221 protein-coding genes, 1 rRNA gene and 4 riboswitches (1 of these 226 cut by a window edge) are annotated in these 230,686 nt (G+C 46.0%); of the genes, 162 read left to right on the top strand and 60 right to left on the bottom strand.

From position 1 onward, the window contains the following. The 17 genes from ACQCN2_RS15890 to ACQCN2_RS15810 form a co-directional block, all read left to right on the top strand. Nucleotides 1-516, top strand: the end of a protein-coding gene (locus tag ACQCN2_RS15890; protein ID WP_426929919.1) for a class I adenylate-forming enzyme family protein. The gene continues 1,044 nt to the left of window position 1, outside the view; 516 of the gene's 1,560 nt are visible here — the last part of the coding sequence; its start codon lies beyond the left edge, outside the window; its stop codon occupies nucleotides 514-516. 68 nt (nucleotides 517-584) lie between these two features. Continuing rightward, a complete protein-coding gene (locus ACQCN2_RS15885) occupies nucleotides 585-1,529 on the top strand; it encodes a fumarylacetoacetate hydrolase family protein (protein WP_426929918.1) in 945 nt (314 codons plus the stop codon). A 1-nt stretch (nucleotide 1,530) separates the two neighbouring features. Beyond that, nucleotides 1,531-2,040 carry a DinB family protein gene (locus tag ACQCN2_RS15880; protein WP_426929917.1) on the top strand — a complete coding sequence of 170 codons (510 nt, stop codon included), beginning with the start codon at nucleotides 1,531-1,533 and terminating at the stop codon, nucleotides 2,038-2,040. 9 nt (nucleotides 2,041-2,049) lie between these two features. Then, complete coding sequence (locus tag ACQCN2_RS15875) at nucleotides 2,050-3,168, top strand: cupin domain-containing protein (RefSeq protein WP_426929916.1); 1,119 nt, start codon at nucleotides 2,050-2,052, stop codon at nucleotides 3,166-3,168. A gap of 14 nt (nucleotides 3,169-3,182) precedes the next feature. Continuing rightward, nucleotides 3,183-3,605 (top strand): acyl-CoA thioesterase, encoded by a 423-nt coding sequence (locus tag ACQCN2_RS15870; RefSeq protein ID WP_426929915.1) that lies wholly within the window; start codon nucleotides 3,183-3,185, stop codon nucleotides 3,603-3,605. Nucleotides 3,606-3,617: 12 nt separating this feature from the next. Continuing rightward, nucleotides 3,618-4,991, top strand: coding sequence for an MFS transporter (locus tag ACQCN2_RS15865; RefSeq protein WP_426929914.1), 1,374 nt, complete (start codon nucleotides 3,618-3,620; stop codon nucleotides 4,989-4,991). 139 nt (nucleotides 4,992-5,130) lie between these two features. Further along, entirely contained in the window at nucleotides 5,131-5,712 is a 582-nt protein-coding gene (locus tag ACQCN2_RS15860; protein ID WP_426929913.1) for a class I SAM-dependent methyltransferase, read from the top strand. Continuing rightward, nucleotides 5,702-6,316, top strand: coding sequence for a DedA family protein (locus tag ACQCN2_RS15855; RefSeq protein ID WP_426929912.1), 615 nt, complete (start codon nucleotides 5,702-5,704; stop codon nucleotides 6,314-6,316). The genes ACQCN2_RS15860 and ACQCN2_RS15855 overlap by 11 nt, the downstream gene beginning before the upstream one ends. Continuing rightward, the gene (locus ACQCN2_RS15850) at nucleotides 6,313-7,011 is read left to right on the top strand and encodes a response regulator transcription factor (protein ID WP_426929911.1); all 699 of its coding nucleotides are present in this window, start codon (nucleotides 6,313-6,315) and stop codon (nucleotides 7,009-7,011) included. Before ACQCN2_RS15855 ends, ACQCN2_RS15850 begins: the two co-directional genes overlap by 4 nt. Further along, on the top strand, nucleotides 7,004-8,080 hold the full coding sequence (locus ACQCN2_RS15845; protein WP_426929910.1) for a sensor histidine kinase: 1,077 nt from the start codon (nucleotides 7,004-7,006) through the stop codon (nucleotides 8,078-8,080). The genes ACQCN2_RS15850 and ACQCN2_RS15845 overlap by 8 nt, the downstream gene beginning before the upstream one ends. A gap of 958 nt (nucleotides 8,081-9,038) precedes the next feature. Continuing rightward, nucleotides 9,039-9,728, top strand: a complete 690-nt coding sequence (locus ACQCN2_RS15840) for an NPCBM/NEW2 domain-containing protein (RefSeq protein ID WP_426929909.1) — start codon at nucleotides 9,039-9,041, stop codon at nucleotides 9,726-9,728. A 244-nt stretch (nucleotides 9,729-9,972) separates the two neighbouring features. Next, nucleotides 9,973-10,587, top strand: a complete 615-nt coding sequence (locus ACQCN2_RS15835; protein WP_426929908.1) for a DUF4309 domain-containing protein — start codon at nucleotides 9,973-9,975, stop codon at nucleotides 10,585-10,587. A 481-nt stretch (nucleotides 10,588-11,068) separates the two neighbouring features. Then, nucleotides 11,069-12,118, top strand: coding sequence for an alpha/beta hydrolase (locus tag ACQCN2_RS15830; RefSeq protein ID WP_426929907.1), 1,050 nt, complete (start codon nucleotides 11,069-11,071; stop codon nucleotides 12,116-12,118). 474 nt (nucleotides 12,119-12,592) lie between these two features. Then, nucleotides 12,593-15,646 carry an efflux RND transporter permease subunit gene (locus ACQCN2_RS15825; protein ID WP_426929906.1) on the top strand — a complete coding sequence of 1,018 codons (3,054 nt, stop codon included), beginning with the start codon at nucleotides 12,593-12,595 and terminating at the stop codon, nucleotides 15,644-15,646. A gap of 11 nt (nucleotides 15,647-15,657) precedes the next feature. After that, the gene (locus ACQCN2_RS15820; protein WP_426929905.1) at nucleotides 15,658-16,884 is read left to right on the top strand and encodes an efflux RND transporter periplasmic adaptor subunit; all 1,227 of its coding nucleotides are present in this window, start codon (nucleotides 15,658-15,660) and stop codon (nucleotides 16,882-16,884) included. Between the two features lie 170 nt (nucleotides 16,885-17,054). Next, nucleotides 17,055-17,735 (top strand): response regulator transcription factor, encoded by a 681-nt coding sequence (locus ACQCN2_RS15815; protein ID WP_426929972.1) that lies wholly within the window; start codon nucleotides 17,055-17,057, stop codon nucleotides 17,733-17,735. Next, nucleotides 17,732-19,111, top strand: coding sequence for a sensor histidine kinase (locus tag ACQCN2_RS15810; protein WP_426929904.1), 1,380 nt, complete (start codon nucleotides 17,732-17,734; stop codon nucleotides 19,109-19,111). Before ACQCN2_RS15815 ends, ACQCN2_RS15810 begins: the two co-directional genes overlap by 4 nt. Nucleotides 19,112-19,379: 268 nt before the next feature. Here the strand turns inward: ACQCN2_RS15810 and ACQCN2_RS15805 are convergent, their stop codons facing one another. After that, a complete protein-coding gene (locus tag ACQCN2_RS15805) occupies nucleotides 19,380-20,141 on the bottom strand; it encodes a carboxymuconolactone decarboxylase family protein (RefSeq protein ID WP_426929903.1) in 762 nt (253 codons plus the stop codon). After that, nucleotides 20,122-20,535: a MerR family transcriptional regulator gene (locus ACQCN2_RS15800; protein ID WP_426929902.1), complete on the bottom strand. Its 414-nt coding sequence runs from the start codon at nucleotides 20,533-20,535 to the stop codon at nucleotides 20,122-20,124. Before ACQCN2_RS15800 ends, ACQCN2_RS15805 begins: the two co-directional genes overlap by 20 nt. Before the next feature lie 160 nt (nucleotides 20,536-20,695). Between ACQCN2_RS15800 and ACQCN2_RS15795 the strand changes: the two genes are divergently transcribed. From ACQCN2_RS15795 to ACQCN2_RS15740, 12 genes are all read left to right on the top strand, one after another. Next, a complete protein-coding gene (locus ACQCN2_RS15795; RefSeq protein WP_426929901.1) occupies nucleotides 20,696-20,941 on the top strand; it encodes a spore gernimation protein GerQ in 246 nt (81 codons plus the stop codon). Nucleotides 20,942-20,954: 13 nt separating this feature from the next. After that, the gene (locus tag ACQCN2_RS15790; RefSeq protein ID WP_426929900.1) at nucleotides 20,955-21,341 is read left to right on the top strand and encodes a spore coat protein; all 387 of its coding nucleotides are present in this window, start codon (nucleotides 20,955-20,957) and stop codon (nucleotides 21,339-21,341) included. Continuing rightward, on the top strand, nucleotides 21,338-22,474 hold the full coding sequence (locus tag ACQCN2_RS15785; RefSeq protein ID WP_426929899.1) for a zinc-dependent alcohol dehydrogenase: 1,137 nt from the start codon (nucleotides 21,338-21,340) through the stop codon (nucleotides 22,472-22,474). The genes ACQCN2_RS15790 and ACQCN2_RS15785 overlap by 4 nt, the downstream gene beginning before the upstream one ends. A 31-nt stretch (nucleotides 22,475-22,505) precedes the next feature. Next, nucleotides 22,506-22,721, top strand: a complete 216-nt coding sequence (locus tag ACQCN2_RS15780) for a hypothetical protein (RefSeq protein WP_426929898.1) — start codon at nucleotides 22,506-22,508, stop codon at nucleotides 22,719-22,721. Next, complete coding sequence (locus ACQCN2_RS15775) at nucleotides 22,718-23,014, top strand: spore coat protein (RefSeq protein ID WP_426929897.1); 297 nt, start codon at nucleotides 22,718-22,720, stop codon at nucleotides 23,012-23,014. The genes ACQCN2_RS15780 and ACQCN2_RS15775 overlap by 4 nt, the downstream gene beginning before the upstream one ends. A gap of 141 nt (nucleotides 23,015-23,155) precedes the next feature. Next, on the top strand, nucleotides 23,156-23,803 hold the full coding sequence (locus ACQCN2_RS15770) for a hypothetical protein (protein ID WP_426929896.1): 648 nt from the start codon (nucleotides 23,156-23,158) through the stop codon (nucleotides 23,801-23,803). A 29-nt stretch (nucleotides 23,804-23,832) separates the two neighbouring features. Then, complete coding sequence (locus tag ACQCN2_RS15765; RefSeq protein WP_426929895.1) at nucleotides 23,833-24,837, top strand: FAD:protein FMN transferase; 1,005 nt, start codon at nucleotides 23,833-23,835, stop codon at nucleotides 24,835-24,837. Between the two features lie 3 nt (nucleotides 24,838-24,840). Then, entirely contained in the window at nucleotides 24,841-25,410 is a 570-nt protein-coding gene (locus ACQCN2_RS15760; RefSeq protein ID WP_426929894.1) for a ferric reductase-like transmembrane domain-containing protein, read from the top strand. Then, a complete protein-coding gene (locus ACQCN2_RS15755) occupies nucleotides 25,385-26,080 on the top strand; it encodes a response regulator transcription factor (RefSeq protein ID WP_426929893.1) in 696 nt (231 codons plus the stop codon). Before ACQCN2_RS15760 ends, ACQCN2_RS15755 begins: the two co-directional genes overlap by 26 nt. Further along, nucleotides 26,073-27,395, top strand: a complete 1,323-nt coding sequence (locus tag ACQCN2_RS15750) for a sensor histidine kinase (RefSeq protein ID WP_426929892.1) — start codon at nucleotides 26,073-26,075, stop codon at nucleotides 27,393-27,395. Before ACQCN2_RS15755 ends, ACQCN2_RS15750 begins: the two co-directional genes overlap by 8 nt. Nucleotides 27,396-27,397: 2 nt before the next feature. Next, nucleotides 27,398-27,940 carry a hypothetical protein gene (locus tag ACQCN2_RS15745; protein WP_426929891.1) on the top strand — a complete coding sequence of 181 codons (543 nt, stop codon included), beginning with the start codon at nucleotides 27,398-27,400 and terminating at the stop codon, nucleotides 27,938-27,940. A 320-nt stretch (nucleotides 27,941-28,260) separates the two neighbouring features. Continuing rightward, on the top strand, nucleotides 28,261-29,241 hold the full coding sequence (locus tag ACQCN2_RS15740; protein WP_426929890.1) for a GNAT family N-acetyltransferase: 981 nt from the start codon (nucleotides 28,261-28,263) through the stop codon (nucleotides 29,239-29,241). A 62-nt stretch (nucleotides 29,242-29,303) separates the two neighbouring features. On the opposite strand, the gene ACQCN2_RS15735 is transcribed toward ACQCN2_RS15740, so the two are convergent. Beyond that, entirely contained in the window at nucleotides 29,304-29,555 is a 252-nt protein-coding gene (locus tag ACQCN2_RS15735; protein ID WP_426929889.1) for a hypothetical protein, read from the bottom strand. 185 nt (nucleotides 29,556-29,740) lie between these two features. On the opposite strand from ACQCN2_RS15735, the gene ACQCN2_RS15730 reads away from it, so the two are divergent. From ACQCN2_RS15730 to arsC, 3 genes are all read left to right on the top strand, one after another. Next, complete coding sequence (locus ACQCN2_RS15730) at nucleotides 29,741-30,070, top strand: ArsR/SmtB family transcription factor (protein ID WP_426929888.1); 330 nt, start codon at nucleotides 29,741-29,743, stop codon at nucleotides 30,068-30,070. 26 nt (nucleotides 30,071-30,096) lie between these two features. Next, nucleotides 30,097-31,392 carry an arsenic transporter gene (locus ACQCN2_RS15725; RefSeq protein WP_426929887.1) on the top strand — a complete coding sequence of 432 codons (1,296 nt, stop codon included), beginning with the start codon at nucleotides 30,097-30,099 and terminating at the stop codon, nucleotides 31,390-31,392. Between the two features lie 62 nt (nucleotides 31,393-31,454). Beyond that, nucleotides 31,455-31,883 (top strand): arsenate reductase (thioredoxin), encoded by a 429-nt coding sequence (gene arsC, locus ACQCN2_RS15720; protein WP_426929886.1) that lies wholly within the window; start codon nucleotides 31,455-31,457, stop codon nucleotides 31,881-31,883. Between the two features lie 8 nt (nucleotides 31,884-31,891). Here arsC and ACQCN2_RS15715 read toward each other — a convergent pair whose 3' ends face one another. From ACQCN2_RS15715 to ACQCN2_RS15705, 3 genes are all read right to left on the bottom strand, one after another. Next, complete coding sequence (locus ACQCN2_RS15715) at nucleotides 31,892-32,452, bottom strand: hypothetical protein (RefSeq protein WP_426929885.1); 561 nt, start codon at nucleotides 32,450-32,452, stop codon at nucleotides 31,892-31,894. A 68-nt stretch (nucleotides 32,453-32,520) separates the two neighbouring features. Then, on the bottom strand, nucleotides 32,521-33,192 hold the full coding sequence (locus ACQCN2_RS15710) for an HAD family hydrolase (RefSeq protein WP_426929884.1): 672 nt from the start codon (nucleotides 33,190-33,192) through the stop codon (nucleotides 32,521-32,523). 191 nt (nucleotides 33,193-33,383) lie between these two features. Beyond that, nucleotides 33,384-34,007, bottom strand: a complete 624-nt coding sequence (locus ACQCN2_RS15705; protein ID WP_426929883.1) for a LysE/ArgO family amino acid transporter — start codon at nucleotides 34,005-34,007, stop codon at nucleotides 33,384-33,386. A gap of 136 nt (nucleotides 34,008-34,143) precedes the next feature. Between ACQCN2_RS15705 and pdxR (ACQCN2_RS15700) the strand changes: the two genes are divergently transcribed. The 8 genes from pdxR (ACQCN2_RS15700) (at nucleotide 34,144) to fdhD (ending at nucleotide 44,538) form a co-directional block, all read left to right on the top strand. Beyond that, entirely contained in the window at nucleotides 34,144-35,592 is a 1,449-nt protein-coding gene (gene pdxR, locus ACQCN2_RS15700) for a MocR-like pyridoxine biosynthesis transcription factor PdxR (protein ID WP_426929882.1), read from the top strand. 63 nt (nucleotides 35,593-35,655) lie between these two features. Continuing rightward, on the top strand, nucleotides 35,656-36,105 hold the full coding sequence (locus ACQCN2_RS15695) for a MarR family winged helix-turn-helix transcriptional regulator (protein ID WP_426929881.1): 450 nt from the start codon (nucleotides 35,656-35,658) through the stop codon (nucleotides 36,103-36,105). 57 nt (nucleotides 36,106-36,162) lie between these two features. Further along, entirely contained in the window at nucleotides 36,163-37,029 is an 867-nt protein-coding gene (locus tag ACQCN2_RS15690) for a permease (RefSeq protein WP_426929880.1), read from the top strand. A gap of 11 nt (nucleotides 37,030-37,040) precedes the next feature. After that, nucleotides 37,041-37,223, top strand: a complete 183-nt coding sequence (locus ACQCN2_RS15685; RefSeq protein ID WP_426929879.1) for a hypothetical protein — start codon at nucleotides 37,041-37,043, stop codon at nucleotides 37,221-37,223. A 126-nt stretch (nucleotides 37,224-37,349) separates the two neighbouring features. Further along, nucleotides 37,350-40,133 (top strand): WG repeat-containing protein, encoded by a 2,784-nt coding sequence (locus ACQCN2_RS15680; protein ID WP_426929878.1) that lies wholly within the window; start codon nucleotides 37,350-37,352, stop codon nucleotides 40,131-40,133. A 148-nt stretch (nucleotides 40,134-40,281) separates the two neighbouring features. Next, nucleotides 40,282-43,245 (top strand): formate dehydrogenase subunit alpha, encoded by a 2,964-nt coding sequence (fdhF, locus tag ACQCN2_RS15675; RefSeq protein ID WP_426929877.1) that lies wholly within the window; start codon nucleotides 40,282-40,284, stop codon nucleotides 43,243-43,245. Further along, the gene (locus tag ACQCN2_RS15670; RefSeq protein WP_426929876.1) at nucleotides 43,229-43,738 is read left to right on the top strand and encodes a helical membrane plugin domain-containing protein; all 510 of its coding nucleotides are present in this window, start codon (nucleotides 43,229-43,231) and stop codon (nucleotides 43,736-43,738) included. The genes fdhF and ACQCN2_RS15670 overlap by 17 nt, the downstream gene beginning before the upstream one ends. Continuing rightward, nucleotides 43,738-44,538, top strand: coding sequence for a formate dehydrogenase accessory sulfurtransferase FdhD (gene fdhD / locus ACQCN2_RS15665; protein ID WP_426929971.1), 801 nt, complete (start codon nucleotides 43,738-43,740; stop codon nucleotides 44,536-44,538). Before ACQCN2_RS15670 ends, fdhD begins: the two co-directional genes overlap by 1 nt. A 93-nt stretch (nucleotides 44,539-44,631) precedes the next feature. On the opposite strand, the gene ACQCN2_RS15660 is transcribed toward fdhD, so the two are convergent. Then, the gene (locus tag ACQCN2_RS15660; protein WP_426929875.1) at nucleotides 44,632-45,444 is read right to left on the bottom strand and encodes an alpha/beta fold hydrolase; all 813 of its coding nucleotides are present in this window, start codon (nucleotides 45,442-45,444) and stop codon (nucleotides 44,632-44,634) included. A 61-nt stretch (nucleotides 45,445-45,505) separates the two neighbouring features. Between ACQCN2_RS15660 and ACQCN2_RS15655 the strand changes: the two genes are divergently transcribed. After that, nucleotides 45,506-45,763, top strand: coding sequence for a cytochrome d ubiquinol oxidase subunit II (locus tag ACQCN2_RS15655; protein WP_426929874.1), 258 nt, complete (start codon nucleotides 45,506-45,508; stop codon nucleotides 45,761-45,763). Nucleotides 45,764-46,009: 246 nt separating this feature from the next. On the opposite strand, the gene pdxR (ACQCN2_RS15650) is transcribed toward ACQCN2_RS15655, so the two are convergent. Further along, nucleotides 46,010-47,449: a MocR-like pyridoxine biosynthesis transcription factor PdxR gene (gene pdxR, locus ACQCN2_RS15650; protein ID WP_426929873.1), complete on the bottom strand. Its 1,440-nt coding sequence runs from the start codon at nucleotides 47,447-47,449 to the stop codon at nucleotides 46,010-46,012. A 151-nt stretch (nucleotides 47,450-47,600) separates the two neighbouring features. On the opposite strand from pdxR (ACQCN2_RS15650), the gene ACQCN2_RS15645 reads away from it, so the two are divergent. After that, the gene (locus ACQCN2_RS15645) at nucleotides 47,601-48,638 is read left to right on the top strand and encodes an aldo/keto reductase (protein ID WP_426929872.1); all 1,038 of its coding nucleotides are present in this window, start codon (nucleotides 47,601-47,603) and stop codon (nucleotides 48,636-48,638) included. Between the two features lie 164 nt (nucleotides 48,639-48,802). Here the strand turns inward: ACQCN2_RS15645 and ACQCN2_RS15640 are convergent, their stop codons facing one another. Further along, a complete protein-coding gene (locus tag ACQCN2_RS15640; RefSeq protein ID WP_426929871.1) occupies nucleotides 48,803-49,759 on the bottom strand; it encodes an MBL fold metallo-hydrolase in 957 nt (318 codons plus the stop codon). 198 nt (nucleotides 49,760-49,957) lie between these two features. Between ACQCN2_RS15640 and ACQCN2_RS15635 the strand changes: the two genes are divergently transcribed. Further along, nucleotides 49,958-50,575: a sterol desaturase family protein gene (locus ACQCN2_RS15635; RefSeq protein WP_426929870.1), complete on the top strand. Its 618-nt coding sequence runs from the start codon at nucleotides 49,958-49,960 to the stop codon at nucleotides 50,573-50,575. A gap of 5 nt (nucleotides 50,576-50,580) precedes the next feature. Further along, nucleotides 50,581-51,270: a metal-dependent hydrolase gene (locus tag ACQCN2_RS15630; RefSeq protein WP_426929869.1), complete on the top strand. Its 690-nt coding sequence runs from the start codon at nucleotides 50,581-50,583 to the stop codon at nucleotides 51,268-51,270. Nucleotides 51,271-51,434: 164 nt separating this feature from the next. Here ACQCN2_RS15630 and ACQCN2_RS15625 read toward each other — a convergent pair whose 3' ends face one another. Then, a complete protein-coding gene (locus ACQCN2_RS15625) occupies nucleotides 51,435-51,935 on the bottom strand; it encodes a phenolic acid decarboxylase (RefSeq protein WP_426929868.1) in 501 nt (166 codons plus the stop codon). A 126-nt stretch (nucleotides 51,936-52,061) separates the two neighbouring features. Here ACQCN2_RS15625 and ACQCN2_RS15620 point away from each other — a divergent pair, with 126 nt between their 5' ends. Beyond that, nucleotides 52,062-52,628, top strand: a complete 567-nt coding sequence (locus tag ACQCN2_RS15620) for a PadR family transcriptional regulator (RefSeq protein ID WP_426929867.1) — start codon at nucleotides 52,062-52,064, stop codon at nucleotides 52,626-52,628. A gap of 59 nt (nucleotides 52,629-52,687) precedes the next feature. On the opposite strand, the gene ACQCN2_RS15615 is transcribed toward ACQCN2_RS15620, so the two are convergent. Then, entirely contained in the window at nucleotides 52,688-53,650 is a 963-nt protein-coding gene (locus ACQCN2_RS15615) for a LacI family DNA-binding transcriptional regulator (RefSeq protein WP_426929866.1), read from the bottom strand. Nucleotides 53,651-54,032: 382 nt separating this feature from the next. Here ACQCN2_RS15615 and ACQCN2_RS15610 point away from each other — a divergent pair, with 382 nt between their 5' ends. The 3 genes from ACQCN2_RS15610 to ACQCN2_RS15600 are packed head-to-tail and all read left to right on the top strand — an operon-like array spanning nucleotide 54,033 to nucleotide 57,224. Continuing rightward, nucleotides 54,033-55,745: a nickel-dependent hydrogenase large subunit gene (locus tag ACQCN2_RS15610; RefSeq protein ID WP_426929865.1), complete on the top strand. Its 1,713-nt coding sequence runs from the start codon at nucleotides 54,033-54,035 to the stop codon at nucleotides 55,743-55,745. A 6-nt stretch (nucleotides 55,746-55,751) separates the two neighbouring features. Further along, complete coding sequence (locus ACQCN2_RS15605; RefSeq protein ID WP_426929864.1) at nucleotides 55,752-56,288, top strand: HyaD/HybD family hydrogenase maturation endopeptidase; 537 nt, start codon at nucleotides 55,752-55,754, stop codon at nucleotides 56,286-56,288. Then, a complete protein-coding gene (locus ACQCN2_RS15600; protein WP_426929863.1) occupies nucleotides 56,289-57,224 on the top strand; it encodes a hydrogenase small subunit in 936 nt (311 codons plus the stop codon). A gap of 123 nt (nucleotides 57,225-57,347) precedes the next feature. Here the strand turns inward: ACQCN2_RS15600 and ACQCN2_RS15595 are convergent, their stop codons facing one another. Next, nucleotides 57,348-59,066 carry a methyl-accepting chemotaxis protein gene (locus ACQCN2_RS15595; protein WP_426929862.1) on the bottom strand — a complete coding sequence of 573 codons (1,719 nt, stop codon included), beginning with the start codon at nucleotides 59,064-59,066 and terminating at the stop codon, nucleotides 57,348-57,350. A 239-nt stretch (nucleotides 59,067-59,305) separates the two neighbouring features. Between ACQCN2_RS15595 and ACQCN2_RS15590 the strand changes: the two genes are divergently transcribed. The 3 genes from ACQCN2_RS15590 to ACQCN2_RS15580 are packed head-to-tail and all read left to right on the top strand — an operon-like array spanning nucleotide 59,306 to nucleotide 61,719. Continuing rightward, on the top strand, nucleotides 59,306-60,550 hold the full coding sequence (locus tag ACQCN2_RS15590; protein WP_426929861.1) for a DUF445 domain-containing protein: 1,245 nt from the start codon (nucleotides 59,306-59,308) through the stop codon (nucleotides 60,548-60,550). 43 nt (nucleotides 60,551-60,593) lie between these two features. Further along, nucleotides 60,594-61,289: a DsbA family protein gene (locus tag ACQCN2_RS15585; protein ID WP_426929860.1), complete on the top strand. Its 696-nt coding sequence runs from the start codon at nucleotides 60,594-60,596 to the stop codon at nucleotides 61,287-61,289. Further along, a complete protein-coding gene (locus ACQCN2_RS15580) occupies nucleotides 61,279-61,719 on the top strand; it encodes a disulfide oxidoreductase (protein ID WP_426929859.1) in 441 nt (146 codons plus the stop codon). Before ACQCN2_RS15585 ends, ACQCN2_RS15580 begins: the two co-directional genes overlap by 11 nt. Nucleotides 61,720-62,013: 294 nt before the next feature. Here ACQCN2_RS15580 and ACQCN2_RS15575 read toward each other — a convergent pair whose 3' ends face one another. From ACQCN2_RS15575 to ACQCN2_RS15565, 3 genes are all read right to left on the bottom strand, one after another. Beyond that, a complete protein-coding gene (locus ACQCN2_RS15575; RefSeq protein WP_426929858.1) occupies nucleotides 62,014-62,190 on the bottom strand; it encodes a hypothetical protein in 177 nt (58 codons plus the stop codon). Nucleotides 62,191-62,289: 99 nt separating this feature from the next. Continuing rightward, entirely contained in the window at nucleotides 62,290-63,678 is a 1,389-nt protein-coding gene (locus tag ACQCN2_RS15570) for a sensor histidine kinase (protein WP_426929857.1), read from the bottom strand. Further along, entirely contained in the window at nucleotides 63,668-64,342 is a 675-nt protein-coding gene (locus ACQCN2_RS15565) for a response regulator transcription factor (protein ID WP_426929856.1), read from the bottom strand. Before ACQCN2_RS15565 ends, ACQCN2_RS15570 begins: the two co-directional genes overlap by 11 nt. Nucleotides 64,343-64,629: 287 nt before the next feature. Between ACQCN2_RS15565 and ACQCN2_RS15560 the strand changes: the two genes are divergently transcribed. From ACQCN2_RS15560 to ACQCN2_RS15525, 8 genes are all read left to right on the top strand, one after another. Further along, complete coding sequence (locus tag ACQCN2_RS15560; RefSeq protein WP_426929855.1) at nucleotides 64,630-65,760, top strand: hypothetical protein; 1,131 nt, start codon at nucleotides 64,630-64,632, stop codon at nucleotides 65,758-65,760. 96 nt (nucleotides 65,761-65,856) lie between these two features. Continuing rightward, nucleotides 65,857-66,411, top strand: a complete 555-nt coding sequence (locus tag ACQCN2_RS15555) for a C40 family peptidase (RefSeq protein WP_426929854.1) — start codon at nucleotides 65,857-65,859, stop codon at nucleotides 66,409-66,411. 114 nt (nucleotides 66,412-66,525) lie between these two features. After that, entirely contained in the window at nucleotides 66,526-68,109 is a 1,584-nt protein-coding gene (locus ACQCN2_RS15550; protein WP_426929853.1) for an efflux RND transporter periplasmic adaptor subunit, read from the top strand. 1 nt (nucleotide 68,110) lies between these two features. Further along, nucleotides 68,111-68,833 (top strand): ABC transporter ATP-binding protein, encoded by a 723-nt coding sequence (locus tag ACQCN2_RS15545; protein WP_426929970.1) that lies wholly within the window; start codon nucleotides 68,111-68,113, stop codon nucleotides 68,831-68,833. Further along, nucleotides 68,830-70,047 carry an ABC transporter permease gene (locus ACQCN2_RS15540; RefSeq protein WP_426929852.1) on the top strand — a complete coding sequence of 406 codons (1,218 nt, stop codon included), beginning with the start codon at nucleotides 68,830-68,832 and terminating at the stop codon, nucleotides 70,045-70,047. Before ACQCN2_RS15545 ends, ACQCN2_RS15540 begins: the two co-directional genes overlap by 4 nt. Nucleotides 70,048-70,227: 180 nt before the next feature. Next, nucleotides 70,228-71,184: an ABC transporter ATP-binding protein gene (locus ACQCN2_RS15535; RefSeq protein ID WP_426929851.1), complete on the top strand. Its 957-nt coding sequence runs from the start codon at nucleotides 70,228-70,230 to the stop codon at nucleotides 71,182-71,184. Then, complete coding sequence (locus ACQCN2_RS15530) at nucleotides 71,181-72,281, top strand: ABC transporter permease (RefSeq protein WP_426929850.1); 1,101 nt, start codon at nucleotides 71,181-71,183, stop codon at nucleotides 72,279-72,281. Before ACQCN2_RS15535 ends, ACQCN2_RS15530 begins: the two co-directional genes overlap by 4 nt. Nucleotides 72,282-72,306: 25 nt before the next feature. After that, nucleotides 72,307-72,729, top strand: a complete 423-nt coding sequence (locus ACQCN2_RS15525; RefSeq protein WP_426929849.1) for a DUF6526 family protein — start codon at nucleotides 72,307-72,309, stop codon at nucleotides 72,727-72,729. Between the two features lie 405 nt (nucleotides 72,730-73,134). On the opposite strand, the gene ACQCN2_RS15520 is transcribed toward ACQCN2_RS15525, so the two are convergent. Together ACQCN2_RS15520 and ACQCN2_RS15515 are read right to left on the bottom strand one after the other, a co-directional pair. Beyond that, nucleotides 73,135-75,201: a bifunctional 2',3'-cyclic-nucleotide 2'-phosphodiesterase/3'-nucleotidase gene (locus tag ACQCN2_RS15520; protein WP_426929848.1), complete on the bottom strand. Its 2,067-nt coding sequence runs from the start codon at nucleotides 75,199-75,201 to the stop codon at nucleotides 73,135-73,137. A 238-nt stretch (nucleotides 75,202-75,439) separates the two neighbouring features. Beyond that, nucleotides 75,440-76,000, bottom strand: coding sequence for a cupin domain-containing protein (locus ACQCN2_RS15515; protein ID WP_426929847.1), 561 nt, complete (start codon nucleotides 75,998-76,000; stop codon nucleotides 75,440-75,442). Nucleotides 76,001-76,145: 145 nt separating this feature from the next. On the opposite strand from ACQCN2_RS15515, the gene ACQCN2_RS15510 reads away from it, so the two are divergent. Beyond that, the gene (locus tag ACQCN2_RS15510) at nucleotides 76,146-82,136 is read left to right on the top strand and encodes an AAA family ATPase (protein ID WP_426929846.1); all 5,991 of its coding nucleotides are present in this window, start codon (nucleotides 76,146-76,148) and stop codon (nucleotides 82,134-82,136) included. A gap of 358 nt (nucleotides 82,137-82,494) precedes the next feature. Here the strand turns inward: ACQCN2_RS15510 and ACQCN2_RS15505 are convergent, their stop codons facing one another. Beyond that, complete coding sequence (locus tag ACQCN2_RS15505) at nucleotides 82,495-82,866, bottom strand: response regulator (RefSeq protein ID WP_426929845.1); 372 nt, start codon at nucleotides 82,864-82,866, stop codon at nucleotides 82,495-82,497. Nucleotides 82,867-83,019: 153 nt separating this feature from the next. Next, complete coding sequence (locus ACQCN2_RS15500) at nucleotides 83,020-83,940, bottom strand: aldo/keto reductase (RefSeq protein WP_426929844.1); 921 nt, start codon at nucleotides 83,938-83,940, stop codon at nucleotides 83,020-83,022. A gap of 199 nt (nucleotides 83,941-84,139) precedes the next feature. Between ACQCN2_RS15500 and ACQCN2_RS15495 the strand changes: the two genes are divergently transcribed. From ACQCN2_RS15495 to ACQCN2_RS15475, 5 genes are all read left to right on the top strand, one after another. Further along, the gene (locus tag ACQCN2_RS15495; RefSeq protein ID WP_426929843.1) at nucleotides 84,140-84,598 is read left to right on the top strand and encodes a PaaI family thioesterase; all 459 of its coding nucleotides are present in this window, start codon (nucleotides 84,140-84,142) and stop codon (nucleotides 84,596-84,598) included. A gap of 331 nt (nucleotides 84,599-84,929) precedes the next feature. After that, nucleotides 84,930-85,202: a CD3324 family protein gene (locus ACQCN2_RS15490; protein WP_426929842.1), complete on the top strand. Its 273-nt coding sequence runs from the start codon at nucleotides 84,930-84,932 to the stop codon at nucleotides 85,200-85,202. A gap of 148 nt (nucleotides 85,203-85,350) precedes the next feature. Further along, nucleotides 85,351-86,001 carry a FusB/FusC family EF-G-binding protein gene (locus ACQCN2_RS15485; protein ID WP_426929841.1) on the top strand — a complete coding sequence of 217 codons (651 nt, stop codon included), beginning with the start codon at nucleotides 85,351-85,353 and terminating at the stop codon, nucleotides 85,999-86,001. 152 nt (nucleotides 86,002-86,153) lie between these two features. Then, nucleotides 86,154-86,591 (top strand): hypothetical protein, encoded by a 438-nt coding sequence (locus ACQCN2_RS15480; RefSeq protein ID WP_426929840.1) that lies wholly within the window; start codon nucleotides 86,154-86,156, stop codon nucleotides 86,589-86,591. Between the two features lie 219 nt (nucleotides 86,592-86,810). Continuing rightward, nucleotides 86,811-87,788 carry a S66 family peptidase gene (locus ACQCN2_RS15475; protein ID WP_426929839.1) on the top strand — a complete coding sequence of 326 codons (978 nt, stop codon included), beginning with the start codon at nucleotides 86,811-86,813 and terminating at the stop codon, nucleotides 87,786-87,788. Nucleotides 87,789-88,099: 311 nt separating this feature from the next. Here ACQCN2_RS15475 and ACQCN2_RS15470 read toward each other — a convergent pair whose 3' ends face one another. From ACQCN2_RS15470 to ACQCN2_RS15410, 13 genes are all read right to left on the bottom strand, one after another. Next, complete coding sequence (locus ACQCN2_RS15470) at nucleotides 88,100-89,284, bottom strand: glycosyl hydrolase family 18 protein (RefSeq protein WP_426929969.1); 1,185 nt, start codon at nucleotides 89,282-89,284, stop codon at nucleotides 88,100-88,102. Between the two features lie 378 nt (nucleotides 89,285-89,662). Further along, nucleotides 89,663-90,112: a cupin domain-containing protein gene (locus tag ACQCN2_RS15465; protein ID WP_426929838.1), complete on the bottom strand. Its 450-nt coding sequence runs from the start codon at nucleotides 90,110-90,112 to the stop codon at nucleotides 89,663-89,665. A gap of 134 nt (nucleotides 90,113-90,246) precedes the next feature. Continuing rightward, nucleotides 90,247-90,837 carry a TetR/AcrR family transcriptional regulator gene (locus tag ACQCN2_RS15460; RefSeq protein ID WP_426929837.1) on the bottom strand — a complete coding sequence of 197 codons (591 nt, stop codon included), beginning with the start codon at nucleotides 90,835-90,837 and terminating at the stop codon, nucleotides 90,247-90,249. Nucleotides 90,838-90,926: 89 nt separating this feature from the next. Continuing rightward, nucleotides 90,927-91,514 carry a hypothetical protein gene (locus ACQCN2_RS15455; protein WP_426929836.1) on the bottom strand — a complete coding sequence of 196 codons (588 nt, stop codon included), beginning with the start codon at nucleotides 91,512-91,514 and terminating at the stop codon, nucleotides 90,927-90,929. A 222-nt stretch (nucleotides 91,515-91,736) separates the two neighbouring features. Beyond that, nucleotides 91,737-92,144, bottom strand: a complete 408-nt coding sequence (locus tag ACQCN2_RS15450; protein ID WP_426929835.1) for a hypothetical protein — start codon at nucleotides 92,142-92,144, stop codon at nucleotides 91,737-91,739. Between the two features lie 200 nt (nucleotides 92,145-92,344). After that, nucleotides 92,345-93,625 carry an MFS transporter gene (locus ACQCN2_RS15445; protein WP_426929834.1) on the bottom strand — a complete coding sequence of 427 codons (1,281 nt, stop codon included), beginning with the start codon at nucleotides 93,623-93,625 and terminating at the stop codon, nucleotides 92,345-92,347. A 153-nt stretch (nucleotides 93,626-93,778) separates the two neighbouring features. Beyond that, nucleotides 93,779-94,108 carry an EthD family reductase gene (locus ACQCN2_RS15440; RefSeq protein WP_426929833.1) on the bottom strand — a complete coding sequence of 110 codons (330 nt, stop codon included), beginning with the start codon at nucleotides 94,106-94,108 and terminating at the stop codon, nucleotides 93,779-93,781. A 367-nt stretch (nucleotides 94,109-94,475) separates the two neighbouring features. Continuing rightward, on the bottom strand, nucleotides 94,476-95,765 hold the full coding sequence (locus ACQCN2_RS15435; RefSeq protein ID WP_426929832.1) for an acyl-CoA thioesterase/bile acid-CoA:amino acid N-acyltransferase family protein: 1,290 nt from the start codon (nucleotides 95,763-95,765) through the stop codon (nucleotides 94,476-94,478). 49 nt (nucleotides 95,766-95,814) lie between these two features. Continuing rightward, on the bottom strand, nucleotides 95,815-96,693 hold the full coding sequence (locus ACQCN2_RS15430) for a pentapeptide repeat-containing protein (RefSeq protein WP_426929831.1): 879 nt from the start codon (nucleotides 96,691-96,693) through the stop codon (nucleotides 95,815-95,817). A 29-nt stretch (nucleotides 96,694-96,722) separates the two neighbouring features. Next, nucleotides 96,723-97,274: an MOSC domain-containing protein gene (locus ACQCN2_RS15425; protein ID WP_426929830.1), complete on the bottom strand. Its 552-nt coding sequence runs from the start codon at nucleotides 97,272-97,274 to the stop codon at nucleotides 96,723-96,725. Nucleotides 97,275-97,333: 59 nt separating this feature from the next. Continuing rightward, nucleotides 97,334-97,666, bottom strand: coding sequence for a hypothetical protein (locus tag ACQCN2_RS15420; RefSeq protein WP_426929829.1), 333 nt, complete (start codon nucleotides 97,664-97,666; stop codon nucleotides 97,334-97,336). A 134-nt stretch (nucleotides 97,667-97,800) separates the two neighbouring features. Next, nucleotides 97,801-98,751, bottom strand: coding sequence for an alpha/beta hydrolase (locus ACQCN2_RS15415; RefSeq protein ID WP_426929828.1), 951 nt, complete (start codon nucleotides 98,749-98,751; stop codon nucleotides 97,801-97,803). Further along, nucleotides 98,751-99,296: a helix-turn-helix domain-containing protein gene (locus ACQCN2_RS15410; protein ID WP_426929827.1), complete on the bottom strand. Its 546-nt coding sequence runs from the start codon at nucleotides 99,294-99,296 to the stop codon at nucleotides 98,751-98,753. The genes ACQCN2_RS15415 and ACQCN2_RS15410 overlap by 1 nt, the downstream gene beginning before the upstream one ends. A gap of 392 nt (nucleotides 99,297-99,688) precedes the next feature. Between ACQCN2_RS15410 and ACQCN2_RS15405 the strand changes: the two genes are divergently transcribed. The 13 genes from ACQCN2_RS15405 to ACQCN2_RS15350 all read left to right on the top strand — a co-directional run bounded on the left by ACQCN2_RS15405 (nucleotide 99,689) and on the right by ACQCN2_RS15350 (nucleotide 113,974). Beyond that, a complete protein-coding gene (locus tag ACQCN2_RS15405; RefSeq protein ID WP_426929826.1) occupies nucleotides 99,689-101,398 on the top strand; it encodes an ABC transporter substrate-binding protein in 1,710 nt (569 codons plus the stop codon). Nucleotides 101,399-101,468: 70 nt separating this feature from the next. Beyond that, nucleotides 101,469-102,425 (top strand): ABC transporter permease, encoded by a 957-nt coding sequence (locus tag ACQCN2_RS15400; protein ID WP_426929825.1) that lies wholly within the window; start codon nucleotides 101,469-101,471, stop codon nucleotides 102,423-102,425. Between the two features lie 13 nt (nucleotides 102,426-102,438). Continuing rightward, entirely contained in the window at nucleotides 102,439-103,365 is a 927-nt protein-coding gene (gene opp4C, locus ACQCN2_RS15395; protein WP_426929824.1) for an oligopeptide ABC transporter permease, read from the top strand. A 15-nt stretch (nucleotides 103,366-103,380) separates the two neighbouring features. Then, nucleotides 103,381-104,367: an ABC transporter ATP-binding protein gene (locus ACQCN2_RS15390; protein ID WP_426929823.1), complete on the top strand. Its 987-nt coding sequence runs from the start codon at nucleotides 103,381-103,383 to the stop codon at nucleotides 104,365-104,367. After that, complete coding sequence (locus tag ACQCN2_RS15385) at nucleotides 104,360-105,325, top strand: ABC transporter ATP-binding protein (protein ID WP_426929822.1); 966 nt, start codon at nucleotides 104,360-104,362, stop codon at nucleotides 105,323-105,325. The genes ACQCN2_RS15390 and ACQCN2_RS15385 overlap by 8 nt, the downstream gene beginning before the upstream one ends. 60 nt (nucleotides 105,326-105,385) lie before the next feature. Further along, complete coding sequence (locus ACQCN2_RS15380) at nucleotides 105,386-106,177, top strand: LLM class flavin-dependent oxidoreductase (RefSeq protein WP_426929821.1); 792 nt, start codon at nucleotides 105,386-105,388, stop codon at nucleotides 106,175-106,177. Nucleotides 106,178-106,443: 266 nt separating this feature from the next. Next, complete coding sequence (locus tag ACQCN2_RS15375; RefSeq protein WP_426929820.1) at nucleotides 106,444-108,201, top strand: SulP family inorganic anion transporter; 1,758 nt, start codon at nucleotides 106,444-106,446, stop codon at nucleotides 108,199-108,201. Nucleotides 108,202-108,229: 28 nt separating this feature from the next. Then, nucleotides 108,230-108,574, top strand: coding sequence for an ArsR/SmtB family transcription factor (locus tag ACQCN2_RS15370; RefSeq protein WP_426929819.1), 345 nt, complete (start codon nucleotides 108,230-108,232; stop codon nucleotides 108,572-108,574). A 117-nt stretch (nucleotides 108,575-108,691) separates the two neighbouring features. After that, the gene (locus tag ACQCN2_RS15365) at nucleotides 108,692-110,275 is read left to right on the top strand and encodes a spore germination protein (protein WP_426929818.1); all 1,584 of its coding nucleotides are present in this window, start codon (nucleotides 108,692-108,694) and stop codon (nucleotides 110,273-110,275) included. Beyond that, nucleotides 110,272-111,495 (top strand): Ger(x)C family spore germination protein, encoded by a 1,224-nt coding sequence (locus tag ACQCN2_RS15360; RefSeq protein WP_426929817.1) that lies wholly within the window; start codon nucleotides 110,272-110,274, stop codon nucleotides 111,493-111,495. Before ACQCN2_RS15365 ends, ACQCN2_RS15360 begins: the two co-directional genes overlap by 4 nt. Before the next feature lie 20 nt (nucleotides 111,496-111,515). Beyond that, on the top strand, nucleotides 111,516-112,625 hold the full coding sequence (locus ACQCN2_RS15355; protein ID WP_426929816.1) for a GerAB/ArcD/ProY family transporter: 1,110 nt from the start codon (nucleotides 111,516-111,518) through the stop codon (nucleotides 112,623-112,625). After that, entirely contained in the window at nucleotides 112,622-112,837 is a 216-nt protein-coding gene (locus tag ACQCN2_RS23375) for a YczF family membrane protein (protein WP_484479033.1), read from the top strand. The genes ACQCN2_RS15355 and ACQCN2_RS23375 overlap by 4 nt, the downstream gene beginning before the upstream one ends. Nucleotides 112,838-112,849: 12 nt before the next feature. After that, a complete protein-coding gene (locus ACQCN2_RS15350) occupies nucleotides 112,850-113,974 on the top strand; it encodes a GerAB/ArcD/ProY family transporter (RefSeq protein WP_426929815.1) in 1,125 nt (374 codons plus the stop codon). A gap of 9 nt (nucleotides 113,975-113,983) precedes the next feature. Here the strand turns inward: ACQCN2_RS15350 and ACQCN2_RS15345 are convergent, their stop codons facing one another. Then, nucleotides 113,984-114,592 carry a flavin reductase family protein gene (locus ACQCN2_RS15345; RefSeq protein ID WP_426929814.1) on the bottom strand — a complete coding sequence of 203 codons (609 nt, stop codon included), beginning with the start codon at nucleotides 114,590-114,592 and terminating at the stop codon, nucleotides 113,984-113,986. Nucleotides 114,593-114,731: 139 nt separating this feature from the next. Between ACQCN2_RS15345 and ACQCN2_RS15340 the strand changes: the two genes are divergently transcribed. Beyond that, entirely contained in the window at nucleotides 114,732-115,439 is a 708-nt protein-coding gene (locus ACQCN2_RS15340) for an ArsR/SmtB family transcription factor (RefSeq protein ID WP_426929813.1), read from the top strand. Nucleotides 115,440-115,506: 67 nt separating this feature from the next. After that, entirely contained in the window at nucleotides 115,507-115,944 is a 438-nt protein-coding gene (locus ACQCN2_RS15335; protein WP_426929968.1) for a DMT family transporter, read from the top strand. A gap of 31 nt (nucleotides 115,945-115,975) precedes the next feature. Here ACQCN2_RS15335 and ACQCN2_RS15330 read toward each other — a convergent pair whose 3' ends face one another. After that, the gene (locus ACQCN2_RS15330) at nucleotides 115,976-117,226 is read right to left on the bottom strand and encodes an MDR family MFS transporter (protein ID WP_426929812.1); all 1,251 of its coding nucleotides are present in this window, start codon (nucleotides 117,224-117,226) and stop codon (nucleotides 115,976-115,978) included. 108 nt (nucleotides 117,227-117,334) lie between these two features. On the opposite strand from ACQCN2_RS15330, the gene ACQCN2_RS15325 reads away from it, so the two are divergent. Beyond that, on the top strand, nucleotides 117,335-119,191 hold the full coding sequence (locus ACQCN2_RS15325) for an SgrR family transcriptional regulator (RefSeq protein WP_426929811.1): 1,857 nt from the start codon (nucleotides 117,335-117,337) through the stop codon (nucleotides 119,189-119,191). Between the two features lie 52 nt (nucleotides 119,192-119,243). Here the strand turns inward: ACQCN2_RS15325 and pdaA are convergent, their stop codons facing one another. Continuing rightward, nucleotides 119,244-120,023, bottom strand: coding sequence for a delta-lactam-biosynthetic de-N-acetylase (pdaA, locus tag ACQCN2_RS15320; protein ID WP_426929810.1), 780 nt, complete (start codon nucleotides 120,021-120,023; stop codon nucleotides 119,244-119,246). A gap of 192 nt (nucleotides 120,024-120,215) precedes the next feature. Here pdaA and ACQCN2_RS15315 point away from each other — a divergent pair, with 192 nt between their 5' ends. After that, nucleotides 120,216-120,437, top strand: a complete 222-nt coding sequence (locus ACQCN2_RS15315) for a hypothetical protein (protein ID WP_426929809.1) — start codon at nucleotides 120,216-120,218, stop codon at nucleotides 120,435-120,437. 83 nt (nucleotides 120,438-120,520) lie between these two features. Here ACQCN2_RS15315 and trxA read toward each other — a convergent pair whose 3' ends face one another. Together trxA and ACQCN2_RS15305 are read right to left on the bottom strand one after the other, a co-directional pair. Further along, nucleotides 120,521-120,835, bottom strand: coding sequence for a thioredoxin (gene trxA, locus ACQCN2_RS15310; protein ID WP_426929808.1), 315 nt, complete (start codon nucleotides 120,833-120,835; stop codon nucleotides 120,521-120,523). Between the two features lie 21 nt (nucleotides 120,836-120,856). Then, nucleotides 120,857-121,249 (bottom strand): MerR family transcriptional regulator, encoded by a 393-nt coding sequence (locus ACQCN2_RS15305; protein ID WP_426929967.1) that lies wholly within the window; start codon nucleotides 121,247-121,249, stop codon nucleotides 120,857-120,859. A gap of 162 nt (nucleotides 121,250-121,411) precedes the next feature. On the opposite strand from ACQCN2_RS15305, the gene ACQCN2_RS15300 reads away from it, so the two are divergent. Together ACQCN2_RS15300 and ACQCN2_RS15295 are read left to right on the top strand one after the other, a co-directional pair. After that, on the top strand, nucleotides 121,412-121,954 hold the full coding sequence (locus ACQCN2_RS15300; RefSeq protein WP_426929807.1) for an RNA polymerase sigma factor: 543 nt from the start codon (nucleotides 121,412-121,414) through the stop codon (nucleotides 121,952-121,954). After that, nucleotides 121,938-123,311: a DUF4179 domain-containing protein gene (locus ACQCN2_RS15295; RefSeq protein ID WP_426929806.1), complete on the top strand. Its 1,374-nt coding sequence runs from the start codon at nucleotides 121,938-121,940 to the stop codon at nucleotides 123,309-123,311. Before ACQCN2_RS15300 ends, ACQCN2_RS15295 begins: the two co-directional genes overlap by 17 nt. 79 nt (nucleotides 123,312-123,390) lie before the next feature. Here ACQCN2_RS15295 and ACQCN2_RS15290 read toward each other — a convergent pair whose 3' ends face one another. The 3 genes from ACQCN2_RS15290 to ACQCN2_RS15280 all read right to left on the bottom strand — a co-directional run bounded on the left by ACQCN2_RS15290 (nucleotide 123,391) and on the right by ACQCN2_RS15280 (nucleotide 128,399). Next, the gene (locus tag ACQCN2_RS15290; protein ID WP_426929805.1) at nucleotides 123,391-125,904 is read right to left on the bottom strand and encodes a CoA-disulfide reductase; all 2,514 of its coding nucleotides are present in this window, start codon (nucleotides 125,902-125,904) and stop codon (nucleotides 123,391-123,393) included. Nucleotides 125,905-126,055: 151 nt separating this feature from the next. Next, nucleotides 126,056-127,696 (bottom strand): peptide ABC transporter substrate-binding protein, encoded by a 1,641-nt coding sequence (locus tag ACQCN2_RS15285; RefSeq protein ID WP_426929804.1) that lies wholly within the window; start codon nucleotides 127,694-127,696, stop codon nucleotides 126,056-126,058. A 208-nt stretch (nucleotides 127,697-127,904) separates the two neighbouring features. Further along, nucleotides 127,905-128,399, bottom strand: coding sequence for a DinB family protein (locus tag ACQCN2_RS15280; protein ID WP_426929803.1), 495 nt, complete (start codon nucleotides 128,397-128,399; stop codon nucleotides 127,905-127,907). Between the two features lie 167 nt (nucleotides 128,400-128,566). On the opposite strand from ACQCN2_RS15280, the gene ACQCN2_RS15275 reads away from it, so the two are divergent. From ACQCN2_RS15275 to ACQCN2_RS15245, 7 genes are all read left to right on the top strand, one after another. Continuing rightward, the gene (locus ACQCN2_RS15275; protein ID WP_426929802.1) at nucleotides 128,567-129,133 is read left to right on the top strand and encodes a CGNR zinc finger domain-containing protein; all 567 of its coding nucleotides are present in this window, start codon (nucleotides 128,567-128,569) and stop codon (nucleotides 129,131-129,133) included. Between the two features lie 45 nt (nucleotides 129,134-129,178). Further along, nucleotides 129,179-129,326: riboswitch (FMN riboswitch) on the top strand. Nucleotides 129,327-129,420: 94 nt separating this feature from the next. Next, nucleotides 129,421-129,568, top strand: a riboswitch (FMN riboswitch). A 194-nt stretch (nucleotides 129,569-129,762) separates the two neighbouring features. Then, entirely contained in the window at nucleotides 129,763-130,863 is a 1,101-nt protein-coding gene (gene ribD / locus ACQCN2_RS15270; protein ID WP_426929801.1) for a bifunctional diaminohydroxyphosphoribosylaminopyrimidine deaminase/5-amino-6-(5-phosphoribosylamino)uracil reductase RibD, read from the top strand. 23 nt (nucleotides 130,864-130,886) lie between these two features. Continuing rightward, nucleotides 130,887-131,549 carry a riboflavin synthase gene (gene ribE, locus ACQCN2_RS15265; RefSeq protein ID WP_426929800.1) on the top strand — a complete coding sequence of 221 codons (663 nt, stop codon included), beginning with the start codon at nucleotides 130,887-130,889 and terminating at the stop codon, nucleotides 131,547-131,549. 46 nt (nucleotides 131,550-131,595) lie between these two features. Continuing rightward, nucleotides 131,596-132,789, top strand: a complete 1,194-nt coding sequence (locus tag ACQCN2_RS15260) for a bifunctional 3,4-dihydroxy-2-butanone-4-phosphate synthase/GTP cyclohydrolase II (protein WP_426929799.1) — start codon at nucleotides 131,596-131,598, stop codon at nucleotides 132,787-132,789. Nucleotides 132,790-132,802: 13 nt separating this feature from the next. Continuing rightward, the gene (gene ribH / locus ACQCN2_RS15255; RefSeq protein WP_426929798.1) at nucleotides 132,803-133,264 is read left to right on the top strand and encodes a 6,7-dimethyl-8-ribityllumazine synthase; all 462 of its coding nucleotides are present in this window, start codon (nucleotides 132,803-132,805) and stop codon (nucleotides 133,262-133,264) included. Nucleotides 133,265-133,361: 97 nt separating this feature from the next. Continuing rightward, on the top strand, nucleotides 133,362-134,255 hold the full coding sequence (locus ACQCN2_RS15250) for an RNA polymerase sigma-70 factor (RefSeq protein ID WP_426929797.1): 894 nt from the start codon (nucleotides 133,362-133,364) through the stop codon (nucleotides 134,253-134,255). Nucleotides 134,256-134,294: 39 nt separating this feature from the next. Next, a complete protein-coding gene (locus ACQCN2_RS15245) occupies nucleotides 134,295-134,738 on the top strand; it encodes a carboxymuconolactone decarboxylase family protein (protein WP_426929796.1) in 444 nt (147 codons plus the stop codon). Nucleotides 134,739-134,831: 93 nt separating this feature from the next. On the opposite strand, the gene ACQCN2_RS15240 is transcribed toward ACQCN2_RS15245, so the two are convergent. The 3 genes from ACQCN2_RS15240 to ACQCN2_RS15230 form a co-directional block, all read right to left on the bottom strand. Then, nucleotides 134,832-135,209: a VOC family protein gene (locus ACQCN2_RS15240; RefSeq protein WP_426929795.1), complete on the bottom strand. Its 378-nt coding sequence runs from the start codon at nucleotides 135,207-135,209 to the stop codon at nucleotides 134,832-134,834. Between the two features lie 113 nt (nucleotides 135,210-135,322). Beyond that, nucleotides 135,323-135,910 (bottom strand): YdeI/OmpD-associated family protein, encoded by a 588-nt coding sequence (locus tag ACQCN2_RS15235; RefSeq protein WP_426929794.1) that lies wholly within the window; start codon nucleotides 135,908-135,910, stop codon nucleotides 135,323-135,325. A 30-nt stretch (nucleotides 135,911-135,940) separates the two neighbouring features. Beyond that, on the bottom strand, nucleotides 135,941-137,335 hold the full coding sequence (locus ACQCN2_RS15230; protein WP_426929793.1) for a PAS domain-containing sensor histidine kinase: 1,395 nt from the start codon (nucleotides 137,333-137,335) through the stop codon (nucleotides 135,941-135,943). A gap of 459 nt (nucleotides 137,336-137,794) precedes the next feature. Here ACQCN2_RS15230 and ACQCN2_RS15225 point away from each other — a divergent pair, with 459 nt between their 5' ends. The 25 genes from ACQCN2_RS15225 (at nucleotide 137,795) to ACQCN2_RS15105 (ending at nucleotide 163,051) form a co-directional block, all read left to right on the top strand. After that, nucleotides 137,795-138,040: a YozQ family protein gene (locus ACQCN2_RS15225; RefSeq protein WP_426929792.1), complete on the top strand. Its 246-nt coding sequence runs from the start codon at nucleotides 137,795-137,797 to the stop codon at nucleotides 138,038-138,040. Nucleotides 138,041-138,792: 752 nt separating this feature from the next. After that, nucleotides 138,793-139,887: a hydrogenase small subunit gene (locus ACQCN2_RS15220; protein ID WP_426929791.1), complete on the top strand. Its 1,095-nt coding sequence runs from the start codon at nucleotides 138,793-138,795 to the stop codon at nucleotides 139,885-139,887. An 18-nt stretch (nucleotides 139,888-139,905) separates the two neighbouring features. Continuing rightward, nucleotides 139,906-141,612, top strand: a complete 1,707-nt coding sequence (locus tag ACQCN2_RS15215; RefSeq protein WP_426929790.1) for a nickel-dependent hydrogenase large subunit — start codon at nucleotides 139,906-139,908, stop codon at nucleotides 141,610-141,612. 12 nt (nucleotides 141,613-141,624) lie between these two features. Beyond that, nucleotides 141,625-142,338: a Ni/Fe-hydrogenase, b-type cytochrome subunit gene (cybH, locus tag ACQCN2_RS15210; protein WP_426929789.1), complete on the top strand. Its 714-nt coding sequence runs from the start codon at nucleotides 141,625-141,627 to the stop codon at nucleotides 142,336-142,338. Then, nucleotides 142,335-142,799 (top strand): HyaD/HybD family hydrogenase maturation endopeptidase, encoded by a 465-nt coding sequence (locus tag ACQCN2_RS15205; RefSeq protein WP_426929788.1) that lies wholly within the window; start codon nucleotides 142,335-142,337, stop codon nucleotides 142,797-142,799. The genes cybH and ACQCN2_RS15205 overlap by 4 nt, the downstream gene beginning before the upstream one ends. Further along, complete coding sequence (locus ACQCN2_RS15200; protein WP_426929787.1) at nucleotides 142,796-143,263, top strand: hypothetical protein; 468 nt, start codon at nucleotides 142,796-142,798, stop codon at nucleotides 143,261-143,263. The genes ACQCN2_RS15205 and ACQCN2_RS15200 overlap by 4 nt, the downstream gene beginning before the upstream one ends. Beyond that, nucleotides 143,256-143,606, top strand: coding sequence for a hydrogenase maturation nickel metallochaperone HypA/HybF (locus ACQCN2_RS15195; RefSeq protein WP_426929786.1), 351 nt, complete (start codon nucleotides 143,256-143,258; stop codon nucleotides 143,604-143,606). Before ACQCN2_RS15200 ends, ACQCN2_RS15195 begins: the two co-directional genes overlap by 8 nt. Before the next feature lie 5 nt (nucleotides 143,607-143,611). After that, nucleotides 143,612-144,268, top strand: a complete 657-nt coding sequence (hypB, locus tag ACQCN2_RS15190) for a hydrogenase nickel incorporation protein HypB (protein ID WP_426929785.1) — start codon at nucleotides 143,612-143,614, stop codon at nucleotides 144,266-144,268. Then, on the top strand, nucleotides 144,223-146,622 hold the full coding sequence (hypF, locus tag ACQCN2_RS15185) for a carbamoyltransferase HypF (RefSeq protein ID WP_426929784.1): 2,400 nt from the start codon (nucleotides 144,223-144,225) through the stop codon (nucleotides 146,620-146,622). Before hypB ends, hypF begins: the two co-directional genes overlap by 46 nt. A gap of 25 nt (nucleotides 146,623-146,647) precedes the next feature. Further along, the gene (locus ACQCN2_RS15180; RefSeq protein ID WP_426929783.1) at nucleotides 146,648-146,863 is read left to right on the top strand and encodes a HypC/HybG/HupF family hydrogenase formation chaperone; all 216 of its coding nucleotides are present in this window, start codon (nucleotides 146,648-146,650) and stop codon (nucleotides 146,861-146,863) included. Beyond that, nucleotides 146,856-147,977, top strand: a complete 1,122-nt coding sequence (gene hypD, locus ACQCN2_RS15175) for a hydrogenase formation protein HypD (protein ID WP_426929782.1) — start codon at nucleotides 146,856-146,858, stop codon at nucleotides 147,975-147,977. The genes ACQCN2_RS15180 and hypD overlap by 8 nt, the downstream gene beginning before the upstream one ends. Next, nucleotides 147,974-148,993, top strand: coding sequence for a hydrogenase expression/formation protein HypE (gene hypE, locus ACQCN2_RS15170; protein WP_426929781.1), 1,020 nt, complete (start codon nucleotides 147,974-147,976; stop codon nucleotides 148,991-148,993). Before hypD ends, hypE begins: the two co-directional genes overlap by 4 nt. Before the next feature lie 530 nt (nucleotides 148,994-149,523). Next, nucleotides 149,524-150,165, top strand: a complete 642-nt coding sequence (locus tag ACQCN2_RS15165; protein WP_426929780.1) for a TetR/AcrR family transcriptional regulator — start codon at nucleotides 149,524-149,526, stop codon at nucleotides 150,163-150,165. Then, the gene (gene menE / locus ACQCN2_RS15160) at nucleotides 150,162-151,697 is read left to right on the top strand and encodes an o-succinylbenzoate--CoA ligase (protein WP_426929779.1); all 1,536 of its coding nucleotides are present in this window, start codon (nucleotides 150,162-150,164) and stop codon (nucleotides 151,695-151,697) included. The genes ACQCN2_RS15165 and menE overlap by 4 nt, the downstream gene beginning before the upstream one ends. Then, a complete protein-coding gene (locus tag ACQCN2_RS15155) occupies nucleotides 151,690-152,106 on the top strand; it encodes a MaoC family dehydratase (RefSeq protein ID WP_426929778.1) in 417 nt (138 codons plus the stop codon). The genes menE and ACQCN2_RS15155 overlap by 8 nt, the downstream gene beginning before the upstream one ends. Next, nucleotides 152,103-153,107 carry a 3-oxoacyl-ACP synthase gene (locus tag ACQCN2_RS15150; protein WP_426929777.1) on the top strand — a complete coding sequence of 335 codons (1,005 nt, stop codon included), beginning with the start codon at nucleotides 152,103-152,105 and terminating at the stop codon, nucleotides 153,105-153,107. Before ACQCN2_RS15155 ends, ACQCN2_RS15150 begins: the two co-directional genes overlap by 4 nt. 26 nt (nucleotides 153,108-153,133) lie before the next feature. Further along, nucleotides 153,134-154,390 (top strand): substrate-binding domain-containing protein, encoded by a 1,257-nt coding sequence (locus tag ACQCN2_RS15145; protein WP_426929776.1) that lies wholly within the window; start codon nucleotides 153,134-153,136, stop codon nucleotides 154,388-154,390. Between the two features lie 43 nt (nucleotides 154,391-154,433). After that, nucleotides 154,434-155,198 carry an ABC transporter ATP-binding protein gene (locus tag ACQCN2_RS15140; RefSeq protein WP_426929775.1) on the top strand — a complete coding sequence of 255 codons (765 nt, stop codon included), beginning with the start codon at nucleotides 154,434-154,436 and terminating at the stop codon, nucleotides 155,196-155,198. Then, nucleotides 155,182-155,889 carry an ABC transporter ATP-binding protein gene (locus tag ACQCN2_RS15135; RefSeq protein WP_426929774.1) on the top strand — a complete coding sequence of 236 codons (708 nt, stop codon included), beginning with the start codon at nucleotides 155,182-155,184 and terminating at the stop codon, nucleotides 155,887-155,889. The genes ACQCN2_RS15140 and ACQCN2_RS15135 overlap by 17 nt, the downstream gene beginning before the upstream one ends. 13 nt (nucleotides 155,890-155,902) lie before the next feature. After that, nucleotides 155,903-156,757 carry a branched-chain amino acid ABC transporter permease gene (locus tag ACQCN2_RS15130; protein ID WP_426929773.1) on the top strand — a complete coding sequence of 285 codons (855 nt, stop codon included), beginning with the start codon at nucleotides 155,903-155,905 and terminating at the stop codon, nucleotides 156,755-156,757. Next, nucleotides 156,757-157,728: a branched-chain amino acid ABC transporter permease gene (locus ACQCN2_RS15125; RefSeq protein ID WP_426929966.1), complete on the top strand. Its 972-nt coding sequence runs from the start codon at nucleotides 156,757-156,759 to the stop codon at nucleotides 157,726-157,728. Before ACQCN2_RS15130 ends, ACQCN2_RS15125 begins: the two co-directional genes overlap by 1 nt. 390 nt (nucleotides 157,729-158,118) lie before the next feature. Continuing rightward, nucleotides 158,119-158,685, top strand: a complete 567-nt coding sequence (locus ACQCN2_RS15120) for a GNAT family N-acetyltransferase (protein ID WP_426929772.1) — start codon at nucleotides 158,119-158,121, stop codon at nucleotides 158,683-158,685. After that, nucleotides 158,664-160,136: a methyl-accepting chemotaxis protein gene (locus ACQCN2_RS15115; protein WP_426929771.1), complete on the top strand. Its 1,473-nt coding sequence runs from the start codon at nucleotides 158,664-158,666 to the stop codon at nucleotides 160,134-160,136. Before ACQCN2_RS15120 ends, ACQCN2_RS15115 begins: the two co-directional genes overlap by 22 nt. 312 nt (nucleotides 160,137-160,448) lie before the next feature. Beyond that, the gene (locus ACQCN2_RS15110; RefSeq protein ID WP_426929770.1) at nucleotides 160,449-162,218 is read left to right on the top strand and encodes a 2-oxoacid:acceptor oxidoreductase subunit alpha; all 1,770 of its coding nucleotides are present in this window, start codon (nucleotides 160,449-160,451) and stop codon (nucleotides 162,216-162,218) included. After that, nucleotides 162,185-163,051, top strand: coding sequence for a 2-oxoacid:ferredoxin oxidoreductase subunit beta (locus ACQCN2_RS15105; protein WP_426929769.1), 867 nt, complete (start codon nucleotides 162,185-162,187; stop codon nucleotides 163,049-163,051). Before ACQCN2_RS15110 ends, ACQCN2_RS15105 begins: the two co-directional genes overlap by 34 nt. A gap of 90 nt (nucleotides 163,052-163,141) precedes the next feature. Here the strand turns inward: ACQCN2_RS15105 and ACQCN2_RS15100 are convergent, their stop codons facing one another. Then, nucleotides 163,142-163,852, bottom strand: coding sequence for a response regulator (locus ACQCN2_RS15100; RefSeq protein ID WP_426929768.1), 711 nt, complete (start codon nucleotides 163,850-163,852; stop codon nucleotides 163,142-163,144). A gap of 21 nt (nucleotides 163,853-163,873) precedes the next feature. After that, the gene (locus tag ACQCN2_RS15095) at nucleotides 163,874-165,457 is read right to left on the bottom strand and encodes an ATP-binding protein (protein ID WP_426929767.1); all 1,584 of its coding nucleotides are present in this window, start codon (nucleotides 165,455-165,457) and stop codon (nucleotides 163,874-163,876) included. Between the two features lie 289 nt (nucleotides 165,458-165,746). On the opposite strand from ACQCN2_RS15095, the gene ACQCN2_RS15090 reads away from it, so the two are divergent. After that, complete coding sequence (locus ACQCN2_RS15090) at nucleotides 165,747-167,246, top strand: DASS family sodium-coupled anion symporter (protein WP_426929766.1); 1,500 nt, start codon at nucleotides 165,747-165,749, stop codon at nucleotides 167,244-167,246. A 219-nt stretch (nucleotides 167,247-167,465) separates the two neighbouring features. Here the strand turns inward: ACQCN2_RS15090 and ACQCN2_RS15085 are convergent, their stop codons facing one another. Further along, nucleotides 167,466-168,023, bottom strand: coding sequence for a cupin domain-containing protein (locus tag ACQCN2_RS15085; RefSeq protein ID WP_426929765.1), 558 nt, complete (start codon nucleotides 168,021-168,023; stop codon nucleotides 167,466-167,468). Nucleotides 168,024-168,608: 585 nt separating this feature from the next. Between ACQCN2_RS15085 and ACQCN2_RS15080 the strand changes: the two genes are divergently transcribed. The 6 genes from ACQCN2_RS15080 to ACQCN2_RS15055 all read left to right on the top strand — a co-directional run bounded on the left by ACQCN2_RS15080 (nucleotide 168,609) and on the right by ACQCN2_RS15055 (nucleotide 175,887). Continuing rightward, nucleotides 168,609-169,964, top strand: coding sequence for an FG-GAP repeat domain-containing protein (locus tag ACQCN2_RS15080; protein WP_426929764.1), 1,356 nt, complete (start codon nucleotides 168,609-168,611; stop codon nucleotides 169,962-169,964). Nucleotides 169,965-169,982: 18 nt separating this feature from the next. Continuing rightward, entirely contained in the window at nucleotides 169,983-170,681 is a 699-nt protein-coding gene (locus tag ACQCN2_RS15075) for a response regulator transcription factor (RefSeq protein WP_426929763.1), read from the top strand. Nucleotides 170,682-170,685: 4 nt separating this feature from the next. Continuing rightward, nucleotides 170,686-172,074: a sensor histidine kinase gene (locus tag ACQCN2_RS15070; RefSeq protein ID WP_426929762.1), complete on the top strand. Its 1,389-nt coding sequence runs from the start codon at nucleotides 170,686-170,688 to the stop codon at nucleotides 172,072-172,074. A gap of 79 nt (nucleotides 172,075-172,153) precedes the next feature. Next, entirely contained in the window at nucleotides 172,154-173,047 is an 894-nt protein-coding gene (locus ACQCN2_RS15065; protein ID WP_426929761.1) for a hypothetical protein, read from the top strand. A 158-nt stretch (nucleotides 173,048-173,205) separates the two neighbouring features. After that, nucleotides 173,206-175,254, top strand: coding sequence for a methyl-accepting chemotaxis protein (locus ACQCN2_RS15060; protein ID WP_426929760.1), 2,049 nt, complete (start codon nucleotides 173,206-173,208; stop codon nucleotides 175,252-175,254). 171 nt (nucleotides 175,255-175,425) lie between these two features. Continuing rightward, nucleotides 175,426-175,887 (top strand): hypothetical protein, encoded by a 462-nt coding sequence (locus ACQCN2_RS15055; RefSeq protein WP_426929759.1) that lies wholly within the window; start codon nucleotides 175,426-175,428, stop codon nucleotides 175,885-175,887. Here ACQCN2_RS15055 and ACQCN2_RS15050 read toward each other — a convergent pair. The 3 genes from ACQCN2_RS15050 to ACQCN2_RS15040 all read right to left on the bottom strand — a co-directional run bounded on the left by ACQCN2_RS15050 (nucleotide 175,874) and on the right by ACQCN2_RS15040 (nucleotide 177,713). Then, complete coding sequence (locus ACQCN2_RS15050; protein WP_426929758.1) at nucleotides 175,874-176,029, bottom strand: hypothetical protein; 156 nt, start codon at nucleotides 176,027-176,029, stop codon at nucleotides 175,874-175,876. The two genes, ACQCN2_RS15055 and ACQCN2_RS15050, sit on opposite strands and share 14 nt — an antisense overlap. A 3-nt stretch (nucleotides 176,030-176,032) precedes the next feature. Continuing rightward, nucleotides 176,033-176,173: a hypothetical protein gene (locus ACQCN2_RS15045; protein WP_426929757.1), complete on the bottom strand. Its 141-nt coding sequence runs from the start codon at nucleotides 176,171-176,173 to the stop codon at nucleotides 176,033-176,035. A 151-nt stretch (nucleotides 176,174-176,324) separates the two neighbouring features. After that, entirely contained in the window at nucleotides 176,325-177,713 is a 1,389-nt protein-coding gene (locus tag ACQCN2_RS15040; RefSeq protein WP_426929756.1) for a glycine--tRNA ligase, read from the bottom strand. A 480-nt stretch (nucleotides 177,714-178,193) separates the two neighbouring features. Here ACQCN2_RS15040 and ACQCN2_RS15035 point away from each other — a divergent pair, with 480 nt between their 5' ends. Continuing rightward, on the top strand, nucleotides 178,194-178,388 hold the full coding sequence (locus tag ACQCN2_RS15035) for a hypothetical protein (protein WP_426929755.1): 195 nt from the start codon (nucleotides 178,194-178,196) through the stop codon (nucleotides 178,386-178,388). Nucleotides 178,389-178,433: 45 nt separating this feature from the next. Next, nucleotides 178,434-178,952, top strand: coding sequence for a GNAT family N-acetyltransferase (locus ACQCN2_RS15030; RefSeq protein WP_426929754.1), 519 nt, complete (start codon nucleotides 178,434-178,436; stop codon nucleotides 178,950-178,952). 276 nt (nucleotides 178,953-179,228) lie between these two features. Here the strand turns inward: ACQCN2_RS15030 and ACQCN2_RS15025 are convergent, their stop codons facing one another. Next, nucleotides 179,229-179,453 (bottom strand): hypothetical protein, encoded by a 225-nt coding sequence (locus ACQCN2_RS15025; protein WP_426929753.1) that lies wholly within the window; start codon nucleotides 179,451-179,453, stop codon nucleotides 179,229-179,231. Nucleotides 179,454-179,601: 148 nt separating this feature from the next. Between ACQCN2_RS15025 and ACQCN2_RS15020 the strand changes: the two genes are divergently transcribed. The 10 genes from ACQCN2_RS15020 to ACQCN2_RS14975 all read left to right on the top strand — a co-directional run bounded on the left by ACQCN2_RS15020 (nucleotide 179,602) and on the right by ACQCN2_RS14975 (nucleotide 191,151). Then, nucleotides 179,602-179,979: a DUF2512 family protein gene (locus tag ACQCN2_RS15020; protein ID WP_426929752.1), complete on the top strand. Its 378-nt coding sequence runs from the start codon at nucleotides 179,602-179,604 to the stop codon at nucleotides 179,977-179,979. Nucleotides 179,980-180,078: 99 nt separating this feature from the next. Next, nucleotides 180,079-180,879, top strand: a complete 801-nt coding sequence (locus ACQCN2_RS15015) for a spore coat protein (protein ID WP_426929751.1) — start codon at nucleotides 180,079-180,081, stop codon at nucleotides 180,877-180,879. A gap of 185 nt (nucleotides 180,880-181,064) precedes the next feature. Beyond that, the gene (locus ACQCN2_RS15010; RefSeq protein ID WP_426929750.1) at nucleotides 181,065-181,328 is read left to right on the top strand and encodes a hypothetical protein; all 264 of its coding nucleotides are present in this window, start codon (nucleotides 181,065-181,067) and stop codon (nucleotides 181,326-181,328) included. Between the two features lie 72 nt (nucleotides 181,329-181,400). Then, nucleotides 181,401-183,272, top strand: coding sequence for a two-component system sensor histidine kinase AtoS (gene atoS / locus ACQCN2_RS15005; RefSeq protein ID WP_426929749.1), 1,872 nt, complete (start codon nucleotides 181,401-181,403; stop codon nucleotides 183,270-183,272). Further along, the gene (locus ACQCN2_RS15000) at nucleotides 183,238-184,617 is read left to right on the top strand and encodes a sigma 54-interacting transcriptional regulator (RefSeq protein WP_426929748.1); all 1,380 of its coding nucleotides are present in this window, start codon (nucleotides 183,238-183,240) and stop codon (nucleotides 184,615-184,617) included. Before atoS ends, ACQCN2_RS15000 begins: the two co-directional genes overlap by 35 nt. Nucleotides 184,618-184,813: 196 nt before the next feature. Then, on the top strand, nucleotides 184,814-185,473 hold the full coding sequence (atoD, locus tag ACQCN2_RS14995) for an acetate CoA-transferase subunit alpha (protein WP_426929747.1): 660 nt from the start codon (nucleotides 184,814-184,816) through the stop codon (nucleotides 185,471-185,473). Nucleotide 185,474: 1 nt separating this feature from the next. Continuing rightward, nucleotides 185,475-186,131, top strand: a complete 657-nt coding sequence (locus ACQCN2_RS14990) for a 3-oxoacid CoA-transferase subunit B (RefSeq protein WP_426929746.1) — start codon at nucleotides 185,475-185,477, stop codon at nucleotides 186,129-186,131. Between the two features lie 61 nt (nucleotides 186,132-186,192). Then, entirely contained in the window at nucleotides 186,193-187,377 is a 1,185-nt protein-coding gene (locus tag ACQCN2_RS14985) for an acetyl-CoA C-acetyltransferase (RefSeq protein ID WP_426929745.1), read from the top strand. 124 nt (nucleotides 187,378-187,501) lie between these two features. Further along, a complete protein-coding gene (locus tag ACQCN2_RS14980) occupies nucleotides 187,502-188,824 on the top strand; it encodes a TIGR00366 family protein (protein ID WP_426929744.1) in 1,323 nt (440 codons plus the stop codon). 371 nt (nucleotides 188,825-189,195) lie between these two features. Then, the gene (locus ACQCN2_RS14975; protein WP_426929743.1) at nucleotides 189,196-191,151 is read left to right on the top strand and encodes a sensor domain-containing protein; all 1,956 of its coding nucleotides are present in this window, start codon (nucleotides 189,196-189,198) and stop codon (nucleotides 191,149-191,151) included. Nucleotides 191,152-191,522: 371 nt separating this feature from the next. Here the strand turns inward: ACQCN2_RS14975 and ACQCN2_RS14970 are convergent, their stop codons facing one another. After that, nucleotides 191,523-192,308 (bottom strand): enoyl-CoA hydratase/isomerase family protein, encoded by a 786-nt coding sequence (locus ACQCN2_RS14970; protein ID WP_426929742.1) that lies wholly within the window; start codon nucleotides 192,306-192,308, stop codon nucleotides 191,523-191,525. A gap of 291 nt (nucleotides 192,309-192,599) precedes the next feature. Here ACQCN2_RS14970 and hcp point away from each other — a divergent pair, with 291 nt between their 5' ends. Next, nucleotides 192,600-193,898 carry a hydroxylamine reductase gene (gene hcp / locus ACQCN2_RS14965; RefSeq protein ID WP_426929741.1) on the top strand — a complete coding sequence of 433 codons (1,299 nt, stop codon included), beginning with the start codon at nucleotides 192,600-192,602 and terminating at the stop codon, nucleotides 193,896-193,898. A 138-nt stretch (nucleotides 193,899-194,036) separates the two neighbouring features. Here the strand turns inward: hcp and ACQCN2_RS14960 are convergent, their stop codons facing one another. Further along, nucleotides 194,037-194,981 carry an MBL fold metallo-hydrolase gene (locus tag ACQCN2_RS14960; RefSeq protein WP_426929740.1) on the bottom strand — a complete coding sequence of 315 codons (945 nt, stop codon included), beginning with the start codon at nucleotides 194,979-194,981 and terminating at the stop codon, nucleotides 194,037-194,039. Nucleotides 194,982-195,233: 252 nt separating this feature from the next. On the opposite strand from ACQCN2_RS14960, the gene ACQCN2_RS14955 reads away from it, so the two are divergent. Beyond that, complete coding sequence (locus ACQCN2_RS14955; protein ID WP_426929739.1) at nucleotides 195,234-196,586, top strand: aspartate kinase; 1,353 nt, start codon at nucleotides 195,234-195,236, stop codon at nucleotides 196,584-196,586. Nucleotides 196,587-196,687: 101 nt separating this feature from the next. Next, nucleotides 196,688-198,064: a serine hydrolase domain-containing protein gene (locus ACQCN2_RS14950; RefSeq protein ID WP_426929738.1), complete on the top strand. Its 1,377-nt coding sequence runs from the start codon at nucleotides 196,688-196,690 to the stop codon at nucleotides 198,062-198,064. Nucleotides 198,065-198,131: 67 nt separating this feature from the next. On the opposite strand, the gene ACQCN2_RS14945 is transcribed toward ACQCN2_RS14950, so the two are convergent. Together ACQCN2_RS14945 and ACQCN2_RS14940 are read right to left on the bottom strand one after the other, a co-directional pair. Then, on the bottom strand, nucleotides 198,132-198,464 hold the full coding sequence (locus tag ACQCN2_RS14945) for an HIT family protein (protein WP_426929737.1): 333 nt from the start codon (nucleotides 198,462-198,464) through the stop codon (nucleotides 198,132-198,134). Nucleotides 198,465-198,569: 105 nt separating this feature from the next. Next, nucleotides 198,570-198,734 carry a hypothetical protein gene (locus ACQCN2_RS14940; protein ID WP_426929736.1) on the bottom strand — a complete coding sequence of 55 codons (165 nt, stop codon included), beginning with the start codon at nucleotides 198,732-198,734 and terminating at the stop codon, nucleotides 198,570-198,572. Between the two features lie 1,088 nt (nucleotides 198,735-199,822). Between ACQCN2_RS14940 and ACQCN2_RS14935 the strand changes: the two genes are divergently transcribed. The 3 genes from ACQCN2_RS14935 to ACQCN2_RS14925 all read left to right on the top strand — a co-directional run bounded on the left by ACQCN2_RS14935 (nucleotide 199,823) and on the right by ACQCN2_RS14925 (nucleotide 201,461). After that, nucleotides 199,823-200,032, top strand: a complete 210-nt coding sequence (locus ACQCN2_RS14935) for a hypothetical protein (protein WP_426929735.1) — start codon at nucleotides 199,823-199,825, stop codon at nucleotides 200,030-200,032. A 156-nt stretch (nucleotides 200,033-200,188) separates the two neighbouring features. Beyond that, nucleotides 200,189-200,647 (top strand): MarR family winged helix-turn-helix transcriptional regulator, encoded by a 459-nt coding sequence (locus tag ACQCN2_RS14930; RefSeq protein ID WP_426929734.1) that lies wholly within the window; start codon nucleotides 200,189-200,191, stop codon nucleotides 200,645-200,647. A 76-nt stretch (nucleotides 200,648-200,723) separates the two neighbouring features. Next, nucleotides 200,724-201,461: an MBL fold metallo-hydrolase gene (locus ACQCN2_RS14925; RefSeq protein ID WP_426929733.1), complete on the top strand. Its 738-nt coding sequence runs from the start codon at nucleotides 200,724-200,726 to the stop codon at nucleotides 201,459-201,461. An 84-nt stretch (nucleotides 201,462-201,545) separates the two neighbouring features. Here the strand turns inward: ACQCN2_RS14925 and ACQCN2_RS14920 are convergent, their stop codons facing one another. Continuing rightward, a complete protein-coding gene (locus tag ACQCN2_RS14920) occupies nucleotides 201,546-203,363 on the bottom strand; it encodes an APC family permease (RefSeq protein ID WP_426929732.1) in 1,818 nt (605 codons plus the stop codon). A gap of 94 nt (nucleotides 203,364-203,457) precedes the next feature. After that, nucleotides 203,458-203,590, bottom strand: a riboswitch (cyclic di-AMP (ydaO/yuaA leader). Nucleotides 203,591-203,836: 246 nt separating this feature from the next. Between ACQCN2_RS14920 and ACQCN2_RS14915 the strand changes: the two genes are divergently transcribed. The 10 genes from ACQCN2_RS14915 (at nucleotide 203,837) to galT (ending at nucleotide 215,185) form a co-directional block, all read left to right on the top strand. Then, complete coding sequence (locus ACQCN2_RS14915) at nucleotides 203,837-204,778, top strand: lysylphosphatidylglycerol synthase transmembrane domain-containing protein (protein ID WP_426929731.1); 942 nt, start codon at nucleotides 203,837-203,839, stop codon at nucleotides 204,776-204,778. A gap of 9 nt (nucleotides 204,779-204,787) precedes the next feature. Further along, a complete protein-coding gene (locus ACQCN2_RS14910) occupies nucleotides 204,788-206,092 on the top strand; it encodes a UDP-glucose dehydrogenase family protein (protein WP_426929730.1) in 1,305 nt (434 codons plus the stop codon). Between the two features lie 128 nt (nucleotides 206,093-206,220). Further along, nucleotides 206,221-207,411, top strand: a complete 1,191-nt coding sequence (locus tag ACQCN2_RS14905; RefSeq protein ID WP_426929729.1) for a hypothetical protein — start codon at nucleotides 206,221-206,223, stop codon at nucleotides 207,409-207,411. An 87-nt stretch (nucleotides 207,412-207,498) separates the two neighbouring features. Beyond that, on the top strand, nucleotides 207,499-208,260 hold the full coding sequence (locus ACQCN2_RS14900; protein ID WP_426929728.1) for a hypothetical protein: 762 nt from the start codon (nucleotides 207,499-207,501) through the stop codon (nucleotides 208,258-208,260). Between the two features lie 3 nt (nucleotides 208,261-208,263). After that, a complete protein-coding gene (locus tag ACQCN2_RS14895; RefSeq protein WP_426929727.1) occupies nucleotides 208,264-209,811 on the top strand; it encodes a glycosyltransferase family 39 protein in 1,548 nt (515 codons plus the stop codon). Nucleotides 209,812-209,876: 65 nt separating this feature from the next. Then, nucleotides 209,877-210,788 carry an FTR1 family iron permease gene (locus ACQCN2_RS14890; protein WP_426929726.1) on the top strand — a complete coding sequence of 304 codons (912 nt, stop codon included), beginning with the start codon at nucleotides 209,877-209,879 and terminating at the stop codon, nucleotides 210,786-210,788. 252 nt (nucleotides 210,789-211,040) lie between these two features. After that, a complete protein-coding gene (locus ACQCN2_RS14885) occupies nucleotides 211,041-211,991 on the top strand; it encodes an NAD-dependent epimerase/dehydratase family protein (protein WP_426929725.1) in 951 nt (316 codons plus the stop codon). After that, on the top strand, nucleotides 211,988-213,466 hold the full coding sequence (locus tag ACQCN2_RS14880; protein ID WP_426929724.1) for an alkaline phosphatase family protein: 1,479 nt from the start codon (nucleotides 211,988-211,990) through the stop codon (nucleotides 213,464-213,466). Before ACQCN2_RS14885 ends, ACQCN2_RS14880 begins: the two co-directional genes overlap by 4 nt. Next, entirely contained in the window at nucleotides 213,429-214,178 is a 750-nt protein-coding gene (locus tag ACQCN2_RS14875; protein ID WP_426929723.1) for a glycosyltransferase family 2 protein, read from the top strand. Before ACQCN2_RS14880 ends, ACQCN2_RS14875 begins: the two co-directional genes overlap by 38 nt. 17 nt (nucleotides 214,179-214,195) lie before the next feature. Further along, nucleotides 214,196-215,185, top strand: a complete 990-nt coding sequence (gene galT / locus ACQCN2_RS14870) for a galactose-1-phosphate uridylyltransferase (protein ID WP_426929722.1) — start codon at nucleotides 214,196-214,198, stop codon at nucleotides 215,183-215,185. A 42-nt stretch (nucleotides 215,186-215,227) separates the two neighbouring features. Here the strand turns inward: galT and ACQCN2_RS14865 are convergent, their stop codons facing one another. From ACQCN2_RS14865 to ACQCN2_RS14850, 4 genes are all read right to left on the bottom strand, one after another. After that, nucleotides 215,228-215,680, bottom strand: a complete 453-nt coding sequence (locus tag ACQCN2_RS14865) for a GNAT family N-acetyltransferase (protein WP_426929721.1) — start codon at nucleotides 215,678-215,680, stop codon at nucleotides 215,228-215,230. Between the two features lie 113 nt (nucleotides 215,681-215,793). Continuing rightward, nucleotides 215,794-216,303, bottom strand: a complete 510-nt coding sequence (locus ACQCN2_RS14860; RefSeq protein WP_426929720.1) for an SRPBCC domain-containing protein — start codon at nucleotides 216,301-216,303, stop codon at nucleotides 215,794-215,796. 19 nt (nucleotides 216,304-216,322) lie between these two features. Beyond that, entirely contained in the window at nucleotides 216,323-216,700 is a 378-nt protein-coding gene (locus tag ACQCN2_RS14855; protein WP_426929719.1) for an ArsR/SmtB family transcription factor, read from the bottom strand. A 71-nt stretch (nucleotides 216,701-216,771) separates the two neighbouring features. After that, nucleotides 216,772-217,230, bottom strand: a complete 459-nt coding sequence (locus ACQCN2_RS14850) for an NUDIX hydrolase (RefSeq protein WP_426929718.1) — start codon at nucleotides 217,228-217,230, stop codon at nucleotides 216,772-216,774. 216 nt (nucleotides 217,231-217,446) lie between these two features. On the opposite strand from ACQCN2_RS14850, the gene ACQCN2_RS14845 reads away from it, so the two are divergent. From ACQCN2_RS14845 to ric, 4 genes are all read left to right on the top strand, one after another. Next, complete coding sequence (locus tag ACQCN2_RS14845; RefSeq protein WP_426929717.1) at nucleotides 217,447-218,334, top strand: TIGR01777 family oxidoreductase; 888 nt, start codon at nucleotides 217,447-217,449, stop codon at nucleotides 218,332-218,334. A 40-nt stretch (nucleotides 218,335-218,374) separates the two neighbouring features. After that, a complete protein-coding gene (locus tag ACQCN2_RS14840; RefSeq protein WP_426929716.1) occupies nucleotides 218,375-219,532 on the top strand; it encodes a glycerate kinase in 1,158 nt (385 codons plus the stop codon). Beyond that, nucleotides 219,513-220,514, top strand: coding sequence for a 2-hydroxyacid dehydrogenase (locus ACQCN2_RS14835; protein ID WP_426929715.1), 1,002 nt, complete (start codon nucleotides 219,513-219,515; stop codon nucleotides 220,512-220,514). Before ACQCN2_RS14840 ends, ACQCN2_RS14835 begins: the two co-directional genes overlap by 20 nt. Before the next feature lie 107 nt (nucleotides 220,515-220,621). After that, a complete protein-coding gene (gene ric / locus ACQCN2_RS14830) occupies nucleotides 220,622-221,323 on the top strand; it encodes an iron-sulfur cluster repair di-iron protein (RefSeq protein ID WP_426929965.1) in 702 nt (233 codons plus the stop codon). 127 nt (nucleotides 221,324-221,450) lie between these two features. Here ric and fosB read toward each other — a convergent pair whose 3' ends face one another. Beyond that, complete coding sequence (gene fosB / locus ACQCN2_RS14825; RefSeq protein ID WP_426929714.1) at nucleotides 221,451-221,876, bottom strand: metallothiol transferase FosB; 426 nt, start codon at nucleotides 221,874-221,876, stop codon at nucleotides 221,451-221,453. Between the two features lie 212 nt (nucleotides 221,877-222,088). Next, nucleotides 222,089-222,276: riboswitch (Lysine riboswitch) on the top strand. A 114-nt stretch (nucleotides 222,277-222,390) separates the two neighbouring features. Between fosB and ACQCN2_RS14820 the strand changes: the two genes are divergently transcribed. The 7 genes from ACQCN2_RS14820 to ACQCN2_RS14790 form a co-directional block, all read left to right on the top strand. Next, nucleotides 222,391-223,866, top strand: a complete 1,476-nt coding sequence (locus ACQCN2_RS14820; protein ID WP_426929713.1) for an amino acid permease — start codon at nucleotides 222,391-222,393, stop codon at nucleotides 223,864-223,866. Between the two features lie 138 nt (nucleotides 223,867-224,004). Beyond that, the gene (locus tag ACQCN2_RS14815; RefSeq protein ID WP_426929712.1) at nucleotides 224,005-225,732 is read left to right on the top strand and encodes a methyl-accepting chemotaxis protein; all 1,728 of its coding nucleotides are present in this window, start codon (nucleotides 224,005-224,007) and stop codon (nucleotides 225,730-225,732) included. Nucleotides 225,733-225,913: 181 nt separating this feature from the next. Continuing rightward, on the top strand, nucleotides 225,914-226,501 hold the full coding sequence (locus ACQCN2_RS14810; protein ID WP_426929711.1) for a TetR/AcrR family transcriptional regulator: 588 nt from the start codon (nucleotides 225,914-225,916) through the stop codon (nucleotides 226,499-226,501). Then, on the top strand, nucleotides 226,498-226,905 hold the full coding sequence (locus ACQCN2_RS14805) for a DUF5367 family protein (RefSeq protein WP_426929710.1): 408 nt from the start codon (nucleotides 226,498-226,500) through the stop codon (nucleotides 226,903-226,905). Before ACQCN2_RS14810 ends, ACQCN2_RS14805 begins: the two co-directional genes overlap by 4 nt. Nucleotides 226,906-227,190: 285 nt before the next feature. Then, entirely contained in the window at nucleotides 227,191-228,429 is a 1,239-nt protein-coding gene (gene sstT, locus ACQCN2_RS14800) for a serine/threonine transporter SstT (RefSeq protein WP_426929709.1), read from the top strand. Nucleotides 228,430-228,580: 151 nt separating this feature from the next. Next, complete coding sequence (locus ACQCN2_RS14795) at nucleotides 228,581-230,005, top strand: SpoVR family protein (RefSeq protein ID WP_426929708.1); 1,425 nt, start codon at nucleotides 228,581-228,583, stop codon at nucleotides 230,003-230,005. 610 nt (nucleotides 230,006-230,615) lie between these two features. After that, nucleotides 230,616-230,686 (top strand): 16S ribosomal RNA (locus tag ACQCN2_RS14790); the annotation flags it as partial.

Genomic DNA, 230,686 nt, shown 5'->3' with positions numbered 1-230,686 from the left:
GATCTTAGAGAGCCTGTAGGTATAGGCGAGGTAGGGGAAATTGCCTGCCGAAGCTTAGGGGTCATGAGAGGATATTTTGAAGCGCCGGAACAAACCTCGCAGGCGCTCGACGCTGACAGATGGTACTATACCGGCGATTTGGGAACGATGGATGAGAACGGCTATGTTCGGATCGTAGGGCGCAAGAAGGATTTGATTATCCGCGGGGGCTATAACATTTATCCCAAAGAAATTGAAGAAATTCTTTACCAGCATCCGAAGATTATGGAAGCCGCAGTCGTGGGTTTACCGGATTCGGTTATGGGAGAAATCATCTGTGCCGCGATTCGGTTAAAGCCGGGATGTGAAGCGACCGCAGAGGCAATCGAAGCCTACATGAAATCGCTTTTAGCGGATTACAAGATTCCCAACCGAATCGAATTCGTCGAGGGATTCCCTGTAACAGCCAGCGGAAAGATTCAAAAAGTAAAGCTAAAAGATGAGCTCATGGATAAACTGGCACGGGAGTTAAGATAAGTCTCTTAATAATTTTCTGAATAGATAGAATAATTTATTGGATAAACGGTTAGAAGGAGAGTTCGGATATGAAATTAGTGTCTTTTCAAGCGGACGGCTTCATACGAATCGGTTGTCATCTCGACGGTCAAGTCATTGATTTAAACTACGCGTACCAGTCTTTGCTGGAGGCTCAGGGAGTCATTCGCGCCAAACAGATTGCTGACGCGTATATTCCGCCGGATATGGTTGGGTTTTTGCAAGGTGGAGAGGTCAGTTTGGCCTTAGCCAAGGAGGCGGTCGAATTTGTTCGGAGTCATTCGGGGGCGTTGAAATACAAAGTGGTTCATTCGGCTGCTGATGTACGGATGGAAGCTCCGGTGTTGCAGCCAGGAAAAATGATTTGTGTGGGTCATAACTATCGCGAACACATCATGGAAATGGGAAGAGAGATTCCGCCTTACCCTGTCGTCTTTGCCAAGTTTGCCAATACGATTGTGGGGCCAGAGGACGATATTCCTTTCTTTCCAATCTCCGAGCAATTGGATTACGAGGCAGAATTCGCGTTTGTCGTGGGTAAGCGTGCGCGCAACGTTTCGGCAGACCAGGCACTCGCCTATGTAGCGGGGTATACGATCGTCAATGATGTTACGTACCGAGACATTCAAAGAAGAACCATCGAGTGGCTGCAAGGCAAAACGGTGGAGGGAAGCGCTCCTATGGGACCGTGGCTTGTGACGTCGGATGAATTAGGAGACCCTTCCGGATTGGAACTGTTCTTGACAGTGAATGGAGAAGAACGTCAGCGCTCCAACACCCGCAATTTAGTTTTCACCGTTCCTTATTTGGTTGAGTTTCTTTCAGGCTTAATGACGCTGGAGCCAGGAGATGTGATTTTGACAGGCACACCAGGCGGGGTCGGAGTCGCGCGGGATCCTCAAGCGTTTCTGAAGGATGGAGATGTCGTGCGAATTGAAATCGAGCGGATCGGCGTATTGGAGAATCGGGTGAAAAAAGTGGAGCAGGGGGTATAAAATGAGCAATCTCAAAGCAAGTATCCAGGAACTCAACCTATTGACGGATGAGATATTGAAGACGGTGGAGCCCTTGTCGAAAGAGATGATTCGCCAAAAGCCCTCATCTGAAGCGTGGTCCGTCATGGAAATCGTGTGCCATGTGGAAGAGGCTGTACCCTATTGGTTAGCCGAACTGAAGGGTGTCATCCAGGCTCCAGGAACAGAGTGGGGACGCGGACTCCAGGACGAAGGAAGGCTATCAGCAGTGGCGAGTGCCGATGACAGATCGATTGAGGATGTACTGGAAGGAATTCGTCGGAACAAGCAGGAGGCACATCAAGTACTAGGCTCCTTGTCCGAGAGTGATCTCAGTATCGAAGCGCCTAGCCGCAATCCTCGTTTCGGAACTAAGCCGATGTCATTTGTTGTGGATCACTTGTTAGTCGAGCACTTGGATAAGCATCTGGGACAAATCAAACGAACGATTGCGCAGATTTCAGCTTTGAACAATGAAGAAAAAGAAGGGTGATGAGCGGAAATGGCGGAGAAATCGGACTTTTTACAGAGTACGATGGTTCAGGATTTTACAAAAGAGATTGAACGATACCATCTGGGTCCTTTATGGAGTGCCATCCCTGATCTGATGCATAAGCAACCGCAGCCTCAAGCGGTTCCGTACCTATGGAAATGGGAGACGCTGTACGCCAAATTAATGGAAGCGACCCACATTTTTACGCCAGAACGAGGAGGGGAAAGAAGAGCCATTTATCTGCAAAACCCCGGATTGGTGAATCGCCAGCCGTGGGGATGGGCTTCAACCACACAAACGCTGTATGCGGCTGTACAACTGATCCTTCCCGGAGAAACAGCACCTTCTCATCGGCATACGCAAAGCGCTCTTCGCTTTATTACCACCGGGGAAGGGGCTTACTCCATTGTTCAAGGCGAGCGTCTATTTATGGAGGAAGGCGATTTTCTGACCACTCCTCAAGGAATGTGGCATGGACATTCGCATCTGGGGGATAAGCCTATGATCTGGATGGATTGCTTGGACATTCCGTTAATCTATGGCATTGGTGGCACGTTCTTTGATTCTTACCCTGAAAAAATCGAGCCGCCTTCCTTGCCGGACAACTATTCCACCAAACGATATGCTGGGGGGATGGTAAGACCGATCTCGGATCGAACACCGAAAGTAGCGGCTCTTGGAGCGTATAAGTGGAATTTGACGGAGCAAGCGTTACGAAGCTTAAGTGAATTCGAGCCGGATCCTTATGACGGATTCGCAGTGGAGTATATCAATCCTTCCAATGGAGCCACCGCCCATCCGAATGTTGCTTCCTGGATGCAGAAGCTTCCGCCAGGGTTTAAATCCAAGGCGCATCGGCACACACACTCTACTATTTACCATGTGTTCAAAGGATCCGGTTATACCGTGATTAATGGAGTTCAATTCGAGTGGGAACAGGGCGATTTTTTGGTGGTTCCCAACTGGGCGTGGCATGAGCATGTGAATACAACTTCAGAAGACGTCTATCTGTTCTCCGTAAGTGATTTGCCTGTGATGGAGAAGTTCGGTCTGCAAAGAGAAGAGGCCTATTCTGAAAATAATGGACATCAGGATATTCACGATCAATTTGTCCCGCTAGTTCCATAGGGTGGTGAGAGTTTATGGTTCAAACAATCTATGAATATAAGGTGAAATGGGGAGATACCGACGCTGCAGGAATCGTTTTCTACCCAAACTTTTATAAGTGGATGGATCAAGCGACGAGTGAGTTGTTTTACCAATTAGGGTTTCCGTTATCGAAATATTTTGTCGAGCAGAAGATCGGGCTGCCTTTATTGGAAACCCATTGTGTTTTTAAGTCTCCTGCGTTGTTCGAGGACTCCCTGCAGATTGTCTCCAAAGTGGAGGAGCTAAGAGAGAAGGTCTTCAGGGTAAATCATGAATTTTATAGAGGCGAAACGCTTCTCGCGAGTGGATATGAAGTGAGGGCGTGGACATCCTTTCATCAGAGCAAGCCCAAGGCGGTACCGATCCCGGAGGAAGTGAGGAAGGCTTTGTCCGCTGAAAGCGTAATTTCATCATAAGGAAGTGATTCGATGGGATTTATCAATGTGAGTCAAACGATTGACGATTCAAAGCTTAATCGGTTTCACAAGGCCTTAATCTTCTGGTGCTTCCTGATTATTGTGTTTGATGGATATGATTCGGTTATCTACGGCTCGTCGGTTCCTTTACTGATGAAGGAATGGTCTCTGACACCGATTACAGCCGGAGCGATTGGAAGCTATACCGCCATTGGTACAGCGATTGGCGCCATTCTATGTGGCGTGGCGGCAGATAAAATCGGACGCAAAAAAGTCATTTTGTATTGCGTGCTCGTGTTTAGCTTGTTCACGGCATTGGCCGGGTTGGCGAATGATCCGACCTTCTTCACCGTGTTCCGCGTCATCGCTGGCTTGGGACTAGGCGGGGTAATGCCGAATGTAATCGCCTTGACAGCGGATTATGCACCCAGAATGATTCGTAACGCGTTGGTTTCCTTTGTGTTCTGCGGTTATTCGATTGGAGCGGTGCTAGCGGCGCTTGTAAGCAAGAGTCTCCTTCCAACAGTGGGGTGGAAGCCTGTATTTTGGATAGCGGCGATTCCGCTTGTGTTTCTCCCGATTCTAGCGAAAACACTTCCAGAATCGATTAGCATCCTTTTAGCAAAAATGAAACGAGAAGAATTACAAGCGGTACTGAGCAAGGCGAATCCTACTTATAGGGCTGGAAAAAATGACGAATTCGAAAAGCTTAAAGAGAAGGATGCTGGCTCACCTGTCGCGAAGCTTTTTGAAAATAAGCGAACGGTTAGCACCTTGATGTTTTGGATCTGCTTTTTCAGCGCTTTTGTTTTGATTTATGCGATGAACACATGGCTTCCTAAATTAATGATCAACGCCGGTTATGATTTGGGTTCCAGCTTGATGTTCGTGGTTGCCTTAAATTTAGGAGCGATTATCGGGACAATTACACTGGGTAAGCTGACGGACAAAATGGGCTTTAAAAAGGTATTGGTTCCGCTTTATGCCGCGGGTGGAATTGCGATGTTCCTGCTCGGATACAAAACGAATATTGCGATTATTTATATACTCATTGCCATTATTGGGGCGGCATCCGTTGGCGCTCAAAATATAGCAAATGCCTATGTATCCGAATTCTACCCGATGCAAATGAGATCGACAGGACTAGGTGCGGCTTTTGGATTTGGACGAATCGGAGGTATCGTGGCGCCAACTCTGGTAGGAGTCCTGTTAGCCTTGAATTATTCCCTCCAACTGAATTTTGTGATCATCGGAATGGCCGGCGTCATCGCGGCGATCGCTACTCTGTTTGTTCAGGAGAAGCATGGCGGTACGAGTGAGAATGAAAGTAGATATAAAGAATCAGCTGAGTTGAAAGCAGGATTGGAACAACCAGCGGGTAGGTAAAAGGAAAGTCGCTTTGTCGTACTGACAGGGCGGCTTTTTTGTATCTTAAGAAAAACTTAAGCTTTCCCTCGACTTGTTCTGAAGAAGTTTTCGATACGATAACAGCATCTGATAAAAGAACAAGTGAGGCGATTTCAGGATGAGAGCCATGCACGAAAAGCTGTATTTCCTATACAAGTTTATGCGTTCGCCAAAACAAATCGGCAGTGTAACGCCGAGCTCCGTATTTCTGGCGAGAAAAATGCTGGAGCCACTTAAGGGGAGCCAGGTTGCGAGCGTTGCCGAGTTAGGGGCCGGTACGGGTGCGATCACAAGGCATATAGCTACGGTACTACAAAGACCAACGAAGGTGTTGCTGTTCGAGAAGGACCCATATTTGCGAAGCCGCTTGAAAGACGAGTTCCCGAATTATTCCTGCCAGGAAGATGCTTGCAATCTCCAGGAAGCTTTGAAGGAAGTGGATATCGATAGCCTTGACTGCATTTTGAGCGGTCTTCCGTTTTTCAATTTTCCCTCGGAGCTGCGCGAGCAACTTATGCGGGAGATCACTGCTGCGCTAAAGCCGGGTGGACTGTTTATCGCTTTCCAATATTCGCAGCAAATGCGAAAGCGGATCAGCCAAGATTTTGAGATCGAATGCGTTCATTTTGTTCCACTCAACTTTCCCCCTGCGTTCGTATACGTCTGTCGGAAAAGGGGGTCTTCCCTCCATGAGCTATGAATCACTGCTCTCGCTCATCCAGCAGTTCGGCTATGCGGCGTTGTTTCTTTCCTTATGGCTCGGCATTGTCGGCATGCCAATTCCAGATGAAGTCGTCGTCATGACGGGCGGTGCAGTAACGGTGAACGCTCTGCTGCATCCCGTTCCCGCGTTCCTCCTGACGTATCTCGGTGTCGTTTCGGGGCTGTCACTGGGCTATGTGCTCGGCCGATACGCAGGATTGCCAGTGCTGAACAAATTCCGCCGCAAGCGTGGCATGAACAAGTATTTGGAATTTGCTGAGACACTCGTTCAAAAATATGGTAGCTTTGCATTAAGCATCAGTTATTTTTTTCCTGTTGTCCGTCATGTCATGCCATACGTGGTCGGTGCTCACCGAATGACGTTCAGACGCTACGCCCTGTTTTCGTATTCTACCGGATTCGTTTGGACGCTCCTGTTCTTCCTGATCGGTCGTTTCGCAGGCAGTTATGCGGTTGGGCTCGGCACGCTCTTCCATGAATATGGCATGCGTTTCCTATGGCTGTCGTTTGTGCTCGTTTCGGTATGGGCGATTTTTCGCTATGCCTATAAGCCTAAAAAAACAAGGAGGGATCTGGCTTGACTGTCAGCATTCTAGTAACAGATGATGATCCAGAAATTCGCGACATCATCCGAATTTACTTGCAAAATGAAGGCTACCGAGTACACGAGGCACAGGACGGTGTCCAGGCGCTCAATTGTCTGCGCAAGGAAAAGGTCGATTTAATCATATTGGATATCATGATGCCGAACCTAGACGGAATCAAGGCATGCTTCCAAATACGGGCCCTGTCAAAAATTCCGATCATCATGCTTTCCGCAAAAGGCGAAGATATTGACAAAATAACGGGGCTCACAACAGGCGCGGACGATTATGTGGCAAAGCCCTTCAATCCGCTTGAGCTGGTCGCGAGGGTGAAGGCGCAGCTGCGCAGGCAGTCGTTCACAGGTGGTTCCGAGACAGGCAAATCCTCCGTCGACGGCATCATCGAGATCGACGATTTAACCATCGATAAAAATCGGCATCTGGTAACGGTATCGGGCAAAGAAGTGTCGCTTACCCCGATCGAATTCGCCATTCTGGAACTGCTGGCAGGACGACGCGGACATGTGTTCAACGTTGAGCAAATTTACCGGAATGTTTGGAAAGAGGACAAATTTCTATCCGACAATACCGTGATGGTTCATGTGCGGAATATCCGTGAGAAGATCGAGGACAATCCCCGGGAGCCGCATTATATCAAAACCGTTTGGGGAGTGGGATACAAAATTGAATAGAAGCCTCTTTACTCTTCTCAATCGCAAGAAGAGCATCCGCATCCGGATTTTTGGTTCGTTTGTCCTTAGCTTCCTAATAGCATTCATCGTCTCAACTATCATGAACTGGAGCAGCATCTTCGACTTGATAGGGCAGGTTCCCACAATTATCGTTTCTTTCCTGTTATTCATGGGCATCTTTCTGTTAGTATTTTTCATGCTAACGAGGCGAATCGTGCGCTACATGCAAACGCTGGCAAATGGCCTCATGACTATCGCCAAGGGAGATCTCGATTACCGGGTGCCGCTGTCCAATCAAGACGAGCTCGGAGCGGTGGCGCACAATATCAATTACATGGCCGAGCAGCTGCAAAACATGATGAAGAAGGAACGCCAGCTCGAAATGTCCAAAATGGAGCTGATCACGCACGTATCCCATGATTTGCGCACCCCGTTGACCAGTATTATCGGCTATTTGAATTTGCTCAAAAACGACGATTATCACGATCTGGAAGAGCATAAACGATACATTCACAATGCGTTCAACAAGACACAGCAGCTGAAAAAGCTGATCGACGACCTGTTCGATTATACTCGCCTGACCAGTGGCGATGTGAACTTATCATTGCAAACAATCGATATCAACGCGTTGCTTGAGCAAATCGTCACCGAATTCGAGCCGATTGCCCAAGAGCATTCCCTTACCGTCACCAAGATCGGGGATCAGAAGCCTTTGTTCGCGCCCATCGATGTCGAGAAATTCGTGCGGGCCATCGACAATCTCTTGATGAATGCGCTCAAATTCTCCTTAAAGCCTGGCGATATTACGATTCGGCTTACCGAATGTGGCAATAATGCCGTTCTTTCCGTCGAGAACCAAGGCAAACCGATTACTTCAGAGCAGGAAAAGCTGCTGTTCGAACGATTTTACAAGGCGGAACCATCACGACATGACCACGATATGCCGCCCGGGGCTGGACTCGGATTGTCAATCGCAAGCCACATCGTCAAGCTTCATGGTGGAAGGCTGGAATTGGAACATGAGAACGGTTCTTTTACGTTTACGATTGAGCTGCCGGGAGTGGAGTGAACAGTTTAATAGTGAAAATGAAAGAAGATAATAGGAATGGTCGCTTTGTCATATTTGACAGGGCGGCTTTTTTTTGCTCAATAATTTACCATATTGAAAAGTGAAATGTTATTTCTGTCTGCAAACTGTCAAGTTTTATACCGTAGATTTAACTGATAACTACTCGAATTCAGATGAAAAAAGTGTCAGCTTCGTCCTTTGCGATATAGTGCTGGGATAAATGTTTGGTAGAGGTTTTAATAATAACGATAATATTATGGTTGTTTCTCAAGTAAGAAAAATTAAGGTATCTCAGTTAAACTAATGAGTTAATGGGGGTACTTGAAAAATAAATAAAATAAAAAATAGCTATCCGGGAGCCTAAGATTTTTTGTTAGGAAAATTATACCATTTAAACAAATCTAAGGGGAATGAAAGATGAGCGCTCTAGAGCAATTATCCTTTCTGCAACCAGCAATGTTCTCTAATCACTAAAAATGTAACAGTGAAAAGAACTTCACAACTTGTTCAGCGGCCTTTGATAATAACAGTCCACCAAGATTAAAACGGATCAGCACCAAAAATAAGATAACCGTTAATGTGTTTAAGACGAATGCAATTGGCTCCCATACGTTGAATATTTTTTTCATGGTTTCACCCACTTCCTTCCTATCTACTAGATAAGGAAGGAGGGAGAAAGATTTACGAAAGTGAAGTGAAAGAAATGGGATACAACAAACAGGACTCAATACAGGCTAGGATACAGAGACTGGCGAAAAGCTCATTAAACAAGAGATATAGCTTAAGAATAAACAGGTTGCCAAAGTAATCGACATCCGGTGAATTGCGGTAGCAAGAGGGCGGCAATGAGCCCTGGTGGAAAAAATCAGATCCAGAAGAGTGAATTTTCTCACACTCAAACTAAAAGGAATGTTATAGAATTTATGGATATTAATGTTGTTATGGGAGAGAGAGAATTATGAAGAAATTTTTCGCCGGATTCATTGCTGGTGCTATAGTATTTGGAACAGTTGGTGTATTTGCTGCACAAACAAGTATTAACGCTTCAATCTTGCCTTTAAAATTTATCGTAAATGGGCTTGATAAGACACCTGCACAAAACATCTATGTAAGTGGAATATCAAGAGTACCAGCTAGTGTAGTTTATCAAGGTATACCGTATGTTCCAGCTGGACTTGCTGCTTCTTTGATCGGACAACAATATACATACGATGCAAATAATAAGTCAATAAAATTTGGCGTAAATGATCTGAAGGTAAAGAATTTAACTGATGAAAAGCCGTATTACGCAAGTGGATATTATGCATTCAACGAAACACGTAAAATTGCTGGTGTGGAATATAAGAAAAATATATCTATGATGTTTAATTTCACATCTAAACCAGAGTTTGCATACGCATTAAATGGTAACTACAAAGATTTAGAATTTACTCTTGGGTTGGTAGATGGTTATAATACACAAGATACAAAAGTTACAATATCTGCAGATGATAAAGAAATATGGTCAGGAACGCTAAAGAAGGGTTCACTACCAGAGAAAATTAAATTGGATGTTACAGGGGTGCTAAAAATTCAATTTAAGTATGAAGTTGATGAAATGTCACCAATAGAAGTGGTTCTTGCTGATGCAATTTTGAAATTTAAATAGTTCGAAAAGGCGCCAATTTTAGGTGCCTTTTTTATTTCACAACCAGACAGAACACGAACGAGAGGGAGTGTGCCATTATCCAAACGGGGAGCCGATCTAGAATACATGAGAGGTCACTGCCAAGACTCCGATGCTGTGCGTAGTGATGAAATGCCTAATACAAAAATAATCACAACAAAGAGGATATTTACACATTTTAGGGGAATTTAGGAGGTAAGATTCTTCAAGAATGGAGAGGGACTATTTGAAAAGAATAATTGCAGGAACTGTGTTATCCGTATTAGTAATGTCTGGGTGCATTCCTTCTTCAACAACATCTACCGAACCCACCCAACACGTTATTACTGCTAATTCTTCAACTGGAAATGAGTCAGTAAAAACAGAAAATAAATCAGATACGACTCAAAAAGAGCAAAATAAACCAGAAGAAAAAATAAAAGAGTCAAAAATTATACTTGATCATAACTTTTTACCACTATTAGCTAGCGGAGAAATCCAGGGGTTTGATATTTCTATAGGGGCAAATAAAGAGGATGTCCTAAAAAAATATGGAGCAGTCACAGAAGAAGATTATTACGAGGGTGGCAAGTATAGTAAATTGGAAAAGCTTAATAATGGCATTGTATTCTTTGATGATAAAAATCGAGTGTATGCAATTGATCTCGCTGCTTCCAGTTTAGATAAAACTAATCTCGAAGAAATTAAGAAAGCACTAGGTTCACCAGTTAGTGAAGGAGTAAGTGACATTGATGACAGCTATTGTCTTACGTATGAGACTGGAAATGTAACAGTCAATCTTTCTTCTAAAGATAACAAATCACCTGTTGAAACAATAAGTATTATAAATAAGAATTTGTAATCAGAAGCACCACAAAAAATAAAATAGTAGTCATTACCAACGCCGAGAAACCGGCGTTTTACTTTTTTCAAAACAAACTCAATAGGTGGTAGTGATAAAGTAAAAAGAGAAGCAGCGTTTAAGTTATAGCTGAAGTATGGAAAACGACCGGGAAACAAACGCGGGATCGCAAGGCGTACTGCACCTAAATAAGGTGCTTTTCTTTTTGAAACAACACAACACAAAACCTAGTCCGGAGGTGGGGTGAGATGTAATGCCGAAAGCGGAGTAAAACAACAGTAATTCTGTGAAAAATTTATGAAAGTTCACAATAGTGAATCGCAAAATAGCCCGTGTGGGTCAGGGATATCAGAAAGGTCCAATTTATACTGTTTGTGAGCGATATTACTAAGTAAAGGGAGTGAATGAGATGTTGCTCACATCCAAAAAAATACTGGTCCTACCACTTACCTTGTGCTTTCTGTTACAGGGAGGGGCTGTTTTGGCTCATGATACGCATGAGACAGTTCAAGCGGCATGTCAAAATATTGTTCAATCACATGCTGAAGAAGCTCATTTGAAACTGGAAGAATTAAAGATTCCCAGTCTTGATAAGGGAATTGAACTGAATCTGCGTCACAAGTACAATCAAACCAAAGAAAGTTACACCAATAAGGAAATAGTTCTATTCTTGGAGCCGTATAGTGTTCCTTCTGCTGAAGCATTTGATGTACCAGGCTATTCTTGGATGGATAAATTAGCTGGAAAAGGCTATGATACCTGGGCGCTTGATTTCCGAGGGTTTGGAAAATCGACACGTCCAGAGGCGATGAGCAAACCCGCACAAATGAATCCGCCAATTATTCGAGCAACAGATGCAGTCAAAGATTTGCAGGCAGCGGTTGAATATATTAAGAAAACACGTGGAGTCGACAAGATTAATATAGTGGGTTGGTCATGGGGGGCTGTCGTGGCAGGAGAATATGCTTCCGTAAACTCCCAAAATATTCAAAAGCTTGTTCTCTACGGGGCCATGCATGGTTTTTCTCTGCCCGAGATGGCCAAAACATATGAAGCTCCTGATAAGCCTGGTCAACTGAATCCCAAGATGCCTGCGTATCAGACGATCCCTTTTGAACCAGCCATGCACCATTGGCACATGATGTTGAATGGCAGAGACTTGGTTTCTGAAGATGCCATGAAAGCAGTGCAAAAGGTATTTTTAGCCTCGGACCCGGCAAGTGAAACTGCACCTAATCATGCTATTCGAAGACCAATGGGGCCATTGGTAGACTTATATAATATTTGGAGCAATAAACCGATTTTTGACGCCTCCAAGATTACAGCCCCTGTTTTGGTGATTCGCGGTGATTCAGACTTCTTCGCTGATCCGACCTTAATCAACAAACTGACTAATACCAAAGAGAAAAAAGAAGTTGTTGTTTCGGAAGCTACACATTGGTTAATGTACGAGAATCATCGAGATCAATTGTTTGACGAAACGGAACGCTTTTTGCTAGAGACGAGAACTACTAATCCAGTCATCAAATAAGTACCAACAAGTAGAGTCATTAAAAAGGACAGTCAGGGTGTTTTTCCCTGACTGTCCTTTTTTTGTAATATCGAAATGTTTAATTGCTTTTACAGAGTTAAAGCAATTAAACATTTCTTCCATTTGCGCAAGCTCACCGAAGAAAAGACTTCGTCACTGAAGACTCATTTTAAGCGAAACCCAGCGGCGTTTCAGGCCCCCGATGAGAGGGGCAGTGAGCGAAGGAAGGAAAAGAGTCGGCATTCTTTACATCAGACTGAGAAGCGAAGTGATTTTCTTGTCGACTCCCTTCCGCAGTGAACGGAGCGGACAGTTCCAGCATCAGAGCAAGCTTAAACAGAGCGAATAGGGACGAAGTCTTTTCTCATCTTCGCCATCCTTTGTTCATCCGTTGTTCATATTCCTCCTCTATATTGGTTTACATAGCTATGACCATATTGTGGTGAATTTGGTAACAAAGGAGGCATCGGACTGGTGAAGTGGCTAACCAATCTTTCGATAAAAAATCCGGCAGCGGTAATCATCATCTCTTTATTTGTGGCGTTGGGTGGTATTTTTTCGTTTTTTACCATCAACATCGAGAGCGAACCGCAGGCTAAATTGGGCATGCTCACCATCTCTACTACATATCCCAACGCTTCGTCCAAAGACGTGCTCGAAGATGTGACGAAGCCTTTGGAAAAAGAAATGGACTCAATCAGCGGCATCAAGTCCTATACGTCCAGTTCGCAGGAGAACTTTTCGATGTTGACTGTTTCCATTGAAGCGAATGCGGATATGGACAAAGTGAAGGACGAGGTGGATAAGCGGGTATCCGGTGTCAAGCTGCCAAGTGGTGCTGGCCACCCAAAAGTGAAACTGCGGATTGTCGGCAGCGAGCCGATGTATTTTTTATCGATTAGCAATGAAGGGCAGTCAAGATCAACCGTAGCGTTTAATCATTTGGTAGACGACAAGTTCATTGAGGATTTGCAGAGTATTGATGGGGTCGAATCGGTTGAGGCAATCGGTACGGAGAAAAAAGTGATCCGAATAAGACCGAAAATGGAGTCTCTGCGTTTTTATAAAATGTCCGTTACTGATCTGAAAAAGGCGATTGAAGCTCAGCATTTCTCTTCGTCTGTGGGAAGTGTTACCGTGGACGGCATGGACTACATTACGCGAATCGACAATCAATACACCAACCTTCAGGACATTATAGACACGAGATTGCCCCTTCCCGCTAATGGAAGCGCTCAACAAGGATTTGTCCAATTGGGCGATTTGGCGGATGTCCAATGGGAGTTTGACCACACGTCGGTCAGCCGTTTGAACGGAAAACCTGCTGTTGCTATCCAAATCTCCAAGACATTTGAAGGAAATATCGTCAATGTCAGCGATCAAATCCAGCAAAAAATGGAGCAGTATCAAAAAGAGTATCCTGATCTGAAATTTGAAATCGTTTCCGATCGATCCGATTTTGTCAAATCATCGATTGGGGGGATGGCCAAAGAGGGAGCCATGGGGATCGTTATGGCGATCCTGGTGATCTTTTTGTTCCTGCGCCATTTAAAATTGACGCTCATCGTGCTGGTCTCGATTCCGCTTAGTATTCTGGTTAGCGTCATGTTCTTGAAATTGAATGACATCAGCATTAATCTGATGAGTCTGTTCGGGATGACGGTCGCTATTGGACGGGTCGTGGACGATAGCATCGTGGTTATCGAAAACATTTACCGCCGAAATCAAACCGGGATTCGGGACAATCAAACCATTATTCAAGCAGTAGGCGAAGTCGCGGGCGCTATCACCTCTTCTACGCTTGCTACGGTCGCTGTCTTTTTGCCGATCGCTTTCGTGAGTGGTATTACGGGCGATTTCTTCAAGCCTTTTGCGGTAGCTGTAGCCTGGTCACTGCTGGCCTCCTTGATTGTGGCGGTCACGTTGGTTCCTCTTCTCGCAAGTGTGACCATGCGCAAGGAAAAGGTAAAAAAAGAACTTCCCGAAGGCCGTCTTGCCTCGCTGTACCCCAAAATATTGCTCAGGGCGCTTGAAAACAAAGGGAAAGTGGCGCTGATTACGGTCATCATCCTGAGTGCCAGCGTCGGGTTAGCGACAAGATTGCCGTTAGGATTTCTGCCGGATATCAACTCCAATCTGCTCTTTATCAAAATGAACATGCCGATCGGAACCTCTTTGGACACGACAAGCAAGCATGTCCAACAAATAGAGAATGTCATCATGAAGCAACCTGAAGTGCTGTATGTCCAAAGTAAAATGGGTGCGCCAAAGGATGAAGCCAAGCAAACCAATCTGGCGGATATGACGATTAAGCTGAAATCAGGAGTGGACGAAGACGAAGTCCAGAAGCAGATTCGATCTAATGTAGAACCTCTGATTCCCGCAGATGCACAAGTCACGTTCAGCAAGCCATCCGCAGGTGGTCAAGGAGGGTACCAGGCCGTATTGTACGGGGCTGATTTCGATACGTTGAAAGAAGCGGCTTCACTGGTCGAAGCCAAAATCAAAACTAATCCATTATTGACCAACGTAAAAGACAATGTCTCCGACAGACGAGGGCAACTCTCCATCCATGTTGATCGAGATCGCGCAATGCAGTGGGGGCTCACCCCTGATCAAGTATCAAGGGAGCTGGCTGTCGCTGTTGGCACGAGCAACCTGAGGAGCGTCGAGCTGAACGGAGAAGAATACGATCTCGTATTCGGTACGGATGATGCCATTTCGATGGAGAAGCTTGCGGATCTGTCGGTGACATCCCCGATGGGACAACAGGTTCCTTTAAAAGAGATCGTGTCACTGCGAAAAGAGGAGGTACCTACCTCACTGCTTCGTAAAGAAGGAAAACCGTATATCCAGATTACCGCTGATATCCTTGGTGAGGATAAAGGTGGCATCTCGCAAAAGCAAACGGATGCATTGAAACAGCTGAAGCTTCCTGAAGGAGTGACCATCAGCTCTGAGGGCGTCCAACAGGATATGCAAAAAGGCTTTATTGAGATGTTTGCGGCAATGGGAGCGGCTGTCCTGCTGATCTTGCTCGTTATGGTCGCTTCTTTCGGGAATTTTACGTCGCCTTTGGCTGTACTTCTTTCCTTGCCGCTCGCCTCTATTGGCGGCTTGCTGGGATTGTGGCTATCTGGCGGTGTGTTGGATATGACCGTGTTGATCGGCTTTTTGATGCTGATCGGTATTGTGGTGACCAACGCCATTGTACTGATCGACCGAGTCCAACAACGGATGAATGCAGGTATGAACGTTCGAGAGGCTCTTCTGGAAGCTGGCAAGACTCGTCTGCGACCGATCATGATGACGGCGGTTGCCACCATCGCAGCCTTGCTCCCGCTTGCACTCGGGTTCTCAGAAGACAGTTTACTGTCAAAAGGTCTCTCCACAGTCGTCATAGGCGGTCTGATCTCGTCCACTTTGATGACGCTGGTGGTCATCCCTGTGGGGTATGAAAGTCTGTACCGTCTGGTTAATCGCAAGCGAATCAAGGAACAAAGCGGTAATGCCAGCCAGGCCATGTGAGGAGGAAATTCATGATGATACCAAAATGGGTAATCGGTGTGAGCGCGAGCATTTTCGTATTGTTAGGCCTCACGCTTAGCGGTTGCAGTTCTCAGCAGAAGGGGCAAAGTGAAGAACAGGTCGTTCCTTCTCCTGTGTCCGTTACGGTGCAATCGATGAAAGAAGAGATGTTCTCCAACAAACAGACGTTAAGTGGAAGCGTTGCGGCCAAGGATTCAGGCACCGTGATTCCACAAACAACGGGAGTTCTCACCAATCTATACGTGAAAAAGGGAGACACCGTAAAAAAGGGCCAAGTGATTGGAGAAATCGACAGTTCCCAGAAGCAGTTGGATGTGAGGGAAGCACAGACGAAGCTTGCGGAGGCGAATGCTCGACTAACGCAGGCAAAAACCGTACAAACCGCTGGGGGTATCAACTCCTCGTCGGCGCTGGCAGAACAATCGTTGCAGAACGCCAGAGAAAGCTACGAGCGGGTGAAAAAATTGGTGGAAGCCGGTGCCTTGCCTGCTTCTCAGCTGGATGCCGCGGAAGCTGATTGGATTCGCTCCCAAAATAACTACCGAACCACCAACGTCTCAGACGCCAAGGATCAGGCGGGGATCGCCATCTCTTCCGTCGGCGTTGAAGAAGCGAAGGTGTCATTGGAGAAAGCGAAAAAAGCGCTGAATGATACCAAAATTAGAGCCTCCGTAGACGGAACGATTAACAGCCTTCCCGTATCGGTCGGGAACGTTGTCTCTCCACAAGCCTCCGTTGCCGAAATCGTTTCCCTGGATCACCTGCTTGTTACGATCCAGGTGACCGAAGATGTTTTATCCAACCTGACGCAAGGGAAGCGAGATCAGGTGTCCATTCCCTCAATCGGGCTGGAAACAACGGGCCAGGTATCCTTCATTGGAGTTTCTTCTTCTCAAACGAAGCTGTATCCGGTAGAAATCAGCTTGGATAATCATTCCGCTTCCATTCGTCCCGGGATGAGAGCCGAGGTTTCAATCGCCAGCCAGAAGGAGCAGAAGGGATTCATTTTGCCAACAGAGGCCATTGTGCAATTGGATGGAAAAAACTTCGTCTTCCTTGTAAAAGAGGGGCGAGCGGTCAAGCAGGAAGTAAAAATCATAGATAGCAACGTATCCTCCGTGTTAATAGGAGAAGGACTTCATCCTGGCGATTTGGTCGTAGTCTCGGGGCAAACAGATTTACAGGACAACAACCTGGTAACCGTGGTAAAAAAATAAGAAAAAGGCAAACCACTTTGGCTGGATCGAATGGATGAGGCAAGTGGTTTGCTTGCTTTGCGTTTTGTGAATCGAGTAACATGGTGTACACAGAGCGCACATTTATTCTTGGGGTGTCATTCGTCATTCAAATCTTGGGCTTGAGTTCGACGAAGTTGGAGGGAATCATGATGAAGTTATCGATTCTAATTGCGGACGATGATCCGTCTATTCGGGAATTATTACAATTTTATCTGCAAAGAGAAGGGTATCAGGTAGTGGTTGCATCCGATGGAGCGATGGCATCCGACATATTGGACCGTGAACAGATTCATCTCGCGGTAGTCGATGTGATGATGCCGGGGAAAAACGGTTGGGAGCTATGCCGAGAAATCCGAGAGAATTATGATATCCCCGTCATCCTTCTTACGGCGAAGGGAGAAGTAAAGGATAAAGAGAAAGGGTTCTTGGCTGGTACCGATGATTACCTAACCAAGCCGTTTGAACCAAGAGAACTGTTGTTTCGGATCAAAGCGTTGCTGCGCCGCTATAAAATGGTCAGCAAGGATGTGATTGTCTTCAATCAAACGGTGATTGACCGGATCAGCCACGTGGTGAAGGTTGGAGATGAAGTCATCCATTTGCCGCTAAAAGAATTCGAACTGCTCGCTCAGTTGGCCAGCTTTCCTGATCGGATATTCACACGGGATCAATTGCTGGAGCTGGTTTGGGGTGAGGATTTCGAAGGGGAAAGTAGAACCATTGATGTACATATCAAGCGGTTGCGCGAAAAGTTTGCCGATCGAACCGACGATTTTGTCATTACCACCATTCGCGGATTGGGCTACAAACTGGAGGTGCGTAAATCGTGAAGTCCCTTTACGTCCGGCTGGTTCTCGCCCTTATCGCCATTGTTTTCTGCAGCACAATACTGGGCTTCCTGCTGGCCAACTGGTACTATCAGCAAAATCTGAAATCCTATAATGAACAAAAGATTAGCGGGATCACCGAGGAAATGATCACCATTTATGAACAAAAAGGTTCTTTAAACTTGCACGATTATCTCCAGCATATCGCGAACCTGAATTTTCAACTCTATCTGGTTGACGAAGATGGCAAAGCTACCTTGTTTGGAGATCCGTTCAGGGATCAAGAAATTGACCCGAGTATTGTCAAAAAGGTGCTTTCGGGTGAAATCTACCGGGGGATCACTGAAGAGAAGCACAGCTTGTTTGTCACCGGGTTCTTCTGGAATTCACTGAAAAATAGTGTTGGCCTTCCCTTTACCGCAAATGGAAAGCACTATGCTTTGTTTGTGCGCCCCAACATCGAACGACAGTTTGGGGAGGTTCATATCCTGATGATTGTCCTCTTGGTGGCAACCGTCTTGATCAGTATACTTTTAATCCTTGTATTTACCCGATATCTTGTCAGGCCGATCAAAAAGCTGACGTATGCGACGAACCAATTAGCTGGAGGCAACTACGATATTGAACTCGACATTGCTCGCAAGGATGAGATCGGCAATCTGGCCACCCACTTTGCCAAGATGACACAATCTATCAAACAGCTGGAGGAGATGAGGCAGGAATTCGTGTCCAACGTCTCACACGAAATTCAGTCTCCACTTTCCTCCATTCAAGGCTTTACCCAAGTCATTCGCACAGGTGAATTATCGAGGGAACAGCAAGAGGAGTATCTGGCCATTATTGAAAGAGAAAGTCGGCGCCTATCGTCTCTCAGCAAGCAACTTCTGACCCTTGCCTCATTGGAGAAAGAGACAAGCCTTTATGAGCCGTCTTCCTATCGACTGGATGAACAGTTACGTCAGGTCTTGTTAATGCTGGAGTACCAATGGAAAGAGAAAGATTTGGAAATTGATCTTACGTTGCACAAAACAACGATCAATGCAGACCAGCAATTGCTTAATCTCGTATGGATCAACCTGATTACGAACAGCATCAAGTTCACCGAACCCGGAGGTACGATTTTTATCGAGATATGCCATGATCATGATATTACAGTCATGGTCAAGGATACGGGAGCAGGGATTTCCGAAGAGGAGCTGTCGCATATTTTTGAACGGTTCTATAAAGGAGATAAGTCTCGCAACCGAAATACCTCTGGCACTGGACTTGGACTTGCGATTGTCAAGAAAATTGTGGAAATCGCCAACGGAAGCATCGATGTGAAGAGCAAGCTCGGGGAAGGTACGACGTTTACCGTGAGGCTGCCTAAAGAACCGTAGCGATTAGGGCAATTACAACAATAATAACGAAGTAAATAATGAATAACTTGAGATCGAAAAATTTCCTGTACGGTCTATCAATCAGACAATCATAAAAGTAAGAACCTAGATGTACCAAAGCCACGGTTCCTAATAAATCTAGAAAATGTTTAATAAGTGTGTGGATCATCTCTTTGTCTCCTAAAGGGTTGATATCTTAGGGGCTATTTCAAACAATAGCCCTTTTTTGCAGAGCCGCTTTGTCGCAACTGACAAGGCGGCTTTTTATTCATAAAACCTCTCTAGCAACACGAATAGCATTCAACACTTTGGGAAAACCGGTATAAAGTGAACAGTGTAGAAGCGCCTCGACGATTTCTTCTTTGGATAAACCGACTCGCATAGCGGCGTTCACATGCACCTGCAATTGCGGCTCGCATCCTCCCTGTGCCGTTAAGGAGCCCAATGTGACCAGCTGCCTTTGTTTCGAATCCAAAGCGGAACGGCTATAAATTTCGCCAAATGTAAAATCGACAATCTGGTTTCCAAGATCAGGGGAGATATTCGCTAGAGACTGAATAACTTCCGTTCCGTGTTCGCCATCAATCTCGATCAGTTTGGCTAGCCCTCTTTCCCGTCTTCCTTTGACGTTAAGAAGTTCATCCTCCACCTTCACTTGCAGCTGAAGGTCTGTAAAAACCTGTTTGGCTACGCCAACCGCATTTAATGAGCGAGGAAACCCGCTAAAAGGAATGCAATGAGTAAAAATCTCCATAATTTCTTCTGGGGTAAGCCCTACCTTTAACCCGAAATGAATATGCCAATTTAATTGGTTTGGACAATCACCCAATGATGTCAAAACGGATAGCGTAATCAATTCTCTTTGTTGATAGCTCAGGGTAGGATTGCTGAATACATGTCCGAAACCTTCGATAATATACCGGCCAACATGAGGAGCAACTTCACTTAACCCATTTAATACTCCGCGAATTCCTTCTTCATAATATTCGTACAAAAAATCCTTCCCTAGTTCAAAAGTTGTTGGATTCATTACTTTTCCTCCCATTCTTTTCTTCTAATTCTTTTTCCCATTCTCGGTACTCAGCTATTTTGGTGACGAGCGCTTCCATATGTTCCTGAAGCTGTTCAATATGTTCCGTAACCTTCTGCTGATGCGCCTCCAGAAGTACTCTCCTCTCTTTGGAGGTTGCGGGTCCTTGTCTTCTTAACTCGGCAATCTCCTGCATTTGACGGATCGACATCCCCGTTGTTCGCAGCCTGACCAAAAAACGAATCCAGCCCAAATCTTGCTCCGAATACAGGCGATGACCTTTGGTGTCTCGGGAGATGGAATGAATCAAGCCATTTTTCTCATAGTAGCGGAGGGTATGTTCGCTGATGCCGCTAAGGATTGCGATTTCTTTGATTCCATAGTGTTTATCCATAGAGTAAGTGTACTAATTAGAGTGCGCTCTAAGTCAAATGATTTTTGCCGCTAAAAGATTCTGAGTAGGAAGTGTTCCCCGGTTCTTCTACATTTTGCATAAGCCAATAGTAATAGGAAAAACTATCCTTGTTGATTAAATAGGGGAGGTTGAAATTCTGGTGAATAAACAACCATTGGCGCCGCATGAATCGTTGGAGCTTCATGAAGCGCTAAACTTTAAAACACTTTGTTTAGCCAAGTCTAAACTCATGCAAGGCCTTGTTTTTGATCAGGAATTGAAGGCGTTAATGCAAAAAGATGTCGTCCAATCTACCCAAGCTATTGCCCAGCTCCAAGAAATTTACTCGAGAAGCCCATTTCAGGCGCCTGTTCCGCAAAGCCGCCCTACTCCCATCCTGAATTGAAGGTGAAAACGATATGAATCAAGATTATTTGGACCCGATCAATGCTTTAAACATGCCGGAAATAGCGGACATGACCTTTGCCATGGATTTCCTCATGCGCGCCAAAGAGGGAGTCAGAAATACAGCAATCGCTTTGACGGAAACGACTTCGCCCGATGCGAGGGCATTTCTACGAAATCAACTTAGACAAGGGATTGCGATGCATCAGGAGACTACAGAACTGATGCTCCGCAAGAAATGGTTTCATCCTTACGAGCTGAATGAACAATACAAGCTGGATCAGCTCTCGGCCAAAAATACGCTGATGATCGGGCAAATGAATTTGTTCCCTGAGGATACCTCGCGTAAAGGGATGTTTGATCGGACGCCAGATGAGCACATTGGAGGAAGTCAAGGATGAAAGCTGTCACCTATCAAGGCCTCAAGAACGTTGTCGTCAAGGACGTACCTGATCCCAAGATCGAGAAGCCTGACGATATGATCGTCAAAATAACGAGTACGGCCATCTGCGGTTCCGACCTGCACCTGGTCCATGGAATGATTCCGAACTTGCAGGAGAATTACATCATCGGGCATGAGCCGATGGGGATCGTGGAAGAGGTAGGCCATGGTGTGACGAAGCTCAAGAAGGGCGATCGCGTCATTATTCCGTTCACCATCGCTTGCGGGGAGTGCTTCTATTGCAAGAATCATCTGGAAAGCCAATGCGACAATTCCAATGACAACGGGGACATGGGTGCCTACTTCGGGTATACCGGAACAACTGGAGGGTACCCTGGGGGCCAGGCTGAATATTTACGGGTTCCTTTTGCCAACTTCACTCATTTTAAGGTTCCCGAAAGCTGCGAGGAGCCTGATGAAAGCCTGGCATTGATCGCCGATGCGATGACGACCGCCTTCTGGTCAGTGGATAACGCGGGAGTGAAGGAAGGGGATACGGTAATTGTGCTTGGCTGCGGCCCCATTGGGCTCTTGGCGCAGAAGTTTTGCTGGCTGAAAGGCGCTAGGCGGGTCATCGCTGTCGACTATGTGGAATACCGCCTGCAGCATGCGAAGCGGACGAACAACGTGGAAATAGTTAATTTTGAGCAGGAGAGCAACGTCGGAAACTATCTCAAGGAAATCACACAAGGCGGCGCTGATGTCGTCATTGACGCCGTCGGGATGGATGGCAAGATGAGTGACCTGGAATTCCTCGCAAGCGGACTTAAACTGCAGGGGGGGACGATGAGCGCGCTCGTCATTGCCACACAAGCTGTCCGTAAAGGAGGAACTATCCAGATTACGGGAGTGTATGGGGGACGCTACAACGGTTTCCCGCTAGGCGATATCATGCAGCGCAACATCAATATTCGGTCTGGACAAGCCCCCGTTATTCACTATATGCCCTACATGTATGAATTGATTACGACGGGCAAGGTGAATCCGGGAGACATTGTGACACATGTCATTCCGCTAAGTGAAGCCAAGCGCGGATATGAAGTGTTTGACACTAAGACAGAAAATTGCATCAAAGTCATTCTGAAGCCTTGAATCTGCCAGAGTTATGGGAGGAAACAACGAGATGACGTCCAATTACGCTTTACATGAGATGTTGGAGGTTCATGAAATAGCCGCTTTCAAAACGATTTCCCTGACGAAATCCAAGACAATGCAAGCGCTGGTGTCCGATCCGGAGCTAGTCGAAATCTTGAAGCAAGATGTTCTGCTGTCTACCCAGCAACTACAGGAACTCGGTGAATTGTTGTCTAATGCGACTGTACAGGAGGTAGGCACATGATCCCAATCCTAGAGAAACTGATGGGGATGGATACGCTGACCGATGAAGTCATTGCGATGGACTTCCTGATCAGTGCCAAGAGTGGAGTAAGAAACTACGCCATGGCTGTCACAGAATGTGCTACACCGGAAGTCAAGGCCGTCCTAGTGAAACATCTTGAGGAAGCTATCGATACTCATGAGAGGATTACGAACTATCTGATCAATCGAGGCTTGTACCATCCCAACAATCTGCTTGAGCAAACAAGGCTCGATCTGCAAAACATCCAAACGGCCGTGAATATTCCTTCATAAATGCAGCAAATGAAGAGCTTTCCAAGTGAAGGCTCTTTTTATTTTTCCAAAAGAAGGAGCCCCGAATTTTCATCGTTTTTTCAGAAATTTTCATTATGATGGGGATAGGTTACATACTTGAGAACGAGGTGGTGTGCCTTCATGGCTAAACAATCGAAGTGGTTGAAATGGAAAATTGGTGGCGGTGTAATCTTCTCAATGGCCGTCATGTTCAATATAGCGAAAGCAGATCCAGAGTTCATCAAAGCCGTTCAAGCCGCTCAGGACACAAACAATTCGTCTGATATGGACAACGAGGTAAGTACAAGCGCTCAAGAGGAAAACCATGCGGACCAAAACAACGAGAAGAACGAGGAGAATTTCAAACCACAAACGGTTATCGCATCCGCAACCGATTCTATTCCGAAAACTCAGCACAACACAACAGTCGTGAATAGTGAGAATCATCAATCAAAAGGAACCGTTCAATCAAAGAAAGTAGAAAGCACAACGAAACGAGTCAACCAAACAGTTTCGAAGCCAGCCACGGTGCATTCACAAACAACCATAGTTGCAAGCAAGCAGCAGGTCGTAAACCATTCAGCACCTGCACCAGTGGTCAGTCACAATCAGACTTCATCATCTAAACCGCCAGCGGATATACCTTCCGCACCGCCAACGGAGGATACGACTGTCGCACCTCCAGAGAGCAGTACCGTCGATAATTCGACTGTTGATAATACAGATCAAAGTCAAATCGATACGACTCCGGTTAGGAAAAAATCACACTCCAGAAGCAGTCATTCATAAAAACAGCGGAGTAAAGTGGAGAGGATACCATGCACCATCAAGTAAAGCTCTATCATCATACTAGCTTTGCAATGAATACGACGATTGAAACGATTTTGGAAAGCACTTCTGATGAGAAAAGCACACATCTAAACAACATGGTTCAAAAATGGTTTCGCTCCACTGAGTCCCGGTTTAGTCGATTTCAGCCAGATAGTGAACTTAGCCTTCTCAATTCACATAGTGGCAAGCTTGTATTGATTTCGGATGACATGGCAGAGGTGCTGTCACTCGCCCAGAACTTTTCGGGTGAGACACAGGGGATTTTTACACCGTTTGTCTATGATGCGCTCGTCGCCGCAGGGTATGACCGCTCTTTTGAAAAGGTAAAAGAGGGGAGCAGGGCAAGCTCGCCCGCACCGCAGCCAAGAGATTTCTCCATGTTCCTCGATGTCGGGATGAAAGCCGTTCAATTGCAAGCAGGCACAAGGATTGATCTGGGAGGAATTGTGAAGGGTTGGTCGGCTGAGCGACTGTCTAAAAGACTGGTTAAAAAGCAGGGTGTAAAACGAGGGCTAATGAATGCGGGAGGCGATATCCAGGTATGGGGAGGCAGTAGCGCCGATGAGCCGTGGAATATTGGAATCGCAAATCCCTGGGATAAAGAGAAGGAGATCGCCCTGGTTTCTCTGGAGAATGGAGCAGTGGCTACCTCCAACGTAATCGGGAGATCGTGGAAGCGGGAGCAAGGCCGTGAGGGAAACCACATCATAGATCCTCGTACCATGCAATCATGTACATCGGATGTTGCGCAGTGCAGCATCGTTGGAGAGAGCCTGACCCAATGCGAAATCTGGGCGAAGGTCGCCTGCATAGTAGGGGTCGAGCAGGCCATCTCTTTACTTACAAAGCATGTCCCTCGATTAGAGGCGTTGATTGTTACCAAGACGGGTGACGTTCATTTTATAGGAGACGAACACAGCTTGCAGAACAGGTGGGAGGTCGAATCCCTTCAGAATGTTCACAAGCCAGCAAGGAATGAAGGAGAGGATTGAAGAATGTTGACTCAATTGATATTACACTTGCCCACGTGGGAGATGATTCGAGTTTTGGGAATATCGGCCTATGTGATGCTCTTTGTGGGTGTGAGCCTGGGAATATGTTATAGTATGCCTGGAAGGTCCGGCAAAGCGAAAGCCAACTTGTATAAAATACATTCGGCAGCAACTGTTTCGGGAATGTTTCTGGGAATGTTTCACGCCATGCTGCTGGTGATTGATACGTACGAGCCGTTTGGATGGACGCAGATTCTGGTGCCTTTTTCCGCAGCGGACAAACCACTCTTTACTGGTCTGGGAACGATTGCCGCTTACGGGATGGTCCTGATCATTTTGACAACGGATCTGCGGAATAAGTTGAATAAAAAAGTATGGCGTCTCATTCATATTAGCGCTTATCCAACGTTCATCGCGGCGCTTATTCACGGAATCGGTGTCGGAACGGATACCAAAAACGGCTGGGTGTTTCTCATGTACGTGGCCACTACCATGATTGTCACGGTTCTCTTTATCATTCGAGCGTTTATTGGGGGGAAACGTAGCCTTGCACATACTGCTAGTAGAGGATGACCCTAAACTTGGGCCTTTGCTTCAATATAAACTAAGTCAGGAAATGCATACGGTGGACTGGGTAACGGATCCGGAACTCGTCGATGATTATTTGCGACAAGCCAAATACGATCTGTACATTCTCGACTGGATGATGCCCAGAAAAAGTGGAATCGCCCTCTGTGAGGAGATCCGAGCGAAGAATGACCACACGCCGATCTTGATGCTTACGGCTCGGGATGCTGTAGATGACAGGATTACCGGACTGAACAGCGGGGCGGATGATTATCTGATTAAACCGTTTGCCTTCGGTGAATTATTCGCTAGAGTTAATGCGCTAGCCCGCCGTAGTCCGATTACAGTGTTTCAGGAACCGAAATATGAGTACGCGGGAATTGCGTTGAATCCTCATACGCATGAGGTAAGCCGGGATGGAGAAATACTTCTCTTGACCAAGAAGGAGTTTCAGTTGTTGGAATTTTTTCTCCGTCATGCCGAAAAAGTACTTACTCGGGAGCAAATCTTAAACAGTGTCTGGGGATTGGATGCAAGTATTACACCCAATGCCGTAGATGCGGCGATCAAGCTGCTGCGCAAAAAAGTGGACGATGGGTTTCAACAGAAACTGATTCATAATGTTAGGGGCATCGGCTATCGTCTCTTAAACCAAGAGGAGAATGAACGTGTTTGAGAAAACGAGAAAAAAATTAACCCTCATGTACAGTGGTATGTTGGCATTCATTTTGTTGACAATTTTTCTCGGGTTCTACTTTACCCTTTCTACCATCGTTACACGTAATGAACAGTCGCAATTAGATAATGTTGCAGCGAAAACAATCCATGAATGGGATGAATACCAGAAAAGAATAAGGATGCATGTGCAGCTTCCGGGGATCGATAAGCAGGACAAAATAGACTTTGATTATCTGCAACAAAATCAAATTGCGATGATCGTCACGGAACAGAACCAATTAATTGCTGGCAATCCTCATAATGATTCCAGTCTCTTGGAACAGATTCAAACCAGCATCCTGCAAGACGCCCCCGAAGAAGGACAGATCAATTATTTGCCAATGACATTGGACGCGGGAGCGAAAATATACGCCGTTTATCGACCCCAGGCCAATAAGGGGGATGACACGAGGTTTTATCTCGCGGAAGATGTAACCTGGATGGAGCAGCTATTGCATCAGATGAAATGGATCTTATCGATAGCAGGAGTCATTTTGCTTGCTCTGACATCACTGGTTGGGTATTGGTTTGCTGGGCGCGCCATGGTGCCGATCAACCTGTCCTATAAACGGCAGAAGGAATTTACGACGGATGCCTCTCATGAATTGCGGACACCATTAAGTGTGATCCTCTCTTCCACCGAGATTTTGCAGGAGAAAAAAGAGAGTTTGCCCCCTTTTCATCAAACAGTGCTGCAGAATATGGTGGACGAGATTCACCGAATGATTCGCCTGATCGAACATCTGCTTACCTTATCCAGAAGTGACTTCGAGAAGGATTCGAATCGAATGTTTGACAGCTTTGACTTTCGTTGTGTCGTGCGGGAAGTGACAGAGAGAATGCAAATTGCGGGTTCTCTGAAAGGTGTGTCTGTTGTCAACCAAGACGAACAGGTGACACAACCTGTTAACTGCCATGGAGACATCGACAGCATCCGTCAATTGCTCTATATTTTGCTTGATAACGCGGTAAAATACAGTGAGGCAGGCGGGACAGTAGAGGTTCATGTGACGACTGAGAGCAATCATCGACTCATCTGTACGGTGCGTGACCATGGTTGCGGCATTCCCGAGGAAGATTTGCCTTATGTCTTTGAACGGTTTTATCGGGCGGATAAATCACGGTCTCGGGAAGTGGAAGGGACAGGCCTCGGATTATCCATAGCCGACCAAATTGTCAAAACGCACAAGGGACAGATCAGCGTAACAAGTTCAAAAGAGAAAGGAACCGTATTTACCGTGATTTTACCAATCAATAAGACTAGAGGTAGGTAGAAATGAACGTTACCAAGACCGAAAAACGATGGATACCGAACAAGTTGGAACGAAAATGGGTGTATCTCTCACTGGCACTCGCCATTGTGATCGTGGGATGGGGAATTTGGCAATATTCTCAGCTTCCCTCGGACAGTTTCCATACCAGAGGATTTAAAGGAATCTTTAAAAACTATGGTTCGCTCGCTCGTATTACGCTCTTCGCTGTGCTAGCTCATTATGTCTTCCTGTTTATTTTTCAAAAGAAATGGCTGGATCCATGGGCAGCCGTAAAAAAGCTAATCATTCCTTTAGCGAAACTCGCGCGGAAATGGCATACTCCAGTAGCGATCTTATCCATAGCACTCATCGTTCTTCATGTAATTGGCGCTTTTTTATATGGGATTAAATTGAATTTCTCCAATGTGAGCGGACTGCTTGCCTTAGCGGTTTTATTGCCAGTTCCCATTTCGGGACTTTTCAGATACCGCCGACTGGATAAACAGTGGCATTTGCGTTTTGGACTCGGCTTTGCTGTTTTGTTCTTGATTCACGCGTTCTTGTAAGAAAAGCTCGCCGATAACGAATCGGTGAGCTTTTTTCGGTAATATTGGAATGATTAATCGTTTTACAGTAGTAAAGTGATTAATCATTCCTTCCATTCGCGTAAGCCCGCTCAAGAAAAGACTTCGTCCGCTCGACGCTCATTTTAAGCGAAACCAAGCGTAGAGAACGGAGCGGACAAAAAATGCTACACGCGAGCTTAAACAGAGCATAGAGGGACGAAGTCTTTTCTCAGTTAGGACAACTATGATATAAATACAGAATCTACTATGACCTTGCTCTCAAATGAAATGTAACCTATGTAAAGGAGAAAGAATAAACCATGTCTTTCACACTTCGACACATTCATTTGCCGGAAGATTACAACCAGCTAGCCATGCTCCTCAATTCGATCCAACCTGATTCTGTTTCAGTAGAGCAACTTCAAGAGCAGGATCTCCCTGTACCCACCGATTCTAGCTTGTATATGGACGAGGCCGGTCAACTCAATGGTTATGGTCGAGAAAGGGTGGTCGTACAGAATGCGGAGGGGACTATCATTGGATATGGGAAAGCCTGGCGTACTCCTTGGACTTCACCAGGAAGCGTATGCAGTCTATTCTGTGTTCACCCTGATTTTCGCAATCAAGGAATTGGTGAAACAATCCTCGCACATTTGGAAAATTGGGCCAAATCTGTTGGTTCGACGCTTCTTTTGTCAGAATTAAAAGACTGGATTCCTGCTTCTCTTCCTTTTGTTCAAAACCGCGGATATTTACTTGACGCCCATGTAGTTGATTTAGCACTGGACGTCACTCGGTTTGATCAAACGAAATGGAAGCATATTGTTATTCAATTGCAAGAGAGCGGAATCAAGTTTCTTACCTTGGCTGACGAACCTACTGAAGAATCAGAACGAAAACTATATCAATTGTACAAGGATACTCTCGTGGATAACCCGGGGTTTGTAGGTGACTTGCCTGATATTGACGAATGGAGAAAACAGGCACTTCCGTCTGAACGGACACGTCCCGACCTTACTTTCATTGCCGCCGACGGTGATCAATTCGTTGGAGTGACCACCTTGTTTACCACGGATGCGTCAGACGTACTGTATACCAATTACACAGGTGTAAGGAAGGATTATCGGGGCAGGAGACTTGCTTTGGCATTGAAAATACGATCAATAGAGGCAGCAAAAGAATCAGGTGCAACTCGGATGCTCACGGAAACAGAAGCCGAGAATTTTTCTATGCAAGCAGTGAACAACAAGCTGGGGTATGAAGTAGGCAAAGGGACCTATCGTATAATGAAGCAATTATAAGGAAAATAGAAAAGATAGAAGAGAAGAAGAGGTAACGAAATCGTTACCTCTTCTCGAATCCATTACCTCTTCTTCAGATTAATTGCCGCATCAATATGACGGAGTGCCCTCAGATAACTCATTTCGGTAATCCTTGCTTTTTCATATTGCCACTGGATATAGTTGCGCAGTGACAACAGGTCGACCCATGCTTCTTTTGACTGCGGATTCTGATCGGGAACTTCTCCCGTGACTTCCCCTTCATGTACGGCTTTTGCCAGATCTTTAGGGTGCATCCCGATTGGATAAGCTATTTGAAAGAGCGCAATTTTCATTTTTTCCACCTCTCTTCTTCCATCCGAACCAACTGCTCTCCTTGGTATTACCTAGTTTTCTAATGTTTTATCATGTTCTTACTTGATGTTCAAGAAGATTCACTTTCCACATCTACTTTTTACATTATTAATATTGAAATAACCATATTGTTATATTAGTATTGCGTGGTGAGAGGTGATTCTTAATGGAGCTAAAAAAATTAGCCAATGCATTAAAAGCACTGGGAGATCCGACTCGATTAAAAATGATTGCGTTACTGAATGCAAGGGATTGTTGTGTGTGTGAGCTGGTACCGATATTTAATATCTCCCAACCAGCCATTTCTAGGCATATGAGCCGCCTGAAAGCGGAGGGGCTTGTGAATGAACAACGCAAAGGGCAGTGGGTTTTTTACTCATTGAACCGCGAGCAGTTGGAGGCAATTGGATTTGCACTGGCCAACTTACCCGATGTGACGGAGGAATTCAAGGCACTGGAGGAAAAAGGGCTGCTGGTTTGCTGTACCGAGTCATGAAGAGACAATGAGGATGGAGAGAAATCATGTTTCACTTGTGGAGTGCTTGTTTGATTTTTGTGATTACGCTTGTGTTTGTGATTTGGCAGCCCAAGGGTCTTAACATTGGGTGGTCAGCTACCGGTGGGGCGTTACTCGCTTTGCTTGCCGGGGTTGTCAGCTTATCTGATGTAGTGACCGTAACGGGGATTGTATGGAATGCGACGTTGACGTTTGTTGCCATTATTCTCATATCGTTGATTCTGGATGAGGTAGGATTTTTTGAGTGGTCCGCGTTGCATATGGCGAGATTGGCAAAAGGCAATGGTCTTCTCATGTTTGTCTACGTCATTTTACTGGGGGCTGTTGTTTCCGCCTTTTTTGCTAATGATGGGGCTGCGCTCATTTTGACGCCGATTGTTCTCGCACAGGTTAGGGCGCTTCGCTTTGATGAGAGAAGGGTGCTGCCGTTTATTATGGCGAGTGGTTTCATCGCAGACACGACATCCCTTCCCTTGATCGTAAGTAACCTGGTGAATATTGTTTCGGCAGATTTTTTCCATATCGGGTTCGTACAGTATGCGGGTCGAATGATAGTGCCGAACCTGTTTTCATTGGTCGCAAGCTTGGGCGTCCTGTTGTGGTTTTACCGCAAGGATATTCCAAAGAAGTACGATCTCGGCCATCTCAAACAGCCCAAGGAGGCTATTAAAGATTTGCAGTTGTTTCACTTTTCCTGGCTCATTCTGGGAGTACTCTTAGTCGCTTACCTTTTGGGTGGCTTGGCGCATATTCCCGTATCGGTACTGGCTGGGGTTGCGGCTATCGCATTTATTCTGGCGGCGAGAAGAAGCCACGTGATTCAAACCGCTCAATTAGTCAAGGAAGCGCCTTGGCCTGTGGTCGTTTTTTCGATAGGTATGTACGTGGTTGTGTACGGGTTAAGAAATGTAGGGCTAACCGACATGCTGGGACAAGCCATCCAATTGTTTGTGGATAAAGGATTATTGGCGGCTACGATCGGAATGGGATTCATCGCGGCGATTCTATCCTCCATCATGAACAACTTGCCAACCGTGATGATTGACGCATTGGCTATTCAAGGAACGCATGCAGGTGGAGCAGTTAAGGAGGCGCTTGTCTACGCCAACGTCATTGGCAGCGACCTGGGACCCAAAATTACGCCGATTGGCTCGTTGGCGACACTTCTGTGGCTGCACGTCTTGTCCAGAAAGAACGTCAGGATTACGTGGGGGCAGTATTTTAAAACAGGGATTCTGCTGACGATTCCTACCCTGCTCATCACGCTAATTGGTCTGTATTTGACCCTTCTGCTCACCTGACCAGATTAGGGAATATGGGAAGACTTCCAAATCATTTTATAAAATGAAAGGGGTAGATCCACATGGCAAACACCAAGCCGCTCGTGTACTTTCTTTGCACTGGAAATTCATGCAGAAGCCAAATAGCAGATGGATTTTTAAAAGCGTTAGGCGGGGATCGATACGAAGTCAAGAGTGCCGGACTTGAAGCGCATGGGCTTAATCCTCGGGCAGTTCGGGTGATGCAGGAAGCCGGAGTGGATATCACAAGCCATACCTCCGACGTCATTAACCCTGAAACCTTGAATCGTGCTGATTATGTCATTACGTTATGCGGACATGCGGACGAGCATTGCCCTGTGATTTCTAATCCTCATGTGGTGAAGTGGCATTGGGGATTCGATGATCCTGCCAAAGCCACGGGGACTGAGGAAGAGATTATGGCTAGTTTTCGTGCGGTTCGCGATGCGATTCACGCTAGAATTAATCAGTTCCTCGCGGAAGGGAAATAAGAATCTTCTCAAGCTTCGTATGTACGCAACGTTTGATCTGCTTGACGAATCAATATGAGAATCAGAATCGTGGCTATGAATCCGCAAATTACTATTGGAATGAACAAGAACCAAAGAAATAGGGAGATACCAACAACCAGCAATGAGAGTACGGTAAACGCGATCGTAAACCATAGATAGTATCTCCATCTAGTATTGGCCATGTCTGCAAGCTCCATTTTTCCTGATTGAAGAGCCAATTCTTCAATGCCTTTACAAAGATTGAATATGACATATAGATTTAATACCGTCCCACATAGCGATAGGAGTACAGCGACACCCGATAATGGTTCAGTAGTAGACAAGGGGATATCCGTCTGAACGTGAAACAGTTCCAGAATCGAGAAGAAGAGCAGAGGGATGGTAGCGATTTTGGCATTATTGAACCTGATGTTTAGTGTCGATAATTGTGAAAAACCAATCAACATTAGGATGAAACCGATAAGATCGGGCAAGACATCAAACCCGTTAAACCTGAAATCGAGAAAGACCAGTAATATTCCCCAAAACACTTTGGATAGACCCGTCATGTATCTCCCTCCTTTTGTTATTTCTATATTTTAGAATAATTGAACCTTTCCCTTTTAGCTTAGTAAAGTTAATCGGCAACGGTGGGTAGTACAATATCAATTAATTCTCGCAGATCGTCGATTATAGCATCTGCTTCTATAACAGTTTCAAATTGATGATTTCGTTTCCAAACTGCCTTTATTCCAACATTACGGCTGGCTCGGATGTCGTTGGCGGGATGGTCACCCACAAAAATAGCCTTTTCTGCTGGAACATTCAGTTTATTTAAAGCACGAATAAAAATCGCTGGGTCAGGTTTTCGGAGTCCTTCCCACTCTGATATCAGCACCTCATCGAATAAATGATTAATATGTAAAGCTTTGAAATTATCGTTCTGGAAATTTCCAAAGCCGTTTGAGACCAACGCTAGTTTAATGTTATGTTTCTTTAGCTGGGTAAGCATATCCAACAGATTAGGAAAAGCAATACAATGTTTATGAAAATTATTTATATAGTCATTCAGTAGCGAAGCCCAATGAATATTTTGTATAGGGAACTCATTTAAAAGTTGCTGATACACTTTGTCTTTCCATACATAACCGTGATTATCCAGTTCCATGAAACGCTGAATAAATCTCTCTTTCTCAATAACGTGAAATTCCTTCAAACGATCATACTGGTCCCTAATAAACGATATCAGTGATGAGTCACGGTCTAATAATGTACCATCCAAATCAAAAAGAACAGCATCGAATGACAATACGCACACTCCTTTCAACCTGGAAAATGCAACCTGGTGATTTCCCTTATTAAACTAAAAGAATTTAGCTACACTTCCATACGTACCATTTTCTGTATTATCCTAAAATAATACCACAGTAATCAGTATTAAGTTTATTGTATTAAGCTATAAAAGACTGCACAAAAGTCCTGGATTGACACTGCCTTTTCTTAACTCTGGAACCCCGAAACCCCAATATAAATGGCCGCTCCCCACATCACGCAAGCGGATATCCGATTGATGACCCTCATGACTCGCCCAGAATTATCCAACCGGCCTGTCATTCGACCAACTATGGCTAATCCGGTGAACCAAATCCAAGAAACCAGGATGGCAGCAAGAGCGAAGGCGAGTTTTTCTGCCCCCGTGTAGCTTAATGAACTGGTTCCGATAACCCCAACCGTATCCATTATCGCGTGGGGATTCAGAAGGGAGACAGATGCGGCAAAAGCGATTTGTTTGCCGGGGGTGGACGTCTCCGCACTGTTATTTTCACTGTTGCTAGCTGCTGGGCTGCTTCTCCAGGTGTTCCAGCCCATATAAAGTAAAAAGAGTATCCCCACACTGAGGAGTATGGTTTTGAACCAAAAAGAACCGAGTATTGCCAAGGACACTCCTAGAACGGCAAGAGTAATCAACAGTGTGTCGCATAGTGAGGCAGTCAGGACAACTGGCAGCGCATGGATGAATCTTTTTTGAAGAGCCCCTTGATTAAAAACAAATACATTTTGAACACCGAGTGGAAGTATAAGTCCAAATGCAAGAATGAATCCGTGAATGAAGGCTATGAACACTTCTTTTTCCCTCCGATAACATGACGTATGAATACAATGATACTCATCGATCGACTTCTGTCTCCAACCAATTGGATGGATTCTAAACCAACCAAATAGTACAATATGTGCAAACCACACGGCGAGGATGGGTTTCATGTTCCAATCAAATTGGAAGCCAAACAAATTCGCAGAAGTTCCTCTCTATATTCAAATCAAGGCGTACATAAAAGGAAAAATTGAAACCGGAGAGTGGCCCGTAGGCAGCAAAATCCCACCACAGCGCACAATGGCTGAATTATGGGAAGTAAACCGGAGTACAGTTGTTGTGGCAGTAGACGAGTTAATTGCGGAAGGGCTGCTTGAAGGCAAACCCGGAAGCGGAACGAGGATCACGAATAATTCGTGGTCCTTAATGACTTCTACCCCACCGCCGAACTGGAGCTCGTATGTTCACGCGGGAATTCATCAGGCCAATTTGCCAACGATTCAAGAGATCAATCGAGCGGAGTTTTATCCCAATATCATTCGGTTAGGGACGGGAGAGCCATCACCCGATTTATTTCCTCGTGAACAGATGACGAACGTATTCAACCGATTGGCAGACCACATCGATTCACTTGGCTATGAAGAACCAAAAGGGTTGCTTTATTTAAGAGAACAACTCAGCAAGCACCTGAAAACACACGGCATCGAAGCTTCACCGTCTTCTATATTGATTGTCTCAGGGGCCTTGCAAGCCTTGCATTTGATTTCCGTCGGTCTGTTGCAAAGAGGATCAACAATCTTTCTTGAAAAGCCCTCCTATCTGTATTCCCTGAATGTGTTTCAGTCCGCGGGGATGCGATTAATTGGACTTCCTCTGGATGCTAACGGAATTCAAATCAAAGCCATCACGGAACAAAAACAAAGGCAAAATGCTGCTTTGCTCTATACTATTCCTTCCTTTCACAATCCAACGGGAATCGTCATGTCGGAAACAAGACGACGAGAGCTGCTAAACGCATGCGAACAGGAACGACTTCCAATCATTGAAGATGACGTGTATCGAGAGCTGTGGCTGGAATCGCCTCCGCCACCACCTTTGAAAGCCAACGACAAAAATGGCCTTGTTCTGTACCTTGGCAGCATGTCCAAGACCTTAAGCCCGGGATTACGAATCGGTTGGATAGTAGGGCCTGAGCCGGTGATTGAAAGGTTGGCCGATATCAAAATGCAAACCGATTACGGGGCGAGTTCCCTTTCTCAGTGGACTGTTGCCCAGTGGTTATCAAGCGGGTTCTATCATCAACATCTGGATCAGGTTCGGCAAGAATTAAAGGTTCGAAGAGATGTCATGATCGATGCGCTGCAAAAGCATTTTTCGGATCTTGCCACTTGGACGGTTCCTAAAGGCGGCTTTTATGTCTGGTTGAAGCTGCAAGACTCCCTTTCCATACGCAATCTGTTTGAAAAGGCTCTACAAGAGGGAATTCTCTTAAACCCGGGGAATGTGTATGATCAACATCCCAGTCAGCATCTGCGGTTGTCCTATTCCTACGCTTCCATAAGCGAAATAGAACAAGGCCTTCAACGACTGTCCTCCATTATCAGGCAACTGAGATAGGATGGAAGAAAAAGATTGCAATTTGCAAATAATAGACGTATAAATATGGGGAGAGGTGACGGGATGGAAAATATTCGTGATATCATGCATACCATGACCAGACGTAACGGGTTGTTAAACAAAAATTGTTGCAGTGTGGATGGAATCGATGTGTCGGTTGCGCAAAGCCATATCTTGTATGAGATTAGTCGCCAGCATCAACCGTCCATTCAACAAGTAGCAGAGGCCTTGGGGATGGACGTTACGACCTTTAGCCGACAAGTGCAATCGCTTGTGGAGAATGAACTCGTGAAGAAAACGCCATTCCCGGACGACCGACGAATACAGATTCTGGCTTTAACGGAAAAAGGCGTGAAAATCAACGCGTACATTGAGAACCTGATGAATTCCTACTATGCGGACGTTTTTTCGCAAATGACTGATTTTGAGAAGGAAACGGTGATCCGCTCTCTTCGGCTGCTGAATGAGGCAATGGGCAAAACCAAGCAGTGCTGTAATCCGATGGGTGTATAAACCCATTTCTTTTTTAGTTAATACTTGCATTTTGCAAATATCGTAGGGGTGATTGGTATGTGGTCAGCGGTTTTTCAAGATTTTTTATCCATTGCACTAGAATTAACGCTCTTGTTTATTGGAATCTCTTTTGCCATCAGTTTGTTGCAAGGTTTCATTCCTTATCAGAAGCTAGAGAAATACTTGTCTGGTAAAAACACGGCATTGGGAGCTGTGATGGCACTCGTCTTTGCTTTTGTTACACCGTTTTGCTCTTGCTCCACTATTCCAGTCGTTGTGAACCTGCTCAATAAAAAGGTTCGCTTTGGGATTGTCATGATTTTTCTGTTCGCTTCGCCGGTTCTCGATCCCACGATTATTACCTTGATGGGGGCAATGCTGGGAGTCAAAGTTGCGGTTGCCTATACCGTCATCACATCTGTTTTGTCAGTTCTCATCGGGTTTGTCTTAGAGCGGCTTGGTTTTGAAAAGCAGGTCAAACATGTTGTGATGACAGGCTATAAAGAACCGGGCAATGGTTTCAGTATCAAGGGAGCGCTGGCTGAAACGTTCTCTTTGATGAAGTCTGTATACCCTTATCTGATTATTGGGGCGGCGATCGGTTCTGTGATTCACGGCGCAGTTCCTACCGAATGGATCACAACCTATATGGGAGGAAATCAATGGTGGATGGTTCCTGTAGCCGCAATCATCGGGATTCCTCTGTACATTCGGCTTTCGACCATGATCCCCATCTCTCAAATCATGATTGCCAAAGGGATGGCGATAGCTCCCGTGATGGCTTTGATGATCAGTTCGGCAGGAGCAAGCCTGCCTGAGCTTACCCTGTTAAACTCTATTTTCAAAAAGCGCTTGGTTGGCGCATTCGTGGCATCCGTGTTCACCATGTCGACCATCTCAGGCTTGCTATTTTACCTAATTTAAGGAGGAGAAGAATGATGAGTCTATTCAAAAGTTTGTTTGGGAAAAAGCAAAATTGCTGTTGCAATGTGGTGATTCAGGAGGTTAATGAAGCGGAAACCAAGGAGACGGATATTAATGAAAACTGCTGCGGAGGTAAGAAAGAGTCAAGCCAAGAGAATGAGCAGGAAAACAAGGGAGGTTCCTGTTGCAAGTAGTTTTTTACTATAAAAGGGCGAGCTTCTCAGATAGTAGGTGCCTGAAGGAACTTATCAATTGGAAACGAATTACATGATGAACCGTCTCTATGAAGGAGAATAACATCACATGTAAAGGAGAGACCTATGAAAAAGAGCCTTTTCTTCACATTCATGGCCGCCTGCCTTTTCCATACTTGTCTAACAGGAGCTTCAGCTGAAGAAAAAAAGCAGCCTGCTCCAGTATTTCCAATCGAGCAGAATTTCAAGTGGGGCCTGATGGATCAAAATGGCAAGGTCCTCATCAAGCCGCGATTTGATGTGATTGAGGATTTTTATTACGGACAGATATCCAGGGTACGGACTCAAGATAAATGGGGGTTGATCGACAGAAGCGGACGCATTTTGTTAGAGCCCAAGTACGACGAGATTATAGAAGAAACAGACTTTGTGGCGGTGCGTATAGCGAACAACTGGGGGTTCATGGATCAATCGGGGAAGTGGATTTTCTCGCCACAATTTGAAAAGTATGATCGTAACTCCAATATCACCTTGCACAAACAGCTATTTACCGTGAAGCGCAACGGGAAGTGGGGAAGCTTTGATCCAACTGGAAAAATTGCTGTCCCTACAACCTACGATGAGTTGATTTATCAGGATCAGAGTGATACATTTCTGGCGAGAATCGGCAATAAATGGGGAGTCGTCTCAGCGAATGGAACCGTGATTGCCAAGCCTGCGTATTCATCCGTTAGTTCCTTCGAGCATGATATGGCTCTCGTTACAAACAATCGCAAGTATGGGTATATCAACCGCCAAGGGAAATTGACAATCTCGCCCCAGTATCAGTATGGCTATGGGTTCTATAATGACTATGCCATAGTTGAAAAAAACAATCGATTTGGAACCATTGATAAACAAGGCAGGGTAGCCATCCCTTTTTCTTATCCGAATCTTGTCCTGTACTCCAACGGGGTCGCTTCCACGAAAGTCAAAGACAAATGGAAGCTCATTGACCCGACTGGTAAAGTCATCTCCCAAACACTCTATGATAACGTGCAGGAATACAACAATCTGATCATGGTTACGCAAGGAAAACAATTCGCCTACGTCTTGAAGCAAAACAACCAATATCGTGTAGGTCCGATGGTTGATGAGAGAAAGGATTCCGGTCAAACACCGATTCGCGCTTTTCGCGAGGGTACAGCGTGGGGGTGGATGGACAATAAGGGGAACGTGATTGTACCGCCTACCTATCAGTCCGTCAGCTCGCCTGATGATGACTTTGTTGTTGTGAAACTGGATGGGTTATACGGAGTTTGCGACCTTCAGGGGAAAGTCATTATTCCGATTCGCTATAACCAGATTGGCGATCTGTCGAATGGGCTGTTTAGCGTGAAAGACAACGGCAAATGGGGAGTTATTCAGAGAAATGGGGATGTCCTCATTCCAATCGAATACGAGGAGCTTTCTAGCAATAGTGAATCCGGCTTGTACAAGGTAAAAAAAGACGGCAAATGGGGAGTGGTCAATCAACAAGGTGAGATTCTAGCGTCCCCAAAATATGATGATGTCAGGCTCTATTCAGACCTGATTGAGCTCTCCATTGCGAATAAACGAGGTTTTTACGATATCAACAGTAAAACAACCGTTGAGCCGCAGTTCGAAGCTTTGCAATATTCGGGCTTTCCACAGGTGTTGGAATATCAGCAGGGCGGCAAATGGGGAGCGATAAAACCTACAGGAAAATTCATATCTCCGCCTGTGTACGATGAAATCACTTGGTTCATAAATGACGATAATCAACAAAGAGTGGCTAAGGTAAGCGTGAATGGAAAATATGGTTATATGAACTTAACAGGGAAGGAAATCGTCCCACCCCAGTTCGATATGGTAGGTGACTTCCATGAGGGCTTTGGGCTGGTGGAACAAAACAACAAATGGTGGTATGTTAACGCGTCGGGGCAAATCGTTGGCAATTTGCAGTTTGATCAGGCGGAACCCTTTAGAGACGGCCTTGGCAAGGTAAAAGTAAACCAGCACGTCACGTATGTGAACAAGCAAGGACAAATCATGTACCAACCAGTCGAGCCAGCAACTACCTATCAATTCACCTATCAACCGTTTGATTGGAAGTCTCAGGATGTGTGGAGCATTCTTCCGGCGCTGACTACTAACACAGATCCTGCTTATCTGGCGAAACAGCCAAGTGTGAAGAAGATCGCGCAAGCGTACTATGAGGCTAATGGTCCCTTTGATCGGGGAGTGCAAATCGATTCTTATAATTTGAATCCAGCAACCCTACTCTTGTCTATCTATTCCATGATGGGTACTCTTGAGCCGGTTAAGTCCGGTGATATCAAAAGTGGAGAAACCTTCGTCCAGGCCCTGATTAAAGCCAAATACGTCAAAGCGGAGGAACTGAATCAAGAGATCACCCCTACACTTGTTGCCCATATCCTGTACAACATCTTCCACGAGGCGAATCCGTCACAAGGAAAGTTGAAGCTGGCAGATACCAAAGACCCTGCACTTCTGTGGGCAGTGGAGAAGGGAATACCGGGATATACCAAGGACAGCCACAATAAATTCGTCTCCACCTTAGGTCCATATTCTTCCTCATACGAGTATGTTATTCGTTTTTGCGCCTACAGTTTCAAGTTTCCACAGGTAAACGGGAAAGGAGACTATTACCCGTATCATATCCAGGATATTAAGGAGTTTCAGCAGCCAGGGAATCATTCTGTTAACAACGCCCTGCTGGTAAATGGTATCCACTATGAAGACATCGTGCTAACTCGTCCGGAATTGGAAGCAGATCCTGTATTTATAGCTGCCCGCGAAAAAGCGAAAGAACCGCTTTTGAAGGAGGCGGAAACAGCCTTCCAACAGTGGTTGGTTGCACAACGAAAGCAGGTTGCCGCCAAATAGTCTAATCATCTAGGAATAAACCCGCATAAAACACAGGTTGCCTATGTACTGCACAGGTTGTTTTATGTGGGTTTTATTTTTATAGTAGAGAGAATACAAATTTACAAGCTCGCCGATAGCCAAGTCGTCCAATTAAGGGGGTCAGCCGGTGGAAACAGTGAAATTTGAACTAAATGGAGAGAAGCGTCAAGTAGCCAAAGGGACTCGAATTCTCGACTATCTTCTATTGAACGAGATAGAGCATCCCCATATTTGTTACTCCCCCATCTTTGGGCCTGTTCAAACCTGCGATACCTGTATGTGCGAGATTGACGGGCAGATCCTTAGGGCCTGTTCTACCCACATCGAAGAGGGGATGAGCATATTCACGTCTTCGGAACGGGCAAAAGCCTCCCAGCTGGAAGCGATGGACCGAATCCTTGAGAACCACAAGCTGTATTGTACCGTCTGTGACAACAACAACGGAAATTGTCGGGTGCACAACACCGCTAATCTGATGGAAGTGAAGCATCAGACACGGCCGTTTCGTGAAAAAGGCTACGAAGTGGATCGATCACATCCGTTTTATCGCTATGATCCTGATCAATGCATCCTTTGCGGACGATGTGTTGAGATTTGTCAGAATGTTCAGGTTAATGAAACGCTGACGATTGACTGGGAACGTGATATTCCAAGGGTCATCTGGGACGACAACAAGCTCATCAATGAATCCTCCTGTGTGTCATGCGGACAGTGTGTAACGGTTTGCCCGTGTAATGCGTTGATCGAGAAGTCGATGCTGGGTGAAGCGGGTTTCATGACTGGTATGAATAAGGAACTGCTTGATCCTATGATTGATTGGATGAAAGAAGTGGAGCCGGATTACCGTAGTGTTTTCGCTGTCTCGGAAGTGGAAGCGGCTATGCGTGGGAAGCGGATCAAAAAAACCAAGACCGTGTGTACATTCTGCGGGGTAGGCTGTTCGTTCGAGGTGTGGACCAAGGACCGCCATATTCTCAAAGTAGAGCCTTCGGAAAATGCGCCCGTCAACAGCGTCTCTACCTGTGTAAAAGGAAAGTTTGGCTGGGATTTCGTTAACAGTAATCAACGCTTGACGAAACCACTGATCCGTCGAGGTGATCAGTTTGTAGAAGCGACTTGGGAAGAAGCGTTGAACCTGATGGCCAGCAAGCTGGGAGCTATCAAGGAGTCTCACGGCACAAACGCGCTTGGGTTCATTTCATCATCCAAGTTCACCAACGAAGAAAACTATCTGATGCAAAAATTGGCTCGACAGGTGTTCCAAACCAACAACGTGGACAACTGCTCCCGTTACTGTCAGTCTCCGGCATCATGGGGCTTGCAGCAAACCGTAGGAATCGGTGGCGACTCTGGAACGATTCAAGATATTGCCCAAGCGGGTCTTGTCATTCTGGTTGGCTGTGCTCCTGGAGAGGGACACCCCGTTCTGGCTACCCGAATCAAGCGGTCCCAAAAACTCAACGGACAAAAGCTGATCACTGTAGACCTTCGCCGGCATGAGATGGCCGATCGCGCTGATTTGTTCATTCGTCCCAACCAAGGAACCGATTACGTCTGGTTAACGGCTGTCGCCAAGCACATCATTGATCAGAACTGGCATAACGCGTCATTTATCGAAGAGCACATAAACTTCTATCCCGAATATGTACAATCGATTGAGCGGTTTACTTTGGAATTTGCTGAGCAAGAAACAGGCATTCGTAAGGAAAAGTTGATTCGAATCGCCACCATGATTCATGAGGCGGATGGAACCGCTATCTGTTGGGGTATGGGCGTGACCCAGAACGTGGCAGGCTCCCATACTTCTACGGCGATTTCCAATCTGCTGTTGATTACAGGGAACTTCATGCGTCCGGGAGCGGGGGCGTTTCCGTTGCGTGGCCACAACAACGTCCAAGGGGCGGCTGACATGGGAACGATGCCGGATATTTTTCCAGGGTATCAGCCTGTTGCGAATGACGCGATTCGAGCCAAATTCGAAGAGGCTTACGGGGTGAGAATTCCGGGAGAACGCGGTCTGGATACAATCCAAATGCTGGAGGCAATCGGCAGGGGCGAGATCAAGGGCATGTATGTAGCCGGGGAAGAAATGGCCTGGGTAGATTCGGATTCCAATCATACCCAAGAGATGCTGGAGAAGGTGGAGTTCCTGGTCGTGCAGGATGTTTTCTTAAGCAAAACTGCTGAATTTGCCGACATTGTTCTACCGGCAGTGCCATCGCTTGAAAAGGATGGAACCTTTACCAACACGGAGCGGCGCGTGCAACGACTCTACCAAGCGCTTGAACCGATCGGCGACAGCAAACCGGATTGGTGGATTTTCACGCAAGTGGCGAAGAAGCTGGGATATGACTGGAAGTATACGCATCCAGGTGAAATCTTTGCCGAGATGGCATCACTTACTCCATTCTTCTCCCAATGCAATTACGATGGTTTGGAAGGGTGGAACAGCTTCCACTGGGGATCACAAGACGGAAGCAACACGCCACTTTTGTATACGAACGGATTTAACTTCCCGGATAAAAAAGCGCGGCTGGCACGCTTCGAATACATCCCGCCAGTGGAGTTCCCAACAGAATTTGATCTGACACTCAACAATGGCCGTTTGTTGGAGCAGTTTCACGAGGGCAACCTGACGGACAAGTCGGATGGCATCCAATACAAACTGCCCGCTGTTTTTATGGAAATATCACCGGAATTGGCCAAAGAGCGGGGAGTCGAGAGCGGATCAATGGTGCGTCTGATTTCACCGTATGGAAGAATCAAGCTTCGCGCGTTGGTCACGGAGCGTGTGCGGGGGAGAGACATCTATGTACCGATGCACTCGGCCCATCCCGAAAGCGCTGTGAACGTATTGACAGGCGGGGTATTCGATGTGAAAACGAGAACGCCCGGCTATAAACAAGCCAAGGTGCGGATGGAGGTTCTCGAAGAAAAGGGATTGATTCCACTCCCGATGTACAATCATCGCTACGCTAAGCGCAATCCACAAATAGGAGTACAGGTGGATCGAAAGTGGGCCCGAACAGATTATAGGCCAATCGCTAATGTCAATATCCCGGGGGGAACCAATCATGGCGAAACCGATTAAGACCATTGCCAAACCAACGCTTACCGATGGCGAAAGGCAGAATCAGGCCGTTGAGAATGTCATCCGAGTCCTAGCGCAGAATCCGGAAGGTATCCAGGAATTCATCAAACTGCTTCAGGAGCTCCACAATAGTGGGCTTCTTGGAGTACTTGGCGCGGCGGTGGAAGCGAAGGAAGAAATCGCCCAAATCGCCGTAGGGCAGATGAATCGCCCGCCTGTCACCAACCTGATCAACAATGCGATGGCTGCTGCCGGTGGATTAACGGAGCTTGAGCCTGAGATGACCCGTAAACTGATCCATGGTGTCACCAAAGGTCTTCAACAGGCGGAAGAAGGACTACGCTCTGGAACCAAGCTTGGGATACTCGATTTGATGAAGGCTCTCTATGATCCAGACGTCAATCGGGCCATTCATTATGGCATTAACCTGTTAAAAGGCATAGGAGAAGGCTTAAAGGATCAAACCGAAGCGAAAGAGGGGAACCATTCTTGATACAGCCCGTCTGCGTTTCAACATCCATCCGGCATTACGCAAATGGCAGTTTGGAGGAAGTGGAAGATTCGATCGTAACAGAATTCCCGATGACGATCCTGTTGAATCAAGAGGAGTTCGCGACTTTGTTGTGCAGTCCAGAGCACATGGAGGAGCTTGCGATCGGATTTTTGGCTTCTGAAGGAGTAATTGGTTCCTGTGCCGATCTTTCGGATATCTTCGTGGATGAATCAACGGGATACGCTTATGTCACGGCGAAGCAAGTAAACCGTTATAACCAATTATTTCATTCCAAACGGTATGTGACGTCTTGTTGCGGTAAGAGCAGACAAAGCTTTTACTTTTATAACGATGCCCGAACCGTGAAAAATCTGGAGGAAAACGGACTTACGATTACGATCGCTGATTGTTTTCGCTTGATGGAGCTGATGCAGCAATCAGCCAGCCTGTTTCAGAGCACGGGTGGTGTTCACAATGCGGCATTATGCGATAAACAGGGAGTGGTGATTTACAGAACGGATATCGGACGACACAATGCGCTGGATAAGCTCTATGGACATTGCCTGAAGCATTCGATTAAGACAGATGACAAAATCATGGTGTTTAGTGGCCGCATCTCTTCTGAAGTGTTACTGAAGGTAGCCAAAATCGGCTGCAGCATCGTGCTATCCAAATCGGCCCCAACTGAATTGGCGCTTCGTCTCGCGGATGAACTTGGAATGACCACGGTAGGCTTCATCCGCAATCAGTTACTCAATATATACACGTGGCCAAATCGCATTGAAATGGACGTGAAGTGAACGGGAAATATGCCTAGAAAATTAACAAGCTGACACGGATGGTAACGGGTGTCAGCTTGTTTTGTTTCAGGCCAGATAGTTGCCACGAACCGATTACGTTTCAATAAACTGAGTCAATTCCCTGTTAAACCGATCCCGCTCTTCCCAAAACAAGCCGTGACCGCTGTTTTCAAACGGCACAAGTTTGGAGTTGCTGATTCCTTTATTGAGGGCAGTGGCAAGCGGGAATAAACACACCTTGTCGTGAACGCCGTGCAGAATTAAGGTAGGGACACGGATTTTGCCCAGGTCCTCAAACACGTTTTCATCCCGAAACGCTGTCGCAACCCCTGCGGTGGCCCAGCCTGCTGCCTGTAGCCCCATTTGGAAGAACCATTCTCTGAACGGTTCCGTTATATATTGAAAGAAAAACATATCGCCAAAGTTCTCCAGCATTTTGGGACGGTCATTATAGGTTTGCCCAATTAGTTGGGTGATCTCTTCCTTTGGTAATCCATAAGGAAAATCAGGACGCCTCGTGACGCTTGGAGCTGCGGCGCCGAACAAAGCCAGCTTGGAGACCCCATGCCCGTTATGTCGACCCATATATCGTATCGAAATGGCTCCGCCAACAGAGTGACCCCCGAGGGTGAAGTTCTGTAATTGAAGCGCGTCTACTACTCCTCTGACGTCATCCGCCAAACGATCGTAGTGATAGCCCTCCCACGGTTTATCTGATTTCCCAAAGCCTCTGATATCCATCCCGATGCAGCGATACCCCCTCTTGGGAAGCTGGTTAAACTGATATTCAAACAGGTTATGATCAGCAGGCCAACCGTGTACAAACAAGATGGTTTTGTTGCCACCTGGATTAATGTCTTCCACATAGATTCTTACATTGGGTTCTACTCTTACATAATATCCCACGTGAATTCCTCCATCTGTTATTCCTTCTACAGATATAAGTTACTCATCTGGGCTCAACTAGGTGAATGACTATCTTTCTCGGATCAACGAGTCGTTTAACCTGACGTTGTATAATGCCAGAGGGAGCGAGCTGAACTTAACGATTATGTTTTATCTCGCACTGTTCATTGTACCGATTGTGATCCTCTATCAAACCTGGCTCTATCGGGTTTTCCGAGAAAAGATTACGACGGACAATGCAAGGGGTATCACTAATCGAGTTAAGCCTACGAAAAAAGCCTCTGAGTCGTGGCTTTTTTTATCATATAAGAGAGCTTAATTGCTTTACTTTGGTAAAGTAATTAAGCTTATCCATTCGCGAAAGCCCATCAAGAAAAGAGCTTCGTCCACTTCTAGTCTCATTGGAAGTGATACTCAGCGTAGCGAAAGGAGAAAGGGTGAAAAGGCGCCACCCAACCCCGCAGGGGCGCGAAGCGTTTGGCGCCGGCCCTTTCGTATTGAGTGAAGCGGGCTATTTAACCTCATTGCGAACTTCCACAGAGCGTAAAGGGACGAAGGTCTTTTCTTATTCTTGCTCACGTATAAAGCGATACGCCTCTGCAAAACGAACAAGACCTTCATGGATCGTGTCCATATCCGCGTGACCAAAAGTAAAGCGGACAAAGCCTTCCTTGGAGCCGAGGATACTTCCCGGAACAAAGACAAATCCGCGTTGAATCGATTCTCTGAGCAGCTTGGCCTCGGATACAGGCTGTTTCAAACGACACCAGATATGGATGCCTCCATAGGGAACGACAAACTCCACAACATCTTTCAAGACGTCATTCAATTCGAATACTATTCGATCCAGCTTGATCTGGAGCTGTTCACGAAGTCGATTCAGATGATGAAGAAACTCGTCTGAACCGAGGAACTGACTGGCGATCCATTCCGGGAAGATGCTATGACCAAAATCAAACTGTTGTTTCGCATCCGACAGTCTCTCAATCACTGATTGTGGCCCAATGACCCACCCGATCCTTAAACCGGAGGCGACAATCTTCGATAAAGAACTGACATAGAGCACGTTGCCTGTCGTATCCAAGGATTTAAGAGTGGGGATGTGTTCACCCGAAAAAGACGTCAAACTGTACGGATCATCCTCCACAATGGGGATACCGTACTCAGAAGAGATTTCTAGCAACCTTTTTTTACGTGAGGTGGAGAGTAAGGTTCCGGTTGGATTCTGATAGTTGGGACTTACGAACACCATCTTGATCCGATGTTTCTGATGCAACGCGACCAAATCCTCAGGGTTCATTCCTTTTTCATCAACAGGCAGAAGGAATGTACGCAGTCCTGCCGATTGGAACAAAGGGAGCGAGTAACAGTAAGAAGGATCTTCAATCGCTACAGCGTCACCTGGCTGAAGCAAACATTGCACGATGAGGTGCAGCGCCTGTTGAGCTCCCGATGTGATCAGGATCGACGAAGACGTTGTTTTAATGTGATGAAGCGAGTTCATCTGGGCAGCGATTGTATTGCGAAGATTCAGATTCCCTTGTGAATGCTCATAGCCCAAATGGCAGTTAAATTCCTGTTGAGACAGGATCTGCTGCAAGGATTGATAGGGAAACAGATCGGATGACAACTCACCACTCGCCCAATCAATCAAGCCGCTTTCCTGTGTTTCTTTGCGTATGGTGCGAATCAAGGGGAGGTTCGGTAAAAAAGAACCGGTTTCCACGAGATGACGCCAATTCGGTACTCGTTTGCGGGCTTGGCTCCAAATATCGTCGCTCACCATGGTTCCGCTTCCCTGCTTGCTCTCTATGATTCCGTTCGCTCTTAACTCTTCGTAAGCGGAGACAATGGTGCTTCGGTTTACCTGAAGTTCTCGAGCCAAAACTCGCTCAGAGGGCAGCATGCTCCCAGGAGGGAACTCCCCATTGGTAATTCGACTCTCGATTTGCTCGGCAATTGTTTTGTAGAGTGGTTTGGATCGAGGGGTTCCATTCTTCATCATTTCTTCACAACCTTTGACAGCGGGTAATGATCTTTTGCACTGGATGATCAAAATACCGGACGACTGGATGGTCCTGATTTTTGCGCATTTTTTATAATGAACTGTGTCTATCATTGCATTATTGAAGATTTGTGTAAAGGAGAATGCCGACATGAAATATAGAACGTTATCAGGTACGCAATTGAAGGTTTCTGAAGTGGGATTTGGGGTCTGGACGGTTGCGACCAAGTGGTGGGGCGTGACGGATCAGCAGCTGGGACAAAAGCTTCTTCGTTCTGCTTATGAGGATTACGGGATCACTTTTTTTGACACGGCTGACGTGTATGGGAACGGACTTGGAGAAACCATCTTGGCCGATACGCTGGGAGATGTTCGAGACAAGCTGGTGATTGCCACCAAGTTCGGTTATGATATCTACAATTTGCCGGAAGAACGCAAAGGTCACTCTGAATTGCCGCAAATTTGGACAAAGGAACACATCGCCTATGCTTGCGAGCAGAGTTTGAGACGGTTGAAAACGGATTACATTGACTTCTACCAATTGCATAATCCGCGAATGGATACCATCTACAATGATGAAGTCTATGAGGCGCTGGAAAGATTGAAGGAACAAGGGAAGATAAGAGAATTCGGAGCGGCGATGGGACCGGATCTAGGCTGGAAAAATGAAGCGATAGCGGCCCTAACGCAGGGGTATGCCGGCGTTCAAATCATCAACAACATTCTGGAGCAGGATCCGGCGAGAAGCATTTTGCAAGTGGCCGGTGAAGAAAGTCGCGGGGTTGTGGTTCGGATTCCACATGCGTCCGGATTGTTAGATGGTACATATGATCCAGACAAGCACTTTAGCCGAAACGATCACAGAGCGCATCGAAGCGTGGAATGGATGCAAGCTGGTGTGGAAGTCGTGCAAGAGATGAAGGAAAAAGGCTTGTTCGACGCGAATGGCCGAACCATCGGTCAGTTAGCGATTCAGTTCTCTTTGTACTGGTCCCATGTGGCATCTGTGTTGCCGAACATTACGACAGAAGATAACTTGAAAGAATTCGCCATGGCATCAGAAGTTGCCCCGCTTACGGAGGAGGATTTTATTCAGTTGGTATGGCTTTGGCTCAGCGGATATCAAGAGCGACTCAAACAGCCACTCTCTGATTCGGATAGCAAGCCAGCACCTGAATATTCTGTTTAAGTGATCCATTATAAAAAGCAGCTTATAAGAGAAAAGGCGGTCCATTCGGACCGCCTTTTTCGCATGGTAAATCGGAAAGTATATAATTTTTCCGATTTACATAAGTGCAACTACGGCTCTGCTGTCGCCAAAGGCTCGGCAATCGCCGAGTTTTCTAAGGAGTTTTACGCTTTTCCCTGTTCTTTTTTGACAAGGTAATCTACCAATCCCATCGCGCATATTTCCAAATCCAGCTTCACAACATCGAATGCTGGGTGGCTCTCGGGAATCCCATGGGATACGAGATACTCTTGCACCTGTTGATAAAGGGAAGCGGTAATGGCGGAAGCTCCTTTGCCCTCTTGAAGTAAAGCGGCCGCCGTGTCAACGAAAACGGGAAGCCACTCCTTCACCTGTCGATACACCTCCGAAACGTTCTCAGACATTCCGAAGTGGCCAAAATAGATTCGATCTAGCTTCTTCGACTCAAATAAATGGATCGACTCGAGCATTCGATCAGGATGAAACTGATTGGGGGACGTAGATGGCAGATAAAACGGAAAATCCAGCTCATCCAGCTGCGCATACTTTACACCTACTGTATCTCCGGTAAACATACCGTTGCTGACAGGGTCATAGATACTAAAGTGGTGATTGGCATGACCAGGCGTGTCATAGAAGGTTAGCGTGCGATTCGGCCCGATGCAGAGCGTGTCTTCGTGATTTTTGATGAGCAATTTGTCTTCTGGAACAGGTAAGAGTGGAGCAAAAAACGGATCAAATTGATCTTTATACACCTCTCGTGCACCAGCAATGAGCCGTTCGGGGTTCGCTAAATGCCTTGCTCCTTTCGGATGAACGACAACGGTGGCGTTCGGGTATTCTTTTAGAAACAAACCGGCGCCACCAGCATGATCGAGATGAATATGCGTGACAATGATATACCGGACATCGTGCGGGTCAAGCCCAAGAGTTTGTAAGCCTTTGAGCAAATAGGGCAGTGAGGGACTTGCCGAGGTTTCGATAAGAGTAAGCTGCTCATCTTCTATCACGTAGCTGCCGGTTCGTTCTTCCCAGCCCATGTCATGCAAATCAATCAAGTGAATGCGATGCCCTAAATCAATCGGTTTCTTCTCTGTCATAAAAAATCTTCACCCCTTTAATCAATAGTTATGTGTGTAAACGTAATGGTAAGATGAAATTCGCTAGATTGGATCAAATTTCCTTTTCGCAAAGAGTTGCGACTGTTTAAGGGATTTCATCTAAGCTTATTTCGTGTCATAATTATATGAATAGTATAAATAATGTTTAGGCTTCTATCACAGGAAAGGGGACCAATTATGGGCAAGTATCTGAAGGAGTACTTCGGTTTTGCCGATATTCTCGTCATGAACGTGTTGTTTGTGGTGGGGCTGATTTTGACGATTCCTCATTTTAACCATGGAACAACCTGGCTCGCCTTCTTCTTTGGCATGCTGATGTATTCGTGCAGTGAGTACATCATTCATCGCTTTTTGTTTCATTTGAAACCGCCGAAGAGCCCATTCTTTTTGCAACTATTAAAGCGTCTGCATTATGACCATCACGTTCGTCCAGATGAACTACATCTGTTGTTTTTGCCAGTCTGGTACAGTCTTCCCCTGATCGGTGCGGCAGCGTTCATTTTCTACTTGTGTACAGGGAATACTGTTTGGACGACTGCGTTTACAACAGGGGTGATCGGATTTTTGCTCTATTATGAATGGACGCACTACGCGGCACACCGCCCGATTCAACCGATGACGAGCTGGGGGCGGTGGATGAAGCGACTTCATCTTCTGCACCATTTCAAGAACGAAAACTATTGGTTCGGGGTAACGAATCCATCCATGGATATGCTGATGGGAACTTTTAAACAGGAGAAGGCCGTGGAGAAGAGCCAAAGCGTCAGAAATCTGGAATTAACAATGAAGGAGTGATAGTCATGAATATTATCTTTCACGGTCAAAGTTGCGTTGAGATTCGGTTGAAGGAGCACACGCTGATCATCGATCCCTTCTTAAAGAACAATCCGGTTGCCGTTACGAAGCCGGAAGAGATTTCTGTCGATTACATACTCGTCACGCATGGGCACGCCGATCATATTGGTGATGCCGTTGAGCTTTCCAAGCGTAACGACGCGACAATTATCGCGACGAATGACTTGGGAAGGTACTTGTCGTTTCAAGGAGCCAAGGTGCACACAATGGGGATCGGAGGGGAGTATGAATTCCCTTTTGGCAAAGTGAAGTTGACGCACGCGCTGCACGATTCCTCCTATAATCCGCCAGGAACCCAGGAAAATATCTACACTGGCCTGGCGACGGGAATTCTCATCACCGCGGAAGGCAAAACCATCTACCACGCGGGAGACACGGGACTCTTCGGCGATATGCAATTGATCGGAAGACTGAATTCGATTGACCTCGCGTTTCTGCCGATTGGCGGCAACTACACGATGGGCCCTGGTGACGCGGTGATTGCCGCACAGTTTTTAAAAGCCAAAACGGTTGTCCCTATGCACTACAACACATTCCCGATTATCAAGCAAGATCCGTACGCTTTTGTTGATAGTTTGGAAGCTGAAGGAATTGAAGGGATTGTGCTTGCGCCCGGTCAGCAGATAGAGTTGTAAGTAAAGTTAAGCCAGAACTTACTTAAGCCTCCACTTACGTACGAAGAACAACTGGTGTTCGTTAAATATAAAGTCTTCGACTGATCCTCGTTATAAACCAAAAGGCTATCCTTGCAAGAATAGCCTTTTGGTTTATTTTATTAACTTTCAAGATACGTATCCAATTAATAAGTTAATTTTCCTAAACGGATATCATTGGTCATACCCTCATAAGGAGCTTGGATTATAACCTTTTCATTATTGACACCCTCATTTTTGAAAAACGTGATATCAGCAAACTCAGGAACAACATACTTTGGATAGGTTTCATATTTTATACGCGACTCTTCCATTAGTGGCAGGAAATCATTTTGATAGCACACTGTAATTTCTGGATGTTCGTGAACCCATTTAGGGAAGAAGATAACTCCATGAATCCTTTTGTCATTTGGCATAAAATTCAGGGAAACATCGGTACCAGTTGGTTCAGTCCAAGAAACTTTATAGACTCCATCAGCAATTTTAACAATATCAGCTTTTTGGTCACGAACCCAGCGTCCTCCTACCATCCCACTATGAATCCGATAATCAACCGTGTTCTCATTTTTTATATAAAATTCATACTCCCAACCATTTTCATAAGTATAAATGAAATGGCTTCCCAAAAATTCGTTAAGTTCTTTCATAAATAGGTCACTCCTTTGAAAATATTCAATATTTAACATGTAAATAGTTACATGTATTAACTCACATGTCTTACTATATGCTTGTGATATAATCATGTCAAGATAGTAGATAATGGAGGTTATATGGTGAGTCGCAGAATTTTGAAATATGCAATTTTAGGCTTATTAAGTAAAGAGGACATGAGTGGATATGATATTACGTCCGAATTCAAAAAAGCGATTGGACAGTTCTGGAGTGCAAAGCATAGCCAAATCTATGTTGAGTTGAAAAAATTATTAGACGAGGATTCGATTTCTCAATATATAGAAATGGCAGGGGCCAAACTTGAGAAAAAGATGTACAGCCTTACAGCAATAGGAAGAGAAGAACTTCAGAATTGGTTACTTGAACTGGATGAAAATATGGAAACTGAAAAAGATATCTTCGCTTTACGTATATATTTTTTAAAAGATTTACCCAAAGAAGAAATACCGACCGTATTTAATAACCAATTAAAACTAAGAACAAAAAAATTAGCACATCTAAAAGAACAGTTCTCGATACTTTTTGGAATGGAACAGGATCCAATTGATTTAGATGCGGAAGAATTAGGTCACTACCTTGTTCTGACAAAAGCTATTTCACGCGAAGAAAATTACATTGGTTGGTTAGATAAAAGTTTAGATATTATAAAAAAACAAACAAGCCGATAATCCTTTTCCATAGGATTTATCGGCTTATACAATTTCATTGTCATTTTCTTATCACTTCTCTATACCGTCTCCCGTTCAATCAACTGAACCGGCAGTTCCTCATGAGAAACGTCGGTACTGCCAATCGCTTGAAGAAACAAATTTCTGCCCATTTCAACTAAAGGGAGTTCAAGCGTGGTAATCTTCATCATTCTCGCAATCGGCTGATTATCGAATCCCATTAGCGCAAGCTCATCAGGAATGGCAATATTTTGTTCCTTACAGCAGGTGAGAATTCCAGCAGCCACCTGGTCGTTTGAAACCAACAAGGCTGACGGTGGATCGATCATTTTGGCTAGCTGTTTGACTACTCGTTCACCATCTTCGAAATGAAAGCATTCATAAAAGATATAGTTTGTCCGCAACGGCTCCTTGATTTTCTTGAGGAAATCGTTGTAGGCAAGTTCTCTTTGTTGGCTATTCATTCCTGATTTTCTTCCAAGGCAATAACCAATCCGATGATGCCCCTTCTGATACAAATACTCCAAAGCGATCGAAAAACTCTTGTAATGGTCGATAAACGTCGAAGAGACCTTCCTTCCCCTCGCGTCCTCGCATAGAATGATTGGGCCGTACGCCATATACTCCTCCATTACTTCCCAACCACAAATTCTGGAGCAAATAATTAACGCATCGATTTGCTTAAGCTGCAGCATCTGTAAGGCTTCGATCTCTCTGTTTTCTTCATAATTGGTTTGAAACAGGATTAACTTGTAGTTGTTTTTGACGGCTTCATTCGCGATGCCTTCTAGCAACAACCCGAAATAGGGATGATTAGTGAATGGGACGACTACCCCGATCAGGAAGGTTTCGCCTTTGCTCAGATGGACCGCATTGATATTTCGCTGATAATTGCACAGATCCATTGCTTTTCTTACCGCTTCCCTTTTTTCCGTACTGACATAAGGGTGATGATTTAACACGCGCGAAACGGTCGTTACGGAGACGCCTGCTATCTTTGCAATTTCTTTGATATTTGCCATACGCTCACCTTTCCAATAAAACTTCTCCTTGCTATGAAATGCGTTTCATCCTTTACGCTTCATTTGAATGAAAAAGGAGGAATGTTTTATGGTCATACTTGTGGGAATCTTGTGCCTCATTTTCTTATGCGGCTCTATTCTTATTTTCTCATCCATTTCTATTTCACTGTATCAAAAAAACCGGCGAATAAAAAAGAGTTCTAGTAAACGCCCAAGAGACGACTATCGCTATTTATTTGAAGTATATGACGAAGTTAGGAAATCTTAAGCACATGTTAAAAAAGGTTCACAGATATGAAACAGAGCAAGCGTTTTCAAGTGATATTCTTCATATAGAATAAGATGGATTTGTTCTATAGAACTGATACAGAGGAGAATAACTATGGCAGAACGCATTGTCGTTGATCCAATTACCAGAATCGAAGGACATCTACGGATTGAAGCAGATATCAAGGATGGAGTTATCCAAAAAGCATATAGTGTCGGCACGGCGTTCCGTGGCCTTGAAGTAATAGTAAAAGATCGTGATCCCCGCGATGTATGGGCGTATGTTCAGCGCATTTGCGGAGTCTGTACAACCGTTCACGCATTGGCTTCCGTGCGATCTGTAGAGGATGCGCTCGATATTCGAATCCCCAAAAACGCTCATCTGATTCGGGATATTATGAATGCGGCAACTTATATCCACGACCACGTGGTTCATTTCTATCATTTGCACGCCTTTGACTGGGTGGATGTCGTCAACGCGTTAGAGGCTGATCCACAGGAAGCTAGCAAGCTGGCCCAAACCATGTCCAAGTGGGAGAACAACTCACCGGAATACTTCCAGGACGTCCAGCGAAAAGTGAAAACGATCGTCGAGAGTGGACAGCTTGGGATATTTGCCAACGGTTTCTGGGGACATCCAGCGTATAAGCTCCCCGCGGAACTAAATCTGATCGCCACGGCTCACTATTTGGAGGCGCTGGATTGGCAGAAGGAAATCGCGAAGATTACGGCGATTTTTGGCGGGAAGAACCCACATCCTCATTATGCTGTCGGAGGTATGACGACGCCGCTTGATATCGAGAGAGATTCCAACCTTCTTGAGCGATTGAAACAGGTTTCTTCTCTTATCGATAAAGCTAAGGAGTTTGTGAAGGAAGTCTATCTGCCGGATCTTTTGGCAATTGGCTCTTACTATAAAGAGTGGATCCATGGGGACGGGCTTCGAAACTACATGACGTATGGCGATTTTTCAACGGGTGACATCCGCGATGTTCACCTCTATCGGATGCCAAGAGGAATCATCCTGAATGGCAATATGCAGGAAGTGATTCCGCTGGATCTCAAAGACCTCGATCAAATCAAGGAATTCGTCGATCACGCCTGGTACTCGTACGATAATCAGGATACAGGTGGAAGACATCCGCTTAAGGGAGAAACCTCTCATCACTACACGGGACCTGGGAAAGCATATCAATTCCTGAATACTGAAGAGAAATACAGCTGGATCAAGTCACCTCGCTGGAACGAGCTGCCGATGGAAGTTGGCCCGCTCGCGCGCATCATGGTCGGATACGCCTGTGGCAAAGAGGAAATTGTTGCTCTCGTTGATGACACGTTACAAAAGCTGGAGATTCCAATGGACGCTCTGCATTCGGCGCTGGGACGCACGATCGCTCGCGGTCTGGAGAGTGTGCTTGTGGCAGATTGGATGCGACAAGACATGGATACGCTGATGAGCAATATTCAATCGGGAGACTATCGGACGTTCGAAGGTTCGAAGTGGGAGCCTTCTACATGGCCTTCCATCGCAGAGGGTGTAGGCTGGCTGGAAGCTCCACGCGGTGCGCTCGGCCATTGGATTGTCATCGGAGACGCCAAAGTCACGAATTATCAAGCGGTCGTACCAACAACCTGGAACGCTTCACCGAAGGATCATCAAGGACAAGAGGGCGCGTACGAGGCTGCCCTGGCTGGAACCCCGCTGATGGATCCAGAGAAACCACTGGAAATCCTCCGAATCGTTCATTCCTTTGATCCGTGCATGGCCTGTGCCGTTCATCTGACGGACTTGACGACCAACCAAATCGTAACGGTTCGTACGGAGTAATGGGCGATGACAAACAATAACCATCAGATCATTCATGAGAAGAAAACCATCAAAATCTTAGGAATCGGAAATCTGCTATACCAAGACGAGGGTTTGGGCATTCACATTTTGCCACTGTTAAGAGAGTGCTTCGACGGTCAAGACGATGTGGAAGTGATCGAGGGAGCGACTGATGGCATTCTGCTGCTGGATCCAGTGGAAGCCACCGATCATTTGATCATTGTCGATGCGATTCACGCCGGTGTGCAGCCAGGTGACCTGATTACGGTTCGTGACGAGGAGATCCCTCTTTATATGGGCGTAAAAATGTCCATTCATCAGGTCGGCTTCCAGGAGGTTCTGGCAGCGGCAAAACTCCGTGAACGATTGCCTCGCCACATGTTGATGTGTGGGATTCAGCCGCATTCACTGGAGCTTGGTCTGGAGTTGACGGACGTCGCTCAGGCGAAGTTGCCGGAGCTGGTCTCGCTTATCCAACAACAGGTGGATGAGTGGAGATCTATCTTAGCTCATGGGGAAAGAGAACGAGGAGGGAACGCATAGATGGACAAGAGTATTGAAACATTCGCGATAGATCGCGGGGTCCAACTGGAATCAACGGTTAAGGCTTGGGCAGAGAAGTTCGGTTTTGATATTGACCAAGTGCGGAGTGCGATGAAAAAGCCGCGGACGCCAATGCTTTGGTTAAACGCCCTAGATTGCACGGGCTGTATTGAATCGTTTCTCCGCGCGGCTGGTCCAGGTGCGGCCGATTTGTTCATGAACTGGGTCTCCTTGGAATACAGCGAGCTGCTCTCGGCTGCGTCAGGGGAACACGCGGAACACAACAAGGCCTCTGTCCTGGAAAAGTATAAAGGCGAATACGTCTTGGTAGTTGAAGGGGCAATACCCACGCGAGATGAATTCTTGATGGTGGCTGGTCGATCCGTCAGGGAAGAAATTATGGAAGCGGCCAAAGGGGCAAAAGCGGTTTTTGCCTACGGAAGCTGTTCAGCCTGGGGGGGCATCCCGGCAGCCAAGCCTAATCCGACGGAATCTGTTTCTCTCACGGAATTGATTCCCGATATACCAGTCGTACTGGTGCCTGGCTGTCCACCGATTGCCGATGTAATGGTAGGGACATTGCTCCATCTGCTCATTCATGACACAGTTCCGGAGCTGGATAAAAAAGGCCGACCTAAAATGTTTTACGAATGCACGGTTCATCAGGTCTGTCATCGCCGGCACTTTTTTGACGAGGGCTTGTTTGCTGAAACCTATGATGATGAAGGGGCCAAAAAAGGCTACTGTCTGTTTAAACTGGGCTGCAAAGGCCCGTCAACCTTCAACGCCTGTGAAAGTATGGGCTGGAATGACGTGCAGTGTTCGCCAATTGGCGCTGGCTCCTCCTGTATTGGATGTTCCGAAAAGAATTTCTGGGACAAAGGACCGCTCTGCTCGCGTAAGGTGAAGGCGAAAGCGGAGCCGGCGAAGGTGTAATCTATAATGAGAGAGTCGCTTGGTGAAAAGCTGAGCGGCTTTTTCACTATAGTAGAAATGGGGAAATGCGAGACCTGCACAAAAAAAAGCCCTGCACATGCAGAGCTTAGCCAGCGTAAAGCCTCAATTCACCTGAAAAAAGTGAACCTCCTGATTCATCTCGTCCGCCAGCTGGGAAAGAGCGCTGATATTGGCTGATATTTCTTCGATTGCAGCCGATTGCTGTTCGGTTGAAGCGGCTATTTCTTGAGTGGAGGCGGCCGCTCTTTGTGTAATCTCGGTGATTTCTTGTACAGCCCTAAGGATTGACTCTGCCCCTGTTTGAATATCCTTGAAGAGGAGATTGACCTGACTGGTTGATTGCTCCGTTTCCCTTACATGTTCCACAATATCCCGAAATGCTGTCGAACTCTTGTCCAATAGTCCTTCCTGTTCCTGAATCGCCATTAAATTGTTTTCCATCGTAGAGATGGTGAGCTGGGTTTCGCTTAGGACACTGTTAATTAACTCGCTGATTTGTGTTCCTGCCACTTTGGATTCCTCTGCCAGCTTCCTTACCTCATCCGCCACTACAGCAAAACCTTTTCCATGCTCACCGGCACGCGCCGCCTCGATTGCGGCGTTGAGTGCTAATAGATTGGTTTGATTTGCGATGTCGGTGATGACAGAGGTGATGCTGCCGATTTCGGCCGAGCGCTGGCCTAACTTGCGAATGGCATCTGTAGATGAGCGGACATTACCAGCTACCTGATGCAAGTGCTCCGTTGCTTCCAAGATTGACTCATTGCCCGTATGGGTTACGTGTACGGTCCGCTTCACTTTGGAAAAGGTAGTCTTTGCCAGTTCAAAACCGCCGGAAATATCCCTTAACATATTCTCAACCTGATGGAAAACAGTATTCGTATGATCTGCTTGTTTGGTGGCTCCCTCTGCGATCTCATTAATGGTGACAGTAATTAGATTGGAAGTAGCTCCCGATTGTTGAGCGCTAGAGGCCAGCTCAATCGTAGAGGATGCTGTCTGTTGGGACATGTTCACAATTTGTGCGATAAGTGTTCTAAGCTTCACGATCATTTCATTAATGGCCCGTCCAAGCTGTCCTATCTCATTGGTGGAACGAATTCCAGAGAGGTGAGTCAAATCTCCTTCAGCTACTTGTTGAGAGGTTCGAATCAGTTCATTAATAGGTTTTGTAATGGATCGGATGGCGAAATAAGCGAGTAATATGGCGAGCAGCGCGGCCAGGATAATACTGGTCGTGAGGAAGGCAATAGCGGACGATTCTTCTGCTCGTGATTGATTGTAATGGTCCTCTGCCTGTGTTTCCTGAAAGATGACGAGATCGTTGATAATCTGATTAATTTGCGTGAGTATCGGGCGAATTTTATTGTACGCTTGAAGGGATTCTGCAGTATCATTTTTTAGCGAATATTTCACAACCTCATTTCTTTCCGCTCGATAACCCGCGAGTAGTTGATTGAGTATGCTCATTTTTCCTTGCTCAAACGGTTCGAGTGAGCTGCTTTGATAGGTATGTAATAATTGGTCATTCTCTTGGATGCATGGATCCATTTCTTCTTTGAGAATTTGCTGCATTCGTTTTGGATCATCCTCAATTATTAAGCGATACAAACCACCTTCATAGGCCAGTAAATTCACCTGAGTTTTGCCAAGCAGTTGAATCCGGAACAGGTTATTTGCATACATCGCTTTCATTTTCCCATTCGCTTCATCCAGGTAGTGGTATCCGATATACCCGATCGCTCCCATAATCGCTAGCAGAAGACCAACTAATATCCACAATCTTGTCTTTATTCTCATATTGTTCATCCATGCAAACATTGTTTTTTCCTCCAGTTTGGCATTGTTAAATTTAGTTCTAATGTAGCGAAAAACCAGAGACGCATATATTACTTTTGTCACTGACAAATATGAAAATTCGTTCAAAAAAGATCAAAACACGATCTTGTCAATTCTCAACGTTTTGGAGACAGCCGGAGATAGGGTATAATATAGTATTATGGTCTGAGTATCATTTGATCTGAATTTTTCACGTTGGACAGAAAGTAGGTAGACAAGTTTTGACCAAACAGAAGCAAATGGCCAATATTTCTTTACTCATCATGGGGACAGGCTTCGTTTCGTCCGTTCCTTTTGTACATAACATGCTGGGATATTTTCTGCAGAGTGGCTTTGAAGCGGGAGTAGTCGGGGGGCTGGCGGACTGGTTTGCGGTAACCGCGCTTTTCAGACATCCTATGGGAGTTCCCATTCCACATACGGCGCTATTGCCCAAAAATCGCGAAAAAATCACGTCCTCTTTTGTCTCTGTCGTTGAGAACGAGTGGCTGACGAAAGAAAGCATTGTGGAGCGCGTGAAGCAAATTGGATTGGCTGAGAAAATCATCACGGAGCTGGAAAAAGGGCTTCGTTCAGAGACTAGCAAGAAAATCATTACCGAAGCGAGTCAATCACTGATTAAAAATCTGCCTGTTGATCAGCTCAGCTCATTGATCTACGCCGAATTAAAAGAGCTCCTCTCAGCAAAGAATGTGGAGGTCTTGGTTCGGCGAGTTCTGGAGCAGGTGATCGAGCAGGATTATGATCAGAAGGGCTTTGATTTTATTCTGGATAAAGTGGAAAATTGGCTTGTCCGCTCCGAGGCGCGCGCTAAACTGGGAAGCTTCGCCCATCAAGCGATCTCCAATATCAAAGTAGACGGGTTTATGCAATTCGCGATTAGCTCGTTCACCAGTATGATCAGCGAAGAGAAGCTGGGAGACCTTCTGCAACGCTTCCTCTTGCAAAATCTGGTGGATATGCGCGACCCTCACAATACCAACAGACAAACCATCGTAGCGGCAATCCGCAACGAGCTGATGAAACTGCGGGAAAATAGACAAGTGATCGAGCAGTTAACCGCTTGGATCGAGCGTTTCTTGTCCGATTGGAAGCTGGAAGATTTGCTGAAGTCCAAAATCGAGCAACTGCAAGAGCGGGCTCTGCAATTTGTTGGAGACAGCAATTTTATGGATGCGTACGCAGTACCGGTCTTGAGTAAAGTCATCAACCAGGTAAAAGAGGATGCTACTAGAATGGAACAGCTGAATCAAACGCTTGAGAGCTTCATCACTCGGTATGTGGAGAAGAATCACGCCAAGATTGGTGAGCTGATCAAGAGCAATCTGGACAAAATGGACGATGAAAGCTTAATTCGCATGACAGAGGATAAAGTAGGGAAGGACTTGCAATGGATTCGCGTGAATGGGGCCATTTGCGGGTTTCTGATCGGACTTATTCTCGCAGGTTTGAAGCTGGCATTCTAATAAATAGAAGCTTGTCTTGGGGACAGGCTGAGAGGGGAGCGTTATGGTATTGAAAAAGAAGCAGAAGCAGCAGAAAAACAAAATGCAATCTCTTGTTTGGGCTACCATCGCGGTTGTCGCTATCATTCTTGTCGCTGTTATCGTACTGGATACTCCGAAGCCGCCATCAACGACCGCGCCCGCATCATTTGCTTATGATCAATTACCCGTACTAGGCAATCCGAAGGCGCCAGTGAAAATTGTGGAGTTTGCCGATTTCAAGTGCCCAGTCTGTCAGCATTTTAGCCAAAAGATTAAAACTCAGCTGCAGAAGGATTACATCGATAAAGGAACGGTTGCGTTTTATTACATGAATCTTCCTATCATTGGCCCAGATTCCTTCACGGCAGCATATGCTGCACAGTCCGTTTATCACCAAAAGCCTGAAGCTTTTTGGACGTACTATGAAACCCTGTTCAATAACCAGCAAGACGAGAAAAAGAATTGGGCGACGCCTGAATTCTTGACTGAGCTGGCTCAAGTGAAGAGTTTGCCGATCAATTACGACCAGCTTAAGCAAGACATTGACTCCAAGAAATACAAAGCGGAAGTGGACGAGCAAGCCGCCATTGCGGAAAAACTCGGGGTATCGGGTACACCTACCCTGTTCATTAACGGACAAAGAGTTAAAGAAGAAGATACATTTAATTACGAAGCGCTGAAGGCGATCATTGAAAAGGTGCAAAAGAATGAGAAATAACGCACTGTATCTGGCCTGGATCGTTTCTTTGATAGCCGTCGGGGGGAGCTTGTATTTAAGTGAAGTCTTGAAGTATATCCCTTGTGAGCTATGCTGGTTCCAGCGAATCTTTATGTATCCGCAGGCGATTCTGCTTGGGATGGCTTGCTACCGCAATGATCGACGCATCATCTCGTATCTGCTGCCGCTCAATATCATTGGAGGATTGATCTCGCTCTATCATTATGCGGAACAAAAAATCCCTGGACTAGCCGAAATGCTCCCATGTTCGGCGGGAATTCCTTGCAACAAGGATTACCTGGATTGGTTCGGGGTCATCACGATTCCGTTGCTTGCCTTGATAGCATTTGTGATGATCAGCGTCCTGTTATGGATGGGCCGTTCCACCAAGAGTGAAGAGCTACAAGAAGAAAAGGTTGCCGATAATTAATTCGGCAACCTTTTCTTCATAATATCGGAATGAATAATTGCTTTACTGATGTAAAGTAATTATTCATTCCTTCCATTTGCGTAAGCCCACTCAAGAAAAGACTTCGTCACTACAGCTCATTTTAAGCGAAACACAGCATAGAGAACGTAGGAAGGGAAAGAGTCGGCATTCTTTACATCAGACTGAGAAACTCAGTGATTTTCTTGTCGACTCCCTTCCGTAGTGAACGGAGCGGACAGTAGATGCTTCAAGCGAGCTTAAACAGAGCGAAAAGGGACGAAGTCTTTTCTACATTTAGGCGATGATTCCTTGTTCTACCAAGCAATTGTATGCGGCTTTTTCTTGTTCGTCTTTAATTTGATACTCCAATTTTCCCTCATTGATTTTGGCGCAGCGTCCACCAAAAGGCTTCAACAAATCCTTTACTTGTGCTATCGGCATTTCTTTGGTCATATCATACTGAACTTTCATGCTCAGATCACCTCGTAGAAGATTCTATCAGATACGCTGTGGAGATGATGCGAGATTTCAGAAATGTTGTAATTTTGTCATACAAGTATCTTGTTCGTACTATGCTTGCTTCTGCTCAACCGGAATTCTCACCGTAAATGTGCTCCCTTTTTCCAGTTCACTGAATACTTCAATTTTCCCGTGATGCGCATCCACAATCCACTTTGCAATCGACAGACCAAGCCCTGTGCCACCCATCTGCCTGGACCGGTTCTTGTCGACTCGATAGAAACGCTCAAAAATGCGAGCTTGCGCCTCATGCGGGATTCCTACACCTGTATCCTGAACGGTCATTCGGATAAACGGCGTTTCGAGAGCGGCCGATAGGGTGATTTGCCCTCCAGTTGGCGTGTATTTGATGGCGTTGTCGAGAAGGATGTACAAGAGTTGCTTCAATCTTTCCTGATCGCCCTGAATGATCAGCTCGGCGGGAGTTTGAAGCTGCACATACAATCCCTTCGAATTCACAAGGCTTTGAGTAGAGTTGACGATCTGCACAATCGTGGTAACAATGTCGAAGTTCTCGATTTTTAGGTCCGGGTATTCGGTATCAGATCTTGCCAGCATTAAGAGATCGCCGACCATGGTGGTCATTCGTCGTACCTCGTCCTTCATATAGAAGAGCGTATTCCTTGAATAGGCCGAGAGATTCTCCCCGTCTTCCAATTCGAGAACTTCCAATGAAGAATTCAGGATACTAAGCGGTGTCCGAAGCTCATGAGAGGCGTCGGCAACGAATTCTCGCTGTCTTTGAAACGACTTGCGAATCGGAATCATGGCTCTTTTTGACATGTAATAGCTAAGATAAATGGCAATCCCCAAAAAGACGATACCGATGGCAATCAGAACTGTAAGTAAACGGTGAAGAAGTGCATCCAGGAAGGTAATGTCCCTTCCGGTGTAAAAGATAGCCACCAGCTGATTCCCCTGATAAATGGCTTGACCAGTAATCATCAACCGAATTTCTCGTTCTCCACGTTCTCCGGATTGGTAGCGCCGGCCATGTTTAGGCGGAGACGGGAGGGTCATCGTTTCATAGCGTATCTCCTGTCTGGTTGGCGTCCAGCCTTTTAACCGTTGCAGCAAATCTTTCTGAACTCGAGGAATAAACGTATTGCCGATCAATAACTGACCGTCTGAACCTACCACGTAGTAGAACGATTGACTGGAGTTTTCGAGCAATGACCGGATATCGTCTACTTCTTGAGGCGTCAATGTTTGGTCTAGAAGAGAATCCTTGATGGCGGTCACACCTTGGTCGACTTTTAGGTGCAGCTGCTTTTCTTGATCAAATGTAATGACGGTATTGACCAGGAAGTAAACCAACGTGATGAATAGCACGAGAAAAATCATGATAATGCCGCTGTATTGGACGACGAGGCGGTTCTCGGTTTGGACAAACATATCTTTTTTCCAGTTTTTGATTCGTTTGAACCAATCATGTTTCAAATTTGTATCCCACCCCACGGATGCTTTGAATGTAATCATTCTCGCTGTTCCAGTTTAATTTTTTGCGCAGAAGCTTTACCGTTGCGTCGATAGTTTTAATCGACACGTCAGCCTCCAATCCCCATATCCGCTCATAAATCAATTCCCGCGACAACACATGTCCTTTGTTTCGGATCAACAAGTCCAAAAGTTGAAACTCCCGCGGTGTAAGCTGGATCTCCTGTTCACCGTCAAAGACGGTCCGATTGATCAGGTTTACCGTAATATTGCGCAGCTCAAGAACTTGGTCTTGAATCGGGGCAAAATTACGACGACCCAACGCGCGAATTCTCGCGAGAAGTTCATCGACCTCAAAGGGCTTCACCAAGTAGTCATCCGCACCCGCATCCAATCCAATGATCCGATCTTGCAGGGCGTCTTTTGCCGTCAACATGATGATCGCACCTGAATAACCATTGTTTCGTAAACGACTGCAGATCTCAACCCCTTCTTCGCCCGGGAGCATCCAATCCAGGATGAGGACGTCGTAGTGAGTGGAGGTAGCGTAGTCAAATACGTCGGTTCCTTCCGTTAACCATTCGACGTGATAACCTCCTTTTTTCCTTAATAGATGAGAAATCAGTTCACCAAGACGTATATCATCTTCCGCTAATAATAGATTCAATTGCTTCACCTTCCTAAGATTGCACAATTCATGTAATGATGTTGGATCGCTCGTTGGTTAAATCGTACCCCATTTTCGTGAAAAGTAAGAGAAAAACTCGACCTCATTTTCACCAAATTTTCACTCGACCTCTTTACAGTATGGACTGTTTCAAAAACAGAAGAAAGGTTGGAAGCGCGGAAAAGAATTTGAAATTGGAAATTTCTTTTCACCAAAATTTCATCAAGCCTAGTTAAAGTAAGGGTCGTAAGGCAAGTACAACCATACATTCAAGGAGTGAATTGATAATGAAAAAATTAATGTCTAAATTAATGGTAGGTGCAGTTGCATTATCCGTATTGGCTCCATCCGTTTCTTACGCGGCAACAATAAGCCCAACAACCACTCAAGCTCAACAAACTCAACATCATATGAAGCAAATGACTCCACAGGATCGACAAGCTAACCAAGCCAAATTAATGGAAGTAATCAATAAGTATACACCAGAGCTTTCTGGTCAGTTCCAAGCAATCTTCGACAAACAAGAAGCTAACAGAGCCAAAGTCGAAGAAATCCTCGCCCAAGAAAAAGCAGGAACCTTGACGAAAGAACAAGCGAAAGAACAATTGAAAGCGTTGGGACTGAACTTCGGTCAACGTGGTGACCATGATAAAGACGGCAAGAATGTTGAAGGCAAAAAACTCGACGCTGCTACTAAAGCCAAAGTCGAAGCGATCCGCCAACAAGAAAAAGCCGGAACTTTGACCAAAGAACAAGCGCAAGAGCAACTGAAAGCGTTGGGACTGAACTTCGGTCAACATAAAGATCATGATAAAGACGGCAAGAATGTTGAAGGCAAAAAACTCGACGCAGCGACTAAAGCCAAAGTCGAAGCGATCCGCCAACAAGAAAAAGCCGGAACTTTGACCAAAGAACAAGCGAAAGAACAACTGAAAGCGTTGGGACTGAACTTCGGTCAACGTGGTGACCATGATAAAGACGGCAAGAATGTTGAAGGCAAAAAACTGGATGCAGCAACTAAAGCTAAAGTTGAAGCGATCCGCCAACAAGAAAAAGCCGGAACTTTGACCAAAGAACAAGCGAAAGAACAACTGAAAGCGTTGGGACTGAACTTCGGTCAACGTGGTGACCATGATAAAGACGGCAAGAAGGTTGAAGGTAAAAAACTGGACGCAGCGACTAAAGCCAAAGTCGAAGCGATCCGCCAACAAGAAAAAGCCGGAACTTTGACCAAAGAACAAGCGAAAGAACAACTGAAAGCGTTGGGACTGAACTTCGGTCAACATAAAGAAGGCCAAGAACATAAACATAACAGCATCGTTCAACAGATCAATGATGCGGCTGCCAAAAATGACGCGGCAACAGTGAAAGAATTGCTGACAAAATTACTGGCTCAACTTCAAGAGCATCAAAAATAAGCGTTAAATCAAACAAACCACACAGGGAATCCTGTGTGGTTTTTGACTGTATAGATAACCCTGAGTGGAAACAGACTACACGCAGGAGGGGTTAGGATGAAAAAATTGTGTTATCCCATGATACTTATCGTCATTTTTTTGACTGGCTGTAGTAATCAATCAATGCCCAATGTTCCAGCTCCTGATCAGGTGAAATCCTATGGGACTACTGCTGTAAACACACCGCAGTGGAAAAAAACAGCTGATGCTATTGTTGCAGATGGATTGCAATATCTAGGCACGGAGTATGTATACGGAACAGAGAGGTTTAATGACAAAGCTTTCGATTGTTCATCCTACGTTCAATTTCTTTATGGAAAACAGGGCATTAAGTTAGGATATAACGCCAGAGAGCAAGCAGTAGAGGGAAAAGAAATACCATTTTTGAATTTACGCAAGGGAGATATTATGTTCTTCTCCGATGAAGATTTCCCTAACGAGGTAGGCTTGAATAAAGTTCGGCATGTGGGAATTTATATGGGGGATGGAAAAATACTGCATACATATGAACCAGGTATTGGGGTAGTCATCAGTAATATACACAAGGACGAAAAAGAAGGGGAATACTGGTATCAACACTACCTATTTGCACGAAGGGTGATTCCAGGTTAACCCTGTAATTAACTTTCCAGCGTTTTCACCAATTTTTCACCATGCGCCATTAACATTAGTCCTTAGAACTAATTAGATGATTTCATTTGAATCAGCTTATAGGAGGAAATGTGAATGGCAGAGGTTGTGAAAAATAACCCGTTTCTATCGCTTAAGGAGAAAGGCAAAAAGAAGCTCGTCCTCTCACTCCTGGCAGTTGCCATCGTCGGCGGAGCCGGAACCTATGTCTATCAAACATGGGCGGCGCAGCCAAGCGCAACGTCTGCAATCCGTCTGGTATCGGTGAAGCGGGGGGACGTGACGGAATCGATTTCAGCGGCGGGTACGGTTCAAGCCTCCAAACGAATCTCGCTTTCGCCATCGGATAACTCGGCAATCATTACAGCGATTAATGTAAAGGTAGGCGACAAGGTGAAAGCCGGTCAGGTATTGGCAACCTTGGATACTTCGTCTGCTCAAATTCAGCTAAAGTCAGCAGAAGCCAGTCTGTTAGCGGCCAAGGCGAAACTGGCGGAGGCTACGAAAACCAAAACAACAGAGGAGCTCAGCGCTTTACAGGCTAATGTCTCTCAGACGAAGAGTCAACTTGATTCAGCTAAGAACGGGTATGAACTGAAAAAGGCACAAAACGATCTCGCCAAGGCAAAGGCTAACTGGCAAGAAACGCAAAATACGTACAACAGACAAAAGAATCTCTATGATACCGGAGTAATCTCCCGAACTGAATTGGATCAAGCCAAACAGAGTATGGACCAGGCGAAGATCGAGTATGACAATTCGATAATTCAGAATAATCAGTCTAAGGGTCAGTCCAATAGCAGCTTGGAGCAGGCGCAAGCGGCCTATGCCAACGCGGTTTCAGCTCTACAAAACGCAATAAAGGGACCAGATGATATAACTGTCCAAGCGGCGCAGGCGTCAGTAGCGCAAGCGGAAGCACAATTGCAGGAGCAACAGAAAAACCTGAACAGCTTAACTGTTAAAGCACCGATGGACGGAGTAGTTGTCGAGCTTAATGGCAATCTGGGAGAAGCCCCTACCAAACCTTTCATTGTGATGGACAATTCCAATTCAGGCAATCTGGAAGTATTGGCGCAAGTGAGTGAAACCGACATCGGTAAAGTAAAAGAGGGGTTGAGCGCTACTTATACATCAAATTCCTACCCGGACAAGAAATTTACCGGTAAAGTAACGCTCGTCTATCCCGAAGCGACGACGGATTCAGGCGTGACCACGTACAAGGTACTGCTTTCTGTTGATAACAAAGAGAACCTGCTTAAGACGGGTATGAGCGTAAACGCAAATATGGAAGTGGGTACCCATATCAACGTTCTCTATATACCAGCAGCCGCGTTAAAAACCCGAAATGGTAAAGACGGAGTAAATATCGCGACAGGTCAATCGGCGGATAGCGGAGCCAAGGGAAATTCCGCCTTTCATTTTCAACCCGTAACGACTGGATTATTTGGCTCCAACATGGTTGAGATAACCTCCGGATTACAGGAAGGCGATCAAGTTGTGCTTACATTGGCCAACCCTACGTCATCTGGCTCGAATGGCAATCGTCAAAATCAAATGGGCGGATTCCCAGGTATGGGAGGTTTCGGTGGTGCAGGCGGCTACGGCGGTTCGGGCACAGGAAACAGAGGTGGTGGCGGAAGTGGCGGCAATGGCGGCGGTCAGAGAGGGAACCATTAAGATGAAACCAGTGATCCAAATTGAAGAGCTGCGCAAGGTCTATGCCATAGGTGATCAAGAAATTCAAGCGCTCCGCGGGGTGAATCTGGTCATTGATGAAGGTGACTTTGTAGCGATTATGGGGCCATCAGGTTCTGGCAAATCGACCATGATGAATATGATCGGCTGCCTGGATCAACCTTCGTCAGGAGAATTTTATCTCGATGGCTATCCTGTATCGCAAGCGAGTGATGATGAGCTTGCCTTGATTCGCAACCGAAAAATCGGCTTCGTTTTCCAAAACTTTAACCTGCTCCCTAGAACGACTGCGGTAGAGAATGTGGAACTGCCGTTGTTATACGCTGGACTAACGGCTAAGGAACGACGGGAGAGGGCCATTTCTGCACTAGAAAGTGTAGGACTGGGCGATCGCTTGAACAACAAGCCAAATGAATTATCCGGTGGACAGCAGCAGCGTGTATCGATTGCCCGCGCTTTAGTGAATCAACCGGTAATTCTGCTCGCGGATGAGCCGACAGGCGCCTTGGATACCCGAACCAGTATTGAGATCATGCAAATCTTTCAACAACTAAACGAACTGGGCAAGACGATCATTCTGGTTACACATGAACCCGACATTGCCGAATATGCCAAGCGGATCGTGCGGTTTCGGGATGGTCAGGTTGTTTCAAACGATGTGGTGTCCAATAGAAAATGGGCGAAGCCTGAGGAAGTGATTACATGAATTTTTTGGAGAGTATACGGGTCTCTTTTCGTAGTATCAAGACAAACAAATTGCGCTCATTTTTAACGATGCTGGGAATAATCATTGGGGTTTCTGCGGTGATTGCAATGGTAGCCATTGGAGAAGGAGCTTCGACCAACGTTACTTCTCAGATTAATGGACTGGGAAGCAATCTGTTAATCGTTTCTCCAGGGCAGGCCAAACAAGGACAAATCAGTTTGGGAGCAGGTTCTCTCAATACGCTGACGATGGAGGATGCGGATGCGGTCGCCAAGCTGTCCTCTGTGTCAGGTGTCGCACCGAGTGTGAATTCTCGAGCCCAACTGGTGTGGCGAGACAAGAACTATTCCACCTCGCTGGAAGGTACGACAGAAGCATTTCCTGACGTACGCAACGTGGAGGTGGATCAGGGCCGATTTTTTAATCATGTTGAAGTGACACACCAAGCCAATGTGGTTGTCGTAGGGACAGAAGTGGTATCCAACTTGTTTTATGGAGAGAATGTCAATCCCATTGGTCAAACGATCCTTATTAACCGAATTCCGTTTGAAATCATCGGTATTTTGAAAAGTAAAGGAAGCTCGGGCATGACCAATAACGACGATAAGGTAATGATCCCAATTACCTCTGCCATGAACCGATTAACGGGTAAACATAATGTGGGTAGCATCTATATCTCCGCCACTTCTTCTGATGCCATGACACAAGCCCAGTTGGATGTGGAGAGTGCCTTAAGAGGTCAGCACAGCTTGAGACCAAGTCAAGATGATGACTTTCAGATTCGGTCACAAACCGATATTTTGAATACGGCCCAAGGAATTACCAGCGTCATGACAACACTGCTCTCTGGTATTGCGGCGATATCGCTTGTGGTTGGTGGAATCGGAATCATGAATATCATGCTAGTCTCAGTTACAGAGCGCACCCGAGAAATCGGGATCAGAAAAGCGATTGGGGCCACTCGCTGGGACATCCTGCGGCAATTCCTGGTTGAATCCATTACACTCAGTTTAATGGGCGGAATTGTCGGGATTATCATAGGGGTCACGGCGGCTAAACTCATTGGCAAGCTGGCAGGATTAACGACCGCGATTAGTTTGTCTCCAATTGTGTATGCGTTCCTGTCGTCTATGCTTGTAGGAATCGTATTTGGCGTCTATCCAGCGCGAAAAGCCGCCCGCCTCAAGCCAATTGATGCCCTCAGGTATGAGTAGTATATTGGTATCGTTACGCTGCAAAATGTAGTGGGATCGTCGAGAAGGTTCGGCGGTCTTTTTCTTTTACTGCTTGAAACTTAACGATCAAAATTCCCGTATTTATATGTAACAACTTCGACACATGTTATAGTGTAAGCATGTCGCTGGCTGATTTGAAGAAATTGAGAGGGGGAGGCCATGGCTGTGAGTCAGGAAACGAGTAATCACGCAGATTACCAAACGATTATTAATGTGCAGGGGTTGCTGAAGAGGTACGGCTCCTTTACAGCTGTCAAAGGTGTTCAGTTCCAGGTAAGAAAAGGAGAAATTTTTGGCCTGTTGGGTCCCAATGGCGCCGGCAAAACAACCACGCTGGAGATGCTGGTGGGTCTACGCAAGCCAGATGAAGGCACAGCCCAGATTGGTCCGTACGATATTTTGCGGGATTTGGTCAGAGTCAAGGAGATCATTGGAGTCCAGCTTCAATCCACCTCGCTCTTTGAGTTGTTAACAGTAGAAGAAATCCTACAGATGTATGCCAGCTTCTATCCCTCACATATTCCCATCCATACACTCATCGACGATATGTTGCTTACGGAGAAACGAAAAAGCCGAATCAAAGGATTATCAGGCGGTCAAAAACAGCGTTTGGCAATCGCTCTCGCGCTGGTTCATGATCCGCAAGTGGTCTTTTTGGATGAACCAACAACGGGACTAGACCCACAAGCAAGACGAACCTTATGGGATATTGTGATTCAATTGAAGGCGAAGGGCAAAACCATTGTCCTTACGACGCATTATATGGACGAAGCGCATGTATTGTGTGATCGTATCGCCATCATGGATCAAGGCGAGCTGATTGCTTTGGATACCCCAACTCAACTGGTGAAAAGTCTTCATTCGGATAGCGCCGTGGAATTCAGAATCCTTGAACAAGCGGATGGACTCAATTTAACCGGGATTGCCGGAGTGAAACAAGTGGGATCACGTCAGGACGTTCATGTGTTGTATACCGACAACCTGCAATCCACCTTAATGAGTCTGATTTCATTCGCGGATGAGCACAACTTGCAACTTGTTGATTTGCAGACAAGGACAGCGACGCTCGAAGATGTGTTTTTGCACATGACGGGAAGGAGTTTGAGAGAAGCATGAAGGCTTACTGGCAGTTAACGCTTGCACAGCTGCGTATTTTCCTTCGCAATCGACAGGTGCTGTTCTGGTCCTTGCTTTTTCCGATCTTCCTGATGCTCATGTTCGGAGCATTCATGGGGAAGGGAAACGGGATGTCGCTAACGGCGGGAGTGATCGATCAGGATCATTCCGCTTTTTCCGCAGAGTTCGTGAAATCGCTTGAGAAAAACCAGGCACTCGAATTGCAAACACCAACGGATCAGGAAAACGCGCTGGGCAGTTTGAAAAAAGGAGATCTTCAGCTGGTTGTCATCATCCCAGAAGGTTATGAGGCTAGTCTGAAAAAAGCAAGTCCGCAAACCAATCCGGCAACCATTCAGGTTTATTATGATGAGACGAATTTTGCGGTCTCTCAGGTGGGGTTAGCCCTTGTCAATGGGGTAATCGATCAGATCAGCAAAGAACGAGTGAACTACCAGCCAGTGGTGGTGATGAAGTCTGAAGGAATCGAAGCCCTTCATTTGCGCTATATTGATTTCTTGGTCCCAGGAATTGTGGCTATGATGATTATGAGCAACAACATGAACGGTGTAGCGGGACAGATCGCTTCATGGAGAGAGCGGGGAATTCTGCGCAGAATGCAAGGAACGACACTCAAAGCCTCTACGTTCATCGCCGCCCAAATTACAGCCCGATTGCTGCTGAATGGCTTGCAGGCGATGATCGTCCTGATCGTAGCCAATCTTGTCTTCGGAATAGAGGTTCGAGGTTCCTGGTTCACTTTGACCACTTTTATCGTTTTGGGAACACTCGCTTTTATGGCGATAGGGTTTATCATCGCAGGCATTGCCAAGACCCCGGAGAGTGCAGGCCCCATCGCAGGTGTGGTTTCTTTCCCAATGATGTTCTTAGGCGGTGTATTCTTCCCGATCAAAGACATGCCGGAGTTTATTCAGCCCTTCGTCAAGCTGCTTCCTATCTCTCATCTAAGTACGGCCTTGCGGGAAACGATGAATGTGGGAGCTTCCATGATGAGCTTGGGGACGGAAGCCCTAATCCTGAGTGGATGGTTGATCGTAGCGTTTATCGTGGCGAGCTATACATTTAAGTGGGAATAAAATATTTTCAACAGGGAGGCACTTCATGAATACGCAAAATTACCAGAATCACCGCAGGCTTCATCCCATTTTTCATTACGTTTCCTTGCCATTATTGCTGGTTACATTGGTAGGAAGCTTGATCCTTTTGATCAAAGAAGGGTTCAGTTTGGCTTCTTTTCTCATTCTAGTCATCGCCTTTCTTCTGTTTATCGCATTCTTCTTGCTCCGAACCTATTCGTTAAAAGCGCAAGACCGAGCGATTCGCGCAGAGGAGAATTTACGCCATTATGTGCTGAATGGCCAATTGCTCGATTCTCGCCTTACGCTTGCTCAAATCGTCGCTTTACGATTTGCAAGTGACGCCGAGCTCGTCGAACTGAGCCAACAGGCTGTCGCCAAAAAGCTAAGCTCCGATGACATTAAGAAAGCCATCAAGAACTGGAAAGCGGATCATAACAGAATCTAGTGGGAAATGAGAAAAGACTTCGTCCCTTTTCCCCTCTCACCGGGGGACTGAAACGTCGCTCTGTGGAAGCTCGCAATGATGTTGAAAAGTCCGCTCTCTCAATCCAAAAGGGAGTCGCCAAACGCTTCGCGCCCCTCCGGGGTTGGGTGGCGACTCTTTTCCCTTTCTCCTTTCCTCCCCCTCACATCGGGGGGCTGAAACGTCGCTAGGCTTCACTTCCAAGGAGGGGGCAAGCGGACGAAGTCTTTTCTTGAGCGGGCTTACGCAATTGGAAGGAAAGTTTAATCACTTTACCTCTTAAAGCAATTAAACTTTCCTATAGAATGAAAAAGAACTCAGCCAGCATCTCCAAAGAGAGTGCGGCTGAGTTCTTTTTCATTCATGAGGTTAATCAACTGGAGTGGATTACTTGCTCATGTTAATCGTATACTTGCTAAATCCGTCGGAAGAAGGTCCAACCAGTGAAATCTTGGAGTCTTTGCCCAAGAACTTAGCACCATTCGGTGAAGAGTCAAACGTCACATTCACATTGCCTGAGATAGGAGCAAATGTCCAGTTGTTGTCGGCGGAAGGGTTGATTTTTTTCTTCTCGGTGATGTATTCGATAATCGCTTGGCGATTTTCCAATGGGGCGTCCAAGATGATATTGTTTTTGTCCGGATTGGCAAAAGCGCCGCCCGCGCGATAGTTGTTCGTCGCCACTACGAATTTTTGCTTCGGATCAACAAGCTTTCCTTCGAAGCTCAAGTTCTTGATACGGTTGGAATTCTCATTGATCACTTTTCCGCCCGCGTCGTACTTAGCCGGTTGTGTGACGTCAATCTGATAGGTGACACCGTCAATAATATCGAAGTTGTAGGTTGGGAATTTAGTGTCAACAAGCGGTTGCTCTGCGGTGCTGCTAGGATTGATCTGGTTAAACTGCCCGGCGGACCATTCCAACCATTCCTTCAATTCCGCGCCGTTAATCAAAGTAGCTTTTACCGTGTTGGGATAGAGATAAAGATCGGCCACGTTTTTAATCGCGATGGTTCCGGCAGGGATATCTGTGTAATAGGTAGCTCCCTGACGACCGCCTGCTTTAAACGGAGCGGCAGCGGACAAAACCGGATACTTCTCGTAATCGGTGCCTTGCAACTGCTGTTTCACGTACCAGGTTTGAGCATCACTCACGATTTGCACGGATGGGTCATCTTGAGCCAGGGCGAAGTAGCTGTTGATTGGCGCAGTTGTTTCGCCCACAGGTCCGCGAACGTATTTCAGGGTGCCTTTATGAGCGGAGCTTACAGCCGAGAGCATTTGCTTATCCGGTTGAACGACTGGAACGAATTGGCCGTTTTCTTTGATCGCAACGCCCTTATCATCCTTTTTATACACACTTAGGTTAGTCGATTGCGAGTCACGAACCACCCACTTCGATCCTTTCTTTTGGAGCGTTAAATCAATTACGCCCAGGTTGTTGCCCCAGAAGCCTGGTTCTACCGCCGGAATACCGTTGATCGTTCCCTTCTTGTTATCAATATTGTCTCCCACAAATCCATCTTTATCTGGTTGCGCGGAAGGGAAGAGCTTATGCGCGTGACCGAAAAGAACAGCATCAATTCCAGGAACCTTGGTCAATTGGTAGACCGCGTTTTCTTGACCTTCCGAACGGACCATATCGATTCCGGAATGCGGAACAGCGATGATAATATCCGCGCCTTCTTTTTTCATTTTAGGGATGAACTTTTCAGCTGTCTCCACCATATCCTTGGTAATGATTTTGCCCTGCAAATTATCTTTGTCCCACTGCATGATTTGCGGAGGCACGAAACCGATTACGCCAATTTTGATTTTGGTTTTCTTGCCTTTCTCATCTTCTACTTCTTTTGTCAGGATGGTGTACGGCTTCCAACGGTTGGCGTCATTTTTGTCATTGTGATCATGGTCGTCGATATAGACGTTAGCGTTCACATAAGGAAACTTGGCTCCCTTTAATGAGCGATCCAGGAAATTCAGGCCGTAGTTGAATTCATGGTTCCCGATATTCCCGACATCGTATCCCATCAAATTCATCGCTTTATAGACAGGATGCGTTTCGCCATCTTTTAACGGTTTAATCTTCGCCACATAATCTCCGAGAGAGTTTCCTTGGATCAAGTCGCCATTATCAATCAGTAAACTATTCTTTGCCTCCGCTCGGGCTTGTTTAATTAAGGAAGCCGTTAAAGCTAATCCGTATTCGAAGGTCTCGGTGTCTTTGTAATAATCATAGTTTACGAGGTTGGTATGAATATCCGTTGTCTCCATGATCCTTAATTGCACAGTAGATTTACTGGTAGAAGCAGGCGCTACCTCATTGCTATCTTCTTGGGCAGCAGGTGGGTTCTCCACTGATTCAGCATGCACCTTTACTAAAGGAGACGATAGAACTCCTAAAGCCAAAGATGATGCTAATAATGTTCCGGTGATCGCTTTTAGATTTTTTTTCACTCGACAATGCACCCCACAAAAATATTTTTATTCCATAAACAAAGAGTATTAGAAAAATGTGTAAGGAGTGTTAAGGGAAAAAGATAATTTTATTAATATTGTAAAAATAATGCAAAATAGAAAAATGAGGGTAAAAACTACCTTTTTCATGCCGTGGATGAATTTTTTGACATGGGAGATATGCAAAGAAGGTTGCCGAAGAGCTCGGCAACCTTTTCTTAATAGGAATTGTAACTACCTATGTATAGTATTTTTCCAGAGTCTTTGCCGCTCCGCACCATTTGGCTAGCTTGGCCATTGTCCCGAAAATAGCTCGTTGCACAAATCGAGGGATGTAAGGCAAATAAAATTCGCCAAACTCAAACAACGTCCCTAGCAAGAGGATGTTTTTCGGCACACTTTGGTTCAGGATGGGGACATAAAAGCTGCGGTGATCGGTATCCAGACCGTAGCTTGCGCGGACAAACTTCTCAAAAGTTCCCGCTGGACGAATCTCCACGTTAAAAGAGACAAACTGGTCGGTTTTATTCGTGAATCGATGAATCTTGTTCAAAGGGATCATTTGTTTCTCCCCCTTGGCAAGAATCATCCGCCTTCCGCTTAAAGTCAGCTCCAAATCTCCACCTACACCTTCAAAGGTCTCAACGAATTCGGTATGATAGTGGGAGAAGATCCCATTGTTGGGAGGCAAATCTGTCCGGAAAAGTAGGTACTCACCCTGAGTTTCTTCAGTTGTTTTCAAAAACGTAATGGTTTCTCCTGTTCTTGGATCACTGACAGAACGAGGTAAATTGGACACAGGCATCCCCCTTTAGCAGATCGTAACGAAACATGTTTTATCTATTGAAAATAGCGGTAATATAGTATAAATATAGAATATTCGACAAGATCGGACAATGGTACATTACTCGACAATGCCCTACTAACCTGGAGTTGATAAAAATATGATTAAAACGATTGGGATTCCCGGATATAAGATCAGTGAGTTGGTCTCCAATACTTCACAGAAAATGGTTTATCGAGGTATTCGAATTGTAAATAATCAGTCGGTTATGCTTAAGATCCCAAAGGTTAGGCAAACCTCAATTGAAGCTTACTCGAAACTGACGCATGAACATCACATTCTGCAATCCATTCAATCGGATGCGGTAGCCAAGTCGGTCGAGCTTATTAAAAACGGAAGAGAAGCCGTTTTGGTCATTGAGGATTACGGTGGACTGCCGCTCGATATCTTCTTAAAAATGAAGTCGCTCAAAATCAAAGAGATTCTCTCCATTTGCATACGAATCGCCGAGTGCATAGGCGAGGTTCATCAAGAAGAGATCATCCATAAGGACATCAAGCCGTCAAATATACTCATTCATCCCGATACGCTAGAGGTCAAGCTGATTGATTTCGGAAGTGCGACCAGGCTTACGCAAGAATACCAAACAGCCCCTCACTTGGGAGAGCTTGAGGGAAGCTCTCGTTACATGTCTCCTGAACAAACAGGCAGAATGAATCGACCTTTGGATTATCGTACGGATTATTACTCGTTTGGGATTACGGCTTATGAGATGTTGACTGGCAAACCTCCGTTTCTTTCCAATGATTTGCTAGAGTTGGTTCATGCCCATATTGCGCTTAAACCTGTCGCTCCTCATGAGATTAATAAAACGATCCCGACACCTGTATCCGAGATCGTTCTGAAATGCTTATCGAAAAATGCCGAGGATCGCTATCTTAGCGTACGAGGATTAATCGCCGATCTTAGGAATTGCCTTCAACAGTTAGAAGAGACGGGAACGATTGAACCTTTCCCGTTGGCTCTTCACGATTGCTCGGATCGTTTGCAAATTCCAGAAAAGCTGTACGGACGTGAGAATGAGATGCAAACACTGCTCGATGCCTTTGAGCAGGTATGTAACGGAGCGAGCCGCTTTCTGATCGTCAACGGGAAAGCGGGAATGGGCAAGTCGGCATTGATCAACGAGGTGCAAAAGACCCAACTGCGCAGTAAAGCCCGTTTAATCTACGGGAAGTTTGATCAGTTCAAACAGAATATCCCATTTACCGCAATTATTCAGGCGTTTCAAGAGCTGGTCAGGCAGCTGCTCATGGAAAGCCAGGAGGAGCTTCAGGCTTGGCGGGAAACGATCCTGGAAGCTGTCCAAGGCATGGGACAAATCATTGTCGACGTCATTCCTCAACTGTCCATGATCATCGGCGAACAGCCGCCTGTTCCAGAGCTGCCGCCGACTGAGACGAAAAATCGCTTTCAATTAGTCATGCAACGTTTTGTACGGATTTTGGCCAGACCCGAGCATCCCTTGGTTTTATTCCTTGATGATATCCAGTGGGCGGATACGGCCTCCCTTTACTTGATCCAACAAATGATCACCGATTTGCAGGTCAGTCATTTCTTAATGATTGGGGCCAATCGGGTTCAAGAAGAAAATGCGGGTCATCCGCTTGTCGCGATCCTGACGGAAAGCGGCATTCACAGTAAAATCTTGCAACAAATCTCGCTCGAACCCCTTGGCATTCAGGAGTTAAATCTGTTGCTCTGTGATACCCTGTATGCTGATGTGCAAGAGACGCTGCCGCTCTCCCGCATTTTGTTGCAGAAAACCGAGGGGAATCCGTTCTTTATCAAGCAGTACCTGAAGTCACTCCATGAACGAGACCTGCTATCGTATGACTTTGACGAAAAGAAATGGATATGGAAGATAGAAGAGATTGAGAAGCTTAGTGCAGCTGACAATGTAGCTGATCTACTAGTAGAGAAGGTGCTTAATTTTCCTTCCGATACCCGAAGGCTGCTTGCCTGCGCGGCGTGTCTGGGAAACACGTTTTTCTTGCATATGATCGCTAAGGCCAGTCAACTTACAGAATCAGAGACTGTTCAGCTACTCTTTCCGGCGTTGCAGGAAGGGCTTTTGTATCCTTTGGAAGGGGAGAAGTATCTCGCTTATTTAAGGGATGAAGAAGAGGTATTCGGGCAAGTAACGGTTCGAATGAAATTTGTTCACGACCGGATCCAACAAGCGGCCTACTCTTTGCTGTCCGATGACGAGCTAAAACAGGTACATCTTACACTGGGCAAAATCATGCAACAGCAGTTTGATTCAACAGCGTACGATGAACATCTTTTTGAGATGTGCGATCACTTGTATTTTGCCGAAGAGCTGATCGAAGACGAATCCGAGAGAAACCAAGTGGCTGAGCTGCATCACTTGGCTGGTCAAAGAGCCGAGCTCTCCACAGCGTACGAGGCAGCCCTAAAATACCTTCGGCGAGGCACAGAACTGCTTCCCGAAGACGTCTGGAACCGTCACTATGAACTGGCGATAAAGCTGTATACATTGCGGGCGGAAGCGGAGTACCTGTGCAATCATTTCGGGGAAGCTGAACGGCTGTTTGACCTCGTTTTGCAACACGCCAAGACGAATATCGAGCGTGTGAGGATTCATGAAATCCAGATCCATATGAATACCAGCTTGGCCAAATTTCAACTGGTGACGGAAATTGCCAATCAGGCGTTGCAACTATTGGGTGTCTCGATTCCGCTCAAACCGGGCAAGCTGGACATCATTCGCGAGATTTGGCAGGTGAAACGTCGACTGAACAAGAGAAGTCCTGAGCTCTTACTCCTCATGCCGGACATGTCCGAAGAAAACTATCAGATAGCCATGAACATTATCAGCTATGCGGGACCGTCATCGTACTTTGAAAACCCCAACTGGTTCGCTCTGACGATTCTGCGTGTGCTCACCCTGTCCCTCAAGCACGGCAATCATGTAGGTTCGGCAAATGGATACACGGGGTACGGAATCGTGCTCAGCACTAAATTTGACAAGTATCAGACAGGGTATGAGTTTGGAGAGCTGGCGTGCCTAGTCGCGGATAAGTTTGAGGACCCGATGGCTTTGACCAAGGCGTTTGGGGCGTTCGCCATTCTCTTGAATCATTGGCGCAATCATGCCAAGACGAATATCCCGCTGTTGAAAAAAGCCATTCAGCACGGGTTCGAGAGCGGAAGCAACATTTACACGGCCTACAATTCGCTTGGCGTTCTGGATGCCATGCTGTTTTGCGGATTTTCGCTAGAAGAGATGAACAAGCAGATTCTGCTTTATTCGGATCTCATTTCACAAATCAAGGTGGTTGATCACGATGATCGGCTCTTGCTGCTTCAACAAGCGATGCATTGTTTAGTTAAATGGAAAGAAGACAAGTCTGCTTTCTCCAAGGATGCGTTTGATGAAAAGGCCTATATCAAGGAATTAGAGGAAGAAGGCAAACCGTACAAGCGGTACATGTATAACTTCTATAAATTTCAGATTCTTTACTTTTTTGAACAGTATGGTGAAGCGGCCAAGCTGGCGATTGAGGCGAATCAGTGGTTGGAGACGATCAGTGGACAGCTGCTAGTTGCCCAACATGTCTTTATGCAGACGCTTGCGATGACGGCACATTATTCGTTTGCCGGTCATGAAGAGAAGCGAATGTACGCCAAACGAATCAAATTGAATATGAAAAAAATGAAGCTTTGGACAGACAACTGCCCAGAGAATTTCCAGCATAAGTACCTGTTAATGTGCGCAGAGTGGGAAAATCTCTCGGGGAATGATCATAAGGCGGCAGATCTGTACGAGCAGTCGATCCGGTCAGCGAGACAGGACGGATTTACTCAGAATGAAGCCATCGCCTGTGAGCGCGCCGCCAAGTTTTATCTGTCCAAAGGAATGGAGACCATCGCCAAATTGTACATGACTGACGCTTATGAAGCGTATGTTCAATGGGGAGCGATTGCCAAAGCAAAGGATATCAGTTACCGATACGCTCGATTGATGTACAAAACTGAATCCAAGCCATTAGATGAGGTGAACACTCAGGCGCTGGAACAATCGTCCAGCATTCTGGATTTGATGACGGTGATTAAAGCCTCTCAAGCGATGGCAAGCGAGATTAAGCTGGAAAAGCTGCTTGCAACAATGCTTCGAACAGTGATCAGCAATGCTGGCGCCGAGAAGGGAATTCTTATTTTGAAAAGGCAAGGCGAATGGGTGATCGAAGCGGCAGGTAGCGTGAACAAAGATGTGGAAATAATGCAGTCCATTCCGTATGAACAGAGTGGAATCGTCTCTGTAGCGATCGTCAATTATGCGACCCGAACGGAGAAGATGCTCGTATTTCATGACGCTTCCAAAGATGAGAGATGTGCTGGCGATCCATACATCATGAGCCGCCAGCCCAAGTCGGTTCTCTGCTCCCCGTTGTGGCAGCAAGGGAGAATGATCGGGATTATCTACCTGGAAAACAACCTGGCGACACACGTCTTTAATGAAGCGAGAACTGAGCTGTTGCGGTTAATTTTTTCGCAAATTGCGATCTTTATTGAGAATGCCCGGCTGTATCATCAATTGGAAAAATGGAATCTCTCGCTTGAGAATCTCGTTGGCGAAAGAACCGAAAAAATCGAAAAGCTGCTGCGAGAAAACAAAGTCCTGCTGGATAATGCGGGGCAGGGATTTTTGCAGTTCTCGAGCAACCTGTTGGTTCAATCCGAGTACAGCAGGGAATGCCTGCGTATTTTTGGCAAAGAGATTGCTGAATTTGCGATCGCTGAATTGCTCTATCCTGATAAAAAAGAGGAACAGTTGTTTATTGAGTCACTCTTGCAGAAGTATTTTGAAACCGAAAATGAAACACAAAAGGAACTTTATCTGACGCTGTTGCCGAGTGAAATCATCATCAACCAGCTTCCTGTCAAGCTTGAATGCAAACCAATTGATCAGGCAAATGAAGGACTGCCGGAAGGATTAATGATGATCCTGACTGACCTGAGCGAGAAACGGGCGCTGGAAGGGAAGATGGAGCAAGAATGGCAGATCTTGAAGATGGTTGTGACGGTCGTGACCAACCTGGAACTATTTCTTCAAACATTGCACCGCTTCCAGGCGTTTTTCGACAAGGACTGGGAGGCCATTCTTTCAGCAGGTGACGACGATCATGCGCGCGTCTTCAGCTTGATTGGGCAAATCCACCAGTTCAAGGGGGACTTCAGTCAGCTGCGTCTCATCCAGACTCCGCTTAAGCTGCATGAGCTGGAGACGGAATTAATTGAGCTGACGAAGCAGGAGGGGCGTCAATCCAGCTCATGGCATCAGAGCCAACTAGGGGCTGTTCGCGCTGCTTCAGCGGTACAATCAGCTGTCCAACAAGACATGAGGATCTTAAGACAGAATCTGGGCGAAGACTTTTTTGAAAAGAAGGAGCAAGTGATCTCTTTTTCCAGAGATCGCTGGGATGGTTTGCAAACCGAAATCATTGGTTATTTGCGGGAGCAAAATCATCAGGAGCTGCTTCATCAATTCAACCAGCTGCATAACCGGCCGTTGAAGGAGCTGCTGAACCGATACAGCGATTATGTGGCGAGTTTGGCAACACGGCTGGACAAGAAACTTCATCCACTGAAGCTGGAAGGCGACGAGATTTGGGTGTCGCCGGAACGCTTTAACCATTTTGTGGGTGCTCTTATTCATATTTTTCGGAATGCGATTGATCATGGAATTGAACAGGAAGAGGAGCGACTGGAAGGAAATAAAGAGAGAAAAGGGACCGTTCACTGTGAGTACAAGCTGGATGGCGATGTTATTACGCTCTCGATTACCGATGACGGAAGAGGGATTGATCTGGAATGGCTCAAAGCCAAATGCTTGGAGCAAGGAATGGTTGATCGACAAGGGGTAAAAGAGTGGAGCGAAGAGAAATGGCTGGAGCAGCTTTTTGTTGAAGGATTCTCCAGAATCGAGGAGCCTGACGAAGTGTCTGGAAGAGGTGTGGGTCTCTCGGTTGTAAAGCATGAGTTGAAAAAGCTGGGAGGCTCGGTCGAGGTAAGGACAAGCCAAGGAGAGGGAACAAGCTTCATCTTCTCCTTGCCAATGGATTAAGAGCTGGTGATGTAAACAAGCGAAAAGGCTATTTGCTTCGAGACGAACCGAAGCAAATAGCCTTATTTTATAATACTCGGAATGTTTAATTGCTTTATAGTAGTAAAGTGATTAAACATTCCTTCCATTTGCGTAAGCCCGCTGGAGAAAAGACTTCGTCACTGAAGCTCCTTTTAAGCGAAACTAAGCGCAGAGAACGAAGGAAGGAAAAGAGTCGGCATTCTTGACATCTGTGAGAAGCGAAGCGATTTTCTTGTCGACTCCCTTCCGTAGTGAACGGAGCGGACAGTAAATACTACATGCGAGCTTAAACAGAGCTCAAAGGGACGAAGTCTTTTCTCAAACAACTGTTGCTTACCTAATTCATGACAGGTTGGAGTGTCTTATTAATTGCGGTCAGGAGGCTGTCTTCGTTGATGGGCTTCACGATATAGTTTTTGGCGCCTGCTTTGATTGCCTCAAATACAAGATGTCGCAATCCATAGGTGCTGACCATAATAATTTTGGCCTTGGGGTCTTTATCCAGGATCATTTTGACTGTATCGATTCCGTTCATTTCCGGCATGTTAATATCCATTGTAACCAGATCCGGTTGGAGTATCGTGTATTTCTGATAGGCATCTTGTCCGCTGACAGCTTCAGCGAGAATCTCGTGCCCAGCTCGTTCCAAAACTACTTTGATGTATCCTCTGACCACAACGGAGTCATCTACAATAAGTATTCGAGCCATAGGACCTCCTAAAAAGTGAATAAAAGGAAATTTCTCTCTAGTCTTAACCTTATCACTTATAGGAAAATAGTATCAAGTAAAAAAATGGTTAATCAAATACCCCCTTGAAATTGATCAAAGGGGTAAGAGGTTAATCGCTGTTTTTCTCAGTATTTATTGGCTCACTGACTGAGGATGCTCTTCACTTACAAGGGTGACCGCAGCAGCATTCGCTTCTACTTGAGCAGGACTTTTGCACCCCGGGATCACGGCCGTGACAGCAGGATGCTTCAGGCACCAGGCCAACGCCCATTGAGCCATATTGACATCCGCTGGAACCTCGTTTTGTTTGATTTCTTCCGCTTGCTTGAGGAGGGACTGGACATACTCCTGATCGCGATTATGGCGTACATCATTGGAGGCAAAAACCGCACCCGGCTTGTATTTACCGCTTAAAAAGCCGCTAGCTAATGGGACACGAGCCAATACACCCAAATCTTGTTCCTGACAGGAAGGAAATACGTCATTCTCTGGTGTGCGATCCAAGCGGTTGTAAACGACTTGAATGGTCTCAGCTTTTACCCGGGATGCCCCACTGGTCTGATGCAGGTTATCGTTTTTGGCGATGGAAAGCCCAATATGGCGGATTTTTCCGGCTTGCACTTGTTTGTCCAAATACGTCCACAGCTCATCGTTATCGAAAGCGTCATCTGGACCGGAATGGAATTGATACAAGTCGATGTAATCTGTTTGTAGGGACTTGAGGGACAGATCCAACTGCTTGGCTACATCTGGCGCATCGTAGTGGGTGGTGCGGGAGAATTTGTCATGAAAGTGATGACCGAATTTGGTTGCGACGATCCAGTCCTCCCGTCGATCCTTCTTCAGATAGTGGCCAATGAGCTGCTCGGATAAATGATCGCCGTAGCATTCCGCCGTGTCGATCAAATTGATCCCTAATTCTTTGGCTTTGCCAAGAATCTGGTCCACTTCATTCTGGGTAAAATCTATTCCCCACTCTCCACCAAATTGCCACGTCCCCACTCCAATGACGGAAACGTTCAAATCGGTTTTCCCGAGTCTGCGATATTTCATCTGAATTCCTCCATTCAGGTCATTTTCTGTGACAGTTGTGTCTTCTTCTATTTTCGCATGTTTTGGGGTGGAAGGGAAATCCGGACATCCCGATAAGTGTCTTTTCACCGTGATGGATCAATGGGAGGAGTAACTAATTATGGTTAGAATATTACATATATTCAGTTTTTAGTGATATTCGTTCAAGAGAGGACTTGTGATGATGAACATTCAGCGACCTGTTTTTACCCCTCAAAATCCTGATTTCGAAAGCGCGGTTCAAACAGAATTCGAGATGCAGGCGTTCATGAAGCTAATTGGGGCTAAGCTTGTCAAAATAGCACCGGGCGAGGTTGAGATTCTCCTTCCGTTTCGCGAGGATTTAACGCAACAGAATGGATACCTGCACGCCGGAATCGTGACGACAATCGTCGATAACGCTTGTGGATTTGCCGCTTTAACCCTGATGCCCCCAGGCGCTTCGGTTCTTTCGGTTGAATTCAAGGTGAATCTCCTGTCACCAGCTATCGGAACCGAGTTTATTGCCAGAGGCGAAGTCATCAAACCAGGGAAGACGATTACGGTTTGTTCGGGCGAGGTCTATTCAATGGGAGAGCATGAACCCAAACTGGTATCTTCTATGAGTGCGACCATGTTTACGGCTCGTGGGCGCTCGTAAAGAAAAAAGAGAGAAGGCACCGCAGCTTGAGCGGGTGTAATTCGCAGGTAAATTAGTGAAGCCTGATAAAATAGTTTGCAATCTGAATCCATTGTCATATAATATGAATCCAATCGTATCCATTTCTGTATGTCGGGAGGTGGTTATCTTGGCAAATGCTACACGCTTGCCAGAATCCGCAGCATCTCATGCAAAGCCTAGTATTGGAGGCGATACTTTGCATGGGGTGGAATCTGATTTATATTAAATCGCCCAAGTAAGCGTCGATCATTTCTAATATTCGGCTTTGCACCTTATTTGATTTTTACTTCAGAATAAGGGGCTGGCAGAAATGAAATATGTGAACGCGACGACGGTTTTACCTGAAAACTTGATTATGGAGATCCAAAAGTACATTCAGGGTGAAACCATTTATATTCCGAAGCCGGAAGCGACCTATCAAAAATGGGGAGCGCGTTCTGGAGGAAGAAAATTAATTGACGAGAGAAATACCGCGATCAAAAAATCGTTTAAAAGTGGAACGTCGATTGATCAATTAGCGGAGGAATACTTTCTCTCCGTTGAAACGATCAAAAAAATCGTCTATTCGAGATCCATATCCTGAGATTGCGGCACTGATGACCTTCAGAAAGGTTGTCAGTGCTTTTCGCATATGTCGAGTTTACTTCCGAATCAACTTCTGCATTTTTTCGACACGGCTGATTTACTACACTAGAAAGAAAAATGAGAGGCAAGGGATGGGAGGAAACGAGATGGCAGATCCATTTATAATGAATCACCAATATAACTTCATTAAAAAGCAGGCAGACATTGTGCAGAATGCGTTCAAGACAGTCAATGATCCAAAAGTTTTGGAGGCCGTCAGATATAGTGCTCAATGCAAAGTCTTGGATATGTTTGTGGATCGAACAGACGAGCAAAAACAGCTGGCGGAGCAGATGTATTCTTGTAAAACTACGGAAGAATTTCAGCAGTACCTTCATTCTTTGGTCCCTTATATCATCGATTTTCCGCAGGTTTCCCAGAAGCAGATCAGTAAGCTCTTCCCCAAGAATAAAAAACTGAAGCTCCCGGATTTATCGACAATCGATTATCACGCGCTGAGCTATCTGGGGTGGCTTGATATATCGACAAACAAATTGTTTATGGTGTATCCTCTGAACGGGAAGGTTATTGGAGTGGAAGGTAGATATACCCCAGCGAATAGGAAAGGGATCTGCTTTTTGTGCAACGGATACGGAGAGGTTGCGTTATTTTCGGCGATTTCCAAAACAAGAGTTTCTCATTTGCCCGATTACTATAAAGCGGTGGGGAACTATATCTGTATGGACAGCCACGGGTGTAACAAGAACATTACCGATGTGACTTCCCTTGAAAGATTCGTTCAAGAGGTTGTCGGATAAACAATCGCGTTGATTGGCTTCAGTTGGGTATACCCCCAATAGATATCATCGTTTTCTAATAAATAAGGGTAGTCAACAGGAACATTTTGGCTTACTATCAACTAAGAATCAGTAGATCAGTTGTCGAGATGTTCTTGTTTGGGGGCCCTGGCATGTATGAACAAAGATTACATAAACTCAAGAAATATGGCTTACCTCAAAAGCTAGTGGAAGATTTTGACCGATGGCTCGCGATGAAAGATCCGATTCAGAGTCAGAAGATCAGTCCTGTCGATTTCTCCAGTGAAATGGAATATGAATTGAAAGATAGCTTCAAAGTCTTTCATTATGCGTCTTTGGAATTCATTTTGGATCGATATTTCGAGGTGATCTGCCCAAGCTGCTTGAAGCGGATCGTCTTGTCACGTCATCTAACTGAACTGAATCAGGTATTTTCCTGCTTATCCTGTTCGAAGGAATTTACAACGGATCACGTCAGGAGTTCTAGCAAGGTGTGGTTTTCACACACTCCGAGTGAAGCGGAAGAACTGCTGATCGATACGATTATCGCCATACAATTTGAAGATGGAACGGAATGGGAGAACATTTAAGCCTAACTGCATGCGATTATTTAAGATGGAAAGCAGCCCGCCAATTGATGGGCTGCTTTGTGTTTATCCTGCTGCATACGGAAATATGGTATGATTTGTATAAATTTTGCAGGATCGGCAATGCGTGTAGATGGAGGCATTTTTCGGTCGCTATATTAGCGGACGTACGACGGGTGCCCATCATTTTACATACCAAATGGATAAAAGGAGGGCTTTTCCATGATACCTGCCAAATTAAAAAAAGGTGATCATATTCGCATCGTCTCCCCGGCGAGAAGCATGGGCTTAATTCATCTGGACCATCGTGAACTTGCCCGCCAGCAGTTTGCTCGGCTTGGGCTTACCGTATCGTTCTCTGATTTCTGTGAGGAGATGGATGAGTTCTACTCCTCCACCATTGCCTCAAGAGTGTCCGATTTGCATGACGCCTTTCGCGATCCACAGGTGAATGCCATTCTTACAACGATTGGCGGGTTTAATTCCAACCAGTTATTGCGCTATCTTGACTATGAACTGATTCAGAATCATCCCAAGATTCTTTGCGGCTATTCAGACATTACCGCAATTGCCACCGCTATTTATGCCAAGACAGGACTCGTTACGTATTCAGGCCCGCATTTCAGCACATTTGGGATGGAAAAAGGTCTGGAATACACCGTGGGGTATTTCCGAAAATGCTTGATGCAAGAGGAAGCCTTTGAGGTGAAAGCCTCTTCCTACTGGAGTGATGATGAATGGTACCTTGACCAGGAGAATCGTGAATTTATCGCGAATGAAGGGCCATTTGTCATCCAGGAAGGTGAGGCGACAGGGACGATTATCGGTGGAAATCTGTGCACACTCAACTTGCTGCAAGGAACTGAATTCATGCCGGATCTTACGAATGCGATTCTGTTCGTGGAAGATGACCTTGAATCCAACGCGTTGACGTTTGATAGGGATTTGCAATCGCTTTTGCATCTCGAAGCGACTTCCCGGATTCGCGGACTCGTCATTGGTCGCTTCCAGAAGGCTTCCAAGGTTACAAGGGAATTGTTGCGCAAAAGTATAACGACCAAGGCGGAGCTTCAAGGAATTCCGGTTGTTGCTGATTTGGATTTTGGCCATACAACTCCTTGTTTTCCTTTCCCAATCGGGGGAGAAGCGAGACTGACTGTACGAGGAGATCAGGTAAAGCTTGTTATTGAAAAGCATTAATTGTAGATAAAACAGGTCGCCGAGGGAGCAAGGCGACCTGTTTGTGCTATATCGGAAAGTTAAATTGCTTTGCGAATGTAAAGTAATTTAACTTTCCTTCCATTCGCGTAAGCCCACTGAGAAAAGAGCTTCGTCCGCTTGCCGCTTCCTTGGAAGTGAAACTTAGCGAGAGAACGGAGAAAGGGATAAGAGTCGCCACCCAACCCCTTTAGGGGCGCGAAGCGTTTGGCGACTCCCTTTCGTAGTGAGAGAGCGGACTTTATTAACTTCTCTGCGAACTTCCACAGAGCGAAAAGGGACGAAGCTCTTTTCTACTCTCGCTTCATAATCGGAAAGTTATACTGCAACAGTGTCCAGTTCTGCGGAAATGCGAGTCCTAATTTCCAGTAACTAATTCCGCGCAGCTTCAATTCCCTTAAGAGGTCGAATTTGGCCTGTATGCTGCGAGCATCCTCAAACCACACCTCATGTTTCTTGCCCGCATCATCTTGATAGGTGAAGTGGGGCGCTTGCGCGGTGGTGTCGTATTGAATCGGAACATTCCTTGCTCTGGCTAGATCGATCGCTTGCTGAGGACTAAGCGCACGAGCATAGCTTCCTCCCGGTTTATAGGGAAGAGTCCAGTCATATCCGTACAGATTTTGACCCATCACAATTTTGGATGGAGGGATTTCCGTAATGGCATATTCCAGAACTTTGCGAACGGAATTGATCGGACTTACAGGCATAGGAGGGCCTGCGGAGTATCCCCACTCATAGGTCATGATCACGACAAAATCAGCTATCTCACCGTGTGTTCGGTAGTCATGGGAAGTATACCAGGCACCTTTTTGAGCTGCACTGGTTTTGGGAGCCAGCGCGGTGGAAAGCATCAGCCCAGCACCCTTGATTCTCTTGGCCGCCTTACGCAAAAAAAGGTTGTACGCGTCCCTGTCTTCCGGTTTAATGTGTTCAATGTCAAAATGGATATCCCTAAAATTCAGCTTGCTCGCAGTCGACAGGATATTATCGATCAACCGGTTAGAGAGATTCTCGTCATGTAGAATCATGCTCCCTAATTCAGCGCTAAACTGGTCTTTTTCCAAATTCGTGACGACCATCATGCTGATTGTGTGGTTGCGATGGGCAATTTCCGGCAGATTGTCTAACGGGGGAATATCAAGTGTTCCATCCCGTTTAATCCGGAAGCTGAAGGGTGCCAAATACGTGAGATAAGGTGAAGCATCCCGAACCGCTGACTTTTCTGAGGACGTCACAGACTCTCTTGGTTCAATGTAGGCGTTTACTTCGATTCCGCCCTGAGAGACAGTGGCAATCTGAGACGCATGGGCTGGAGGGATGACCAGGGCTTGTCCTACAACCAATTGGGCAGGGGTACTTAGTTGGTTGGTGGAACTAATCTTATCGCTGGACACGCCATGAGCCTGCGCGATATCATACAAGCTTTGACCTGATTGAACGACATGGATACGCGCAGGGGAATGCTCCGATTGAATGTGAGTCCCCGAACGGCTGGCTCCACCTTGTTGTTGAATAGAGGTTTTGGGCCCCTGAGCGGTATTTTGTTGTTTGAGATTACGGTTTGGAGAACAAGCTGTCACCATGACTAATAAGAGTATCACGACCAAGTGTAAGTACCTTTTTTTCATGAAATCACCTCTAGTGGATAAGGTGTCCCAATAGCGGTAGATACATGCTCTTGGTTAGAAGAGTTGAAATATATACCTAACAAGCCATTTTGTAGATGACCCGGACATGTTTGTCATGTTCGTTTTAGTTTTGCTGGCTTACCTCAAAAAGAAATAGACCGCCCTTGAGCTTTGGAGAGCTAGGCGGTCTTTCGCTTTAACGCTACGCTATAGAGCCGATCCCCTTTAATCCTCCCAGTGAATCGGCTGATCGACGAGAATACCGTCTTCTATCGTACCGCTTTGCAATGATCCGGCCTTGGCCTGAATGCAGATAAAATAAAGGTTCTCTGTAGAATTGTTTCGCCATATCCGAACGCCTTCCTCGGCAACGCGAATGACGGTTCCTTCTTTCACATCTATGGTCGTGTCATCAATTTGGAACTGGCCGGAGCCCTTCACAAAAATATAGACTTCTTCATTTTCTTTGTGTTTATGGTGAAAGGGCATAGAGACTCCTGGTGGAAACGAATTAACAGAAACCTCCATCCCCGAAAAGTTGAGCAAATCTTTTAGAAATACCTTCCCGCGAGCTTTGGGTTGATCCAACTTGTATTCCATCAAGTCGCTCCAAGTCCCTAACTGAACGGCGTCAAAATTCTTACCACGAATTACTTGATCACGCAAAGATTCCATTTACCATACCCCCAATAATGTGATTTTCTACTTGAACCCCTCCAAGGAGAACAACCATCACCCCTTTCTAAAACGAAACTGATCGGTCTCTTTTGTTTGGAAAGAAAAACGACCAACTTGTGCAGTAGTCGTTGTTATAGAAGATAGCGACGTAAATCTTGCTGTAAATGCTCGCCGATAAGATCGATATATTTCTCGTCCTGATAGAGTCTGGAGAGAGCAAGTGCTCCTTCCAAAGAACTGAGCCAGAGAACACTAAGCGCTTCCAGTGGAGTTGAGGGATCAAGCTCCCCGCGGGCAATCCCGTCTTTTAGGACCTTTTGATATGCCGCCAACAATTTACTCATCGCTTCCTTTGATAAATTAGCCAGAACGGGATTAGCGTCATCCGCTTCCAAGGAGGCATTCAGTACAGGGCAACCACCGGGGATCGGTCGATTAAACATCAGCTGTTTGATCACAAAGATGAAGGCGGCGCATTGTTCGACGGCCGTTTGCTTGCTGAATACATGCTCCTGAAACTGTTGTCTCATCAATTGGATGGAGTGAAGGAAGGCTTGAACAGAAAGCTCCTCTTTACTCTGGAAATGGCGATAGATGCCACCCTTCTCCAAGCCTGTTTCCTTCATGATGTCAGACATAGAGGTTGCTTGATAACCATGCTGGTTAAACAGGGGAATGGATTTTTCGATAATCGTCTGTTTGGTTCGTTCGCCTTTTCGCATGGTGGTTGTGAATCCTTTCGAATATTGGAACTGATCGGTCTCTTTTGATTGTAATTTTACGGTAAAAGGGAAATTGTGGCAAGATAAAATTAGTTACCGGAGTGAAACAAGGTGAACAGGATCAGAGAGAAGATCAGAGGAACAGCCAAGAGACCCAAGATGATCGCAAATACCCAGCTCTTGAAAAAATAATTCTTTAGTTTCTCACTGGAACCATGATCCACGAGCTTGGCATGCCGAAGCAACGAAAGGTTGACGATGATAAGAACAACGCAGAGGGGCAGAACCCAAAAAGAAACCCCCATTCCTCTCAAGTCAAAGGTTTGGTTGGAGGAAACCTGAAAGGATAGCCAGATAAACAATCCAGCTTGTAGCAGGTTGGATATCAGCACGGAGGTTTCCATTTTTCGCTGTTGTTTGTTTAACTTGATTTTCTCGTATTCATCAAGCTCTTGCATGAACGGAAAAAGCTTAAACCACCATTTGCTTAGGCGCTGTTTGAAAAATCGGCCACATATACCAAGCAGCGTAACGGCAGCAATCAACCGATAAAATGTTGGAAGTGACGGGGCCATCGTACCGATGAAGAGCATGAGTAATCCCATCGCCAGTACGATTGATATATTGATAAAGACGAACTGTTTGCGGCGAAGTAATTTTAAACGTTGAACATCCATTCCCTTCGCTTGCCTCCTCTGGATTCCATACTTTGCCATTTCTAAATAATAAACCAATCATACAAACGATACTATTTTCTGTAAAGAAATTTGATTCTGAATGATTTACATAAGCAGATCCAACTTGCAAAGAGGATATGAAATGGGGGCTTGGCCAAGGATCAACAAGCTCGTCTAGCTATTCCCGATCTGTTATGGAATAACAACATGAATACATTCACGTTAGTTTAATAAGCGATCAAAATCTTTCACCTGTCTTTTATGTCTTAAAAAACTCCAAATTGCCCCAATAAAACATAGTAAAGTAAGGTTGCCCCAAGTATATGTGGCTAAATCACGTTTTCGCCACGCATCAACAAGTTGACCTGACTTCCCTTGCTTCTCGAGTTCTTTTGGTACTTCATCATTAGATTTAAATCGTTTTGCTGAAGGGAACAAAGGTATGTTAATGCCTTCAACCAACATTGCAACTGGCGGAAAGTAAATTGCCCACATTTGTCCTGTCCACCTATCAAGCTTATAAGAAACTACTGCATGTCCTTCTATTTCATGGTTGGGATTTATTTCTGTCCAACGAAAACTCCACGAAAATAATAGGACAACAGTTAATGCTAGAAAAATCCACTTCAATATAACCCCTCCATGCTGAATCTAATCTTTCTATTTCATGGGAAATATTATTTATTCATATAATCCTACCACAATTTACCTATAGGGATTCAATCATTAAGGTCTACAACGTAATTAGGCCGCCAATTGTTCCCATGGCAGCCTCGTGGTGTCTTATAAAGCGATTGAACCCGTTAGTTTAATACTTCTTAAGACACTCCTTAGCTCTTTATAGACACATCTTTTTCCAATGTTAATTCATGAAATGATTTCACACGTAGTTGTAAAAATGGGGTGAACAATAATGTACAAGCCGAAGCTAACAATCCAATGCTACCCGCAAATAAAGCGAACCGTAAACCCATTGCTCCTCCTATCATCCCTCCAATTAACGAACCAAGCGGTAAAGAACCCCATGAGATAAATCGAAATGTAGCATTCACGCGACCATGCAGGACATCGGGTACAATTACTTGACGTAAACTGATGGTACTAATGCTAAACATTGAGACACCCATTCCGAAAAGAAGCTGTCCGAGCATCATAACCAATGCAATACTTAATTCTGATCCTACTGCTAATGGAGCAAGCAAACCGCCACTTGCTGCGATCGTAGCGGAACCCACAATGGTTGGACCTACTCCAAAACGACGTACAGCCTTTTGGGCAAGCAGAGAGCCAAATAGGTACCCTACTCCTAGCGTTCCATAAATGATGCCAAGAATGCTCGCACTGATTTTGAGTTCTTGCGATGCATATAGAACATAAACACTAAAAATAACATTCCAGGAAAGGTTAAAGAATGTTGAGCAGCGCACCACTCCCCACAGCAACGGTTTTGTGTAAACCGTATGCAGCCCTTCTTTAATTTCCAGCCACATGTTTTTTTGTTTTTTCGCATCTGTCACGACTGTCTCCAACTTGCGAATCCGGGCTATGTACACAGCGGATACAAAAAAAGATAATGACGTGAACAATATTGCAAAAGGAGCGGTGATTACCTGTTCCAATCCACCTGATAAACCCGGCCCAGCAATTTGTGCAGTAGATTTACTTGTCTCTAGTTTGCTATTCCCATCAACAAGCTGCTCCTTGATCACAATGGAAGGCAAAAAGGATGTATAGGCAACATCAAAAAAGACAGTACAGATACCCACTATGAAGGCTACCAAATATAGAACTGTCATATTCAGGAATCCAGTTAAGGCTGTCAGCGGCACAATGAGCAGTAATGCACCCCTGAAAAAGTTAGCGGCGACAAGAATTGGTCGCCGGGGAAATCTGTCAATCCATACACCAGCGAGCAAACCGAAAATGATAAATGGCGCATACTCGGCAAAACCAAGCAACCCCATTTGCATGGGACTGGCCCCTAAATAGAGAGCAGCCACTAATGGCATTCCTAATAATGCAACCTGAGTCCCAAACTGTGATGCAGTTTGCCCAATCCAGAGCCTGCGAAAATCTGTGTTCGTTAACAATCCTTCTGCCTTGTTACTCATGCTCGTTCCCCCATTCTTCGCCACAACTAAATTGCCATTCAAATTTGCATTTTTAGTATAGGGGAATTTACGTTTCAAGATCTTGCGCTTTCATTATCGCAAATGTTGGATGATACTCCTCGGTTCCGCCAATATTGTTAAAATATTTGAACTTTAGTCGGCACTTGTGAACGATGTGACGACTTCTTCGATAAATATATCCTGCTTCCCGTTGTAATAATTAGAAACATCATCTTGCAAAGCTTTGATTCTAGGGTCACTGATAAATGATTCTAAAGCATCCTTAGACTCAAAATACAGATTGAAAATAAATGAATAAGGAACTGAGGAGCCGTCTGCTGAAGATAAGACCCTTTTCACCTCGTACTTGGAAGCCCCCATTTCAAGAACAGTTTTCCTGGATAGATTGGGAAGATGTGAATTAAAATAATAATTTTCATCAAATGGGATGTTTCGTTTGTAACAGAAAGTCAATACGATCATTTCATCATCTCCTTTTAGATAATGATGTTATTTTAAAGCATTACATTAGTGGTATAGTCAACTATGGTTTTGTGTATATCTGTCCGTTAGTTGAATAGAAAAATCAGCAAACACGAATAACAAATCCTAAAAAAAATGAAAGTTCAACTGCTTTACATTCGTAAAGCAATTGAACTTTATTCATCAACGGAAACCCGCTAAAGACAAGACTTCGTCACTACTAGCTCATTTTAAACGATTTAAAGCGAAGCGAACGGAGTGAACGGAGCGGACAGCAGATGCTACAAGTGAGCCTAAACAGAGCTGTGTTTCAACCCCCCGACGTTTCAGTCCCCCGATGAGAGGGGGCCAGGGACGAAGTCTTTTCTTATTCTTGAAACGTCTCTTGCAAAAACTCCAGCACTTTCCGATAGGAGTGCTCGGATGCTAGGGCGTTCGTATAGGCTGTGCCGCCATTCATGCACAGGAGAGTGGTTTGAATATAGGGATAGCGAATTCCGTGTCCGACATCGGGGTAGTTCAGGTGGGTAACGGCGTGTGGGAAATTCCGCTCTTTTAATCGCTTGACCATTTGCTCGCAATGCCAGTCTGCAGGCCAGTAGTGATCATCATCGGAGGAGACGAGAAGGATCGGTCCATTGATCTTTTCTACAGGAATGGTTGCCGCCTCCACCAAGTGATGCTCATCGAGTGTAGCGCGGTGAATATGGTCGAATCGTTCCATTCTGCGGATATTCTGGAGGGCTTCTTGGCATTGTTCTCTTGTCCACGAAACAAAAGGCAACGGTTCTCCTTGATAGGACCAGGAGGATTCAGGTTGATGCTCATCTCCATTCCCGCATGGACAAGAGCCGATGGAGACTACGGAGGTAGGGCTTATGGCAATGACGGCTTTGATCGAGGAAAAAGTGGCTCCACTGACCAATGAAAGCTCTGCGCCTTTGGAGCGTCCAAACATCGCGATTTTCCCAGCGTCAACGGTCTCTTGCTGCTGTAGCCAGCCAATGGCTTTTTCAATGTATTCAAGAGGGATGTTGGTTATATCGTCGGGTAGGTCTTCAGATTGAAAATAGGCGAGGGCGAGTGATGGATAACCGTGAGAGGCAAATAGCGCTGCCCAGATTGACGGTTGGACAAGTCCTCCCTCACTTCCGCCAACCACGATAATACCGGGTGAAGATACGGAGTCAGGGCGAGAGAAAAATTTGGCCACAAGTCCATTGTCATGAATATTCTTGATTTGAATATCAGGGGAGATAAAGTTACGCGTAAATAGATTGCTGGCTATGACAGTCTGATCGACCTCAACCGTCAATTCTACAGTGGAGAAACGAGGCTCAAACGGAATCTCATCAATCTTGGGTGAGCGATTAAACTGAATCTTCTGTACTTCCTGTGACCAGAACAAGCCCATCGGATGGACGTCTCCATATGTGCCTGAGAGAGGCTTTTGCCTGCTTACGTGAATGTGGCCAGTTTCATCTGCTTCAAATACCGCGTGGGAATGGCCTTCAATCACTCCGCCGGGAACTCCCGTTTCACGCATACGGATGGTTGCAAGCTGGGATGGCTGTAATCCTGTGATGGTGATGTCCAGCTTCTCGTCGATGAGGGGGTGAGTGTGACTGACCAAGATGGCAGGTTGAGTTGTTTTCAATGTGTTCGACCTCCTTAAATGGATCAGGACACTACGGTGTTAGGCCCACTTATGCGCCATAAGTGGACCAGTGTGTTGGGCGAGTGAGCGAAGGCGGCAGTTTGGTATCGGCATCGCCTTTTGACGCATTGATCTGGGTTTGGGTAAGGAAGATACTATCGGTGAGATTGGCACCGCTGATGTCAGCGTCTCGGAAATCGGCTCCGATGAGGTCAGCGCCTCGCAAGTCGGCGCCCGTGAGGTCAGCGGCGATTAAGTAGGAACCTCTCAGGTTCGCGCCTCTGAGGTCGGCTCCTCGGAGCTTGGCACCAATCAGGTCGGCTCCACGACCATAAGTCTTCTGCTTCCCACTAGGTCCCTTTCGTTGGTTGAGGAATTCCGCTCGTACCAGCTCGCTTGTTCGTAGGAGCAGAGCGTTGATTTTCGCTCGATGTGCTGCGACGTCCAGTTTCATAAGAGAATCGGGACTAAGTTGAGTAAGGTGATCTGTCTCGTCAAGTGCAACTCTGAGAGCACCGTGGATCGGATGCGCTGGTTGTAACGACAATGATTCAGTGAGATACCAGAGCAACTCATGGAGCTGTCGCATGATTGGGAACACCTCGAACATTTGCTTGGCGGAGTCCGGAGCTTGTCGCCAGTTGTGTCCGTTGAAGGTGGCTTGCGAAACCTTTTGCCCGGCGCCGAAGCATTCGAACACCGTACAGCCTTTAAAGCCTTGTTGTCTGAGGCTATTGTGAATGCCGCAGCGGAAGTCTGTTTGAAGATTGCGACAAGGCTCGGCGGCTGATTTATCAACCGCGAAATCTGCCGAAGCCGCGAAAGGCAGCGCGACGCAGCACAAGCCGAAGCATTTTTCGCAGTCATCTCGCAGATTGAGACGAATCCTATCGGAGAAAGGTTCTGTAATGTTGTGATTTTCAGGCATTTGTGTCCTCCTCATACAATGGGAAATCGCTACACCCGCTCAAGTGGACGGTGAGGTTCAGCAGGCAGTTCGATGCGAATAAAATCACCAGCTCGAACCTCCCCCGAGCAGAGGACGATTCCCATAATTCCTGCCTTGCGGATGAGATTGCCATTTTCGTCGTGATCCAACACCGCATCCATTAGTCCTGGCTGAAAAAGGTTTAGTTGGTTACAGGGGTTCCGCAGTCCAGTAACTTCAACCACTGCGCTAGAGCCCAAATGCAGAAGTGTACCGGTTGGTAGCCCAAGAAGGTTGATTCCAGATGTGGTGATATTCTCGCCCATCTGCCCAGCTGAGACATCAAATCCAGAGTTTCTCAATTCTTCATGCAACTCGGTATGGATCAAATGAGCCTGACGTAAATTCGGTTGGTTAGGATCCTGAGCGACGCGAGAGCGATGTTTAACCGTAGCACCTAGATGAGCGTCTCCTTCGACACCTAGGCCTGCGAGAAGATGGATCTTTTCCTGATTCATTTTGCTAAACAAGTGTGTCGGACTAAGACTTACCGCCTTTACTACCCCAGTAAGATGATTCATCCAGACTAACCTCCTGAGTGACAAAATATTTTTGGAAAACAAAAAGAAGAGATTTCAGCCTATTTAGATGGAAAAGGCGAAAATCTCCCTAATTGTAAGAAATCGATACATTCGTTGATGTCCATATAGATAAAAGTATGCAGTTCCTGGATCATTGCGGCAAACATCTCTTTTTCCATACTGTAAACCAGCGCACCAGTAGGGTATATATCGTATATGTGAACATCAACCTTGTATTTATGAGCAAGAGTCTTCAATTGATGCAAGGCGTCAAATAATTCTCCCCAAACAGGCAAATACCCTCTTCGTTTGAGCTTTGACAGCGCATGAACCACCTGTTTTCTGTAAAAATCCACCATGATTTGGTCGCGTTCGTTCATTTCTATCACCATGTAATGATTTCCCAATATTGATCAATTCGAAACATATGCAAGACATCTAATATTATAGTCTTGGACGGACAAAAATGCAAAAGCCCCAAATGAGGGGCGTTGCAACCACTATGGCTAGCGACGGATCGAGTAGCTTATCTCTGAAAATATCGGGACATCCAAGCGGATATTTTTTCTTTCAATTCCGAATCAATCGGGTGTTGAATCTGTTTCTTGTATTCTTTGATGAGCGTAAGCGGAGTTAGTTGGGCATCCGTTTTACGTAACACATGGGTCAGGTTGGGGATTAGATGCCATTCGGAGGGACCGCTTACCCGCTCAGCAAGGACTTGCGCGTGTTCAGGGACAACCTGCATATCCTTCGTACCGGTTATCGCCAACACTGGGCATGTCACCTTGGGCAAATAGTCGAGGACGTTGAACTGAAACTGTTCTTGGAACCACTTGGCATTGATCTTTTGACCTTTAATCTTAATAACGGGCGTGGGGGAGGAAAGGATACGCTGTATCGTGGCCTCGTTTTGCTTTTTCGCCTTCTCTTGTATCTTAAATAAGCGAATCAGGAAGCCCTTGAATCCCTTTAACTCCGCCAAATAAGCAAATAACTCCTCGGTTTGTCGGCCAAATGCCACATTTGACGCTTCCGCCACTCCAGACAAGAGGATCATACCATCAAGAGCTTCTTTTTCCACAACGGCTGGAGCAATCATCGCGCCTTCACTGTGTCCCAGCAGGATGACAGAGTCCACCTGATCATGTTCGCGCAAGAAACGGACAGCCGCAATCGCATCATCGACGAGATCCCAGAATCCGGTCTCATAATAATCTCCTTCGCTTGCGCCACAGCCGCGTTTGTCGTAACGAAGCGCCATATAGCCTTGCTCTCCTAGATAGTGTGCCAGCTCGCGATAAGCGGTAAGGTCCATTTTCTTCGTTTGGTTATAGCCATCACGGTCATTGTCGCCCGTTCCTCCAATGATTAAGACAGCAGGGAATTTCGCTTGTGGCTGATCCGGGATGGTTAACGTTCCTTTCAACAGTACCTCACTATTGAACTCTACTTGCTGCTCCGTGTAAGCACTCATCATTCTTCCTCCTTCTTATCTTCTGGAATCACGATCGTGGAAAAAATCCGCTTGACCCGCTTCTCATTGGGTTGATTTCCGATGAATTTGCGAAACACGCTGGATATTTCCACTGCAAAATCCCGAAACTCTTCGTCAGACAGATAAAGTCCGATTTGCCGATAGCCCACTCCGTCTTTTTCAAGATCAATGACGTCCTGTTTCAAGTAGGCAGAGAAATCATCCATGAGACCAAACAGGAAGGTAGTGAAATATTTCATGTGGTCTTCTTTGCTCACATGAGCCAAATCGGCTTGGGAGAGGACCATATTTTCAGAGGTAAGTGAATAGATCTTTTCGACCGCTCCTCGCACCTGTTTCTGTTCGTGAATATGGATCAAATTGGCTTCTACCAGCTTGTTCAGGTGGCGATAAAGAGTGGCTTGCGGAATGTCTTTTTGCAGCTTTAACATATCGGCCGCAGTAAGTTTGTGTCCGCCCAAGAGCGATTGGATGATTTTCATGCGAACAGGATGGAGAAGAAGCTCCGCCTTTGTTTCTTTCAATGGAGTCACCGCCGTTCAACTGATTATTATCATTATTGATAACGATAATAATATAGAAACTAAAATATGTCAATGGACGGTAAATCAAGGGGCATGTAGGAATGGATGGCTGGCCAGCTCTTCGTCAATAAAGTTTCGTTGACAAACAAAAACCATTTTGCTAATATCCAATTAAACCTAGTTATTTTATAGGGATTTAAGGAATAAAATATCCAGCGAATTTCTATGAATATTCACTCATACCAATTATGAAAAGAATTAATTTGACAATTGTGCAGAATATTCGCAATATTGAAGGTGCTGGTAAATATTTTTTAATCATGCAAGCGAACTTTTCTACTGTATGGAGCAGTAAGATGAGTTTTCTGTACTCTAAACCAGGGGGGACTTAAATGAAACGGAAGTTAAGCGGCTTGTTTTCACTCTTACTGGCATCATCATTCTTCCTTTCCGCATGCAGTGAAGAAGCGGCGAATCCATCTCAGACACAACCACAGGCGGAAGTAGCCAGTATGAAAAGCAACAAGGATGAAGTAATTCCGGCAACGGATAAAACAAAGATTCCAGATGCGGCCAAAAACCGTAAAGACACATTTGTCGCTGGCATATCGGCTCCAGAAGGCATTTTTAATCCCTATTTCTACAATAATGGATGGGATGGTAACGTTACCTCGGTCATGTTCGCCTCACTGATTGATGTGGACGAATCCGGTAAGCCACTGCCTTCCCTTGCCGAAAAATGGGAAGTTTCCAATGACCAGCTTACATATACCTTTCATCTGCGAAAAGGACTTACGTTTAGCGACGGCTCGCCTCTGACAGCTGAGGATGTGGCGTTTACCCTGACCATTCTGCACGACAAATCAAACGATGGTACCGTCGTTGACATTTCCCAAGCCCACATCAAGGGAGGACAGGCGTACAAAGAAGGGAAAGCCACTTCTATTGAAGGGATAAAAGTAATTGACCCGCAAACCATTCAAATCACGACAGAACAAGTGAATGCTCGCAATCTCTTGCTTCTAGGCGGACCCGTTCTGTCCAAAGCCTACTATGGCAAAGGATATGTGCAAGGGAACCTGGACTATTTGAAGAGCTTGCACGGTAAACCGTTGGGCGCTGGTCCTTACGTGTTTGATAAATTTATCCCGGGTCAGGAAGTCAGATTCCACGCCAATGACAAGTTCTACGCAGGTAAGCCCAAAATTGAGCACTTCATTTATCGAATCACCGACAAAGATACGAATTTCCAATTGTTCCAGGCGGGTGAAGTTGATTATGACGGCTTCGCAGCGAATGGAGAATCACTTGAGCAATTGAAGAGTCTTGGCTTTGCCGATATCGATGTCGTAACCGCCCCGGTATACAGCTATATAGAGTTTAATCACAAAAAACCGTATTTCAAAGACAAGCGAGTTCGCCAAGCCTTAATTTACGGACTGAATCGCAAGCAAATCATCGATACCTTCTACCAAGGCTATGGTGAGGTGGCGAATGTACCTACACCTCCTACCTCATGGGCATTCAACGACGAGGGCATTAATAAGTACGAATACAACCTTGATAAAGCGAAGCAGTTGCTCGATGAAGCAGGCTGGAAGGTAGGCGCGGATGGTAATCGCGAAAAGGATGGACAGAAATTAAAGATTTCGTATTTGGGCAGAAAAGGAAAAATTGACGATGTCTTGATTCCGATTGCGAAGGAGAACTACAAGGAGCTAGGCATTGATTTGGAAGCTGAATATATGGATTTCAATGCCGTTCTCGCGAAAAGAAAAGCCGGCGACTATGATTTGGCAGCCTTCTCAACACCAGGATTGGTTGATCCAGCGGAAGGTGTGGAAGATTTCGTCTCAACTCGCAATGAAGTAGGATACTCCAATCCAAAAATCGATCAGTTATATGATCAGACTGTGAATACATTGGATTTAGAGAAGCGTAAAGCCAGCTTCAAAGAGCTGTTCAAAGAAGCCAATGATGATCCGCCCTATATCTTATTGAACTATCGTAAATCGATGTTAGCTTACAGTGCGCGAATCAAAGGCTTTGATCCTCAATTGGGACTCATCTTAAGCCTGCCGCATCTTACTATTGAGAATTAAGGGAATTTTGAAGAAACAGTTATGCTCGGCCTTCATGGGCTGAGCATCTTTTCATAGGAGGATTGTGCGCATGAAGCAATATATCATCCGCAGGTTATTGATGATGATTCCGACATTGTTTGGCGTATCGATTATTATCTTTTTCTTATTTGCCTTGACGCCGGGCGATTACGTCGATTCTAATATGAAGCTTTCTCCCGAGAGGGCTCACGAGCTCAAAGTATTGTATGGCTTGGATAAACCAGTTTTGGAGCGCTATTTTATCTGGATTGGACATGTGCTGACAGGAGATTTTGGCATATCGCTGCAATATAAGGCTCCGGTTACTTCCGTGATCAACCAGTACTTGTGGAATTCGTTTATCATCGCATTCGCCGCCTTGATCTTAACCTGGTGTATTGCCATGGTGATTGGTGTTTTATCAGCGGTCAAACAGTACTCCTGGTTTGATGCGCTTGTATCGTTTGGGGTTTTTGCGGCGATGTCGTTCCCTTCCTTTTTCGTCTGTTTATTGCTCGTGAAGTACCTGGCTCTCGATCTGAAGCTGTTTCCGGTAGGCGGAATGCTTGCGACTGGAAGCAATGCCGTGGGATGGGATTATATTTGGGAAGTAGCCTATCACATGATCTTGCCCGTTACCGTCCTGACGATGCTGAGTGTTGGTTCTCTCACCCGCTATTTTCGGACGAGTATGTTGGACGTCATCAAGCAGGATTTCGTACGAACCGCCCGAGCCAAAGGGTTAAAAGAAAAAACGGTCGTGTTCAAGCACGCGCTAAGAAATGCGCTCTTGCCGGCGATTACACTTTTGGGCTTCGAATTGCCTGGTTTGTTTGGCGGGGCAATAATTACGGAAACGATTTTTAACTGGCCGGGTATTGGGCGATTAAATCTGGAAGCGCTCGGTTATCGTGATTATCCGGTGTTAATGGGTTTTACGATGTTGCTTGCGGTACTGACGATACTCGGAAACTTGCTTGCCGATATCCTGTATGCGGCGGCAGATCCTCGTGTAAGGCTGAAATAAGGAGGTATCAAACATGGCGGCAGAAGCAAATGTAGTGCTGAATAAGGTCACTCCCAAATTGCCAAATACCAAATCGTCATCTCTTTGGAGTCAAGCCTTTCAACGTTTGAAAAAAAATAAAATGGCCATGTCGGGACTCGTCTTTTTGCTCTTTATGTTTTTGTTCTGCTTTATCGGGCCTTTTTTCTCTCCGTACCTTCATGAAAAAACGAATGTGCTGATCATGAATCGAGCGCCCAGTCCTCATCACTGGTTAGGCACAGACAATCTCGGGCGGGATGTGTTGACTCGTCTTATGCTGGCTGGACGAATCTCGCTTACCGTAGGCATCGCTTCCATGATGTTGACCGTGTTGATTGGGACCGTGCTTGGAATCATTGCCGGTTACTACCGGGGGATTGTGGAACAAGTGATTATGCGGACAGCGGATGTGCTGATGACAATTCCGGGACTTCCTTTGTTAATCATCATGGGAGCTGTTCTCTCTGATTGGAAAGTGCCGACCGAATATCGATTATACATCGTCATGATCATGCTAAGCATCATTGGCTGGCCCAATCTTACGAGGTTGGTGCGTGGACAAATTCTATCGTTGCGTGAGCAAGCCTTTATGCAGGCAGCGGAAGCTCTTGGACTACGGGATCGCCGCAAGATGTTCAACCACCTGCTTCCCAACATTTTTCCGATTCTCATTGTCGTCGCGACGCTAAGCATAGCGGGGGCGATTCTTAGTGAATCAGTCTTGAGCTATCTGGGTTTAGGTGTCGTGCCGCCAACTCCGACGTGGGGAAATATGATGGATGCCGCCAACTCGCTGATTGATTTTCAAAAGCGACCGTGGCTTTGGGTTCCGCCTGGTTTTGCCATTTTTGCTACGGTGATCGCAATTAACGTGCTTGGGGACGGTCTTAGGGACGCATTGGATCCCAAAATGAAATAGGCAGGTGAAGTGGTTGTGACCAAAACAGTGCTAGAGTGCAATAACCTCAAAACATATTTTTTCACCGAAGCAGGAATCGTGAAAGCGGTGGATGATGTCAGCATACGCGTAAAAGAAGGGGAAACGGTGGGAGTGATCGGCGAGTCAGGCTGCGGCAAGAGCGTGACAGCAATGTCGTTTATGCGGCTTGTTTCGACGCCTCCCGGAAAAATCGTCGATGGCGAGATTTTATTTGAAGGACAGGATCTCTTGAAGATTCAGGATAAAGAGATGAGACGACTAAGAGGCAATGACATCGCGATGATTTTTCAAGAACCGATGTCCTCGCTCAATCCCGTATTGACGATTGGCGAACAGATTATGGAGCCCTTGATGGAGCATCAGCTTTTAAGCAAAAAAGAAGCGCGTAAAACAGCCATTAAACTGATTGAAAAAGTAGGCATTCCGCGCGCGGACGAAATTGTGGACGCCTATCCGCATGAGTTGAGCGGTGGAATGCTTCAGCGGATTATGATCGCCATTGCGCTCAGCTGCAACCCCAAAATGCTGATTGCCGATGAACCGACGACGGCACTTGACGTAACGATTCAGGCTCAAATTCTTGACCTTCTCCGAAAAGTAAAAGATGAGTTCCAGACGTCGATCTTGCTGATTACACATGATCTTGGCGTAGTGGCTGAGATGGCCGATTATGTGGTCGTGATGTACGCGGGCAAAGTCATAGAAGAAGCGCCTGTCATCGATTTGTTCCGTAAACCCAAGCATCCGTACACACAAGGGCTGATGAAATCCAAGCCCGTAATTAATCAGCGTTTGGAGCGATTGTATTCCATTCCAGGGCAAGTTCCCAATCTGCTGGATTTGGGCGACGCTTGTCATTTTAGTGATCGGTGCGAGAGCTGCATGGAGATATGCAGAAGCAAACAGCCGCCGCTTCGCGAATCTACAGATGGACATAAAGTAGCTTGCTGGCTTTATGAGGAGGGAGTCATCCATGCGTGACACATTACTTGAAGTAAGACAACTGAAGAAGTATTTTCCGATTTCAGGTGGTGTGTTTGGACGGACGGTAGGCCATGTGAGAGCGGTGGATGATGTAAGCTTCTCGATTAAAAAGGGAGAAACCATGGGGCTTGTGGGGGAATCTGGCAGCGGCAAGAGCACGACAGGCAGAACGATCCTTCGACTTTTGGACAAAACCGCAGGCGACGTTACATATAATGGAGTTGATTTGTACTCTCTTTCCAAAAGCGAACTGCGTAACCTGCGACCGAATCTGCAGTTTATTTTCCAGGACCCATACAGCTCGCTCAATCCAAGGCTGCGTGTAGGGGAAGCCATCGGGGAAGCGTTGCTCGATCATGGTATGGTTTCTCGCGCAGAGGTGCGTGAACGGGTGCAGGAAGTCATGTCTATCTGCGGGATTTCTCCAAGCTATATCGACCGTTTTCCTCATGAATTCTCTGGCGGACAAAGGCAGCGCATTGGTATTGCCAGGGCAATTATTCTGAATCCCGAGTTTATAGTAGCGGATGAACCTGTATCGGCGTTGGATGTTTCAATGCAAGCGCAAATTATTAATTTGTTGAGCGATTTGCAGGATCAAAAAGGGTTGACCTACTTGTTCATCTCCCACGATTTGAGCGTGGTCGAGCATCTGTGCTCCAAAATCGGGGTGATGTATTTGGGCTCACTTGTCGAGATGGCATCAAAAGACGAGTTGTTTAACCGCCCGCTGCATCCCTATACCCAAGCACTTTTGTCGGCGGTTCCGATTCCCGATCCTACGCTTAAGCGGGAGCGGATCATTTTGAAGGGCGATATTCCCAATCCAGCCAATCCTCCAAGCGGTTGCAAGTTTCATACGCGATGCCCTTTGGCGACAGACATCTGCCGTGAGCAGAGCCCGCAGTATCGAGACATGGGGAATGAGCATTATGTAGCTTGTCATTTGGTGTAAGAAGTATGCCATAGGCTTGAGGATAACCAATTTTTCGAGGACAAAAGGAGGTTCAAGGTCATGAAGGTGATTTGGTCGGTACAATCAGGAGATGGTTCTGCTAATAAAAATTCGGATAATCAATTGGCGCAATTCGCCCAAAGTTTAGAAGAGCTTGGGTATTATGGCGTTCATTTGCCAGCCGGGCTTACGGAAGATGAAACGATTGCAATCGCTTCTTCCATTGTGGCGGTTACGAAAAAATTACGCTTTCTCGTTGATATCGACCCGGCGAAAATTTCGCCCAAAATGGCGGGGAGATTGATCGCCGCATTTGATCGCATGTCTGTCGGGCGTGTCCTGGTCAATGTGGTTGCCGGCACAAACCCTGTGATGATAGGGGAGGAGAGCTTCGAGCTGGATCCAGACGCGCTTGAGGAATATACGCGCGAATACCTGGCGGTTTGGCAAAAGATGATGAACGGCGAAATTGTGGATTACAAAGGACAATACATTCAGGAACGAGGGAAACTGCTGTACGCCGCTACACAAGAACCATATCCTCCTGTTGTTATGAATAGCTCGTCGTCCGATGCTGAACTTAAAATAGCAGCTGAATATGCGGATATCTACATGATTGAACAAACGACTCTAGCCTTAGGTGAAGCGAAGATACAAGCGTTGCAAAACCTCGCTCGAGCCAATGGAAAAGAGGCACAAATCGCTATTTGTCTCGATTTGTCACCGGATAGCCAAGCTTCAGAAGTGAGGGAGACGATCAAAGAATACGTCACTAACGGTATCGATTTATTTGTGATAGCGGGAGAAAGCGGGTTAGAGGATACGGCTCGGATAGCGGAAGGTCTATTTTAAGTGCAATGACTGGTTGCGGGTTGCCTGCCGGTTTTCTTCTAGGAGAAAGCCGGTTTTTTTATTTCCGATAGCTTGGATAGTTTACAAGAAAAACGTGATTAAACACGCTCGGATGGCGGCAAAATATGGTGGGTCTCGGCAAAAATAGTGACATCAAATTCATGACAAATTCACCCATTGACGGTTCCAGCAAGCGCAATTATGATGTTATGTATATTCAAATAATCAGAGATACGAATACTACTGTCAGAAAAGAAGGGCGAATCATGGAGTCATTACGAACATGGAGATTTAAGGGCTATTCCGCCGCCAACCTACGAAAGGATCTGATCTCCGGTTTAATCGTGGGGATTATCGCCATTCCTCTAGGGATGGCTTTCGCTATTGCTTCGGGCGTGACACCGGAGAAAGGGATTTATACCACCATCGTTGCAGGGATTCTGATCTCGCTTTGCGGCGGTTCCAAGTATCAAATCGGTGGACCAACCGGGGCGTTCATTCCAATCTTGTTCGCGATTGTGGCTACCTACGGGTATGAGAATCTGTTAATCGCGGGGATGTTGGCTGGGATCATGCTTTTCCTCATGGGGATATTTCGATTGGGATCTTTTATCAAATTCATTCCCCGTCCCGTTACTATTGGATTTACCACGGGTATTGCCGTCACGATTTTTGCTGGGCAGATTGCTAGCTTCCTCGGTTTAAAGGGTGTCGTTAGGCATGAGTCATTTATAGATAATATGCATGAACTCTGGTTGAGGATTGGTACGATTGATATTTACAGCGTCATTACCGCTTCGATTTGTCTGGTCATTCTTCTTTTGACACCGAAGCTATTTCCCAAGGTTCCTGGATCATTGATCGGTTTAACGGTCTCCACCGTGGTTGCCTTGTTGTTTTATCCGAGTCACGTGCCTACGATTCAAAGCGCATACGGGATGATTCCGAGCACGCTGCCTCATTTGCAGTTTCCAAGCTTGTCCTGGGAGACGATCCAGAATCTCATACGTCCCGCTTTTACCATTGCGATGCTGGGGGGAATCGAGTCGCTGTTGTCGGCTGTTGTGGCCGACGGGATGACCAACAGCAAGCATAACAGTAATCGAGAGTTGATTGGTCAGGGGATTGCCAATATCGTAACTCCTCTGTTCGGGGGAATTCCAGCGACAGGAGCGATTGCCCGGACCGCCACGAATATTAAAAACGGAGCAACCTCGCCTATTTCGGGGATTATTCATGGGATTGTGGTTTTACTCATTTTGGTGATATGTGCGCCTTACGCATCCAAAATTCCTTTGGCCAGCATGGCTCCCATCCTGATGCTTGTAGCCTGGAACATGAGTGAGCGCGTCGAGTTTTTTCATATTCTTAAAACCAAGACAAGTGATTCGCTTGTCCTCTTGGTGACGTTTCTCCTGACTGTTTTTGTCAATTTGACCACAGCCGTAGAGGTTGGGCTGTTCATGGCTGTCATCTTGTTCACCAAACGGATGAGCGAAATTATGGTTACTGTCAAAGCGTTGCCGACTCTGGATGACCGACATGATAAAATTGAAACCCATATGGTTACAGACACACATGACTGTCCACAAATTAGCATTTATAATGTAGAGGGAGCCCTGTTTTTTGGGGCTGCTACAACGTTCGAACATACCATCATGCAGACCATCGCCTATAAACCGAGAATCTTGTTGCTTCGGATGAGTAAGGTTCCTTTTATGGATACAACAGGTGAATCGCATTTTGCCAGTATTGTAGAGCATTTTCAACGGCATGGGGGAGTTGTTCTCGTTTCAGGGATTCGTCCGCAACCCAAAGAAGTACTGTTGAAAACGGGTCTGTATCACAAAATAGGCGCGGATCACTTCTTCCACTATGCGGGGGATGCCATCCTGTACGCCCTGCAACATATTGATCGAGACAAGTGTATCGGTTGCAAGCATTATGCCTTTAAAGAATGTGCGAAATTTGCGAATAGCACTGAAGCGTTTTTGGAGGAAGGTGAATGTAACAGTCGATCCTGAACAAATAGCTTAGAAAGGATACCTTTGAATGAACCTTGAGATGCAGCAGTTTAAGGCGGAGTTTTTTAAAGCATTGGCGCACCCTTTACGCATACGGATACTGGAGTTGCTGGCGGAGGGAGACAAGAACGTCAACGAGATTCAGACGCTGGTGGGGAGTGAAGGATCAGCCGTTTCCCAACAACTCACCGTGCTTCGGGCCAAAAATATCGTCGTCGGAACCAAGGATGCGAACCGAGTCGTCTATTCATTGCGTGATCCAATGATTATCGAGCTATTGGCTGTCGCGCGTAAAATCTTCAACAATCACTTGATTGATACAATCGAAATGTTGGACAAGTTCAACGATAGTGATGTGAATGGTGATAAATAAGTAAATACAAGGTCTAGGCTGTCGGGAAGCTTTCTCGGCAGTCTTTTTTATGCATAACAATTTCCTTGAATACAAATAATTCCTAATAACGCAGAAGCTGTTCTGATTAGGAGGATCATGATGAAGTGGCCCTGGAAAGCATCTCGATACAAAGTAAACAGGACGAGATACTCCTACATTCAACCCAATCTGAACAACAATCTGATGAGGATCACACAAGAGCTCGGAGCGAGTCCTGATGTGATCATTCGTGAGTTTCAAATTGGTCAGCCAGTGACTAGAGTAGCTGCAATCTATACAGACGGTCTGGTGGATAAGGACCTGGTCAGTCAGTTCATTAATCGCACATTGAAAATCAATTCGAATGAAACGATATCAGAGGTCCCTGAGCCACCTGGAAAAATGTTCGATTATATCAAAGAGAACGCGCTGATGACGGATCAGCTGAAAGTGATGCGCGATTGGGACGAGATGATCCTTTCGATTCTCTCCGGTGACACGGCTCTGCTGATTGACGGTTGGACACAAGCCATTATTGGAGGGACGAAGGGCGGGGAAACAAGGTCGATTTCGGAACCAACCACTCAGGTGGTGATTCGTGGCCCTAAAGATAGCTTCAACGAGTCGATCGCAACCAATATTTCTCTGATACGGCGTCGGATTAAAAGTCCGAACCTGTGGTTGGATACGATGCGGGTGGGCCGGGTCACGCAAACGAGCGTGGCCATCATGTATATCAAAGGGATTGTCAATGATGACCTGGTGCGGGAGATAACACAACGGATCAAGGGGATCGAAATTGATGGAGTTCTGGAATCCGGCTACATTGAGGAATTTATTCAGGACCAGACGTTTACGCCTTTTCCTATGCTGTACAATACAGAACGACCAGACAGTGTCGCCGGCAATTTACTGTCCGGAAAAGTAGCCATTCTCGTGGACGGTTCTCCATTTGTCATGATCGCCCCGACTCTGTTTGTACAATTCTTCCAGGCGCCTTCCGATTATTATAGTCGGTTTGATATCGCCACTTTTTTGCGTTTACTTCGGTATATCTCGTTTCTCGTTTCTTTGACAGCACCGTCCCTTTATATTGCCGCAATTACTTTTCATCAGGAGATGATTCCCACCACTCTCTTGATCAGTCTTGCAGCTTCACGGGAGGGTGTTCCGTTTCCGGCTTTTGTAGAAGCTCTGTTGATGGAAGCCAGTTTTGAAGTGTTGCGCGAAGCGGGGATTCGTATGCCAAGAGCAGTCGGTCAAGCCGTCTCGATTGTAGGTGCGCTTGTATTAGGCCAAGCCGCAGTTCAGGCGGGAATTGTCTCACCAGCGATGGTCATCATCGTTGCCATCACAGGGATCGCTAGTTTCTCCACTCCTTCCTATGATTTGGCGATATCCGCCCGAATGATTCGTTTTGTGCTAATGATTTTATCCGCTTCATTCGGTTTATACGGAATTACACTTGGCCTGATTATCATGATCGCCCATTTGACCAGTTTGCGCTCTTTCGGCATTCCGTATATGGCACCTCTTGCTCCATTTATCCTGGCAGATCAGAAGGATGCTATTTTTCGTTTTCCGTTGTGGTCATTTAAAAGCCGTCCAAGATTGATTAGCCAGAAAAATATTACGAGAACGGGCAATAATCAGCAGCCTTCACCACCCAATAACCGTAGAAATCACAGGGGGCTAGAATGAGAGCAAAGTGGCTTCTGATCGTGTTGCTATTGTTCAATATGGCAGGGTTGACAGGCTGTTGGAATCGCAGGGAGCTTTCCGATTTGGCAATCGTTTCAGCAATGGCGGTGGATAAGTCTCCTAAAAAAAACGAGTATCACGTCTCGTTTCAGATCGTTAATCCGGGGGAGGTGGCGACAGGAGTTAGCGGGGGCGGAGGAGGAAGAGCAACACCAATTACGGTTGTGAGCGGAAACGGAACGACTTTGTTCGAAGCGATTCGCAGAACCTCCCAAAAAGTGCCGCGCCAATTGTTTTTTGCCCACATTCGCTTGCTCGTCATCGGTGAGTCGTTGGCAAAAGAAGGAATAACCGAGCTGTTTGACTTGTTCGAACGTGCGCGCGAGGCCCGCCTGACCTCCGAGGTGTTGATTGCCCGAGGAACAACGGCGAATTCCCTGATTAGTGTTGTTACCCCAATGGAAAAAATATCTGCGAATAGCACAGTAGGTAAGTTGAAATTTACGACAAAGGTTTGGTCGGAGAATATTAAAGTGGAAATCGATGATGTGATCAGGGCGCTTGTAGGAGAAGGTACGGAACCTGTAATCAGTGGCATGCGTGTTCTTGGCGATCCGAAAAAAGGAATGAGTACCGACAATGTAAAAAAGACTCAGCCGGATGCAATTGGTGAGATCAGTGGAATTGCCATTTTCAAGAAAGGAAAGTTGAAAAAGTGGCTCGATGGCGATGAGGCACGCGGATACATGTGGGCAGCAAATAAGCTGAAGAGCACCATTCTCCGATTGGACTGCCAAGACAAAAAAGGGGGATTGGGTATAGAGATCACGAGATCACAAACAGTCATAAAAACGGCCATTCAGAACGGAAATCCGGTCATTACAGTTTCCATTCGAGAAGAAGGGAACGTAGCGGAAATGAAATGTGCCACGGATCTAGGCAAACTGGAGGAGATTCAGAAGATCGAACAAGCGTGGAGCAAGGAAACGAAAAAAGAAGTGACAACGGTTGTGAAAATCGCTCAGAAGGAAAAGGTGGACATCTTCGGGTTTGGCGAGGCGATAGGTCGGCAACATCCTAAAGAGTGGGAAACACTAAAAAGAGGATGGAATAACACGTTCTCCAAACTACAAGTGAAAGTACAGGTGGAAACTTATATTCGCAGACCGGGCATGAGAATCAAACCATATCTAACGGATGTTAAGAAAAAGCATAACTAAGGAAAAGGGGACTTGAATCCTTGGAAAAAGCAAAAATCGGCGGCGCTCAACTGTTTTCGTTGATGATGCTGTTCGAACTTGGCAGTGCTCTGCTTGTTGGATTAGGGATGAAAGCGAAACAAGATGCCTGGCTGGCGATTCTTCTTGGCTGGGCGGGTGGACTTGTTCTATTTTTTATATACTCCTCCTTGTTTCGCTTGTATCCCGACCTTCCACTCACGGCCTATTTGCAAAAAATTATCGGAAAGTATCCGGGATGGATTCTGGGCTTGATTTATACGCTTTACTTTATTTACCTCGCATCTCGCGTGATGAGGGATTTTGGTGAATTGCTTGTCACTTCATCGTATGATCAAACCCCTTTATTTATCATAAACATGCTGATGATGCTCACGATCGCTTATGTACTTCATAAAGGCTTCGAGGTTTTTTCTCGAACAGCAGAAATCTATTTAAAAGTCCTGCTAGCTCTTGTCGCCTTCGGATATTTGGCTGTCCTCATTTCTGGGATTACTCATGCCAATAATCTTCTTCCGATTCTCAAAGAAGGCTGGAAACCTGTTCTAAAGACCGCCTTCCCCTTGACGCTTACGTTCCCTTTTGGGGAGATGATTTCATTTACCATGCTTCTTCCCTATCTGAACAGGCCAAAGAAAGTGATGAAAATAGGTTTTCTTGCGCTCACCGCAAGTGCCTTCATTCTGAGCTGCACTTCATTGCTTAATATCGCCGTTCTAGGGGCAGATATTGCTGGTCGATCGACGTTTCCCCTGCTCACAATGATCGGAAAAGTGAATATTGGCGAGTTTATACAGCGATTGGATGTACTCGCCATTTTAACATTAATTATTGGGGGATTTTTTAAGATCGGAGTCTTTTTCTACACGGCTGTAATTGGAGCGGCTCAACTGTTTAAAATCGAGCAGCATGGCAAACTGATATTTTCTATTGGAATGATTGTTCTGCTTACCTCTTTGCAGATCGCAAGCAATATGCCCGAGCACCTGGAAGAAGGCTTGAAAGTAGTTCCGATGTATCTTCATCTTCCCCTGCAAGTCGGTATACCACTATTGCTCATAATAGTAGCCCTGATCCGCAGGAAGAGAGAAAAGGAGAAGATGTCGTCATGAAGATCGTTTTGATTTTTCTTTTCCTTTATTCTCTAAGCGTTATGTTCACGATTTTGATGGATTACCTTTTGGGAATGCCCTTAAACCAGTCATTAAGTAATCTCTGGAATCCTTATGTGGTGAAAGGCGGTCCGGAAATCGCCACAACCGTTCTCTTGTTTTTGATTTGGCTTCTCAGTGGATTAATGTCGAGTAGAAACAAAAATAAATGAAGGTAGGAAGACATGGAGAAAGCAAAAATCAGTATTTATCAGCTCTTCGCTTTGATTGTTCTGTTTGAACTTGGTACAGCTATCGTCGTTCCCCTTGGTTTGGCCGCCAAACAGGATGCGTGGATCACGATCCTTCTCGGCATGCTAGGGGGTATTTGCTTATTTCTCATTTACGGATATCTCCATCGTTTGTACCCAGGCATTCTTCCTACAAGCTATTTGCAAAAGATATTAGGTAAACCCTTGGGCAAGGCGATGGGACTGATGTACATTGTATTTTTCATTTATGCAGCGGCAAGGGATCTGCGTGACGGAGGGGAATTTTTGCAAACGGCCATGTATGATCAAACACCCTTGTTTGCGCTTAATGCCCTGATGATTTTGGCAATCAGCTATATCCTTTACAAAGGGATCGAAGTACTGGGGAGAACCGGGGAAATTTACTTCCTACTGGTGATTTTTTTAGGGGTAATCGGAGGCATTCTGATTCTTTCCTCCGGCATTATGGATCTCAAAAATCTTCAGCCAGTTCTCGCAAAAGGATGGTCACCGATTATTAGGACCACCTTTCCAGACATCATGATGTTTCCTTTTGGGGAAACGATCTGCTTTGCCATGATCCTGCCCTACTTGAACAAACCACAATGGGGGTTGAAGGTTGGCGTAGCAGCAATGATTTTTAGCGGTCTAATCTTATGTCTAATTACCATGGTAGAGATAGCGGTATTGGGTGCCGGTATAGCGGTGAGAACCACGTTTCCTTTATTGACAACCATCAGCAAGGTAAGTATTGCCGATTTTTTGCAACGGTTGGATCTTATCGTGGTTTTGGCGCTGATTATTAATGATTTCTTCAAAGTAGCCATCTTCTTTTATGCGGTGGTAATGGCGACAGCGGATATATTTCGGATTCAAAAGTATCAGACGATCGTTATACCTCTTGCGATCATTGTGCTGATGGTGTCACTGATGATCGCGAGCAACTTTCCAGAGCATCTTGCAGAAGGAAAAGTGTCGCTCAAAACCATCTTTGTCTATTTTTCAGGCATTTTTCCACTGGTTGCTTTAGTTGTAGCGCTTGTTCGAAAGCGATTCAGCCAGGCGGGAAATAGAGCATTGAATAAAGAGGGGAGCTAAGTCCCTCGTTTACGTCTCTGAGCGAAATGACTTCCCAAGCTCCCCTCCCAAACCAAAATAATGGCGGAAATTATAAATCAACGGACTCCACGCAGAAGGATTGATATAGTTGTCTCGAAGAATCACCTCTTCATGCGCATGTGTCTGCACAGCTTCCACCTCTACAATCGCAAATGCTGGATCGTAGTCTGGAAGGCGAATGTCTCTTACTACGGCTTCGATTTGCAGGGGGCATTCTTTGATCCTAAGAGGCTTCACATGGGCGGAGGCTTCGGGAGTTAAGCCGGAAGCTTTGAATTTGTCTTTTACATAACGAAACCCCACTTTGTAGGCAGGAACAGGATTCATCCCGGTGAGTGGTGCGAGTGCTTCAACTTCTTGCCATAAACGTGGGTCCGGCAGATTCAGGACACACTCTGGACGTTGGCGGATATTCTCCAAGGCTTTACCGCCTACCCCTAAGCCAAGCACTAGATAGCGTCCCAGGGCCCAGGACGAGGAGATGGGGGAGATGTTGGTCGATCCGTCCTCGTTTTCAGTAGTGAGTAAGATGACAGGATAGCCGAAATAAAGAACCTTGGGTTGGATAGGGTGGTGGGTATTAACTGAAATCATCATGCTTCCTCCTAACAACGAATGTGATGTATCCTAATCTTGGATAAACCGATTGTACAGGAAGAATACTTCGATCCCGGTCGAAGTGTATGTCAAGTAAACTAGAAGTGGAAGAAAGTTGAGAAAAGAGGTGTAGATACCGATGATGCTGCCGAATGTCATAGAAGTTGCGTCGCTGATTGGAGAGAAATCGCGGGCCACGATTCTGTATCAACTGATGGATGGAAGAATGATCCCAGCCAGTGAACTGGCGAGAAAGGCGGGCATTTCTCCTCAAACAGCAAGCAGCCATTTGGCCAAACTGATCGAAGGCGGTTTGCTTACCATAGAAGCACATGGGCGTCACCGATACTACAAGTTGGCCAGCTCCGAAATTGCTTCGGTTTTAGAAGGACTGGCCGTGATTGCTCCCGCCGTGCAGGTCAAATCCTTGAGGGAATCCGATCTTTCGAAAAAACTGCATGTTGCCCGCACCTGCTATGACCACCTCGCTGGCAAAGTCGGTGTTGTCCTTGCCGAACGGTTGGTGGCGATGAATGTCATAGAAGCGGAGAGTTTTCAGGTTACAGAAAAAGGGCTTCACGTTCTTCAGGAAATTGGTGTTCAGATCAATCGCAAGGCAAAAACAAAAAAACCGCTCTGCCGCCAGTGCCTAGACTGGAGTGAGCGCAGGTATCATGTTGCGGGAGTCGTTGGTGCGGCCCTCACGACGCGTCTGTTTGAACTAAACTGGATCGAGCGAATTCCCTCTACACGGGCTGTTGCGATTACGACAGCAGGCAAGCAAGGGTTAGCCGATTCCTTTGGCCTTGATTTTCCCTCCATTGAACTCCCCCCGAATATCGGGTAGGATGAATATGGTGTTTTTTGGTTATTTAAAATATACATAATAGGAGTTCAAGGAGAGAGTTATGGAAATTAAATGGATTTTTCCGTTATTGGCATTGGTTGGCGGGGTTGCGATTAGTACCCAGGCTTCCATTAATGGCGGGCTTGGAAGAAAGATCGGGGCCATTGAGGCCTCCTTGGTCTCATTTGCGATCGGGACGTTAGCTTTGCTGTTCATTACGATTTTTTTGGGGAAAGGAAACCTCTCATCGATCGGCTCTATTCCGAAATGGCAGCTGACGGGTGGAATCCTGGGGGCGTTCTATGTGGTGGTTATGGTGTTGGCTGTACCTCAAGTGGGTGTGACGACGACCGTAGCCTCCGTCATCGCGGGACAAATTATCATGAGTGCCATCGTCGATCATTACGGCCTGTTTGGCGCCAAGCAAATTCCGTTTGATCTGAGACGATTAGCTGCGCTTATCCTAATGTTCGGCTCGCTGTATTTGTTCTTTAAAAAAGATTAACCAATCCGTAATAAAGAGGGACTTCGCTGGTTCAGGAAGTCCCTTTTGCTTCTAAAGCTTGTGAGGTTAAGCGTCTGGTTAAGAGCGTTTGGCAGATTCCGCCTACCACTAGCAGCACAGCGACGAGGAGAAAAAGTAGCTCTCCACCATATCCCACCAGCATGTATCCTCCAAGAACAGGTCCGATTGATCGTGAAATGTCCCAATGAGTACCATAAATCGAGAAGTAACGGCCACGCTGATCAGCAGGCGCCAGGATCGAAACCAGTTGAATGAGTCTGTTTAAGCCGATACTCTCCCCGATTACGACCATAAGCTGCGCCACAACCAGCAGGGAAAATGATGAGGCCGTTCCATAAATCAGGGCGGTTATGGTAAAACAGGAGTACGCAACCATCATAATTCTGGCTGTCGAGAGATGCTGTGTCACTTTGACGAGGAAGATTCCAAGGACAATTGCCAGAATCGCTTTTATCGTGGTTAAGCTGGCGACAATCGTCAAGTAGTTGGAGAAGCTGTTTTTGAGATACAAGGACAAGGTGGTTTCGCTTTGTGCATAAAAAAAGCTGATCGGCAAAGAAAAAATCATCAGCCCAAGGATCAGGCGATAGTCTTGCAAAGCGGCGACTAGAGGTTTTCGCTCTTGGGCGGTACAAGCGATCTGTTTTTGGCTCTCTGTATGATGAAGGGATACTGATTCGGGCACAAAACGCCAGAAAACGAGCGCGTAAATCACGAGGGCAAAGGCCTCGCAGAAAAACAGACTGACTGGTTGATAGCGATAGGCGAGTAACCCTATGAGCGGACCAATCGTTGCGCTGATATAGCCTACGGTACTGAGAACGGCAAAAACTTCCGAGCGTTGATGCTCGCCAACCACATCCGTGATTTGAGCGCGTTGGGCCGGGATAAACAGAGACCGACCGATACCATTGAGTGTGTAAAGGAGGGCGAACACCCAGACAGAATCAGCCAAGATGAATCCCAGAATGGCGCTTGCCTGTAAACCAAGAGCAAACAAAATGACAGGTTTGCGCCCGATCCGATCTGTGATGTTTCCTCCTAACAGAGTGACCAGGATTTCACTAAATGGTTGCAGGCCAATGATAAACATCGGCAGAACCACGGAGCCGCCTAGCTTGGCTTGCAAATAAAAGATCAGAAACGGAGTAAGCATGGAACCGGTTAACCCCGTCAGAAATTCACCCAGGAATCGTATCCAGACGACCCGGTTGTACCTTGAGAGTAGCGGCGTGATAAGATGAACGTATCTTTTTTTCATACAAGAAGTCCCTTTCTCTTTTGGACTAACAATAGATGAGAAGCAAGCTGGGAAAAAGAGAAGGATCTGGCTTGCGTATTTTTCATGTTTTATCGGGAGGCCGTTCTCATGCAGATGATTGCGCATTATATTCGCCTTATCCATTCCATTCAGAATCATCAGATAGGAGAGTGTCGGTCGATTACAGTGGATGAACTCTCTTTAGTCCTCTGTTGCACAGCTCGCAATGCCAAGCTGATTGTGAAGCGACTGGAGGAAGAGAACTGGATCACGTGGCAACCAGGGCGTGGGAGAGGGAATCACTCAACCATTACTTTTCAGATTCTTCCTGAAGAACTAATTTTAAGAAAAGCCAAAGAGAGGGTATTTAGCGGTCAAATCCGCCAAGCAAGAGAACTGATTGATGAATACGCTCATGAAGTTCCCCGGCTCTCGGAGCAATTTCACTTTTGGCTAAAAAGTCAATTTGGCTATCACAGCGAATCATTCGAAGCCGGGCAACTTGATACGTTGCGGTTGTCCTTTTTCCGACCGTTGCTGTCGCTTGATCCGGCATTCTATTGGATGAGGTCGGAGGGACACATAATTAAGCAAGTATGCGACACACTGGTGCGCTATGAACCAGAAACAAAACGCTTAGAACCCCATCTGGCTCACGCTTGGGAGATCAGCGAGGACGCAAAAGTCTGGACGTTTTATTTGCGCAAGGGTGTCTTGTTTCACAACGGACGAAGGCTTACCGCACATGACGTCAAATATTCGCTGGAACGCTTCATGAACAAGCTACCCGATCCAAACGATACGTCTTCAGCGAAGTCCACTCCTTACCAGTGGCTGATGCATAGTGTCCGTGAGATTCTCGTGATCAATGACTTAACCGTACAGTTCAAATTAAAAGAACCGAACGCACTCTTCCTGCAGCTGTTGACCCACGAACGATTAAGTATCCTGCCGAACCAGCTGTTGGCGGATCAAGAACACGATCTGGTACCTACGCTTCTCATTGGAACCGGGCCGTTTAAATTAACGAGGAATGATCCATCAATGATCGTGCTGGAAGCGTTCGAGTCTTACTTTCGTGAGCGAGCGCATCTGGATCGAATTGAATGGTGGGTGGTGCCAGAGTTAGGGGAGGATTCAGGGAATTCCTCAGAACGAAAAGAGGATGTCTATTATGAGAACGGGATGAATTCAGACATCAACAGCCTCCAACAAGACGTAAGTCGCTCTCGTACACAGCATCTGGAGAGGAATCTGACCTTCCTCAGCCTGAATCAGTCCAAAGCGGGGCCCATGCAAAATCCAAGCTTTCGTGAAGCGTTCGCTCGAATCATTGATCAACAAAGGATGGTGAGCGCGCTTGGAGGATCTCGTCATGAACCTGCTTACGGACTGTTTCATGTGACAGTAAAAGAGAGTAAAAGGTCTTCCGTTCCGATCGAGAAGCTGATAAAGGAAAGCTACAAGGGGGAAGTCATCCGCCTGCATACCTTTGAGGATGCCGACCATGTAGAAGACGCCACCTGGCTCAAGCAACTGTGCGCCGAGTATGGAATCCAGTTGGAGCCGTACTTCTATGAACCACAAACTATGATGGAGGTTGATTGTATTCGAGAGGCGGACATCATTCACGACAGCGCTACAATGGACGAGCTGTGTGAAGTTTCTTTTTTGGAGATGCTGCTTACCGCCAACAGCTTTGTTATTAATCATCTGGGTCAAGAGCTCTCTCATTTTGTTCAATCGACAATCAAACAATTGCTTACCTATACGACTTCAGAAGAGCGGCTTCACGCTTTTCGGCGGATCGAGGAGCGACTGCTGGCGGAGCGGGCGGTTATCCCCTTGTACCGCAATCAATATCAGGTGGTTGCTCATCCAGAGTTGCGTGACGTCATGGTGAATGCTCAGGGCTGGCTAGAGTACCGCCTGCTTTGGTTTCGGCACCCGATGAGTACCAATTAAAAACTGATGCCCATTGGCTACCAGACGGTGACAATGGGCATCAACACGAACATTACGGTTGTTTGACGGTTAGTTGGGTAAGGCTTTTAAATTCGTAGCCTTGTTTGCGTGCGGCGTCAATAATGGAACCTAGGGCCTGAGCATTATCCTCGGAAACGGAGTGAAGGAGGATCACTGCTCCCGGGTGCAGCTGCGCCATCACCTGATCGTAGGCGTACTTCCAGCCTTTTTGCGTTTTGGTATCCCAATCCTTGTAGGCGATAGACCAAAATACGCTCGTATAGCCCATGCTTTTACTTACCGCAAGAGATCGCTCATTAAAAATGCCTCTTGGCGGACGCAGATAGCTCATATTTTGTTGGCCTGTGACTTGAGCGACCTCCGCTTTTACCTTCTCCAGCTCTTCTTTTATGCGACTCTCAGCGATATTCGTCATGTCTGGATGACTCCATGAGTGATTCCCAATCAGATGACCTTCCTGTACCATCCGCTTCATCAGCTCTGGCTGATCCTTCGCATAGTGGCCCGTGACAAAAAAAATGGCGGGCACCTTTTTTTCTTTCAGTACGTCGAGAATTTTGGCGGTAAATCCATTCTCATATCCATTATCAAAGGTGAGATAGAGTTCTTTTTTGGACGTGTCCCCCAGAAAGATAGAGCCATTTTTCGCCAGAATCGGTTTAAACCCTTCCTGATCGATAGAGGGCAGCTCACCATTTTTACTCTTTTTGAAACCAAAATGATACGAGCTTGCTTGATTGGCGCTAGCCGTCGTCAGAAGGAACGAGCCTAAAAGCAGAATGGAGAGCGTGAACAAGAGAATACGCTTCATGCTGTAAACACCCCTTGGCTTCATAAGTTATGCCGTTTAGTATGCTCAAGGGATATTGTTTCCTTACCAAAAGGAGAATTATGTACCAAAGGAGAGATATGCTAGGACTGTGATGAAACAAGTAGGATTCTTCTCCTGCGTGTATTCAATTTCTGAAACTTCTAAATCTGTTTAATTATTAGGAGGTAAAGAATGGGTAAGAAAAATGTGAAGCTTAGAATTGCCTGGATGATCCCAAATGTATTCTTATATCTAGGTTTACTCGTGGTTGGTTACTTTGTGATTACAAACCTTACAGAATTAAGTGAGAGTAACAGGTTGGGTATTTGGATGATCACTCTCATTGCTGTACTAGTGGTTGCTTTATTTGGCTCTTATAAAATTGTGTCTTGGATCAGACAAGGAAAAATGTAAACATAAAGCTAATCGATATAAAAAAGCACAAGTACAGTCCATACAGACTATTCTTGTGCTTCATATTTTATATTTCGTCCCGCTTATCCAAGCTGGGAAAGCAGACTTGACTTCAACACGTCTTTGCTTTGAAGTCCGCGCAGAGCATCAACCGGAGTGCCGTCTTTAAACAAAATTACGGTTGGTAGACCCATTACACTAAATCTAGACGCCAGCTCCGGCTGATCGTCTACGTTGACCTTGGCAATGGTGGCGCTAGACTCAAATTCTACGGCCAACTCATTGATGATCGGGTCGAGCATACGGCAGGGAGCACACCACGGAGCGCCAAAATCTACTAGTGCAACCCCTTGTTTAATTTGTTCGGAAAAGGTTTCTTTTGTTAATTTAAGAACCATTTTGTTTTCCTCCTCAGTTCATTATTTAGTTTGGGTCACAGGGAATGACTCTTCCGTTGATTGTATGTTTTCGGTTTGAATAGAGTGAATCCGTTCTTCCAAATTGGTTTTAATCATCGTAAGCGTCTGGATCTGCTTCTCGATTTCCGCAAGCTTCTGCTTGTAGATGGGGAGAATCTCCTGGCAGAACTCCTCTTTATTCTTGAGCACACAATGCAAGAATCCAGCTATTTGCTCCGTAGACAGTCCGAGCCCCAGATAAAACGTAATCGTATTAACTTGTTCGACCGCCAGATTATGATATTCGCGATATCCATTTTCCAGTCGGATGGGTGTAATCAAACCTTGCTGTTCGTAATAGCGTAAGGATCGAATACTGACTCCGGTCAATTTGGACAATTCCCCGATTTTCACGTGCTCAACTCCCTGTGATGAAGTTCGTGTGATCATTATAAACCCTCACATTAGTGTCAGGGTCAAATCTTTTTTTTATGATGAACCTTTTCGTTTCTCAAAGTGTATAAGTTCTGTAAAACATAACGAAACGCCACAATAAAGGAGGTTCATGAATGATCCATGCTGATTTCTAAAGTAAAAGCCCAGGAGCTTTTTGAAATGTATTCCCCATTTGTTTTTCGCATGGCCTATCTCATCACCAGATCGAAGACCTTGGCAGATGACGCGGTTCAGGAAACTTTTTTGCGGATTTATCAAAAATACGACTTGTTCGATCAAACAAAGCCGATTCAGCCTTGGATTAGTGCGATCACCGTCAATGTTACGCGTAATCTTCTTCGCAAAAACAAATGGCAAGTGCTTACTGATTTTTTTCCTTCTATTCGAGCGAGGGATTCGGTTGAAGACTCATATATCCAGAATGAAACCCAACAAGCCTTGTGGAAGCTGATTCAAGTGCTCCCAGTGAAAAGTAAGGAAATCCTCGTTTTACGCTACTATGCTGAATTGCAATTGGCCGAAATAGCTACCATTTTACAGATCCCCATTGGGACATGTAAATCGAGATTGAATTGCGCCCTGAAGCATTTAAGGAAGAAGGTATCCGTTGAAAAGTTACAGCTAATTTGTGAGGTGGTGAACCATAATGAAGCAAATGGATGAACGGAATTTACATAACATGATGACCGACCTGGTAAAAGAACAGGAGTCTAGTCTTTCCTTTGAACAAGTTTGGGAGACGCATTTGAAAACGAACCGCAACACTACCCAAACTCTTAATTATCCGCGTAGAAAAAAATGGGGCACAGCTGCTGCTGTAGCTGGAATTACTGTTGTTGGTTTGACATCAGCCGGATTTGTTTCGCCTACGGTAGCCAGTGTGCTCCAACAAGTTCCTTTTCTATCGGGACTCTACCAACAACCAGGGATCATTTATGACAGAGGCTGGGACGAGATCGACCGACTTGGACTATCCAATCATGTTCATTATGCTGTGAAAGACCAAGGAATCACACTGAATATCACCGATGTGTTTTATGATGGTGCTCGTATGGCTATTGGCTATGAGCTACAGATGGAAAACTCTGTCCAAGAGAAAGAGATTCCAATGATTGTCGAAAGCAAAATCAAAGGAGTCAAAACAGACTTCATGATGGTTGATTCGACTGCCAACGAAAAGGTAGGAGAGAACGTATACCGGGGGGCTATTACCATTACAAGCTCATCACTCCCGGACAATTTTACCGTTAATTTGGCGATTAACAATATCGCTGGAAAAGAGGGGAAATGGGACGTATCCGTTCCGGTAGACAAAAAATCAATGGCTAGAAAGATCAAGGAATTGAACCCTTCTGTAACAGCTACTTACAAAGACTATGAGATTCACGTCAAAAAGGTTATGGTCTCACCTGTATCCACTGAAGTTCTAGTAGAAGCTACAGGTCCAAAAGGAACTTGGGATAAGCTCAATCTGAACGTGAAAGATGACTGGGGATCCGCTTTGGAAGGTGGTGGCGGTGGTGGGGAAGACTTCCGTGTAAATGCCAAGACGGGTCGAGAAAGTCTAACCCATCGAATGATTTATGGACCGCTTTCAGCTTACAACCCTAAACCGCAGTATCTCGTTCTTATACCTGGCAGTCAAAGTATAATCAATCCCAAAGACATCATTACAAAAGAAATAAAAGCGACAAGTAAAGGGCTATATCCTCTTCAATTGGATGGTGGAGAGTTTGGGACAATCAAGATTATAGCCGTAGAGCAAAAGGACAACAAAACACTGGTTCACTATGAGCTAGATCATATGAAAAATCTGCAACTCACGTTGATTTTACAGGATCAGGCAGGCAAGGAATACGGGGTTACGAAAATCCCGCAACGGACAAAAAAGGAGCCTGTGGAACTTATTGCGGAGTACCCTGTGCTTCCAACTACCAAAGGACTAACCTTCCATGCGATCTTGGAAACGGTCAAGAATCAGGAGAACCCAACAGAAATCAAAATACCATTGAATTGGTAAAACGGAAGAATACGAACGTACCATATTAAAAAGCCGCTGGTCACACTTCCAGCGGCTTGCTCTACATATTAACGAATGTTTATATAAACAAATTCAACCCGGAATTCTCGGCATCGCCCAAATAAGTGGCGACTCCCGCGTAATCTATTCCGTCAATCAGCTCTTCTTTTTTAATTCCCATTACGTCCATGCTCATCGTGCAGGCGACGAACTTGACGCCAGCTTCCTGTGCGGTTTTCATCAAGCATTCAAGGGAGTCTACATTTTTTTGTTCCATGACGTTTTTCATCATTTTAGTTCCTAGACCACCCATATTCATTTTGGACAGAGGCAGTTGACTTGGTCCTTTTGGCATCATGGCTCCAAGCATTTTTTCCATTGGTTGCTTCTCGACAGTAGGGGCATCCGCTTTACGCAAAATGTTCAGACCCCAGAACGTGAAGAACATCGTAACCTTTTTGCCCATCGCGGCCGAGCCTGTCGCAATGATGAAAGAAGCGATTGCCTTATCCAACTCACCGCTAAATACTACCAATGTGGCTCCGTCCTTCTCAGTGTTTGGCGGTTGTGGAACCAGGTTGGCTTGGAGTGGATGCATGGGTTGATTCAATTGATTAGCGGGTGCTTGTAGCTTTTTTTTTTGAATCAATGCTGTACAAACTTTATCCTGATAATCGGATTGGATGAAATGATTGCCTGTTTTCACGCACCATGCCTTAAGGTCACTGGCAAATCCGGGGTCTGTGGCTTTCACCTGAAGAATCTGACCGTCCTGCATGGATTCCATCGCTCGGAAAACCTGCATGATCGGACCTGGACACTGCAATCCGCAAGCGTTGATTTCTACAGAAATCTGGTCTTCTGACACTGGTGCGGTTTGGGTTGCGTTCTCAGTTGGTGCAGATGAATTGCTGGCAGGTCCCTGACTGGATGATTCCGATTGCTTGGAACGAGCGACAGCCGCATAGGTTTTATAGCCACCGTCCAAATTTTTCACATTAAATCCGTACTGGGATAAGATTCTAGCCGCCAGGTAGCCGCGCAAGCCTACTTGGCAAGACACATAGATGGTTTGATCCTTTGGCAACTCGTTCATTCGATCACGAATCTGTCCCAACGGAATATTGATCGCCCCAGGGATAAATCCAGCCTCCAATTCAATTGGTTCACGGACGTCAACCAGCAAACCGCCGGACGCGATGATATCGTCAATCTCATGCCATTGTACGGTCTCAACCATTCCCTCCAAGATGTTGCTCGCTACATAACCCGCCATATTGACCGGGTCCTTCGCAGAGGAATACGGTGGGGCATAAGAAAGCTCCAAGTCAGGCAGATCCACCACGGTCAAGCCACCCTTGATTGCCGTAGCGATAACATCAATGCGTTTGTCGGCTCCATCGGCACCAACTGCTTGAGCCCCGAGAATTTTGCCGTTGGTCGGATCAAACAATAGCTTCAAGGAGATGGGCGCTGCGCCAGGGTAGTATCCGGCATGAGAACCCGGATGGATATGAACCGCTTGGTAAGGAAGGCCAAGTCTTTTCAAGGTTTTTTCATTGTTTCCGGTTGCGGCAACGGTCATTTCAAACACTTTGGCAATGGAGGTTCCAAGCACGCCGCGGTACGTCGCGTCAAGTCCGTTGATGTGATCGGCGACAAGTCTTCCTTGTCTGTTGGCTCCCCAAGCGAGTGGAACCATGGTCTGTTGACCGTTGATGTAGTCAGTGACCTCGACAGCATCCCCGATGGCATAAATAGCTGGATCGCTTGTTTGCATGGTAGGAGAGACGCGGATCGCACCACGAACGCCCAGTTCTAGTTCCGCATCCTTGGCCAATTGATTCTCCGGTTGGACACCGATGGCGAGCAGGATCATATCGGTTGTTAGTTCTCGTCCGCTGTTCAATTGAATTTGACGCCCACTATTCTTGAACGCTTGAACGCCATCTTCAAGTACCAGCTCAATTCCTTTGGCACGCATATGCTCGTGAACAATAGAAGCCATCTCGTAATCGATTGGCGCCATCACTTGGTTGGACATCTCAACAAGTGTCACGTCCATGCCTTGCTCACGCAGATTCTCCGCCATCTCTACGCCAATGAAGCCACCGCCGACAACGACAGCGTGATGCGGTTTATGCTCGTCGATGTAGGATTTGATCGCGTCTGTATCGGGTATATTGCGGAGAGTAAACAAGTGTTCAGCTTCCTCGATCCCAGGGATAGCTGGTCGAATCGGTCTCGCACCCGGAGAGAGAACCAGAACATCGTAACTTTCCTCGTATTCGTTACCGGTGCGCAGATCCTTGATGTTTACCGTCTTGCGGTCACGGTTGATCTTGACCACTTCACACAGGTTACGAATATCCAGTTGAAAGCGATTGGACATTCCTTCTACCGTTTGCACCAACAGCTTGTTGCGATCTGTAATGACTCCTCCGATATAGTAAGGCAATCCGCAATTGGCAAAAGAGATATGCTCATTACGTTCTACCATAATGATTTCATCTTGCTCATTCAATCGACGAAGACGAGCTGCGGCGCTGGCACCGCCTGCCACTCCCCCAACGATGATAATTTTGCGACTCATATGATTTCCTCCTTAAAAGGTTGTATATATTTCATATACCCCTTAGGGTATTTTGTTCTCGCTTTTATTGTGTGTGATTTCAATCAAAAAGTCAACAAGAAACAAAAGTGAGTCTGGAATTCCCTCCAGACTCACAAGCTTTTTTTCACAATTATTTCACGATGTCCGTGTATTTGAAGTATGCGCCGCCAAGCGGGAAGATAATGAAATCCTTCACCTTGTCGTTCTTGATGTAGGGGGTGCCGCGGAAGTTGATGGGAGCAAGCGGCATTTCGTCCATCAGAAGCGTCTCGGCATCAAGCAGAATCTTTTTGCGCTTGTTCAAATCGGATTCCTGATAGCTTTTGTCAATCAACTCTTTGAACTTGGCGTTCTCCCAGTTGGGGTTGTTATTGCCGCCGTCTTTGTCTCTGAACATCTCCAGGAAGTTGATCGGATCGTTAAAATCGGCCCCCCATTGGAAGCGGCCAAGATCGTAATTCCCGCGATGCATGTTATCGTTATATACCTTTAGCTCTGTATTCGCCAGCTTCACCTCGACCCCCAGATTCTTGCGCCATTGGTCCTGCAAGGCTTGGGCAATTTTTTGGTTGGTGTCCGTCAAGTTGTAGGAATAGGTGACGCTTGGGAACTTGGACATCCCCAACTCCTTTAATCCTTCAGCGAGCAGTTGCTTCGCCTTGTCTACGTCTTCGTGGAAGTATCCGTCCGGTTTTAGTCCCATGGAGGTTGGCACCCAGCCGTATGCTGGCGGTACTGAGGTTTGCAGAATGTTGTCAATCAACAGCTGGCGGTTGATGGCATAAGAGAATGCCTGACGAATTTTTTTATTGGTAAAAGGAGGACGCTCCGTGTTGAAAATAACGGATTGCGTTCCCGGGTTGTCCGCGATCAAAAGCTTTCCTTCGTCCTTATATTTTTGAATGGCATCGGTTGGCAAGTCGGAAGCGGGATAGCCACCCCAGTCGAGTTCACTGTTCTCAAACATGGAGAGGGCCGTGTTGTTATCTTCGATGATAGACACCTCGATGCGATCCAATGGAACGTGTTCTTTGTCCCAGTAGTTCGGGTTTTTCACAAAGACAAGTTTGCTTTTATGCTCCCAGCTTTCGATGTTGAACGGGCCATTACCGACGATCGTCTTGGCTTCAGCGGCCCATTTGGGATTGCCCTCGACGGTAGCTTTGTGAAGAGGGAAGAGGGTAGGGAAGAAGGTCAATTCACGGAAAAACGGGGTGGGCGATTTCAGTGTGAATTCAAGTGTGTAATCGTCCAATGCCTTCACGCCAACGTCTTCAGCCTTGCCCTTGCCCGTATTATACTCTTCGCCGCCTTTTATGTAATAGAGCTGGTACGCGTATTCAGAGGCCGTTTTGGGATCGAGATTGCGCTTGATGGCATACTCGAAGTCATGAGCGGTCACTGGATCGCCGTTGCTCCACTTGGCGTTTTTGCGCAGCTTGAACGTGAATTTCGTGAAATCAGGCGTATTCTCGAAGCTTTCAGCAATGGCGTTGTCTAACTGCCCTTTAAGGTCATAGCTTGTCAACCCTTCAAAAAACGCATAAATCATATCAAAAGAGTCCGCATCTGTTGCAATCCCTGGATCAAGGGAAGTAGGTTCGTTGTTGATGCTCCAATGAAGGACTTTGGATTCAGGATTGGTGGGCTTGGTTGTTGGTGTGGTTGATTGCTGAGGCTTTTGGGCGGTTTCTTGGGTGGTGGGTGTACATCCGACGATTGGTCCTACCATTAATAGTAGACAGGCGACAATGGAAATACTCTTTCTCAATAAAATCCCCCCTGTGAATAAAGTTGCTTACATTCTTATAATTATATAATTATTCTACTATTCAGACTATTATTGATTCAAGCTTGTGTCAATGATTTCATTCACTAAAGTTTTGCAGTTTCAAGCAATTGCCTCGTAATTATGGGCTGTACAGAAAAAACAACCGCTGTGAATCACCACAAGCGGCTGCTGCTTGAACGAAAAGCTGTTAGTCAAAGTATCGTCTCGCCGGCCACGAGCCATGCAACTTGCGAATCTGAATGATTTCGCCAATATGATAGGCGTCATGGTTGATGATGCTCATGATTTGCTTTCGAAGAGGCTGGGAAGGTGATGGTCGATCGAGATCGTCTTCACTTAGGGTAGATACCTGGTTTTTCAGTTCTTGATAGACGTGATCCACTCGATTAAGTGTGGCCTGCCATGCGGCTTCGTCAAGTGTTTCTGCTTGGCTAGAGAACGTCTCGTCATTGTTTGCCGCAGGGTTGGTTGGATCGACACCATGAATGCGTTGAATCAGTCGCTCTTTGTAGTACAGCAAGTGATTTACGGTCTCCCAAATCGAATTCACAGCGGCTCCAGCTGGTCGCCAACTAGCAATTTCTGCAGTGACACCTTCCAAGGCTGGTTTTAGCGGGGGATACCAATCTTCCTGATCATAGGTAAACGATAATTGTTCTAACAAGAAATCAACCTGACTCATGCCGTTCTCCTCCTTGTTTTTGACTACTTTTCTGTCCTTCCACGCGCTATAATGACGATAACAAACAAGTGCGTAACCACCAAATCTAATTTAGATAGTTACACTTAAGAATATACTACCACATTATGGTAATCGTTGACAATGAGCAAGGCAGGGGGCTTATCCTGATGGAACATATCTGTATCGACTTTATGAATAGCGATTGGCGGGATTGGCGGGGATCGGGACGCCGTGAAGACCGACTGGACAAGGAATCATGGCTTGCGGAGTTTTTGGGGCATTGGAATTTGACCGCTCCATTACCGGTAGATGCGGATATGCGACAGGTTTTGGGACAGCTGCGAGACAGATTACGTGCGATGGTCGAAGCGGTCGTAGACGATCAAGTATTAAATGAAGCTGATGTAGACCTTCTGAACCGAGTGATGAAGCGAGTTTCAGCTTATCATCGACTTGTGCCTGAAGGAAAAAGCTATCGGATGGAGCTAGTCCCCTTGGGGAATGCTTGGGATCTGGTGCTAGAACGGATTGCGGTCTCTTTTACTCAGTTGTTGGCGGCGGGAGATCTTCGTAGGATCAAGATTTGTATGAATGAAGATTGCCGCTGGATTTTCTTTGACGAGAGTCGTAACCGAACCAGACGGTGGTGCGATGATGCTTGCTGTGGCAACCTGTTAAAAGTACGCCGGTTTCGCGAACGCCAAAAGCAAAAACAAGACAATCAAAAAATTTAATCTTGGGAACCATTTCTCCTTTATGCTATAATGCAACCAACTGAATAGAACCTTCAGGGTAGGGTGCAATTCCCGACCGGCGGTGAAGACCAATGTGTCCAAGCCCGCGACTCGCTATTCGCTGAATTTGAGTAGTGACTGACTTGGTGAGAATCCAAGGCCGACGGTAAAGTCCGGATGGAAGAAGGTGGATTTAGTCTTTACAACCATTTTCGAAAAAAGTGGCCGTATAAGGCTTATTTCACGATGCCCTGAGCGCAAATGCCAGGGCATTTTTATTAACTGAATAATACCTTCGGGGTAGGGTGCAATTCCCGACCGGCGGTGAAGACCAATGTGTCCAAGCCCGCGACTCGCTATTCGAATAACTTGGGTAGCGACTGACTTGGTGAGAATCCAAGGCCGACGGTAAAGTCCGGATGGAAGAAGGTGAATTTAGTCTTTACAACCATTTTTTGCGAAAAAAGTGGCTGTTCAAGGCTTATTTCACGATGCCCCGAGCTAATGCTTGCGGGCATTTTTTGTAGTTAGGTACTACAAGCGAGCTTAGTGGGACGAAGTCTTTTCTTATTCTCGTGTCGGGCAAGCAAGTGTAAGCAGGAAGACGTTAGAAAAAGGAGGAGAGCCATGTGAACGATGAAGCCTACATGTCAATGGCCTTGCAGCTGGCCAAAGGAGCCATGGGTCAGACAAGTCCCAATCCAATGGTAGGCGCCATTTTGGTAAAAGATCAGGCGATTGTCGGCATGGGAGCACATCTGCGAGCAGGAGAAGCACATGCAGAAGTCCATGCGATTCGGATGGCTGGCGAGAAGGCCAAGGGAGCGACCATTTATGTAACGCTTGAGCCTTGCAGTCATTACGGGAAAACCCCTCCTTGCGCACAGGCCATTCTCCAGGCGGGAATCCGACGCGTTGTGGTCGCAACTCTCGATCCGAATCCGCTAGTTGCTGGAAAGGGTGTAGGCATTTTGAGCGAAGCGGGTTTGCAAGTTCGTGTCGGCGTGCTGGAAGAGGAGGCGAGGCATCTCAACGAGGTATTCTTTCACTTCATCACGACGCGCAAACCCTTTGTGACGGTGAAGACTGCCAGTACATTGGATGGCAAAATCGCCACCAAAACCGGGCATAGCCGATGGATTACGGGAGAACAGGCGAGAGAAGAGGTTCATCGCTTGCGACTTCAGCACGATGCCATTCTAGTTGGAGTGAATACGATCATTGCGGACAATCCCGCTTTGACTACGAGGATTCAAGGAGAAGGGACGGCAAAGCAACCGATCCGGCTGATTATGGACTCAACTCTGCGGATTCCGTTCACATCACGAGTCGTCACCGACGGAAAGGCGCCTACCTGGGTCATAACCACGAGACGAGCGGCGGCAGAGCAATGTGACAAGCTTCGGGAGCTGGGAGTGAACGTCGTGGTGATGGAGCAGGAACAGATCGGAATTGAGCCGATGTTGAAGTGGTTAGGAGAGAGTGGGATTACATCCTTGCTGGTTGAAGGAGGTTCTGCCGTGAATGGGGCGTTCCTACAAGCGCAATCTATTAACAAGATGATCAGCTATTTCTCGATGAAGGTAGTGGGAGGCGCTCATGCTCCCACTGCATTCGGTGGTTTGGGCTTCGCGCAGATGGACGAAGCGGTTCTCATAGACCACGTTGAGATCGAGCGAATCGGGAAGCACGATGTACGAATAAGCGGATATCCAGTTTGGCCTGTGTAGGCTGGAGGGAGGTTCTAACCAAGATGTTTACAGGGATTGTGGAAGAATGCGGAACGCTTGAAAATATAAAAACGAAGGCTACTCATGGCACACTTGTTTTTCGTGCTGATCGAGTGTTGCAGGGAGTCCAGCTGGGAGACAGTATCGCAGTGGATGGGGTATGTCTAACCGTTACCACCTTCACTAGCTATCAATTTACAGCGGACATTATGCCGGAGACCATGAAGCATACCAGCTTGGGTCGATTGAAGCAGGGAGATCAAGTGAACTTGGAGAGAGCGATGCTGGTTGGAAGCCGATTCGGAGGTCATATTGTATCCGGACATGTGGATGGTACGGGTACGATTCTTTCTCGTCAATCGTTCGCCAACGCAGTTTTGTTTCGAATCAAACCCAATGATCCATCCTTGTTGCGGTACATGATTTTACGAGGTTCGATCACGGTCAGTGGTATCAGCCTGACGCTCGTTGACGTGACCGATCAGGAGTTTAGCGTCTCCATCATACCTCATACACTAGCACACACCAGTCTTGGGGCTAAGCAGGCAGGCGATATCGTGAATTTGGAATGTGATGTCATTGGCAAATATGTAGAACGCTTGTTGCAGCAATCAAACGAGAACCCTGCTAGAAATGCACAATCAAAAATCAGTACCGACTTTCTGCGGGAAAACGGATTTTTATAGAAATTCCCCGTTTCTTTCGGGAGAAAAACGGAAGGTGGGATGAATCGTGTTTCATTCAATTGAACAAGCACTGGAGGATCTAAAACAAGGGAAAGCGATCATTGTGGTTGACGATGAGGATCGTGAGAATGAAGGGGACTTCGTCTTGCTGGCGGAGTTTGCGACTCCTGAGATGATTAATTTTATGGCAACGCACGGGAGAGGCTTGATTTGTGTCCCAATCACGGAAGGGGATGCGGACAGACTTCAGTTAAAGCCGATGATTGAGACCAATACCGACCGACAGGGTACCGCTTTTACCGTGTCGATCGACGAAGTGAATACCCATACAGGTATCTCAGCGTTTGAACGATCTCAAACGATTCTCTCGATGATCAAGGAGACGACAACAGCGGAGGATTTTCGCCGACCTGGGCATATCTTTCCACTCGTCGCTAAGCAAGGAGGCGTCTTGAAACGTGCGGGACATACCGAAGCGGCAGTAGATTTGGCTCGCTTAGCTGGACGTTATCCGGCGGGTGTCATCTGCGAGATTATGAACGAGGACGGAACCATGGCTCGCCTGCCAGAGTTAGTGAAGATTGCGGAGCGGTACGAATTGAAGATTATCTCGATAGCAGACATGATCGCCTATCGGATGCGTACGGAAATCCTCGTTCAAAAAGCGGCGGAGGCCAAGCTCCCCAGCGAATACGGAGAATTCCGCATGATCGCCTACACCAACCAATTGGATGGAAAAGAGCACGTGGCGTTATGCAAGGGTGAGTTCAACCCACAGGAGCCGGTTCTGGTTCGTGTCCATTCGGAATGCCTAACGGGAGATGTGTTTGGATCTATGCGTTGCGATTGCGGTCCACAGCTTCACGCCGCACTTAAGGAGATCGAACGAGCGGGCAAAGGCGTCCTGCTATACATGCGTCAGGAAGGACGGGGAATTGGGTTAATTAACAAATTGCGCGCCTACCAGCTTCAGGAGGAAGGGCTGGATACCGTACAAGCCAATGAAAGATTAGGATTTGCACCAGACCTGCGTGATTACGGCATCGGTGCGCAAATCCTGCGTGAGCTGGGAATTGGCAGAATCCGATTGTTAACCAACAACCCACGCAAGATCAGCGGTTTAAAGGGGTACGGGTTGGAAGTGGTTGAGCGTGTGCCAATCCAGATCGAAGCACAGGCGCATAACCAGCACTATTTGCAAACCAAACAAGCCAAATTGGGTCATCATTTATCCATTTAGGGAGGAAGCATCTATGAAAGTATATGAAGGAAATTTAGTCGGTTCAGGTTTACGTGTAGGGATTGTTGCCGGACGTTTTAATGAATTTATCGTGAGCAAGCTTGTGAGCGGGGCTGTGGATGCGCTAAAGCGTCATGGATTGGAAGAGCATGATATTGAGATTGCCTGGGTTCCAGGGGCATTTGAGATTCCGCTCCTCGCACGCAAAATGGCCGAATCAGGCAAATATGATGCTGTCATTACGTTGGGAACCGTTATTCGTGGCTCCACCCCTCATTTTGATTACGTGTGCAATGAGTGTGCCAAGGGAGTAGCCTCTATTTCGCTTAGCACGGGTGTTCCAACGATTTTTGGAGTGTTGACCACCGATTCGATTGAACAGGCGATAGAACGGGCTGGAACCAAGGCTGGCAACAAAGGCTGGGAAGCTGCGACAGCCGCGATTGAGATGGCGAACCTCGTCCGTCAATTCTAGCTGAACCCCCAACACCATGCGTGACGAAGTTGTTATCTTTTGGTATGATTGCCTTATTGAAACAAGAACGTATATTCGTGTGGTGGGGATGATCGCATTGAATCTTACAACGTTATATGAGACGTACCAACGATTGCTTTTTACCATCGCCTATGGAATGTTAGGTTCTGTTACGGACGCAGAAGATGTGGTGCAGGATTTGTTTGTGTCGTTGCAAACCGTGAACCTGTCTGAAATCAAGAATATGAAAGCATTCTTAAGCAAGCTCGTCACCAATCGCTCGATCAATCTGCTGAAATCCTCTCAGAAAAAGAAAGAAGTGTACGTTGGTCCATGGTTGCCAGAGCCGTTGGTAAATCCTTTGGACAATCAGCCGTTGTATCTGCTAGAACGCGAAGAAACAATCTCTTACGCCTTCATGGTCATGCTTGAGAAGCTGTCACCGATTGAGCGGGCAGTGTTTATCCTGCGTGAGGTGTTTCTGTATGAATATAGCGAGATTGCTCGGGTTCTGGACAAATCCGAAGCCAACTGCCGGAAGATCTTGAGTCGGGTCAAACTCAAGGTAGAATCAGTTGCCCCAACCCTTCCAGCCACTTCTTTGGAGCCAGAGAATCAATTGATAACCCAATTCGTTTCCGCGTTTACGAAGGGCAATGTTGACGGTGTGGTGGATCTTCTAGTGGATGACGTCATCTTCTACTCAGATGGAGGAGGGAAGGTCAGGACAGCCTACAAACCGATCTACAGCAAGAAGCGGGTTCTGGCACTCATTCGTGGCATTACAGGCAAGGGATATTCGCAGATCCAATCTCATTTGGTTTGGGTTAATGGTCAAATGGGCGCCGTCATTACGAAGAACCAGAACATTAAAGCGGTTTTTTGTTTTGGCATGGATGACAAGACAGGGCTGATTCAGTCGATTTATTCCATTGTGAATCCGGAAAAATTACAGCGCATTGTCACAGATTCAGTTCCTTATTTGTCTTAGAGGTTGTAAACAACTAATAACAAAGGGGAGTTTGTGATTATGGAACTTCGAATGCATTATCGTCAGTCTAACCCGGAAGCCTATCAAGCGATGTTGAAACTGGAATCATTCATCAAAGAAAGCGGGATTGATCCGATTACCTACGAGTTGATCAAAATTCGCGCGTCGCAAATCAACGGGTGTGCCTTTTGTCTGGATATGCATACGCGTGATCTGCGCAAAATGGGAGAAACGGAACAACGAATTTATCTGCTGAGTGCGTGGCGTGATGCCCCTTTCTATTCAGAGGCGGAGCGAGCGGTCCTGGAATTAACGGAGGCTGTAACTCGAATATCGGAAGCAGGGGTGCCGCAGGAGCTTTATGATCGGGTTCGCTTGCATTTTGATGAAAGACAGTTCACAACATTGATCATGGCCATTAATGTAATCAATTGCTGGAATCGTATTGCCATTTCGACCGGAATGTTCCCCGGAGCATTATAAGACATTTTAATAGTGAAATGAAGAATGGATAGAGGGTCCAAAGTAAATCTGGATTCTATCCATTCTTTTTGCTATTTCAGCAGCTTTTTGTCATTACTTTTTCTCCAAGACCGCAAAGTAATTTCCTTCATTATCAGCGAAGTTAAATACTCTTCCAGAAGGCATATTGACAAGTTCGCCGACTGTGATATTTTTGTCCGAAAAGTCTTTGTATAATTGATCGAGATTTTCAGAGAAAAATAATAACGAAGGGGTATGAAGATTTAATTCAGGCTGCATTTTAGCGATTAGTTCCTTATTGTGGAGGACAATACTCGTTGCTGCTTCTTTTGTTGGGGCGATTTCAATCCATCTCATGTGCCCGTGATTTTCTTCAGCCACTAAGCTAAACCCGGCTTTTTCTGTCCAAAATTTCAATGACTCATCTTGGTTATTCACATATAACATAATTTGTCCGACTTTAGTAATCATTTGTTTTCTCCATTTCGATTCATTTTGGATACTTGTTGAACATTCTCTAATTCTGTTGCCATTAAAAATTATACAGTAATTAACCCCATTTTATTCAACGAAACCGCCAAATCCTAATCATTTAATCCCTTTCCATCGAGAATTTGCTGCATACATTTTTCAACCCTAGACTCTCGAGTTGTGGATTGTTTGGGTGCTGAAAAATACAGATTGTATGCCCTTTGCCGTCCTGGCGTCAACGCCTCAAAAGCCGTTTTCAAGGCAGGGATTTCATCTAATTTCTTTTGAAATTCTTCAGGAATGATGAGTTCTGTATTCTTTTTCACTTTCAAACCGGCTTTTTCCACTTCAATGGCTTCAAGAATATAGGCTTTTAAGGTGGGTTCCATCTCAACTATTTTTTGAGCATTGGTGAACCGGATCTGACGCCCCTCCTGAACATTCTCCGTTTGTTGGATTAGAATCCCATGGGTATCCTGTAACAAGGCACCTTTGTGAAACAGAAGCGCACAATATTCTTTAAATCCGTGTATTAAAACGATGTTTTTTTTCTCAAACGTGTAACAAGGATGCATCCACTTAAATTCTTCGGTCAGCCCACAGTCAAGAACGATATTTCTCAACTTCTCATATTCTTCCTTCCACTTTTGGGCTTTACTTAAAAATTCATCAACCTTAGGATTCATTTCTTTATCCGTCATCAAGGGACACTCCTCATCAATTTTTCGATCTTATGTTATCGGCAAAATAATTTCAACGGTGGTTCCTTCGCCTTCTTCACTGGTAATCAATAGAGAACCGTTATGTTCCGTAATGATTTTCTTGCTGACCATCAACCCAAGTCCCGTTCCGTTCGCCTTGGTTGTATAAAAAGGTTCCCCTAGTTTCTCCAAGAGCTCTTTGCGTATGCCGATTCCGTTATCAATAAAGCGCAGGATGATGTGTTCTGAGTCTATTTTAGAGGCATGAATGATAAACTCTCCACCATGTGGCATGGCTTCAATCCCGTTTTTGAGTATGTTCATGAAAACCTGCTTGAGCTGATTGTCCACTGAATGGATATACATATGATCAGACTGGAAATCAGTAAAAATTTGGACGTTATTCATAATCGCCTGTGTCTCGATAATGGTAAGGACGCTCTTGAGCATGGAAATCAGCTCGTTTTTACGGAAAGACGTGATTTGTGGTTTGGACAGGACAAGCAGTTCGCTGGCGATATAATTGATCCGATCCAGCTCCGACAGCATGACGTCATAGTAGGATTGATTGTCAGCGGACTGTTTTTTCAGGAGTTGGATGAATCCCCGAAGAGCGGTGAGCGGATTGCGGATTTCATGGGCAATGCCGGCAGCCAATTGACCAATCACCGACAGCTTCTCGGAATTACGCAAGAGATCTTCGGTCATCAATTTTTCGCTGATGTCCCTTCCGACAATCAGTATGCGAGCCACTTGATCATTTTCGATAATGGGGATCGCTTTAATCTCAAAATTACGTACATTGCCTTCGGAAACCAGCAACCTGCACAAGATTTGAACCGACTGCTTTTGTTCCAGCATGATCTGAATTTTATTGCGAACATGAAAGCTATCGTCAGGATGGGTTAGCTCCAAAATACTTTTTCCATGAAACAAAGTGTCGGATCGTCCTGTTAATTTTTCAATGGAAGGAGAGATGTACTGAATCTGTCCACGCACATCTAATAAGCCAATGACATCTGTCATGTTATCGGCAATCAGGCGGTACTGTTCCTCGCTTTTTTTTAGGGCCTCCTCCATTGCTTTGCGGTCGCTTATATCGATGCAGGAACCGATTACCTCCACTACTTCTCCGTGACGGATTACCGGCCGCAAAGTGGCTAGATAATGCACACCATTTAGTTGTCCCTCGTACGTGACATTTTCTCCAGACCACGCTCGTCGATAATACTCAAGCGTGATATTCGCAAGTTGAGGAGGAAGAAAATCTTCCAAGCCCTTTCCAACGACGTCCTTTTCAGGATCCAAGCCTAGCTGAATGCACAACTGTCCTTCAGCTAGTGTATGGATAAACTTTTCGCCAATTTTCGTATACTTAAAGGTCAGCCCTTGTTGTTCACGGAGTGTATTAATTAGTTCATTCATATCATCCATCCGCCTTATGATCTACCAAAAATAGGAATAGTTTGATAAGTCAAAGTATAATCATTCTAAGACTCCGCGTGTGTCGTTTTATGTCGGAAGGGCATCAAAAAATGAGCAATAGAAAAAACGTCCGCTACCGACATGGCATTGGACGTTTGGAATTCTAATCATTGCGCAGAAACTCATTCACACTGAAATAATCGGTGTCAAAATTCCGGTCATTAAGGCTGCGGAACCATTGCTGCAGCTCGACAGAGGTAGAGGGATTTTTCGTTGTAAACGTGTAAGAGAAAGGAATTTGAAAGCTGGCCGCTTGCGAGTTGATGTATTTACCAACCACTATCCCATTAAAAACCGGTTAGTAAATAATGGAAGCATTTATTTGGGAACTTTGTCACAAACTATCCAAGCGCTAGGAAGAATAAGCGGCCAATGATTATTGCCGAAAGGGGATATCACATGGATCAACAACAAGCGAATCAATCTTTGCAAGAAAATGCGGCAGAAGTGGCAGGGCGGACGTATCAGCCTTCCGATTATGAAAAGCAATCGACAATCTCCCAGGGTCTTGCGACTACCCATGAGCAAGTAAGCGATAATTATATGGAAGGAACGAATGACGGAACGATCGATGAATATGACGGGGAGAAGAATGTCTCCATTCCTCGGACTGGTTATGATGAGATGTTTACCGATCAGAAGTGATCCCAGCAGAGGGCCGTCGCATTGTATGCGTTTACTCGCAAAATTTTTCGACAAAGTCAAGCTAATAAACTGATTAGACACAAATATTTCATAACTGCTGGAATTAACTCCAAGTGGTGACGAAAATCACGTGACAATTGGATGGCCTAATTATAGAATTATTTCTATCATAATAAGAGAAACTTGTTTTGACTGGAGGAGAAACGATGTATTTAGTGATTTGCACAGCAGTAATGATCATTGCCATGGTAGCTATACTTGCATTCGGAAGAAATATTATCAAATATGAAGAGTTGAACGATAAACCATAAAATAGAATAATTGAGAGCGAGAAAGGGTGCCAATCTACTTTGGCACCCTTTTTCTACATTCGCGCAAGCCCACCAAGAAAAGGGACGAAGTCTATTTTGCCGATTTAACAAACTTTGGACTTGGTTTGTGCTAAATGTCACAAATGCTGTCACAATTTCCGAGCTTTATTTATTTCTTTTTTCTATTAAGTTATAGCGGTTTTCTAAGAATCAAGCGGAATTTTTGCGATTTTTTTTAGGATATTTAATATCAAATTTTTACCAAGTTCACATAATGTTCAAAAATAAAAAAAGGAAACTCCTTCAATACCAAATTTTACACATTTAACACTATTGTTAACTTAATAAGCAACTTTATTAAAAAAACAATCACAATCGTCGATAAATAGAAATTGCGTATTTATAATGGAGGACAGAATTGAATACGTAGGGAGTGGGTCTATGTTTCGTTTGCTTGATAGACAAAATAACAAGACTATCTATGAAGAAATGCAAGAATCAGGAATTAGTAGAAGGGATTTTCTTAAAGTTTGTGCCACGATCGCCGCTTTTCTTGGACTTGACTACAGTCAGTCGGAACAAGTTGTACATGCGATGGAACAAAACACGAAAGTTCCGTTTATCTGGTTGCATTATCAGGACTGTACAGGTTGTTCTGAATCGTTCATTCGCTCTAGCCATCCAACAGCAGGGGATCTTCTGTTAGATTATGTTTCGCTCAATTATCACGAGAATTTAACGGCAGCAGCTGGTGAAGCGACCGAACGCGCGAAAAAAGAGACAATGGAAAAGTTTAAGGGTAAATACATCCTGGCCGTAGAGGGCAGCATTCCGAGAGACGATTTCTTCATCGCTGGAGGAAAAACCGCGGCTGAGCAAGTGAGAGAAGCGGCGGAAAACGCAGGTGCGATCCTTGCTATTGGCAGCTGTGCCACACATGGCGGAATTGCCGCAGCGCATCCGAATCCTACAGGTGCCATGCGTCTGAAGGATGTGCTTCCTGGTAAAACGATTGTTCAAATTCCTGGATGTCCTCCAATCGCAGAAGTAATGGCTGGCGTACTTGTTCACTACATCACATTCGGAACCCTTCCTGAATTGGATCACAAAGGCCGTCCAAAAGCTTTCTATTCACAGCGTATCCATGATACATGTAACCGTCGCGCGTACTTTGATGCCGGATTGTTTGTTGAAAACTTCGACGACGAATCCGCGAAAAAGGGCTACTGCCTGTATAAAGTAGGCTGCAAAGGACCGACTACCTATAACTCCTGTGCACAGTTGCGCTGGAATGGTGGAGTAAGTTTCCCAATTGCGTCTGGTAACCCATGTATCGGATGTTCGGAAGAGAACTTCTGGGATAAAGGACCATTCTTCACCAAATCTGTCGCTCAGATTCCAGGATTCCATGAACCGTTGAATCCGGATAAAGTAGGAGCAATTGCTGTAGGAGCAACAGCTGCCGGGGTAGCTGTACATGCGGCAATTACGGCTGTGAAAGAGAAAAAAGGTTCCAATAATAAAGATGAATCGTGATAAGGGGAAAAGCCAAGAATGTCAAAAAGAATCGTAGTTGATCCCATTACAAGAATTGAAGGACATTTACGAATTGAAGCAGATATGGAAAATGGTAAAATTGTAGACGCTTTCAGTTCCGGTACAATGGTTCGTGGAATTGAAACGATCTTGAAAGACCGTGATCCTCGTGACGCCTGGGCGTTAACTCAACGGATTTGTGGAGTATGTACGACTGTACACGCTTTGGCTGCATTACGTTCTGTTGAAGATGCGCTTAAAATTGAAATTCCGAAAAACGCCAACCTGATCCGCAATATCATGAACGCCGTGATTTATGTTCACGACCATGTCGTTCACTTCTATCATTTACACGCGCTCGACTGGATCGATGTGGTTTCCGCATTGAAAGCAGATCCCAATGCGGCAAGTGTTACCGCACAGAAAATGTCTGGATGGTCCAAGTCTTCTCCTGGGTATTTCAAGGAGCTGCAAGCGAAGCTGAAGCGAATTGTGGAGAGTGGCCAGCTTTCGATCTTTACGAACGGATACTGGGGACACCCACTCTATAAACTTCCCGCAGAAGTGAACTTGATTATGCTGGCGCACTATTTGGAAGCGTTGGATGAACAACGGGAATTGGTCAAAATCCATACAATTTTCGGCGGGAAAAACCCTCACCCACACTATGTAGTTGGTGGAATGGCTACTCCGCTTGATATGAACAGTGAAACGGCTGTCAATGCTGCCCAACTGGCGATGATGTCAGATTTAATCAATCAAGCCATTACCTTCGTTGAGCAGGTTTATATGCCGGATTTGGAAGCTATGGCCTTCTACTACAAGGATTGGCTGTACGGTGGCGGAATCAAGAATTACCTTTGCTACGGTGACTTCCCAACCGGATCCTACTCGGATCGCAAGAATTTCTGGATGCCTTCTGGCGTAATCGTCGATGGCAATTTGCAGGATGTGAAACAGCCTGACCCATGGGATGAAGAAGAGATCAAGGAAGTAGTAGACCGCTCCTGGTACAAGTACCAAGGTGCTAACGGGCTGCATCCGTGGAAAGGTGAAACCGACTTCAACTTTACCGGACAATTGCCGTTCGAGTTTCTGGATACGGCCAATAAATACAGCTGGATCAAAACACCGCAATGGAAAGGCAAAACCATGGAGGTTGGACCGCTCGCCCGCATGATCATGGGTGTTGCTACCAATCACAAGGATATTAAGCCAGCGGTAGAAGAGGCGTTAGCCAAAGCTCAGCTTCCGTTCTCTGCCCTTCACTCCGCTTTAGGCCGGACCTACGCACGTGGAATTGAGTGTCGCGTTCTCGTTCACCAATTGCGCAAGCTCATGGACGAATTGATCGCCAATATCAAATCGGGTGATCAGACGACATTTAACTCGCAAAAATGGGATCCGTCCACTTGGCCAAGCCAAGCCAAGGGTGTGGGAATCGTCGAAGCGCCTCGTGGAGCGCTTGCTCACTGGAGCGTCATTCAGGACGGTAAAATCAGTAACTGGCAAGCTATTGTTCCAACAACCTGGAATGCGGCTCCTCGAGACGCGAAAGGACAGCTCGGGGCTTATGAAGCGTCCTTGCTGAATGTGCCAGTCCAAGATCCGAAGCAACCATTGGAAATCTTGCGGATTGTTCACTCCTTTGACCCATGTTTGGCTTGTGCGGTGCATTTAACTGATCTAGAACAAAATGAGACACTACAAATCACTATTGAATAGGGAGGGAGCGAGATGAATCATCACCAAGAGGTGAAACCGATTTACGTCTGGCAGATTCCTGTTCGTATTTTTCACTTCATCAATGCCATGGCCATTCTGGTATTAATGATTACGGGTATTTACATCGGCAATCCGTTTATTGCTCCATCTGCGTTTTCGGCTACACCCGCATTTGTCATGGGGTACGTCCGGGAAGTTCATTTTATCGCGGGCTACATTTTTGCGGCGAACTTGCTCCTTCGTCTGTACTGGGCTTTTGCCGGAAACAAATACTCTCGCATCAATATTTTCAAGCGAAGCTTTTGGATCAACAAAGTGAAAATGCTTCGCTACTATCTGTTTATGGATAAGAAACACCCGCACTATCTCGGTCATAATCCAATGGCAGAGACTGGCTACCTTTCCTTTATTGGGTTAGGTGGGATTCTGATTTCCCTGACAGGCTTCTATATGCTCTTTGAAGTGCGTCCGTCCTCTACGGCGTTTGCGATGTTCAGCTGGCTGAATGTCTTTACGGACAACAGCATCTGGATGCATTATGTTCATCATTGGCTCGCTTGGGCGATTATCGTGTTCGTCGTCATCCATGTCTACATGGCGATTCGAATGGATGCCCTCGACAAAGACGCAACCGTATCCTCTATTATCACAGGCTACAAGGTAACTCACGATGAAGAGGAAGAGGCTCCAGTGAAACGAAATACCAAAGGGGACAAAGCATCATGAGCATCACCGTTCTAGGAATTGGCAACACGTTGTTTCAGGACGAAGGAATTGGGGTACATGCGATTGAAGCGTTCCGCAACAAACAGGCAGACTACCCGCACGTCAATATAGAAGATGGGGGGACGGAGGGGATGAAGCTCCTCCCCCTCATTGAAAGCACCAGCCACCTGATTATTGTGGATGCGGTTGCCGCACAAGGAGAAGCCGGAGAAATCATCTGTCTGGAAAAAGAGGAAATTCCTCATTTCCCGAATGCTCGTCTCTCTCAGCATCAGCAAAGCTTTCAGGAGCTGTTGGGGCTTGCCGATTTTCGCGGACATTTGCCTGAGAATATCTACTTCATCGGGGTAATCCCACAGGATATTGAGTGGGGAACTCAGATGACAGAGAAGGTAGAGGCAGTCATTCCTGTGGTCGTTGACAAAATTGAACAGCGATTGCAACAGTGGGGTGCTGTATGAGGGACCGACGTGATTTTTTAAAGCTCTCTTTTCAATCTCTTGTCGATGCCGTGAGAGAGGTAGCTTTACCAATATTGGAAGATCAATCAGACAAAATTGAAGCTATCACCCAAACGCTGGAAGGAAAGGCTTGGGCTGAGGTAGCATGTTTACGTGATGAGGAGAAGCTGGCACAACGATTCGTTGGCCGGCATCTTCTGTTTTTGTCAAGAAAGGAAGTAAGCGAGGAAAAGCGACAGGCTGCAGATCAACAAGTGAACCATATTGAAGCGATTGATGGTCATTGTCCAGTTTGTGGCTCATCCTTGTCTGTGCGTGCGATAGATCACACCCTACTATGCCTCCCTTGTAATAAAATTGAGCAGCCAACCCAAATACAAGCGTCTGTGCAGGTATTTACACGCCTTCCTCTGAAACAGGAGGGAGAGAAATGGTTTGTAGAAGTGAGGAAGCCCAATGCATGAGATGTCATTAATGGAAAGTACGCTTACCATGGTGCGCGATTTAGCCAGCAAGGAGCAGATGACGCGAATTACGGAGGTCTGCCTTGGTGTAGGAGAATTGTCCGGAGCCATGCCTGATGCGCTTCGCTTTGCATTTGAAGCGTTGACCAAAGTTGACACATACGCCATGTTTCGCGGGGCAACGCTTACCATTCAGTGGGAAGAAGCTGTCGCCCTTTGCAGCAATTGTGGCGCAAGCTACCATCCGGATCGAAAAATCCTGCTTTGCCCCGAATGCTCATTGCCTACTGGCAAGCTGATTCAAGGAGAGAATTTGCAAGTACTTTATTTTGAAGGAGAGTAACCATCATGAGAATCGATGTGAAAAACAGTGTACTCGCCGAGAATGAGAATGCCGCAGCCGTTCTTCGGGAGAAATTCGGACAGCATCACGTACTGGTCGTTAACCTGATGAGTTCTCCAGGCGCGGGCAAAACTAGTCTATTGGTCAAAACAATTGAACGTTTAGCAAGTACCTATCGTATCGGAGTGGTTGAAGGAGACCTTGCCACTTCCATGGATGCGGAACGAATCAGAGATGTAGGAGCGGTAGCGGTTCAACTCAACACAGGTGGAGGCTGCCATCTTGATGCCAAAATGGTGGAGAAGGCAATTGACCATTTTGATATGGATCAGCTAGACATCCTATTTATTGAAAATGTAGGGAACCTGGTCTGCCCATCTGGCTACGACTTGGGACAAAATCACAAGATTGCCGTTCTTTCTGTACCGGAAGGCAATGATAAAATTCCGAAATATCCGCACATGTTCCGTCGTACGGAGCTTGTGCTCTTAAATAAAGTAGATTTGCTGCCATTCGTAGACTTTGATCTCGAGCAGGCAAAAGAGGATCTGAAGTTGATTAATGCCGATTCCTCCTTGATCCCTGTCTCTGTACGAAGCGGAGAAGGCTTCGATGAATGGGTGAAATGGTTGGAAGAAAAGCGTGCGTTATGCCTGCGCTAGAGGCTAGGCAGCTTCAAATTCGGGGCCGTGTACAAGGAATCGGGTTTCGGCCAGAATTGTTCCGCAGGGCGAAAGATTTTGCCGTAACGGGATGGGTGCAGAATGATTCGGATGGCGTACTTGTGCACATTGAAGGAGGGGCCGCAAGTGTTCAGGGCTTTGTTGAAGGCTTGCGAGATAATCCTCCACCGCTCGCGTTTTATACCCATTTTGCTGAAAAACAGGTGGAAGCAGAGGGGATCGCTCAATTTTTTATTAAGGAAAGCATGCAAACAGGAAGTGGCTTGACGGATGTATCTCCGGATCTTGCCTTGTGCGAAGCGTGTCAGGCGGATTTGAGAGAAGAAGGAAACCGCCGCCATCACTATCCGTTTACCACTTGCACCTATTGTGGCCCTCGCTATACCTTTATTGAGAAAATGCCGTATGATCGACCATTTACCACAATGGCGAACTTTCCCCTTTGTCCGGATTGTCAGACGGAGTATCACGATCCGTTTGACAGGAGGTTTCACGCTCAACCGATTGCTTGTCCTACCTGCGGTCCCAAGCTTCGATTGTATCAGCGGGAGGAAGGATCGGATTTGCGTTTGGTACCAGGTGATCCGATTGAGCAGGTAAGACGAGCTTTGCGATCAGGGGCAGTCGTCGCGATTAAAGGTCTCGGAGGCTATCACCTTGCCGTGGCTGCCGATTTGGATCATGCGGTCGAGCAATTGCGGCTCCGAAAAAAACGTCCAGACAAACCCCTTGCTCTGATGATTCGAGATCTGGACACGATTCGCGACTATTGTGAACTGAACGAACAAGAAGAAGCTTTGCTTCCTTCCAATCAAGCACCCATTGTGTTGTTACAAAAAAAGCAATCGGCACCCTATCTGGCAAACGGGATCGCCCCGAACAGCACACGATTGGGAGTCATGCTTCCCTATACCCCCCTGCATCATTTACTTTTGAACGAAGAGTTGCCTGTCGTAGTAATGACCAGCGCCAATCTGTCCGGACAGCCGCTTGTGGCAGACGAAGCGGAGTGGTTTCGCCCAGACCATATCGCCAACTGGATCGATTACCTTATGACGGATAATCGCCCGATTGCCAACCCGCTGGATGACTCGGTAGTGGAGGTAGCAGCAGTTGACCTGAAGCCTGTCATCCTGAGGCGCGCTCGTGGATACGTACCAGAATCGGTGCCCCTCCACCTGAATGTTGAGGGAATACTCGCTCTGGGTGCAGAACAGCATGCGGCCTTTGCGCTGGGCAGAAATAATCGCGTTTATCAGGGACCGTATACCGGCACACTCTCCACCCTGGAAATTCAAGAGCGTTATTTGGGAGCGCTTGATCGCTACCAGACCTGGTTTGGCGACTCGTTTACGCATATCGTCTGTGACATGCATCCCGGGTATTGGAGCACACAATACGCACAGACATTGGCCAATGAACGGGGGATTGCCCTCATCCCCGTCCAGCATCATCATGCCCATATGGCAGCGGTTATGGTCGAGCATGGGCTGACAGAAGATTGCTTTGGCATTGTTCTGGACGGAACCGGCTATGGAACAGATGGAACGATCTGGGGAATGGAGATTATACATGGAAATTATTCATCGTTTCAACGGGTGGCTGCTCTTGAACCGATTCCGCTAATCGGTGGGGAGGCTGCCATTCGAGAGACGTGGCGTATCGCTTACGCGTTGCTGTCTCGCGGTGGGAAAGAGAAGGAAGCGAAGGATTATCTAGCTTCCATGGGACAAGCCCACCATAGCGGATTGCTCTCCCACATGATGAATCGCCAAATCAATACCCCGGAAGTATCGAGTTGTGGCCGTTTATTTGATGGAATCAGCGCGCTTTTGGGAATCTGCCCGAGTCCGAGCTATGATTCACAAGCAGCCATAGAGTTGACTGAAGCGGCGAATAGCATAAGAGAGATCCAATTGGCAAGCAATATGTCCTTTTCGTATACAACGAAGCAGCTCACGGAAGTACTTTCAGAAGTGCATCCTCAATGGCAGATGAACTGGCAACCGATGATGCATGATATTTATTCCGCGCGGTTGAACGCTCGTCCGGTTAGTGAAATCTCGATGAGATTTCATTACACCATTGCCAATATGCTGTGTGACACATTGGTGAGAGCCATAGAAGCCAATAAACATTCAGCTTTGAAAAAAACAACAGATGTCGTGCTGGCTGGCGGAAGTATGCAAAATCGCCTGCTTTTAACTCTATTGACCCAACAATTAACCAACTTAGGTTTTCGGGTATACCGTCCCGAACAGTTTTCATCGGGTGACGGGGGAATCTCTGTGGGCCAGCTGGCTGTTGCCGCCGCCAAACGAATCGGTAGATAAAACATATAGAAAGGGAGGGATCGCCATGTGTCTCGCAGTACCAGCCATCGTCAAATCACGTCAGGAGTTTAACGCCGATGTAGAGATGATGGGCAATAAATTGACCGTTGGCATCATGCTCACACCAGAAGTAAAAGTAGGCCAATACGTGCTTGTTCATGCAGGGCAAGCCGTTCAAATAATCGATGAGGAAGCTGCTTTGATCAGCTTGCAAGAATGGGAGAAGCTGCTTAATGAATAACTTCTTACAGTCATTTTCCAATCCACAGTTAAGCAGAGGGTTATTGCGTAAAATCAAAGAAACGGCAGCAGCTTACATCCAAACACACGGAAGAGCTCCTGTTGTGATGGAGGTATGTGGTTCGCATACCGTGGCATTGGCGAAAACAGGCGTGAAGCAAGCGCTTGAAGGAGAAGTTACATTTATCCCCGGCCCAGGATGTCCTGTCTGTGTAACGGATCAAAGCGACATTGACCAAATGATTCGAATTGCTGATGAGCCAGATACAATTGTCTGTACATTTGGCGACATGCTGCGAGTTCCGGGCTCCAGAGGTTCTCTTTTCTCCCGCCGTTCAGCTGGCAGAGACATTCGCATGGTTTACAATCCGATGGAAGCCGTTTCGATCGCCAAGGAACATCAAGACAAACGTGTGGTTCTTCTTGCGATTGGGTTTGAAACGACTATGCCAATACACGCGATCGCGATACAAGCAGCTGTAGAAGAGCAAATCAGCAATTTGTCGTTCTGGACCTCCGCTAAGCTGGTTCCTCCGATTATGACCGTGCTTTTGACAAGCGGGGAGACAACCATTGACGGCTTTCTCTTGCCAGGGCATGCGTCGATTGTTCTCGGGAAACAAGCTTTCCATCAAATTCTCGATCCGTTTCAAGTTCCGGGTGTCGTTGTTGGATTTGAGCCTGTCCAGTTGCTGGCCGGGATCTATCGCTTGATGACTCGCTTGAATGAAGGCGAATACGCCATTGACAACGAGTATCCAATGGTCGTTTCGGATGAAGGGAATCAACATGCCCTAAACATCATGAACAAGTACTTTGAACCTTGTGATACGGCGTGGAGAGGCATTGGTGTTATTCCAGACAGCGGCCTGGCGATGCGAGAAGAGTACGCCGCTTGGGATGCCAAGAAGGTGTTCCACGATCTGCCGCAAGAGCCTGTCCGCAAAACAGCATGCCGCTGCGGGGAGATCCTGCGGGGAGTAGCCAAGCCGACTGACTGCCCGTTATATGCCAAAGCCTGTACGCCACAAAATCCAATTGGCCCTTGCATGGTATCCGATGAAGGCGCATGCGGTGCTCATTATCAATACATGAGGGAAGGTGTCACGTCTTGAATCAGGTGATTACATTAGCTCATGGCGAGGGCGGAGAGCAGACTCATCAATTGATCCAAAGCCTGTTTGCCCGTCATTTTGGCAACCATGCGGAATCCGTGTTTGACGGTACGGTTCTGCCGCTTACTCAAGCAGGAACGACTGGCGAATTGGTGATCACGACAGATAGTTTTGTTGTGCATCCCCTCTTCTTCCCAGGCGGAAATATTGGCAAGCTGGCGATCGCAGGCACTGTGAACGATCTGGTCGTCTCGGGTGCGGTTCCGGCCTATTTAACGGCCGCCTTTATCCTGGAGGAAGGATTTTCGCTGGAGCAGCTTGAACGGATTGTTTCCTCTATGGCCGAGGAGGCGAACAAAGCGGGCGTTCGAATCGTCGCAGGGGATACCAAGGTCGTCGAGAAAGGCAAAGCAGACGGAGTTTTTATCAATACGACAGGGATCGGATTTCGTCCAGCGAAAGCGGCTCAATTATCTCCAGCCTATTGTCAGGAGGGTGATGTGATTATCGTAACGGGTACGGTTGGTGATCACGGAACCGCGATTCTGATGGAGCGGGAGAACTTCGGAATTGAGCACAAGGCGGAAAGCGACTGCGCTTCGTTGAATCATATGCTGCTTGAGGTTCTTGAGAAACACGAGGGTATCCGCTTGATGCGCGACGCTACACGCGGAGGTCTGGCAACCGTTCTGGTGGAGTGGGCCGAGGATTTTGGATTGACGATTGAGCTTGAAGAAGAGAAGGTGCCGGTATCAGAGACGGTGCAGGGCATTTCTCGAATTCTCGGGTACGATCCGCTCTATCTTCCGAACGAGGGCAAGGCCGTCCTGCTGGTCGATCGACAAGAAGCGGAGTCCGTCCTGCAAGTGCTGCGTTCTCACGAGGAAGGATCCCAGGCGGCTGTCATCGGTACGGTGAACAAGACTTCCGGCAGTCAATTGCTCCTCTGCACACCGCTTGGGATGCATCGTCGACTGAATCGATTGACGGGAATCCAGCTACCACGGATTTGTTAGTGATGGTCAGTTAAGTCATTCTATTTGGTTGTCGAGATGTGTGTATAAAAAAGTAGAGCGGTACTTGAGCTCTACTTTTTTTTATATCGAAATGGTTAATTGCTTTACAGATGTAAAGTGATTAACCATTCCTTCCATTCGCGTAAGCCCATCAAGAAAAAACTTCGTCCGCTTGCAGCCTCCTTGGAAGTGATACAAAGCGAAGGAACGGAGAAAGGGATAAGAGTCGCCACCCAACCCCTTTAGGGGCGCGAAGCGTTTGGCGACTCCCTTTCGTAGTGAAAGAGCGGACTTTATTTTCATCTCTGCGAACTTCCACAGAGCGACGTTTCAGTCCCCCGATGAGAGGGGAAAAGGGACGAAGTCTTTTCTCATTTGTCGATTAGAACTTTTTAAATGTCGAAAAAATATTCAGATTTTTCCAATAAAACTAATTGCTAGTTCCTGGAGAAAGCGCTATCATAAGTTCTAAAGAAAAACTGACGACTGATTCAGTTTTCAGTTTTGGTCTATGACAAAGGTGATGCCAGATGACAGAACAGATTACTTCAACCAAACAGACAAGTAAAACGCCAGTTACAACGAAAGGGGCCAAAACGCGCCAGAAGCTTCTGGACGTCGCTGAAGAGGTTTTTGGGGCGAAAGGTTATTTCGCCGCATCGATCATCGATATTACACAGCAGGCCAATGTTGCCCAGGGAACGTTCTACAACTATTTCGAATCCAAATACGAGATTTATGCCGAGCTGATTCAACAGTTGAGCCGTGATTTTCGTATCGAGATCAAGCAGGAAGTGGGTCAAGCGAAGAGTCAGCGGGAAGCGTTGGAGATTGGTATCCATGTTTTTCTCAAATGGGTAAAAAATCACCGCAACCTGTACAGCATTATTCAGCAATCGGTCTTGGTTGATGAGCAGTTGTACCGTTCCTATTACGAACGCTTGGCTCAGGGCTATCTGAAAGGATTGGAGGAAGCGGCCGAGACAGGAGAATTCAAATCGCTTAATGCCGAGACCATCGCTTACTGCCTGATGGGAGTCACCTCCTTCATCGGGATGAGATGGGTGTATTGGGAGAACCAAGAGGTGCCCGACCATGTGGTGCAGGATACCATCACGTTCATTTTTGAGGGACTGGTTAATCATGAAGGAAAAAGGGAGGGAAGTACGTGAACGGGATCGCGCATTGGATTGATAAACACGCTTTTATTACTCCTAAGCGTGTGGCGTTGATCAGCGAATATCGTCAGTTCAACTATCTGGAGATGAGTGAAGAGGTCAATCGGTTGGCCAGAATGCTGGAAGCGCGGTATGGACTGCAGCGCGGGGAACGAATTGGAATCATGGCAGCCAACAGCATCGAGTACCTGATTCTGCTCTTCGCTATCGCCAAGCTGGGCTGTATTGCGGTGGTGCTGAACATCCGTCTGACTCCTGACGAGATCACCTACCAGTTAAACGACAGCGGGTCAAGAGTACTGGTGGCGGAAACAACCTTTAAGCGGGAAGCGGAGCATTTTCTTACGACAACTGGGGTCATGGAGCTGCTGCTTTTTGATCCCGAAGAACCGTCAAGGAATCATTTGCTGGAGCAGGCAGCGGAGTATTCTTCGGCACACTTTGAACGAAGTGGAGTGGACGGCAGCTGTCCGTACATCATCTGCTATACGTCGGGTACAACCGGTCGACCCAAAGGCGCAGTCCTGACACAGGAGAACATGTACTGGAACGCTGTCAACAATGTGATTGCGCTTGATCTATGCTCAACAGACAAATCGCTTACGCTTTTGCCGCTGTTTCATATCGGCGGAATTGGGCTGTTTGCGCTCCCGACACTCTTTGCATCGGGCTGTGTCATTGTGCCGAACCGCTTTGATCCGGATAAGACCTTGCGGATGATTGAGCATTATGGAGCGACGATCGTTATGGGCGTGCCGACCATCTATGATCTGCTGCTAAAAAGTCGCAATTTTGAAAAAACAAATCTTCGTTCTGTCCGATGGTTCTATACCGGAGGCGCACCTTGCCCGTATGAGCTGATCAAGGAGTATTGGGACAGAGGGCTTATGTTTACGCAAGGATTCGGGATGACGGAAACAAGTCCGACCGTGTTCATGACACCACGAGAGGATTATAACCGCAAGATTGGCTCAATCGGCAAGGCCGTAATGTTTTGCGATATACGGGTTGTTGATGATCAAGGCTGTGACGTCAAGCCTGGCGAGATCGGCGAGCTGCTGATTAAGGGCGGCAACGTCATGCAGGGATATTGGAACATGCCAGAGGCCACTGCCGCCACGATTCGCGATGGCTGGCTTATGACGGGGGATTTGGTCACACAGGATGACGAAGGCTTTGTCTATATCGTTGGACGCAAGAAAGACATGATTATCTCGGGTGGCGAGAATATTTATCCGCTGGAGGTGGAGCAGGTGATTGGCCAGCTTGCCTCTGTGGACGGAGTTGCGGTCATCGGGATATCGGACGACAAGTGGGGAGAGGTGCCGGTTGCCGTAGTCGTCGTCAAGGCTGGGCATGAACTGTCTGAAGCGGAGGTAAAAAGCCACTGTTTGAAGCGGTTGGCCAAATATAAGGTGCCGGTTCACGTGAGTTTTGTAAGCGCTTTACCCAAAAACGCCACAGGCAAAATCGATAAAAGAATCATCAAGGCAGAGTTTGTCAGGGAGGAACAGCAGCATGGGTAGATTCGAAATTGGGCAGAAAGCGTCCTTTAGCAAGACGATTACGGAGACGGACGTTGTGCAGTACGCCGGAGTCAGCGGAGATTTTAATCCGCTTCATATGGATCGCGAATACGCCAAATCGACACGTTTTGGAGAGCGTATCGCGCACGGTCTCTTGACCACGAGTTTGTTGTCGGGAGTTTTGGGCATGCATTTGCCGGGACCTGGCTGCGTCTATATGGGTCAGACTTTGCGATTCGTCAAACCTGTCTTTATCGGGGACACCATCACGGCGACCGTTGAGGTGAGCATGTATGACCCGATCAAGGGCAACATCACACTAAAAACAGAATGCCGCAAACAGGACGGCGAGCTTGTCCTGGACGGCGAAGCAACGATGCGGGTGCAACGGGAGGAGCAGGTAGGATGAGTGGAATTGGAATCACAGAAACAGGAGTCTACTTCCCGCCACAAATTGAGACAGCTGCAGAAATCAGCTTGCGTGCGGACATTCCGGAAGAGGTGATTATTGAGAAATTCGGTCTGATCCAAAAGCACGTCTCCGACAGGAGTTTACATGTGTCTGACATGGCCATTCATGCGGCGCGTTCTATTCTGGAAAAGGTGGATCCGGATTCCATCGACGTGGTGATTTATTTCGGCAGTCCCTACAAGGATTACATGGTCTGGACCTGCGGAACGAAGATCGTACATGAGCTGGGGCTCAAAAACGCGTATGCCTTTGAGATGATGAACGTCAGCTCCTGCTTTCCGATTGCGCTGAAGGTAGCCAAGGATATGCTGGTCTCCGATCCATCCATCTCCAACATTTTGCTGGTCGGCGGGTGCAAGGAAGCGGAGCTGGTCGATTACGAGAATGTGCGCTCACGGTTCATGTTCAACTTTGCCGATGGCGGCGCGGCGGCATTGGTTCAACGCGGTTCAGTTCGCAGTAACGTACTGGCCTCCCGTATTTATACGGACGGCTCTTTTCACGATGACGTGCGGGTAGTAGGCGGCGGCTCGAAGTTTCCGACTAGTCTGGAAACGGTTCAGCAACGGCTTCATTATCTCGATGTCAAGGACCCGCTGGATATGAAAAAAAGGCTGGATCCCGTCTCTGTACCCAACTTCGCGCGTGTGGTGCGGGAGGCGATGGCCAAGAGCGGCTACTCCGCCAAAGATATCGATTGGTTGATCCCGCTTCATACAAAACGTTCGATGTTTAAAGAGTTGTTGAACCAACTCGAGCTGACGGAGGAGAAGGCGATTTATCTCGATCATTACGGTCATTTATCGGCACTCGATCCTTGTATCGGCTTGCATCTGGGACGAGAGCGAGGACTGTTCAAAAAAGGGGACAAAATCGTCACGGTAAGCGCCGGAACAGGCTATACATGGGCGGCTACCGTTCTGGAATGGCTTGAATAAAAACAAGGAATATAAGGGGGATACACATGCGTTTGATCAAGCGAGGTATGAAAAGCGGTCTACTTTTGCTTCTGGCGGTAACCACTGCGTTGGTCACGGCTTGCTCCGGTCAGCAGCAAGTCCAGGCGCCATCACAAACACAAGGACAAGGGACATCTGGCACAGCCAAAAAAGACCCGATCCGAATCGGTGTGCTCGCTTCCTTGACGGGTGCGCTGGAGGATTACGGTAAGCAGACGAAGCGTGGGTTCGAAATGGGGATCGAATATGCCACGGGAGGAACCAATGAAGTGGCAGGCCGTCCAATCGAGGTGATTGTCGAGGATACGGAAACCAAGGCGGATGTAGCCGTGAAAAAAGCGACAAAGCTGCTCGAGGACGACAAGGTAGATTTCATCGTCGGTTCATCCAGCTCGGGTGATACGCTGGCGGTAGTTCCACTAGCGGAAGAGCACCAAAAAATCATGGTCGTCGAACCGGCCGCAGCGGACAGTATCACTGGAGCCAACTGGAACAAATACGTATTCCGTACGGCACGCAACTCGTCGCAGGACGCGATTGCTGGTGCGCTTGCCATTGCCAAAAAAGGAACCAAGATCGCCACGCTAGCGCCTGATTATGCTTTTGGACGCGACGGCGTAGCCGCTTTTAAGGAGGCAGCTGTCAAGCAGGGCGCTGATGTCATCTTGGAAGAGTACGCCGATCAGAAAACAACGGATTTCACGCCAAACCTGCAAAAAATCATTCAAGCCAAGCCCGACTATCTGTATGTCATCTGGGCGGGCGCAAATACGCCGTGGAGCCAAATCACTGATATGAAGCTGAAGGAGCAGGGAATCAAAGTCTCCACAGGCGCTGGCAACTTCTCCGCGCTCAAAACAATGAACGGACTTGTCGGCATGGAGGGCTTCAGCCTTTATTATTACGATTTGCCTAATAACAAAGTGAATACGTGGTTAACCGAAGAGCACAAGAAGCGCAACAACGGCGAGGCTCCTGACCTGTTCGTGCCAGGTGGCATGACGTCTGCCATGGCGATCGTTGAAGCGGTCAAAAAATCAAATGGCGATACCAAAGCTGACAATCTGATTCCGTTGATGGAAGGCATGTCGTTCGATTCGCCGAAGGGCAAAATGACCTTCCGCGCAGAAGACCATCAGGCGCTCCAGTCCATGTATGTTATTCGTCTGGATCACAAGGATGGTGTGGAATGGCCTGTTCCCGTCCTGACTCGCGAGCTGTCGCCGGAAGAAACCGCACCGCCCATCCGCAATAAAAAATAGTGAACAAAATGTGTAATCCCAATCACGAGAAGAGGGTGAGAGGATGAAGCCGATTCTTAAGACAGAAGACTTGACAATCGAATTCGGCGGGCATACGGCGGTCAATGGGGTAAACCTGCAAATCACACCCAACACCTTTACCTCCATTATCGGGCCGAATGGAGCGGGCAAGACCACCTTGTTCAATCTGCTAAGCGGGCAGTTGAAGCCAACACGCGGAAAAGTGTTTCTTCAGGGGAAGGATGTCACTCAGCTTTCTCCCGCCAAGCGGACACGACTTGGCCTAGGTCGTTCCTTTCAGATCACCAACGTATTCCCATCATTAACGGTATTGGAAAATGTCCGTCTGGCCGTTCAGGCACAGGCGGGCGTCTATTACAATCTGTTCGCCAGTCCCCGTAAGCATGCCCAATTCGAGTCAAAGGCGCAAGAGCTTCTCGATACCGTGCTGTTGGGAGCCAAAGCGAATGCGCTGGCCAAAAATCTGGCGCACGGCGAGAAGCGCAAACTTGAAATCGCCATGCTGCTCGCGCTACAGACAGAGCTGCTGCTGCTTGATGAACCGACTGCGGGTATGTCGTTGGAAGAGGTGCCTTCCATTTTGCAGGTGATCCGGCAGATTAAAGAGCAGGGCAACCGGACGATTCTCTTAATCGAGCACAAAATGGATATGGTGCTAAGCTTCTCCGACCGTCTGATGGTGCTTTTCAACGGGAAGCTTCTCGCTGAGGATACACCGGACAAAATCATGCAGAATGAGCTGGTTCAATCTGCTTATCTGGGAGGTCTGTATGACGACGCTTCTTAAAGTGGATCGGATTGAAACGTTCATCGGGCAGTTCCACATCCTGCAAGGCGTCTCGTTTGAGGTGAAAAAGGGAGAGGTTACCGTTCTTCTGGGGCGCAATGGAGCGGGCAAGACGACAACGCTGCGGTCATTGATGGGCTTAAATCCAATCTCGACAGGAGCGATCACCTTCAAGGGGGAAGCGATTCACCGCCTGAACACCTATGAAATCGCCCGCAAGGGAATCGGTTATGTGCCGGAAGATCAGGGAGTCTTTCCCGACTTGACCATCGAGGAGAATCTCAAGCTGGCTATGCAAAAAACAGATGAAGCCACATTGGAGCGACGCGATTGGATCTTGAATCTGTTTCCCGATTTGAAGACGTTCTGGAAAAAGCCATCGGGCGTACTGTCAGGCGGTCAAAAACAGATGTTGGCCATCGCGCGCGCCTACGTGAACAATAATGAGCTGCTGTTAATCGATGAGCCGAGCAAAGGCTTGGCGCCTATCATGGTGGAAAAGGTGATGGGCGCGATCCGCGAGATGAAGGATCGGGTGACGGTCGTGCTGGTCGAGCAGAACTTTTACATGGCGAGTACTATCGGGGATTGCTACTACATTATCGATGATGGTCGGACGGCTCACTCCGGCCAAATGGAAGAGCTTAAAGCGAACGAAGCGTTGAAAAAAGAATACCTCGGCATCGCGTAAGGAGGTTTGCGGTTTGGATGTGCTGGTCAATTTGACGATCAACGGGATTGCGACAGGCAGTCTGATTTTTTTGCTGGCCGCCGGGCTGACGCTGATTTTTGGACTCATGCATGTGCTGAATTTTGCTCACGGCGCCTTGTTTGCCTGGGGAGCGTACGCCGGGGTCTGGATTTACATGCAATCTAAAAGTTTTTTAATCGGAATACTTGGAGCTATTGTGGTGGGAGTTTTGCTGGGGTGGCTGCTGGAGCGTTTCATCGTGCAGCCGGTCTATGGCAACACCATGTCGCAAATATTAATCACCCTGGGCGTGCTGTTGGTCATGAACGAATGCATCAAGGTGGTATTCGGCCCAAACCAGGTGAGCGTCCAGCTGCCTGACTATCTGAGTCAAAGCTGGATGATAGGCAACGTGATCCTGATCAAATACCGCCTGTTTGTCATTGCGGTAGGCATACTCGTTTTCTCTGGCGTCTTGTATATGTTGAAACGGACCAAGCTGGGCCTTATCGTACGCGCGGGCGTGTTGAATAAGGAAATGGTGCAAGCGCTTGGCATCAATATTCAAAAGGTTTTTCTGTATGTGTTCATGCTCGGCAGCGGGATGGCCGCATTGGGCGGGATGCTGTTTGCGCCTTACTCTGGCGTGATTCATTCCGAGATCGGGATGGATTACGGAATTCTGTCCTTTATCGTAGTGGTCATAGGCGGCATGGGGAGTATACTTGGCTCAGCGATTGCGGCTCTCTTGGTCGGCTTGCTGGGTGCATTCATGGCCTATTACGTTCCGAGCGCGGCATTGGCCGTCAACATGCTGCTGATGTGCGGTGTGCTGATGTTTCGACCAGCCGGCTTGTTTGGGAGATGATGAGAATGAAAACGATCTCGCGTTTGTGGATGGGTGCACTCGTAATCCTTTTGATCGGCTTTCCGTTTGTCAGTGATTCGCGCGGCGCCTTGATCCTGTTGACCCAAATTTTTATTTATGCCGTATTTGCTATGAGCTATGATATTTTGCTTGGCTACACTGGAATCATCTCGTTTGGTCATGCCATGTTTTTTGGGATCGGGGCGTATACGACCGGGATTTTGCTTAGCAGATGGGAACATACCCTGATGGCTTTCCTCGTCTCTCTAGCACTCGTGCTGATCCTGACGGGAATCGTGAGCTACTTGATCGGGGTGATGACGCTTCGGCTGAAAAGCCACTTTTACGCGATGCTGACCTTAGCGATCGCGGGGCTGTTTCTGGTGCTGGCGGAGAAATGGCGCGACTTGACCAAAGGTAGCGACGGCTTTACCTTTTACATACCCGACCTGTTGAAGGACCGAACGACGTTTTATTTCGTGGCGCTCGGCTTCATGTTCGGCATCTTTTACCTGCTCAAGCGGTTTACGGAGTCACCCACAGGCAAAGTGCTGCAAGCCATCCGCGAAAACGAACAGCGGACGGAATCACTCGGTTACCAGGTTCTTCAATACAAAATCATCGCCAGCGTCGTTGCCGGAGTAGCCGCGGGGTTGAGCGGATCGATGTACGCGATTACACTGCGGTTCGTCAATACCTCCGTGTTCGCGACCAACGTCACACTGGACGCGCTTCTCATGACGATCATCGGCGGAGTGGGGACGTTGTTCGGCGGCATGATTGGCTCAGCGCTGATTCTCTTGGCTCATACAGGTTTGACCGATCTGGCCAAGGTGCACTGGATCTTTGAGCGGTGGATGATCTTCTTCGGTGCCATCTATATTCTGGCCGTCATGTTTTTCCCACAAGGTATTGTTGGCAGCATCCGGCAATGGCGGGAAAAATGGACCAAAACTGTAGCTTCTAAATAGGTCAAAACTACTAAAATCCTGGTTCACTTTCATAGTGAATCGGGATTTTTTTTCGACAAATCCTGAAACAGGAAAAAAATTTTACAGTAATTTCTTCATCTGGTATGATACGAAGTGTCGAAATTTGTAATATACTCAAAACCGTGTCTTTCATCAGAAAATTAATCTTGATGATAGGACGATTCCAGTTAGGGAGGCTTCTATGGAGAAAGCTTGCGAAGTTTTTTATTCCAGCAGAAATCCTAGTTTGGACGAGAAAGGACGCAAAAAAGAAACTGAATTTCGCCAATTAAAGGCAGGTTAGCGCATTTACATATAAATGATTAGCGGAATGAAATTGGATAGGAAGACTAGACAAAAAAATTAGAAAGAATCGCAGGGAGAGTCATTATGTATAAACGTGTAATTTCTGAAGAGGACTATCAAAAATTCCATCAGATCAAAAAAGCGGTTTGGGAAGAAAATGGTTTTGAAATGGAATCCGCAAAAGCGGGCTCCACTTGTTTCTTAATGATTGCGGAGGAAGGCGAAGCGGTAGGAACGGTTGAATTTACGCCTTTCGCAAAAGTTAGTGATTCTATGAAGAATTTATTCCAAGATGTTCTGGAAGAAGACATGGTCGCCATGGAATTAGACAGCTTTGCCGTTCTTCCCAATTACCGCAAAAAACTAGGTGGAGAAATTGTATGTTTAATGGTTGATTTTGCCGAAAAACATGGGTTTACACATGCAATTGCCATTTTCCAGCCAGCCTATTTGAACTCACTGCAAAATCGTTACGGATTAGAAGGCAAGCAGGTCAAAGAGCAGTTCTACTATAAGGGCGATAACGTAGCCCCAGGCATCCTGAATCTAAAAGAAATGTATACAAACAAACAGGATGGCCGATTTTCATGGTATTCAGAGCCAGTCGAACAGAAGGAGGAAGTATTAGCGTGGGGAACATCGACTTACTAAGAAGGCGTAACAATTGGGTTGTTCTTGTATTTGCGAGCATTATCACAGGTCTTCAACTTTTGAATCTTTATATGGGAATTTCACTTGGCTTTGTGTTTTCAGTGCTGGGTATTATTTATGTACTCTTGGCGCCAATGGCTTATATTTCGAATCGTCCAAGCCTGCAAGCGACAATGGCTCCTATCGGGAAATATTTTAACCTTGTAGTCATTGGCGTGTTCATGTTCGTCATTGCGAAACTTGACCCGCACATGATTAACATTTGCTTCATTTATTTCTACATTGCCGTGATGGGAATCTACCAAGACAAATTGATTAACCTTCTAGCCATTATCATTGGTATATCTGTAGAGACTTACTTTTTCATAACAGATGGAGAAAAGATCTTCCATACAACTTCTTGGAATGAAGGGATTTACTTCTTGTTAACCTTGGTCTTCGTCTCTTTAGCGAGTATGTTACAAGCCAAATTCAATAATAGTTTGCAAAAAGAGAATGAAGAGCAGAAGTTAGAAGCAATTAAATCCAAAGATTCTCTTCAAAAAATACTGAATCGCATCAACAATTCCCTTGTTTCTGTGAAAACCTATCAAGAAAACCTGAACCAAGCCACAGAGGGAGCGAATAATCGAGCGGTTGAAATCGTTGCCTCTATTGAAAGCATTCTGCATACGTTTGCCGATCAAACGAAGCAATCCGTTGAGGTATGTAAGGAAATGGAATCGACTAACGCACAAGTCGAGGATATGACTCGCTCCGTAACGGAAATGCATGAATATGTGGAGTCTACGAAGGAAGCGACTGTAGAAAGCGGCAAGAGAATTGAAATTCTCGAAAATGATTTGGAAGATTTCAATGGAAATATTCAAACGACAATCAATCTGATGCAAGAACTTCATTCCGAAACAGAATCTATTGAAAGAATTATTCAAGCCATTTCCGATATCTCCGCTCAAACGAATTTGCTTGCCTTGAACGCGACGATCGAAGCGGCAAGAGCAGGTGAGCATGGACGCGGTTTTGCTGTGGTTGCCGATGAAGTAAGAAAACTGGCGGAATCCTCAAAAGTATCGTCCGAATCCATTGCGGAGCTCCTCCTGGCTTTCCGAGGAAAAATTGAGCTCGCATCGACGACGATCTCCGAGTCCAAAACGTCTATTGAGAAGAATCGCGAAGGTATGGGAGAAGTGAAGGCCATATTCTCTGATGTCGATTCCTATATGAAAACTTTCTCCGATCGAACCAAGCATTTGCATGAATTCATCAATGATGTGCGAGGAATGATGCAGGAAGTAAGCGCCAAGGTAGAGGTTACCGCTAATGTTACGGATACGAACAAAGATAGCCTGGAAGATGTCTTAGGACTTGTTTCTAAACAACAAAAGGAAATCATTGATCTATCTGACGGCTTTGGACAGCTGGAAAAACAAATGTCGGATCTCAATCGCTAAGAACTTGAATGCAAAAAAAACGAAACTCCATTGGGAATCCAATGGAGTTTTTGTGATTTTATCGGAAAGTCTAATAACTTTACAGAGGTAAAGTTATTAAACTTTCCTTCCATTCGCGCAAGCCTTGAAAGAAATGAAAAAAAGCCTCTTTATAAGGTTTATTTATCTTATTTGAATATAGTTTAGTTCCCATTAGTGGAAGTTGTATCATTTTATATGAGCCACATCGAGCCAATTCTATTGGCGGATGGCCCCTCGAAAATAGACGAACACTGCTGGAAGTAGAATAACCAATGCAAAGGAGTGGAGATCATGATCAGTCAACTTTCATGGAAAGTTGGTGGACAGCAAGGGGAAGGAATCGATAGTACCGGAGAAATGATTGCGATTGCGTTGAATCGTTTAGGGTACTATCTTTATGGCTATCGCCTTTTTTCTTCCCGAATCAAAGGTGGACATACTGAATACAAAATCCGTGTCAGTACGAAGCCGATTGGTGCTATCTCAGACAAAGTGGATATTCTTGTGGCTTTCGATCAGGAAACGATCGACGTTAATCTTCAAGAACTTCATGAAAACAGCTTGATCATTGCCGATTCCAAATTTTCTCCTCAGGTTCCAGAAGATCGAAAAGGAAATCTGTACACTGTACCGTTCACTGAAATAGCCGATCAATTGGGAACTTCATTAATGAAAAACATGGTGGCCCTTGGTGCATCGACTATTGTTTTGGGGCTTCAACCAGAAGTATTTACTGAAGTAGTGACTGAAGTGTTCGCGAAAAAAGGACCAAGCGTTATTGCCAAGAATATGGAAGCGATTTCAAAAGGTGCAGAGTACTTCCTTGCCCAACAAGGCGGCAATCCGTCAAACCTGCAATTGGAGCCTGCGGATGGCAAGAAACGCATGTTCATGATTGGTAACGAAGCCATTTCTTTGGGATTTATCGCGGCTGGTGTCCGTTTCATGTCCGCTTATCCAATCACTCCAGCTTCAGAAATTATGGAATATCTATCGAAAAAGCTTCCTGAACTGGGTGGAGCCGTGATCCAGACGGAAGATGAAATTGCTGCGGCAACAATGGCGATTGGAGGGAACTTCGCAGGCGTGCGAACCATTACAGCTACCTCTGGTCCTGGTTTGTCGCTGATGACGGAAGCGATTGGACTTGCGGGTATGACAGAGACTCCGTTAGTGATCGTTAACACCCAGCGTGGAGGCCCTTCAACCGGTCTTCCAACCAAGCAGGAACAAAGTGACGTCAACGCGATGATTTACGGTACACATGGGGAAATCCCTAAGGTTGTACTTGCTCCTGGTACTGCTGAGGAAGCGTTCTATGATGCCATTGAAGCCTGCAACATCGCGGAAGAATATCAGGTTCCCGTCATTCTCGCAACCGACTTGCAATTGTCTTTAGGCAAGCAAACCGTAGAACCGCTAGACTTCAATCGGATTCAGATTCGCCGTGGCAAGCTGGTGATGGAGGATCAGGAAGAGCAAGCAAACGGATTGTTCAAGCGTTATGCGTTCACTGAGGACGGAGTTTCTCCTCGTGTGATTCCAGGTGTGAAAAATGGGATTCATCACGTTACCGGTGTTGAACATAGCGAGACTGGCCGTCCAAGCGAGCAGACAGCCAACCGTAAGAAAATGATGGACAAACGACTGAATAAACTCAGCTCGTTACGGATTCCGAACGCTATTCTTGTGGATGCCAAACAGGAGACTCCAGACGTTCTTTTCGTGAGCATGGGATCGACTCGTGGCGCTGTTCATGAGGCGGCGGAGCAACTTGAGCAAGAAGGTATGAAGTTCAACCATGTCCATGTTCGCCAGCTTTGCCCGTTCCCTGTACAAGACATTCTGCCATATGTCCAACAAGCGAAACGGATTGTGGTGGTAGAAAATAACGCGACAGCCCAACTGGCCGACCAATTGAAGCTATATACAGGAAATGCTGAGAAGATTGCCTCTGTCCTCAAATATGACGGCAATCCGTTCCTGCCTTCGATCATCTACCAAGAAACCAAGGAGCTGATGAAATCATGGCAACCTTCAAAGACTTTCGTAATGATGTAAAACCAAATTGGTGTCCAGGGTGTGGCGACTTCTCCGTTCAGGCAGCGATTCAACGCGCGGCAGCCAATGTCGGGATTGAACCAAACAATCTGGCGGTAATCTCCGGTATCGGATGTTCTGGTCGGATTTCAGGCTATTTGAACTCGTACGGCTTGCACGGTATCCACGGACGCGCTTTGCCAATTGCTCAGGGAGTGAAAATGGCGAATCGAGAATTAACCGTTATTGCATCCGGTGGAGACGGGGATGGTTTTGCCATCGGTACAGGTCATACGGTTCATGCGATCCGCCGAAATATGGACATCACCTATATTGTGATGGATAACCAAATCTATGGATTGACCAAAGGCCAAACCTCTCCGCTCAGCAATGTTGGATTTGTCACCAAGAGTACGCCTAAAGGCGCGATTGAAACGCCTCTTTCCGCCTTACAATTGGCCCTTTCATCGGGTGCTACCTTCGTTGCGCAAGCCATGGCGAGCGATCTGAAAGAAATGACGGATCTGATCGAGAGAGGGATCAAACATGAAGGCTTCTCATTGATCAATGTGTTGAGCCCTTGTGTCACGTTCAATAAAACCAACACCTATGATTGGTTCAAAGAACACGTCAAGAGCTTATCGGAGATTGAGGGCTACGATCCTTCCAATAAGGGTCAAGCTTTTCTTACCCTCTTGGAAAACGAGGATCTGGTCAGCGGACTGATTTATCAGGATACGACCAAAAAACCATACGAAGATGTAGTGCCAGGTTTCAAGGAAGAAGCGCTGGTTAAGCAATCCAATGAGCTAGAACCGGCTTATTTTAGCAAACTGTGCGCTGAGTTTATGTAAATAGTATTCCAGTAGCCAAAAACACTAAGGGGTACCATTAGACAGTAGTAGACTGTCCAGGTACCCCTTTTAGATGTTTCTTTGGTTATCTCATTTTACAGGCTGACAGAGCTTGTATCTTCTTTCCGGACGGCCAACTGTCCCGTAGAGAACTTCTACTTCCAGTTCATTGTCGGATACGAGAAACTCCAGATACCTTCGCACTGTACAGTGGCTTACTCCAACTATTTGCGATAATTCATCCGCATTGACGCTTCCGGTTTCGTGCTGTAATTTTTCTCGAATAATTTTTAATGTATGCTTGTCAATGCCTTTAGGCAAGCATTTGACCGTGGTTTCTTCTTGATTGGCCACCGATTTTTGTTGAGGGTGAAAATATAAATCGACTTCATGCTGATCCATGAATTTGGTGTGAGTCAGCTGCTGTCTCGTGAAAGAATATTGTTCCAATGTGGATAAAAACTTGTCGATCATAATCGGTTTAATAATATAACTGAAAGCCCCGCCTCGAATCGCTTCGCTCACTGTGTCCGCATCATTGGCCGCCGTAACCAGAATAACGTCAATTTCCCGCTGATTCTTTCTAATTTCCCAAAGCAAGTCGATTCCATTCATATCAGGCAAGAAAACATCCAACAGAATCAAGTCAGGTGTGAATACTTCCAGTAGCTCTAAAGCCTGTTTGCCTGAGCTCGCGGAAGCAATGACACGATATCCATCCATTTTATGAGTGAATTGTTCGTATATTTTTGCGGCTACTTCATCATCTTCCACGATCATAACCGTAATCTCTTTCGACATACTCAATTCCTCCTCATGCTGTTAATTTTTTGGAATGACGACAGTAAATCTGGCTCCTCCTAATTGGCTGTTTGATAAGAAGATTTGTCCATTCAGCAATTCAAGCGAGTTTTTCACCAGTGCCAAGCCGATTCCATGGTTATCACCATTTTTCGTTGTGAATCCATCAGAAAAAATAGCGCTTTCCAAATCTTTCGGCACACCAGCACCATTATCTTCAACATCAAAAATAATGTCATTCCCCAGATCGGTAAAGGACACTTTGACTTCGGAACCTGAAGGATTATTTGCTCTGGCAGCATCCATGGCGTTGTCGATGATGTTTCCCAGGATCGTGACCAAAAGCTTCGAATCGATATGTTCTGGAATACTCTCCAAATTGCTTTCTCGATCGATTTCCAGCGAGACTTTTAACTCCTTGGAGCGATTGCTTTTGCCAAGCAGACAGGCGGCGATGAGCGGCTCCTTCACGGACGACATCAGGAAGGCGATAATATCCTGACGTTCCTTCACTTCGCCTGAAATCAATTCCATCGCTTTATCGTATTGTTTCAACCCCAATAGCCCATAGATCGTGTTCAATCTGTTTAGGTATTCGTGGTTGTGAGCCCTCATGTTTTCGAAGTAGGTATTGATTTTGGAAATTTCATTGTTTAGTTGCTCAATCTCGGAGTGCGGCCGAATCGTCAGCGCAACACCCATTACTTTATCTTCTTGTAGGATGGGAGACAAGTCCATCATAAATAGCTCGTGACCAAAAAGAATGTTTTGATTGCTTTGTCCTTTTTTTGTTTGGATAACTTCATGGATAATTCCTTTTAATCGTTCATTTTGAAACTTGCCGCCAACCGTTAGATGAAGGTTTTCCAACAGTTCGCGCGCGCGTTTGTTCATCGAGATGACCCGAACTTCCAAGTCAACGGCAACAATCGCGTCGCGAATAAATTCCAGGATGGCTTCTTTTTCTTTAAATAGAAAGGAGACTTCCTCAGGCTCAAGGCCAAAGAAGAGTCTCTTAATTCGTCTGGCGATAAAAAACGCGCCAATGGCCCCAATCGATAGAAGAATAACAGATAGCAAAATGATGTTTGCTTTATACTCGAAGACCCGTCTTTCTATGTCCGTTCTTAAAAATCCAACAATGGTAGCGCCAATGGCTTCTCCTTTGTCGTTCGTAATAGGTGTAATCGCTTTGATGGCCTCTCCCATCGGTCCGTTCGCTTTTAGGAGAGCGGATTGTTTGGAGTTGATAACGGTGTCCACTTTCGTTGCGGTAGGTTTGCCAATAAAGCTTGGATTTGGATGTGAATAGCGTATTCCTTCCTTGCCCGCAACGACGATGTAACTGGCTCCGGTCTTTAGCCGATACGACTCGGTGATAGGCTGGATGGTGCTTGAAGGATTTTTTTGTTTAAAAGAGTCAATAATTTTATCATTCGCAGATGTTAATTTGGCGACAATCATTGCCTGTTGCCCCATATAGTTTTCCAATATATTCACAAGCATTGCCGTAAATAGAACGCTTACAATTATCGTGCTTAAAACGACGACGGATGTAATTAAGAGAACAATTTGGGTAAAAAGAGTAATCCGAATCTTTTTCATGCTGTCCACCTTAGAAGATGATGTATTTTCAGATAATAAAGTGTTTATTCAATATACAACTCGAAAAGTCAGAAGGGGAGAAAATCCGAAAAAGTTCATAAAAACGTTAAATTCATCAACAAGTTTAATAGCGTGAAAAAAATGATTTTTATTTACTTTTATATCACTATTAAAACAAATTTACTTAAACTGGATTTTGAATGTGAGGTATGTGATTGTAGATGGTGAAAGGTACCTTTTCAGAGTTTGAAAGATATGGACAATAACTCTTCCGAAGAGAGGTGTAAACATGTCTGCAACAAATGCGATTCAACAAGGAAAAAGTTCCGGAAAAGCCGAGAAAAAATGGATTTGGATGCTATTAGCCACAGTTGCCATGATCATTGTGCTTTTACTTCCTACTCCGGCAGGACTTGCGGTGGCAGGGCAGCGGGCATTGGCGGTTCTTGTATTTGCGGTCATTCTCTGGATGTCAGAGGCCGTTTCGTATCCTGTCAGCGCAGCTTTAGTTCTTGCTTTAGCTACACTGTTGTTAGGTTTAGCTCCAAGTCTTGATGATCCTCATAAAATTTTGGGAACCAAGGAATCCTTGGACATGGCTCTATCCGGATTCAGCAATTCGGCAGTAGCGCTAGTGGCTGGAGCTCTATTCCTGGCGGCAGCCATGCAGGTGACAGGTCTTGATAAGCGTATAGCACTCGTTATTCTTTCAAAAGTTGGTTCTAGTACTCGCGGCATCCTTTTTGGAGCGATTATGGTCGCGGTCGTCCTGTCCTTTTTAGTTCCAAGCACAACAGCACGGGTTGGCGCCATCGTACCAATTATTCTTGGGATGGTAGCAGCATTTGGTTTAGAAAAGAATAGCCGGTTCGCCGCTTTGATTATGATCGCTTCCGCTCAGGCAGCATCGATCTGGAATATCGGGGTCAAAACGGCGGCAGCTCAAAACATGGTGGCAATCGGTTTCATGGAAAAAGCATTCCATACCAGCGTCACATGGGGTGAATGGTTCCTGTATGCAGCGCCTTGGGCAATTGTAATGTCTGTGGTTCTATACTTTGTTATGTTAAAAGTAATTCCGCCTGAAATGAAAAATATCCCGAACGGTCAGCAAATGGTTCAAGAGCAATTGAAAGCGCTTGGAAAGCTGACTGGAGCGGAAACCCGTTTGCTGATCATCTCGCTCGTACTGCTATTCCTGTGGGCGACTGAGAAAGTCGTTCATCCGCTTGACAGTACAACTACGATGATCATTGCAGTAGCGGTCATGCTGACTCCTAAAATTGGTGTCTTCACCTGGAGTCAAGTGGAAAAATACATTCCATGGGGTACTATTATCCTGTTTGCGGTGGGGATTTCGCTTGGTACCATCCTATTGAAAACCAAGGCGGCAACCTGGTTGGCTAACGCATTTTTCAGCAGCATGGGTCTCGATACGATGCCTATACTGGCCATTATCGCCATCCTTGCCTTGTTCAACATCGTGATTCACTTAGGTTTTGCAAGCGCAACCAGTCTTGCTTCGACCTTGATTCCAATCGTCATTGCTTTGGTCCAAGGCTTGGATCGCCCGGACATGAATCTCGTGGGTATGGTTCTGATCCAACAGTTTGTTGTAAGCTTCGGTTTTATCCTGCCTGTGAACGCGCCACAGAATATGGTGGCCTTCGGTACAGGAACGTTTACAACCAAGGACTTCATCAAGTCTGGTATTCCATTAACGGTTATCGGCTATCTGTTGCTCCTGTTGTTTGCGGCAACCTATTGGAAGTGGATGGGATTGTTGTAGTCGTCTAGTATAATCTGCTAGGAACATAATATGAAGTAAAAGAGGGGAGTTACTAGGTAACTCCCCTCAGTCTGTATGAGAAAACCTTATGTTTAATGATGAAATGTATAAGGGTGTCTATAGAAGTGAAAGTCGATATTCTCGAAGGAAGAATACCGACTTTTTTAATGAACTAAAGATCTCTGTTAATGGAGAAAGATACCACTAATAGTGGAGGTTTTATTCGGCAACCATGGCATCTGCTTTCGTTTGATGAACGGTTCCAAATGGATGCTGAGGTGGAGCATAGATCGAGTAAAGTTTAAGCGGTGTATTACCCGTATTGATTAGATTGTGCCATGTTCCAGCAGGAACAACGATTGCAAAGTCATCATAAACATTAGCTTGAAAATCTAATCTATCTTTGCTTTTACCCATTTGAACGAGTCCTTGACCCTCTTCAATACGCAGGAATTGATCCAGTGTCGGATGAATTTCTAAGCCGATATCTTCTCCAACATTGATAGTCATTAAGGTAACTTGCAAATGCTTACCTGTCCATATTGCTGTACGGAAAGTGTTGTTTTGCTTAGCAGCCTCATTAATATTAATTACAAATGGATTTGGGCCATAATCTTTCAATTCATATCTTCTATAATAAACATTCCAGTTGTTATTCCAACCAACATTCTGATTGTAATAATAAGGGTTCCAGTTATTACACCAATTGTAATTCCAATTGTTATGCATTAGATTAGACGACTGATGGTGATAACCTGATTTGCCGTACAAATTCATTCTCCTCCCATGATCTATTATTTTCTTTTTATCCTATGCTGTTGCCTTTTTAAAGGGAAAGAAAATGTACAATAATGGGCACGGATTCCATTATTGTAATTTAGAGTTACTGAGGATAACTGCCCTTTAGTTGAACAACTAAAAAGATGCAAGCACAGCCAACAAATTAGCTGTGTTTGTGTTTGTTTTATAAAGAATCAACGTTATGCATGAATCTAACATCTTTTTACTTTCATTCCATTCGCGTAAGCCCGCTAAGGAAAAGATTTCGTCACTTGCAGTCTCCTTGGAAGTGATGCTCAGCGAGCGAAAGGAGAAAGGGAGAAGAGTCGCCACCCAACCCCGCAGGGGCGCGAAGCGTTTGGCGACTCCCTTTCGCAGTGAAAGAGCGGACTTTTCCGCATCATTGCGAACTTCCACAGAGCGAAAAGGGACGAAGTCTTTTCTGCCTTGTAATCTTTTTGTAACCTATTCCCTCAATCGAAATGATATAAAAATAGAAAGATACCCTATGAATAGAAAATATGTAACAATAACAGGATGAACCATGATGCTACAGAACGAACAAGGAACAGGTGAGAAAGTGTGAAGGTGAGCTATTTCGTATCCATTGCGGCAATGCTTGGATTATTAACCGGCTGTGGCATTCAGTCGCCAAGTCAGTTAACCAAACCTCCCAAGCAAGAGCAGTCTATGCAAGATATCATGCGTGCAGTAAACCAATATATTCCGAAGGGCGCGCAACTCACGATTCCGAGTCAAAGTCAGGAAAAGAGCGCCATTTATCAAGTTGACCTTGATGGAGACGGCTCCAATGAGATTGTTACATTCTATCAGAACACTTCATCATCCGACGCCCAGAACGGAATGCTTGTTTTGAAGCGAGAGGGGAATTCGTGGACGAAACTTGCTGATTGCAAAGGACTGGCGTCTGACGTAAAACAGGCTGAGTTTCAAGATGTGAACGGAGATTCTTTCCCAGACATTATCGTGGGTTGGGGCTATGCGGAAGGAACCGATGGGGAAGTAGCTGTTTATTCTTACCAGAAGCAACAGCTCTCGACCATTTGGAGTCATCCGTATTCGGCTTTAGGAATAGGCGACGTAGACGGAGATCACAAGGCGGAAATTTTAGTCATCGAACATAATCACGATCAACTCACTGCAGAAGGCAGGCTGTACTCCTATGCAGGATCAGAGATGAAAGAGAGCCAGCACATTCCCTTGGATGGCAGCGTAAATGGATTTTCGCAGGTAGTCATCGGTAAAGCCACCCCTGATCAGCTGGGGATTTTTATCGATGCCGATGTAGGAGCCCATTCGGCCATGACTTCTCTGCTCATGCTAAAGAAGGGCAAGCTCGTGGATGTGCTGGCGGATGAGAGCGCTCAACAACTAGCCTATAAAGAATATCCCTTGTACAGCCAGGATGTGAATCATGATGGAATCGTGGAAATTGGGACACTAACCGCCCCTCCAGGAACAGAAGATCTGAGCATGGCGGATACACCGTGGGTGCAATCCTGGTATCAACTGAATCCTGATCTGGGTTCCAAGATGAAGTTTAAGCTGGTTCAGGAGAATTACGCCAACTATGGGTTTGGATTCGACTTTACGATCCCGACCAACTGGCAAGGGAAATATACGATTGTTCGAAAAAGAACGGAACAGCAAGAGGATATCCAATTCCTTTATCTGGCCCATTCCGCCAAGCCCGAGGCACCATTGCTGACACTTCATTTGATCAAGCGTGAAAACTGGTCACGCGAACAAAAACAATACCCGCATGCCATTGTGCTAGGCGAGAATAACGGAAGAATGATTGTGGGGGAGCTACCGACCAAAGCCCCTGCATTATCTGCGGAAGAGTCCGCGGCCTATCAACAGCTTCAATTGGATGAGGCCAAGCTCCGACAGGCTTTTCGAACCTTTCATTTATAGAAGAAAGGAGGAGACCTAATGAAAGTCCTTCTATTGGAAGATGAACAATCGATCCGTGATTTTGTGCGGATCAATTTGAAGCGGCAAGGATATGAAGTGTACGAAGCGGCGACGGGAGAAGAGGCGCTACGTATCGTTCAGACGCATTCCGATGTGGAGATTGCCATTCTGGATGTTATGCTTCCAGGAATATCAGGCTTAGAAGTGTGTCAAGAATTGCGTCGCCAATACCCGCGGATGGGCATCATTATGCTCACAGCCAAAGGGCAGGAGACTGACAAGGTCATGGGGCTTGAGTATGGTGCGGATGATTACGTCGTGAAGCCTTTTAGCCCAACAGAATTAATGGCACGAGTAAAATCGCTTGCTCGAAGACTTCATGCAAGCGACCCGAAGACACAGGAGGAAAGCCCTCTCAAGCAGGAGATGGGCCCATTTATCCTCTCAATTGATCAGCAGCGGCTATACAAGACTGATAGAGAAATTCTACTGACGCCCACTGAATTGCAGATTGTGAGACTTTTTTGGGATAACCCGAATAAAGCGATCAGTCGTGACGAAATCCTCAATCAGGTGTGGGGGAAACACTACGTTGGCGATCTCAAGGTGGTTGATGTCAACATGAGAAGATTGCGCCAAAAGATTGAGGACGACCCTTCGCACCCGCAATTTATTGAAACGGTCTGGGGATATGGGTATCTGTGGAGAAAGGATTAAGCGTATGAGCAGTATAAAGAGCAAGTTGGTGCTACGCTTCAGCTTCATCATTCTATTGATTGTGATCGTGTTTGAATTGCTCTTTTTGACAGTCGTTCAACAGTATTATGTAGCAGGCGCCAAAAATGATTTGGTCAATCGAGCCATTACGTCCACCGCGTTTTTCAACAAGTATATTCCCACCTACCATCTAAAAGAAAAAGCCAAATACATTCTGGAGAACATCCCGCCTGAAGAGACAGCCAAGGCCCAGATTATCGACTGGCAAGGCAATGTCGTGCTGCAATCGTACGGATACTCCGCTGGAGCCAAGGTCCTGACCGAAGATGTACGAAAGGCATTAGATGGACAGACCGGTATCTGGATCGGCAAAGAAGCGGATTCGGGTGAGAGAATCCTTGCCGTCTCCAATCCGTTAAAAGAGATGGATACCACGATTGGTGTTTTACGCTATAGCGTCTCCATGGAAAATGTGTATCACACCGTTTACCTCATCACAGGTATCTCCTTGGGGGTGGGGTTAATCGTGGTGCTGGTCTTTATCTGGATCAGCACGCTGATGTCCAACCGTATCGTGCGACCCATCAAGGAGCTGACTCGGGTCACTGCCGAAATGGCAAGGGGCACGTTAGATTTGCGGGTCACGAAATCAAGTGATGATGAAATTGGCACGCTAGCGGATACCTTCAACTATATGACAGGAGAGTTGATGAGGCATGAGCAGCTCAAAAATGAATTTATTTCTTCTGTCTCACACGAGCTGCGTACACCGCTGACTTCCATTAAAGGGTGGAGCGAAACACTTTTGACTGGCGATCTTAGCGATACGGAGGAAACCTCTCAGGGTCTACAGGTAATTGGCAAAGAGACCAATCGATTAATCGGCTTGGTAGAGGAATTGCTTGATTTCTCCAAGTTCCAGCGAGGGGTCGTTCAGCTGGAATTGCAGGTGGTGGATATTCGAGATATTCTGGCCGAGATCAATCAACAGTTCAGTTATCGGGAGCAACAAACCGTACAGATGAAGGTGGAGTGGGAGGATGATCCCCTTTTGGTTCAAGGCGACGAAAATCGCTTAAAACAGGTGTTTATCAATATTTTGGATAACGCCTTGAAGTTTACGAAACAGAATCCACACGGTCAGATTCTCCTGAGCGCTCAGTGCCAAGACGGGAATGTCATCATCCGCTGTCAGGACAATGGAGTAGGAATACCCGCAGAGGATTTAACACGAATCGCCACCAAGTTCTACAAAGGCAGCTCCAAGCTGTCGGGAAGCGGGCTTGGACTTGCGATTTCCCAAGAAATTATTGAGCTGCATCATGGACAGTTACAGATTGAGAGTAATGAAGGTACCACCGTGACGATTGTTTTGCCGCAAGCTCAGTTGTAGTTGTAACCCTTTTGTAACCCTCTTCTTTGGTAAAAGTCGTATAACTAAAGTATCAAAGACAAAGTGAGGGACCTGAACCATGAAAAAATCAATCAAAACAAAAACAATCGCATGTGGAATCTTACTTGCCGCATTGATGGCGGCACCGAACGCCTTTGCCATGGGACAGGCAGGAAAAGCCGTTCCAAAGGCCGCACCTTCTGGAATGTTCAAAATCAGTGAGATGAAGGCCGATGTGACCGGAGATAAGGTTCAGGATACGATTACCCTTTTCGGCAAAAGAGAGAAAGCAACCGACATTTATAATGAAGAGTTGCTCATAAACATCGCCAATCCTATCAACAAACAAACGATCAACATCCCGATCAAGGATGGGGGATATAATCCTACGCTCACTCTGCATGATTTTACGGGAGATCATGTGGCTGACCTGTTCATTGGCGCTGATACGGGTGGAAGCGGCGGCTTCTCCACCTATCATATGTATCAGATTAACAACAAGAAGCCTGTAGAGATCAAGCTGCCGGGTATTGGCAATAAGGGCGAAGAAGGGTTATTCGGACTCATGTTCAACCAACTGAAACCGATTGACCTGAACCAAGACGGAACTTATGAATTGCAAGGGATCGAGCGAATGACTGGAGAGTCTAATGCAGATGTCAGAATGTATATCTCCACTTTTTGGAAGTATGATAAATCCAAATGGAACCTCGTTAAAGCCGGCGGGTTTATACCGGAAACGCTCGATTTGTTCGGCAAATGGAAGAATCAGCAGACAGGAAAAGCAATGGAATTCACAACTAATGGCCAATTGCTGAAGGCAGGCGAAAAAGCGAGCACCTACTACTTCCAAGACAGTAACCATGTGATGGTTGTAAGCGAAGGACATCTAAAAGTGATCGGTTTTGAATTGCAAAAAAACAAGCTGGTATGGGACACCGAAAATGGTCATGAACAAACTTTCTTAAAATAATAATATTATTTAACAATAAACTTTATTAAACCGTTGGATTTAGCATTTTGCTACATTCTTCCGGTTTTTTTCTTTTTTTTATGTTTTATACATCATTTTTCAGGGTAAGTAATCTCTAAACTCACTTCATTATGAAATAAAGAGTGGAGATGGTTATCATGAAATTCAAATCAGTAAAAATGCGAACATTGGTCATTATGCTTCCTATTATTATCGGAATGTTGGTAACCGTGCTGGGCTACGCTTACGTCTCCGTTAACTCATTCATGGATGAAGAATTGAAAAGCAATATGAGCAAAGAATTAAGCGCTGTCTCGAATAGTATTCAAAATAAAGTGACGGCTCATTCACGAGTGGTAGAAACCAATGCCAGAGTCGTCGAAAGCCTTTCCAGCAAAATAACTCTTGATCAATTTCACAAGATGCTGTCCTATGGTTTATCGGTTAATAAAGGTACATATGGTCTCGGGATCTTCTATGAACCGAATCGTTATGACGCCAAAACTAAGTATTTTTCAACCTATGCCCATCGGGATAATGCAAAAATCACGACGACCGAAGAATATAATGATCCTTCCGTGGATTACCCGAATCAAGATTGGTATAAAATTGCGACAAACACCACCGAAAGCGTGGTTTTCTCTGAGCCTTACACGGATGATAAATTAAATGTATCCATGGTAACCGCTTCTGTTCCTTTTTACGATGAACAGAAAAAACTGCTCGGTGTCATGACAGGGGATATTGACCTGACCGCCATTCAGCAAGCCATCTCTTCAATTAAATTGGGCGAAACAGGCTGGGCATTCTTGCTCGACCATAACGGGAATTACCTGGCTACCCCGGAAACAGATAAAATCATGAAGACCAAAATCACCGAAGATCCTAATGCTTCGATCGCTAAGATTGGTCCCGAGCTTTTACAACAGGAACATGGTCATGCTATCTTCGATGATAAACAGGGCAAGAATCAGGTTTTCTATCAAAAAATTGATGGAACCAACTGGGTTTTGGCACTCGTTATGCCAGAAAAAGAGCTTCATGCTCCGTTAAATGCTCTGCTTACATCCCTGGGACTCATTTCGATTGTTGGCATTCTCATCATTGGAATAGTCATTAGCTTCTATAGTCGATACTTGACGAACCAAATCAAGACTGTTAACGAGCTGTCGCTGGCGATGGCGCAAGGAGACTTTACACAAACACTTACAGTTCGCTCAGCGGATGAGTTTGGGCAAATGGCTCAGAACTTTAACCAGATGGCTTTTAATGTCAAAGCGTTATTAAGCCAAATTGCTGCCAGCTCTCATCACGTGGCGGCCACCTCGGAACAATTGACAGCAAGTGCCGAAGAAACCAGTAAAGCAACCGAGCAGATCGCTAATTCGATTCAGGAAGTGGCCGTCGGATCGGATAATCAGGTGAGAAGCGTAGAGCAAAGCACTAAGGCAATTGTAGAAATGACGAGTGGAATTGATCAGATTGCTCAGAACGCTCAACATGTAACGGAAACAGCACAACAAGCGTTATATATGGCGGAGGGTGGAAATCAATCCATTCAAACCGCTATGACCCAAATGAATTCGATTAGCGATCATATTGGGGAATTATCGGAGATTGTGCAAGGTTTGGGCACACATTCCCAACAGATTGGACAGATTCTGGAAGTGATCTCCGGAATCGCCGATCAAACCAACCTGTTAGCGCTGAATGCGGCGATTGAAGCGGCGAGAGCAGGGGAGCATGGGCGCGGATTTGCGGTAGTAGCGGATGAGGTTCGCAAACTGGCGGAACAATCGTCCCAATCTGCCCAAAAAATATCGCATCTCATCACATCGATTCAGGTAGAAACAACCAAAGCTGTTGATGCGATGGCAACCAGCACGAAAGAAGTTACCTCTGGAATTGATATCGTGAATAACGCCGGGGAGTCCTTCCAACTTATCCAAGACTATGTCAATCAGGTTGCTCAACGAATTGCGGAGGTTTCAGATTCAGCGAGAGCGCTCTCGTCTCATACGCAACAAGTTGTGGAATCCACCAATTATATTGCCCAGGTGGCGGACGATACAGCGGCCGGTACACAGAACGTTTCGGCGGCCTCAGAAGAACAGCTGGCTTCAATGGAGGAAATCACCTCTTCTGCTGCCTCTCTCTCCCATATGGCGGAAGAGCTTCACGGGCTGATCAGCAAGTTTAAAGTTTAAAGTGAAAACCAATGCCAAAAACCCGTTCGATTACAAGTCGAGCGGGTTTTTGTGATAATAATCACCACGATCAAACGAAAATTCACGATAATAGTGAATAGGTGTTCATGGGTTGTATGAATATTAAAAGCATGAATCAATTTTGTGTCTGTGATTGGAGGACATACGGTTTTGGTAAAGATACTTTTCGGATTGCATCTTTCTTTTCTATTCATTTGGGCAGTAGCGCTTGTGACAACCTTGATTCAGAGCAGACAAGTAAGCAAGAACTGGAATACTCCCAAAACTCGGTCCCGTCTCGAAATGATCGTTCTCTTGGTCAGATGGGTGCTAAATCCCAGCTCGTTTATAGTATTGGTAACGGGGATCTTCATGATTGAAAACATGGGACTTGTTCACACCCAAAAACCGCTTTACATTCTTCTGATGGAGTTTGGTGGAGCTGCTTTAATTTTTGGCTCGATCATCTTCCTGACACTTCAGTCTTTGAAAATTAAAAAACTGGTGAATCAATCACTTGATGTCGAACAAAAAACAGGAGCCCAACTCGTTTCAGGGTTAGGCTTGATGACAGGTGGCACGGTAATCCTCGCACTTGTTGTCCTATTGATCGCGTATACTAAAGTGTCTTAAACGATTCATGCTCAATTCCCTCATCTGGTTTGTTCAGTAGGGCTTTGATCTCGCCCTGATCTCCCTTGGCATTAATCAATTCTACTAACTGGAACAGACCCTCAACGTCCTTTTCTTCAGAAAATGCTTCTCGTTTTTCCATCCGTTAGCCTTTAATCGAGTGCAGCCATTCGACGTAGCATTCATCACAGAGAAGTTCCTCTCGATCTTGCTTTCCTTGGAAAAAGCTGATCAGATGGACACTTTCGGTTTCATGCTCGCAATGAAAGCATTGGTAAGTGGTCATGGGAACGCCCCTTTCTGAGTAACAATCCATATCTGTAGCATTTCCCATTGCTTAAGAAATTTGCACCACTTTTATGCAAAAAAAAGCGCCACTTCCACTGAGAAAGGGGCGCTTCATTCATGTTAGGATGCAGACTAGTTGAACGGATTTCCTAGAAGTTCATTTTCTCCAAGAGATAGGATTTCAGTTCAGCGATTGGCATACGAACTTGCTGCATAGAATCGCGTTCACGTACAGTAACCTGTCCATCTGTTTGAGAATCGAAGTCAAAGGTGATACAGAACGGAGTACCGATCTCGTCTTGACGGCGGTAGCGTTTACCGATTGAACCAGACTCGTCGAAGTCGCAGTTGAACTCAGCAGCCAGTTCCGCGTAAACCTTGAGCGCATCCTCGGAAAGTTTTTTCGAGAGTGGCAGAATCGCTGCTTTGATCGGAGCGAGAGCCGGGTGGAAACGAAGCACGGTACGTTTATCGCCCTCGCCTAAATCTTCCTCATCATAAGCGTTGATCAGGAAGGCAAGCGTTACGCGGTCTGCGCCAAGGGACGGCTCGATGCAATACGGAATGTATTTTTCGTTGGTTTCAGGATCGAGATAATGGAAGTCCTCGCCGGAATGCTCCATGTGACGAGCCAAGTCGAAGTCAGTTCGGTCAGCAACTCCCCACAGCTCGCCCCAACCGAACGGGAAGCGGTACTCGATATCACTAGTCGCATTACTGTAGTGAGACAATTCGTCCGCATTATGATCACGCAGACGCACGCTTTCTTCTTTCATGCCCAATTTGAGCAGCCAGTTGAAGCAGGTTTCGCGCCAGAATTCGAACCATTTCATGTCCTCGCCAGGTTTGCAGAAGAATTCCAACTCCATTTGCTCGAACTCGCGAGTACGGAACGTGAAGTTACCTGGTGTAATTTCGTTACGGAAACTCTTACCGATTTGGCCGATACCAAACGGAAGCTTTTTACGCATCGTGCGCTGTACGTTCTTGAAGTTGACGAAGATCCCTTGGGCTGTTTCCGGACGCAAGAAAATCTCGTTCGCGGAGGATTCGGTAACCCCTTGGAAGGTTTTGAACATCAGGTTAAACTGACGAATCTCGGTGAATTCCTTGGAGCCGCATTCCGGGCAGGCGATATCGTGTTCCTTGATCAAATTAGCCATCGCGTCAAAGGAGAGACCGTCTACGATGATCTCGATGCCTTTTTCCCCAAGAGCGTTCTCGATCAGCTTGTCAGCGCGGTGGCGAGCTTTACATTTTTTACAGTCGATCATTGGATCGTTGAAGTTGCCCACGTGACCGGAGGCTACCCATGTTTTCGGATTCATCAGAATCGCAGCATCAAGACCCACATTGTAAGGAGATTCTTGGATAAATTTCTTCCACCAAGCTTTTTTTACATTGTTTTTCAGCTCGACGCCAAGCGGGCCGTAATCCCATGTGTTGGCAAGGCCACCGTAGATGTCAGATCCGGGAAAAACAAATCCGCGATGCTTCGCCAATGCGACGACTTGATCCATTGTTACGTTTTGACTCATACTGTCCACTCCTTTTGTGTGAAAAACGTTTCGACGTTTTTCATGAAACTTAAATATGACCGCTTGCGGTCAGCCAAAAAACGGTTCAGACCGTTTTTTGGCAAAATAAAAAACTCCCATCCCGCATGTAACATGCAAGGGACGAGAGTTATATTCCCGCGGTTCCACCCTAGTTGACGCGAAAGTTGCGCCCACCTTCATTCAAAATGGCTCCAGACCGCCCTTCATAAACCGTCCATATCGGGCTTCCACTCTCCCCGACTCGCTTCATGGCAATCGTTTACTACTCCTGTCCTTCACAGCCAACATATAGAACTATTGGTAAGTATGATAGCAAAGGATATCGGCAAAGTCAATTCAGGTCAAGGACATAGAAGTGAAGAAATTACGAAGAAGGAATGTTGAACTTATTATGGAAATATTTTGATGGAAGGAAGCTATTGAGAAATTCCATTTGGAAAAAGAATCGAGGAGACAAACATGAATATGATGATGGGGGGGCAAATAATGTTCATCGTGGTCCTGTTGTTTTACGGGTTTGTCTTGTACTGCCTGATTACCGCACTTCAATTTATGAAAACCAAATTGGAGTTAGACAAGGAAAGAAATGCGAAGCTGAATCAGCTTATTCAGGCGATCAACAACAATCATTCCGAGGCCAATAGGCCAGACTAACCATATGATTAAATAGAATTCATTACAGTGGGGAGAGTAAGTTGAATGAGCACTCCAATTATTTTGCAATCGTCAGGTATAATCCTAAGAAGCACAACGGAAGACGACCTCAATTATGTTTTACAAACAGAACACGATGAACAGAATCGACGTTTTATCACGAGATGGACAAGGGAACAGCACATAGCGGTTCTCGGGCAAGCGGATCAGGCTCATTTCATCGTGGAACATGACAATGAACGGGCAGGGTATGTGATCTTGGCAGGTTTGGCCAACCCCAATCAATCGGTGGAATTGCTGCGCATTACCCTTTCCAAGAAAGAGAAGGGGTTGGGAAGATCCACGCTGCGACTGTTGCAGAAGTGGATATTCGAAGAAAAGAAAGCGCACAGACTCTGGCTGGATGTCAAAGACTTCAACGACAGAGCGCGCCATGTTTACGAATCCGTGGGGTTTGTTGCGGAAGGCACGCTGCGAGAATGCGTCAAATTTGAGGACGGCTACGATTCGCTGATCATTATGTCTATTTTGCGAAGAGAATATGAAGCAAATCGAAATGAATAAAGAAGTATATTGCAAGAGAAGACTGGGTCAATGAACCCAGTCTTTCCTTTTGCATAAGAAAAGAGTTTCGTCCACTTCTAGCCTCATTGGAAGAGAAGCGCAGTGAACGAACGGAGAAAGGGATTTGAGCCGCCACCCAACCCCAAAGGGGCGCGAAGCGTTTGGCGGCTCCCCTTTCGGAGGTAGTGAGCGTGCTATTTAACATCCATGCGAACTTCCACAGAGCGCGTTTCGGCCCCCCGATGAGAGGGGGTAAAGGGACGAAGCTCTTTCTACTTACTTGGATTGTTGACTGGATTGAGCTTGGGTCTGCATCGTGGAATGTACTTGACTCACCATCGTTTGTGCCTGAGCAATTTCAGTGGAAGCTTGTTTAAGTGCTTCCTCAGCCAATGTAGGATTGGCAGCAGATTGTTCAATTGCTTGAGTAATCATCGTTTTGGCGAGAGTTGCGGCGACTTCGGCTTGTTTTAGTTTGTTGGCGTCAATTTGTTGTGTCATTTCAGATTCCCCCTATGGATTAGTGAATTGGAACACCGTCATATCGTACCCAATGGCATGCACCTTATTCGAAGCATCATTCTTCAGGATAAACAGGTATTTCTAGGTGATCATAGGAATAAGACGCGATCAGAAGGAGGTGTAACCTATGCCTTTGTTTGCGCGGGTGGCGGTTAATTTTCTCTATAAGCTCATCGTTTTTCCATCGATTCTGTATGGAGGGACGTTGCTTTTTCCAGAGTATGTGTTTTGGGGATCTTGGCTCGTCATTGCTTGTCTGGCTGGACTCTTTCTCGTGATCGGTCTGGTGGCTGACGAAACCATTTTGCCGTTGTTCGGAAATGTGAAATCCACTGTAATGGGGTTTGTGTTCATGACGGGAGTTATTTGGCTGGTGCCGTTACTGTTTCAACCGACTTGTGTGACACTGATGGGAGCCCTGATTGTGGGAGGAATGCTTGGGCTAGCCGAATTGATCATGCATCAGTGGATTTTACAGCAACGCAAAATTAATCTGGCGGGTTAACAAGCCGTCTTGTGAAATTTATGAAATTCCAAGTTTTTGGGCATACTCCTTGTTGGTGAACCAATTCGCCAAACGATAGTGACCATGGAGGAGATCAAAATGGCAGCGAGTTATGGAGCTCATGAAGTAATGGAAGTGCATGAAGTACTATCATCAGAAATTACAAGTATTAATACAGCCCAATTGTATCGCCAACACATTAAGGACGTACAGTTATCCCAAATTGCAGACAAACAATTACAGTTCATGGTTCAAGGGTATAATACACTAGTGCAAGCCGTTCAATCGAATGGCATGCAGTCAGCTGTTCCTTATCGTTCCCCAAAAATGGCTACCCCTACATACGGATTACACCAACCAGCCCCTGCTTCTCCTGTTATGTCGGTCAGTGCAATTGACGACCGTGATGTAGCTTGTGCATTGCTGGATCTTCATAAAGCGGGCGCGACCCAAAAAATGCGGGCTTCACTTGAATGCGCTGACTCAAATCTACGCAGAATCCTTCAGCAGGGTGCGATCAATTGTGGTGAACAGGCTTATGAAGTATGGCAATATATGAATCAACATGGATATTATCAAGTGCCAACGATGAAAGAGATGACCACTCAAACCATGATCAACACGTATCAGCCGGTCGCTGGGGGATTCCCATCGATTCACACTGCTCCATACGGCACCTCTGAGTTTCATCCAAGCACGTATGTGTCTCAAACCCAACAGCCGTCTTACTCTTCCCATACGACCAATTCTCTTGGTGGTGCAACAAGCGATTATTCTTATGGAAACTATACATCTACAGCCATGCAGGCGAGCCCAGCCGCGCCATTTGGCTCACAAGCCTCCAATGCAATGGCCTACTCATCCCTAGGTTCTCAGGTACAACCGACGAAAAGCAAATAGGCTTAAGCTGGAATGACTTGCTCATTCCAGCTTTTTTTTTACGTATAGGAAAGTGCAATTACTTTACAGTGGTAAAGTAATTGCACTTTCCTTCCATTCGCGTAAGCCCGGCACGTTTGTTGCATATTTTCAACAAATGAAGAAAGTCAGTTGTAACCATAAATTCTGTAATAAGGGTGATTCAGATGGAATCTCGCAATGAAGATGCGATTTATTTGATCAAAAAGTCCAAGGGAGAATGGATAGTAAGCAACACCCGATATTATGTGATCAATCAACAAACGGTTCATCATGAATATTGGTGCCTTCAGAGAAAAGGAAGCAACTTTAGCAATACAGCCACAGCCCATCAGCTGCTCAAAAGAAAACGAGATATTTTCATGAGTCTAGAAGAAGCAGAGGAAGCTTGCTACATTCGGAATCACACCTTGATGAAGCGGCTAGGCTAAAGATTTACAATTCTGTATCGACACAAGCCGATTCATTCCTCTATCATTGTGGAGGGATAGGGGGTAAGACAGATGGGATTTTTACCAAAAAGTATGCGTGGCAAAGTAGTTCTCTTATTAGTACTAATTGTTTGCATTCCTATGCTTATTTCCAGTTACATATTGCAAAATGGTGTCAATAATGCGTTGCTAAAAGAAAAAGAGGCTAAGCTGATGGCAGCAACTCGGCTACTTGATCAGTATTTAATAGGGGATTTTGATCAGATCCTGCGTAAAAAAGGAGCAGAACATGCAGATCATCAGACGAAGATTCGGGTTCTCCATGAAGAGTTGAAGGCACAAACCGATCTGGTTGCGCAAGCTTTTCCTAATATTGGTGTAGGTTACTATGTAAAAGATCTGGAAGCTATCGTTACTTATGGACCGAGTCAACTCTACGATCAAAAGGTAGGCGTAAAAATTGCACAGAACCACCCAGGAAACAGTGTTCTCGAGAGCGGGAAAGACCTCACCAAATTCGTCTCTGCTGTGCGTGGTAACGTCATGAATGCCATGCATCCGATTATACGTGATGGTCGAGTTATCGGTTATATTTGGGCGAATGAACCGACAGATATGGTAGAAAAGCAACTCTCTTCCATTCGTCACACGATCGTCGGCATTCTACTGGGTGTGATCGTCTTCATCATCTTTCTTCTTGTAAGCATTTCCAATAGGATCATACGTGACGTGAACATCGTCAAAGAAGGATTGCATGGGATGGAAAAAGACTTGTCGATCAGAATCTCGGGAGTATCAGGTGAGATCGGTGAAATTGCCACAGCTGTCAATCGTATGGCTCATTCTTTACAAAACGAGAAGTCGTTGACGGAGAACATATTAAATAGTATCACGGAAGGCATGATTACACTCGATCATACCGGGTGTATTACCTCAGCGAATCCTGCAGCCCTTGAGATGACCGGTCTTACCTTATCTGATTTAATCGGGAAGCAACACGATGAATTCTTTCAAGAAGGCTGCCATATCAGCAATATGATCGTGGATACAATGCGAACCGGGCGTCGCAATATTGAAATGAATCTCAATTTTTCGATCGGAGAGCAAACCATATATGCCAGTGCCAGTACCAGCTTCCTGAATGATTCCAATCATCATCCAATCGGTATTCTTCTGATTTTGTGGAATATGAAAGAAGTACAACAATTGCAGCAGCAAGTATTACGGGCAGGACGCCTCGCTGCTCTGGGTGAGTTGATGGCGTGGGTAGCACACGAGGTTCGCAATCCGTTGACCAGCATCAAGGGGTTTGTTCAGTATCTTCAGGATACGCATACGGAAGAAGAACGGGAAGAGTTCATGACGATTATTGTCAAAGAGGTTAATCGAATCAATCGAATTATCGAGGAACTTTTATACTTTTCTAAGCATCGTCCCACCCATTATACCAGTGTGGACGTGAATCAATTGATGAAACAGACGTTAATTCTGGTTGAACATCGAACAGCCCAGGCCCAAGTCATGATTTTTCTCGATTTGGATCCCGACAACCCAATCATCCGTGGTGATGCCGACCAATGCAAGCAGGTGTTCCTCAATATCATCATTAATGCAATTCAGGCGATTGAAGACCAGGGAGAATTGCATATTAAAACTCGATTGGATGTGGACAAACAATACGTTGAGATCATTTTCCACGATTCTGGCTGCGGATTTGTGGAGGACGATTTGCAGCGAGCCTTTGATCCTTTTTATACAACGAAAGAAAAAGGTACAGGACTTGGCTTGGCAGTTGCGATGCAGATTATTACGGCGCATAACGGCTGGATTACCCTAGACAACCATGAGATGAAAGGAGCCGTTGTAACGATCAGCTTGCCTGTTCTACAACTAACTGGGGGGGATCAAGATGAGAACGAATCCATTACTATTGGTAGTCGATGATGAAGAAAATGTTCGTAGATTATTGGCGGCTGTGTTAAAACGGGAAGGATACGAAGTGGTGACGGCTGAAAACGGCCAAGAAGCAGTAGAAATCACCAAGCAGATTTCACCTGATTTGGTTTTAATGGATATTCGGATGCCCAAAATGGATGGGATCACCGCCTTTAAAGCGATGAGGGAATGGAAACGGGATATTACGGTTATTCTGATGACGGCGTTCGCGTCTGTCGAGACGGCCGTAGAAGCAATGAAAACAGGGGCGTACGATTACATCATTAAGCCTTTTGATAACGATGAAGTAAAACTACTCATTAACCGCGCCCTTCAGATGGAGCGACTCAAAAGCGATGTGGCGACTCTTCATCGACAACTGAATAGCCATTACCACGCACAAAATCTGTTGACGAATACTCCCAAGATGATGGAACTTTACAACATTGTCGAACGTGTGGCGCCCACCAACGCAACGGTACTCATCACAGGAGAGAGCGGAACGGGGAAGGAAGTCATCGCCAACCAGATCCACTATAGCAGCAAACGGACAACAGGACCATTTATTAAGATTAATTGCGGAGCGCTGCCTGAGAGCCTGCTGGAAAGTGAGCTGTTTGGTCACGAAAAAGGCTCATTCACGGGTGCTGTTGCCAAAAAGATCGGACGATTCGAAATGGCACACGAAGGGACGCTGTTTCTTGACGAGATCGGAGAGATCTCGCCTGCACTGCAAGTGAAACTGTTGCGTGTACTGCAGGAGCGCGAATTTGAGCGAGTTGGTGGAACGCAGACGATTCATACGGATATTCGCATCGTCGCGGCAACCAACCGCAACCTGGAAGCGATGGTCAGGGAAGGGAAGTTTCGGGAAGATTTGTACTACCGGCTAAAAGTGATTTATCTGCGCCTGCCATCTCTGCGAGAACGTAAAGAAGATATCCGTCTGATGGCAGACTCTTTTCTACATAAATACGCGTTGGAAAATGCGGTGCAGATCGACGGATTCGATTCGGCAGCGATAAAAACGCTGGAAGAGTATCATTGGCCAGGAAACTTGCGTGAACTGGCGAATGTGGTGGAGCGAGCGGTCATCATGTCAACCGGTTCATTGATTTATCAGGAGGATCTTCTGCCTTCTCTATCGGACACGAACGAGTCGGCTCCATCCGAAGGGCTTGTGGAGCAAGGAAGCGGTCAGTCGCTTAAGGAACGTGTCAAACTGCTGGAACGGGAGATCATTGTCCAGGCCTTACAGCGCAATCAGGGAAATCGGATGAAGACAGCTCGGGAACTGGATGTAAGCAGGAGGACATTGTTATACAAGATTGAAGAGTACGGAATTGATGACTAGTGCGCAAAAAAGTTCACACTGCGCAAAAATTGCTGCGCAACCAATCGTCAGCTACGTAATTTTTTTCACAAGAGACAACTCTTTTTCAGGGAGTTGTCTTTTTTTGCTGCCTTTTGTCGAGTTGGCACGCTTCATGCAACTGTATAGTGGCGTAACGAAACATTACATCACATTACTTTTTATGGAGGTGTTCTTCATGGAAAAATTAACAAGTACGGAAGAACTATCCGGACAATTTACGGATGGCGTGACAGTGGCGATTGGAGGATTCATGGGTGTCGGGACTCCCGATGAACTGGTGAAAGTGTTAATGGACAAACAAATCAAAGATATCACGTTGATTTGTAATGATACGGCATTTCCTGATAAAGGCGTTGGCCAACTGGTTGTAAACAGGCAAGTAAAAAAAGCGATTGTTAGCCATATCGGAACCAATCCGGAAACAGGCAAACAAATGATTGCGGGAGAGATGGACGTAGAGCTTGTCCCTCAAGGAACATTAGCGGAGCGGTTACGTGCAGGTGGAGCTGGTCTTGGAGGTGTTTTGACACCAACGGGGATTGGCACTGTAGTGGAAGAAGGAAAAGAAAAATTGATGGTTGATGGAAAAGAATATCTGCTTGAAAAACCTTTACGTGCGGATCTGGCACTTATTTACGCCCAAAAAGCGGACAAGGCAGGTAACCTCGTTTTTAATAAAACCGCTCGTAATTTTAACCCTGTCATGGCGATGGCTGCCGATATGGTCGTAGCTGAAGTAGAAGAAGTGGTTGAAGTGGGAGAGTTAGATCCAGATGAAATCGTAACTCCGGGAATACTGGTCGACAAAATTATTTGTTCAGGAAAGGGTGAGTAACATGGTACTTTCTGCAAAAGAGATCATTGCAAGACGTGTTGCCAAGGAGATGAAAAACGACGACGTAGTGAACTTAGGGATCGGATTGCCAACAATGGTTTCAAATTATTTGCCAGAAGGCGTTCATGTCATTCTTCAATCTGAAAACGGTTACATAGGCTTGGGACCTGTAACTGGAGAGCCTGATCCTCAACTGGTCAATGCAGGTGGTCAGCCTTCCGGAATGATTGCTGGAGCGGCTATGTTCGATAGCTTCATGTCATTTAACCTGATCCGCGGCGGTCATGTCGACGTGAGTGTACTGGGTGGTTTGCAGGTTGACGAGGAAGCAAATCTCGCCAACTGGATGGTACCTGGCAAAATCGTTCCTGGCATGGGCGGAGCGATGGATCTGGTGGTAGGAGCCAAAAAAGTAATTGTCGCCATGGAACATACCGCAAAAGACGGATCTCCAAAAATCTTAAAGAAGTGCTCTTTACCCCTTACCGGTAAAAGTGTCGTCTCGATGATCGTAACGGAACTGGGTGTGTTTACCTATGATCATGAAGGACTGGTATTGGAAGAGCTTGCGGAAGGTGTAGATCTTGAAACAATCAAAGCCAAAACAGAAGCTTCCTTCAAATTAGGCAGCCAGTTCAAGGAGAAACAACTTGCCTAATCGTCCCTCGTAATCGTCAGTAAACCTAGTCTAAATCTATCAGACATGGAAGGTGTAAAAAATGAGTAATCGAGATGTTGTAATTGTAAGCGCTGTCCGTACGGCAATTGGAAACTTTATGGGTTCGTTAAGCAATATTCCTGCGCCTGAATTGGGTGCAATCGTGATAAAAGAGTCACTCAATCGCGCAGGTATCGCTCCTGAACAAGTGGATGAAGTGATTATGGGAACCATTCTTCAAGCAGGTGTCGGACAAGGCCCAGCTCGACAAGCCGCAATAAAAGCAGGGATTCCAGAGGAGATTCCAGCTCTGACTATCAATAAACTTTGCGGTTCTGGAATGAAAGCGGTTCATTTGGCTGCGCAGGCAATCATGCTTGGCGATGCGGATGTGGTTGTAGCAGGCGGAATGGAAAACATGAGTATTGCACCGTATGTCATGCCAAAAGCGCGTACCGGCTACCGCATGGGTGACCAAACTGTGATGGATAGCATGGTCTATGACGCTCTAACCTGTGCATTCAACGGGTACCACATGGGAATTACAGCGGAAAACATTGCGGAACGCTATGGGATTACACGAGAAGAGCAAGATGAGTTCTCCGCGTGGAGTCAAAACAAGGCGGAGCAAGCCATCCAGTCAGATAGATTTACCGATGAGATTGTCCCTGTGCCGATTCCGCAACGTAAGGGTGATCCGATTCTCTTCAACAAGGATGAATTTCCGCGTGCGGGAGTTACTAGAGATCAATTGGCTAAATTGAAACCTGCATTTAAAAAAGAAGGAACGGTTACTGCGGGTAACGCATCTGGTATCAACGACGGTGCAGCAGCACTTGTACTCATGAGTAGAGAACGCGCAGAAGCGATGAACATTAAACCATTGGCAACTCTGCGCGCGATGGCTTCAGCCGGTGTAGATCCTAAGGTAATGGGACTCGGTCCAATACCAGCAACGCAAAAAGCTCTCCAAAAAGCAGGTCTCACCATCAACGATATCGACTTGGTGGAAGCGAACGAGGCATTTGCTGCTCAAGCATTGGCGGTTGGACGCGAACTGGGCATACCGAATGAAAAACTGAATGTGAATGGCGGAGCAGTAGCACTCGGTCACCCTGTTGGTGCAAGCGGTGCGCGAATCTTAGTAACCCTGCTGCATGAAATGAAACGTCGTGAAAATAAAGTAGGTTTGGCGACACTCTGTATCGGCGGAGGTATGGGAATCTCCACAATCGTCGAAATGTAGCAAGAAGTCCTGCTGATGAGATGATTCAGTAAACGGGGCGCGTAAGGTGAAAAATAGAGTTGAGCGCCCCCTTCCATTCACTTCATCTCAAGATACTAGAGTTAGTTTGGAGGGAATACACGATATGGTTAATTCAATCTCGCGTTTTTTTACAGCTATGATCCAGAAATATTTGCCTGATCCATTCGTTTTTGCCATGCTTTTAACGATCCTCGTTTTTGTTCTGGGCTTCACTGTTACTCCTCATTCGATTACGGACATGGTCAACATGTGGGGAGACGGTTTTTGGAATCTGTTGGCGTTCTCTATGCAGATGGCCTTGGTCGTTGTCACCGGGCACGCTTTGGCCAGTTCTCCTTTGCTGCGCCGCGGTATGGGAAAGATGGCATCCATCGCCAAAACTCCGGCTCAAGGTGTCATGCTTGTAACATTTGCAGCAGCAGTTGCCAGTATGCTGAACTGGGGATTTGGTCTGATTGTTGGGGCATTGTTCGCGCGCGAAGTTGCCCGTCGAGTTCCCAAATCTGATTATCGATTGTTAATCGCCAGTGCGTACATCGGGTTTCTAACCTGGCACGGTGGTTTGTCCGCGTCAATTCCGCTTGTTGCAGCGACCAAAGGAAATCCGATGGAAGCTACTATTGGACTTATTCCGATTTCAGATACGTTGCTTACGCCATACAACATTTTTATTGAACTCGCTTTAATCTTAACGCTTCCGTTCCTAACCAAAATGATGATTCGCAAAGACGAGGAAGTTGTCTCGGTTGATCCAGCATTGTTGGCTGAAGAACCATCTACCGCACGCGAATTGCCGAAGAACGCAACATGGGCTGAACGCATGGAAGAAAGTCGGATTTTGGCTTATATTATTGGTGGTATCGGTATCGTCTATCTCGTCATGTACTTTGCGAAAAAAGGTTTTGACATTAACATTAACACTGTAAACTTGATCTTCTTCACATTGGGACTTATCTTGCACGGTACACCGATGTCTTATATGAGAGCAATCGTGAATGCAGCTCGTGGAACTGCAGGGATTATCGCGCAATTCCCGTTTTACGCAGGTATTCAATTGATGATGGAGCATTCAGGATTAGGTGGAATTATTACAAACTGGTTCATCGAAGTCTCCAACAAAGATACCTTCCCGATTCTTACCTTCTTCAGCTCTGGTGTCATTAACTTTGCGGTACCTTCTGGTGGTGGACACTGGGTTGTCCAAGGACCGTTCGTTATGCCAGCTGCTCAGCAATTAGGTGCTGACCTTGGTAAATCGGCAATGGCGATTGCTTATGGGGAAGCATGGATGAACATGGCTCAACCATTCTGGGCACTGCCAGCCTTGGCTATCGCAGGATTAGGTGTTCGTGACATCATGGGCTTCTGTGTTACGGCGCTCTTATGGTCAGGATTGATTTTCATTGGAGGGTTGTATTTCTTCTAAACGAGCACAGCCTCTATAACGTATAAGTATCAGTCGCAAGGAGCTACCTCTGATTGTTTCAGGATGAGGTGCTCCTTTTTTACTATACCGAAATCTCTATCGGTGATAAGAGGGAAAAAGGAACTAGGTCTTTTTGATTGAAATCAATGGAAAGCTAATTTATAGTTAAGCTATCTGGTGTCTTTTATAAGCTTGTTTGCTGTGTTGGTATTTGTTAATAAATGTAATTTTGACAAGACATTTTTGGGGTTGATGAAATGTTCATAAACCAGTCTCTTCACAAAAAAATACGTTTTCCTTTATATAATACAGACGGAATCACTTCGTTTACCATAAATCGGGAAGCACAATTGACGCGTTGGAGCTCGTGTTTGCCTGAATTACTGGGTACGGATGAAATAAAAGAATGGACGATCTTTCAAATCGTGGCGGATTCCAACCATCTTGAACTGAATGATGTCCTTGAGAACGCCTGGCTAGGGAACAGGACGATAATCCAGGTGGAACTTGTTGATCAGTCTGCTAATAAGAGAGCCATTTCCAGTAACGTTGCATTGGCTGTTGTGCCCATGTTTACTTACGGTGATGTCAGCGAAATCCTGCTGTATGCCAAGCCACTTGAATCGACGGCTGAGACAATTTATAACGATGAGGGAATTAATCGCCTGATCGCGGAGAATACGCACGATCTGATTGCCCTCGTCGATCTGAATGGATGGATTCGCTTTGCTTCCCCTTCACACTTCAAAATTCTTGGCTACTTACCAGAAAAATATCAAGGGACCTCATGTTATCAGTACATACACCCAGATGACCATCATAGGCTTCGAGGAGTTAAATCAGAGCTGATGCAACAGAAACATTCAGCAAAAACTGATTTTCGCATTCTCCACAGTGACGGCCACTGGAAGGAAATTGAGAGTCTAATTTTTCCTGTTTTCCTCTCCGAAGAGGGAGTAGAGTGCCTGCTTATCGTCGCCCAGGAGATTACAGAACGCAAGCTTGATCAACAGAAAATTCAGTACCTTGCCTACAATGATCCCCTTACTGAACTTCCCAATCGATTGGCGTTTCGCGAGCGTTTGGAGGAAATAATCACAGACGGAAGAACACAAGAGATTGCTGTGCTATTTCTGGATATCGATCGATTCAAAATTGTCAATGACGCGTTGGGCCATCCGAAGGGTGAATATCTATTACGCGATGTTGGCAAAAGAATCACCACACAGCTTAGAAGACAAGATATGTTGGCTAAAATCTCCGGCGATGAATTTACGATCATTCTCACAGACACTTCCCAAGAGCAGGCGTCAGGTATGGCTGAGAGGATTTTACGCCAGTTTCATGAACCGTTCTTTGTGGAGGGGCATGAGTTCTTTATTACAGCCACCATTGGAATTAGTATGTACCCAAATGATGGACAAACCGTCGACCAAATTGAGCGTAACTCCAATACAGCAATGGTTCATGCCAAGCTGAACGGAGGCAATCAATTCCAATGCTATCTTCCTTCAATGAACAGGCGCTCGGTAGAAAGGCTGATGATGGAGAACAGCATTCGTCGTGCGTTGGACAAAGAAGAGTTTGACGTTTACTATCAGCCGCAAGTTGATCTCTCCACCGGGCGTATTATGGGCTTGGAGGCGCTGATTCGCTGGAAGCATCCGGAGAAAGGGATGATTTCACCCGCCACATTCATTCCACTAGCAGAAGAGACAGGTCTGATTCTGAGAATAGGAGAATGGGTGCTGCGAAAGGCGTGCTCTCAAATCAAAGCTTGGCACGAGGCAGGTTTCCCGCGTGTCCCAGTTTCCGTTAATCTTTCGCCCCGTCAGTTTGTCAAAATGGATTTGGCTGATTCTATCAAAAACATCCTAAAGGAAACGGGACTGGAACCAGAGTGGCTTGAGCTGGAAATCACGGAGAGTGTGCTCATGCAGAACTCGGACGCCAACATTGCGGTGTTACGCGATTTACGAGATTTCGGGATTCGGATATCAATTGATGATTTTGGCACGGGCTACTCTTCGCTTGGCTACCTCAAGCGATTCCCGATCGATTGCCTCAAGATCGATCAGTCATTCATTCGCGACATGACAAAAAGCCGGGAAGACGCTGCCATCGCAACGGCTATTATTACACTGGCGCACAACCTCAATTTGAGAGTGATAGCAGAGGGGATTGAGACGGAAGAGCAGGCTGTTTTTCTACGCTCCCAACGCTGCAATGCGATGCAAGGCTATCTGTTTTCGCCTCCGATACCAGCCCATCAATGTGTCGCTTTGCTTGAACAAGAGAAGATCAATTACTCGATTCTAAGAGAATAGGTACATAAGCGTAGTTGCCCAAACGAACAAAAAGACAAGTCTCCGTATTGCGACTTGTCTTTTTGTTCGTTATCGGAAAGCTTAATCGTTTTACAGTAGCAAAGTGATTAAGCTTTCCTTCCATTCGCGTAAGCCCACTCAAGAAAAGACTTCGTCCGCTTGCAGTCTCCTTGGAAGTGACGCCTAGCGACGTTTCAGCCCCCCGGTGAGAGGGGGAGGAAAGGAGAAAGGGAAAAGAGTCGCCACCCAACCCCTTTAGGGGCGCGAAGCGTTTGGCGACTCCCTTTCGGATTGAGAGAGCGGACTTCTCTCCTTCATTGCGAACTTCCACAGAGCGTAAAGGGACGAAGTCTTTTCTTTCATCAGGATTTTTATCTTCCTGTATAGGAGGGCTGGGTTTTTTCCAAAAATGATTTGGTTCCTTCTCTGAAGTCCTCTGTGGACGCTATCAGACCAAAGTAATCTGCCCCAAGAAGCGCGGACTCTTCCAAGGTTAGATTGCTCCCCCGATGAATTGCCTCCCAAGTTAATTTTACTGCGATAGGAGACTGAGACAGAATTTCTTGGATCAGAGCTTCTGCTTCTGCCAGTAACTGATCAGGCTCAACAACCCGATTAACCAGTCCGATTGTGTAAGCTTCGTCTGCGCTTATCGTGTTTCCGGTGAGCAAGAGTTCAGCGGCGCGTCCCTTTCCTATAAGTCTGGGAAGTCTCGTAGTTCCGCCAAAACCGGCAACAGCCCCAATCCGGACTTCAGGATGTCCTAATCTAGCATGATTGGCACACACACGGAGCGCACAGGATTCAGCTATTTCAAGTCCGCCTCCTAGTGCGAAGCCGTTGATCGCGGCAACAACCACTTTTCCTAATGACTCGATTTTATTTGTAACCGTAACAGCCAGCTGAGCTAAATCCCGTACTTCGAGAGGAGTGGCTGTATGGAGAAACTGAATGTCCGCACCTGCAGAAAATGCTTTTTCCCCGGCACCGGTGATGATCACTGCCTTTACACTTGAATCAGTTTTCACTTTGTCCAAGATGGAAGAAAGTTGTTCAAGTACATCTCGGTTTAATGCATTAAGTGCATCTGGCCTGTTTAGGGTAATTCTCGCAATACCATTTTCCACCGTACAGAGAACGACATCTTTTGTTAACATGTGAGTCCCTCCAATAGTTAAGTGAACTGACTGAACGCTCAGTCATATAAATTCTAAATTCAATGTATCCCAATATATGTAAAAAATCAACAAGAAAAAACATACCAAAAAATGGTTTCCCTAATCTTTAAGTTTCCTGTGAGTAATCAAAATGGCAAATCTAATTGAAAATGTAACAGAAATATGAACAATCTTCATTTTGTGCGTACAATCACATGTGACAAATGTCTCTTGGCTTATGATCTCCTTAGTTAAGAAAAACAACGAATGAGTTCTTAGGAGGAGATTTTAATGTTCTGTTACCAATGTGAACAAACACCTACAGGCGGCTGCACCGTTTTGGGCGTATGCGGAAAAAACGAAGAGCTTGCCAGCATTCAAGATACAATCATTTTTGCTTTGAAAGGAATCGCGGCTTATGCGACACATGCTCGCGAACTTGGCTATATTGATCCTGAGGTAGACGGAATTACCCAAGAGGCTCTTTACTTTACGTTGACCAACGTGAACTTCAATCTGGAAGAGCATTTGGCAATGGCGATGAAAGTTGGGAAAGCGGCAATCAAGGTAATGGAACTCTTAGATAAGGCTCACACGGATCGTTTCGGTATTCCACAACCGATTACCATCTCTCAAAACAAAATCGAAGGCAAATGCATCGTGGTAACCGGTCATAACCTGTTCGCTCTGGAAGAATTGCTGAAGCAGACAGAAGGCAAAGGCATCAATATCTATACACACTCCGAGATGCTCCCTGCTCACGGATATCCACAATTGAAAAAATATGCCCATCTGAAAGGCAACATCGGTAAAGCCTGGTTCGACCAACGCCGTTTGTTTGAAGAGTTCCCTGGAGCGATTCTAGCAACTACTAACTGTGTCATGCCGATCAAAGGCTCTTATGCTGACCGTTTCTACTCTTACAAAGTGACTGGCTTGGAGAATGTAACGAAAATCGAGAACGACGATTTCGGTCCACTGATTGAACGTGCACTTGAGCTTCCAGAAGCCAACATTGAATCTGAGCAAACTCTGACCACCGGTTTCCACCATGAAACGGTTCTGGGACTTGCACCAGAAATTATCGCAGCGGTTAAAGCGGGCCAAATCAAGCGCTTCTTCGTCATCGCAGGCTGTGATGCGCCAGGTAAAGGTGGAGAATACTACCGCGAGTTGGCTACTTCCTTGCCGCCAGAAACCGTAATTCTCACAACCTCCTGCGGGAAGTTCCGCTTTAATGACGTTGACTACGGTACAGTGCCAGGAACCGACATCCCACGCTTCATTGACTTGGGACAATGCAACAACTCCGTATCGACGATCAAGATTGCGGCGGCTCTGGCAGCAGCGTTTGAATGCGAAGTAAACGAACTTCCAGTTAGCATCGTGCTTTCCTGGTTCGAACAAAAAGCGGTAGCAATCTTGCTTGGCTTGTTCAGCTTAGGCATTCAAGACGTTCGCATTGGTCCTAAACTTCCTGAGTTCATCCAACCAGGCGTACTCACTGTGCTGCAAGATTTGTTCAAAATCAAGCTGATTGGGAATGCGCAAGAAGACATGAACGAAATGTTGGGTACAGTTTCTAACTAAATCAAACTCCAATAATCAAATGTAAAACAATAAAGGTTTAACAATAGCGAAAAAAGCCGATATTTCCTGCCCAAGGGATATCGGCTTCTTGCTTATGAATATTTATCTTTGAACGAGCTGTCCTACCGTTTTCATTCCTCATTTAACATGCTCCTGATAAACCGTTCGCAAATTTCGCTTGTACCCGTCCACTCCTGCCCAGGCAGCATAAGGTTGTGGAGTAGGAGTTTCCAGAATTTCATCAAGCGTTTTTCCCTCATTCATCTGTGTATCAACGTCTCGTTTTACATACTCGATGTAGTGAAGGATTACATCCAGCTGTTCTCGAGACGCAAGCTTTCCATGACCCGGGATGACTGTATGAAAATCTAAAGTTTTGAGTTCTTGTAGATTTCGATTAAACGCTTCAGAGTCATAAATAGGCGCATGATGATTCTCAAAAATAAGATCACCAGCAAAAAGAATTTTTTCTTGAGGTAAAAGCATCACGGCGTCACTGACCGTATGCCCACCGCCAAAGCAATACAACTCTACGGAGAGGGAACTGCCGTGAATCGTCATATGTTTTTCAAACGTTAGAGTTGGCCAAAAGATTTGGAGCTCATCCAATGAAAAATAGACTTGCTCAATATCACCGTATTGCTTTTGTAAACTGAATCGAGCTACGTCGTTTTCCTCATCCTGAATTCTTGACTTCAAGTTGTCGAGATAGTCTTCCATCGACTTCTTTTCGTCTTCAAGATTAGAGATGATGTTTTTCTCAGCGTGCCAAATGCGAGTAAGCTCCGTTGAGATAATCGTTGCTTCGGGGAACACTTGGTTACCAAATGTGTGATCACCATGATAATGACTATTTACCACATATTTGACCTGTTTTCCCGTTAACTCTTCCGCCATCACACGAAGCGATCGAGCTGCTTGCGGAGTCGTAAATGTATCAAAAACAAGCAGTCCTTCTCCTACATCCACAAAACCCGCATTACCCATCGCACCTTTTCCCGGCTTCGCAATGGCTGCATAGACGGCATTCGATACTTCTTCTAATGTAAAATAGGGGGTCTCGATCACTTGCTTTTGACGCATTTGAACCTCCAGTAATAGGATGATGATTGGAATTTAATGTTGTGTGGATAATGATATCAGAATTTTCCTTTAATTCCCAATGACTTTTCTTCTATTCAAGCTGTTCGAGACGGGTCAAAGGATGGAGCAGTAGGTTTTCTAATTTTTTTAACGACTTTTCACTTTTCCAAGACATACGAGATGCGTTACAGTATAATCAGTACATATAATAAATACAAATGTCCGTGTGGAGTGGATAGGAGGCAATAAAACGTGAAGGTTTGCAAATTTGGCGGTACATCAATGGCTTCAGCAGCACAGTTTCAAAAAGTATATGACATTATATCGGATGATCCAGATCGGCGCATCGTTGTCGTTTCGGCACCTGGCAAGCGAGATAAGGACGATAGTAAAGTAACAGACCTGTTAATCTCTTGTGCGAATAAAATTTTAGCCGATGAAGAGGCAGAGCGCGAATTACAATTAATTGTAAACCGCTATCAGGAAATTGCAGACGAATTGGCGTTGCCGACAGAAATCATGGAGCGAATTACTCTCGACTTGCAGGAATTAGCGGGAATGGAACGTTCCAACCCGGCTGCTTTTATGGATGCGATGAAAGCCGCTGGCGAAGATAATTCGGCGAAGCTCTTGGCTGCCTTTTTTACCGCCAAAGGCTTGAAGGCCTCTTACGTGAATCCAAAAGAGGCAGGGCTTCTGGTAAGTGACGAATACGGCAATGCTCAAGTGTTGAATGAATCGTACGAGAAGCTGGCGGAGTTGAAGAACCGTCAAGAGGTCGTGGTGTTTCCAGGATTTTTTGGCTACTCGCCTGGTGGGGCGTTGGTTACGTTCTCCCGTGGCGGTTCCGACATTACAGGCTCCATTCTGGCAGCAGCGGTGAAGGCAGAACTATACGAGAACTTCACGGATGTGGATTCGGTTTACGTGGTGAATCCGTCCCTTATTGCAAATCCCCGCAAAATCAATGAGATCACCTACCGGGAGATGCGTGAGTTATCTTATGCGGGCTTTAGCGTATTTCATGAGGAGGCGCTTCTGCCAGCTTTTCGCGCGGGGATTCCAGTATGTATCAAGAACACCAACAACCCAAGCGCTCCGGGTACGATGATTGTTTCGGAGCGTCACCCAGCGAATAATCCGATCGCCGGAATCGCCAGTGACAGTGGTTTCTGCAGTATCTATGTCAGCAAATATTTAATGAACAGAGAGATTGGCTTTGGTCGGCGCCTGTTGCAAATTTTCGAGGACGAAGGGTTGTCCTATGAGCATACACCGTCTGGGATCGATAACATCTCGGTGATTTTGCATGAGAACCAACTCGACAAGGCAAAAGAAACTCGTGTCCTGGGGCGCATTAAAGATGAGTTGCAGGTGGATGATGTATCGATTCAGCATGATTTGGCGCTGGTGATGATCGTGGGCGAAGGAATGAGACGCTCTATCGGGGTATCTTCACGTGCGACGACAGCCCTGGCCCAATCTGACGTCAATCTGGAGATGATTAACCAAGGATCATCTGAGGTTAGCATGATGTTTGGCGTCAAGTCTGAGGATGCGGGTCGTGCCGTGAAGGCGTTGTATCACGAGTTTTTTCTGATTTAGATGGAAATTTACTGAGTTCATGCCATAAACTGCCTGGGAGCAATTGCTTCTGGGCTTTTTTGTTGGCATAATCTATTTATTCTTGAAATAGGAGAGGGAAAATGAACAATACGGCCACCCATATTCAAACCAAGCTGACAGAGTACATGCAGGGACTTGACCAACGAGGGTACTTTCATGGAGCGGTTCTCGTTGCTGCAGAAGGAGAAGCGTTGATCTGTAAAGGATTTGGTCTCGCCAATCACTCCCACCTGATTCCCAATACCTCGACAACCAAATTCCGAATCGGCTCGCTTACCAAAGGCTTTACCGCAGCGGCCATCATGCAGTTGGAAGAACGAGGATTGTTGCGGGTAGAGGACTTCATAGGCGTTTATTTGCCAGATTATCCGCATGGCAATCAAATCACGATTCATCACCTGCTGACACATACGTCTGGCATTCCCAACTATGCGGCAACACTGGATTTTTGGGAAACGAGCATGCGCCTGAAGCATACGCTGGCACAAGCCATCGATTTATTTCGAGACAAGCCGCTTGATTTTCAACCAGGGGAGAGCTGGAGCTACAGCAACTCGGGATATTTGCTGCTTACGGCTATCATTGAAAAGGTGTCAGGTTTAGCTTACGCTGATTACCTTCGTCAGAACATTCTGCTACCTCTTGGAATGAACGATTCGGGCTGTGATGACGGACGCCCGATTCTGCGCAATGCGGCCTCGGGCTATTCAGTCTGGGAGTCCTACATTCATCCGGAGTTTGAGGATTTGGCGTTGGCTCTTGGCGCATACGGCCTGTATTCCACAGTAGAGGATTTGTACCGCTGGGATCAAGCGCTGTATACGGATCAGCTGCTTACACAAGCTTCACGCGAGAAGATGTTCACCGCTTATATGCCCATTTATGGAGGATATGGCTGGCATATCTCACAGCCCGAAATTGGCGGAAACAAGCGGGCCCGCATCAGTCATTTAGGGGATGTAAGCGGATTTCATAACCATATCGCTCGATTCGTCGAGGATCAGGTAACGGTTATCGTACTAAGCAACGTAGGGCTTACCCCAGTGGAGCAGATTAGCATGGACTTGGCAAAAATCGCTTTAGGAGAATCGGTTGAACCACTAAAAGTGGCCACAGTTGTGCCGTTGACTACTGAGCAAATGGCTAGCTTGGCAGGGAACTATCTGGAAGCAGTTCAGGGGGGAAGTCAAGAGAACGCCCAAGAAGCGGCCAAGGATCAAGTGAAAGCAATCCTCAGCGTGGAAGCAGACGGCAAGCTCTACCTCGCCTCAGCCAAACGATACGGCGCATGGTACAAGTATCCAGTCATCCCTGTGAAAAAAGAGGGAGAGTCTCTTGTGCTGACCACCGAAGTAGTAGATGAAGTACTAGAGTTCCGATTGGATGAGCATAACCAGCCCAAGGAGCTAATCTATCGGGATTTGTATCGGGAAGAGAACGTATTGAAGCGTAAGTGACGGTCTTTTAGAATGACATAACAAAAACTCTTGGCGAAGTGCTAAGAGTTTTGTTGTCTTCGAGTATTTACTCTCTGATTTGTTTACCAAAGATGACGTGCCAATGTAAATGCTTGGAGTCTTGATACTCCCCAAGATTGGTCATAATTCTACTCGCTCCGTACTCCATTACAACCTGAGAGGCAACCTTTTTGACAACTTCAATTAACTCGATGAGCAAGTCTGTATCACTTTCCTCTAACGTTAAAAGAGATAAAACATGTCTTTTAGGGATGACAACGATATGGACTTCATAATAGGGGCGGGTATGATAATAGGCGAGAACATGATCCGTCTCCCAAACTTTTTGAATTGGGGTTTTTCCACTTAGAACTTCCTCGCAATAAAAATCTTCTGTCATATGTAATCTTCCTTCGCTCTTCTTATTGGTATTGATGACTCAGAAATTTCATTTGATGGAAGGTTAATTTAGGAATGTATTGCAAGTTGCTCATTGTAATAAGTCTTAAGATTCTGGTAATTTATCCAAAACAACGATAATGAGTGTGGCGATTGGCCCGAGAAATATGGAAAGAATGAACCAATTAAGACCACTACGGTTCTTACCTTGTGCTAATCCGGCATTGATAAGAGCAAGGGTTCCCCATCCAACTGCGAATTGATTTTGCATGTATAAACACACCTTTACAAATAATTACCAAATACGTTACCGCTAATAAGGCAATTGGTCAATTATTTTTGACACGATAGTCTGGTGAAAAGAACAGTCAAAAGGAACCAAATAAACGAATAAGCGATTTTATAACCCAAATAATCAAAACGATTGAAATATACTCAAATACCATGTTTCTCCACGGCAATTTCACATTTGAGAAAGCGTATTTGAAAAACATGAAGACCAAAATCGCGGATGCAATCTCCATTAATTCAGTCATCTAACTACCTCCAAAATCCCTTCCTAAACAATAACATAAATTAAGAATAAGTGGTATTTAATGGTAATTATGATAACTATGATAATTATGATAATTATGATAATTATGATAATGATTTTATACAATAGTAATTGTGATCAGAAATTAAGCAATAATCCAATTAACATGATGAAAAACAACACGGAGGAAACTATTCGAATCATATCGATGCGAAACTCTGAAGGCTCACAATCTCGACTATACCAAAAAGCGAGAGGCTTCAGCGCAATGAATCCTGTTAGAAACAACATGAGTATATAAAAAATAATATCAATCAAAATAAACCCCTCCATTTATCTGTATTTTACGGCTTAATTCAGGGAGGGCTTCACAGACTAGGGTTATCTGCTCAGCTTTGTTTTAGCTAAGTAAATAAAATAGTCGATGATTAGTCCGATGAAGAGGAATGTACTTAGGTGTATGAGGTAGGCAGGGAATTGAAGGCGGATTACAATACTATTTTCAATCAATTTTGTGCCCTCAACATCTACCATCCAGTTTTTGAATGGTTCCTTAAAAATCATGAATTCTACAACGGGATTAAGTCGTACAAGGATAATGTTTGCTAGGCTGCTTCCTAAATTATCAGCCAGACAAATTAAAATGCTAACAATTCCCAGGCAAAAAGTGAACGATTTCAATTTAAAAATTGGTGTCACCCCTGACATGATCTAGCTTAAAGCGATTATAACAAATGAAGGATTATTCTGGAAAAATTCACGCCGAATTTTTCATTTTCCCACCAGAACGTTGTATAATGATAGTTACAAAGGAGCTGATCAAGATGGCAAGTAAAGCGAAGCGATTCCGCGAAAAGCTGGTACGAGAAGGGAAAATGGATCCTAGTTTGAAGCGAGGATCATGGAATGGAATCAACCCGGTGGAGCGAAAACCTGAACGACCGGAGATAGAAATGCGAAGAAAAGAAGCGAAACACCGTGGACGTCTGATTCGTGGAAGCGAATTAGACGTCCCTTTTTATGCTGTAAACTAAAGAGCTTACTTGATTCCAGCCACTTGCCGTCCTGTGAAAATTCGAATGTAGACTGAACGCGGATACCTTGTTGAATGTCCGTACGATATTCATTATAATTAGTTCTAAAATGAACTATTCAGAAATGAACGATATCGATAAAGGAGTACTCCAAAAATGAATTATAAAGATGAAAAAGTGAAAAAAGCGATGGAGTTATTGCAATCATTTTGGGCGATAAACAAGACCACAACAAAATTCACACAGCAGAATGCAGAGAGCTTAGGCATCACTTTACAACAATTATCGATTATTAATACTTTGTATTCGTTTCCCGGATTAACGCTTAAAAACATCACGGAAAGGCTTATGTCCTCTAAAAGTACCGTCAGTGTAAGCGTAGACGGATTAGTTAAACAGGGCTTAGTAGAACGTACAATTTCCAAGGAAGACAGAAGAGAAATCCATCTTAAGTTAACGTCAAAAGGAGAAGAATTATCAAGAAAATCAAGTGAGAAGGCCTTTTCTTATAAAGCGATGGTCTTAGCATTGGAGAAGTTGGATGAGAATGATGTGGAATCCTTACTCCGGCTGCATAAGGAATTGTTAGCTTGCCTGCAAGAAATTCAACTTTAAGAATGGGGGGATTTGGGTTTCTTGAGGAGGGTTACTGATATAATGATAGGTAGCAAATATAATGGGAGGGTATTGTATGCATTACATACATGTACTGGACATTGAATTTGAGTATAGCGGACAAAGGCAAGTCATTCATCCTGTTATTCTTCAAAGTGAGCAAGATACCATTCTGATTGACTGTGGTTATCCAAATTTTGAAGCCTATCTTGAGGAAGCCGCCAAACGGAATAATGTCGATCTTGCCTCGTTAACCAAAGTGATCGTGACTCATCACGATTTGGATCATATGGGCTCGCTTGCCGCTTTAAAGCGATTGTACCCGCAAGTGGAGATTATTGCATATGACTTTGAAAAACCATATATCGATGGGACAAAAAAGTCTTTACGGCTTGAACAAGCGGAATCGAGCTTTGATGCGTTGCCGGAAGAAGCAAAGCCTTTTGCGGAACAATTTATGTCCTTCGTGAAATCCATTGAACCGGCATCGGTTGATCGCACGGTCTCTGCCGGTGAACGACTTCCTTGGTGCGGTGGCATTGAGATTGTCCACACTCCCGGTCATATGCCTGGCCATATCTCATTGTACCTTCCAGCAAGTAAAACATTGATCGCTGGGGACGCTGTTGTCGTGCAGCAAGGAGCTCTGAATATCGCAAATCCTCAATATACAATGGATATGGAAGAGGCTGTACGCTCCGTTCGACGAATGCTTGACTACGACATTGATCAGTTGATTTGCTATCATGGAGGGGTTTTTCAGGGCGATGTGAAGGCGGCTTTGAAAAAGATCATACAAGACTATTCCGAGTAGAAAAAGATCGACAAGCCAAGATGGTTCCTGAAAGTTTAAAAAACGACCAGCCGTGTGATGGCTGGTCGTTGCTTTTTCATTTGATTATTTCTGCAAATGATATGGCACGGTTGCTACGGTTACGTTTTTACGAGTGAACAGGTAGGCGCGAATCAGCCAACTGGTCTGATTGTGCAGGAAGTTGTGCCACCACTTCTTCGTGATAAACTGCGGCATTAAGATGGTAATATGGCCATTCTTCGCTGTTTTCCATTCAACCGTATCGATAAACTTGATTAACGGTTTCAGGATGCTTCGATAGCGGGAGCGAAGGACGATCAGACGAATGCCGGGATTCCATTCCGCCCATTTGCTCTCCATTTTGTCGACGGACTCATCATCAAAGCCTACATAAACGGCCACCACATTATCCGTCATCGACTTGGCGTAGCCGATCGTTTCCATGACCACACGGGTTACCCCGGCAACCGGAATGACAACCACATTGTCTTTGCTTATCGGCTTGTCCCGAGAAATGTCAATTCGCAGCTCTTCGGCAATATCGTCATAATGCTGATGAATGTTGCGGAAAACGAGAATAACCACTGGCAAAAACACAAAGATGATCCACACCTGCGAAAACTTCGTAATGGTAAAAATAAGGGCAATCGATAGCGTAGTGAGCATCCCAATCGTGTTAATGCTAAATGGAAGCGCCCAGCCTCGAGGTTTGCGCGTGAACCATCTTTTCATCATCCCAGCCTGTGACAGCGTGAACGGAATAAATACGCCCAGTGCGTACAGTGGGATCAGGTTCTCCGTATCTCCTTTGAAAATCACGATGAGCAGAGCAGAGAACACACCTAGCACAATAATCCCGTTGGAGAAGCCGAGCCGATCTCCTCGTACCATGAACATGTGCGGCATAAATTTATCCTTCGCCAGCATAAAAGCAAGTAAAGGAAAAGCGGAGTATGCCGTATTGGCGGCTAGGAACAGAATCAAAGCGGTGATCGTCTGAATGCCATAATAAATCCCGCCGCGTCCAAACGTAGCCGCTGCAATTTGAGAGACAACCGTTTCTTTCGGGTTAGGAGAGATTCCATACCAGTAGGCCAAAAAGCTGATGCCAATAAACATACAGCCCAGGATTGCCCCCATCATTGCAAGGGTAATGGCCGCATTTTTTTCAGAAGGTGCCTTGAAGTTGGGAATGGCGTTGGATACTGCTTCCACCCCTGTTAGCGCCGAACAGCCTGAGCTAAAGGCTTTTAACAGAATAAATAGGCTGATACCCGAAATCGAGACACCATAGGTAGGTTGGTGAGCAGGAATCGTTCCTGTCATCAGTTGATAGAATCCACTTATGATTAATACGAAAATAGCAAAAACAAACAGATAAACTGGATAAGCAAGAATGGTGGCTGATTCGGAGATCCCGCGCAAATTCAGAATGGTAAGAATAAGAATCATGCCAACTGCAATCAGAACACGGTCCTCGTGTAAAAACGGAAAAGCTGAGGTAATGGCATCGGTGCCGGCAGAAGCGCTAACAGCAACCGTCAGGATATAATCCACCAAAAGCGAACCACCCGCCACTAATCCAAAAGGCAAACCCAAATTTTCCTTTGCGACGATGTACGCTCCGCCTCCAGAGGGGTACGTAAAGATCGTCTGGCGATACGACAGGATGAGAACAGTTAACAATCCGAGTACGGCAATCGAAATCGGAATGGAATACCAGAGGGCGGTAAAGCCTCCCACCATCAAAACGAGCAAGATTTGCTCTGTTCCGTAGGCGACCGATGATAAAGCGTCAGATGAGAGGACCGCTAACGCTTTCAGCTTGCTCAGTTTTTCATCAGCCAGTGCGGTTGATTTCATTGGGCGGCCAATGAGAAAACGTTTTAACTTCGATACCATGATGTGTAATCCCCGCTTTGTGTAAGATAGTTCAATCGCTCATTTACAACACAAAAAACACAAGGAGGATTAAGTACGGTCTTGTGTCAACAGTATTCACCCCGATCCACGCTTACGAGGTTAGCTGACGGATTCGGACAGATTCGAGTTGCCCTACTCATCGCTTCAGATGAGATTCACCCCAGAAGATTGGTTCCCCCGTTCATTCGATTAAGCGTTCACCTATTCAATTTAAGATAATTACATACGAAATCCTACACTCCCGAAATTCAAACAGCAAGTGTCTAAAATCGCTGAGTAAGCGTTTACAATGGACAAAATTACACGTTAGCTTCTTACTGCTATCTGAATCATGTTCTGCTATATTTGTGGATGAGCTGTTTTTCGTCTGGAAATGGGACGTTCGTACTATATTTTTCCGGAAGAATGAATGGCTATCAAAAGACTATGATGGTTAAAGGATTGCATATGGAATGAACAAAAAAACGATTGGAATTTGGGGCATTCGCCTGATCATTTTTGCCGCGTTTGTGTACCTGTGCCTGGGGTGGTTTGATCTCAAGCTAGTCGCGAATCAATTGCTGCGTCTGCTTGCTCAGCCGATAGCTCTACTTTTGATGACGGTCTTGTATGGTATGGCTTTTGTTCTGCGGGCCGTTGCCTGGCGACGATACTTGCATGATCATGTATCCTTCAAGGTTTGTCTGCATGCATTATTTTATAGTTTATTCATCAATCACATTCTTCCGTTTAAAGTGGGAGAAGTTGTGCGAGCAGGTTATCTGGTCCAAGGCAAGCATGCCAGTTGGGACGAAGCGGCTCATTCCGTGATTGTACTTCGCAGTCTGGATGTCCTTACGCTGGGGCTATTCTCCGGGATCGGGGTCTTGGTCATCGGGCTTCGTGTTTCGTGGTTCGCGATGATTGGATTTGTGCTGGGAATCATGCTTGTCATCGGCCTTGTCTATTTTTTATCCAAACAGAAGTTGTCTGGCTTCCTGCACAAGCATGTCCGTCTAATGAAGCAAGCGATGAGTGGAACAAGCGGCGTCATGATCGTGAGCTTGACCGCAATTAGCTGGTTACTGGAAGCGTTTGTGGTGATTGGTGTTGCTCACGCTTTAAAGATCAAGCTGTCTTTTCTTCAGGGGGTCTGGGTGACCAGCATGACGATTGCGGGACAGACGTTTAATTTTACTCCTGGCGGGATTGGAACGTACGAGAGTGTGATGAGCTTTTCGCTGGCGGCAGTGGGGATGTCGCTTTCGAACGCATACGCGGTTGCTTTGCTTAGTCACGGATTCAAATTCATCTTTTCATTCGCGGCAGGCGCCTATGTACTCATCACCTCGCCTGTATCGCTGCGGGATGTACGAAAATGGACGGCAAAGAAAAAGCTAGAAGAACAGAAATGAGGCAACTACATGACAAAAATATCCATTATGGGAACAGGGTACGTAGGGTTGACGATGGGAGTCGGCCTCGCCTTTTTTGGCTGGGACGTCCTATGCCTGGATATAGATAAACAGAAAATTGAATGCCTGCAACAAGGCAAACTTCCTCTCTATGAACCAAGGATGAAAGAAGTATTGCTCGAGCAAATCAAGGCTGACAGAATTCGCTTCTCCAACGACTTGGAGGAGGGGATCAAATGGGCAGACGTCATTTTTCTGGCGGTTGGAACACCAATTGATTATCGGGGAGATGTGGATAGAAGCGCGCTTTTCTCTGCGGTGAGAACGATAGGTGAGAATTTGGTCGGATACAAGCTCATCGTGACCAAAAGCACGGTACCAGTGGGGACCAATCAGGAAATCAAAGAACTGCTTCATGCATGCGGGAACGATTACGATGCGTACGATGTCGTCTCGAATCCGGAGTTTTTCCGTGAGGGACACGCGTTGGATGATTTTTACCAGCCATCCCGTATCATCTTGGGTACAGACAACGAGCGTTCACTTGAGATCATGTATGCGTTGTATCGCCCGTTCGAGCAACAAGGAGTTCCGTTTGTGGTTACGGATTTTCAAACGGCGGAATTGGTGAAGTATGCGTCGAACAGCTTTCTGGCAATGAAAGTGGCTTTTATTAATGAAATGGCCCGACTCTGTGATGGTTTGGCGGCAGATGTGGGGACACTGGCCTACGCGATGGGGTTGGACGATCGAATTGGGGGCAAGCATTTGCAACCAGGCCCCGGCTTCGGAGGTTCTTGTCTGCCGAAAGACACTACGGCACTAAGCAGCATGGCTGGTGACAAAAGCATCTCGCTGCCATTAGTGGAGGCTACACTTTACAGTAACAATTTGCAGAAAGAATATCTGGTGAACAGGATCGGAGAGTCTTATCCAAGTCTGGAGAATGTGGAGCTGGCTGTACTCGGTGTAGCTTTTAAGGCAGGAACAGACGACGTGCGGGACTCGACAGCGATGGACGTCATCAATATGCTCCTGGAAGTGGGAGTCCGCGTTCGGATTTATGATCCGCAAGCGATGGAGCATGCCCGCAAGCTTTGGCAGGATCGGGTTGCCTATGGGAACAATCTTGAGGACACAATCCAGCATGCTGATGGAGTCGTGATTCTAACAGACTGGAATGAGTTTAGAGAGATGGATTTGGCAAGTGTGAGAGGTCGGATGAAGGCGCCTTATCTGTTTGATTTTCGTAATCTTTTCGAACGCAAGACGGCAGAAAGTGAAGGTTTTGTGTACATTGGATTAGGAAAATAAAGAAGAGGACAGCGATAACGAAAAAACCAATTGACAATGGTTCTCACTCTCAAATAGAATACAAAGTGTGATTGATAACGATTATCATTATTACATTGTTGTATAGAGCGGAGAGGGGAATTCATTTCATGAAGGCATTTAACTTATTAGCAACAGCTTCATTAGTCGGTCTGCTGGTTACAGGCTGCGGGGGCAATCAAGCGGCTCCAGCTAGCACCAATGCTGCCCAAACACAGCCAGCATCCACTGAGCAGGTGAAGCCAGAAGAGAAAAAAGAATTGACTCCTGCTGAGTATACCCAAGCAGCTAAAGATCTGATTGCAGAATTGGAAAAAGGAAAAGCTGGCGGCAAAGTAGATTGGGATAAGGCCCAAAAAATCTACGGAGATAACCTGAAAGCTTTGGTTCAATCCCGCGATGAAGAGAACAGTGACCAAACCAATGATCATTTGGAAACTGCGATGAATGCTGGAAAAGATGGTTCACTCTCCGCTTTGACGGTTGCTGAATTGCACGAGAAACTCTTGTATAAAGTTTTCTTCCAATCCATGCGTCACGATTTCAAGGAAGCGAACGACAAGTTTAAAGATAAAGATAAAGCAACAGCTGAAATTACTGAAGCAAAAGGCTTCTATGACGGCTTAATGAAAGACATGGTTGGCAAGCGTGATACCAAGTACGGTACCCAACTGGTAAGCACTATTGATGCTGGTTTTGGTGAGATGGACAGTGCGCTTGAAAAAGGAGATAACCTTGCGTTCAACCTTGGCAAGCAAGTCGTTGATAAAACGATCATGAAAGCCTTCTACCTCGCTTCCGGAGCGGAAAAAGGGTACGGCTATAAGCTTGAAGGTCTCGTGAAAGAAGGCAGCAAAGACGATCTGAAAGCCGAGCAAGCGGAAGGCTGGGCGTTCTTCCAGTCGCTGAAAGGCTACTTGAGTGAAAATGACAAAGCGGACGTTGATTATATTAACCAGCAGTTTGATCTTTCCAATGACGTGAAGAACATCAAAGGAGATCTGATTAACAAGGCGTATGTTCGCGCTTTTGCCAATACAGCGAAGGGTGAATACAAAGAGACCTTCGAGAACTGGGGCAAAGACAAGGCGGCCATCACTGCGATGGAAGGCGCATTGTTCATTGATGTCGTGAAGAATGATCTGCCAAAAGCGCTTGGCAGCGAAGCCAAAGCCAAAGCGTTAATTGATAACGCACAAAAATTAATCAACGAAGTGAAGGCTGGCAACAAAGATGGAGCAACGGCAGTATTTAAACTAGTCGAAGCAGATTTGGATAAACTAACAAAATACGGGAAGTAACCTAAGCTGGGTCATGCACACGAATGCGGTGTGCATGATTTGTGCTATCTTCCTATTTACTGACGTGATGGCAAAGGAGAATTCTTCATGGGTATAAGAAAAGTGATCTTATCTTTATTGCTGCTAGTACTGGTTGTGACAGTGCAGCCGCATCTGGCATCTGCCTATTCGTATGGCAATCCCAACGAGGAAGCGGTAGCGGAGGTTTACAAGAAAGTGGTTGCGGCTTTAAACCAGACGCCGCCTGATTTTGCCGGTGCCAAGACATCGTTTCTAACGGTAAAAGAAGAATTGGATATGCACATGGGGACGAAGCCGGGTGAAGCGATTGCCCAATCATTGGATCAACAGAACAAAGCAGCTGCCATAGACGCTTTTCAAAAAACATTGGTGCTCAATGTCGCTCGCAGACTCGATGGCGTTGATAAGGATTTTACGGATTATAAGCAAGGGAAACTGCTTCTTGCCAAGGGATTGGCTACATATGATGCCCTCTCTCCTGTCGTGAAAGCAAAAGACCCTGCTTTGGATCAAAAGATTCGTCAAGATTTTGAACAGGAATTGCAGTCACTGGGGAACCCCGGATTATTTGGGGTCGGCGTAAAAGCGCCAGATCAAGCATTGTTCAAGACGAAAAAAGACGAGATTCTCAAAACCCTTCAAGAACAATTCCAGCTAAAAAGCTTGGAAGTGGGACACTTTAGCGTGGGTGCAGATGTTGGAAATCAGAAGGAGCAAGGAAGCGCGGCAAGCAGTATGGGTGGCCTAAAAAATTGGCTTCCCATCATCGTTATTCTGCTCGTGCTGGCTCTCATCATCATAAGAACACTTCGCAAGCGTCGGGCGTAGACGATGAAGACACAAGTCAGTAAGCGCAGACGCGAAATAGGATGGTTGGCCGGAATCTCGCTGTTTGCCTGTCTGATTCGGTTTTTCTTCCTGGCGAATGGTCCGGGTGGCTGGGATGATGTGGATTTTGCGTTAGCGCTGAAGAGTTATGACATTGCGCAGATGCAGCCGCATTTTCCTGGTTATCCAATCTATCTGCTGGTTGCTCACGTATTTGCGGCTTTTATCCCCAATGGTTTTGAAGCCTTGTCGTTTCTATCGATGGTTGCGGCGGCGCTGACTATTTTTCCGCTTTATCTAATTGTCAAAAGATACAGTGGGGCGAGGGTGGCGTTGTGGGCATGTATTCTCTGGTCCGTTTCTCCGCTTGATCTCGTGCTGGGTACTCAACCGCTCTCCGATAGTTTTGGCACACTGCTTGCGATGGGTGTGGTGGCAAGCAGTCTTCTTGCGATGGATTCCAGACATTCTGAAAAAAATCGAGCTTTGGCACTCCTGCTCTCCGGGATATTGCTGGGGTTATTGTACGGTGTAAGAATCTCGTACCTGCCGTTTGCAGCAGTTCCTCTATGGGCAGCTTACGTTTATCTAAGAGACACCGGAGCGTGGGGAGATGTCATTCGAGCGGTCGCTTGTGCGGTTCTGGTGTCAAGCGCGTGGGTTGTAGCAATGGTCAATAATGTCGGGGGCTTCGATATGCTTTGGACGTTGGCTACTCAATTCACGTCTGGGCATTTCTCGGATTGGGGCGGAACCTACCATGAAGGGGCACCTCTTTTGTCTCGGGCAACTTATTGGCTGGGCCGCCAGCTATTTGCTGCTGGGATGGGTACTCCGTGGGAGGGATACGATGATCCGCTCCGATGGCTGATAGCCGGCTTGTTCTTGCTGGCGATGATTGGGTTCATCAAGAACAGGCGAGTGAATGCTACCGACATCGACAAGCGCCAATGGGTTCTGATCGCCGCCTGGGTCGTTCCTTATCTGGTATGGACGTTTTTTGCTCAGAATATCGAGAAGCCTCGTCATCTGCTGCCCTTACTTCCTGCGCTTTTATGGCTGATCGCCGCTGGGCTCGGCAGGTGGAAACGCATTGGCAACGGGCTGTTTTTCCTTATGACCGTTAGCATGCTGGATGTCGGGCTGACACCAATTATGTCGCAGCCGAAGATTCCGTCCCCAATGGTACAGTTGGCGGATTACCTCGCCAATCAAGGGTCTGTCGATTCAAGCGTAATCTATACCTACGAGGAAGAACGGGTCATTCAATACATGCACCCATCCATTCAAACGGTGCGTCTGCGGAAGTGGGAGGATTTTCAGGTTTCGTTACTCAATTATCCTGATCTCCCCGAGCACATCTATTTGACCGATAGTGTATTGCAAGGTTTTCAAATGCCTGTATTGAACGGCTATGTGCGTGAAGTAGCCAGATTCACTGGAAGCGAGTGGCTATACCCGACGTATCATGACATCGTCTTGTATGAGCTGCTGCCAGAGAAGAAACAGGCGCTACTTCACATGTCAAAACTGCCTGCAGGTATTCGTTAAACTATTGCGGAAACGCTCATACAATGAAAATGATTCTTAATTAAACATCAAGGGGGAGAGCCTGAATGGAACTCCAAGCACTGCTCATTACCTTTCGAGAAGCGTTAGAGGCGCTGCTCATCGTGGGAATCATCAACTCTTATCTCAAACGAGTCAATCGACCTGAATATACAAAATACGTCTGGCTTGGAGCTTCCCTCGCGGTGATTGCTTCCTTGGGCTTAGCGATGGTGTTTCAGATTGTTCTGGACGGTTTCGCCTCAATGGGTGCACAGAACTACTTGAAGGTTACCATCATGTTCATCTCGGCTGGTCTGCTTACCCAAATGGTCTTCTGGATGGCGGAGCAATCGAAGCAGATTGCTGGAAAAGTACAGGGCAAATACGACAAGTATATTACGACAGGCAATGTGGTCGGGATGGTGATCCATGCCTTTCTTGTGGTACTTCGCGAAGGGGTCGAGACCGTCTTTTTCTTTGCTGCTATTACGGGTGGAGATATTGGTAAAGCGATGCAGAACTGGGGCTCTGTAACCGGGATCGCTATCGCCGCTATTGTCGCCTTCCTCTTCTTCCGTGGCACGATGAAAGTTCCGTTGAAAACCTTCTTCAAGGTAACAGGCGTATTCATCGTGCTGATCGCAGGGGGATTGCTGGTTCAAGGCGTAGCCATTTTACAAGATATGAATATCATTGGCTCCGTTGCACCGCATCTTTATGATTTGACCTGGTTCATGCCGGAACATCCGATTGACGAACTGCATTTCATCCGTGATACCGGGCATTCGCCGGTGTTCTCCGGCAATATGGGAGTCTTCTTGAAGGCACTGTTTGGTTATTCTTCGTCGCCTTCGCTGGAGGAAGTGTTGGTGTATTGGGGTTATTTCGTTTCCTTGTATCTCCTGATCCGGGGCCGAGATTCCAAGACAGCAGTTCAAGGAGCTAGTGATGGGAAAAGTGAGGAACAGATCGCTTAAAAGAAAAGACTTCGTCCCTCTTTGCTCTGTTTAAGCTCGCGTGTAGCATCAACTGTCCGCTTCGTTCACTACGGAAGGGAGTCGACAAGAAGATCACTTAGTTTCTCAGTCTGATGTAAAGAATGCCGACTCTTTTTCCTTCCTCCGTTCTCTACGCTTTGTTTCGCTTAAAATGAGGCTCGAGTGGACTAAGTGGCAATGATTGCCCGGGAAAGGAAATCATTGCCCGGGAAAAGTAAAGGAAGATTGAACATGAAGATTATCGTCACAGGGGGAGCCGGCTTTGTCGGCTCTCATGTTGTACCTAAACTCCAATCGGAACATGAGGTTCTGATTATCGATTCGCTTCATTCCTACTATGATCCTCGTTGGAAACAGCGCAGATTGGAGAAGCTGTTAACACATCCTCAGGTGGATTGGGATAAAATGGATGTTTGTAATCAGAAGGGGTTAAGGGATGTCTTTCAATCCTTTCGACCGGATATCGTCATTCATTTGGCGGCAATTCCGGGGGTACAGGCTTCCCTGCTTGACCCGGCCGCCTATGTTGATGTGGATGTGAAAGGAACTGTGAATCTATTAGCACTTTCCCACGAGTATCAGGTATCCCGGTTTGTGTTCGCCTCTTCCTCGTCCGTCTATGGGACGCAAGGAACGAGACCGTGTGAGGAAAGCGAAGGGCTCGAGCCGATTTCGCCCTATGCCGCTTCCAAAGCGGCAGCCGAAATGTACTGTCAAACCTACCAACGATTATATGGACTCCCTGTGACGATTGTTCGTCCGTTTACGGTGTATGGGCCAGAACAGCGTCCCGATATGGCTTTGTGGACGTTTGCGAAGCAGATTTGGGAAGGAAAGCCGATCACCCTTTACGGAGATGACATAGGTCGGGACTACACCTATGTGGAGGATACGGCTCGGGGTATCGTGAAGGCTGCTTTGATGGAGAAGGCGGTCAATCGTATATATAATCTGGGAAGCGGTCGTGTTGTCCTTATTCGTGACTTGATTTCGTTGTTGGAACGAGGGCTGGGGAAGAAGGCAATCATTGTGAAAAAGGAACTGCCTCCAGGAGATGTCCCCATGACCTGGGCAGATCCCATTCGTTCAAAAACAGAATTGGGTTTTGAAGCCCATGTATCGATAGAAGAAGGAATCCACCGCTTTACTGAGTGGTTTCTAAATGAAGGAGTATACCGATGAAACAAGCTTCGCTATTTGAGATCGTCATGGCTCGTTGTTGGAATGTGCTGAATGAGAGTAAAACGTTCACCCCTGTTTTTGTTGTGGGGATATTCCTCATGTACATGTTGTTCAATGTGAATGTAGGCTCTTTTTTGCAAACATTGGGATACATGCTTCCCTTGTTTGTCATTTACTATGTCTATGATTTTCCCTTGCATCTGCGGTGGTTTCTCTGGATACCGTTTGGTGTGGGGGCGTTGATTTTTGGCCTGGGAGACCCGATGCTTCTCCTGTTTGCTCTTGGGATGTATCTCTTTTTTACCGTCTTTTTCTGGGGTACCTTGTACTATCACCTGCGAATCGGTACGCCGTGGACCAATTTCATGCGGATTTGGAAGCTGTTCCTCTTAAATACGGATTCGACAAGCGGGAATGTATTCGAGCAGCTTCCGAAGGTTTACTTGCAGCTGATCGTAATGTCCGCAATCTATCACGCTCCTGTGAAAAGTGAGCTGATTCTGCCCCTCGGCCTGTTTTATATCGGATTAGGCATTTTTGCGTACCTGATCCACCGTTTTCTGTTTAATTGGAAGCCAGTTGAATATCCAACCTACACCGATAGCAAGGACAAACCAGCCGGTCCTCTCGCCAAAAAGGTGGTCGTGGTCGTCATTGACGGTTGCCGCAAAGAACGTTTATACGAAGCGGATGCGCCCTTCTTGCATCGGCTGATGCGAGAGGGAACCGTCTATGAGCAGATGGAGACGATCTATCCCGCGAGAACAGTTACTTGCTTCTCTTCCATGTTTACAGGGACCTATCCACGTGAGCACGGGATCAAGTCGAATATGGTCTGGGATTTGCTCGTGAAGGTGGAGAGCATTTTTGACGTCTTGGCAGGTCATGGGCGCAAAGGGGTATTATTTGGCTGCGCCCATCTGATTGACGCGTTTGGCAAATATGTGGAGAGCTTTACCGCTGTCGCCAATAACGACGTGGTGGATCGAAAGATTATGGATCAAGCCAAAATCATTTATGAACGAGAAAATCCTGACTTGTTCGTCGTGCAGATGATTGCCGTGGATCAAACAGGACATAGCCGAGGGGTTTTATATCCCGAGTACTTAGAGAAAATCAAGGAGGCGGACGCGCTCATCACTGATTTTCATCAGTGGCTGACGGATCGGGGAGAGATGGAGGATACAGCATTTATCGTGATGGCCGACCACGGACAAGGTAACGGAATTGGCGGTCATGGACATCTGGACGAGGGCGAGCGGTATGTTCCATTTTTTATGCATGGTTCGATGATTCAACAAGGTCTCGTGATTCCGGAGTTTCGCAGTATTGTTTCCGTTGCGCCTACGATCAGTGCTTTGCTGGGAGTTCCGATTCCCGATCATTCGCGTGGTCCGATTTTAGCTGAAGCACTGATGGATAGAGAGGGTGAACAACATGAAGAAGCTGATCGTCGTTATTCCAGCGTACAATGAAGAAGAGTCCATTGGACGAGTCATTGGCAAAATTCCGCGCGTTTTCGATCCTGCTGTTCAAGTAGAGGTTCTCGTGGTAAACGACGGCTCCAGAGATGCTACGGTTCAGGTGGCGACCAAGGCCGGGGCGGATCATATCGTTTCTTTTGAGCGCAACCGTGGACTTGGCGCAGCTGTAAGAGAAGGAATGAAGGCAGCGTACGCGCGTGGAGCCGACTTGGCGGTGATGATTGATGCGGATGATGAATACCCAGCCGATCACATTCCTCGCGTGATTCAGCCTGTTCTCATGGGAGAGGCGGACTATGTGCTTGCCTCCCGTTTCAAGCACCGAGTGCGTGGGATGAAGCTCTATCGCCGTCTAGGCAACTACTTCTTTACATTCCTGCAAATGCTTCTCCTGCACAAGTGGATCAGTGACGGTCAGACTGGGTTTCGTGTCTTCTCCAGAGAGGTGCTTCACGATCTGGAAATTGTTCACGATTATAACTACGCCCAAGTGATGACGATCAATATTGTTCGACAAGGGTATCGACTCGCCGAAGTAGGAATTCCCTATAAGGTCAGGGAAACAGGGGAGTCGTTCATTACGTATCGGTATGTAGCTCGTGTCCTTCCAGCCATTTGGCGCGAGTGGAGACGTAAACCGGCTAACAGAGCGGCTAGGAAGCAACAGTCAACAGCTGTGTCCAAGGAGCATGCCAGCTACTAAAAAGGTGGAACTTGATCATGCCTGAATTACGCTTTAATCCATTGTTGCGGGATTGGACTATCGTTGCTTCGAATCGGCAGCATCGGCCACATCTGCAGAATAAGGAATGTCCGTTTTGTCCCGGGTCTGGCAAAGTCCCAGACGAATACACGGTCTACATGCTAGACAATGATTTTCCGGCGTTGACGCCTGATCCCGATGAGTCAGCTTTGATCAACTCTGACTTGTATCAAGCCAAGAAGGCTTATGGAAAATGTGAAGTGATCTTGTATTCGTCCGATCATCATCAATCACTGGCTCAGTTGACGGTGGCGCACATTCAGGAGCTGATTGAGCTGTGGGCCCTTCGCTTTTCGCAGTTGGCCGGGGAGCCGGAAGTTCAGTACATCCTGATTTTTGAAAATCGTGGGGAAGAAGTGGGCGTTACGATGACTCACCCGCATGGTCAAATTTACGCCTACTCCCAAATGCCGCTCAAAATCAGGCGGGAGCTGGAAAGCTGTCAACTTCATTATACCGAGACGGGAAAATGCCTGCTGTGCGAGATGAATGAAGAGGAGAAGCGTGAGGGAGAGCGGCTTGTCATCGAGAATAACCATTTTCTCGCGTATATTCCGTATTTTACTGACTATCCCTATGGGGTATTTATCGTCAGTAAAAGCCACAAAACAGCGATTAGTGATTTTAACGAAGCGGAGAAGAAATCACTTGCCACAATCCTGAAGCAGACAACGGGCGCGATGGACGAGCTGTTTGCGCGACCCTTTCCATACATGATGGTCATGCATCAGCGGCCGGTTAACGGGGAGGATGTCGAGGATTTTTACCACTTCCATATCGAGTTCTATCCACCGCTTGTGGAAAATTATAAGCTGAAACATTACGCCTCTTCTGAAATGGGGGCGTGGGCGGTGATTAATCCCAAGGCAGTGGAGGAGACAGCGCCTGAGTTGAGGGAAGCGGTGGAGCAGTATAGGCGGAAGTACGAACAAGAAGATGAAAAATAGAACAAAAGCTGGCTGTTCAACAGTCAGCTTGTTTGTTTTGGCTTATAAATCTTGGGATAATCGAATCATATCCCTGCATTGAATGCCGTTCTCATATATTTCTTCTGGATAATGCCTATTGAAAAAGTCTAAATCAACACCAGTAATCCTAAAGCCACATTTTTGATAAAGAGCTAATTGTCCTATACTTGAATTTCCGGTACCTATTTCAATAGTTTTATAACCGTTTGTCTTGGCAGTTTGAATAGCATGAATGACGAGTTGTTTGCCAAGACCTTTACCATGATAGTCTTGTGCAATTGCAATATTCACCAGTTCTACCGTTTCAGGCCTTGTGGGGAGTAGTACATAAACTCCAACCATTTGCTTTTCCATTTTAGCGATATAACATTCTCCCCGTTTGATATAGTTCTCCACAATTTTTGGGGAAGGGTCAGCTACTAACAACAAATCCATTGGAGGTTGTTCATCTATAGTGAGTTTCCGAATATCCATATTGCTTCCTCTTGTAATGCTGTTCGCCCTCCTTATTTTTGGTAAAATATTGCGAAGCCCCCACAGATGTGAGGGCTGTTTTCATGACATCATTTTCAAATGTAACGATGAAATTATTGAAGAGATTGCAGATGCTCGGCGAGACGATCCCACGTTTCAGTAATGCCTTGTTCAATTCCCATTTTCAAGACGGTTTGGAGGGCTTCTTCGGAAGGGAATAGCGTACGGCTGACGAGCTTCGTATGCCCTTCATGCTCTGTAAACGTCAACGTAATGGTACTGGATGGCAACTCTTCATTAACACTACCCTCGGCATCAGAGAAGTAATCGACATAAACAATCTTCTCAGCATCCACGATCTCACTATAGATCGCTTTACCCCAAGATTCGAATCCGAAAAATTCCCCTTGCTTCTCATCCGTGCACTTCATACAGTAATGCCAGATGCCGCCTGGACGAAAATCAACGTTACAAACCATAAGTGTCCAGCCCTTAGGACCCCACCAGTGCTTCAGGTGCTCTGCCTCGGAAAATGCTTTGAAAACGAGCTCGCGAGGCGCATGAAAAACACGCTCCAAGATGATCTCCTGACCCTCTGTTTTAAACGTCATTTTGTTGGACATGGATAAATCCTCCTAGAAATTAGTTTTTGCTTTGTTCATTCTCGTTAGCTCGCATCTTTTGAAGGTAATTCTCAAGATTGTCGAATCGTTCCTCCCAAATTCGACGGTAGTTTTCAAGCCAATCGTCCAGAGCTTGAAACGCATCCAATCGCAGTCGGTAAATTCTCCGATTCGCAATCGCCTGTACGTCGACGAGTCCGGCTTGACTTAGTACGCGGAGATGTTTTGAAGTTTGGGGCTGAAGAATTCCAAGTCGTTCAGTAATTTCCCCAACCGTAAGAGGGCTGTTACGTAAAAGCTCAACAATTTTGAGACGGTTGGGCTCGGCAAGCGCATTCAAAGTTGCAATAATTTTGGCTCCAATAGAATTCTTCTCCTTTCTGTTATAATATACCAATTTAGGAATATTCCTGTCAAGGAATATTCAATGCGTTATAGGTTTTTTCGAAGGTAGCACCTAAACCCAACCTACAGGCTTACTTGTTCATGAAAAACATCCATTGAATATAAGTTCTGCTCCATTAGTCTACCTGTGATTTGCTTTATGACATCAGGATCACGAAGTTTTTCACGATGAAACTCCATCAGTTCTGATAACGGTATCCATTTGCTGTCGATAATTTGCTCCTCTTGTAGATTCAGCGCTCCGCCAATAATTTCAGCAGTAAAATGAAAAAGAATGACTTGTTTATTGGCACTGCTTACAAAGTTATAGATGCCAGTTGTACCAGTTAGCACAACATCATATCCGGTTTCTTCTTTTACTTCCCGACAAGCTGCAAAAGGAATTTCTTCGCCCGGTTCAATCCGTCCAGCTGGGAAGTTCCACTTGTTTCGCGCAGTCGGTTTGTCCTCTTGGATCATCAAGACTTCGTTATCTTTCATGATGGATACACTAGCGACTAAAACAATGCCATTTTGAGTCATTATGACCACCTTAAGGGGGTGTTAGAACAATCATACGATTTACTTCTTTACATCATCCCGAAATCCCTTGCTTCGCTGTTGCTAATTTCCTTTATCAACCAACAGGACAGTAACAAGATGCCAAATCATATGGTAGTATGGCGGTAAGAACATGACGTGTAGTGTAATTCTTCTAGTGGTTCGAGTGAGAATGATCAATGAAATGGAGTGAAGTACATGCAACCAAAAGTGATTTTGGCAGGTGGCACTGGCTTCATCGGGCAATATTTTGAGGAGAAGTTGATTCAACTCGGATACGATGTGAAAATCATCTCCCGTAAACCCCAGCATATTTCATGGAATGATCCATCAGCTATTGTTGAAGCGCTTGAAGAATCCGAGATGTTGATCAATCTGGCGGGTAAGTCCGTTGACTGTCGCTATCACCCCAAGAATCAAGAAGAAATATTGAACTCAAGAGTAAAGACCACCCAGCAGCTAGGAAATGCTGTACTCGCTTGCCAAAAACCTCCGCGATTATGGATCAACTCCAGTACGGCTACGATCTATCGACACGCGGAAGACAGGCCAATGACAGAGGCGAGCGGGGAAGTGGGAACAGGTTTTTCGGTAGATGTGGCAAGGTCGTGGGAAGACGCCTTTTTTTCATTTGACTTGCCTCATACCAGACAAGCAGCTTTACGCGTCGCCATCGTCTTAGGAAAGCATGGGGGTGTCATGACGCCGTTTCGAAATCTGGTCAAATTCGGACTAGGAGGCGTTCAAGGCTCAGGGAACCAGATGTTTAGCTGGATTCACATCGAAGATTTATTTCAAATCGTGCTCTTTCTGCTAGAAAAAGAAGAACTAAGCGGCGTATTTAATTGTTCCGCCCCACATCCAGTCACCAATCGTGAATTCATGCAGCAGCTTAGAACAGCGATGAATGCGCCAATGGGCTTGCCTTCTCCCCGTTGGATGCTCGAATTGGGGGCTATACTGATCCGAACGGAAACGGAATTGATCTTGAAAAGCCGGTGGGTATTGCCCGAGCGCTTGAAGGAGAATGGTTATACGTTTCAATATGATCAGGTGAACAAGGCTTTGGCTGATATACTAGCGTAATTCTTTTCGAATCAAAAAGAGCAAGAAGGAGGGGAGGGCCGTGAAGATTCTCGTCGCCCCGGATTCGTACAAAGGAAGTCTTACCTCAATAGAAGTGGGGCGTCTTGTGAAGGAAGCGTTTCGGCTAGAGTTTCCAGAGGCTACAATCGTGGTCATCCCAATGGCTGACGGCGGCGAGGGGACGCTAGATGCCTTGATTGATGCCACTAATGGCAAACGAGTGGATCTGAAAGTCACTGGGCCACTGCGGGAGCTTGTCCATACCCACTACGGTATATTGGGAGACGGCCAAACGGCGGTTATCGAAGTGGCCTCCATTGCGGGTTTGCCCATGGTTCCCCATTCTGAGCGCAATCCGCTTGTGACGACCACGCGTGGAGTTGGTGAGGCGATCCTGCATGCGATGGATTTGGGCTATCGTCAATTTGTGATTGGGCTTGGCGGAAGTGCCACCAATGACGCAGGGCTTGGGATGCTTCAGGTGCTCGGTGCAGATTTTCGTGATGACCAGGGGCATGAAGTCGAATCAGTTGGCGGATCGCTCGCCAAGGTAAAAACCGTCGATTTATCCAGACTGGATGAGCGCCTTCACACCTGCGCGTTTCGGGTGGCGACTGATGTGAAGAATCCGCTGTGCGGCAAACTGGGTGCATCTCATGTGTTCGCTCCGCAAAAAGGAGCTTCCCCTGACCAGGTGGAACAGATGGATTCGGCAATGTCTCATTTTGCCCATCTGATCGAGTCACACGCGGGCAAATCGCTTCAAAACCAACCGGGTGCGGGAGCTGCAGGCGGGTTGGGATTTGCTTTTATACTTTTAGGCGGAAAATTGATTCCGGGAGCGCAGCTTGTGGCAGAAGCCGCTGGACTTGAAGCGCATGTACAGCAGTGCGACTGGGTGATTACCGGAGAGGGACAAAGCGATTACCAGACGGTTTTTGGCAAAGTCCCCTATTATATTGGCCAACTGGCGAAACAAGCAAACAAGCGCGCCATTCTGCTCTCCGGTTCCTTGGGAGAGGGTGCCTCGCAATTGCATGAGCTGTTCGTCAGCCTGCATTCTATCGCGCCTGGACCAATTTCGCTGGAAGACTCTATGAAACATGGAGCGACATACATAACCCAAGCCGCCCGCAATATTGCCAGACTGATCAAAGCGGCCAGTAGGAGGAACGACCATGGAACCTCAAGCAAATAAACCACGAATCTACATCACCAGGAGAATACCGGAGCAAGCTTTTAATCACTTGCAAGAAACCTGCGAAATCAGACACTGGGAGGAGTACGACCTGCCTGTTCCACGCGAGGTGTTGGAGGAAGAGATCGAGCAGGCGGACGGAATTTTTACGTTGTTAACAGAAAAAATAGACGAACAGCTTTTGCGAAGGGCCAAACGCCTGAAGGTAATTAGCAATATGGCTGTGGGCTATAACAACATTGATGTGGAAGCCGCAACCAATCGAGGGATTCTGGTTACGAACACACCTGACGTATTAACGGAAACAACGGCAGACCTGACATTTGCTCTCCTGATGGCGACAGCCCGGCGGTTGGTGGAATCGTCTACATTTTTACGAAGCGGCGATTGGATCACCTGGTCACCGATGCTGTTAACGGGACAAGACATTCATGGAGCGACGCTAGGAATCATCGGGATGGGGCGAATCGGTGAGGCGATTGCGAGACGGGCAAAAGGTTTTGATATGAAGCTGATCTACCATAACCGAAGTCGCAAGCCGGGAGTAGAGGAACAGCTGGGAATCGGATATGTGGAGCTGGATGAGCTGCTTCGCCAAGCGGATTATGTCTGTGTCATGACTCCATATACGCCAGAAACGCATCATTTGATCGGAAAACGAGAATTCTCCCTGATGAAGCACTCGGCGATTCTGATTAATACCGCACGCGGCGGCATCGTGGATGAGCAAGCTCTCTTTGAAGCACTGGTGACCAAGCGGATTTGGGCAGCGGGACTTGATGTATTTGAGGTTGAGCCTGTACCCCTTGACCATCCGTTACTGACCCTGCCCAACGTCGTGACACTGCCGCATATCGGAAGCGCAAGCATTGCCACGCGGATCAAGATGGCGATGCTGGCTGCCGACAATCTGCTTCAAGCCCTTCGAGGAGAAGTGCCTGCTCATCTGGTCAATCCGGAAGCACTTAGAAACATCAAATAAAAGACATGAGATAAAAACTTCATCGAAAAATTTCGAGAAGTATAATCCAGATCACATTTTTTCCTCCTGAATCGGACTATAATGCCCTTATAAAGGAGGTAGTTATGATGGAAATGAAGTTTAATACAACAGATAAAATAGGAGAAATCGTTGCGAGATTCCCGGGAGCGAGCAACATTTTCAAAGAATATAAAATTGACTTTTGCTGCGGTGGCAACCGCCCGCTTGCCCATGCTTTTGACCAGCTAAAGCTGAACGGAGAAGAAGTGCTGAACAAGCTTCAGGCAGCTTTTGAAGACGCTCAGAACAAACAGAACGCCAGCCGTAATTGGAAGGAAGCACCTTCAAGCGAGATCATCGAATTTGTGGTGAATACCCATCACGCCTATCTGACGAAGGAATTGCCGTTACTCAGTGAATTCGTGACCAAAATCATGCGGGTTCACGGCCCTGCCCATCCTGAGTTGAGCCAGCTTCATCGATTGTTTCACAGCTTGAAGCTAGAACTTGAGCAGCATTTGGTAAAAGAAGAAGAGATTCTCTTCCCGCTGATTCGTGCCTATGAAGCCATTCCGACAGAAGAAAATCGCAACCAGGCTTTTGCCAAACTTAACGAGCTGGAGAGCGAGCATGAGCTTGCCGGCAATCTTTTAAAAGAGATGCGAGCCATCACGAATGACTACACCTTGCCGGAGGGAGCTTGCCGTACCTACACAATAACGTTTCACAAGCTGGCGGAGCTCGAATCCGATCTGTTTGAACACATTCATCTGGAGAACAATATCTTGTTTCCACGTTTGAATGATTAATTTAGCAGGAAATCTCTTTGGCTGATCATCCCAAAACCCTGTTCTGACGGTAGGCAGTTGCTGAATCGTTGGGAGAGGGTTTTTTTATGTGGAATTATGGAAGGTGGGCTACAATCCGGAAGATAGATTAATCGAGAGAACTTCCATAAAAGGTCATGTGGGTCTTCTCATCCCGATAATAGGCAAGCCGATCCTCAAGCGATCCCGTATGAAATTCAAACTTATGTCCGTCTGGATCGGTGAAGTAGATCGATTGTTTATCTCTCTCATCTCTTGTTCTACCCGAAAGAATGTTGACGCCCAAACACCTAAGCCGAGCTTCCAAGACGGCCAGTTCGCTTTCTTCCACGGTAAACGCCATATGTGTATACGAGTGCTGGATTTCGTTGCGAGGAATGTCCTCTTCCACATTAAGCGCGAGCCAAAGATCGTCAAGAAGGAAGTAGGCGAGCTTTCTGCCTTTTACCAGCAGCTTGGCGCCCAACGCTTCCTGATAAAATTGAATCGAGCGCTTCAGATCGGAAACGGAAAAACAGACATGGTTAATCTTCATGGCTAACTCCTTGAATGTGTATTTGGCAAGCTATTGGCCTTTCTCAATTATGGTCTTAGAACCGAATGCGAATCAAGGAGTGAACCTCTGAAGCGGTTTAGAGTGAATGAATAAACCGAATGGAATAATCGGGTAGTTGAAATTTTAGAAACATTAAACTATAATCATGTATGTTATTCATCAACCAATTAAATAATAAATCCTCATCGGATCGATGGGGTAGAGGTCGCGGCTTTTAAGAGTAGTCTGCAGGAGATTCAGAGAAAATCAATGACTCCAGACAAAAGGAAAAGCTGCCGAAGTCCGCTTGGATTCTCGTGCAAGCGGGTTGGGGCTGTACTCGAAAGGGACAGAACTGTCACGTTTACTTCACAGGTAAACGTGTTGTGCTATCTTCAGCGAAGATCTGGTGTGGGTTTTAGTAGAATTCCGCCCAACTCGTTTTGTGCGGTTTTTTTGTGCCCACCTCTTCGAAGCTAGCAAGAAAAACATAATTTTGATAGAGGTGAAAGAGATGAACAGCAGCACAAACGGACAAACAGATGGATCCAATCAGTCCAATCATCTACAGCGTGGACTACGCGCGAAGCATATGACCATGATTGCGATTGGCGGCTCGATTGGGACAGGACTATTCGTCGCAAGCGGGGCATCGATCCACGATGCGGGACCAGGTGGAGCGCTTGTCGCTTACCTTGCGATCGGTCTAATGGTTTACTTCCTGATGACAAGCCTTGGCGAGATGGCAACCCTGCTTCCTGTATCCGGTTCATTTAGCACGTACGCCACACGATTCTTAGATCCTTCTCTCGGATTTGCGTTGGGATGGAACTATTGGTATAACTGGGCGATCACCATTGCGGTAGAGATTTCCGCTGGTGCACTCGTCATGAAATATTGGTTTCCGACAACCAACTCTCTCATTTGGAGCGGCTTGTTCTTAGCACTTATGTTTGGCTTAAATTATTTATCCGTTCGTGGTTATGGAGAGTCGGAGTACTGGTTCTCGATGATCAAGGTTGTGACGATTATTATTTTCCTGGTCGTTGGGGTTCTGATGATTCTGGGAATTCTCGATGGAAAGCCTGTTGGGTGGGAGAATTTCACAGTAGGTGAAGCGCCATTCAAAGGCGGATTTATGGCCATGCTTGGAATCTTTATGATTGCCGGTTTCTCCTTCCAGGGTACAGAGCTGGTGGGGATTGCCGCAGGGGAAAGTGAAGATCCAAAGCGTAACATTCCAAAGGCGATCAAACAAATCTTTTGGAGAATTTTACTTTTCTACGTATTTGCTATATTTATTATTGGCATGCTGATTCCGTACACCAACGAGAATCTGGTGAGCAGTAGTGTGGAAAATATCGCGATCAGCCCATTTACCATTGTATTTCAAAAAGCGGGACTAGCTTTCGCCGCTTCCGTGATGAATGCCGTGATCTTGACATCCGTATTATCCGCGGGTAACTCAGGGATGTACGCGTCTACCCGTATGCTCTGGGTGTTGGCGAAAGAAGGCAAAGCGCCTAAGTTTCTCGCCAAAATCAATTCACGCGGGATTCCTGTGAACGCGCTCCTTGTGACTACGTTTATCGGGGCATTCGCTTTTCTGGCTTCTCTGTTCGGAGATGGAACCGTGTATATCTGGCTGTTGAACGCCTCCGGTATGTCTGGTTTTATTGCGTGGTTGGGGATTGCCGCGAGCCATTATCGTTTTAGAAAAGCGTACGTGGCACAAGGACGCGATCTCAATGACCTGCCGTACCGAGCAAAATGGTTCCCGTTTGGCCCAATTTTCGCTTTCGTCATCTGCTTGATCGTCACCATTGGCCAGAATTACCAGGCTTTCCTTGGCGGAGAGGTTGACTGGAATGGAATTCTCGTTTCCTACATCGGAATTCCGCTGTTCCTAGCGTTGTGGCTGGGGTACAAATTCAAAAATAAAACCAGGATTGTTCCGCTGAAAGAATGTAATTTTGAGGTAGAGGATTAGAGCTGATTGATTGGGTAAGACTACTTGAAGGAACAAATATGTGTATGATAGCTGTTGGACTTCGGTTCAACAGCTTTTTGTTCACATAATTTTCACACGTTAATAGGTTTCTTGAGAAGAGCTTTAGGGGTAAATATAATGCAAGTAAATATTATTTCTGGAGGGATTGCGATGAGAATAGCTACTTTGTTGAAAACAGTTAGCATCGTATTTGTTCTACTCATCATTATGGTTGTAACCTGTGTAATTTTGCTAAACTCCAGTTATGAAAGGGAACGCGCCGCAACGTTACGACAAGCTGAATTTAAACAACTTGGTATTGATCTTGCTAATGCCTCCGACTATCTAACCAATGAAGCGCGAAGGTATAGTGTGTTTGGGGATAAGAAGCATTTTGACAATTATTGGCGGGAGGTAAAAGAGACAAAGACACGAGACCGAGTAGTACTTAGATTAAAGGAATTACAGGCTCCTCAAGATGAACTCGATCTGATTGCACAGGCGAAACAAAACTCCGATGCGCTAATCGCGATCGAGGATGCGGCAATGAAGGCAGTCGAGCAGAATAATTTGGACAAGGCCCGCCAACTAATGTTTGACGACAATTATGACCAGAAAAAAAGTATTATCATGAAGCCGATAGAAGAGTTTCAGCAGAAGATGAACGATCGTGCGAAGACTGAAGCTGACCAAGCAAAACAGCAAACTGTCACATACCTGATGCTACTCGGTATCTTAGTTGGAATCACCGCAATTATACTTTTGACTATAATTTATGTATTTTTCAGAAAATTCAAACCGTTAACGCTTGTTTCGAACAAAATGCTTGAACTCTCAAGGAATGAAGGGGATTTAACAGCACGCTTACAGGTCGAGACTAAAGATGAAATCGGTCAATTGGCACAAGGATTCAATACATTTCTAGGAAATCTGCAAGCCATGATCCAAAAAATGAATGCAGCCATTCTACAGATTGCCTCTACAGCTGAACAGTTAAGCGCAGGCGCTGAGCAAACAAGCAAAGCAACGGAAGAAGTCTCGACTACTATACAAGAGATTGCGATCGGTTCAGAAAAACAGGTACAGAGTGTTCACTACGGGTTAAAATCGATGAAAGAAATGGCGAGCGGAGTTGGAGAAATCTCACTTTATGCCGATGAGGTATCTGCATTGGCAGGGACTACGACTGACGTTTCGATGGAAGGGGTCAAGTCAATCCAGCAGTCTGTTAATCAAATGAATTCAATACATACAACGATGCTTGGTCTGGCAGACGTTGTCAGAGGTTTGGGTGACCAATCTCAAGAAATTGGACAAATAAACGAAGCCATTACAAGTATAGCCGCACAGACGAATCTTCTTGCCTTAAATGCTGCAATCGAAGCGGCACGTGCAGGTGAACATGGAAGAGGTTTTGCAGTTGTTGCCGACGAGGTACGTAAATTGGCAGAACAATCCTCCCGATCAGCTCAGCAAATTGCGGAGTTGATCACGAATATACAAGTAGAAACCCAAAGAGCAGTCAATGCTATGAATAAAGGAACAAATGAAGTGGTGGTAGGGATCGAGGTAGTAAATACAGCGGGCCAATCATTCACGCATATCCACAACTCTATTAGAAAAGTGGCAGAAAAAATAAATCAAGTTCTAGCCGTATCCAAGGAGGTATCAACAGGTACAAAGCAGGTTGTTCAGTCGATTGAACAAATTCAAGGGGTGGCTGAAACAGCTGCGTCTGGTACACAAAACGTCTCTGCTGCATCGGAGGAACAATTGGCTTCCATGGAAGAGATTACATCATCTGCATCTTCTCTCGCCAAAATGGCTGAAGAATTACAAGAGCTGGTTGGAAAATTTAAAGTCTAAAGCCCATACAGACAAGCTCGCGCAATTAGCAGTCGTTCTTCTCTAGTACACGATTAGCTGTTGGACTTCGGTTCAGCAGCTTTTTGCTATGTAACAGAGCGTATTGAAAACCAAAAGTAGGTGAGGTAAAATTTACCCATAGGAAGTTAGTTAGTTGAATAACTAATATGGTGGTGGAGAAATGGCAAAACCAAATGTCATAAGTAAGCAAGATTTAATTCAATCAGCAAAGGAATGCTTAGTTCATAACGGAATTGAAAAATTTACTTTACGAGCGGTTGCAGACACGGCAGGAGTGACACAAGGTACAGTCTATTATCATTTTCGAACCAAAGAACAATTGTTATTGGATATTGTAAAAGAAATCTGTGACCGCACTTGGAACGAATTATCTCAAGATCATGAGAATGTGATCAGACTGGCAATCGAGTCAGCCAAAAGCCGTTGTTCCCACGATTCATTTTTTCATCGATTGTATGTAACCTTAATCGTTTCAGGCATCCATAATGAAAAAATCAGAGAACAATTGGGTGACATCATGAGAAATGAAAATAAGGCGCTATCCGATCGTTTGTTAGCCTTATGGCGCGAATCACCAATTGAGGGAGTCTCATTTGAAACATGGGGAGTCATTTTCAATGCAATCGTGGATGGATTAGCAGTACAGGCTTTAATGTCCAAAAATTTTTCGGTAGATAAAACATATGCCGAGCTCGAAAAACTCATTATGGGATTAAGTAACCTTTCAACGAAGGGGGAAGAAAGATGAATAGATACTGGTATACAGCCGTATGGGGACTCGCTGTCTGGTTGCTTGCGACCATTTTCTTTAGGTTGTTTGGAGAATATGTGCTCTTTCATCCTGATACAAGCGCATTCCTAATCAGTACATCATTACTCTCGCTTGGAACGGGGGGTGTGCTATTTGCTGCCACCCGTACGTATATGAGGTCTGACCAATCTGATCATGCGGCACTTCGCTTTGGAGTAATTGGCACCGGAATTGGTTTGCTTTTAGACACCTTTTCGTTGGCTAATCATTCCGTTATTTTCCCTAAACTGGATGATGCACAGGTCATTGCTTTTACGGTGTGGATAACTTTTGCCTACGCTTTGTACCTGTTTATACCAGCCATGATGAACCAAAAAAGAAACAGAAAAGAAAAGAGCTAGTGTAATTCCTTCACATCATCGTCGTCAACATCTCCAAAACTGTTTCAACAATCTAATTTAGCTAATCAAAAAATAAGTTTGAGAAGAAAGCGGGCAGTGTATCTCCTTGTTTCTGGGAGCTAAATTTTGAAAATAGAATCGTTTAAGAAAATTTTATTGATGTGTAAATAATCTTTCCTTTGTAAAATATCAAAATAATCATTATTATAGTATTTATATTAATCATTTGTGTTTGTCAGGTGGACTGTGATTACAAACTTATCTTAAACTACTGGGGGAACATCAATGAAAAGCATACTGAAAAAGTGGAATCAAATAAGTCTGGTAAAACAAATTATTGTTGGTTTGATTTTGGGTATTATCTTGGCTGTGACGATCCCCGGAGCAGCAAAACCTGTTGTGATCTTAGGTACTTTATTTGTAGGTGCTTTGAAAGCAATCGCGCCTGTGTTGGTACTCTTCTTGGTTATGTCAGCCATCGCTCAACACAAGAGTGGTCACCAAACGAATATGAAATCTATCATCGTCCTCTATCTTTTAGGAACCTTTTTAGCTGGATTAATCGCTGTTATTGTCAGTTTTATTTTCCCTGTAAGCTTAACACTTGCAAAGGGCGCTGAGGGTGTGACGGCTCCTGGCGGTGTTGTAGAGGTCCTCAAATCATTACTGCTGAACGTTGTTGATAACCCGGTTAAGGCAATTTTCAATGCGAATTATATCGGTATTTTAGCTTGGGCGACACTCCTTGGTTTGGCTTTAAGAAATGCCCCTGATACGACAAAAACGATGATTTCTAATTTTTCAGATGCTGTATCTAAAATGGTTACATGGGTGATTAAGTTTGCGCCATTAGGAATCATGGGTCTAGTATTTGATTCTATTACGACAAATGGAATTGAGTCGTTACTAAGCTATGGGAAATTACTTGCCGTTCTTCTTGGTTGTATGGTCTTCGTGGCACTTGTTGTCAATCCAATCATTGTGTTCGTAGCTATACGTCAAAACCCATTCCCACTTGTTTTTAAGTGCTTAAAGGAAAGTGGTATTACAGCATTCTTTACACGTAGCTCAGCTGCGAATATTCCTGTAAATATGAAATTATGTGAAAATCTTGGTTTGAATAAGGATAATTATTCCGTATCGATTCCATTAGGGGCTACCATCAATATGGCTGGTGCAGCTGTTACGATTTCTGTTTTGACTCTTGCAGCGGTACATACACTTGGTATTCAAGTAGATATTCCTACTGCCATCATCCTTAGCGTACTATCCGCTATATGTGCTTGCGGTGCATCAGGGGTGGCTGGCGGATCTTTATTATTGATTCCTCTAGCATGTAGCTTATTCGGTATTCCAAATGAAGTTGCGATGCAGGTAGTCGGGGTCGGCTTTATCATTGGTGTTTTACAGGACTCATGTGAAACGGCACTCAACTCTTCAACAGACGTTCTTTTCACAGCAGCAGCCGAATTTAGTGAGAGACGTAAAGAAGGAAAGAAAATGAATATCAACAAAGTAGCCTAAATAGAACCCTATACCCTGCGATTGAACTGCACCCCAATTGTGAGTCTGGACGAACAATTGAGGGTGTAGTTTTTTTTTCTGAATTTCAAGGCGTTCCTTTTCTTCGAACCTCATATAAATAAGTAAGTTTATGTGCAGGGGGGATACGAAGATGACAGGTGACGAGCGGAAACAGCTGGAGAGAGCCATCGACGAAATTACCGAAATCGCCAAAGGCTTTGGATTGGACTTTTACCCGATGCGTTACGAGATTTGTCCAGCTGATATCATTTATACGTTTGGCGCATACGGCATGCCTACGAGATTTTCGCATTGGAGTTTTGGGAAGTCCTTTTACCGAATGAAGCTGCAATACGATCTCAATCTGAGCAAAATATACGAATTGGTCATCAACTCCAATCCATGTTATGCCTTCTTGCTGGACGGCAACAGTCTCATCCAGAACAAGCTGATCGTGGCGCATGTACTCGGGCACTGCGACTTCTTCAAAAACAACGTCCGTTTCTCCAACACCAATCGCGACATGGTTGAGACGATGTCAGCGAGTTCAGAGCGAATTCGCCAGTATGAGATCACGTATGGTAAAGAGGAAGTAGAGAATTTGTTGGACGCCTGCCTAGCCATCCAGGAGCACATCGATCCAAGTCTGTTCCGCCCCAAGTTTCGTTGGAAAAAGGGGCAGGACACAACCAAGAAGCAAGACATTGCCAAGGCGAAGTCCACCAATCAATACGATGATCTCTGGCGACTCGATGAGCAGGAGCAAACAGTGGAACCGCCTAAGTCCGTACAGAAATTCCCGCCAGAACCAGAGAAGGATGTCATGCTCTTCATACAGGAATACAGTCCGATTCTAACTGAGTGGCAGCGGGACATCATGACCATTATGCGTGAAGAGATGCTTTACTTCTGGCCGCAAATCGAGACGAAGATCATGAACGAAGGCTGGGCTTCTTACTGGCATTGCCGAATTATTCGTGAATTGGATTTAACCGAAGAAGAAACAATAGATTTCGCCAAGCTTCACTCTTCTGTCATTCAGCCGTCTCCGACCAGTATTAATCCCTATCATCTAGGGTTGAAAATTTTGGAGGACATTGAACGTCGCTGGGACAATCCGACAAAAGAAGAACAGGAGCGCTTTGGCCGCAAACCAGGTCAAGGACGGGCAAAATTATTTGAAGTGCGGGAAGAGGACAGAGATATTAGTTTTATTCGGAACTACTTGACCAAAGAACTGGTAAGGGATTTAGACATGTACCTGTTTGGCAAGCAGGGAAACGAGTGGCAGGTGACGGAGAAAGCATGGGAGGCTGTACGTGACCAGTTGGCTAATTCTAGAGTCAATGGCGGTTTCCCTTATCTCGTCGTGACAGACGGAGATTACTTGCGTAACGGAGAATTGTACCTGAAGCATAACTTCGAGGGACTGGAGCTTGACGTCAAGTATATTGAGCGGACCTTGCCGTATGTTCATCAGATTTGGGGCAAATCCATTCATTTGGAATCAGTCCTGGATGATCGAGCCGTGTTGTTTACTTACGATGGGAAGAAAGTGAATCGGCGGTTTTTGTAATAGTCGCAAAAAAATGCCCTTCTTCTATGCTATAGAAGCAAGGACATTTTTTTGTATTAAATAAAGGTTTCCTCTTACAAACTCAAAAGAATTGGATGTTGAGACATTTAATATCGTGAAGCGGTTGTATGACAAGACCTTTAGGGAACTGGTGAACCGATGATTTTCTTTACATTATTTCTGTGGACGAGTGAGATAACTTTTCTTCTTGTTGTCTAAGTGAATACTAATATTACTTGCCCCATAAATTACCGTTGTCTTCGGTTGAATAAATATGATAGATTATAACTCTACCCAGGGGGTATTAACGTAACCGAGTCGTGGTTACCAAATATTGAGGGTTGAGTTCAGGGAGATAACTGTGATATATTGTTCTTCCAGCCATCGAGAGCACTAGATTCTAAAATGAAATTCTAGCGATCGAGTGGTGAACCTACCAAATATTGTGGGTTGAAATAATAGATTGAAGTATGGTATATTATAAATCTGCCTCTCGTTATGAGATGGTTGATAAATAAACTAAATGCTCTTTGAAAACTGAACAATAAACGTTTAGTGAAACAAACACTAGCCAAGCAAAACTGTTTTGAAGTTTAGTATCAACTCAACTTTATTGGAGAGTTTGATCCTGGCTCAGGACGAACGCTGGCGGCGTGCCTAATACATGCAAGTCGAGCGAGG

Origin of the sequence: Brevibacillus ginsengisoli (genome assembly GCF_050113715.1) — a bacterium.
Taxonomy (GTDB): Bacteria; Bacillota; Bacilli; order Brevibacillales; family Brevibacillaceae; genus Brevibacillus_H; species Brevibacillus_H ginsengisoli.
Note: the sequence above shows the minus strand (reverse complement) of the source record. Positions and strands in the feature narration are given on the sequence as shown.

Excerpts from the sequence above, each read along its gene's own strand:
- ACQCN2_RS15885 (WP_426929918.1), top strand. The coding sequence starts at position 585 with ATGAAATTAGTGTCTTTTCAAGCGGACGGCTTCATACGAATCGGTTGT.
- ACQCN2_RS15880 (WP_426929917.1), top strand. The coding sequence starts at position 1,531 with ATGAGCAATCTCAAAGCAAGTATCCAGGAACTCAACCTATTGACGGAT.
- ACQCN2_RS15875 (WP_426929916.1), top strand. The coding sequence starts at position 2,050 with ATGGCGGAGAAATCGGACTTTTTACAGAGTACGATGGTTCAGGATTTT.
- ACQCN2_RS15870 (WP_426929915.1), top strand. The coding sequence starts at position 3,183 with ATGGTTCAAACAATCTATGAATATAAGGTGAAATGGGGAGATACCGAC.
- ACQCN2_RS15865 (WP_426929914.1), top strand. The coding sequence starts at position 3,618 with ATGGGATTTATCAATGTGAGTCAAACGATTGACGATTCAAAGCTTAAT.
- ACQCN2_RS15860 (WP_426929913.1), top strand. The coding sequence starts at position 5,131 with ATGAGAGCCATGCACGAAAAGCTGTATTTCCTATACAAGTTTATGCGT.
- ACQCN2_RS15855 (WP_426929912.1), top strand. The coding sequence starts at position 5,702 with ATGAGCTATGAATCACTGCTCTCGCTCATCCAGCAGTTCGGCTATGCG.
- ACQCN2_RS15840 (WP_426929909.1), top strand. The coding sequence starts at position 9,039 with ATGAAGAAATTTTTCGCCGGATTCATTGCTGGTGCTATAGTATTTGGA.
- ACQCN2_RS15820 (WP_426929905.1), top strand. The coding sequence starts at position 15,658 with ATGATGATACCAAAATGGGTAATCGGTGTGAGCGCGAGCATTTTCGTA.
- ACQCN2_RS15815 (WP_426929972.1), top strand. The coding sequence starts at position 17,055 with ATGAAGTTATCGATTCTAATTGCGGACGATGATCCGTCTATTCGGGAA.
- ACQCN2_RS15805 (WP_426929903.1), bottom strand. The coding sequence starts at position 20,141 with ATGAATCCAACAACTTTTGAACTAGGGAAGGATTTTTTGTACGAATAT.
- ACQCN2_RS15800 (WP_426929902.1), bottom strand. The coding sequence starts at position 20,535 with ATGGATAAACACTATGGAATCAAAGAAATCGCAATCCTTAGCGGCATC.
- ACQCN2_RS15790 (WP_426929900.1), top strand. The coding sequence starts at position 20,955 with ATGAATCAAGATTATTTGGACCCGATCAATGCTTTAAACATGCCGGAA.
- ACQCN2_RS15785 (WP_426929899.1), top strand. The coding sequence starts at position 21,338 with ATGAAAGCTGTCACCTATCAAGGCCTCAAGAACGTTGTCGTCAAGGAC.
- ACQCN2_RS15780 (WP_426929898.1), top strand. The coding sequence starts at position 22,506 with ATGACGTCCAATTACGCTTTACATGAGATGTTGGAGGTTCATGAAATA.
- ACQCN2_RS15775 (WP_426929897.1), top strand. The coding sequence starts at position 22,718 with ATGATCCCAATCCTAGAGAAACTGATGGGGATGGATACGCTGACCGAT.
- ACQCN2_RS15770 (WP_426929896.1), top strand. The coding sequence starts at position 23,156 with ATGGCTAAACAATCGAAGTGGTTGAAATGGAAAATTGGTGGCGGTGTA.
- ACQCN2_RS15765 (WP_426929895.1), top strand. The coding sequence starts at position 23,833 with ATGCACCATCAAGTAAAGCTCTATCATCATACTAGCTTTGCAATGAAT.
- ACQCN2_RS15760 (WP_426929894.1), top strand. The coding sequence starts at position 24,841 with ATGTTGACTCAATTGATATTACACTTGCCCACGTGGGAGATGATTCGA.
- ACQCN2_RS15745 (WP_426929891.1), top strand. The coding sequence starts at position 27,398 with ATGAACGTTACCAAGACCGAAAAACGATGGATACCGAACAAGTTGGAA.
- ACQCN2_RS15740 (WP_426929890.1), top strand. The coding sequence starts at position 28,261 with ATGTCTTTCACACTTCGACACATTCATTTGCCGGAAGATTACAACCAG.
- ACQCN2_RS15735 (WP_426929889.1), bottom strand. The coding sequence starts at position 29,555 with ATGAAAATTGCGCTCTTTCAAATAGCTTATCCAATCGGGATGCACCCT.
- ACQCN2_RS15730 (WP_426929888.1), top strand. The coding sequence starts at position 29,741 with ATGGAGCTAAAAAAATTAGCCAATGCATTAAAAGCACTGGGAGATCCG.
- ACQCN2_RS15725 (WP_426929887.1), top strand. The coding sequence starts at position 30,097 with ATGTTTCACTTGTGGAGTGCTTGTTTGATTTTTGTGATTACGCTTGTG.
- arsC (WP_426929886.1), top strand. The coding sequence starts at position 31,455 with ATGGCAAACACCAAGCCGCTCGTGTACTTTCTTTGCACTGGAAATTCA.
- ACQCN2_RS15715 (WP_426929885.1), bottom strand. The coding sequence starts at position 32,452 with ATGACGGGTCTATCCAAAGTGTTTTGGGGAATATTACTGGTCTTTCTC.
- pdxR (WP_426929882.1), top strand. The coding sequence starts at position 34,144 with ATGTTCCAATCAAATTGGAAGCCAAACAAATTCGCAGAAGTTCCTCTC.
- ACQCN2_RS15695 (WP_426929881.1), top strand. The coding sequence starts at position 35,656 with ATGGAAAATATTCGTGATATCATGCATACCATGACCAGACGTAACGGG.
- ACQCN2_RS15690 (WP_426929880.1), top strand. The coding sequence starts at position 36,163 with ATGTGGTCAGCGGTTTTTCAAGATTTTTTATCCATTGCACTAGAATTA.
- ACQCN2_RS15685 (WP_426929879.1), top strand. The coding sequence starts at position 37,041 with ATGATGAGTCTATTCAAAAGTTTGTTTGGGAAAAAGCAAAATTGCTGT.
- ACQCN2_RS15680 (WP_426929878.1), top strand. The coding sequence starts at position 37,350 with ATGAAAAAGAGCCTTTTCTTCACATTCATGGCCGCCTGCCTTTTCCAT.
- ACQCN2_RS15670 (WP_426929876.1), top strand. The coding sequence starts at position 43,229 with ATGGCGAAACCGATTAAGACCATTGCCAAACCAACGCTTACCGATGGC.
- pdxR (WP_426929873.1), bottom strand. The coding sequence starts at position 47,449 with ATGATGAAGAATGGAACCCCTCGATCCAAACCACTCTACAAAACAATT.
- ACQCN2_RS15645 (WP_426929872.1), top strand. The coding sequence starts at position 47,601 with ATGAAATATAGAACGTTATCAGGTACGCAATTGAAGGTTTCTGAAGTG.
- ACQCN2_RS15640 (WP_426929871.1), bottom strand. The coding sequence starts at position 49,759 with ATGACAGAGAAGAAACCGATTGATTTAGGGCATCGCATTCACTTGATT.
- ACQCN2_RS15635 (WP_426929870.1), top strand. The coding sequence starts at position 49,958 with ATGGGCAAGTATCTGAAGGAGTACTTCGGTTTTGCCGATATTCTCGTC.
- ACQCN2_RS15630 (WP_426929869.1), top strand. The coding sequence starts at position 50,581 with ATGAATATTATCTTTCACGGTCAAAGTTGCGTTGAGATTCGGTTGAAG.
- ACQCN2_RS15625 (WP_426929868.1), bottom strand. The coding sequence starts at position 51,935 with ATGAAAGAACTTAACGAATTTTTGGGAAGCCATTTCATTTATACTTAT.
- ACQCN2_RS15615 (WP_426929866.1), bottom strand. The coding sequence starts at position 53,650 with ATGGCAAATATCAAAGAAATTGCAAAGATAGCAGGCGTCTCCGTAACG.
- ACQCN2_RS15610 (WP_426929865.1), top strand. The coding sequence starts at position 54,033 with ATGGCAGAACGCATTGTCGTTGATCCAATTACCAGAATCGAAGGACAT.
- ACQCN2_RS15605 (WP_426929864.1), top strand. The coding sequence starts at position 55,752 with ATGACAAACAATAACCATCAGATCATTCATGAGAAGAAAACCATCAAA.
- ACQCN2_RS15600 (WP_426929863.1), top strand. The coding sequence starts at position 56,289 with ATGGACAAGAGTATTGAAACATTCGCGATAGATCGCGGGGTCCAACTG.
- ACQCN2_RS15595 (WP_426929862.1), bottom strand. The coding sequence starts at position 59,066 with ATGTTTGCATGGATGAACAATATGAGAATAAAGACAAGATTGTGGATA.
- ACQCN2_RS15585 (WP_426929860.1), top strand. The coding sequence starts at position 60,594 with ATGGTATTGAAAAAGAAGCAGAAGCAGCAGAAAAACAAAATGCAATCT.
- ACQCN2_RS15580 (WP_426929859.1), top strand. The coding sequence starts at position 61,279 with ATGAGAAATAACGCACTGTATCTGGCCTGGATCGTTTCTTTGATAGCC.
- ACQCN2_RS15575 (WP_426929858.1), bottom strand. The coding sequence starts at position 62,190 with ATGAAAGTTCAGTATGATATGACCAAAGAAATGCCGATAGCACAAGTA.
- ACQCN2_RS15560 (WP_426929855.1), top strand. The coding sequence starts at position 64,630 with ATGAAAAAATTAATGTCTAAATTAATGGTAGGTGCAGTTGCATTATCC.
- ACQCN2_RS15555 (WP_426929854.1), top strand. The coding sequence starts at position 65,857 with ATGAAAAAATTGTGTTATCCCATGATACTTATCGTCATTTTTTTGACT.
- ACQCN2_RS15550 (WP_426929853.1), top strand. The coding sequence starts at position 66,526 with ATGGCAGAGGTTGTGAAAAATAACCCGTTTCTATCGCTTAAGGAGAAA.
- ACQCN2_RS15545 (WP_426929970.1), top strand. The coding sequence starts at position 68,111 with ATGAAACCAGTGATCCAAATTGAAGAGCTGCGCAAGGTCTATGCCATA.
- ACQCN2_RS15540 (WP_426929852.1), top strand. The coding sequence starts at position 68,830 with ATGAATTTTTTGGAGAGTATACGGGTCTCTTTTCGTAGTATCAAGACA.
- ACQCN2_RS15535 (WP_426929851.1), top strand. The coding sequence starts at position 70,228 with ATGGCTGTGAGTCAGGAAACGAGTAATCACGCAGATTACCAAACGATT.
- ACQCN2_RS15530 (WP_426929850.1), top strand. The coding sequence starts at position 71,181 with ATGAAGGCTTACTGGCAGTTAACGCTTGCACAGCTGCGTATTTTCCTT.
- ACQCN2_RS15525 (WP_426929849.1), top strand. The coding sequence starts at position 72,307 with ATGAATACGCAAAATTACCAGAATCACCGCAGGCTTCATCCCATTTTT.
- ACQCN2_RS15510 (WP_426929846.1), top strand. The coding sequence starts at position 76,146 with ATGATTAAAACGATTGGGATTCCCGGATATAAGATCAGTGAGTTGGTC.
- ACQCN2_RS15505 (WP_426929845.1), bottom strand. The coding sequence starts at position 82,866 with ATGGCTCGAATACTTATTGTAGATGACTCCGTTGTGGTCAGAGGATAC.
- ACQCN2_RS15500 (WP_426929844.1), bottom strand. The coding sequence starts at position 83,940 with ATGAAATATCGCAGACTCGGGAAAACCGATTTGAACGTTTCCGTCATT.
- ACQCN2_RS15495 (WP_426929843.1), top strand. The coding sequence starts at position 84,140 with ATGATGAACATTCAGCGACCTGTTTTTACCCCTCAAAATCCTGATTTC.
- ACQCN2_RS15490 (WP_426929842.1), top strand. The coding sequence starts at position 84,930 with ATGAAATATGTGAACGCGACGACGGTTTTACCTGAAAACTTGATTATG.
- ACQCN2_RS15485 (WP_426929841.1), top strand. The coding sequence starts at position 85,351 with ATGGCAGATCCATTTATAATGAATCACCAATATAACTTCATTAAAAAG.
- ACQCN2_RS15480 (WP_426929840.1), top strand. The coding sequence starts at position 86,154 with ATGTATGAACAAAGATTACATAAACTCAAGAAATATGGCTTACCTCAA.
- ACQCN2_RS15475 (WP_426929839.1), top strand. The coding sequence starts at position 86,811 with ATGATACCTGCCAAATTAAAAAAAGGTGATCATATTCGCATCGTCTCC.
- ACQCN2_RS15465 (WP_426929838.1), bottom strand. The coding sequence starts at position 90,112 with ATGGAATCTTTGCGTGATCAAGTAATTCGTGGTAAGAATTTTGACGCC.
- ACQCN2_RS15460 (WP_426929837.1), bottom strand. The coding sequence starts at position 90,837 with ATGCGAAAAGGCGAACGAACCAAACAGACGATTATCGAAAAATCCATT.
- ACQCN2_RS15455 (WP_426929836.1), bottom strand. The coding sequence starts at position 91,514 with ATGGATGTTCAACGTTTAAAATTACTTCGCCGCAAACAGTTCGTCTTT.
- ACQCN2_RS15445 (WP_426929834.1), bottom strand. The coding sequence starts at position 93,625 with ATGAGTAACAAGGCAGAAGGATTGTTAACGAACACAGATTTTCGCAGG.
- ACQCN2_RS15440 (WP_426929833.1), bottom strand. The coding sequence starts at position 94,108 with ATGATCGTATTGACTTTCTGTTACAAACGAAACATCCCATTTGATGAA.
- ACQCN2_RS15430 (WP_426929831.1), bottom strand. The coding sequence starts at position 96,693 with ATGCCTGAAAATCACAACATTACAGAACCTTTCTCCGATAGGATTCGT.
- ACQCN2_RS15425 (WP_426929830.1), bottom strand. The coding sequence starts at position 97,274 with ATGAATCATCTTACTGGGGTAGTAAAGGCGGTAAGTCTTAGTCCGACA.
- ACQCN2_RS15420 (WP_426929829.1), bottom strand. The coding sequence starts at position 97,666 with ATGGTGATAGAAATGAACGAACGCGACCAAATCATGGTGGATTTTTAC.
- ACQCN2_RS15415 (WP_426929828.1), bottom strand. The coding sequence starts at position 98,751 with ATGAGTGCTTACACGGAGCAGCAAGTAGAGTTCAATAGTGAGGTACTG.
- ACQCN2_RS15405 (WP_426929826.1), top strand. The coding sequence starts at position 99,689 with ATGAAACGGAAGTTAAGCGGCTTGTTTTCACTCTTACTGGCATCATCA.
- ACQCN2_RS15400 (WP_426929825.1), top strand. The coding sequence starts at position 101,469 with ATGAAGCAATATATCATCCGCAGGTTATTGATGATGATTCCGACATTG.
- opp4C (WP_426929824.1), top strand. The coding sequence starts at position 102,439 with ATGGCGGCAGAAGCAAATGTAGTGCTGAATAAGGTCACTCCCAAATTG.
- ACQCN2_RS15385 (WP_426929822.1), top strand. The coding sequence starts at position 104,360 with ATGCGTGACACATTACTTGAAGTAAGACAACTGAAGAAGTATTTTCCG.
- ACQCN2_RS15380 (WP_426929821.1), top strand. The coding sequence starts at position 105,386 with ATGAAGGTGATTTGGTCGGTACAATCAGGAGATGGTTCTGCTAATAAA.
- ACQCN2_RS15375 (WP_426929820.1), top strand. The coding sequence starts at position 106,444 with ATGGAGTCATTACGAACATGGAGATTTAAGGGCTATTCCGCCGCCAAC.
- ACQCN2_RS15370 (WP_426929819.1), top strand. The coding sequence starts at position 108,230 with ATGAACCTTGAGATGCAGCAGTTTAAGGCGGAGTTTTTTAAAGCATTG.
- ACQCN2_RS15365 (WP_426929818.1), top strand. The coding sequence starts at position 108,692 with ATGATGAAGTGGCCCTGGAAAGCATCTCGATACAAAGTAAACAGGACG.
- ACQCN2_RS15360 (WP_426929817.1), top strand. The coding sequence starts at position 110,272 with ATGAGAGCAAAGTGGCTTCTGATCGTGTTGCTATTGTTCAATATGGCA.
- ACQCN2_RS23375 (WP_484479033.1), top strand. The coding sequence starts at position 112,622 with ATGAAGATCGTTTTGATTTTTCTTTTCCTTTATTCTCTAAGCGTTATG.
- ACQCN2_RS15350 (WP_426929815.1), top strand. The coding sequence starts at position 112,850 with ATGGAGAAAGCAAAAATCAGTATTTATCAGCTCTTCGCTTTGATTGTT.
- ACQCN2_RS15345 (WP_426929814.1), bottom strand. The coding sequence starts at position 114,592 with ATGATGATTTCAGTTAATACCCACCACCCTATCCAACCCAAGGTTCTT.
- ACQCN2_RS15340 (WP_426929813.1), top strand. The coding sequence starts at position 114,732 with ATGATGCTGCCGAATGTCATAGAAGTTGCGTCGCTGATTGGAGAGAAA.
- ACQCN2_RS15330 (WP_426929812.1), bottom strand. The coding sequence starts at position 117,226 with ATGAAAAAAAGATACGTTCATCTTATCACGCCGCTACTCTCAAGGTAC.
- ACQCN2_RS15325 (WP_426929811.1), top strand. The coding sequence starts at position 117,335 with ATGCAGATGATTGCGCATTATATTCGCCTTATCCATTCCATTCAGAAT.
- pdaA (WP_426929810.1), bottom strand. The coding sequence starts at position 120,023 with ATGAAGCGTATTCTCTTGTTCACGCTCTCCATTCTGCTTTTAGGCTCG.
- ACQCN2_RS15315 (WP_426929809.1), top strand. The coding sequence starts at position 120,216 with ATGGGTAAGAAAAATGTGAAGCTTAGAATTGCCTGGATGATCCCAAAT.
- trxA (WP_426929808.1), bottom strand. The coding sequence starts at position 120,835 with ATGGTTCTTAAATTAACAAAAGAAACCTTTTCCGAACAAATTAAACAA.
- ACQCN2_RS15300 (WP_426929807.1), top strand. The coding sequence starts at position 121,412 with ATGCTGATTTCTAAAGTAAAAGCCCAGGAGCTTTTTGAAATGTATTCC.
- ACQCN2_RS15295 (WP_426929806.1), top strand. The coding sequence starts at position 121,938 with ATGAAGCAAATGGATGAACGGAATTTACATAACATGATGACCGACCTG.
- ACQCN2_RS15290 (WP_426929805.1), bottom strand. The coding sequence starts at position 125,904 with ATGAGTCGCAAAATTATCATCGTTGGGGGAGTGGCAGGCGGTGCCAGC.
- ACQCN2_RS15280 (WP_426929803.1), bottom strand. The coding sequence starts at position 128,399 with ATGAGTCAGGTTGATTTCTTGTTAGAACAATTATCGTTTACCTATGAT.
- ACQCN2_RS15275 (WP_426929802.1), top strand. The coding sequence starts at position 128,567 with ATGGAACATATCTGTATCGACTTTATGAATAGCGATTGGCGGGATTGG.
- ribE (WP_426929800.1), top strand. The coding sequence starts at position 130,887 with ATGTTTACAGGGATTGTGGAAGAATGCGGAACGCTTGAAAATATAAAA.
- ribH (WP_426929798.1), top strand. The coding sequence starts at position 132,803 with ATGAAAGTATATGAAGGAAATTTAGTCGGTTCAGGTTTACGTGTAGGG.
- ACQCN2_RS15245 (WP_426929796.1), top strand. The coding sequence starts at position 134,295 with ATGGAACTTCGAATGCATTATCGTCAGTCTAACCCGGAAGCCTATCAA.
- ACQCN2_RS15240 (WP_426929795.1), bottom strand. The coding sequence starts at position 135,209 with ATGATTACTAAAGTCGGACAAATTATGTTATATGTGAATAACCAAGAT.
- ACQCN2_RS15235 (WP_426929794.1), bottom strand. The coding sequence starts at position 135,910 with ATGACGGATAAAGAAATGAATCCTAAGGTTGATGAATTTTTAAGTAAA.
- ACQCN2_RS15230 (WP_426929793.1), bottom strand. The coding sequence starts at position 137,335 with ATGAATGAACTAATTAATACACTCCGTGAACAACAAGGGCTGACCTTT.
- ACQCN2_RS15225 (WP_426929792.1), top strand. The coding sequence starts at position 137,795 with ATGGATCAACAACAAGCGAATCAATCTTTGCAAGAAAATGCGGCAGAA.
- ACQCN2_RS15220 (WP_426929791.1), top strand. The coding sequence starts at position 138,793 with ATGTTTCGTTTGCTTGATAGACAAAATAACAAGACTATCTATGAAGAA.
- ACQCN2_RS15215 (WP_426929790.1), top strand. The coding sequence starts at position 139,906 with ATGTCAAAAAGAATCGTAGTTGATCCCATTACAAGAATTGAAGGACAT.
- cybH (WP_426929789.1), top strand. The coding sequence starts at position 141,625 with ATGAATCATCACCAAGAGGTGAAACCGATTTACGTCTGGCAGATTCCT.
- ACQCN2_RS15205 (WP_426929788.1), top strand. The coding sequence starts at position 142,335 with ATGAGCATCACCGTTCTAGGAATTGGCAACACGTTGTTTCAGGACGAA.
- ACQCN2_RS15200 (WP_426929787.1), top strand. The coding sequence starts at position 142,796 with ATGAGGGACCGACGTGATTTTTTAAAGCTCTCTTTTCAATCTCTTGTC.
- ACQCN2_RS15195 (WP_426929786.1), top strand. The coding sequence starts at position 143,256 with ATGCATGAGATGTCATTAATGGAAAGTACGCTTACCATGGTGCGCGAT.
- hypB (WP_426929785.1), top strand. The coding sequence starts at position 143,612 with ATGAGAATCGATGTGAAAAACAGTGTACTCGCCGAGAATGAGAATGCC.
- hypF (WP_426929784.1), top strand. The coding sequence starts at position 144,223 with ATGGGTGAAATGGTTGGAAGAAAAGCGTGCGTTATGCCTGCGCTAGAG.
- ACQCN2_RS15180 (WP_426929783.1), top strand. The coding sequence starts at position 146,648 with ATGTGTCTCGCAGTACCAGCCATCGTCAAATCACGTCAGGAGTTTAAC.
- hypD (WP_426929782.1), top strand. The coding sequence starts at position 146,856 with ATGAATAACTTCTTACAGTCATTTTCCAATCCACAGTTAAGCAGAGGG.
- ACQCN2_RS15165 (WP_426929780.1), top strand. The coding sequence starts at position 149,524 with ATGACAGAACAGATTACTTCAACCAAACAGACAAGTAAAACGCCAGTT.
- ACQCN2_RS15155 (WP_426929778.1), top strand. The coding sequence starts at position 151,690 with ATGGGTAGATTCGAAATTGGGCAGAAAGCGTCCTTTAGCAAGACGATT.
- ACQCN2_RS15150 (WP_426929777.1), top strand. The coding sequence starts at position 152,103 with ATGAGTGGAATTGGAATCACAGAAACAGGAGTCTACTTCCCGCCACAA.
- ACQCN2_RS15145 (WP_426929776.1), top strand. The coding sequence starts at position 153,134 with ATGCGTTTGATCAAGCGAGGTATGAAAAGCGGTCTACTTTTGCTTCTG.
- ACQCN2_RS15140 (WP_426929775.1), top strand. The coding sequence starts at position 154,434 with ATGAAGCCGATTCTTAAGACAGAAGACTTGACAATCGAATTCGGCGGG.
- ACQCN2_RS15135 (WP_426929774.1), top strand. The coding sequence starts at position 155,182 with ATGACGACGCTTCTTAAAGTGGATCGGATTGAAACGTTCATCGGGCAG.
- ACQCN2_RS15125 (WP_426929966.1), top strand. The coding sequence starts at position 156,757 with ATGAGAATGAAAACGATCTCGCGTTTGTGGATGGGTGCACTCGTAATC.
- ACQCN2_RS15120 (WP_426929772.1), top strand. The coding sequence starts at position 158,119 with ATGTATAAACGTGTAATTTCTGAAGAGGACTATCAAAAATTCCATCAG.
- ACQCN2_RS15110 (WP_426929770.1), top strand. The coding sequence starts at position 160,449 with ATGATCAGTCAACTTTCATGGAAAGTTGGTGGACAGCAAGGGGAAGGA.
- ACQCN2_RS15105 (WP_426929769.1), top strand. The coding sequence starts at position 162,185 with ATGGCAACCTTCAAAGACTTTCGTAATGATGTAAAACCAAATTGGTGT.
- ACQCN2_RS15100 (WP_426929768.1), bottom strand. The coding sequence starts at position 163,852 with ATGTCGAAAGAGATTACGGTTATGATCGTGGAAGATGATGAAGTAGCC.
- ACQCN2_RS15095 (WP_426929767.1), bottom strand. The coding sequence starts at position 165,457 with ATGAAAAAGATTCGGATTACTCTTTTTACCCAAATTGTTCTCTTAATT.
- ACQCN2_RS15090 (WP_426929766.1), top strand. The coding sequence starts at position 165,747 with ATGTCTGCAACAAATGCGATTCAACAAGGAAAAAGTTCCGGAAAAGCC.
- ACQCN2_RS15085 (WP_426929765.1), bottom strand. The coding sequence starts at position 168,023 with ATGAATTTGTACGGCAAATCAGGTTATCACCATCAGTCGTCTAATCTA.
- ACQCN2_RS15075 (WP_426929763.1), top strand. The coding sequence starts at position 169,983 with ATGAAAGTCCTTCTATTGGAAGATGAACAATCGATCCGTGATTTTGTG.
- ACQCN2_RS15070 (WP_426929762.1), top strand. The coding sequence starts at position 170,686 with ATGAGCAGTATAAAGAGCAAGTTGGTGCTACGCTTCAGCTTCATCATT.
- ACQCN2_RS15065 (WP_426929761.1), top strand. The coding sequence starts at position 172,154 with ATGAAAAAATCAATCAAAACAAAAACAATCGCATGTGGAATCTTACTT.
- ACQCN2_RS15060 (WP_426929760.1), top strand. The coding sequence starts at position 173,206 with ATGAAATTCAAATCAGTAAAAATGCGAACATTGGTCATTATGCTTCCT.
- ACQCN2_RS15050 (WP_426929758.1), bottom strand. The coding sequence starts at position 176,029 with ATGGAAAAACGAGAAGCATTTTCTGAAGAAAAGGACGTTGAGGGTCTG.
- ACQCN2_RS15045 (WP_426929757.1), bottom strand. The coding sequence starts at position 176,173 with ATGACCACTTACCAATGCTTTCATTGCGAGCATGAAACCGAAAGTGTC.
- ACQCN2_RS15040 (WP_426929756.1), bottom strand. The coding sequence starts at position 177,713 with ATGAGTCAAAACGTAACAATGGATCAAGTCGTCGCATTGGCGAAGCAT.
- ACQCN2_RS15035 (WP_426929755.1), top strand. The coding sequence starts at position 178,194 with ATGAATATGATGATGGGGGGGCAAATAATGTTCATCGTGGTCCTGTTG.
- ACQCN2_RS15030 (WP_426929754.1), top strand. The coding sequence starts at position 178,434 with ATGAGCACTCCAATTATTTTGCAATCGTCAGGTATAATCCTAAGAAGC.
- ACQCN2_RS15025 (WP_426929753.1), bottom strand. The coding sequence starts at position 179,453 with ATGACACAACAAATTGACGCCAACAAACTAAAACAAGCCGAAGTCGCC.
- ACQCN2_RS15020 (WP_426929752.1), top strand. The coding sequence starts at position 179,602 with ATGCCTTTGTTTGCGCGGGTGGCGGTTAATTTTCTCTATAAGCTCATC.
- ACQCN2_RS15015 (WP_426929751.1), top strand. The coding sequence starts at position 180,079 with ATGGCAGCGAGTTATGGAGCTCATGAAGTAATGGAAGTGCATGAAGTA.
- ACQCN2_RS15010 (WP_426929750.1), top strand. The coding sequence starts at position 181,065 with ATGGAATCTCGCAATGAAGATGCGATTTATTTGATCAAAAAGTCCAAG.
- atoS (WP_426929749.1), top strand. The coding sequence starts at position 181,401 with ATGGGATTTTTACCAAAAAGTATGCGTGGCAAAGTAGTTCTCTTATTA.
- ACQCN2_RS15000 (WP_426929748.1), top strand. The coding sequence starts at position 183,238 with ATGAGAACGAATCCATTACTATTGGTAGTCGATGATGAAGAAAATGTT.
- atoD (WP_426929747.1), top strand. The coding sequence starts at position 184,814 with ATGGAAAAATTAACAAGTACGGAAGAACTATCCGGACAATTTACGGAT.
- ACQCN2_RS14990 (WP_426929746.1), top strand. The coding sequence starts at position 185,475 with ATGGTACTTTCTGCAAAAGAGATCATTGCAAGACGTGTTGCCAAGGAG.
- ACQCN2_RS14985 (WP_426929745.1), top strand. The coding sequence starts at position 186,193 with ATGAGTAATCGAGATGTTGTAATTGTAAGCGCTGTCCGTACGGCAATT.
- ACQCN2_RS14980 (WP_426929744.1), top strand. The coding sequence starts at position 187,502 with ATGGTTAATTCAATCTCGCGTTTTTTTACAGCTATGATCCAGAAATAT.
- ACQCN2_RS14970 (WP_426929742.1), bottom strand. The coding sequence starts at position 192,308 with ATGTTAACAAAAGATGTCGTTCTCTGTACGGTGGAAAATGGTATTGCG.
- hcp (WP_426929741.1), top strand. The coding sequence starts at position 192,600 with ATGTTCTGTTACCAATGTGAACAAACACCTACAGGCGGCTGCACCGTT.
- ACQCN2_RS14960 (WP_426929740.1), bottom strand. The coding sequence starts at position 194,981 with ATGCGTCAAAAGCAAGTGATCGAGACCCCCTATTTTACATTAGAAGAA.
- ACQCN2_RS14950 (WP_426929738.1), top strand. The coding sequence starts at position 196,688 with ATGAACAATACGGCCACCCATATTCAAACCAAGCTGACAGAGTACATG.
- ACQCN2_RS14945 (WP_426929737.1), bottom strand. The coding sequence starts at position 198,464 with ATGACAGAAGATTTTTATTGCGAGGAAGTTCTAAGTGGAAAAACCCCA.
- ACQCN2_RS14940 (WP_426929736.1), bottom strand. The coding sequence starts at position 198,734 with ATGCAAAATCAATTCGCAGTTGGATGGGGAACCCTTGCTCTTATCAAT.
- ACQCN2_RS14935 (WP_426929735.1), top strand. The coding sequence starts at position 199,823 with ATGGCAAGTAAAGCGAAGCGATTCCGCGAAAAGCTGGTACGAGAAGGG.
- ACQCN2_RS14930 (WP_426929734.1), top strand. The coding sequence starts at position 200,189 with ATGAATTATAAAGATGAAAAAGTGAAAAAAGCGATGGAGTTATTGCAA.
- ACQCN2_RS14925 (WP_426929733.1), top strand. The coding sequence starts at position 200,724 with ATGCATTACATACATGTACTGGACATTGAATTTGAGTATAGCGGACAA.
- ACQCN2_RS14920 (WP_426929732.1), bottom strand. The coding sequence starts at position 203,363 with ATGGTATCGAAGTTAAAACGTTTTCTCATTGGCCGCCCAATGAAATCA.
- ACQCN2_RS14915 (WP_426929731.1), top strand. The coding sequence starts at position 203,837 with ATGAACAAAAAAACGATTGGAATTTGGGGCATTCGCCTGATCATTTTT.
- ACQCN2_RS14910 (WP_426929730.1), top strand. The coding sequence starts at position 204,788 with ATGACAAAAATATCCATTATGGGAACAGGGTACGTAGGGTTGACGATG.
- ACQCN2_RS14905 (WP_426929729.1), top strand. The coding sequence starts at position 206,221 with ATGAAGGCATTTAACTTATTAGCAACAGCTTCATTAGTCGGTCTGCTG.
- ACQCN2_RS14900 (WP_426929728.1), top strand. The coding sequence starts at position 207,499 with ATGGGTATAAGAAAAGTGATCTTATCTTTATTGCTGCTAGTACTGGTT.
- ACQCN2_RS14895 (WP_426929727.1), top strand. The coding sequence starts at position 208,264 with ATGAAGACACAAGTCAGTAAGCGCAGACGCGAAATAGGATGGTTGGCC.
- ACQCN2_RS14890 (WP_426929726.1), top strand. The coding sequence starts at position 209,877 with ATGGAACTCCAAGCACTGCTCATTACCTTTCGAGAAGCGTTAGAGGCG.
- ACQCN2_RS14885 (WP_426929725.1), top strand. The coding sequence starts at position 211,041 with ATGAAGATTATCGTCACAGGGGGAGCCGGCTTTGTCGGCTCTCATGTT.
- ACQCN2_RS14880 (WP_426929724.1), top strand. The coding sequence starts at position 211,988 with ATGAAACAAGCTTCGCTATTTGAGATCGTCATGGCTCGTTGTTGGAAT.
- ACQCN2_RS14875 (WP_426929723.1), top strand. The coding sequence starts at position 213,429 with ATGAAGAAGCTGATCGTCGTTATTCCAGCGTACAATGAAGAAGAGTCC.
- galT (WP_426929722.1), top strand. The coding sequence starts at position 214,196 with ATGCCTGAATTACGCTTTAATCCATTGTTGCGGGATTGGACTATCGTT.
- ACQCN2_RS14865 (WP_426929721.1), bottom strand. The coding sequence starts at position 215,680 with ATGGATATTCGGAAACTCACTATAGATGAACAACCTCCAATGGATTTG.
- ACQCN2_RS14860 (WP_426929720.1), bottom strand. The coding sequence starts at position 216,303 with ATGTCCAACAAAATGACGTTTAAAACAGAGGGTCAGGAGATCATCTTG.
- ACQCN2_RS14850 (WP_426929718.1), bottom strand. The coding sequence starts at position 217,230 with ATGACTCAAAATGGCATTGTTTTAGTCGCTAGTGTATCCATCATGAAA.
- ACQCN2_RS14845 (WP_426929717.1), top strand. The coding sequence starts at position 217,447 with ATGCAACCAAAAGTGATTTTGGCAGGTGGCACTGGCTTCATCGGGCAA.
- ACQCN2_RS14835 (WP_426929715.1), top strand. The coding sequence starts at position 219,513 with ATGGAACCTCAAGCAAATAAACCACGAATCTACATCACCAGGAGAATA.
- ric (WP_426929965.1), top strand. The coding sequence starts at position 220,622 with ATGGAAATGAAGTTTAATACAACAGATAAAATAGGAGAAATCGTTGCG.
- fosB (WP_426929714.1), bottom strand. The coding sequence starts at position 221,876 with ATGAAGATTAACCATGTCTGTTTTTCCGTTTCCGATCTGAAGCGCTCG.
- ACQCN2_RS14820 (WP_426929713.1), top strand. The coding sequence starts at position 222,391 with ATGAACAGCAGCACAAACGGACAAACAGATGGATCCAATCAGTCCAAT.
- ACQCN2_RS14815 (WP_426929712.1), top strand. The coding sequence starts at position 224,005 with ATGCAAGTAAATATTATTTCTGGAGGGATTGCGATGAGAATAGCTACT.
- ACQCN2_RS14810 (WP_426929711.1), top strand. The coding sequence starts at position 225,914 with ATGGCAAAACCAAATGTCATAAGTAAGCAAGATTTAATTCAATCAGCA.
- ACQCN2_RS14805 (WP_426929710.1), top strand. The coding sequence starts at position 226,498 with ATGAATAGATACTGGTATACAGCCGTATGGGGACTCGCTGTCTGGTTG.
- sstT (WP_426929709.1), top strand. The coding sequence starts at position 227,191 with ATGAAAAGCATACTGAAAAAGTGGAATCAAATAAGTCTGGTAAAACAA.
- ACQCN2_RS14795 (WP_426929708.1), top strand. The coding sequence starts at position 228,581 with ATGACAGGTGACGAGCGGAAACAGCTGGAGAGAGCCATCGACGAAATT.